Origin of the sequence: Pseudomonas moorei (assembly GCF_042846945.1) — a bacterium.
GTDB classification, from domain to species: Bacteria; Pseudomonadota; Gammaproteobacteria; order Pseudomonadales; family Pseudomonadaceae; genus Aquipseudomonas; species Aquipseudomonas moorei.
In genome coordinates this window covers 3,645,376-3,871,973 of the sequence record NZ_AP035776.1, presented here as the reverse complement: position 1 = coordinate 3,871,973, position 226,598 = coordinate 3,645,376, and the positions used below count along the sequence as shown (strand labels likewise).

At 60.1% G+C, this 226,598-nt stretch carries 215 protein-coding genes and 9 pseudogenes (2 of these 224 only partly in view); 100 read left to right on the top strand and 124 right to left on the bottom strand.

What is annotated here, in order from left to right; all coding sequences use genetic code 11:
• Together ACGJAX_RS18335 and ACGJAX_RS18330 are read left to right on the top strand one after the other, a co-directional pair.
• On the top strand, nt 1-294 hold the final stretch of the coding sequence (locus ACGJAX_RS18335) for an ABC transporter ATP-binding protein (RefSeq protein WP_090323132.1). Its footprint begins 471 nt before the window's first position; 294 of the gene's 765 nt are visible here — the last part of the coding sequence; the start codon falls outside the window, past its left edge; the stop codon is at nt 292-294.
• Nucleotides 295-417: 123 nt separating this feature from the next.
• Nucleotides 418-1,326, top strand: coding sequence for a MurR/RpiR family transcriptional regulator (locus ACGJAX_RS18330; protein WP_248915092.1), 909 nt, complete (start codon nt 418-420; stop codon nt 1,324-1,326).
• A gap of 59 nt (nt 1,327-1,385) precedes the next feature.
• Here ACGJAX_RS18330 and ACGJAX_RS18325 read toward each other — a convergent pair whose 3' ends face one another.
• Nucleotides 1,386-2,342: a cupin domain-containing protein gene (locus ACGJAX_RS18325; protein ID WP_390955625.1), complete on the bottom strand. Its 957-nt coding sequence runs from the start codon at nt 2,340-2,342 to the stop codon at nt 1,386-1,388.
• Nucleotides 2,343-2,541: 199 nt separating this feature from the next.
• On the opposite strand from ACGJAX_RS18325, the gene ACGJAX_RS18320 reads away from it, so the two are divergent.
• Together ACGJAX_RS18320 and ACGJAX_RS18315 are read left to right on the top strand one after the other, a co-directional pair.
• Nucleotides 2,542-3,495, top strand: coding sequence for a hypothetical protein (locus ACGJAX_RS18320; protein WP_390955624.1), 954 nt, complete (start codon nt 2,542-2,544; stop codon nt 3,493-3,495).
• Nucleotides 3,496-3,575: 80 nt separating this feature from the next.
• Nucleotides 3,576-3,998 (top strand): MAPEG family protein, encoded by a 423-nt coding sequence (locus ACGJAX_RS18315; protein WP_390959911.1) that lies wholly within the window; start codon nt 3,576-3,578, stop codon nt 3,996-3,998.
• Here ACGJAX_RS18315 and ACGJAX_RS18310 read toward each other — a convergent pair.
• Nucleotides 3,986-4,954, bottom strand: coding sequence for a DJ-1/PfpI family protein (locus tag ACGJAX_RS18310; RefSeq protein ID WP_390955623.1), 969 nt, complete (start codon nt 4,952-4,954; stop codon nt 3,986-3,988). The genes ACGJAX_RS18315 and ACGJAX_RS18310 overlap by 13 nt on opposite strands.
• Before the next feature lie 115 nt (nt 4,955-5,069).
• Here ACGJAX_RS18310 and ACGJAX_RS18305 point away from each other — a divergent pair, with 115 nt between their 5' ends.
• From ACGJAX_RS18305 to ACGJAX_RS18285, 5 genes are all read left to right on the top strand, one after another.
• Nucleotides 5,070-6,071, top strand: a complete 1,002-nt coding sequence (locus ACGJAX_RS18305) for an SLAC1 anion channel family protein (protein ID WP_390955622.1) — start codon at nt 5,070-5,072, stop codon at nt 6,069-6,071.
• A gap of 64 nt (nt 6,072-6,135) precedes the next feature.
• Entirely contained in the window at nt 6,136-6,462 is a 327-nt protein-coding gene (locus ACGJAX_RS18300; RefSeq protein ID WP_390955621.1) for an SMR family transporter, read from the top strand.
• A gap of 360 nt (nt 6,463-6,822) precedes the next feature.
• Nucleotides 6,823-8,475 carry a sulfatase-like hydrolase/transferase gene (locus ACGJAX_RS18295; protein WP_390955620.1) on the top strand — a complete coding sequence of 551 codons (1,653 nt, stop codon included), beginning with the start codon at nt 6,823-6,825 and terminating at the stop codon, nt 8,473-8,475.
• 96 nt (nt 8,476-8,571) lie between these two features.
• Nucleotides 8,572-9,300 carry a hypothetical protein gene (locus ACGJAX_RS18290; protein WP_390955619.1) on the top strand — a complete coding sequence of 243 codons (729 nt, stop codon included), beginning with the start codon at nt 8,572-8,574 and terminating at the stop codon, nt 9,298-9,300.
• A gap of 47 nt (nt 9,301-9,347) precedes the next feature.
• Nucleotides 9,348-10,046 carry a potassium channel family protein gene (locus tag ACGJAX_RS18285; RefSeq protein ID WP_090323149.1) on the top strand — a complete coding sequence of 233 codons (699 nt, stop codon included), beginning with the start codon at nt 9,348-9,350 and terminating at the stop codon, nt 10,044-10,046.
• 46 nt (nt 10,047-10,092) lie between these two features.
• On the opposite strand, the gene ACGJAX_RS18280 is transcribed toward ACGJAX_RS18285, so the two are convergent.
• Nucleotides 10,093-10,551 carry a winged helix-turn-helix transcriptional regulator gene (locus ACGJAX_RS18280; RefSeq protein WP_390959909.1) on the bottom strand — a complete coding sequence of 153 codons (459 nt, stop codon included), beginning with the start codon at nt 10,549-10,551 and terminating at the stop codon, nt 10,093-10,095.
• A 100-nt stretch (nt 10,552-10,651) separates the two neighbouring features.
• Between ACGJAX_RS18280 and ACGJAX_RS18275 the strand changes: the two genes are divergently transcribed.
• Complete coding sequence (locus ACGJAX_RS18275; RefSeq protein WP_390955618.1) at nt 10,652-11,932, top strand: MFS transporter; 1,281 nt, start codon at nt 10,652-10,654, stop codon at nt 11,930-11,932.
• A gap of 192 nt (nt 11,933-12,124) precedes the next feature.
• On the opposite strand, the gene ACGJAX_RS18270 is transcribed toward ACGJAX_RS18275, so the two are convergent.
• The 3 genes from ACGJAX_RS18270 to ACGJAX_RS18260 form a co-directional block, all read right to left on the bottom strand.
• Nucleotides 12,125-13,222 (bottom strand): acyltransferase family protein, encoded by a 1,098-nt coding sequence (locus tag ACGJAX_RS18270; RefSeq protein ID WP_390955617.1) that lies wholly within the window; start codon nt 13,220-13,222, stop codon nt 12,125-12,127.
• Between the two features lie 310 nt (nt 13,223-13,532).
• Nucleotides 13,533-13,946 (bottom strand): cupin domain-containing protein, encoded by a 414-nt coding sequence (locus ACGJAX_RS18265; protein ID WP_390955616.1) that lies wholly within the window; start codon nt 13,944-13,946, stop codon nt 13,533-13,535.
• A gap of 82 nt (nt 13,947-14,028) precedes the next feature.
• Nucleotides 14,029-14,790, bottom strand: coding sequence for an NAD(P)H-binding protein (locus tag ACGJAX_RS18260; protein ID WP_390955615.1), 762 nt, complete (start codon nt 14,788-14,790; stop codon nt 14,029-14,031).
• Nucleotides 14,791-15,049: 259 nt separating this feature from the next.
• On the opposite strand from ACGJAX_RS18260, the gene ACGJAX_RS18255 reads away from it, so the two are divergent.
• Complete coding sequence (locus tag ACGJAX_RS18255; RefSeq protein WP_390955614.1) at nt 15,050-16,645, top strand: winged helix-turn-helix domain-containing protein; 1,596 nt, start codon at nt 15,050-15,052, stop codon at nt 16,643-16,645.
• Between the two features lie 68 nt (nt 16,646-16,713).
• Here ACGJAX_RS18255 and ACGJAX_RS18250 read toward each other — a convergent pair whose 3' ends face one another.
• From ACGJAX_RS18250 to ACGJAX_RS18200, 11 genes are all read right to left on the bottom strand, one after another.
• On the bottom strand, nt 16,714-17,292 hold the full coding sequence (locus ACGJAX_RS18250) for a DUF4337 family protein (protein ID WP_390955613.1): 579 nt from the start codon (nt 17,290-17,292) through the stop codon (nt 16,714-16,716).
• A gap of 316 nt (nt 17,293-17,608) precedes the next feature.
• Nucleotides 17,609-17,761, bottom strand: a complete 153-nt coding sequence (locus tag ACGJAX_RS18245; protein WP_390955612.1) for a hypothetical protein — start codon at nt 17,759-17,761, stop codon at nt 17,609-17,611.
• Nucleotides 17,762-17,975: 214 nt separating this feature from the next.
• On the bottom strand, nt 17,976-18,692 hold the full coding sequence (locus ACGJAX_RS18240) for a class I SAM-dependent methyltransferase (RefSeq protein ID WP_390955611.1): 717 nt from the start codon (nt 18,690-18,692) through the stop codon (nt 17,976-17,978).
• A 230-nt stretch (nt 18,693-18,922) separates the two neighbouring features.
• Entirely contained in the window at nt 18,923-20,335 is a 1,413-nt protein-coding gene (locus ACGJAX_RS18235; protein ID WP_390955610.1) for an aldehyde dehydrogenase family protein, read from the bottom strand.
• A gap of 4 nt (nt 20,336-20,339) precedes the next feature.
• A complete protein-coding gene (locus ACGJAX_RS18230; RefSeq protein WP_390955609.1) occupies nt 20,340-21,389 on the bottom strand; it encodes a homoserine dehydrogenase in 1,050 nt (349 codons plus the stop codon).
• Nucleotides 21,390-21,772: 383 nt separating this feature from the next.
• A complete protein-coding gene (locus tag ACGJAX_RS18225) occupies nt 21,773-22,210 on the bottom strand; it encodes an Lrp/AsnC family transcriptional regulator (RefSeq protein ID WP_090323168.1) in 438 nt (145 codons plus the stop codon).
• Nucleotides 22,211-22,232: 22 nt separating this feature from the next.
• Nucleotides 22,233-23,612, bottom strand: a complete 1,380-nt coding sequence (thrC, locus tag ACGJAX_RS18220) for a threonine synthase (RefSeq protein WP_390955608.1) — start codon at nt 23,610-23,612, stop codon at nt 22,233-22,235.
• Nucleotides 23,613-23,628: 16 nt separating this feature from the next.
• Complete coding sequence (locus ACGJAX_RS18215; RefSeq protein WP_390955607.1) at nt 23,629-24,519, bottom strand: LysR substrate-binding domain-containing protein; 891 nt, start codon at nt 24,517-24,519, stop codon at nt 23,629-23,631.
• Between the two features lie 60 nt (nt 24,520-24,579).
• Nucleotides 24,580-26,010 carry an amino acid permease gene (locus ACGJAX_RS18210; protein ID WP_247256798.1) on the bottom strand — a complete coding sequence of 477 codons (1,431 nt, stop codon included), beginning with the start codon at nt 26,008-26,010 and terminating at the stop codon, nt 24,580-24,582.
• Nucleotides 26,011-26,161: 151 nt separating this feature from the next.
• Nucleotides 26,162-27,439 carry a cystathionine gamma-synthase family protein gene (locus ACGJAX_RS18205; RefSeq protein WP_390955606.1) on the bottom strand — a complete coding sequence of 426 codons (1,278 nt, stop codon included), beginning with the start codon at nt 27,437-27,439 and terminating at the stop codon, nt 26,162-26,164.
• 178 nt (nt 27,440-27,617) lie between these two features.
• The gene (locus ACGJAX_RS18200; RefSeq protein ID WP_390955605.1) at nt 27,618-28,214 is read right to left on the bottom strand and encodes a DUF4157 domain-containing protein; all 597 of its coding nucleotides are present in this window, start codon (nt 28,212-28,214) and stop codon (nt 27,618-27,620) included.
• A 453-nt stretch (nt 28,215-28,667) separates the two neighbouring features.
• On the opposite strand from ACGJAX_RS18200, the gene ACGJAX_RS18195 reads away from it, so the two are divergent.
• From ACGJAX_RS18195 to ACGJAX_RS18160, 8 genes are all read left to right on the top strand, one after another.
• The gene (locus tag ACGJAX_RS18195) at nt 28,668-29,519 is read left to right on the top strand and encodes a TIM barrel protein (protein WP_390955604.1); all 852 of its coding nucleotides are present in this window, start codon (nt 28,668-28,670) and stop codon (nt 29,517-29,519) included.
• 14 nt (nt 29,520-29,533) lie between these two features.
• Complete coding sequence (locus ACGJAX_RS18190) at nt 29,534-30,604, top strand: 2-oxoglutarate and iron-dependent oxygenase domain-containing protein (RefSeq protein WP_390955603.1); 1,071 nt, start codon at nt 29,534-29,536, stop codon at nt 30,602-30,604.
• A gap of 46 nt (nt 30,605-30,650) precedes the next feature.
• Nucleotides 30,651-31,445, top strand: coding sequence for an ABC transporter substrate-binding protein (locus tag ACGJAX_RS18185; RefSeq protein ID WP_090323182.1), 795 nt, complete (start codon nt 30,651-30,653; stop codon nt 31,443-31,445).
• 64 nt (nt 31,446-31,509) lie between these two features.
• Nucleotides 31,510-33,057: an ABC transporter permease subunit gene (locus ACGJAX_RS18180; protein ID WP_390955602.1), complete on the top strand. Its 1,548-nt coding sequence runs from the start codon at nt 31,510-31,512 to the stop codon at nt 33,055-33,057.
• Between the two features lie 42 nt (nt 33,058-33,099).
• A complete protein-coding gene (locus ACGJAX_RS18175) occupies nt 33,100-33,888 on the top strand; it encodes an SDR family oxidoreductase (protein WP_248915106.1) in 789 nt (262 codons plus the stop codon).
• Between the two features lie 239 nt (nt 33,889-34,127).
• Nucleotides 34,128-34,649, top strand: coding sequence for a cupin (locus ACGJAX_RS18170; protein ID WP_390955601.1), 522 nt, complete (start codon nt 34,128-34,130; stop codon nt 34,647-34,649).
• A 157-nt stretch (nt 34,650-34,806) separates the two neighbouring features.
• Nucleotides 34,807-35,478, top strand: a complete 672-nt coding sequence (locus ACGJAX_RS18165; protein ID WP_390955600.1) for a methyltransferase domain-containing protein — start codon at nt 34,807-34,809, stop codon at nt 35,476-35,478.
• 166 nt (nt 35,479-35,644) lie between these two features.
• Nucleotides 35,645-35,842: a hypothetical protein gene (locus ACGJAX_RS18160; protein WP_390955599.1), complete on the top strand. Its 198-nt coding sequence runs from the start codon at nt 35,645-35,647 to the stop codon at nt 35,840-35,842.
• Nucleotides 35,843-35,906: 64 nt separating this feature from the next.
• Here ACGJAX_RS18160 and ACGJAX_RS18155 read toward each other — a convergent pair whose 3' ends face one another.
• The 3 genes from ACGJAX_RS18155 to ACGJAX_RS18145 form a co-directional block, all read right to left on the bottom strand.
• A complete protein-coding gene (locus ACGJAX_RS18155; protein ID WP_390955598.1) occupies nt 35,907-36,950 on the bottom strand; it encodes a nitronate monooxygenase in 1,044 nt (347 codons plus the stop codon).
• A 105-nt stretch (nt 36,951-37,055) separates the two neighbouring features.
• A complete protein-coding gene (locus tag ACGJAX_RS18150) occupies nt 37,056-38,573 on the bottom strand; it encodes a CoA-acylating methylmalonate-semialdehyde dehydrogenase (RefSeq protein WP_390955597.1) in 1,518 nt (505 codons plus the stop codon).
• A 139-nt stretch (nt 38,574-38,712) separates the two neighbouring features.
• Nucleotides 38,713-39,384, bottom strand: a complete 672-nt coding sequence (locus ACGJAX_RS18145) for an MOSC domain-containing protein (RefSeq protein WP_390955596.1) — start codon at nt 39,382-39,384, stop codon at nt 38,713-38,715.
• A gap of 119 nt (nt 39,385-39,503) precedes the next feature.
• Between ACGJAX_RS18145 and ACGJAX_RS18140 the strand changes: the two genes are divergently transcribed.
• Nucleotides 39,504-40,391 (top strand): LysR family transcriptional regulator, encoded by an 888-nt coding sequence (locus ACGJAX_RS18140; RefSeq protein ID WP_090323195.1) that lies wholly within the window; start codon nt 39,504-39,506, stop codon nt 40,389-40,391.
• A 156-nt stretch (nt 40,392-40,547) separates the two neighbouring features.
• Here ACGJAX_RS18140 and ACGJAX_RS18135 read toward each other — a convergent pair whose 3' ends face one another.
• The 5 genes from ACGJAX_RS18135 to ACGJAX_RS18115 form a co-directional block, all read right to left on the bottom strand.
• On the bottom strand, nt 40,548-41,540 hold the full coding sequence (locus ACGJAX_RS18135) for a nitronate monooxygenase (protein WP_390955595.1): 993 nt from the start codon (nt 41,538-41,540) through the stop codon (nt 40,548-40,550).
• A 3-nt stretch (nt 41,541-41,543) separates the two neighbouring features.
• Nucleotides 41,544-42,098 carry a cytochrome b gene (locus tag ACGJAX_RS18130; RefSeq protein ID WP_390955594.1) on the bottom strand — a complete coding sequence of 185 codons (555 nt, stop codon included), beginning with the start codon at nt 42,096-42,098 and terminating at the stop codon, nt 41,544-41,546.
• A 59-nt stretch (nt 42,099-42,157) separates the two neighbouring features.
• Entirely contained in the window at nt 42,158-43,831 is a 1,674-nt protein-coding gene (locus ACGJAX_RS18125; RefSeq protein WP_247256787.1) for a cation acetate symporter, read from the bottom strand.
• On the bottom strand, nt 43,828-44,142 hold the full coding sequence (locus tag ACGJAX_RS18120; RefSeq protein ID WP_090323201.1) for a DUF485 domain-containing protein: 315 nt from the start codon (nt 44,140-44,142) through the stop codon (nt 43,828-43,830). The genes ACGJAX_RS18125 and ACGJAX_RS18120 overlap by 4 nt, the downstream gene beginning before the upstream one ends.
• Nucleotides 44,143-44,359: 217 nt before the next feature.
• Nucleotides 44,360-45,595: an MFS transporter gene (locus tag ACGJAX_RS18115; protein ID WP_390955593.1), complete on the bottom strand. Its 1,236-nt coding sequence runs from the start codon at nt 45,593-45,595 to the stop codon at nt 44,360-44,362.
• A gap of 250 nt (nt 45,596-45,845) precedes the next feature.
• On the opposite strand from ACGJAX_RS18115, the gene ACGJAX_RS18110 reads away from it, so the two are divergent.
• From ACGJAX_RS18110 to ACGJAX_RS18090, 5 genes are all read left to right on the top strand, one after another.
• Complete coding sequence (locus tag ACGJAX_RS18110) at nt 45,846-46,874, top strand: pyridoxal-phosphate dependent enzyme (RefSeq protein WP_390955592.1); 1,029 nt, start codon at nt 45,846-45,848, stop codon at nt 46,872-46,874.
• Between the two features lie 241 nt (nt 46,875-47,115).
• On the top strand, nt 47,116-47,778 hold the full coding sequence (locus ACGJAX_RS18105; protein ID WP_248915116.1) for a glutathione S-transferase family protein: 663 nt from the start codon (nt 47,116-47,118) through the stop codon (nt 47,776-47,778).
• A gap of 236 nt (nt 47,779-48,014) precedes the next feature.
• Nucleotides 48,015-49,391 carry a pyridoxal-phosphate dependent enzyme gene (locus ACGJAX_RS18100; RefSeq protein WP_390955591.1) on the top strand — a complete coding sequence of 459 codons (1,377 nt, stop codon included), beginning with the start codon at nt 48,015-48,017 and terminating at the stop codon, nt 49,389-49,391.
• The gene (locus ACGJAX_RS18095) at nt 49,388-50,566 is read left to right on the top strand and encodes a PLP-dependent transferase (RefSeq protein ID WP_390955590.1); all 1,179 of its coding nucleotides are present in this window, start codon (nt 49,388-49,390) and stop codon (nt 50,564-50,566) included. The genes ACGJAX_RS18100 and ACGJAX_RS18095 overlap by 4 nt, the downstream gene beginning before the upstream one ends.
• A 150-nt stretch (nt 50,567-50,716) precedes the next feature.
• Nucleotides 50,717-51,223 carry a PaaI family thioesterase gene (locus ACGJAX_RS18090; RefSeq protein ID WP_390955589.1) on the top strand — a complete coding sequence of 169 codons (507 nt, stop codon included), beginning with the start codon at nt 50,717-50,719 and terminating at the stop codon, nt 51,221-51,223.
• 35 nt (nt 51,224-51,258) lie between these two features.
• Here ACGJAX_RS18090 and ACGJAX_RS18085 read toward each other — a convergent pair whose 3' ends face one another.
• Nucleotides 51,259-51,828, bottom strand: a complete 570-nt coding sequence (locus tag ACGJAX_RS18085; RefSeq protein ID WP_390955588.1) for a nucleotidyltransferase family protein — start codon at nt 51,826-51,828, stop codon at nt 51,259-51,261.
• A gap of 80 nt (nt 51,829-51,908) precedes the next feature.
• Nucleotides 51,909-52,574, bottom strand: a complete 666-nt coding sequence (locus ACGJAX_RS18080; RefSeq protein ID WP_390955587.1) for a M24 family metallopeptidase — start codon at nt 52,572-52,574, stop codon at nt 51,909-51,911.
• Nucleotides 52,575-53,195: 621 nt separating this feature from the next.
• Here ACGJAX_RS18080 and ACGJAX_RS18075 point away from each other — a divergent pair.
• Nucleotides 53,196-53,516 carry a DUF2388 domain-containing protein gene (locus tag ACGJAX_RS18075; RefSeq protein WP_390955586.1) on the top strand — a complete coding sequence of 107 codons (321 nt, stop codon included), beginning with the start codon at nt 53,196-53,198 and terminating at the stop codon, nt 53,514-53,516.
• Between the two features lie 76 nt (nt 53,517-53,592).
• Here the strand turns inward: ACGJAX_RS18075 and ACGJAX_RS18070 are convergent, their stop codons facing one another.
• On the bottom strand, nt 53,593-54,507 hold the full coding sequence (locus tag ACGJAX_RS18070; protein ID WP_090323214.1) for a pyridoxal-phosphate dependent enzyme: 915 nt from the start codon (nt 54,505-54,507) through the stop codon (nt 53,593-53,595).
• 269 nt (nt 54,508-54,776) lie between these two features.
• Between ACGJAX_RS18070 and ACGJAX_RS18065 the strand changes: the two genes are divergently transcribed.
• Entirely contained in the window at nt 54,777-55,436 is a 660-nt protein-coding gene (locus tag ACGJAX_RS18065) for an isoprenylcysteine carboxylmethyltransferase family protein (protein ID WP_390955585.1), read from the top strand.
• A 200-nt stretch (nt 55,437-55,636) separates the two neighbouring features.
• On the opposite strand, the gene ACGJAX_RS18060 is transcribed toward ACGJAX_RS18065, so the two are convergent.
• On the bottom strand, nt 55,637-56,572 hold the full coding sequence (locus ACGJAX_RS18060; RefSeq protein ID WP_390955583.1) for a Ppx/GppA family phosphatase: 936 nt from the start codon (nt 56,570-56,572) through the stop codon (nt 55,637-55,639).
• 403 nt (nt 56,573-56,975) lie between these two features.
• On the opposite strand from ACGJAX_RS18060, the gene ACGJAX_RS18055 reads away from it, so the two are divergent.
• Nucleotides 56,976-58,700: an amidase gene (locus tag ACGJAX_RS18055; RefSeq protein ID WP_390955582.1), complete on the top strand. Its 1,725-nt coding sequence runs from the start codon at nt 56,976-56,978 to the stop codon at nt 58,698-58,700.
• A gap of 118 nt (nt 58,701-58,818) precedes the next feature.
• Here the strand turns inward: ACGJAX_RS18055 and ACGJAX_RS18050 are convergent, their stop codons facing one another.
• The 7 genes from ACGJAX_RS18050 to ACGJAX_RS18020 form a co-directional block, all read right to left on the bottom strand.
• Nucleotides 58,819-59,721 carry a transporter gene (locus ACGJAX_RS18050; protein WP_390955581.1) on the bottom strand — a complete coding sequence of 301 codons (903 nt, stop codon included), beginning with the start codon at nt 59,719-59,721 and terminating at the stop codon, nt 58,819-58,821.
• Between the two features lie 185 nt (nt 59,722-59,906).
• Nucleotides 59,907-60,968: an NADH:ubiquinone reductase (Na(+)-transporting) subunit F gene (locus ACGJAX_RS18045; RefSeq protein ID WP_090323222.1), complete on the bottom strand. Its 1,062-nt coding sequence runs from the start codon at nt 60,966-60,968 to the stop codon at nt 59,907-59,909.
• A 10-nt stretch (nt 60,969-60,978) separates the two neighbouring features.
• Complete coding sequence (locus tag ACGJAX_RS18040; protein ID WP_248916428.1) at nt 60,979-61,338, bottom strand: phenol hydroxylase subunit P4; 360 nt, start codon at nt 61,336-61,338, stop codon at nt 60,979-60,981.
• Nucleotides 61,339-61,459: 121 nt separating this feature from the next.
• Nucleotides 61,460-62,995 carry an aromatic/alkene/methane monooxygenase hydroxylase/oxygenase subunit alpha gene (locus tag ACGJAX_RS18035; RefSeq protein WP_090323224.1) on the bottom strand — a complete coding sequence of 512 codons (1,536 nt, stop codon included), beginning with the start codon at nt 62,993-62,995 and terminating at the stop codon, nt 61,460-61,462.
• Nucleotides 62,996-63,045: 50 nt separating this feature from the next.
• A complete protein-coding gene (locus ACGJAX_RS18030; protein ID WP_390955580.1) occupies nt 63,046-63,318 on the bottom strand; it encodes an MmoB/DmpM family protein in 273 nt (90 codons plus the stop codon).
• The gene (locus ACGJAX_RS18025; RefSeq protein WP_390955579.1) at nt 63,315-64,310 is read right to left on the bottom strand and encodes an aromatic/alkene monooxygenase hydroxylase subunit beta; all 996 of its coding nucleotides are present in this window, start codon (nt 64,308-64,310) and stop codon (nt 63,315-63,317) included. Before ACGJAX_RS18025 ends, ACGJAX_RS18030 begins: the two co-directional genes overlap by 4 nt.
• Nucleotides 64,307-64,609, bottom strand: a complete 303-nt coding sequence (locus ACGJAX_RS18020; RefSeq protein WP_090323230.1) for a phenol hydroxylase subunit — start codon at nt 64,607-64,609, stop codon at nt 64,307-64,309. Before ACGJAX_RS18020 ends, ACGJAX_RS18025 begins: the two co-directional genes overlap by 4 nt.
• 384 nt (nt 64,610-64,993) lie before the next feature.
• On the opposite strand from ACGJAX_RS18020, the gene ACGJAX_RS18015 reads away from it, so the two are divergent.
• A complete protein-coding gene (locus tag ACGJAX_RS18015) occupies nt 64,994-66,673 on the top strand; it encodes a sigma 54-interacting transcriptional regulator (RefSeq protein ID WP_390955578.1) in 1,680 nt (559 codons plus the stop codon).
• Nucleotides 66,674-66,827: 154 nt separating this feature from the next.
• Here ACGJAX_RS18015 and ACGJAX_RS18010 read toward each other — a convergent pair whose 3' ends face one another.
• Together ACGJAX_RS18010 and ACGJAX_RS18005 are read right to left on the bottom strand one after the other, a co-directional pair.
• A complete protein-coding gene (locus ACGJAX_RS18010) occupies nt 66,828-67,289 on the bottom strand; it encodes an EF-hand domain-containing protein (protein WP_090323233.1) in 462 nt (153 codons plus the stop codon).
• Nucleotides 67,290-67,563: 274 nt separating this feature from the next.
• Nucleotides 67,564-68,535, bottom strand: coding sequence for a metallophosphoesterase (locus ACGJAX_RS18005; RefSeq protein WP_390955577.1), 972 nt, complete (start codon nt 68,533-68,535; stop codon nt 67,564-67,566).
• 474 nt (nt 68,536-69,009) lie between these two features.
• Between ACGJAX_RS18005 and ACGJAX_RS18000 the strand changes: the two genes are divergently transcribed.
• Entirely contained in the window at nt 69,010-69,570 is a 561-nt protein-coding gene (locus ACGJAX_RS18000; protein ID WP_090323235.1) for a YSC84-related protein, read from the top strand.
• A 51-nt stretch (nt 69,571-69,621) separates the two neighbouring features.
• Here the strand turns inward: ACGJAX_RS18000 and ACGJAX_RS17995 are convergent, their stop codons facing one another.
• The 3 genes from ACGJAX_RS17995 to ACGJAX_RS17985 all read right to left on the bottom strand — a co-directional run bounded on the left by ACGJAX_RS17995 (nt 69,622) and on the right by ACGJAX_RS17985 (nt 71,578).
• Nucleotides 69,622-70,335 carry a tRNA (adenine(22)-N(1))-methyltransferase TrmK gene (locus tag ACGJAX_RS17995; RefSeq protein WP_390955576.1) on the bottom strand — a complete coding sequence of 238 codons (714 nt, stop codon included), beginning with the start codon at nt 70,333-70,335 and terminating at the stop codon, nt 69,622-69,624.
• A 222-nt stretch (nt 70,336-70,557) separates the two neighbouring features.
• A complete protein-coding gene (locus ACGJAX_RS17990; protein ID WP_390955575.1) occupies nt 70,558-71,226 on the bottom strand; it encodes a DUF3313 family protein in 669 nt (222 codons plus the stop codon).
• A gap of 40 nt (nt 71,227-71,266) precedes the next feature.
• Complete coding sequence (locus ACGJAX_RS17985) at nt 71,267-71,578, bottom strand: hypothetical protein (protein ID WP_247254971.1); 312 nt, start codon at nt 71,576-71,578, stop codon at nt 71,267-71,269.
• A 152-nt stretch (nt 71,579-71,730) separates the two neighbouring features.
• Between ACGJAX_RS17985 and ACGJAX_RS17980 the strand changes: the two genes are divergently transcribed.
• A complete protein-coding gene (locus tag ACGJAX_RS17980) occupies nt 71,731-72,456 on the top strand; it encodes a response regulator (RefSeq protein WP_390955574.1) in 726 nt (241 codons plus the stop codon).
• Nucleotides 72,453-73,787: an ATP-binding protein gene (locus ACGJAX_RS17975; protein ID WP_390955573.1), complete on the top strand. Its 1,335-nt coding sequence runs from the start codon at nt 72,453-72,455 to the stop codon at nt 73,785-73,787. The genes ACGJAX_RS17980 and ACGJAX_RS17975 overlap by 4 nt, the downstream gene beginning before the upstream one ends.
• A gap of 26 nt (nt 73,788-73,813) precedes the next feature.
• Here ACGJAX_RS17975 and ACGJAX_RS17970 read toward each other — a convergent pair.
• The 4 genes and pseudogenes from ACGJAX_RS17970 to ACGJAX_RS17955 all read right to left on the bottom strand — a co-directional run.
• A pseudogene (locus tag ACGJAX_RS17970) lies at nt 73,814-74,350 on the bottom strand (methyl-accepting chemotaxis protein); the annotation flags it as partial.
• A gap of 372 nt (nt 74,351-74,722) precedes the next feature.
• A pseudogene (locus tag ACGJAX_RS17965) lies at nt 74,723-75,529 on the bottom strand (cache domain-containing protein); the annotation flags it as partial.
• A gap of 519 nt (nt 75,530-76,048) precedes the next feature.
• Nucleotides 76,049-76,393, bottom strand: coding sequence for a hypothetical protein (locus ACGJAX_RS17960; RefSeq protein ID WP_247254979.1), 345 nt, complete (start codon nt 76,391-76,393; stop codon nt 76,049-76,051).
• Between the two features lie 124 nt (nt 76,394-76,517).
• Nucleotides 76,518-77,051, bottom strand: a complete 534-nt coding sequence (locus ACGJAX_RS17955; protein ID WP_390955572.1) for a winged helix-turn-helix transcriptional regulator — start codon at nt 77,049-77,051, stop codon at nt 76,518-76,520.
• 99 nt (nt 77,052-77,150) lie between these two features.
• Between ACGJAX_RS17955 and ACGJAX_RS17950 the strand changes: the two genes are divergently transcribed.
• Both ACGJAX_RS17950 and ACGJAX_RS17945 read left to right on the top strand, forming a co-directional pair.
• On the top strand, nt 77,151-77,774 hold the full coding sequence (locus ACGJAX_RS17950; RefSeq protein WP_390955571.1) for an isochorismatase family protein: 624 nt from the start codon (nt 77,151-77,153) through the stop codon (nt 77,772-77,774).
• A gap of 10 nt (nt 77,775-77,784) precedes the next feature.
• Nucleotides 77,785-79,350 (top strand): aldehyde dehydrogenase family protein, encoded by a 1,566-nt coding sequence (locus tag ACGJAX_RS17945; protein WP_390955570.1) that lies wholly within the window; start codon nt 77,785-77,787, stop codon nt 79,348-79,350.
• A gap of 7 nt (nt 79,351-79,357) precedes the next feature.
• Here the strand turns inward: ACGJAX_RS17945 and ACGJAX_RS17940 are convergent, their stop codons facing one another.
• The 4 genes from ACGJAX_RS17940 to ACGJAX_RS17925 all read right to left on the bottom strand — a co-directional run bounded on the left by ACGJAX_RS17940 (nt 79,358) and on the right by ACGJAX_RS17925 (nt 83,926).
• Entirely contained in the window at nt 79,358-80,446 is a 1,089-nt protein-coding gene (locus ACGJAX_RS17940) for a diguanylate cyclase domain-containing protein (protein WP_390955569.1), read from the bottom strand.
• Between the two features lie 82 nt (nt 80,447-80,528).
• On the bottom strand, nt 80,529-81,434 hold the full coding sequence (locus tag ACGJAX_RS17935) for a hypothetical protein (protein ID WP_390955568.1): 906 nt from the start codon (nt 81,432-81,434) through the stop codon (nt 80,529-80,531).
• Nucleotides 81,435-81,656: 222 nt separating this feature from the next.
• Nucleotides 81,657-81,854, bottom strand: coding sequence for a YbdD/YjiX family protein (locus tag ACGJAX_RS17930; protein ID WP_247254983.1), 198 nt, complete (start codon nt 81,852-81,854; stop codon nt 81,657-81,659).
• 14 nt (nt 81,855-81,868) lie between these two features.
• Nucleotides 81,869-83,926, bottom strand: a complete 2,058-nt coding sequence (locus ACGJAX_RS17925) for a carbon starvation CstA family protein (protein WP_390955567.1) — start codon at nt 83,924-83,926, stop codon at nt 81,869-81,871.
• Between the two features lie 341 nt (nt 83,927-84,267).
• On the opposite strand from ACGJAX_RS17925, the gene ACGJAX_RS17920 reads away from it, so the two are divergent.
• Nucleotides 84,268-85,629, top strand: coding sequence for a cache domain-containing protein (locus tag ACGJAX_RS17920; RefSeq protein ID WP_090323257.1), 1,362 nt, complete (start codon nt 84,268-84,270; stop codon nt 85,627-85,629).
• Between the two features lie 34 nt (nt 85,630-85,663).
• Nucleotides 85,664-86,296 (top strand): response regulator transcription factor, encoded by a 633-nt coding sequence (locus tag ACGJAX_RS17915; RefSeq protein ID WP_090323258.1) that lies wholly within the window; start codon nt 85,664-85,666, stop codon nt 86,294-86,296.
• 339 nt (nt 86,297-86,635) lie between these two features.
• Here ACGJAX_RS17915 and ACGJAX_RS17910 read toward each other — a convergent pair.
• From ACGJAX_RS17910 to ACGJAX_RS17900, 3 genes and pseudogenes are all read right to left on the bottom strand, one after another.
• A pseudogene (locus ACGJAX_RS17910) lies at nt 86,636-87,117 on the bottom strand (FAD-dependent oxidoreductase); the annotation flags it as partial.
• A 105-nt stretch (nt 87,118-87,222) separates the two neighbouring features.
• Nucleotides 87,223-87,564: a hypothetical protein gene (locus ACGJAX_RS17905; protein WP_390955566.1), complete on the bottom strand. Its 342-nt coding sequence runs from the start codon at nt 87,562-87,564 to the stop codon at nt 87,223-87,225.
• 86 nt (nt 87,565-87,650) lie between these two features.
• The gene (locus tag ACGJAX_RS17900) at nt 87,651-87,869 is read right to left on the bottom strand and encodes a hypothetical protein (RefSeq protein ID WP_090323265.1); all 219 of its coding nucleotides are present in this window, start codon (nt 87,867-87,869) and stop codon (nt 87,651-87,653) included.
• A 165-nt stretch (nt 87,870-88,034) separates the two neighbouring features.
• Between ACGJAX_RS17900 and ACGJAX_RS17895 the strand changes: the two genes are divergently transcribed.
• Both ACGJAX_RS17895 and osmE read left to right on the top strand, forming a co-directional pair.
• Nucleotides 88,035-88,277 (top strand): hypothetical protein, encoded by a 243-nt coding sequence (locus ACGJAX_RS17895; protein WP_390955564.1) that lies wholly within the window; start codon nt 88,035-88,037, stop codon nt 88,275-88,277.
• 13 nt (nt 88,278-88,290) lie between these two features.
• Nucleotides 88,291-88,641, top strand: coding sequence for an osmotically-inducible lipoprotein OsmE (gene osmE, locus ACGJAX_RS17890; RefSeq protein ID WP_390955563.1), 351 nt, complete (start codon nt 88,291-88,293; stop codon nt 88,639-88,641).
• A gap of 224 nt (nt 88,642-88,865) precedes the next feature.
• On the opposite strand, the gene ACGJAX_RS17885 is transcribed toward osmE, so the two are convergent.
• The gene (locus ACGJAX_RS17885; protein WP_390955562.1) at nt 88,866-89,057 is read right to left on the bottom strand and encodes a DUF2188 domain-containing protein; all 192 of its coding nucleotides are present in this window, start codon (nt 89,055-89,057) and stop codon (nt 88,866-88,868) included.
• Between the two features lie 218 nt (nt 89,058-89,275).
• On the opposite strand from ACGJAX_RS17885, the gene ACGJAX_RS17880 reads away from it, so the two are divergent.
• Complete coding sequence (locus ACGJAX_RS17880; protein ID WP_248916416.1) at nt 89,276-89,638, top strand: NUDIX hydrolase; 363 nt, start codon at nt 89,276-89,278, stop codon at nt 89,636-89,638.
• An 11-nt stretch (nt 89,639-89,649) separates the two neighbouring features.
• On the opposite strand, the gene ACGJAX_RS17875 is transcribed toward ACGJAX_RS17880, so the two are convergent.
• The 5 genes from ACGJAX_RS17875 to ACGJAX_RS17855 form a co-directional block, all read right to left on the bottom strand.
• Entirely contained in the window at nt 89,650-90,423 is a 774-nt protein-coding gene (locus tag ACGJAX_RS17875; protein ID WP_390955561.1) for a 1,6-dihydroxycyclohexa-2,4-diene-1-carboxylate dehydrogenase, read from the bottom strand.
• A gap of 184 nt (nt 90,424-90,607) precedes the next feature.
• Nucleotides 90,608-91,621 carry a benzoate 1,2-dioxygenase electron transfer component BenC gene (benC, locus tag ACGJAX_RS17870; RefSeq protein WP_247254991.1) on the bottom strand — a complete coding sequence of 338 codons (1,014 nt, stop codon included), beginning with the start codon at nt 91,619-91,621 and terminating at the stop codon, nt 90,608-90,610.
• A gap of 10 nt (nt 91,622-91,631) precedes the next feature.
• A complete protein-coding gene (gene benB, locus ACGJAX_RS17865; protein ID WP_390955560.1) occupies nt 91,632-92,120 on the bottom strand; it encodes a benzoate 1,2-dioxygenase small subunit in 489 nt (162 codons plus the stop codon).
• Complete coding sequence (gene benA, locus ACGJAX_RS17860; protein WP_090323281.1) at nt 92,117-93,481, bottom strand: benzoate 1,2-dioxygenase large subunit; 1,365 nt, start codon at nt 93,479-93,481, stop codon at nt 92,117-92,119. The genes benB and benA overlap by 4 nt, the downstream gene beginning before the upstream one ends.
• A gap of 202 nt (nt 93,482-93,683) precedes the next feature.
• Complete coding sequence (locus ACGJAX_RS17855) at nt 93,684-95,090, bottom strand: cytosine permease (RefSeq protein ID WP_390955559.1); 1,407 nt, start codon at nt 95,088-95,090, stop codon at nt 93,684-93,686.
• Between the two features lie 323 nt (nt 95,091-95,413).
• Between ACGJAX_RS17855 and ACGJAX_RS17850 the strand changes: the two genes are divergently transcribed.
• On the top strand, nt 95,414-95,899 hold the full coding sequence (locus ACGJAX_RS17850) for a flavin reductase family protein (protein ID WP_247254994.1): 486 nt from the start codon (nt 95,414-95,416) through the stop codon (nt 95,897-95,899).
• 383 nt (nt 95,900-96,282) lie between these two features.
• Here the strand turns inward: ACGJAX_RS17850 and ACGJAX_RS17845 are convergent, their stop codons facing one another.
• Together ACGJAX_RS17845 and ACGJAX_RS17840 are read right to left on the bottom strand one after the other, a co-directional pair.
• Nucleotides 96,283-96,987, bottom strand: coding sequence for a methyl-accepting chemotaxis protein (locus ACGJAX_RS17845; RefSeq protein ID WP_390959907.1), 705 nt, complete (start codon nt 96,985-96,987; stop codon nt 96,283-96,285).
• A 201-nt stretch (nt 96,988-97,188) separates the two neighbouring features.
• Nucleotides 97,189-98,073, bottom strand: a pseudogene (locus tag ACGJAX_RS17840) (cache domain-containing protein); the annotation flags it as partial.
• Between the two features lie 369 nt (nt 98,074-98,442).
• Between ACGJAX_RS17840 and ACGJAX_RS17835 the strand changes: the two are divergent.
• From ACGJAX_RS17835 to ACGJAX_RS17800, 8 genes are all read left to right on the top strand, one after another.
• Nucleotides 98,443-99,486, top strand: a complete 1,044-nt coding sequence (locus ACGJAX_RS17835) for an LLM class flavin-dependent oxidoreductase (protein WP_247254996.1) — start codon at nt 98,443-98,445, stop codon at nt 99,484-99,486.
• Between the two features lie 130 nt (nt 99,487-99,616).
• Complete coding sequence (locus tag ACGJAX_RS17830) at nt 99,617-99,769, top strand: hypothetical protein (protein ID WP_167361809.1); 153 nt, start codon at nt 99,617-99,619, stop codon at nt 99,767-99,769.
• 133 nt (nt 99,770-99,902) lie between these two features.
• Nucleotides 99,903-100,580 (top strand): isochorismatase family protein, encoded by a 678-nt coding sequence (locus ACGJAX_RS17825; RefSeq protein ID WP_390955558.1) that lies wholly within the window; start codon nt 99,903-99,905, stop codon nt 100,578-100,580.
• Nucleotides 100,581-100,585: 5 nt separating this feature from the next.
• Nucleotides 100,586-101,947 (top strand): cytosine permease, encoded by a 1,362-nt coding sequence (locus ACGJAX_RS17820; protein WP_390955557.1) that lies wholly within the window; start codon nt 100,586-100,588, stop codon nt 101,945-101,947.
• Nucleotides 101,948-102,092: 145 nt separating this feature from the next.
• Entirely contained in the window at nt 102,093-102,545 is a 453-nt protein-coding gene (locus ACGJAX_RS17815) for a hypothetical protein (protein WP_390955556.1), read from the top strand.
• Between the two features lie 172 nt (nt 102,546-102,717).
• Nucleotides 102,718-103,566: an AraC family ligand binding domain-containing protein gene (locus tag ACGJAX_RS17810; RefSeq protein WP_390955555.1), complete on the top strand. Its 849-nt coding sequence runs from the start codon at nt 102,718-102,720 to the stop codon at nt 103,564-103,566.
• 47 nt (nt 103,567-103,613) lie between these two features.
• On the top strand, nt 103,614-104,000 hold the full coding sequence (locus ACGJAX_RS17805) for a cupin domain-containing protein (RefSeq protein ID WP_090323296.1): 387 nt from the start codon (nt 103,614-103,616) through the stop codon (nt 103,998-104,000).
• A 150-nt stretch (nt 104,001-104,150) separates the two neighbouring features.
• Nucleotides 104,151-105,635, top strand: coding sequence for a CoA-acylating methylmalonate-semialdehyde dehydrogenase (locus ACGJAX_RS17800; RefSeq protein WP_390955554.1), 1,485 nt, complete (start codon nt 104,151-104,153; stop codon nt 105,633-105,635).
• A gap of 119 nt (nt 105,636-105,754) precedes the next feature.
• Here ACGJAX_RS17800 and ACGJAX_RS17795 read toward each other — a convergent pair whose 3' ends face one another.
• Nucleotides 105,755-106,594: an enoyl-CoA hydratase-related protein gene (locus tag ACGJAX_RS17795; protein ID WP_390955553.1), complete on the bottom strand. Its 840-nt coding sequence runs from the start codon at nt 106,592-106,594 to the stop codon at nt 105,755-105,757.
• A 508-nt stretch (nt 106,595-107,102) separates the two neighbouring features.
• Here ACGJAX_RS17795 and ACGJAX_RS17790 point away from each other — a divergent pair.
• The 3 genes from ACGJAX_RS17790 to ACGJAX_RS17780 all read left to right on the top strand — a co-directional run bounded on the left by ACGJAX_RS17790 (nt 107,103) and on the right by ACGJAX_RS17780 (nt 110,282).
• Complete coding sequence (locus tag ACGJAX_RS17790) at nt 107,103-108,011, top strand: LysR substrate-binding domain-containing protein (protein ID WP_390955552.1); 909 nt, start codon at nt 107,103-107,105, stop codon at nt 108,009-108,011.
• Between the two features lie 106 nt (nt 108,012-108,117).
• A complete protein-coding gene (locus ACGJAX_RS17785) occupies nt 108,118-109,140 on the top strand; it encodes a TIGR03571 family LLM class oxidoreductase (protein WP_390955551.1) in 1,023 nt (340 codons plus the stop codon).
• A gap of 29 nt (nt 109,141-109,169) precedes the next feature.
• The gene (locus tag ACGJAX_RS17780) at nt 109,170-110,282 is read left to right on the top strand and encodes an alkene reductase (RefSeq protein ID WP_390955550.1); all 1,113 of its coding nucleotides are present in this window, start codon (nt 109,170-109,172) and stop codon (nt 110,280-110,282) included.
• Nucleotides 110,283-110,611: 329 nt separating this feature from the next.
• Here ACGJAX_RS17780 and ACGJAX_RS17775 read toward each other — a convergent pair whose 3' ends face one another.
• A complete protein-coding gene (locus ACGJAX_RS17775; RefSeq protein ID WP_390959905.1) occupies nt 110,612-111,577 on the bottom strand; it encodes a LysR substrate-binding domain-containing protein in 966 nt (321 codons plus the stop codon).
• 1 nt (nt 111,578) lies between these two features.
• Between ACGJAX_RS17775 and ACGJAX_RS17770 the strand changes: the two genes are divergently transcribed.
• From ACGJAX_RS17770 to ACGJAX_RS17680, 19 genes are all read left to right on the top strand, one after another.
• Nucleotides 111,579-111,794 carry a hypothetical protein gene (locus tag ACGJAX_RS17770; protein WP_390955549.1) on the top strand — a complete coding sequence of 72 codons (216 nt, stop codon included), beginning with the start codon at nt 111,579-111,581 and terminating at the stop codon, nt 111,792-111,794.
• Nucleotides 111,795-111,885: 91 nt separating this feature from the next.
• Nucleotides 111,886-113,313 carry an argininosuccinate lyase gene (gene argH, locus ACGJAX_RS17765; RefSeq protein WP_390955548.1) on the top strand — a complete coding sequence of 476 codons (1,428 nt, stop codon included), beginning with the start codon at nt 111,886-111,888 and terminating at the stop codon, nt 113,311-113,313.
• A gap of 162 nt (nt 113,314-113,475) precedes the next feature.
• A complete protein-coding gene (locus tag ACGJAX_RS17760) occupies nt 113,476-114,354 on the top strand; it encodes an amino acid ABC transporter permease (protein WP_090323305.1) in 879 nt (292 codons plus the stop codon).
• 10 nt (nt 114,355-114,364) lie between these two features.
• Nucleotides 114,365-115,129 (top strand): ATP-binding cassette domain-containing protein, encoded by a 765-nt coding sequence (locus ACGJAX_RS17755; protein ID WP_390955547.1) that lies wholly within the window; start codon nt 114,365-114,367, stop codon nt 115,127-115,129.
• A 39-nt stretch (nt 115,130-115,168) separates the two neighbouring features.
• Nucleotides 115,169-115,993 (top strand): transporter substrate-binding domain-containing protein, encoded by an 825-nt coding sequence (locus tag ACGJAX_RS17750; protein WP_390955546.1) that lies wholly within the window; start codon nt 115,169-115,171, stop codon nt 115,991-115,993.
• Between the two features lie 207 nt (nt 115,994-116,200).
• Nucleotides 116,201-117,049 carry a polysaccharide deacetylase family protein gene (locus ACGJAX_RS17745; RefSeq protein WP_390955545.1) on the top strand — a complete coding sequence of 283 codons (849 nt, stop codon included), beginning with the start codon at nt 116,201-116,203 and terminating at the stop codon, nt 117,047-117,049.
• Nucleotides 117,042-117,929 carry a polysaccharide deacetylase family protein gene (locus tag ACGJAX_RS17740; RefSeq protein WP_390955544.1) on the top strand — a complete coding sequence of 296 codons (888 nt, stop codon included), beginning with the start codon at nt 117,042-117,044 and terminating at the stop codon, nt 117,927-117,929. The genes ACGJAX_RS17745 and ACGJAX_RS17740 overlap by 8 nt, the downstream gene beginning before the upstream one ends.
• Nucleotides 117,926-119,275: an MmgE/PrpD family protein gene (locus tag ACGJAX_RS17735; RefSeq protein ID WP_390955542.1), complete on the top strand. Its 1,350-nt coding sequence runs from the start codon at nt 117,926-117,928 to the stop codon at nt 119,273-119,275. Before ACGJAX_RS17740 ends, ACGJAX_RS17735 begins: the two co-directional genes overlap by 4 nt.
• A gap of 96 nt (nt 119,276-119,371) precedes the next feature.
• Nucleotides 119,372-120,550 carry an MFS transporter gene (locus ACGJAX_RS17730; protein ID WP_390955541.1) on the top strand — a complete coding sequence of 393 codons (1,179 nt, stop codon included), beginning with the start codon at nt 119,372-119,374 and terminating at the stop codon, nt 120,548-120,550.
• 644 nt (nt 120,551-121,194) lie between these two features.
• Nucleotides 121,195-122,937 (top strand): ABC transporter permease subunit, encoded by a 1,743-nt coding sequence (locus ACGJAX_RS17725; RefSeq protein ID WP_390955540.1) that lies wholly within the window; start codon nt 121,195-121,197, stop codon nt 122,935-122,937.
• A 14-nt stretch (nt 122,938-122,951) separates the two neighbouring features.
• Complete coding sequence (locus ACGJAX_RS17720; RefSeq protein ID WP_090323316.1) at nt 122,952-124,274, top strand: AAA-associated domain-containing protein; 1,323 nt, start codon at nt 122,952-122,954, stop codon at nt 124,272-124,274.
• Nucleotides 124,275-124,544: 270 nt separating this feature from the next.
• On the top strand, nt 124,545-125,270 hold the full coding sequence (locus ACGJAX_RS17715) for an AraC family transcriptional regulator (RefSeq protein WP_248916409.1): 726 nt from the start codon (nt 124,545-124,547) through the stop codon (nt 125,268-125,270).
• A gap of 80 nt (nt 125,271-125,350) precedes the next feature.
• Nucleotides 125,351-126,295, top strand: a complete 945-nt coding sequence (locus tag ACGJAX_RS17710; RefSeq protein ID WP_390955539.1) for an EamA family transporter — start codon at nt 125,351-125,353, stop codon at nt 126,293-126,295.
• A gap of 307 nt (nt 126,296-126,602) precedes the next feature.
• Entirely contained in the window at nt 126,603-126,695 is a 93-nt protein-coding gene (gene kdpF / locus ACGJAX_RS17705; RefSeq protein WP_090320031.1) for a K(+)-transporting ATPase subunit F, read from the top strand.
• Nucleotides 126,692-128,464 carry a potassium-transporting ATPase subunit KdpA gene (gene kdpA, locus ACGJAX_RS17700; protein WP_390955537.1) on the top strand — a complete coding sequence of 591 codons (1,773 nt, stop codon included), beginning with the start codon at nt 126,692-126,694 and terminating at the stop codon, nt 128,462-128,464. The genes kdpF and kdpA overlap by 4 nt, the downstream gene beginning before the upstream one ends.
• Nucleotides 128,465-128,474: 10 nt before the next feature.
• Complete coding sequence (gene kdpB, locus ACGJAX_RS17695; RefSeq protein WP_390955535.1) at nt 128,475-130,553, top strand: potassium-transporting ATPase subunit KdpB; 2,079 nt, start codon at nt 128,475-128,477, stop codon at nt 130,551-130,553.
• 12 nt (nt 130,554-130,565) lie between these two features.
• Nucleotides 130,566-131,138: a potassium-transporting ATPase subunit KdpC gene (gene kdpC / locus ACGJAX_RS17690; protein WP_247255008.1), complete on the top strand. Its 573-nt coding sequence runs from the start codon at nt 130,566-130,568 to the stop codon at nt 131,136-131,138.
• A 26-nt stretch (nt 131,139-131,164) separates the two neighbouring features.
• Nucleotides 131,165-133,861, top strand: a complete 2,697-nt coding sequence (gene kdpD / locus ACGJAX_RS17685; RefSeq protein WP_390955534.1) for a two-component system sensor histidine kinase KdpD — start codon at nt 131,165-131,167, stop codon at nt 133,859-133,861.
• Complete coding sequence (locus ACGJAX_RS17680; RefSeq protein ID WP_390955533.1) at nt 133,858-134,547, top strand: response regulator; 690 nt, start codon at nt 133,858-133,860, stop codon at nt 134,545-134,547. Before kdpD ends, ACGJAX_RS17680 begins: the two co-directional genes overlap by 4 nt.
• Nucleotides 134,548-134,649: 102 nt before the next feature.
• Here the strand turns inward: ACGJAX_RS17680 and ACGJAX_RS17675 are convergent, their stop codons facing one another.
• On the bottom strand, nt 134,650-135,564 hold the full coding sequence (locus ACGJAX_RS17675; protein ID WP_390955531.1) for an AEC family transporter: 915 nt from the start codon (nt 135,562-135,564) through the stop codon (nt 134,650-134,652).
• Between the two features lie 137 nt (nt 135,565-135,701).
• On the bottom strand, nt 135,702-136,808 hold the full coding sequence (locus tag ACGJAX_RS17670) for a mandelate racemase/muconate lactonizing enzyme family protein (protein ID WP_247255012.1): 1,107 nt from the start codon (nt 136,806-136,808) through the stop codon (nt 135,702-135,704).
• 263 nt (nt 136,809-137,071) lie between these two features.
• Here ACGJAX_RS17670 and ACGJAX_RS17665 point away from each other — a divergent pair, with 263 nt between their 5' ends.
• Nucleotides 137,072-137,806 (top strand): FCD domain-containing protein, encoded by a 735-nt coding sequence (locus ACGJAX_RS17665; protein WP_390955530.1) that lies wholly within the window; start codon nt 137,072-137,074, stop codon nt 137,804-137,806.
• Nucleotides 137,807-137,960: 154 nt separating this feature from the next.
• Here ACGJAX_RS17665 and ACGJAX_RS17660 read toward each other — a convergent pair whose 3' ends face one another.
• Together ACGJAX_RS17660 and ACGJAX_RS17655 are read right to left on the bottom strand one after the other, a co-directional pair.
• Nucleotides 137,961-138,719, bottom strand: a complete 759-nt coding sequence (locus ACGJAX_RS17660; RefSeq protein ID WP_390955529.1) for a creatininase family protein — start codon at nt 138,717-138,719, stop codon at nt 137,961-137,963.
• Between the two features lie 67 nt (nt 138,720-138,786).
• Nucleotides 138,787-140,100 carry an MFS transporter gene (locus ACGJAX_RS17655; protein ID WP_390955528.1) on the bottom strand — a complete coding sequence of 438 codons (1,314 nt, stop codon included), beginning with the start codon at nt 140,098-140,100 and terminating at the stop codon, nt 138,787-138,789.
• Nucleotides 140,101-140,234: 134 nt separating this feature from the next.
• On the opposite strand from ACGJAX_RS17655, the gene ACGJAX_RS17650 reads away from it, so the two are divergent.
• The 4 genes from ACGJAX_RS17650 to pcaG all read left to right on the top strand — a co-directional run bounded on the left by ACGJAX_RS17650 (nt 140,235) and on the right by pcaG (nt 143,735).
• Entirely contained in the window at nt 140,235-141,158 is a 924-nt protein-coding gene (locus ACGJAX_RS17650) for a LysR family transcriptional regulator (protein ID WP_390955527.1), read from the top strand.
• Nucleotides 141,159-141,343: 185 nt separating this feature from the next.
• Nucleotides 141,344-142,273 carry a pca operon transcription factor PcaQ gene (pcaQ, locus tag ACGJAX_RS17645; protein ID WP_390955526.1) on the top strand — a complete coding sequence of 310 codons (930 nt, stop codon included), beginning with the start codon at nt 141,344-141,346 and terminating at the stop codon, nt 142,271-142,273.
• Between the two features lie 127 nt (nt 142,274-142,400).
• Nucleotides 142,401-143,120, top strand: coding sequence for a protocatechuate 3,4-dioxygenase subunit beta (gene pcaH / locus ACGJAX_RS17640; protein ID WP_247255023.1), 720 nt, complete (start codon nt 142,401-142,403; stop codon nt 143,118-143,120).
• A gap of 12 nt (nt 143,121-143,132) precedes the next feature.
• On the top strand, nt 143,133-143,735 hold the full coding sequence (gene pcaG / locus ACGJAX_RS17635; RefSeq protein ID WP_390955525.1) for a protocatechuate 3,4-dioxygenase subunit alpha: 603 nt from the start codon (nt 143,133-143,135) through the stop codon (nt 143,733-143,735).
• A 73-nt stretch (nt 143,736-143,808) separates the two neighbouring features.
• Here the strand turns inward: pcaG and ACGJAX_RS17630 are convergent.
• Nucleotides 143,809-144,573, bottom strand: a pseudogene (locus ACGJAX_RS17630) (MFS transporter); the annotation flags it as partial.
• 13 nt (nt 144,574-144,586) lie between these two features.
• The gene (locus ACGJAX_RS17625; RefSeq protein ID WP_390955524.1) at nt 144,587-145,333 is read right to left on the bottom strand and encodes a tetratricopeptide repeat protein; all 747 of its coding nucleotides are present in this window, start codon (nt 145,331-145,333) and stop codon (nt 144,587-144,589) included.
• Nucleotides 145,334-146,241: 908 nt separating this feature from the next.
• On the opposite strand from ACGJAX_RS17625, the gene ACGJAX_RS17620 reads away from it, so the two are divergent.
• Nucleotides 146,242-146,532: a hypothetical protein gene (locus tag ACGJAX_RS17620; RefSeq protein ID WP_247255025.1), complete on the top strand. Its 291-nt coding sequence runs from the start codon at nt 146,242-146,244 to the stop codon at nt 146,530-146,532.
• Between the two features lie 15 nt (nt 146,533-146,547).
• Here ACGJAX_RS17620 and ACGJAX_RS17615 read toward each other — a convergent pair whose 3' ends face one another.
• The 18 genes and pseudogenes from ACGJAX_RS17615 to ACGJAX_RS17530 all read right to left on the bottom strand — a co-directional run bounded on the left by ACGJAX_RS17615 (nt 146,548) and on the right by ACGJAX_RS17530 (nt 161,499).
• Nucleotides 146,548-147,258, bottom strand: a complete 711-nt coding sequence (locus ACGJAX_RS17615) for a GntR family transcriptional regulator (protein ID WP_090319966.1) — start codon at nt 147,256-147,258, stop codon at nt 146,548-146,550.
• A 71-nt stretch (nt 147,259-147,329) separates the two neighbouring features.
• On the bottom strand, nt 147,330-148,352 hold the full coding sequence (locus tag ACGJAX_RS17610; RefSeq protein ID WP_390955523.1) for a proline racemase family protein: 1,023 nt from the start codon (nt 148,350-148,352) through the stop codon (nt 147,330-147,332).
• Nucleotides 148,353-148,363: 11 nt separating this feature from the next.
• Nucleotides 148,364-149,845, bottom strand: a complete 1,482-nt coding sequence (locus ACGJAX_RS17605; RefSeq protein ID WP_390955522.1) for an aldehyde dehydrogenase family protein — start codon at nt 149,843-149,845, stop codon at nt 148,364-148,366.
• Nucleotides 149,842-151,140: an FAD-dependent oxidoreductase gene (locus tag ACGJAX_RS17600; RefSeq protein ID WP_390955521.1), complete on the bottom strand. Its 1,299-nt coding sequence runs from the start codon at nt 151,138-151,140 to the stop codon at nt 149,842-149,844. The genes ACGJAX_RS17605 and ACGJAX_RS17600 overlap by 4 nt, the downstream gene beginning before the upstream one ends.
• Nucleotides 151,137-152,180 (bottom strand): 4-hydroxyproline epimerase, encoded by a 1,044-nt coding sequence (locus tag ACGJAX_RS17595; RefSeq protein WP_390955520.1) that lies wholly within the window; start codon nt 152,178-152,180, stop codon nt 151,137-151,139. The genes ACGJAX_RS17600 and ACGJAX_RS17595 overlap by 4 nt, the downstream gene beginning before the upstream one ends.
• 58 nt (nt 152,181-152,238) lie before the next feature.
• Nucleotides 152,239-153,120 (bottom strand): dihydrodipicolinate synthase family protein, encoded by an 882-nt coding sequence (locus ACGJAX_RS17590; RefSeq protein WP_390955519.1) that lies wholly within the window; start codon nt 153,118-153,120, stop codon nt 152,239-152,241.
• A 37-nt stretch (nt 153,121-153,157) separates the two neighbouring features.
• Nucleotides 153,158-153,823: an amino acid ABC transporter permease gene (locus ACGJAX_RS17585; protein WP_090319948.1), complete on the bottom strand. Its 666-nt coding sequence runs from the start codon at nt 153,821-153,823 to the stop codon at nt 153,158-153,160.
• Between the two features lie 10 nt (nt 153,824-153,833).
• The gene (locus ACGJAX_RS17580) at nt 153,834-154,505 is read right to left on the bottom strand and encodes an ABC transporter permease subunit (RefSeq protein ID WP_390955518.1); all 672 of its coding nucleotides are present in this window, start codon (nt 154,503-154,505) and stop codon (nt 153,834-153,836) included.
• Between the two features lie 11 nt (nt 154,506-154,516).
• Nucleotides 154,517-155,338 (bottom strand): amino acid ABC transporter ATP-binding protein, encoded by an 822-nt coding sequence (locus ACGJAX_RS17575; RefSeq protein ID WP_047530349.1) that lies wholly within the window; start codon nt 155,336-155,338, stop codon nt 154,517-154,519.
• A gap of 52 nt (nt 155,339-155,390) precedes the next feature.
• Nucleotides 155,391-156,233, bottom strand: a complete 843-nt coding sequence (locus ACGJAX_RS17570; protein ID WP_090319943.1) for a transporter substrate-binding domain-containing protein — start codon at nt 156,231-156,233, stop codon at nt 155,391-155,393.
• 439 nt (nt 156,234-156,672) lie between these two features.
• Entirely contained in the window at nt 156,673-156,834 is a 162-nt protein-coding gene (locus ACGJAX_RS17565) for a DUF2986 domain-containing protein (protein ID WP_248916377.1), read from the bottom strand.
• A gap of 109 nt (nt 156,835-156,943) precedes the next feature.
• A complete protein-coding gene (locus ACGJAX_RS17560; RefSeq protein WP_390955517.1) occupies nt 156,944-157,366 on the bottom strand; it encodes an SgcJ/EcaC family oxidoreductase in 423 nt (140 codons plus the stop codon).
• Between the two features lie 196 nt (nt 157,367-157,562).
• A complete protein-coding gene (locus tag ACGJAX_RS17555; protein WP_390955516.1) occupies nt 157,563-158,327 on the bottom strand; it encodes an ATP-binding cassette domain-containing protein in 765 nt (254 codons plus the stop codon).
• A 16-nt stretch (nt 158,328-158,343) separates the two neighbouring features.
• Entirely contained in the window at nt 158,344-159,054 is a 711-nt protein-coding gene (locus tag ACGJAX_RS17550; protein WP_090319936.1) for an ABC transporter permease, read from the bottom strand.
• Nucleotides 159,051-159,779: an ABC transporter permease gene (locus ACGJAX_RS17545; protein WP_390955514.1), complete on the bottom strand. Its 729-nt coding sequence runs from the start codon at nt 159,777-159,779 to the stop codon at nt 159,051-159,053. The genes ACGJAX_RS17550 and ACGJAX_RS17545 overlap by 4 nt, the downstream gene beginning before the upstream one ends.
• Nucleotides 159,780-159,861: 82 nt before the next feature.
• Nucleotides 159,862-159,954, bottom strand: a pseudogene (locus tag ACGJAX_RS17540) (ABC transporter substrate-binding protein); the annotation flags it as partial.
• Nucleotides 159,955-160,276: 322 nt separating this feature from the next.
• Nucleotides 160,277-160,681, bottom strand: coding sequence for a DUF488 family protein (locus ACGJAX_RS17535; protein ID WP_390955513.1), 405 nt, complete (start codon nt 160,679-160,681; stop codon nt 160,277-160,279).
• Nucleotides 160,682-160,686: 5 nt separating this feature from the next.
• Nucleotides 160,687-161,499, bottom strand: coding sequence for a cupin domain-containing protein (locus ACGJAX_RS17530; protein WP_390955512.1), 813 nt, complete (start codon nt 161,497-161,499; stop codon nt 160,687-160,689).
• A 134-nt stretch (nt 161,500-161,633) separates the two neighbouring features.
• Here ACGJAX_RS17530 and ACGJAX_RS17525 point away from each other — a divergent pair, with 134 nt between their 5' ends.
• From ACGJAX_RS17525 to ACGJAX_RS17515, 3 genes are all read left to right on the top strand, one after another.
• Nucleotides 161,634-162,152 (top strand): carboxymuconolactone decarboxylase family protein, encoded by a 519-nt coding sequence (locus ACGJAX_RS17525; RefSeq protein WP_390955511.1) that lies wholly within the window; start codon nt 161,634-161,636, stop codon nt 162,150-162,152.
• A gap of 26 nt (nt 162,153-162,178) precedes the next feature.
• A complete protein-coding gene (gene grxC / locus ACGJAX_RS17520; protein WP_047530394.1) occupies nt 162,179-162,430 on the top strand; it encodes a glutaredoxin 3 in 252 nt (83 codons plus the stop codon).
• Between the two features lie 226 nt (nt 162,431-162,656).
• A complete protein-coding gene (locus tag ACGJAX_RS17515; protein ID WP_390955510.1) occupies nt 162,657-165,041 on the top strand; it encodes a DUF3772 domain-containing protein in 2,385 nt (794 codons plus the stop codon).
• A gap of 30 nt (nt 165,042-165,071) precedes the next feature.
• On the opposite strand, the gene ACGJAX_RS17510 is transcribed toward ACGJAX_RS17515, so the two are convergent.
• From ACGJAX_RS17510 to ACGJAX_RS17480, 7 genes and pseudogenes are all read right to left on the bottom strand, one after another.
• The gene (locus ACGJAX_RS17510; RefSeq protein WP_390955509.1) at nt 165,072-166,562 is read right to left on the bottom strand and encodes an aldehyde dehydrogenase family protein; all 1,491 of its coding nucleotides are present in this window, start codon (nt 166,560-166,562) and stop codon (nt 165,072-165,074) included.
• A 60-nt stretch (nt 166,563-166,622) separates the two neighbouring features.
• Complete coding sequence (locus tag ACGJAX_RS17505) at nt 166,623-167,012, bottom strand: cytochrome c family protein (protein ID WP_090319911.1); 390 nt, start codon at nt 167,010-167,012, stop codon at nt 166,623-166,625.
• A gap of 225 nt (nt 167,013-167,237) precedes the next feature.
• Complete coding sequence (locus tag ACGJAX_RS17500) at nt 167,238-167,981, bottom strand: AAA family ATPase (protein WP_390955508.1); 744 nt, start codon at nt 167,979-167,981, stop codon at nt 167,238-167,240.
• Nucleotides 167,981-168,730: an ABC transporter permease gene (locus tag ACGJAX_RS17495; RefSeq protein ID WP_390955507.1), complete on the bottom strand. Its 750-nt coding sequence runs from the start codon at nt 168,728-168,730 to the stop codon at nt 167,981-167,983. The genes ACGJAX_RS17500 and ACGJAX_RS17495 overlap by 1 nt, the downstream gene beginning before the upstream one ends.
• A gap of 4 nt (nt 168,731-168,734) precedes the next feature.
• Nucleotides 168,735-169,934 (bottom strand): YcaO-like family protein, encoded by a 1,200-nt coding sequence (locus ACGJAX_RS17490; RefSeq protein WP_390955506.1) that lies wholly within the window; start codon nt 169,932-169,934, stop codon nt 168,735-168,737.
• Between the two features lie 307 nt (nt 169,935-170,241).
• Nucleotides 170,242-170,724 (bottom strand): hypothetical protein, encoded by a 483-nt coding sequence (locus tag ACGJAX_RS17485; RefSeq protein ID WP_390955505.1) that lies wholly within the window; start codon nt 170,722-170,724, stop codon nt 170,242-170,244.
• Nucleotides 170,721-171,577 (bottom strand): annotated as a pseudogene (locus ACGJAX_RS17480) (McbB family protein). Before ACGJAX_RS17480 ends, ACGJAX_RS17485 begins: the two are co-directional and overlap by 4 nt.
• Nucleotides 171,578-172,522: 945 nt before the next feature.
• On the opposite strand from ACGJAX_RS17480, the gene ACGJAX_RS17475 reads away from it, so the two are divergent.
• The 6 genes and pseudogenes from ACGJAX_RS17475 (at nt 172,523) to ACGJAX_RS17450 (ending at nt 180,112) form a co-directional block, all read left to right on the top strand.
• Nucleotides 172,523-173,845, top strand: coding sequence for a hypothetical protein (locus ACGJAX_RS17475; protein ID WP_090319907.1), 1,323 nt, complete (start codon nt 172,523-172,525; stop codon nt 173,843-173,845).
• Nucleotides 173,846-174,010: 165 nt separating this feature from the next.
• Nucleotides 174,011-175,231 (top strand): annotated as a pseudogene (locus ACGJAX_RS30515) (cache domain-containing protein); the annotation flags it as partial.
• Complete coding sequence (locus ACGJAX_RS17465) at nt 175,226-176,137, top strand: methyl-accepting chemotaxis protein (RefSeq protein ID WP_407075267.1); 912 nt, start codon at nt 175,226-175,228, stop codon at nt 176,135-176,137. The pseudogene ACGJAX_RS30515 and the gene ACGJAX_RS17465, both read left to right, overlap by 6 nt.
• 365 nt (nt 176,138-176,502) lie before the next feature.
• Complete coding sequence (locus ACGJAX_RS17460) at nt 176,503-177,816, top strand: amino acid permease (protein ID WP_390955504.1); 1,314 nt, start codon at nt 176,503-176,505, stop codon at nt 177,814-177,816.
• Nucleotides 177,809-179,089 carry an aminotransferase class III-fold pyridoxal phosphate-dependent enzyme gene (locus tag ACGJAX_RS17455; RefSeq protein ID WP_390955503.1) on the top strand — a complete coding sequence of 427 codons (1,281 nt, stop codon included), beginning with the start codon at nt 177,809-177,811 and terminating at the stop codon, nt 179,087-179,089. Before ACGJAX_RS17460 ends, ACGJAX_RS17455 begins: the two co-directional genes overlap by 8 nt.
• Nucleotides 179,090-179,098: 9 nt before the next feature.
• Entirely contained in the window at nt 179,099-180,112 is a 1,014-nt protein-coding gene (locus ACGJAX_RS17450) for a phosphotransferase (RefSeq protein WP_390955502.1), read from the top strand.
• Nucleotides 180,113-180,283: 171 nt separating this feature from the next.
• Here the strand turns inward: ACGJAX_RS17450 and ACGJAX_RS17445 are convergent, their stop codons facing one another.
• Together ACGJAX_RS17445 and hpaC are read right to left on the bottom strand one after the other, a co-directional pair.
• Nucleotides 180,284-180,646, bottom strand: a complete 363-nt coding sequence (locus ACGJAX_RS17445) for a DUF6124 family protein (protein ID WP_390955501.1) — start codon at nt 180,644-180,646, stop codon at nt 180,284-180,286.
• 431 nt (nt 180,647-181,077) lie between these two features.
• Complete coding sequence (gene hpaC, locus ACGJAX_RS17440; protein WP_247255058.1) at nt 181,078-181,590, bottom strand: 4-hydroxyphenylacetate 3-monooxygenase, reductase component; 513 nt, start codon at nt 181,588-181,590, stop codon at nt 181,078-181,080.
• A 262-nt stretch (nt 181,591-181,852) separates the two neighbouring features.
• Between hpaC and ACGJAX_RS17435 the strand changes: the two genes are divergently transcribed.
• Nucleotides 181,853-182,482 (top strand): response regulator transcription factor, encoded by a 630-nt coding sequence (locus ACGJAX_RS17435; RefSeq protein ID WP_090319885.1) that lies wholly within the window; start codon nt 181,853-181,855, stop codon nt 182,480-182,482.
• 139 nt (nt 182,483-182,621) lie between these two features.
• Here the strand turns inward: ACGJAX_RS17435 and feaR are convergent, their stop codons facing one another.
• From feaR to ACGJAX_RS17390, 9 genes are all read right to left on the bottom strand, one after another.
• The gene (feaR, locus tag ACGJAX_RS17430) at nt 182,622-183,542 is read right to left on the bottom strand and encodes a transcriptional regulator FeaR (RefSeq protein WP_390955500.1); all 921 of its coding nucleotides are present in this window, start codon (nt 183,540-183,542) and stop codon (nt 182,622-182,624) included.
• 151 nt (nt 183,543-183,693) lie between these two features.
• Complete coding sequence (locus ACGJAX_RS17425) at nt 183,694-184,644, bottom strand: 2Fe-2S iron-sulfur cluster-binding protein (protein ID WP_390955499.1); 951 nt, start codon at nt 184,642-184,644, stop codon at nt 183,694-183,696.
• Between the two features lie 181 nt (nt 184,645-184,825).
• Entirely contained in the window at nt 184,826-185,566 is a 741-nt protein-coding gene (locus ACGJAX_RS17420) for an SDR family oxidoreductase (protein ID WP_390955498.1), read from the bottom strand.
• A 10-nt stretch (nt 185,567-185,576) separates the two neighbouring features.
• Nucleotides 185,577-186,077 carry an aromatic-ring-hydroxylating dioxygenase subunit beta gene (locus ACGJAX_RS17415; protein WP_077048276.1) on the bottom strand — a complete coding sequence of 167 codons (501 nt, stop codon included), beginning with the start codon at nt 186,075-186,077 and terminating at the stop codon, nt 185,577-185,579.
• A complete protein-coding gene (locus ACGJAX_RS17410; protein WP_390955497.1) occupies nt 186,074-187,357 on the bottom strand; it encodes a Rieske 2Fe-2S domain-containing protein in 1,284 nt (427 codons plus the stop codon). Before ACGJAX_RS17410 ends, ACGJAX_RS17415 begins: the two co-directional genes overlap by 4 nt.
• A gap of 23 nt (nt 187,358-187,380) precedes the next feature.
• On the bottom strand, nt 187,381-188,505 hold the full coding sequence (locus ACGJAX_RS17405) for an amidase family protein (protein ID WP_390955496.1): 1,125 nt from the start codon (nt 188,503-188,505) through the stop codon (nt 187,381-187,383).
• A complete protein-coding gene (locus ACGJAX_RS17400; protein ID WP_390955495.1) occupies nt 188,502-188,972 on the bottom strand; it encodes a nuclear transport factor 2 family protein in 471 nt (156 codons plus the stop codon). The genes ACGJAX_RS17405 and ACGJAX_RS17400 overlap by 4 nt, the downstream gene beginning before the upstream one ends.
• 3 nt (nt 188,973-188,975) lie before the next feature.
• Nucleotides 188,976-189,347, bottom strand: coding sequence for a hypothetical protein (locus ACGJAX_RS17395; RefSeq protein ID WP_090319860.1), 372 nt, complete (start codon nt 189,345-189,347; stop codon nt 188,976-188,978).
• Nucleotides 189,348-189,387: 40 nt separating this feature from the next.
• Nucleotides 189,388-190,551 (bottom strand): acyl-CoA dehydrogenase family protein, encoded by a 1,164-nt coding sequence (locus ACGJAX_RS17390; RefSeq protein ID WP_247255065.1) that lies wholly within the window; start codon nt 190,549-190,551, stop codon nt 189,388-189,390.
• Nucleotides 190,552-190,916: 365 nt separating this feature from the next.
• Here ACGJAX_RS17390 and ACGJAX_RS17385 point away from each other — a divergent pair, with 365 nt between their 5' ends.
• The 7 genes from ACGJAX_RS17385 (at nt 190,917) to ACGJAX_RS17355 (ending at nt 197,925) form a co-directional block, all read left to right on the top strand.
• Nucleotides 190,917-192,389, top strand: coding sequence for a sensor histidine kinase (locus ACGJAX_RS17385; RefSeq protein WP_247255066.1), 1,473 nt, complete (start codon nt 190,917-190,919; stop codon nt 192,387-192,389).
• Nucleotides 192,390-192,578: 189 nt separating this feature from the next.
• Complete coding sequence (locus ACGJAX_RS17380; RefSeq protein ID WP_390955494.1) at nt 192,579-193,727, top strand: amine dehydrogenase large subunit; 1,149 nt, start codon at nt 192,579-192,581, stop codon at nt 193,725-193,727.
• Nucleotides 193,728-193,738: 11 nt separating this feature from the next.
• Complete coding sequence (locus tag ACGJAX_RS17375) at nt 193,739-194,278, top strand: MauE/DoxX family redox-associated membrane protein (RefSeq protein ID WP_390955493.1); 540 nt, start codon at nt 193,739-193,741, stop codon at nt 194,276-194,278.
• A 4-nt stretch (nt 194,279-194,282) separates the two neighbouring features.
• Nucleotides 194,283-194,909 carry a methylamine dehydrogenase accessory protein MauD gene (gene mauD / locus ACGJAX_RS17370; protein ID WP_090319844.1) on the top strand — a complete coding sequence of 209 codons (627 nt, stop codon included), beginning with the start codon at nt 194,283-194,285 and terminating at the stop codon, nt 194,907-194,909.
• 18 nt (nt 194,910-194,927) lie between these two features.
• Nucleotides 194,928-195,449 (top strand): methylamine dehydrogenase light chain, encoded by a 522-nt coding sequence (locus ACGJAX_RS17365; RefSeq protein WP_027620621.1) that lies wholly within the window; start codon nt 194,928-194,930, stop codon nt 195,447-195,449.
• 101 nt (nt 195,450-195,550) lie between these two features.
• Nucleotides 195,551-196,072, top strand: coding sequence for a cytochrome C (locus ACGJAX_RS17360; RefSeq protein WP_090319841.1), 522 nt, complete (start codon nt 195,551-195,553; stop codon nt 196,070-196,072).
• A gap of 428 nt (nt 196,073-196,500) precedes the next feature.
• The gene (locus tag ACGJAX_RS17355) at nt 196,501-197,925 is read left to right on the top strand and encodes an undecaprenyl-phosphate glucose phosphotransferase (RefSeq protein WP_390955492.1); all 1,425 of its coding nucleotides are present in this window, start codon (nt 196,501-196,503) and stop codon (nt 197,923-197,925) included.
• A gap of 79 nt (nt 197,926-198,004) precedes the next feature.
• On the opposite strand, the gene ACGJAX_RS17350 is transcribed toward ACGJAX_RS17355, so the two are convergent.
• The 13 genes from ACGJAX_RS17350 to ACGJAX_RS17290 form a co-directional block, all read right to left on the bottom strand.
• Nucleotides 198,005-199,132, bottom strand: a complete 1,128-nt coding sequence (locus ACGJAX_RS17350) for a glycosyltransferase 61 family protein (RefSeq protein ID WP_390955491.1) — start codon at nt 199,130-199,132, stop codon at nt 198,005-198,007.
• 85 nt (nt 199,133-199,217) lie between these two features.
• A complete protein-coding gene (locus ACGJAX_RS17345; RefSeq protein ID WP_390955490.1) occupies nt 199,218-200,360 on the bottom strand; it encodes a hypothetical protein in 1,143 nt (380 codons plus the stop codon).
• Between the two features lie 283 nt (nt 200,361-200,643).
• On the bottom strand, nt 200,644-201,390 hold the full coding sequence (locus ACGJAX_RS17340) for a WecB/TagA/CpsF family glycosyltransferase (RefSeq protein WP_390955488.1): 747 nt from the start codon (nt 201,388-201,390) through the stop codon (nt 200,644-200,646).
• Nucleotides 201,390-202,577, bottom strand: coding sequence for a glycosyltransferase (locus tag ACGJAX_RS17335; protein ID WP_390955487.1), 1,188 nt, complete (start codon nt 202,575-202,577; stop codon nt 201,390-201,392). Before ACGJAX_RS17335 ends, ACGJAX_RS17340 begins: the two co-directional genes overlap by 1 nt.
• Nucleotides 202,574-203,779, bottom strand: coding sequence for a glycosyltransferase (locus ACGJAX_RS17330; RefSeq protein ID WP_390955486.1), 1,206 nt, complete (start codon nt 203,777-203,779; stop codon nt 202,574-202,576). The genes ACGJAX_RS17335 and ACGJAX_RS17330 overlap by 4 nt, the downstream gene beginning before the upstream one ends.
• A 75-nt stretch (nt 203,780-203,854) precedes the next feature.
• On the bottom strand, nt 203,855-204,778 hold the full coding sequence (locus ACGJAX_RS17325) for a DUF535 family protein (RefSeq protein WP_390955485.1): 924 nt from the start codon (nt 204,776-204,778) through the stop codon (nt 203,855-203,857).
• Nucleotides 204,779-204,785: 7 nt separating this feature from the next.
• The gene (locus tag ACGJAX_RS17320) at nt 204,786-205,763 is read right to left on the bottom strand and encodes a glycosyltransferase (protein WP_390959903.1); all 978 of its coding nucleotides are present in this window, start codon (nt 205,761-205,763) and stop codon (nt 204,786-204,788) included.
• Nucleotides 205,764-205,768: 5 nt separating this feature from the next.
• Nucleotides 205,769-206,293 carry a serine O-acetyltransferase gene (locus tag ACGJAX_RS17315; protein ID WP_390955484.1) on the bottom strand — a complete coding sequence of 175 codons (525 nt, stop codon included), beginning with the start codon at nt 206,291-206,293 and terminating at the stop codon, nt 205,769-205,771.
• An 8-nt stretch (nt 206,294-206,301) separates the two neighbouring features.
• Nucleotides 206,302-207,258, bottom strand: coding sequence for a glycosyltransferase family 2 protein (locus ACGJAX_RS17310; protein ID WP_090319815.1), 957 nt, complete (start codon nt 207,256-207,258; stop codon nt 206,302-206,304).
• Nucleotides 207,251-207,871, bottom strand: coding sequence for an acyltransferase (locus ACGJAX_RS17305; protein WP_090327263.1), 621 nt, complete (start codon nt 207,869-207,871; stop codon nt 207,251-207,253). Before ACGJAX_RS17305 ends, ACGJAX_RS17310 begins: the two co-directional genes overlap by 8 nt.
• Before the next feature lie 98 nt (nt 207,872-207,969).
• The gene (locus ACGJAX_RS17300; RefSeq protein ID WP_390955483.1) at nt 207,970-209,466 is read right to left on the bottom strand and encodes an FAD-dependent oxidoreductase; all 1,497 of its coding nucleotides are present in this window, start codon (nt 209,464-209,466) and stop codon (nt 207,970-207,972) included.
• A complete protein-coding gene (locus ACGJAX_RS17295; protein WP_390955482.1) occupies nt 209,463-209,657 on the bottom strand; it encodes a hypothetical protein in 195 nt (64 codons plus the stop codon). Before ACGJAX_RS17295 ends, ACGJAX_RS17300 begins: the two co-directional genes overlap by 4 nt.
• Nucleotides 209,658-209,780: 123 nt before the next feature.
• Nucleotides 209,781-211,157, bottom strand: a complete 1,377-nt coding sequence (locus ACGJAX_RS17290) for an oligosaccharide flippase family protein (RefSeq protein WP_390955481.1) — start codon at nt 211,155-211,157, stop codon at nt 209,781-209,783.
• A 96-nt stretch (nt 211,158-211,253) separates the two neighbouring features.
• On the opposite strand from ACGJAX_RS17290, the gene ACGJAX_RS17285 reads away from it, so the two are divergent.
• From ACGJAX_RS17285 to galE, 3 genes are read left to right on the top strand one after another with little or no spacing between them, the layout of a single operon-like run.
• On the top strand, nt 211,254-212,780 hold the full coding sequence (locus ACGJAX_RS17285; RefSeq protein WP_390955480.1) for an O-antigen ligase family protein: 1,527 nt from the start codon (nt 211,254-211,256) through the stop codon (nt 212,778-212,780).
• 5 nt (nt 212,781-212,785) lie between these two features.
• The gene (locus ACGJAX_RS17280) at nt 212,786-215,428 is read left to right on the top strand and encodes a glycosyl hydrolase family 5 (RefSeq protein WP_390955479.1); all 2,643 of its coding nucleotides are present in this window, start codon (nt 212,786-212,788) and stop codon (nt 215,426-215,428) included.
• Between the two features lie 26 nt (nt 215,429-215,454).
• The gene (galE, locus tag ACGJAX_RS17275; RefSeq protein ID WP_390955478.1) at nt 215,455-216,432 is read left to right on the top strand and encodes a UDP-glucose 4-epimerase GalE; all 978 of its coding nucleotides are present in this window, start codon (nt 215,455-215,457) and stop codon (nt 216,430-216,432) included.
• Nucleotides 216,433-216,476: 44 nt separating this feature from the next.
• Here the strand turns inward: galE and ACGJAX_RS17270 are convergent, their stop codons facing one another.
• From ACGJAX_RS17270 to ACGJAX_RS17250, 5 genes are all read right to left on the bottom strand, one after another.
• Entirely contained in the window at nt 216,477-217,277 is an 801-nt protein-coding gene (locus tag ACGJAX_RS17270; RefSeq protein ID WP_247255085.1) for a CpsD/CapB family tyrosine-protein kinase, read from the bottom strand.
• A gap of 11 nt (nt 217,278-217,288) precedes the next feature.
• A complete protein-coding gene (locus ACGJAX_RS17265) occupies nt 217,289-218,854 on the bottom strand; it encodes a Wzz/FepE/Etk N-terminal domain-containing protein (RefSeq protein ID WP_390955477.1) in 1,566 nt (521 codons plus the stop codon).
• 20 nt (nt 218,855-218,874) lie between these two features.
• On the bottom strand, nt 218,875-219,990 hold the full coding sequence (locus ACGJAX_RS17260) for a hypothetical protein (protein WP_390959901.1): 1,116 nt from the start codon (nt 219,988-219,990) through the stop codon (nt 218,875-218,877).
• Nucleotides 219,991-220,016: 26 nt separating this feature from the next.
• The gene (locus ACGJAX_RS17255; protein WP_247255087.1) at nt 220,017-220,574 is read right to left on the bottom strand and encodes a polysaccharide biosynthesis/export family protein; all 558 of its coding nucleotides are present in this window, start codon (nt 220,572-220,574) and stop codon (nt 220,017-220,019) included.
• A 394-nt stretch (nt 220,575-220,968) separates the two neighbouring features.
• The gene (locus tag ACGJAX_RS17250; protein WP_390955476.1) at nt 220,969-221,454 is read right to left on the bottom strand and encodes a hypothetical protein; all 486 of its coding nucleotides are present in this window, start codon (nt 221,452-221,454) and stop codon (nt 220,969-220,971) included.
• 699 nt (nt 221,455-222,153) lie between these two features.
• On the opposite strand from ACGJAX_RS17250, the pseudogene ACGJAX_RS17245 reads away from it, so the two are divergent.
• Nucleotides 222,154-222,357 (top strand): annotated as a pseudogene (locus ACGJAX_RS17245) (peroxidase); the annotation flags it as partial.
• On the opposite strand, the gene mug reads toward ACGJAX_RS17245, so the two are convergent.
• Both mug and ACGJAX_RS17235 read right to left on the bottom strand, forming a co-directional pair.
• A complete protein-coding gene (gene mug, locus ACGJAX_RS17240; protein ID WP_390955475.1) occupies nt 222,348-222,881 on the bottom strand; it encodes a G/U mismatch-specific DNA glycosylase in 534 nt (177 codons plus the stop codon). The pseudogene ACGJAX_RS17245 and the gene mug sit on opposite strands and share 10 nt — an antisense overlap.
• Nucleotides 222,874-223,500 carry a TetR family transcriptional regulator gene (locus tag ACGJAX_RS17235; RefSeq protein ID WP_390955474.1) on the bottom strand — a complete coding sequence of 209 codons (627 nt, stop codon included), beginning with the start codon at nt 223,498-223,500 and terminating at the stop codon, nt 222,874-222,876. The genes mug and ACGJAX_RS17235 overlap by 8 nt, the downstream gene beginning before the upstream one ends.
• 258 nt (nt 223,501-223,758) lie before the next feature.
• Here ACGJAX_RS17235 and ACGJAX_RS17230 point away from each other — a divergent pair, with 258 nt between their 5' ends.
• The 3 genes in view from ACGJAX_RS17230 to ACGJAX_RS17220 are tightly spaced (at most 19 nt apart) and all read left to right on the top strand, a layout consistent with a single transcriptional unit that may run on beyond the window.
• The gene (locus ACGJAX_RS17230) at nt 223,759-224,877 is read left to right on the top strand and encodes an HlyD family efflux transporter periplasmic adaptor subunit (RefSeq protein WP_390955473.1); all 1,119 of its coding nucleotides are present in this window, start codon (nt 223,759-223,761) and stop codon (nt 224,875-224,877) included.
• A complete protein-coding gene (locus tag ACGJAX_RS17225) occupies nt 224,877-226,373 on the top strand; it encodes a DHA2 family efflux MFS transporter permease subunit (RefSeq protein WP_390955472.1) in 1,497 nt (498 codons plus the stop codon). Before ACGJAX_RS17230 ends, ACGJAX_RS17225 begins: the two co-directional genes overlap by 1 nt.
• A gap of 19 nt (nt 226,374-226,392) precedes the next feature.
• Nucleotides 226,393-226,598, top strand: the 5' portion of a protein-coding gene (locus ACGJAX_RS17220) for an efflux transporter outer membrane subunit (RefSeq protein WP_090319763.1). 1,267 nt of this gene lie beyond the right edge of the window; only the first 206 of its 1,473 coding nucleotides appear in the window; it begins with the start codon at nt 226,393-226,395; its stop codon lies off the right edge, out of view.

The following is a 226,598-nucleotide window of genomic DNA, read 5'->3' as shown; positions in this document are numbered from 1 at the left end:
GTGGCCATTGCCCGCGCACTGGCGATGGAACCGCAAGTGATGTTGTTCGATGAGCCGACCTCGGCCCTCGACCCCGAACTGGTGGGCGAAGTGCTTAAAGTCATGCAGGACCTGGCGCAGGAAGGCCGCACCATGGTGGTGGTGACGCACGAAATGGGCTTTGCCCGTGAGGTTTCGAACCAGTTGGTGTTCCTGCACAAGGGCGTTGTCGAGGAACGCGGCGATCCTCGTGAAGTGCTGGTCAACCCGCAGTCCGAACGCCTCCAGCAGTTTCTGGCCGGGAGTTTGAAGTAAGGCCGGCGCCCACCCACTGATCGGCGCTGCCCCGACAGGGTTTGCTTCGGATACACTCAAGCCAACCTTGTCAGGGCATCAGGCACAGCCCTTCTCCCACCTTCAGGAACCGTTGAGCCGGATATGCCCACCCCATCGAAAGACACCACGGTCTATGCCGCGCCGGTCATGCGCAAGCTGACGGAAATCGTTTCCGAGCTGCCGCCGTCATTACGCAAGGTGGCGGACTTCATCCTGCGTCACCCACTCAAAGCCGCGACCTTGACCATCGAGGAAATGGCCCACGAAACATTGACCTCACCGGCTGCCGTCAACCGCCTGGCCAAGGCACTGAACCTCGGTGGCTACAGCGGAATGAAAGCCGAACTGGTCACCACCTTGCAGCAGATGGTGTCGCCGGTCGACAAACTGCGCAACGAACTGGCCCTTCGCCCGAGCGGCGTATTTGGCCTGCACGAACAACTCCAGAGCGCCGGCAGCAACCTGGCCACGGCGGCGTCCAACAACCACGCCGACACCTTCGAAGCCTTCATCACGCGCCTGACCACAGCGCGCAAAATCTACATCCTGGGCTTCGGCAACAGTGTTTACTTCGCCGGCCTCGCCGCCTCGACCCTGATGCCCTTCTGTGCCGACGCCACGGCCATCAGCATGGAAGGTGGCAACGAAAATGCCGCGTACCGACTGGCCGCGATCGATGAACAGGACGTGTTGCTGGCGATCTCCCTGCCGCGCTACTCCATCGACACTTTGCAACTGGCACGCTTCGCCAATGAACGTGGCGCGTCGGTGCTGGCCATTACCGACTCACCTGCCTCGCCGCTCACCGGCATTGCCGAGCACACGTTGTTTGCGCCTTGCGATCACCCGGTGCTGACCAGTTCCAACATCGCCGTGCTGGCCCTGATCGAAGGCCTGGTCGCCGGGGTGATGGCGCGCAATAAAGAAGCGGTCAAACTGGCAACCGAACTGACTGAAAGCGTCATGTCGTACCTGCACACCCCTGCCAGCCGTAAACCTGCGAAAAAGTGATGCCGTTGCGGTGTTTGCCTGAGTGGCGAGACTGCCCCGCAGGGGTGATCTTCGTCTGTTCAGGCTGATTGCTTGCGCCAGGTACCGGGGGATGTGCCGAACTGGCGTTTGAAGGCGCGACTGAACGCGGCTTCGGATTCGTAGCCAACGGCAAAGCCGATTTGCGCCACATTACCGTGACCTTCGCGCAGCTGTTGCGCCGCCAGGTGCATCCGCCAGAGGGTCAGATATTGCATCGGCGGCTGTCCGACCAATGCCGTGAAGCGCTCCGCGAATACCGAGCGCGACATGCCCACTTCCAGGGCCAGCGCTTCTGCCGTCCAGCCCTCGACCGGACGCGCATGGAGCAGCGCCAGTGCACGCCCGATATGCGGATCGCGCAAACCCGCCAGCCACCCGCGCCGCTCGGCCGGGAGGCTCGCGACATACTGGCTGACGGCTTCGACGAACAGCAATTCCGATAGTTTGGCAATGACCGTTGTCGAGCCGACGCGCCCTGCCGCGATCTCACTGACGGCAAAACGGAATGAACTTTCGATCCAGGCGCCGGAAGCCGTCGCGCGCAGGTCCAGTTTCAACAAGGATGGCAGCGACGAAAGCAGCGGGCTGAAGGCTGTTTCGGAACCGAGGAATCCGCATAACAATTGCGTCGCCTCGCCGCCACCACCGTACTTGATTCGAGAAATGCTGCCGGCATCTGGCGGTTGAATGATTTCGCCCGCAGGCATGGGTGCCATGCTCAGGTCACTGCCAAAGGTATGAGCATCATTGCGCGCCAGCAGAATGAGTTCGCCTGCCCGCACGTCGATGGTGTCATCACCGTCGATCCGCAATTGCATGTGCCCCGAAACGACAAAGTGCGAAGCAATGATATGTCGAGGTGCCGCCAGGAACGGCTTGCAGGCGTCGGCAGAGATTCGGCCGTTGATGCACCAGGGCGCCGTGAATTCCGACTCGAGGAAGACCCCGCCAGACAGGCGAATCACACGCAAGACATCAGAAAACGCATCCAGCAATTGCCTGCCCTCCTTTCCGGAGTCCCGAGCAAGTAATCAGGCGGACTGATCATTAACCGCCTGGACCGCGAGGCCTAGATTAGCACCAACGCGGACTCAGTGATCGAGACGATCCCCCAGGTGTTTCACCCTTGATCACGAGCTGCGTGAGCAACCGTTTTGCCCCATTCCAATTCGACGATGGCAGCAGGAGATCTGTATGAATACCGTCGCTACCCTACCCGGCGCAGAGTCGGGCAACGCCGCCCGTTATGCGCAAATGGTCAAGTCATCGAAAAAAGCCGAATGGCAGATCGATCGCGATTTGCTGCAGGACCGGCGTTTCGACTTTTCGCGCAAATTCTTGCCCGACGGGCTGTCACGGGTCGACCGCCTGACCTTTCTCGCCGCGGACGAGGCGCGCCTGCTCAGCCAGATTCAGGGCCGAACCTATGCGTACCTGTTTGGCCTGGTCGAACGCTTTATCAGCGCCAAAATGCTCGATCAAGGTCGCGCCCATGTCTTTGACGATCAGTTGGCACTCGAAGCGCTGGTGCGTTTTTCCAACGACGAAATCAAGCACCAGGAGCTGTTCCGGCGCATCGAAACGATGATGGGTTCGCAATTGCCTGCCGGGTATCGTCAAGTGGCCGATCCCAACGAAGTGGCGCGCGCGGTACTGGCGGCCAGCACCTGGTCGGTGCTGGCGCTGACCTGTCATATCGAGCTGTTCGTTCAAACCCACTACGCGCAAAGCATCGCCCCGCGCGAGGAGTTGTGCCCGCTGTTCAAGGACGTCTTCAAGTTTCACTGGATGGATGAAAGCCGGCACGTGGTACTCGATGAACTGGAATGGAAGGCCGAGCACGCGAAGCTCTCCCCGGCCGAATGTGACCAGGCAGTGAACGATCTGATTGCGCTGGTGGCGGCTGTCGACGCAATCCTGCAGGCACAATCGGCAGCCGACGCCGACTACTTCACTGGACAGCTTTCACGATCGCTCAGTGACGATCAGACAGCGCAAATCAAAGCCTGCATGCTGAGCGCCTATCGCTGGCAATACATCATCTCTGGCGTGCAGCACCCGCACTTCGGCCGGCTGCTGACGCACATGACAACGCCGGCACAGATGGCCAGGATCCAGGCCGCCCTGGCCCCCATCATGAGCCATTGATCGACCGCGCGCGGCCGGCAGCCCGCCGGTCACGGGCGGCGGGCTGATGCGCTGAAAATGACCCACTGAGGATGGCGGCCATGACGATACCGATGTGGATGCTGCTCGGCTTTGCGGCCTGGACGTTGCTGCTGTTGATGGCAACCGTCGGGGTGTATCGCTGGGTCGCCATCCTGTTCTCGAATGTTCCCATCGCCTCCTTCCGCAGCGATCAGCTCGAAGGCCAGGATTGGTATCGACGCGGGACAAGGGCACACGCCAACTGTGTGGAAAACCTGCCCGTCTTTGCCGTGATTGTGTTCGTGATTTCAGCCCTGGGTATCAACGGCCCGGCGGTGAACGGCTTGTCCATACTCGTCCTGATCGCCCGCGTGTTTCAGTCTCTGGTGCACGTGTCCCATGTGCAGACCAACAGGTTCGTGGCGGTGCGGTTTACCTTCTTCAGCATTCAGCTGGCCTGTTTTCTCGCGCTGATGGTCATAGTGGCTTGTCACGGCGCTTGAGTGCCGGATGAAAAGCGCTTTCGATAATCACTCGGTCCGACCCCGAGACGCCGCATGAACGCCCTTCTGAATCCGTCCGTATTGGCATAGCCCACGTTATCGGCCAGACGTTTGAGTGACACATCCGAATCCTCGATCATCCGTCTGGCCGCATCGATGCGGGCCAGCTCGACGAACTCGGCCGGCGTCGAGCCGGTTTCAGCCTTGAAGGTGCGAGCAAAGTTGCGCTCGCTCATGCCGGTGCGTGCGGCCAGGGTGGGCACGCTCAAGTCGGCCTTCAGGTGTTCGACAACGTAGTCCTGCACATTTCGGATGACACTGCGCTCGGCGGTTTGCGCGGCCAGTTGCGCACTGAATTGCGATTGGCCGCCAGGTCGCTTGAAGAACATCACCATCTCACGGGCGACGCTCAGCGCCAGCTCCCTGCCGTGATCCTCTTCCACCAGTGCCAGCGCCAGGTCCATGCCGGCGGTGACACCCGCCGAGGTGTAGACATTGCCGTCCTTGATGAAAATGCTGTCGGGGTCGACGTGGGTTTGCGGGTGTTCCCTGGCAAGTTTCGCGCTGGAATTCCAGTGCGTCGTGACATGGCGTCCATCGAGCAGGCCAGCGGCGGCCAGCAGGAAAGCACCGCTACAGACCGAGCCGATACGCCGCACGGCTTTCGCCTGCCGGCACAGCCATTGCTGCAACTCGGGGTTCAAGGCGATTTCCTCGATGTGCGGGCTGCCGGCCACAAGCAAGGTGTCGATCCTGCCTTTATAGGTTTCGAATGTCTCGTCGATGCTGAGCTTCAAACCGCTGGAGCCCTTGATCACCCCTTTGTGGGTGCCGATCACTTCGACCCGGTAGGCCCGTGGATTGCCCAGCTGTTTAGCCGCCTCGGCGAAGACATCTGCTGGGCCCACCACGTCCAGCAGCTGTACACGAGGGAATGCCAGCAGGGTGATGCGCATGATGTCTGTCCTCGTCGAATCATTGGCTGAATACGTCGCTATGCGACTATTTCAGCCACAACCTGTTTGGCTGAAAATAGCTCCAACAGCAAATTCAGTCAAACGGGAGACTGCCATGAACACTGCATACACCCCTACCATCGCTGCAACTCAATCGGTCACGCGTGGCACGACATCCATCAAAAACCTGCCCATCAATCTGTTCGGTTCAGTCATGGGCCTGGCAGGCCTGGGTCTGGCGTGGCGCTTGAGTGGTCAGTTCTACGGCGTTGGTGGCCTGTTGGGTGAAGCGATTGGTGCGTTTGCCGGCCTTGCATTCGTGCTGCTGACCCTGGGTTACCTGACCAAGTGGTGGAAGCACCCTGAAGCGGTACGGGCCGAATTCAATCACCCCATCGCCAGCAACTTTTTCGGCACCGTTACCATCGCACTGCTCCTGCTTTCCGCCGTAGCAGCACCCCACAGCCAATGGCTCGGACAGGCATTGTGGATACTGGGCAGCGTATTGACTGTGTTCCTCGCCGGCCTGGTGGCTTCACGCTTGTTGTCGGGTGGCCAGGATCCATCGAATGCGGTACCCGCCTGGCTGATCCCTGGCGTTGCCACCCTCGACATCGCCGTAACCGGTGCGCACATGCCCATGGCCTGGGCTGCGGAGTTCAACCTGTTTGCCCTCGCCGTGGGTGTGGTGCTGGCACTGGTTTTCTACACCCGGATCTTTTCGCGGCTGGTGCATCAAGCCGCCCTGGCCAAAGGCATGGTGCCTTCGCTGATGGTGCTGATTGCGCCCTTTGAAGTCGGCTTCCTGGCGTACACCAACGTGTTCGGCGAGATCGACCGGTTTGCCAGTGTGTTGTTCTACTTCGGGTTGTTCCTGTTCGTGGTGTTGAGCTTCAAAGTGTTCCGTCGCGATGTGCCCTTTGCCCCTTCGTGGTGGGCCATCAGCTTTCCCATCGCGGCCCTGAGCAATGCGGCACTGAAATATGCCCATGCCCAGGACAACACCGCACTGATGGTCATCGCGGCTGCGATCCTGCTGTTCCTCACTGCGGCACTGAGCGTGCTGACCGTGAAAACCCTGGCCAGTCTGTTCAAGGGCAAATTGTTGGCCAACTAACGTTTACCTCCCTTTGGCGAGCCTTCATCGGCTCGCTTTTTTTTGCCACCACAGGTCTTGTCGAATGACTTACACCTCTTCCTGGTTACTCTTGATCGCCGCCGGATTCCTGGAAATCGCCTTTGCCATCGGCTTGAAATCCGCAAATGGCCTGGAACGGCCCTGGCTGCTCGGCGCAACCTTCGTGGTGCTGGCTGGTAGTTTGTATTTATTGACGATGGCATTGCGGGTTCTGCCGGTAGGCACCGCCTATGCCGTCTGGACCGGCATTGGCGCTGCCGGCACAGCCATCGTTGGCATGTATTGGCTGGGTGACGGAGTGTCGTTCTGGCGATTTTTCTGGATCGGTTCGATCCTGTTGAGTGTCGCCGGGCTGCGCTGGGCGGCCTGATCGGAGTGGTTAGCTGATTTGTGGCTTGGTTGAATCGATGGCAAGTAGCGATACAGGGCGCCAGGAAGCAGCCAACAGCGGTCACTGACAAACGGCTTCCAACACGCCCCAACGTTCAAGCAGAGCGAACGGTGAGCGACAAAGTCGACGAATGACTCCAAAACGCCATACCAGAAGATTCCATTCGTACTAGGCTTCGACGTTAACCCTGAATAGTGTGCGGGAATTTCTATTTCGACGTTAGCGAGTCTCCAGAACTGTCCAGGCTGTTGATTGGGTGGTCCCTCGCAGGGTCCTTGGCTTGCACTCATCGCATTGTTGGGTGAGCAAAGGATCGACTTTTGAGAAAGGAAACCAGACATGAAAAGGCATCTACATCGCCCTGGATTTTACGTTATGTGTTCGTTGCTGATGGCACTGAATGGCTTTGCCCAGGCCGCACAAAACGAAAAACCAAACATCCTGTTCATCGTCTCCGACGATACCGGCTACGGTGACCTGGGCCCTTATGGCGGGGGTGTAGGTCGAGGCATGCCGACGCCCAACATTGATGAACTCGCCGCCGAGGGAACCACCTTCTTCTCCTTCTACGCGCAACCCAGTTGCACACCAGGCCGGGCCGCCATGCAAACCGGGCGCATCCCCAACCGCAGCGGCATGACCACGGTGGCCTTTCAGGGTCAGGGTGGTGGCTTGCCGGCGGCGGAATGGACACTGGCCTCGGTACTCAAAACCGGTGGTTACGACACCTATTTCACCGGCAAGTGGCACTTGGGCGAAGATGATTACGCCCTGCCCAATGCTCAAGGTTACGACGTGATGAAATACGTCGGCCTGTATCACCTGAACGCCTACACCTACGCGGACCCTACATGGTTCCCGGACATGGATGATGAAACCCGCGCGATGTTTGCCAAAGTGACACGGGGCGCACTGTCGGGAAAAGCCGGTGAAAAAGCGGTAGAGGAGTTCAAGATCAACGGTCAGTACGTCGACACACCGGTTGTAGATGGCAAACCCGGTGTGGTTGGCATTCCGTTCTTCGACAACTATGTGGAAAAAGCCACGATGGAGTTTCTCGACACCGCGGCCAAATCCAATAAACCCTTCTTCATCAACGTCAACTTCATGAAGGTGCACCAGCCGAACATGCCGGCACCGGAGTTCGTTCACAAGTCGATCTCCAAGTCGAAATACGCCGACTCCGTGGTTGAGCTCGATACCCGCATCGGCCGCATCATGGACAAGCTGAAGGCACTGGGACTGGATAAAAACACCCTGGTGGTTTACACGACCGATAACGGTGCGTGGCAGGATGTGTACCCGGACGCTGGCTACACGCCTTTCCGTGGAACCAAGGGTACGGTGCGCGAGGGTGGAAACCGGGTTCCGGCCATTATGGCCTGGCCGGGAAAAATCAAACCGAACGTCAAAAATCACGACATCATCGGTGGCCTCGATTTGATGGCGACCTTCGCTTCTGTGGCCGGCGTCAAGCTGCCGGAGAAAGACCGCGAAGGTAAACCGATCATCTTCGACAGTTACGATATGACCCCGGTGCTGCTCGGCACCGGCCCTGACCCGCGTAAAGAGTGGTTCTATTTCACCGAGAACGAACTGTCGCCCGGTGCCGCGCGTGTCGGTAACTACAAGGCAGTGTTCAACCTGCGTGGCGACGATGGCGCCGTGACAGGCGGGCTGGCCGTCGACACCAACCAGGGCTGGAAAGGCCCGACCAAATACGTGGCGACGGTGCCGCAGGTGTTTGACCTGCTGCAGGATCCTCAGGAGCGCTACGACATTTTCATGAACAACTACACTGAGCGCACCTGGACTATGGTGCCTATCAGCACAGCAATTACGAAACTGATGAAAACCTATGTTCAATATCCACCACGCAAACTTCAAAGCATGGGTTATGACGGCCCGATCGAAATTTCCAAGTACCAGAAATTCCAGTCGGTACGGGAGGACCTGGAGAAGGAAGGCATCACCATACCCATGCCTAACTAGTGATACCGCGGCAGCCTGATCCAGGCTGCCGCTCCCCTTCCTTCCGGAGCCGCCCCTTGATCACTGGGCGCGGCCTCTATCTTGAGAGCCGCACCGATGAAAAACCTGGGTGTACAAACGATTCTGGCCGCCCTGGTGACTTGTATGCTGGCGTTTACCGCGATCGGCGCGCCGTCCGGGGTCACCGCCATCGACATCCTCCTGGAGCCCGACAGCACGATGCTCAAGCACTCCGACGCCAATAACGCCCGACTGCTCGCCGTGTTTCCGAAAGGTTTCGCCCTGGATGCCGAACACCGGCCGCACATCACGCTGGTTCAGCGTTTCGTCCGCACGGAGGATCTGGACAAGGTCTATGCCGCTGCGGAAAAGGTTCTCCTGAGCGCCCATGTGAGCGCCATGAAACTGGAGGCGTTCAAATACTATTACGCGCCCGCTGGAGCGCTCGGGGTCGCCGGCATTTGCGCGAGGCCAACGCCGGAAATCATCAAGCTGCAAGAGGACATCATTGCCGCGGTTGAGCCTTTCACCGCAGAAACCGGACCGATTGAAGCGTTCACCGCGGCGCACGACGATCCCGGCAATGACGCGGCGCTCATCCAGTACGTATCGACATTCGTCCCGAAAATGTCTGGCGAGCATTTCAATCCCCATGTGAGCACGGGAGTTGCGCCACGTGACTATCTCGACAAAATGAATGCCGAGCCATTCCAGCCATTTGTCTTCTCACCCGTCGGCGCGGCCGTTTACCAACTGGGGCCTTTCGGAACCGCTGCAAAAAAACTCAAGGCATGGGATCTGAAACCTCAAAGCGCTGAAAGGTAGCCGTAGCTAGAATCCACCATGGGTCATGACCTCTCGGGGAAACCGGTATGACAGATTCGCAGGATAAAGCCGAAACCGACGCGGACCTGGCTCAGTTGCTGATAGGGCAAGGGCCCTGCACCTATCTATTGCTGCTCTTACTGGGATTGATCCTGCTGTTTCCCTTTCTTGAGGAGGGCATATTTGCGCGCACGTTGCTCGGCATTGTGTCTTCAATCGTGCTGCTCGTGGGTGCCTTCGCGGCCGGGCAGACTCGGCGGGGAGTCATCCTCAAACTGGGCCTGGCGTTGCTTGGGGTCGGTCTTCTATGGGCAGCGTTGTGGACTGAAAGCATCAAGATTCTTGATCTTGCCGGGATCGCTTATACGGTGTCTCTTACCGTCTCGTTCAGCAGCGTGATTCGCTATGTTCTCAGGCGCGGGCCCATAACCGCCGACAAGCTGCATGGCGCGCTTGCGGGTTACATCATGCTGGCCTTCGTCTGGTCCTTCATCTATGCCCTGGTCGAGATATCCAGCGCGGGCTCATTCGGCCCTGGCCGCCTCGACTTCATGCAGCCCGGTACGTTCTTCAAACTGATCTATTTCAGCTTCACGACGCTCACGACCACCGGTTACGGAGATGTCCTCCCATTGACCAACCACGCTCGTTCACTGGTGATGGTCGAAGAGTTTTCAGGCGTTTTTTACGTGGGCGTCGTGATTGCGCGGCTTGCCGGTCTTTATCCATCGAATCAGGTCAAATGAAGCTCGATTTGCCTGACGATCAGTGGGAGGCGGGTCGGCTGTCGATTCACGACTCGCCGCCCACCCGTCTCACTCTGTGGCAGTCAGACGGGCCCAGCTTCTGACCGTTTGCTGAGCGGACATCTATCGGCATCAGAGGCTGGCCGGACTGGTTGTCCATCAACACCGAACGCGTCTCCTGCGGCTTGAACAGGTAACGTTCGCCCCATTGCCGCAGGCTGACCACCACCGGAAAGATTTCCCGTCCTTTTTCCGTAAGGACGTACTCCTTGTAGGCGCTGCCATCGGACGCCGGTCGCACATCGAAAACCCCGACCTCAACCAACGTCTTGAGTCTCGATGCCAGGATATTTTTGGCCACGCCCAGGCTCTTTTGAAATTCGCTGAAGCGGCGAATGTCATCAAAAGCGTCGCGGATGATCATGAGCGACCAACGATCCCCGATGGCCTCCAGTGCTCTGGCTACCGGGCATTCGTTGCTCTGTGGTGAGACGTCTTCTTCCATCTTATTGACCTTGAACAATGTGGTTGCAATTAAAAACCAGATGCCGCAACAATGGAATCCAGTTTTTAATTGAAACCAGTTTAACGCCATGGAGGTGTACATGACAGCAGATGCCGACTCAGCCACCAAACGGTTCTCCACACAGCCTGCGCGATTGCCGCCTTCGGATACCGGCGACAGCAGCAGGTCCGACCGGTATCCAGGGCTTTCGCCGTCGCTCACGTTATTGTTTTCTGTCACCTGCGCACTGGCAGTCGCCAACGTTTACTTCGCACAACCGTTACTCGACTCCATGGCCCGGAGCCTGAACGTGGCCTCATCGATGATCGGAGTCGTGGTGACGGCCACTCAAGTCGGTTACGCGTTGGGGTTGCTGTTCATAGTCCCGCTGGGCGATTTGGTAAACCGTAAAAGGCTGATTCTGACGCAGGTACTGCTGTCGGCGGTGGCGCTCGCGGCGGTCGGTGCTGCACAGCAATGGCTGGCCCTGTTGGCTGCCATGATCATGATGGGCCTGTTGGCAGTGGTCGTTCAGGTAATGGTGGCCTACGCCGCCGTGCTGGCAACCCCCTCACAACGCGGGCAGGCAGTCGGGACGGTAACCAGTGGAATTGTCCTGGGCATTCTTCTGGCGCGGTTTACCTCCGGCCTGATTGCGGATATGGCGGGCTGGCGCGCCGTTTACTTCGTGTCCTCGGGATTGATGCTGACCATCGCGGCGGTGCTGTGGAAAGTGGCGCCTTTCACTGCGCCGCCAAAGCACCAGGACACCTACCTGGCGCTCATGCGTTCACTCTTCAAACTGTTCATCACCGAACGCACTTTACGCATCAGGGGCCTTCTGGCCTTGCTGATCTTTGCCGCTTTTTCCGTGCTGTGGACATCCATGGTGTTGCCGTTGAGCGCCCCGCCGCTGTCGCTTTCACACACTGCAATCGGCTTGTTTGGATTAGCCGGCGTCGCCGGTGCCCTTGCGGCCAGTAGAGCCGGTCGCTGGGCCGACCAAGGCCTGGGGCAACGAGTGACCGGTATTTCGCTGGGGCTCCTGACGCTGTCCTGGTTGCCCATTACGTTTGCCCAGACGTCCCTGATCGCACTGGTCTGCGGCGTCGTGTTGCTCGACTTCGCGGTGCAAGCGGTTCACGTCACCAACCAGAGCCTGATTTTTGCTGCACGACCCGACGCCCAAAGTCGCATGGTCGGCGCCTACATGTGCTTCTACTCGGTCGGTAGCGCGATGGGAGCCGCCGCCGCGACCCAGGTTTATGCGCTATGGGGCTGGATGGCGGTAAGCCTGCTGGGCGCCTTGATCAGCGCTACCGCCCTGATTCTGTGGTTTCTCACGTTTTATTTTTCAACGCGTGATGTAACGGCCAATTAACCATGCTGGTCGACGAGCCTGGAAGGCTGCATCGGTTGTGGCTGTTTAACCGCGGGAGAGTGTCCAGTGTTTAATCCAAAAAAATGTGTTGGGGCAAAACCCACTCCGGCCCGATGATCTTTGATCAAGTGGTTTAGAAAACACTGAAAACATAGCCCCCTCTTGGCGCAGTGACGACTCACATGCCAGTCGTTATTCGCTGGGTCTACGAACCGTCACCAGCGTCGCCTCTGCATTGACTTCACGGCTACTACGCGCAGCAAAATGCCGACCTAACTGGCGACCATAGCGGATACAGGGCTTTTCAATTACGAACCAGGAAATACTGGCCAACGCGAGAGATGCAGCGATCGTAACAACCTGATTTGCATGAACGCCGAAATTCGGGAAAACAGCGGCCATGACCTGTTGTATTGGCCATCCGAAGACATAAACACCATACGAAAAGTCGCCTGGAAGCCGCAACGCCTTGATTGGCTCGGTGGTCATCAGCCAAAGCGCCGTTATCAAAAATGCCGGATAAAACACAAACTGGAACGCCGACCCATGCCGGCAGATCCAGGCAAAGAGAATTAAACCGGAAACGATACGGATATTGATACTTGCCTGATCTTTGTAAAGCGCAAGAAGAGCGCCAAAGGCAAAGAAGGCCGGGAGGCGACCGCCAATATTGACGTTCATCAGGCCAATCATTTCAACTTCTTCCGGGAAAAACATTGAAATGGCAAGTATTGAGATTAGAACCACCGTTGCGAAGAGCTTATGACGGAATACTCCGCAGAGCCCTGCGGCCAGCAACATGGCGTACATGATGAGTTCATATCGGATCGTCCAGATAGATCCATTGGTCAGCGGGTTATTGCTATGTTCAAACACACCGGGCAAAGAATATTCGACATAGGGGTGGCGAAATATTGCTGTAAAAACGGTGCTATTGGAAAAATAACTATTCAGCGGCAGTGTGGTGAGCATCGGCCCAAGCAGCAACACGCAAGCGGCCGCGCTAACGAGGACGGCCGGGAACACCCGAAAAAACCGTGCCAATATAAAATTAAGGGGTGAACTATTGTTTATCCAGCTATTCGTTACAAGAATACCGCTCAAGAAAAAAAAGAATTCAACGGCCAGCGATCCCGAATAGTCAAACCCAAGTAACTGCCCAATAGGCTCTGTCGTCGTAGACCCTGGAACCAGCGCGTAAGCATGCCCCCAGATAACGGCGCATGCCGCTATAAGACGCAGTAAATCCGCATTGTTATTATCCCTGTGCAGAGCGTCATTCAGTTTCATTGAACTGCTCTCGGAGTGTATGCGCAGTGGCAGGACCCGATAACTATCACCGCAACTTGCCGGTTGCGGCAGGTGTGTCTTATAGGGTCTGAGTGTAGACGGCGCTTCAACGCGACTGCTGAACATGAAGAAAAAGTCATGTTGCCTGTTCGGGTCATTGTGTATGTCCAACCCCATGCCGTCATACACGCTTTGCCTCTGTTTTTTATCCCCCGGCACCCTTCCCAAAACCAGGACAAAGGAATGCCAGGGCGGCACTGATCTGCCGCCCTGGCGCTGCTGTCGAGCTTTTATGAGCGCATTGACCCGCTCACTTCTTGATAGGCGTGACCAGCGTCTGTTCGCCGGTGTCGAGAACGAACACCGCCAACAGGCGTGCAGGTTCGGTGTCGCTGGCGTTGGCGCTGACTTCGTGCACGGAGCCCGGCTCCTCTACGAAGTTTTCGCCGACGTGGTAGATCTTTTCCGGCTGGCCTTTGACTTTGATGCGAAACGCCCCCTCCAGCACCGTGGCATAGATGAAGGCCGTTTTCGGATGGGTGTGGGATGGCGATGCGGCGCCCGGCCCATACTCGACGACCACACCCTTCATGCTCTTGCCGGGGATATTGGGAATGGGACGGTCAAACACGACGGTCACCTTGCCGGGGGGCGGCTCAGTGGCCGACGCTGTGCCGATCGACAGTGCGGCGAAAGCCGCAGCCAATAGATATCGGGTAACCATGGCAAAACTCCTTCGTGGATAGGTGTGATGACGGCGCGCCCCACGATCGGGGCGACGCCTTCCTGCGCTGTCGCTGGAGGCTTCAGCGGCTTGCTTGCGCCATTGACTGGTTGAGCCAGTCTTCGAAACGGATCGTCCCCAGGCGGGGGTTGTGGCCGGGGGTCAGCGATTGATCGTCAAGCACGGCGCCGTAATAGCGCGCGTGTACGTCCGGTACGACCCGGCGAGTATCCCGAGTGGCCCGCAGAAAGCGCCTGATCAGCTCGTCAATCGGCATGGCCTCGGGCCCCGCGACTTCGACCGTGCCATTGAGCGGCGCGGCCAGCACGACGTCGGTGAGTGCCGCCACCACATCGTCGGACGCCAACGGCTGGATCAGCGCCGGCGAGACGCAAAGTTCTTCGCCGACGGTAAACGAATCGGCAATGCCGCCGACGAATTCGAAGAACTGCGTGGCACGCAGAATGGAGTAAGGAATGCCGGACGCCTTGATCAGGTTCTCCTGTGCGACCTTGGCCCGGAAATAGCCGTTTTCGGGCAGCCGCTCGGTCCCGACAATCGACAGCGCGACGTGATGCCGGACCCCGGCAGCCGCTTCGGCGGCCAGCAGGTTACGGCTCGAGGTTTCGAAGAACTCAAGGACGGCCTGGTCCTCCCACGACGGCGCGTTCGCCACGTCGACGACGATATCGGCCCCGTCCATCGCCTCGGCCAGGCCCTCGCGGGTGATGCTGTTGACGCCCGTGCTGGGGCTGGCTGCGAGCACGTCATGGCCGCGCTCGTGCAGGTTCTTCACAAGTTTTGATCCGATGAGGCCGGAGCCTCCGATGACGACGATCTTCATGGGCTTTCTCCACGTGTCGACTGCAACCATTGCGTCGGTGTAAGAGAAGATTGCCTGCGTGGGTGAACGAAGTCCTTGTGCCAGCTGTGGGTTTCCCTCCACTGAGGCTTGGTTTTTCGTCCAAAGACGCCACAGTCCGAGGTTGCCTCGGCCGCAGACGGTGCGGCGGGTTTTGCGCTGCCGTATCATCAATATCCACTACTAATCGTCAGCCGCCTGGGACAAGGAGTTGAGGGCGCTTCGCCAGGGGATCCCCACTTTGCCATTCGTGTTTGAAGACTACCTGCTCGATGAGGAGCGTCGGGAACTCACCTTGCGCGGGCAAGTCGTGACCGTCGGGCCGCAGGTGTTCGATCTGTTGCTGCTGTTCGTCAACAACCCCGATCGCGTCCTCAGCAAAGACGACTTGCTCAAGGCGGTATGGAACGGCCGGATCGTCTCGGAGTCGACGATCACCAGCCACATCAATGCGGTGCGCAAGGCCATTGGCGATACCGGTGACGAACAGCGCCTGCTGCGCACCGTCGCCCGCAAGGGTTACCGCTTCGTCGGCCAGATCAAGGTCGGCGGGAACGGCCAAGCGCGGCAGTCTGATCAGACTGCCATCGACGAACGCTCGCCCGCAACGCCGAAGGAAATGCCCTCCTCGCTCGTCCTTCCGGACAAACCTTCGATTACCGTCTTGCCCTTCCAGAATCTGAGCGGCGATCCGGAGCAGGAGTATTTTGCCGACGGCATCGTGGAAGACCTCATCGCTGCCCTGTCGCGTATCCGCTGGCTGTTCGTCATCGCGCGCAATTCGAGCTTCACCTACAAGGGGCAGACGGTGGACGCCAAGGGCATCAGCCAGGCGCTGGGCGTTCGCTACCTGCTCGAAGGCAGCGTGCGCAAGTGCGGAAACAGGGTACGCATCACCGGGCAACTCATTGATGCGACGAGCGGGACGCATATCTGGGCGGAGCGTTTCGAAGGCGCGCTCAATGACCTCTTCGAGCTGCAGGATCAAATCACCCAAAGCGTCGTCGGTGCCATTGCACCGCAACTCGAACGGGCAGAAATCGAACGCGCCAAACGCAAACCGACGGAAAGCCTGGACGCCTACGACTACTATTTGCGCGCCATGGCAAAACTGCACAACGGCACCCGCGAAGCCCTCGACGAGGCGCTGCCGTTGTTCTACAAGGCCATCGAGCTCGATGGGGAATTTGCCTCGGCCTATGGCATGGCCGCCTGGTGCCACTTCTGGCGCAAGATCAATGGCTGGATGACCGATCAGGCGCAAGAGATCGCTGAGGGCGTACGGCTTGCGCGTCTGGCGGTGACGCTTGGCCGGGATGATGCGGTCGCGTTGACCCGAGGCGGTCATGCATTGAGCCATCTCACCGGTGATGTGGACGGCGGCATTGCCTTGCTCGACAGGGCACGCCTGCTCAATCCCAACCTCGCCCCGGCCTGGTTCCTGGGCGGCATCCTGCGCGCACTGCGAGGTGAAACAGACGCCGCCATCGAGCACCTGAGCCATGCCGTCCGCTTGAGTCCGCTGGACCCGGAAATGTTCAGGATGCAGGTCGGGATGGCCCTGGCGCATTTCTTCGCCGGGCGTTTGGATCTCGCGACGGATTGGGCGGAAAAGGGCTTGGGCAACCTGCCCAGTTTCCTGCCCCCGGTGGCCCTGCTGGCGGCCAGTCATGCCCTCAGTGGACGAATGGATAAAGCGAGGTTGGCAATGCAGCGGCTACGGGAGCTGGATCCCGCCTTGCGCCTTTGCAACCTGAAAGGCTGGTTGCCGATCCAGCGTCCCGAGGATTTTGCACGCTTCGCCGATGGACTGCGCCTGGCCGGGTTGCCTGAGTGACCGTGGATCGCGTCCATGCGTTCGAAATCCCCGGGAATATTCAGCCAGCGAACGGCTGATCGCCGCGCTTAGATATGCAGCCAGGCCATCGAACCCAACAAAACGCCAACGCCGGCGGCACCAAACGAGACCCGTTTGAGCCATTCCTTACGCGTCAGCAAGGTAATGGCCGCCAGCGAAATGGCGATTTGAATCGCCGTCATTGCCTGGGCCCAGCGGTGATGCTGATGCAGCACCTGCTCTGACTTCTCGTCCCACTCGCGTGCCGCTTGTTCGAATGTTTCAGCCTTCTTGCGCGCCTCTTCTTTCTGTTCCCCATACCGCCGCGCCTCAGCGGCATAGTGGGCGGAATCCAGCCCCGGGAGATGGCTCGCCAGGTCCGACAGGTTCTGCCGGCTGGACTTGGCCTGGTAGTAATTCCACTCGTTGGCGGCTTCGGTCTTCTGGATGGCGGCGTTGTTTTTGTCCATGGCCGCCTCACTCTCCGTTGAGCCGGCCTGGTAGCTCATCAAGGCACCGACGGTCGCCATGATGGCTGTCATCACCGCAATCTTGCTGGCAAAGCCGTCGCCTTGTGCATGCGCATGATGGGTGGTGTGCTCAATATGCTGCTCATGTGGGCTGGGAACTTCGAACTCTTCAGGCATGGGTGTCGATCTTGGAGGAATGAGTGGTGGTAGACAGGCAGTATGAATTGCCCTTGATCCCGTAGACACAGATCAATGGCAGTCAAGGTTCGATTTTATTGAAAAAGCGGCCCTTCTGTCTGGCCTGGGGCAAAAATCTTCATGTGGGCCAGCAGGGAAGCAGGATGGGACGGGGTGCAGCCCATTGCATCGGGTGCCGATTGATCAAGCGGCGCCATTCTATCTGTCAATGCAGAGGTCTGGGTGGTCAGGACGAACCTGGTTAACCCACCCGATCCTCTTTACTTGCGCACCTTGATCCTGATGCGCAGACAGGCTAATTACGGTGGTATTCCTGACCGCCCCGCTCGCCACCATAGTAGCGACCATGATCATGGCCGTGGCCATCATGATCATGCCAGTAAGGCCAGCAGCCACCGAGCAGCAGGGTGGTTGATAACGCCAGAATCAATGCAGTTGTACGTTTCATTTGATCCTCTCCAGACAGGCAAAACCTGACACTGTATGGGTTCGATTGCGCCTGATTTGAGAGAGTTCAAACGGTCTGATCATCGGCTGCGAAGTGCGCTCCACTTGCCGCCTGCTGGCTTTGCTTCTGAGCCGCGACTGCATCGGATTTGACCGACACGCGTTGTAACCACGATTGGCTGTGCACGGCTGGTCACTGCATCTCACCCCTCTGTTCAGACTGTTTTACACGTCAACCAGGCACTCCAGAACAGGCTGCTGAAAAAACGGGTAGCGTCCCCGAACCCCGCGTCATGCAACAGCTTTTGAACCGCCGCCTCAGAATGTGGGGGGTCAGCGCCTTGAAGAATTTTCCCCAGTTTGACTTTCACTTCATCCGGGCTGGCTCCGTGCTGCCGCCAGCGTTGCCCCCAGGCAGCGAGGAGTAACGGCTGGCTGGCATAGGCATATTGATTGCCTGCGACGATCAGCGGAGCCCCTGGTTTCAGACGAGCTTGAATGGATCGTAAAATTTGTCCTTTGGCATCATCGCCATCGAGATGATGGAGCACACCGATCAAAGTGGCTGCGTCGTAGGACTCATCTGCCGCCAAATCTTCAACGTGCCCAAGATGCAGATCCGTTCTTTCCAGCAGGTTGTTTGCGGCCAACTGCTGTTTCGCGGCTTCAAGCATCGGCCCGGATGGATCAACGGCGGTGAAGCGCCACCCCGGCTCAAGCCCGGCCATTGCAATTATTTCTTGCGCCGTACCGCCAGCGCCGACAACCAGTATTTTTGCAGAGCCCCTACTGCCAAGGCTTGCCGCGAGCATGCACGCCGCCAAGTCCTGACAGGCGTCGTAACCTGCCAGTGCGATACGGCTCTGTCGTCCGTACTCATTGGCCCGTGTGTTATCAAACTTTTCGGCTGAGTTGAGTGGTAATGATTTCAAGGCGGTTCTCCATGTCCTTGAATCAACTTAGGTCATGAAAAGCGATAATAAAAATTCATTAATTTTATACATTGCATTCCTGTCGGGAATCCAAGCCTGCTCGGAGTTCTTGCTGCCGCGGCGCTACCGCCTGCCCCCGCTCCCGTTAAATAAAAAAGCATCGGGCAGGTGACCAAACCTGCCCAACGCCCTACAACCTGACCTGACCTGACCAGACCTTTCTGAATCGCCTAACCCAAGGTGTTCAAACACACCACCTTGGGCTGGGTCATTTCCTCATAGGCAAAACGCACCCCTTCCCGGCCCAGGCTGCCGTACTTCGAACCGCCAAACGGCATCGCATCGAAGCGGTAATCGGAAGAGTCGTTGATCATCACCCCGCCGGCTTCGATCCGCCGTGCGGCGCTCATCGCCGTCGCCAGATCATTGGTGAATATCCCCGCATGCAAGCTGTATTCGGGTTCATTGGCCAAATCGATGGCTTCGTCGAACGATTCAAAGCACTGCAAGACCACCACCGGAGCGAACACTTCATTGCGCCATAGCCGGCTGGAATGATCGACGTTTTCCAGCACAGTCGCGGCGTAGCACGATCCCTGGCGCCGGTGGCCGCAAAGCAAAGTCGCGCCCGCTTGCAACGCCTCGTTCACGACTTGCTCGGCATTCTGCGCCGCTTGCGCCGTAATCATCGGCCCGATATCGGTATCGGCCAGCAAGGGGTCGCCAACCACCAGCGCTCGGGCCTTGCTGACGAAACGCTCTCGAAAGGCTTCATAAATCGATGCCTGAATCAGCAAGCGCTGAGTGCCTACGCAGTTCTGCCCCGCCGCCCAGAAGGCGCCGGACAGGCAACTCTCGACGGCAGCCTCCAGGTCGCAGTCCCCCATGACGATCACCGGCGCGTTGCCGCCCAGGTCCATGGCCAGTTTCTTCAATCCGGCCGTGCGGGCGATCTGCTCCCCGGTGACGAAGCCGCCGGTAAAGGAAATCATCCGCACGTCACGGGAAGCGACCAACGCCTTGCCCAGCTCCGCCCCACCGGTGGCGACCGTCACCACTGTTTCCGGCAAGCCCGCCGCGACCAGACAGGACACCAGCTTGATGGCCGACAACGGCGCGAGCTCCGACGGTTTGAGAATCACCGCATTACCGCCCGCGATGGCCGGACCGAGCTTGTGCGCCACCAGATTAAACGGATCGTTGTACGGCGTGATCGCGACGATCAGGCCCAACGGCTCGCGAGAAAACCAGCCCTGACGCGATTCGGACCCTTCATACGCGTCGAACGGCACCACCTCGCCGGCATTGCGCTTGGCTTCCTCGGCCGACAACTTCAGGGTGTTGATGCAGCGCTTGACCTCTTTTTCCGCCTGTTTAAGAGTCTTTCCGGCTTCGGCGACGATCAGCCTGGCAAACGCGCCGGCCTCATGCTCGATGTTGATCGCCGCTTGCTCGAGAATGCGTGCCCGACGATGACGCGCCAGCGCGGCGCAAGCCCGGGCACCCTGACGCCCGGTCTCCAGCAACTGTGGAACCTGCGACGCGCAGACATTGGTAACGCTGCCGATGACGGAGCCGTCAAACGGGTTCAAGACTTCAATGGGCGGCTCCACGATATCCAGAGCCAGGCGCGATAGTTTCACAGGCTTACTCCTGGTTGTGTGCACGGGATTGATGGATGCTGATGATGTCCGACAGCAACGCGAACGCTGTTTCCGTGCGCCCGGCCCCCGGCCCCGAAACCGTCACGGCGCCGAGCAGCCCGGTGCTAAAAGACACGGCATTGGTCGCACCACAAACACTGGCCAACGGATGATCGTTACTCAAAAGACGCGGCTCGACACTGGCACTGATCGAACCGTCGGCTTGGCGTTTCGCCGCGCCGATCAGCTTCCAGCGAGCGCCGTCCTGCCGGGCCTGCTCGATGTCGCCAAGGCTGAGGGACGAAATGCCGCTACAGGTGACGTCGCTGACAGTGAGCTTGGCGTCCAGCAGTTCGTTGGCCAGGATCACCACCTTGAGGCGCACGTCATGCCCCTCGACATCGGCAGTCGGGTCGGCTTCGGCGTAACCCAGCTCCTGCGCCTTGGCCACGGCCTCGGCGAACCCGAGACCACCTTCCATGGAGGTCAGAACGAAGTTGGACGTGCCGTTGAGAATCCCTTCGAAACCACCTATGGAACTGCCCGCCAGCGCCTGCCTGGCCAGGCGAATGACTGGCGTGCCACTCATCACCGAACCTTCGTATTCGAAGGCGACGTTGTTGCGTCGGGCCAATGCCTTGAGCTCGCTACCGTGCAAGGCAATGGGCCCCTTGTTGGTGGTGACGACATGCTTGCCGCCCTCCAGCGCCCAACGGCAGAACGACGTCGCCGGCTCACCGTCTACCGGGTTGGTGAAGGTGGCTTCAACAATGATGTCCGCTCCCGAGTCCTTGATCACCGCTTCATTGAGGGCTGTGACTTCACCCCCCGGCAGCTGCGCCAAAGCACCCTTGGCGGCTGGCAATCGGGCCAGCACGCCGGCGTCCAATCCTTCACGGCCAATGATCGAGCCGAGAAACAGGTCAGTCACGCCAACAATTTTCAAGGTGAAACCCAGCTCGGTTTTCCACTGTTCGTTGCGTTCGGCAATCAGTTGAGCCAACGCCCGGTTAACACCGCCAAAGCCAACCAGCGCCAATTTGTATTCAGTCATTTTGTTATGCCCCCTGATCCGGGTGATGGGTTGTTGAGCACTAGGTTAGGGGTCAGGCCAGGGCAGTGAAATAGGCCAATTTGCTCTATTTTGTGGGCGTTTTGACCAGCGCCAGAGCAAAGCTTCAGGCATGAAAAAAGATCCTCACGCAATCCCGGGAAACACCGATAACGCAATCCCTGTAGGAGCGAGCCCGCTCGCGATGGGCTCAAATACGCCGCGTTTAACCAGGCCACACGCGTCATCGTTAACGACCATCGCCAGCAGGCTGGCTCCTACCCGGGAAAGTACCCACGCGCAGGTAACGCAATCACTGAACTGCAAATCATTGAAGGCATAAAAAAAGCCAACACAGGTTGGCTTTTGGCAGTACGAAAAACGGGCTATACGACAGACGACAATACGAAGGACGTCACGGTGTTTTCCACGCCAGGCAATGCGGCGATTTCAGTCCAGACCTTGTGCACCCGCTGCGGGCTCGCCGCGCCGACCCGCAGCATCAAGTCGAACTCGCCGCTCATCACATCGCACTGGAGGACTTCCGGAATTGCCCGCAGCGCCTGCAGTACTTCCTGGCCGCGCATCCGGTCGTAGCGGTACACGAAAATCACCGCGTTGATGTCCGAAGCGGCCTGTCGCCCCTCCCCGGTTTTTACCGTATATCCCTGTATGACACCGTCACGTTCAAGTCGCTCGATACGCTGGCGCACCGCATTGCGCGACAGGTTGACCTTGGCCGCCAACTCGGCGTGCGCGGCCCTGGCATTGAGCCGTAGCTGCGCGATGATGTGTTCGTCGAGAGGGTCCAGAATTCGCTTCACTTGGCCTCCTGTTGCCGTGTCTTCACAGCGCGTTCAGCAGCGCATGGATGGTATCGAGATCGTCCGGCTCAATCCGGTAAAGCTGCGCCTGCCCTTGGGCCGCGACCTCGCGTTGCGGCATCGGCAGGCTGATGCCCAGTTCACCCAGCAGCGCCGCTGACTTGACCGGTGAGATTTCCCCCAGGGTCACCATGGGCGCGACCAGGCTTCGACGGTACAACCTGGCCGCCAGGACGCCGGTGGCGGTATGCGGATCGATGACGTAACCGGTGTCGCGATACAGCGAAGTGATTTCCTTCAGCGTCTGCTCATCACTGACCGCATAGGAGTCAATGATCATCCGTGCCTGCAACCACGACTCGTTGGCGATGACCATCTCGCCGCTGGACTCGAAACCTGCCATCAGGGCATTCACCGCCTGATCGTCATGCCCGTAGAGCTCCCAGACAAACCGTTCCAGATTGGCAAAAATCGACAGATCCATGGCCGGCGACAACGTCTTGTTGGCCCGCGACCGGCTGTAGTGGTTCTTCTGAAACAACTGATGCAGCGCGTCATTCTGGTTGGTCGCCACGATCAACTGGGTGATCGGCAGACCCATTTTTTGCGCGATGTATCCGGCATACACCTCGGCAAAACTCGCGGCTGGCACGCTGAAACCGATTGGTCGTTGACCGCCTCCCAGCTGCAACACCGCATGGAAATAAAACACCAGTTGCGCCAGCACACTGACCCAGTTGCTGGAGTTGAAACTGATCGCCTCGTGCTGCGCAGATGACCACTGCCGCAACAGCCGGGTGACGATGGTCTGGCACTCGTCGAAGCTGCCATTGACGGCAAACCGATGGACCCTCGGGTGGGCCACGGCCTGCAGATCCCGGAGTTGGTCCTGGGGCACGCCCGCCTCCGGGTAAAACACCATCACGGTGGTTTCTTCGCAGTGCTTGAACGCTTCGATGGCCGCCAGCCCGGTATCGCCGTTGGTGGCACCGATCACCACCCCGCTACGCCCGCGCTGACGCAGAAAGTGCTGCACCAGCCGTGCTTGCAACTGAGCCGCGAAATCCTTCGAGGAGCGGGTCGGCCCATGGAACAACTCCAGCACCCACTCGTTACGGTCGACCTGGTGCAAAGGTGCAAGGGAGCGATGACGGAATTGGCCGCCGGCCTCTTTGAGCAGGCGCTTGAGGTCGGCCTCGGCGATCGCCTCACCCACAAACGGGCTGATCACTCTGTAGGCCAGTTCGTCATAGGACAGGGTCGACCAATTGGCAATGTCCTGTGATTCAAACAGCGGCAATTGGAGCGGTACGAACAGCCCGCCTTCCTCGGCGACTCCCGACAACACGACCTTTTCGAAATCGACCTGCACGGCCGAATTTCGGGTGCTTACATAACGCATGGTTGGCTCCGGCCATTCATTTGAAACGATGTGCCTGCTCGACCAGCCAGGTGGAAAATATCGCCGCGTCAGGGTGCTGCTCGGCCCCGGAATCGCGTACGAGGTAAAAAGACTCGCTGGCTTCGATCCGCTGGGTAAAGGGCTCGACCAATCGTCCATCGCAAAGCATGTCATCGACCATCGAGGAGCGCGCCAGGGCGATCCCCTGCCCTAACTCGGCCATGCGCAACGTGGAGATCAACGTGTCGAATTGCATGCCGGTCGAAAAGTCGACGCCGTGCGCACCGACCATGTTCAACCAGTAACCCCAACCCTCTTCGTAACCCAGCACATGCAGCAATGGATGGTTCGATACGTCTGCGGGCACGGTCAGCGGTGACTTCGCCATCAGCCCCGGCGAACAGACCGGGAACAGCGTGTCCCAGGTCAGGCGCTGCGACACCAGGCCAGGCCATTGACCGTGGCCCCAGCGAATTTCCATGTCGTCCTCGCCATCCAGTTCCTTGACCCAGATATTGCTGATGTAACGGATATCCACATGGGGATGAGCCTGGCTGAACGCCTGCAGTTTGGGCGCCAGCCAGTGCACGAAGAACGCCAGGCTGCCGCGCACCTTGATCGGCCGACGTTTGTGCTGACCGAAAATTTCGTTGGTCCCCACGGCCAGTCGGGTGATTGCGTCCTGCACCACCGGCAGATACGCCTGGCCTTCCTCCGACAGTCCGAGGCCACGGGGCAGGCGCTTGAAGAGCGCCACCCCAAGATGGCTTTCCAGTTGGCGGATCTGCTGGCTGACGGCGCCCTGGGTCAAACACAGTTCTTCGGCAGCATGGGTGAAGTTCAAACAGCGGGCAGACACCTCGAATGCCCGCAGCCAGTTCAATGGGGGTAGCGTCTTTTGTTTCATGGCTTGAACCTCTTGGACGCCCCCTCCACCGAGCACGCTTGCCCATCCCGTCGGTGCGAACTAGAACGCATCGGACGGTTGTGCCAAGGGGGCAACCGACAAGCGTCGCTCGCGGCTTTTGCGCGTAATGTAATACACGAAGTAGCACCAGGCGATGAAGGGCAAACCGAAGTACAACGCCACCCGTTGCTCAGGATCGAAGGCAATCCCGACACAGGCCAGAGTGCAGCAGACCAGCGCTCCCAACGGCACCCACGGATAACCCCGGACACGGAATTTCAGGTCGCGGATATCACCGCCATTGGCCACATAGTGACGGCGGAACGCAATCTGGCTCGCCGCGATACTCATCCACACCACCACGACCGCCAACCCGGAGATCGACACCAGCGCCAGATAGATGGTATCGGCAGCAAACACGCTACTGAGCAACGACGCTGCGCCACCCGCCATGCTGACGATAATCGCGTTGAGCGGCGTGCCCATGCGGGTCAGGGCCGAGAACTGCTTGGGCAGGTGCCCTTGGTCACTCAACGTCCAGAGCATCCGAGACGCGGCATACAACCCGGAGTTGGCGGCCGACAGCAAGGCACTGATGATCACGAAGTTCATGATGTCGGCCGAGTATGGAATCCCGATGTAGGTGAACACCGTCACGAATGGACTCTCGACCAGACCGGCCTGTTCACGAGGCAACAGGGTCGCCAGAACGAAAATGGTCCCCACGAAAAAGATCGCCAGGCGCAGCACGGTCGTGCGAATGGCACGCGGCACGTTGCGTTGTGGATCTTTGGTTTCGCCTGCGGCAATACCAATCAATTCAGTGCCGGAGAACGCAAAGGATACGGCCAGCAATGTCATCGCAATCGGCATGAATCCGGTCGGAAAAAGCCCTTCACGGGTGAAGTTGCTCAAGCCGATGCTGTGGCTTTGCTCGATGTGCAGCAGACCGAGAATCGCGCCGCCGCCAATCATCAAGAACACGATCACGGTCACCACTTTAACCAGCGACAACCAGAACTCGGTCTCGGCGAACAGGCGCACCGAAATCACATTGGTCAGAAACACCAGACCGGCAAACAACGCACTCCAGATCCACACGGGCGTTTCCGGGAACCAGCGCACCATTAAAATGCCGGCGGCGGTGAATTCAGAACCGATGGCCACTGTCCAGGTCAGCCAATACAGCCAGGCCACCGTATACCCGGTACCAGGCCCGAGAAACCGGGTGGCGTACGTACTGAACGAACCGGTTTCCGGCATCTGCACCGCCAACTCGCCCAGGCACATCATCACCATGTAAACCATGAGTGCGCCGATGATGTAAGCAATCACCGCGCCCAGGGGACCGGCCTGGTTGACCGTATAACCGGACGTGAGAAACAGCCCGGTACCAATGACGCCACCTAATGCCAACATGACAATATGGCGCGTCTGCATTTCCTGTTTAAAACCCGAGCGAGTATCAAGTTGTTGTTCTTTTATGGACATGGTTGTTCTCATGAAAGTTATCAGGGCACGAATCAGCGTCTGCGATAATTGACTGGGCAGAGTTAAAATAAGGCGCCATCAGGTTTTATTATTATTCCACTTCATGAACTCCCCACTTAAATCCTTGCAGTGAGGTATTAACGTTAAATCTTCAACCTGCTATCCCTGCACACGTTTCATTAATTGAAAGTTGTGTGTTTTCCAGTACCGCTGAGTTGCCCGAACTTCTGACAAAAGCGAAGGCCTGTTTGAGGTCGTCGAGCAGGTCGTCGGTGTCTTCGATACCGACGGAAATCCGCACCAGCCCTTCGGAAATGCCCAGGGCCAGTCGCTCCTCCAGCGTGTTCTCGACATGGCTGGTGGTCCGGGCCGGGCCATAAATAGTTTCCACCGCACCGAGATTGCCCGCGCAGTGGGCGAAACGCAGGCGTGGCAAGAGCACCTTGACCGTGTCCATGCCGCCGCTCACTACAAAGCTGACGATTGCACCAAAACCGGACATCTGCGCACACGCCACCGCGTGATTCGGGTGGCCGGGCAAGCCGGGATAATTGACCGACTCCACCAAGGGTTCGGTGCACAGGTACTCTGCCAGGGCGCGGGCACTGCGTTGCTGCTGACGCATGCGCAGCACCAGGGTTTTCATGCCGCGAATGATCATGTAGGCGGAGAACGGGTCGAGCGCTGCGCCGTTGATTTCCCGGTAATGACGCACCTTGGCCATCAGCACTTCGCTGCCGCACACCAGGCCGCCCAGCACGTCACCGTGCCCGCTGAGAAACTTGGTCGCACTGTGAATGACCACGTCCACGCCCAGCGCCAGCGGGTTCTGGTTCAACGGCGTGGCGAACGTGTTATCAGCCACCACAATGGCACCGACACGCTTGGCGGCGGCGACCAGACGCTGGATATCCAAGACCTTGAGGGTCGGGTTGGTGGGCGTTTCCAGGTACACCAGTTGGCAACCCTTGGCGATTTCACGTTCGATTTCTTCGTGATCGAACGTCTCGCACAATGTCACGCTCACCCCGGTGCGCGGCAGGAACTCTTCGAAAATCTTGTTGGTGCCGCCATAGCTGTCCTTGGTCGACACCACCCGATCGCCATGGGCCAGGAAGGTATAAAGCACACTGCTGATCGCTGCCATGCCGCTGCTGAAAGCCACGGCAGACTCGGCCAGTTCCAGCTCGCGAATTTTTGCCTCGAGGGTCTCGACCGTGGGGTTGCCCATGCGGCTGTAGATGAAGCCTGGCGCCTTGCCCAGAGCGACGTCGTACCAGACGTCGATGTCGTCGTAACCATAGGCGGCACTGACGACAATCGGGGTTTGAGTGGCATTGTAGGGATGCCTGACTTGTTCTCCGCCCCAAACTGCCCGGGTCCCCGAACCCGCATTGACCAACGCTGCGCTGCCTGGTTTTTTATTCATGAAGACTACTCGCACTGAGGGCGGCGAGTGTTGAGTCACTCACCGGATCTGGTGGCCAATATATTGAAAAGCCGTGCCCCCGAGAAACGATGTTATCGGTGCCTGAGGGCTGCTTTTTTTAATGGCTCACGTGATGTGGGGACAGGTCGATCCGGTGGTCAGACAGCCCCCCTGCCCTTCAGTCGGTCCCTTTGCGCACCGCGCGCCTGACCTCAGCCTGAATCGCATACGCCGGCGCCTCCACGACATTGAAATCCTGTGTGTAGCGCTGGGCGAATCCATCGACGCCCCATTCCTGATACTGCTGCACATGCTTGAGTTCGTGCGCCCACAGCGCGAAGTTCTGTTCGGCGTCTTGAGCGTCGCGGAAGAGGATGATGTCAATCAGCGTCACGGCGCCGACATCGGGGTTTTGCAGCATGGCGTTGGCGGCGTTCAATTGTTCACTGTCGCTGACCGTGTAGCGCGCGGCATCGAGGACGCCGGGGTCGTACCAGCGCAGCAGTTTCTCGCGGATGTTCGGTGGAATGGGTTGGGTGCCGGCGTTGGCGGCTTCAGTGCGGGCCTGGGTCAGCCACAGTGCCAGGGCAGGTGCGGCGATCTGGACGACGCCATCTGGCACCGGGCCAATCAGTTGTTCCAGGTCTGGCAGGCAGGTGCAGCCATCCAGGCACACTTGTTTCTCGCCATCGGGGCAGACATTGCTCTGGGCTGCCACTTCAAGCGTCAGGCACAGAACCAAAAGCGCCACCAGGCGCGTGGTGATGGATGACATTAGGCGCTCCCGGGACGGATGCAAGGCGAGCGTGGGTCCCCCTTGAACGACGATCCGCCATTTTCAGCGTAGTCGCGAACCAGACGCTTCCCGAGCTGATCGGCGTGGTCCGCTGTCGCTTGGGACTCTTCAAAATGATGCCTCAACAGTGGCACTTTGCACCAATAGCGAGCGTAGACACCTGCCCATCGACAAAATGCCGCCTGAAAATCGTGGTCATTAGCTAGCTATTTGTTGACGAAACTCTGAAGTATTCATTTGAACTTTCAGATTCTTTCGCGCCGCCGCCTGTGCCTAACATCGGCCCCACAGCGAACAGGCCACGGCAGCGCTGAGTGGGAGCCATCACGCAGAGACCCGACTCGAAGATCCTCTGTCGTTGCCGGCCCTTGATTGCCGTCCGGCTCCGCTGAAGTGCAGTTGCAGCAGGCCCAGGATTTTTGAGGATCACCAATGAAGCTGGAAATTTTCCGCACGCTGTGGGGCTACACCGCCAGCAAGGCCCAGGCGCTTGAAGAGCTGCTGCAGGCCGGCTTTGACGGAATGGAAGCACGCCTGCCACTGGACGCCCGGGAACGGGCCGAGTTCGCCGCTTTCCTCCAGGCCAATCGCGTCGGCTACATCAGCACCGTCTTTACCGCGTACGACGTACTGCCGGACCAATCGGCGACGCCGGCCGTTCACCTCAATGACCTTGAGCAGAAACTCGCCTGGGCCGCCGATCTCAGCCCGCGTTTCGTCAACGTGCTGGCAGGCAATGATCGCTGGTCCCTGGCACAACAAGTGGAGTTCTTCGGGCAGGCACTGGAACTGGCGCGCAAGCACGGCCAGGTCTGCAGTTTCGAAACCCACCGCTCGCGCTCGCTATTCAACCCCTGGGTGACCCTGGAGTTGATCCGCCAACTGCCCGAGCTGTTGTTCACCAGTGACATCAGCCATTGGGTGGTCACTTGCGAGCGCCTGTTGAATGACCCGGCCGATGATCTGAGCGCCTTCATCGAGCGGGTTCACCACATCCAGGCCCGGGTCGGCTATGACCAGGGCCCGCAAGTCCCGCACCCGGCGGCGCCGGAATATGCCAAAGAACTGGCCTTTCATCAGCAGCACTGGGAAAGCATCTGGCGCTCGCAACAAGCCCGCGGTTACCAGGTCAGCACCCTGACCCCGGAATTCGGCGCCGACGGCTACCTGCATCACTTGCCCTTCACCAACGTACCGGTCGCCGACCTGTGGTCGTTGAACGTGTGGATGGGCAAGACCGAGCGTGAACACTTCAGCCGTTTCAGCCACTCAAGCCATCCTTAGGGAGCCGATGCGTCATGCCTGACAATAAAAACAACAGCGTTAGCACTGACACACAGACAGCCAATTTCAAGCAGATCCCGGTGGTCAATATCGCCGGTCTGTTCAGCTTTGAGCTGGAACACCGCCTGGCCGTGGCCGAACAATTGGGGCGCGCCGCCAGCGACGTCGGGTTCCTCTACATCACCGATCACGGTGTCGATCCGCAGCTGATCACCAACCTGCGCAAGGCGGCCAAGGACTTCTTCGCCCAGCCCTTCGACACCAAGATGCAGCACTACATCGGCACCTCGAGAACCCACAAGGGCTTTGTCCCCGAAGGCGAAGAGGTCTATTCCAAGGGCAAGCCGGACCACAAGGAAGCCTTCGACGTCGGCTTCGAAGTCCCGGCCGATGACCCGCTGGTGCTGGCCAGGACCCCGTTGCTGGGGCCCAACGACTGGCCAGAGCTGCCAGGCTTCAAGGCGGCGGTACAGGCCTACTATGAAGCGATCTTCGCCTTGGGTCGGCGTCTGTTCGGCGGCTTCGCCCTGGCCCTGGGCCTGGAAGAAAACTATTTCGACAGCCTGGTCACCCGCCCGCCGTCCAAGCTGCGCCTGATCCACTACCCCTTCGACGGTGCCGCCCATGACGCACCGGGCATTGGGGCGCACACCGATTACGAGTGCTTCACCATCCTCCTGGCCGACAAGCCAGGCCTTGAGGTGATGAACAATCTTGGCCAATGGATCGATGCGCCACCGATTGCCGATGCCTTAGTGGTCAACATCGGCGACATGCTTGAAGTGATGACGGCCGGCGCATTCGTGGCGACGGCGCACCGGGTACGCAGCGTGAGCGAAGAACGTTATTCCTTCCCGCTGTTTTACGCTTGCGACTATCACACCCAGATCAAGCCACTGCCCGCCTTCGCCCAGGCCGGCCAGGAGTACGAAGAAATCACGATAGGCGAACACATGTATGGCCAGGCGCTGCAGACTTATCAGTACCTGCGCCAGAGGGTGGCCAATGGAGAAGTACAAATGCCAGAGAAGGCACGCAAACCCGCCAGTTTCGGACATTTAAAAAATCAGGCCCAACCGTCCTGATCAACCTTTCCAGCCACACCCTTACCTACGCCGGAGTCTGTAAACAATGACAAATAATAAAAACACCCTGTTGCGCATGACCGTATTGGCAGCCGGCATGCTCAGTGCTTCGTTGAGCATGGCAGCAACAGACACCTTCAAGGTCGGCATGGAAATCACCTACCCACCGTTCGAATCCTACGACAAGGACAAAAACGTGGTGGGCTCGGACCCGGAACTGGCCACCGCCCTGGCCAAGCACCTGAACGCCAAGGTGGAGTTCGTCGACACCAAGTTCCCAAGCCTGATCCTGGGCCTGAACTCCGGCAAGTACGACGCCATCATTTCCGGCATGTACATCACCCCGGAGCGCCAGACTCAGGCCCAGACCATCGCCTATGCCAACACGGGCGCCGCAGTGATGGTGCCCAAGGGCAGCGAGATCAATGCGAAAAAGCCTGAAGACCTGTGCGGCTTGAAACTGGGCCTGGAACAGGGCACCACCTGGGTCAAGGAATTCAAGAAGCTCTCCGATGAGTACTGCGTGCCGAACAACAAAGGCGCCATCACCGTCAGCGAGTACCCTTCTGCGCCGGAAGTGACCCAGGCCCTGTTGTCGAAGAACATTCAGGCCCAGGTTGAAATCGCTGGCGCGGCAAAAATGATCGCGGAAAAGACCAATGGTCGCGTGGTGATCACCACCGAGCACCCGATCTATCAGCAGACCCTGGGCATCTTCGTCAAGAAAGGTAACGACGAAACCTTCCAGGCGGTGCAAAAAGCGTTCGAAGAAACGAAAAAAAGCGGCGAATACGCCGCTATTCTGAAGAAATATGGCTTGGAAGAACCGACTGCCAACTAAGTACGTGTCCTTGTAGTCCGGTCATCTGCCGCCCGCGCATTCGGGCGGCAGATTGAGGTGCCCTATGCAATTCGATTGGTCGTATTTTTTCTCCCTGTTCTCCCTGCCGGACTTCTGGAAGGCCTGCGTCACGGTCATCCAGCTCAGTGCCCTGGCCTGGTTCATCGGCATGCTGCTGGGCTTTCTCCTGGCGACGGCGAAGCTGTCACAGTCGCCCTTGGTGCGCGCTCCCGCGGCGGCCTACATCTGGTTCTTCCGCAGCATCCCGTTGCTGGTGCTGGTGGTCTTCGTCTACAACTTGCCGCAATTGTTTCCCGGTAGCGGCCCGATTCTGTCCGACCCGTTCTACTCCGGCTTGCTGGCCCTGGTGGTCACGGAAGCGGCGTACATGGCCGAAATCCACCGTGGCGGCCTGATCTCCGTGGCCAAGGGCCAGAAGGAAGCCGGGCGCGCGCTGGGTGTCGGCCTGTTCGGCATGCAGCGCTTGATCGTGATCCCCCAGGCATTCCGTATCTCGCTGCCGACGCTGATCAATGAATACATCACGGTGGTCAAGCTGACGTCGCTGGTCTCGGTCATCTCCCTCACCGAGATTCTCACGGTCGGCCAACGCCTCTACGCGACCAACTTCCTGGTCATGGAAACCCTGGCGGCGGTCGGGGTGTATTACGTGCTGATCGTCACCGTGTTCGGCTATTTCCTGCAGCGTCTGGAACGCTACCTGGACCTGAACTTTCGCAAACCGCACACCCTCGACGCGGCCGCCGTGGCCAAGCTCAAGGCCTGCGCCGAAGCCTTGCCCGACAACGCACCCAAGGCAGCCGGCAGCAACAACACGCCGATCCTGCAACTCAAGAACATCCAGAAGAGCTACGGCACGCACAAAGTGCTGCTGGGTATCGACCTGAATGTCGAATACGGCCAGGTGGTTTCGATCATTGGTCCGTCCGGTTCCGGCAAGACGTCGCTGATCCGCACGGTCAACGGCCTGGAAAGCATCGATACCGGCGACATTCTGTTGTTCGGTGAAAAATTCATCGAGCCGTCGGACAAGCCCAACAGCGCCCGCCTGCGCAAAGGCGTGCGGCACATCGGCATGGTGTTCCAGAATTTCAATCTGTTCCCCCACCGCACCATTCTCGACAACGTCACGCTGGCGCCGCGTTACCACGGCATCCCGGGCGAGCTGAGCGAACACCGTGCCTATGCGCTGCTGGACAAGGTCGGCCTGCTGGCCCATGCCCACAAGTACCCGCACCAGCTCTCCGGCGGGCAGCAACAACGCGTGGCGATCGCCCGCGCACTGGCAATGGAACCGCAGATCATGCTGTTCGACGAACCGACCTCGGCCCTCGACCCGGAACTGGTCAACGACGTGCTGAACGTGATTCGCGACCTGGCCAAAGAAGGCATGACCATGGTGATTGTCACCCACGAAATGGACTTCGCCATGTCGATATCCGACCGTGTGGTGTTCATGGAGAACGGCAAGGTCCAACTGGACGCGGCACCTGAAACCATTCGACGCGATCCTGAAGGAGAGCGAGTGCGGCGCTTCATGGGAATCAGTGCCCAAACGCCAAACCTGGCTGCCGCCGTGAATCATGCGTAGGCAATCACTTACTTTGAGCTTCCTTCTTTCAGGAAAACACCTATGAATCTTGGAATAGCCGGACGCTGGGCCCTGGTATGCGCGGCCAGCAAAGGACTGGGCAAGGCCTGCGCACAGGCACTCGTCAACGAAGGCGTGAACGTGGTGATCACTGCCCGAGGCGAACAGACACTGAATGAAACCGCCCGCCAGCTCAGGGCGAGCAATCCTGACGTGACGGTCATCGCCGTGGCCGGCGACATTTCAACGCCCGAAGGCCGGGCGGCCGCGCTGCAGGCCCATGCGCATTTCGATATTTTGATCAACAACGCGGGCGGCCCGCCTCCCGGGGATTTCCGCGACTGGAACCGTGACGTCTGGCTCAAGGCGCTGGATGCCAACATGCTGACCCCTATCGAGTTGATCAAGGCCACGGTAGACGGTATGGCCGCACGCGGGTTTGGCCGCATCGTCAACATCACCTCGAGCGCGGTGAAGTCCCCCATCGAAAGCCTGGGTCTGTCCAATGGCGCACGCAGTGGCCTGACCGGGTTCATCGCAGGACTGGCCCGACAGGACACCATTGCCAGTCGCAATGTGACGATCAACAACCTGCAACCGGGCTCATTCGACACCGATCGGCTGCGTGACAACCTGGTCGCGGCGGCCGATGAGTCGGGGCAGGACAGTGAGGCATTCCTCGATGAATGCCGCAGCGAAATCCCTGCCAGACGCTTTGGCTCACCCGAGGAGTTCGGCGCTCTGTGCGCCTTCGTCTGCAGCAGCCATGCCGGCTACCTGACGGGGCAGAACCTGTTGATTGACGGCGGGGCCGTTCGTTCCAGCCAGTAACAATGGCCGACAACACAGCGATGCCGGCGAAGGACTTGATCACGCCGGCATCGACTGCGTAGCGGCATGCTTGACACCGTTGTTGACACAACGCCTTCGCCGGCAAGCCGGCTCCTCAAGAGATCCAGCGGTTTCTGCACCTTTTCAGAGTATTTGTTGAACGACCCCAGAGCCCTGGATGTCTCTCCTGAATGGTGACTCTAAATAAAAAGGGCTCTTGAAGTCGCGGAGGATCTCCGATGGACAGGTCGCAAGCTGTCGATACTCCCTTGCAAACCCTGCTGCTGCAACGCAACGGTTGGGTGCCGAACAACCCTCGCCTGCCGGTGCTGATTTACATCAAGGCGATTGCCGCTGAAGGCAGTGACCCGGCGGCCTTGTTCGAAGAAATCTTCAACGCCAATGGCTGGCCACCGCAATGGCGCGACGGAATTTACGATTATCACCACTACCACACTCAGGGCCATGAAGTGCTGGGCATCGCCAGCGGCTACGCTCACGTGATGCTCGGCGGCCCGGAAGGTCGGGTATTGGAAGTCAGCGCCGGCGATGTCTTGCTGTTGCCCGCCGGCACCGGCCACTGCAATCTGAGGGCCAGTGATGACTTTCTGGTGGTTGGAGCTTACCCACCAGGCCAGCACGCCGATATCTGTCGCGAAGCACCGAGCCCCGAGCAACTGCGAAACATTGAGCAGTTGACGTTTCCGGAGCAGGATCCAGTGCCGGGCCAACCGGGCGCGGTCAGGCGTTATTGGATGTAAGCTGCGCGCACAGGTAATCCCCTTGCTTGTGCGCGTCATTGAAGAGGCGACTACAGTTTCAACGGACGCGCCGTCAGCCCAGACGCCGCCAGCCCGACGCGGACAGGGCAACGTCGCCTCAGCCGCCCTTTCACCATCAACTGCTTCGGACAACGAAATGCCCGCCCCGGAATCCACTCTGCTGCAAAGCTGGAACCACAACGCCCAGGCCTGGATCGAAGCGATCCGCACCGGCGCCATCGAAAGCCGCCTGAATGTCACCAACCAGGCCATCGTGCTGGCGGTGCTCGGCCGCCAACCCGAACGCGTGCTCGACTTGGGCTGCGGTGAGGGCTGGCTGTTGCGCGAGCTGGAAAAACGCGGCATCGACGCGGTCGGCGTGGACGGTGATGCGACGCTGGTCGAGGCGGCACGAGCGGCGGGCACTTCGCAGGTGCATCGGGCGACCTATGAAGAATTGGTGCAAGCCAGAGTAGACATCGGTCGCGACTACGACCTGATCTGCGCCAACTTCGCCCTGCTGCATCAGGACATTATCCCCCTGCTGAGCGCCATGAACGCCCTGCTCGCCCCTGGCGGCGCGCTGGTGATCCAGACGCTGCACCCCTGGACCGTGGCCGCCGGCGACTATCAGGACGGCTGGCGGGAAGAGACTTTCGCCAGTTTCAAAGGGCCGTGGCAACCCATGCCGTGGTACTTCCGCACCCTGTCCAGCTGGCTCAATGCGCTGGACATGGCCGGCTTTCGCCTGGCCAGCCTGCAGGAGCCGCAGCACCCGCAAAGTCCAGTGCCACAGTCGTTGCTATTGGTGGCCGAACAGCGGCAGTGAGCTGCCTCCCGACATCCCGGCGCAGTGACTGTCCCGACCAGTCACCGAGGGCCTGCCAACCGCAGGCTTACTTGTCATAAATTGTCTAAGTTAAACAAATGAAAGGATTGAATTAGTTACAACCTGGCGTTATTGATTAGTTTCAAACAACTACAAGGAAGTCATCATGTCAGGCGCAAAACAAAAGGCACTCACCGCTGGCCGGGCCCTGAACGCCAAGGCTGGCAAACGTCTTGTCGCTGTAACTGCGGACATCGAATTGATTGCGGCGCGTGGCCCGAGTCCGGCAGATCTGTACCTTGAAGAAGAATTTAACAACCTTTCGAAATACAATGCCCAGAACCGTGCAACCGGCGGTCAGTAATTCAGGCGGCGTTCCGCCGATGGTCGTTAACGATAACGCGTGCTGACCGCTAAACAACGCAGCACTACATCTGCGCCACCAGCCAATTCACCAATGCCGCCGCGGGCATTTCGCGAGCCAGTGGCGCGCCCTGCCCGGCCCATTGCACGGCAAACTCCGTGTTGCCCCTGGCGTTTGCCGCCGCATTGAGGGCTTTGTTGGCGTCGTAGGTCAGCGGATAGTCCGGCAGCACCCTGGCACTGGCCTCCAGCGAGGTGAAGTTGCGATTGACCATCCCCCGGGCCGGCCGGCCGGAAATGACGCTGGTGACCCGCGTCTGATGGGCCCTCGGACCTTTCAAGGCCTCTCGATAAGCGCTGTTGGCGGCAGACTCGGGGCAGAGAATGAACGCTGTCCCCAACTGCGCGGCACTGGCACCCAATTGCATCACCGCATTGATGCCAGCGCCGTCCATGATGCCGCCCGCGGCGATGATCGGCAGTTCGCAGGCGCCACTCAGCAGCCGCACCAGGGCAAAGGTGCCCATCTCGCTGTCCTCCTGCGGGTCGAACACCCCGCGATGCCCGCCGGCTTCGTAGCCTTGCGCCACCAGCGCATGCACACCGGCGCGCTCTGCCATCTGCGCCTCGGCCAGACAGGTCACGGAACACAGCAGAATGATGCCGGCCTCCTTGAGCGCATCGATGGTCGGTTGCGGCGGCAAGCCGAAATGGAAGCTGACCACCCTCGGTTTTTCTTCCAGCAGCATCTGCAACATGTCCGAGTCTTCGACGAACGAGGTGTAGATCTCACGCAGCGCCGTCGGTGCAGCCGCATCGAATTCACTAAAAAAAGGTGCAAGAACGCCCAGCCACTGCGACTCCCGAACAGGGTCATGCTCGGCAGGTCGATGGCAGAACAGGTTTACGTTAAACGGCTTATCCGTCAGAGCAGCCGTCTCGCGCAACATGTCGCGTGCCTGCCCGACGCTGCTTGCCCCGATACCAATGGAACCCAATCCACCCGCATTCGATACTGCCGCCGCGAGCCTGGGCGTGGAGACACCGACCATGGGCGACTGGAGGATGGGCCGTTCAATGTTCAGCAGGGACAACAGTGAATTGGACATAGTGCGTACCTTGGAAAAAATCGGGAGCGAGGAGTTCGCCCCCCGGGACAACGGACGGCGTGCAAGCCCGCGCCTACATGCCCTCCAACCCAAAAACGTCAATCCTTACCTGGAGGTCGGCATGGCGAACTCGGCGCCTTTGGCGATGCTGTTCGGCCAGCGCTGCATGATCGATTTCTGCTTGGTGTAGAAGCGCACCCCCTCTTCACCATAGGCATGGGTATCGCCGAACAGCGAGCGCTTCCAGCCGCCGAAACCGTGCCAGGCCATGGGCACAGGGATCGGCACGTTGATGCCGACCATGCCCACCTGAATGCGGCTGGCGAATTCGCGGGCGATGTGGCCGTCACGGGTGTAACACGCGGTGCCGTTGCCGAATTCGTGGGCATTGACCAGGTCGATCGCTTCGGCAAAGTCCTTGACGCGTATGCAGGCCAGCACCGGGCCAAAGATTTCCTCCTGGTAGATCTTCATGTCGGCGGTGACATGGTCGAACACCGTGCCGCCGAGCCAGAACCCTTCGGCACAATTCGCACCGGCCTGCCCGCCGTCAAAACCACGACCGTCGACCAGCAACTCGGCCCCTTCCCGAATACCCTGCTCGATGTAGCCGGTAATGCGCTGGTGCGCCGCTTTCGAGACAATCGGGCCCATCTCGGCCGCGAGGTTCATGCCCTCGAGGATCTTCAGCGTGCGGGTTCGCTCCACCAGTTTCGGCATGACTTTGTCGGCAACGTCACCGACGAACACCGCCACCGAGATCGCCATGCAACGCTCGCCAGCAGAGCCGAAAGCCGCGCCGATCAGTGCATCGACCACCTGATCGATATCGGCGTCGGGCATCACCACCATGTGGTTCTTCGCCCCGCCCAGCGCCTGCACGCGCTTGCCGTGGCGGGCACCGGTCTCGTAGATGTGGTTGGCGATCGGCGTCGATCCGACAAAGCTCACGGCCTTCACATCCGGATGTTCGAGCAGCGCGTCGACCGCTTCTTTATCGCCCTGCACCACGTTGAACACGCCATCGGGCAACCCGGCCTCCTTGAACAGCTCGGCGATCAACAGCGAGGGCGAAGGGTCGATCGGACTCGGCTTGAGCACGAAGGTGTTGCCGCAGGCGATGGCCACCGGGAACATCCACATCGGCACCATCACCGGGAAGTTGAACGGGGTGATGCCGGCGACCACCCCCAGCGCCTGGCGCATGGTCCAGTTGTCGATGTTGGTCGAGACCTGTTCGGTGTAGTCACCCTTGAGCAACTGCGGAATGCCGCAGGCGAATTCGACCACTTCGATACCGCGCGTCACTTCGCCCTGGGCGTCAGTGAAAACCTTGCCGTGTTCGCGGGTGATCATCCGCGCCAGGGTGTCGCGATGCTCGTTGAGCAACGCCAGGAATTTGAACAGGATGCGGGCGCGGCGTAGCGGAGGCGTTGCCGACCAGGCCGCAAATGCAGCCGCTGCCGACTGCACCGCGGCGTCGACTTCCGAGACATTGGCCAGGGCCACCTTGCCGATGACCGAACCGGTGGCGGGGTTGGTGACGTCCTGGGTGCGACCGGAGTGACCTGGTGTCGTGCGGCCGTGAATGTAGTGGGCGATCTCTGCTGGCTGGTTGCTCATGGCGGGTGTCCCCTGGTGATGGATAAAAGCCATCTCTTGTTGTTGTCAGGTGCCAGGCGGGCGGTCTGCGTGTCTGGCAGGGCCAAGGTAGGCCCGCCAGTGAATCATGTAAAATGATGATTAATGATCTTATGGATCACTAATCGTGAGAGCTTTTCCGCAGCCAGTTCGCCCGTTGTGTCAGGCGCCGCTGCCAGTCGTCCGCCAGGCCAGGGGTTGCCGCCAATGCCAGCAGATCGTCGATCACCGGCCGATGCGACAACTGCACTTGCCAGAACTGGTCGATGGAAAAGCGTTCGGTGTGCCTTTCCAGCAGTTCGAACCGGTCCCCCGCTTCGATGAAACCCGGCTGGAGAACCCGGTAATACCACCCGGTGATTCGCTCCCTGGCGACAAACATCGACATGTGCTCGGCATCGAAACGGTGATTGATCTTCCAGCACGGACTGCGCGGCTGGGACACCTGCACCAGGCTGCTGCCGATCCGGAATACGTCACCGATATGCACGCTGTATTCGCTGAGCCCAAGGGCCGAAATATTCTCGCCCAGACTGCCCGCCACCAGTTGCCCGGCGCTGTGGGCAAAGGCTTGCGCCAGTCGCTCGTAATGCTGCGCCGCATAGTGATGCAGCGCTTTTTCCGGGCCGCCGTGCACCCTCGTATCACCGTGCTGGTCGCCGACAATGCCGTGCAACTCCACACGGGCCGGGCCTGTGATTCGGCGTTTGAACAGGCCTGTGCGTTGACCTTCGGGCTGCAACACTTCCAGCCCTCCGGCAAAGACATGGTCGATTCTGGAAGTCAGTGTCATTGTCATCGTCGAATCGGGCTCATCAGTTGGTTTCGCGCACTTTACTAACCGTCGTAAACGGCCGTAAAGTGATCGATAAGCATGCACTCAATCACTTTTTATGATGCCTGGAGACGTTCATGGAAATGCGCCAACTGAAGATTTTCTGCGCCGTGGCTGAACTGGGCAGCTTCACCGCCGCGGCGGTGCAGGTGAATACGGTGCAGTCCAACGTCACCATGCGCGTGAAAGAGCTGGAGGCCGAACTGAACCGGGAACTGTTCATCCGCAAGAAGTCCGGGGTGGTGCTGACCTCGGCGGGTGAGACGTTTCTCGGTTATGCGCGGCGCATCCTGCAATTGACCGATGAAAGTCGCAGCGCGCTGATGGACACCGGCAGCCCGACCGGTTTGCTGCGCCTGGGCTCGATGGAAACCACCGCCGCCATCCGTTTGCCGCAAGTGCTGACCAAGTACCGCGAGCAATATCCTGACGTCCAGTTGTCGCTGCTGACCGGTACGACAGTGGAGCTGATCAAGGCGATTGAAGCCCATCGCCTCGATGGCGCCTTCGTCGGCGGCTTCCACCAGAATTCGGCGCTGGCCCAGGAAGAAGTGTTTTCAGAAGAACTGGTGCTGGTCAGCAGCAATCACTTCGAAACGCTACCCGCGCTGATCGAGAAAATGCCCCAGCAAACCGTGCTGGTGTTCCGCACGGGCTGCTTCTATCGCTCGACCCTGGAAAACTGGTTCTATCAGGTCGGCCTGGTGCCAAACCAGATCATGGAGCTGGGCACCCTCGACGGCATCCTCTCCTGTGTCGCCGCCGGCATGGGCGTCACCCTGTTGCCCAAGGCCATCGCGGAAAGTTGCAGCGTGCGCCATGCGATTCGCTGCCACACGCTGCCGCCAGAGTTCGCCAAGGTCTCCACCGTATTCATCCGCCGCAACGACTCGATGATCACCTCGGCCATGAGCGCCTTCATCGGCCTGGCACAACAGCAAATAGCCCGACCGGCTGTGGTGTAAATCGGCCCTGTATAGCGGCCTCAACAAATAACCCCGGCAGGAGCCAGCCTGCTGGCGATGAACTCCAGTGCGCCGCGCTTATCGAGATCACACGCGTTATCGTTGACGACCATCGCTGCGATGCGCCGACCCGACAAGCCAGCGCCCACAGTGGGATCAGCTATGCATCCGGAGTTCCGGCTCGACCAATGACCAGGGATGCACCGGGTTTGTCGTCACCGGCAACCCGAGCACCAGCTCCGCCACGCGCTCGGCAGCGGGCACGACACTGTGGATCTTGCCCACCCCCTGCCCCGCGTACAACGACAGCTTTTTTGCCATCCGCGGCTTGTCGATGGCGCGGGCGCCGCCGCCGATGAAGCGCAGCAGGTTCCACTTGTCGCGGTTGGGTATTACCCGGTGCGGCGTGCCCCAGGTCCAGCCGAACGAGTAGCCGGTGCGGTACTCGGTGTCATCGGTGGTCGCCTCGACGATCTTCTGTTTGTACAGCGGATGGGCATTTGACTCCTCGGTGGCGATGAACGCCGTGCCCACCACCACCCCGCCAGCGCCGAGCGACATCAATGCGCGGACATCCTCGCCGTTGACGATACCGCCAGCCGCCAGCACCGGCCGGCCCTCGCAGACGGCCAGGATCGACGTCAACAACGGCATGATGCCAATCGTGCCGCGATTCAAATGCCCGCCACTCTCACTGCCCTGGGCCACGATGATGTCTGCGCCCTGAGCGATGGCAATGTGGGCCAGCTCCACCGACCCCGCTTGCACCATGACCACCAGCCCGGCGTCTTTGGCCCGGGCAATCATGTCGGCGGCATACTTCTCGGCGTAGAACAGGGACAGCAGTTTGGGCTTCTCCTTGAGGATCACCTGAAACTGCGCCTCGAACACATCCGGCCCGCCGAACTGCGGCACCAAGTTGACGCCAAAGGGCTGATCGGTGAGCGCGCGGGTTTCCTGGATCCAGCGGCGCAAGGCCAACGGTGGCAAGCGCAAGCCGCCAATCACGCCCATGCCCCCGGCATTGGCCACCGCAGCGACCAGTGGCGGGCCGGAAATCGCCGCCATCCCGCCGAGGAAAACCGGGTACTTCACGCCGCAGAGCCGGGTGATGGCGTTACCGGCAAAATCGAATCTGGCTTCGTTCATGACTCACAGCTCCACATGTTTTCCAAGCATCCGCTTGAGCGTGTTGTTCTTCAGGAGAAAGTGATTCTTCACCGCGCCGAACACATGCAAGGCAAGGCCGGCGAGGAAGGCTGACGCACCGATGTTGAACAGCAGGTCGACGACGTCCTTCAACACCGCGTTGACCGGCAGCAATGTCGGAATCGACCATCCGCCCGGCAGCGTCACCCCCTCGCCGGCAGCGGCCCGCGAAGCCCACACGGCCACCGGCAGCAGCACCATGGCCAGGGCGAGTGCCACCGCCACCGAGCGGCTGATGATCACTTCGATGGGATTGGGCGTGCCCACGGGCAGTGGATGGTATGAGGTGATCCGGGCCCAGAAGCGGTAGATCGAGACGAGGAACAACATCAGGCCCAACAGGTTTTGCACCCTGCCGAGCTCTGTCCGCAGTGCCTCGCCGGAGGCGTGACCGATGGCCAGTTGCAGGCCGAAAATCCCCAGCAGCGCGAACGCGACGACCCAGTGCAGGGCGACGGTGACAGGGGAAAATCTCAGGCCATTGTCTTTTAGTTGCATGGCTGACTCCGTTTGCAAAATGCGCAAAACAGCAAAGGTATGGGTTGGGCGAATACGCCTCAGTGGCTGACCGCTTGCGACGCGCCGAGCCCGGTCCGGGCGCGGATCAACTGATCATCGAAACGCGCTCGCTCAAGCGCTGCGCCGTGACTGCGATCGGTCACCGACCCCAGCCAGGTGAAGAAGAACGCCACGTTCATCGAGATGATGGCCGGGTAGTCGTACGGGAAAATCGCCTCGGGATTGCCCAGTACCTTGACCCACACAGCGGGCGAGAGAATGACCAGGCTGACCGCGCTCACCAGGCCGGCGACGCCGCCGATCAATGCGCCGCGTGTGGTGAGCCCTTTCCAGTACATCGAGAGCACGAGGATCGGAAAGTTGACCGAAGCCGCCACGCCAAAGGTCAGCGCCACCAGAAAGGCGATGTTCTGATCCTTGAACAGAATCCCCAGCACCACGGCGACGATGCCGATGCCCACCGACGCGATGCGCGACACACGACGTTCATCCCCGGCATCGGCACGGCCCTTTCTGATGACCATCACATAGAGGTCATGGGAAATCGCCGAGGTGCCCGCCATGGTCAATCCGGACACCACCGCCAGAATTGTCGCGAAGGCGACGGCGGAGATGAAACCGAGCAGCAGATCCCCGCCCACGGCTTTGGCCAGGTGCATCACCGGCATGTTGCCGCCGCCGATCAGCTTGCCGCCGACAATCCCCGACTCGTAGAAGGCCGGGTCCTGGCCGACGATGACGATGGCGGCCAGGCCCAGCACGGCCACGATCAGGTAGAAAAAACCGATGAAGCCCGTGGCGACAAATACCGACTTGCGCGCCTGCTTGGCGTCCGGAACGGTGAAGAAACGCATGAGGATGTGTGGCAGCCCCGCCGTGCCGAAGACCAGGCCCAAGGACAGCGAGATCAGCGACAGCGGGTCGGCCACCAGTTTGCTCGGCAGCAGAATCCGCTCGCCGTCGTGGTGCGCGGCCACCGCTTTCTCGAACAACAGATCGAAGGAAAAGCCGAACTTGCTCAACGCCAGAAACGCCAGCAAGGTGCCGCCCAGCAACAGCAAGCCGGCCTTGATGATCTGCACCCAGGTGGTCGCGACCATGCCGCCAAAGGTCACATAGACCGCCATCAACAGCCCCACCGCGATGACCGCATAGTTGTAGGGCAGGCCGAACAACAGCTGGATCAACTGCCCTGCCCCGACCATCTGCACCACCAGGTAGAAGCACACCACCGTCAAGGAACCAAAGGCTGTCATGGTGCGAATGCGGTTCTGATCGAGGCGGAACGAGGCGATGTCCGAAATGGTGATGCGCCCCAGATTGCGGATGCGTTCGGCAAACAGAAACAGCAGCAACGGCCAGGCCACAAAGAAGCTGATCGAATACAGCACCCCATCGAAGCCATTGAAGAAGATCATGCTGGTAACACCCAGCAGTGCCGCTGCCGACATGTAGTCGCCCGCCAGCGCCAGGCCATTCTGGAACCCGGTGATGCCACCGCCCGCGTTGTAGAAATCATCCATCGATTTGGTCTTGGAGGCGGCCCAGTAGGTGATGCCCAGGGTCGTCACGACGAAGACCAGGAACATGCTGATCGCCGTGATGTTGATCGGTTGCTTTTCGACGTTCTGCAAAACGTCGGCGGCCATGGCGCGAGCCGCGAATGCGCTGAGCAGGACTGGAAGGACGAGGTTGCGAAGAAGGCGTTTCATACGATCACCCCCGCGCGGATTTCTGCGGTCAGCTCATCGAACTCACCATTGGCCCGAAGGATGTAGAGCCCGGTGAACAACCAGGCTCCGATGATGAACGCCAGGCCCAGCGGCCAACCGATGTTGATGATGCTGGTGGCGGAAAGCTTCGTCGCCAGAAGGCTGGGCGCAAAGGCCGCGACGAGGATAAACGTGAAGTACGGCACAAGGGTGGCGGCGGTCAGGCCAGCGACGAACCGTCGCTGCCTTGAGACCAAATCCTTGTACCGGGGGTGGTTACGGATTCTGGCTGATTCAGATGCATGGTTCACGTTGACTCCGTGGAGCAGTGGTTGCGTTATTGTTGTTCCACAGCCTCAGATTCGAAGACTCGATCCGCCACTGGCTGCGGTGTCTGTGCACCCTCAACCTATGCCCGCCTAATGATCATGTAAAATGATCAATTGTGAATCTCGTAATCGCTTTTGGTGAACCAACTAAACCGCGATGCCTCCCCCTCCCGGCCTTCGAGCGCCTGCCCCGTCCAGGCTACCTTTGAGCGGGCGTTTGTTGCGTGACAGCGGGCGAGGCCTTCACCCAACCGTTGATTCCGGCACACAGCACCAACAGGGCGCCCGTCACCAGAAACACGTGATGCAAACCGAAGTGCGCGCCAATCTGGCCACCGATCAGGGGTCCGATGACCTGTCCAGAGAACTGTGCCGACTGCAGATAACCCAGGACTTTGCCGGTGTTGTGCTCCGCCACCGAATGCCGGATCAGCTTGGCAATGGCCGGCAGCAGCCCGGCAATGCTCATGCCCATCACGCCGCGCAAAATCGCCAGTTGCCACCATTGCGTGACGAACGCCTGGGGCACCATGACCACGCCCGTCACCAGCAAACAGCCGATGATGACGTTCCAGCTGCCGACGCGGTCGGCCAGCGCCCCCAGGCGAGCGGCGGTCAAGATGCTGCCCAGTGCGGAACAGGCCATGATCACGCCGGCAATCCGCGCCTGGTCATCCAGTGCGACGCCAAGGTGACCGATATAGACCGTGATGATCGGCTCGATCGACATGTTGGCCAGCAGCACCATCATCGCGGTGATCAGCAGTGCAGCGATGATCGGCCAGCGTGAACTGACACCTGGCGTCTGGGTTTCTTTGCCCCGGCGAGCACCGTCCGTGGCGCGATCGAAGTCTTCGCGAATGAGCACAATCGTGGTGATCGCCGCCACCGCGATCATCGCGCCACCGACGAAAAACGTGCCTCGGATGCCAACAAGCCCAGGCAGGAATCCCCCCACCAGCGGCCCGATCAGGTTGCCCGACAGCGCCCCCGTCGACAGCACGCCCAAGGCCCAACCGGCCTTTTCCTTTGGCACCTGGGAGCCGATCATCACGATGGAAGCCGAGGCGTAGCCACCGATGAGCCCCGCGATCAGGCGCAGCAGCACCAGATCGGTCACGTTGCGCGCCAGCCCGATCATCGACATCACCACCGCCATGCCAATGGCCGCCCGGATCAGCATCGGTTTTCGCCCATACCGATCGGCCAGTCGTCCCCAGAGAGGCGCGGTGATCGCCGTGCCGAAAAACGTCGCCCCGAATGCCACGGCCGACCATTGCACCACGTCGGCCTGGGAAGTGACGCCCAGCTGTTGCACATAAAGTGGCAGGAACGGCAGCAACATGCTCAGACTGACCAGCGTGGTAAAGGAGCCAAAGACACAGACGGCCAGGTTGCGGCGCCAATATGAAAGGTTGCGATCGGCATAGTTCACGAAGGGCACTCCGGTGTCGTACTTGAATTGAAATTTCGGTTCAAGCGGACACTACCCGCGCCCAAGCATCTTCAAAAACGAATTAATTTGATCGGAGCTATCGGTATGAGTGATACGCAGAGCCGGCGCGGGCTGCAGCGCTAATTACACGGTGTATCAACTGAAATTCCACGGCACGCATTTATCTTCGCAGGAGGGCTTAATACAGTGACAGACCCCCTCCGTTCCTTCATTTCACGAGCGAACCCGCATGCCCCATGACTTGAGCCACCTCGACACCGCACTCGCGGCCTACCCCCGGGCGACGCTGCTCGAAGGTCCGACACCGATTCAGAAACTGTCTCGATTGAGCCGTCTGCCCGAGATGAACGGCTGCAATATCTACGTCAAGCGAGATGACCTGACAGGTCTCGGCGGCGGCGGAAACAAGCTGCGCAAACTGGAGTTTCTGCTCGGCGAAGCACTGGCCGAAGGGGCCGACACGCTCGTGACCTGGGGCGGCTTTCAGTCCAATCATGCGCGGCTGACGGCGGCCGTCGCCGCCCAGCAGGGACTGGCCTGCGAACTGATCCTGACGCCGTCGGCGGTGCGCAGCGACGAGGACTTTTGCCACAACGGCAATGTCGTGCTGGACGCTCTGTTTGGCGCGACGGTTCACCGACTTGCCCCCGGCGCCGCGCCCGATGTCTTCGCGGCGCAGCGGGTCGAAAAGCTCAGGCAACAGGGGAAAAAACCCTTTGTCATGCCATTGGGCGGGTCCAGCCCCAGAGGGAGCCTGGGTTACAGCGCCTGCGCGGCCGAGATCCTGCGCCAGGCCGATGCGCTCGATGTGCATTTCGACCGGATCATCGTGCCCAATGGCAGCGCCGGAACCCATTCGGGCCTGTTGGCCGGCGTCACCCTCGCCCACTCATCAACACAAATCGCCGGCTATACCGTGCTCGCTGGCGAAGACCAGGCGGCGAGCACAACCCTGGAAAAAACCCGCCAGGTTCTGCAACTGCTTGACCCCGGCGCCACGCTGGCCGAAAGCTCGGTCAGCGTGGACGGCAGCCAGCGCGGCGACGCCTATGGCGCACCCACCGAAGCCATGCTGGAGGCAGTGCGACTGCTCGCATCCCGCGAAGGCCTAGTTGCTGATCCCGTGTACGGTGGCAAGGCCTTCGCCGGCTTGCTGGCGGCGGTTCGCGCCGGCGAGTATCCGGCGGGAAGCAACCTGCTATTTGTGATGACCGGCGGCCTGCCCGGCATTTTCGCCTACCGCAGCGCCTTCGAATGACCGGACGTCTGTAGGCGCCAGCTTGCTGGTGATGGACTCAAGTGCGCCGCATTCAACCGGTCTGAACGCGTTTACGTTAACGACCATTGCCAGCAAGGCGCTGCCGAGAGGGATGCTGAATTGACTGACGCCTTCGCTGGCCGGCGGTTTTTGATCGTCCGAGCTGTTCGTCAGCCAGCCGCGCGAGTTTGCCGACCCTGGCCAATACTGCAGGGGTCGCCCTGCAAGCCGGAGCTCAAAGATGCCGCTGACTCTTTACTACCATCCGCTGTCGTCCTACTGCCACAAAGTGCTGGTCGCGCTCTACGAACAGGCCATCGAATTCGAAAAGAAGATCATCGATCTCACCAGCGAGGCAGATCGATCAGTGCTCCAGGCGCTCTGGCCCCCGTGCAAATTCCCGGTCATCCGCGATCACGCGCGCCAGCGCAACCTGGCGGAGTCGAGTGTCATCATCGAGTACCTGGACCACTTCCATGCAGGCCCACACCCGCTGATTCCCGGTGATTGGGACACGGCGCTGGAGGTGCGCCTGTGGGACCGCTTCTTCGACCTTCATGTGCAGACCCCGATGCAGCAGATCGTTGCCGATCGCCTGCGTGCGGCCCATGGCGACCTGACCCGCGAGCGCGCTGCGCTGATGACCGCCTACGGCATGCTCGAGCGCCAGTTGGCTGGTCGCACCTGGGTCGCCAGCCCGGACTTCAGCCTGGCCGATTGCGCCGCCTGCCCGGCCCTTTTTTATGCCAGCACCCTGCTGCCGTTTCCCGAGGATTGTCGGCACTTGCAAGCGTATTTCGAACGGTTGACCCAGCGACCATCGTTCCAGCGGGTCATCGACGAAGCCCGGCCTTACTTTTCGCTCTATCCGTTTGAGGAGGCCATACCGCAGCGATTTCGCTAGGCACTGACGACCGCCCGCGCGATGATCCCCTTCCCCCAAAAAGCCGCCCAAACACAGGGAATCCCTCCACCGTCGGGGGCCTCCGGTATTGGCAGACGGCATGACCGACTGGCCGTCTCAGGTTGCGGCTCAGGCAATCCCGGCCTAAGGTCCAAACGAAGATTTGCCGCGAATGGCGCGATGGCGCGCCACTGGTTTCTGTCTTTCCAGTGCGAATTTCCACAGGAGGTGACGACATGCCAAACGACTCCCGCCCCGCCGTACTCGAACTGATCGGTAATACGCCCCTGGTGCGTGTCAGCCGTTTCGATACAGGCCCGTGCACCCTGTTCCTCAAGCTTGAATCGCAGAACCCCGGTGGGTCGATCAAGGACCGTATCGGCCTGGCGATGATCGATACCGCCGAGCGCGATGGCCGCCTGCGGCCCGGGGGCACCATCGTTGAAGCCACCGCCGGCAATACCGGCCTCGGCCTGGCCCTGGTCGGTCGCGCCAAGGGTTACCGGGTGGTGCTGGTGGTGCCGGACAAAATGTCCACGGAAAAAGTCCTGCACCTCAAGGCCATGGGCGCCGAAGTGCACATCACCCGCTCCGATGTCGGCAAGGGCCATCCCGAGTACTACCAGGACGTCGCCGCGCGGCTGGCAAAGGACATTCCCGACGCGTTCTTCGCCGACCAGTTCAACAACCCGGCCAACCCGCTGGCCCACGAATGCAGCACCGCCCCGGAGATCTGGGCACAGACCCAGCATGATCTGGACGCCATCGTGGTCGGCGTCGGTTCGGCCGGCACGCTGACCGGGCTGACGCGTTTTTTCAAACGGGTGCAGCCCGACCTGGAGATGGTACTGGCTGACCCGGTCGGCTCAGTGATGGCCCAATACAGCCGCGACGGCACCCTGCCGACGCCCGGGTCATGGGCGGTGGAAGGCATCGGCGAAGACTTCATTCCATCGATTTCCGACCTTTCCAGCGTGCGCCACGCCTATTCGATCAGCGACGAGGAAAGCTTCGATCATGCCCGGCAACTGCTGCGCGCCGAAGGCATCCTCGGTGGCTCCTCGACCGGCACCTTGCTGGCCGCGGCGCTACGTTACTGCCGCGAGCAGACCAAGCCGAAACGGGTGGTCAGCTTCGTCTGTGACACCGGCACCCGCTACCTGTCGAAGATCTACAACGACCAGTGGATGTCCGATCAGGGCCTGCTGCAGAGCAAGCGCTACGGCGACCTGCGCGACGTGATCGCGCGGCGTTTCGAAGATGGCCGGGTGATCAGCGTCGGTCCCGATGACACCCTGCTCACCGCCTTCCAGCGCATGCGCCTGGCGGATGTGTCGCAACTGCCGGTGCTGGTCGATGGCCAGCGGCTGATCGGGGTGATCGACGAGTCCGACATTCTGCTGCGTGTGCACCAGGACGCTTCGCACTTTCGCGTGACCGTGGCCAGCGCGATGTCCGACAAACTGCAAACCCTGCCACCCGGCGCCAGCCTGGCCGAACTGCAGGCCGAGCTCGACCGCGGCCTGGTGGCCATCATCGCCGACGCGTCGGGCTTTCATGGCCTGATTACCCGGTTCGATATGCTCAATCACTTACGGAGATCCCTTGCATGAGTCAGCACGATAAAGACGCCGCACCACAGGGCTTCGCCACCCGGGTGATCCACGCGGGGCAGGCGCCGGACCCTTCCACCGGGGCGCTGATGCCGCCCATTTATGCCAACTCCACCTATTTGCAGCAAAGCCCCGGCGTCCACAAAGGCCTCGACTACGGACGCTCGCACAACCCGACGCGCTGGGCACTGGAACGTTGCGTGGCCGATCTCGAAGGAGGCACCCAGGCCTTCGCCTTCGCTTCGGGGCTGGCGACGATCTCCACCGTGCTGGAGCTGCTCAATGCCGGCTCGCACGTGGTCTCGGGCAATGACTTGTACGGCGGGACGTTCCGCCTGTTCGACAAGGTGCGCCAGCGCAGCGCCGGGCATCGTTTCAGCTTCGTCGACTTGACCGACCTGGCGGCGTTCGAGGCGGCACTGCAAGACGACACCCGGATGGTCATGGTCGAGACACCGAGCAATCCCCTGCTGCGCCTGTCCGACCTCGCCGCCATCGCCCGCATCTGCCGTGCACGCGGCATCATCTGCGTGGCCGACAACACCTTTGCCAGCCCCTATATCCAGCGCCCGCTGGAGCTGGGCTTCGACATCGTGCTGCACTCGACGACCAAGTACCTCAACGGCCACTCCGACGTGATCGGCGGCATCGCGGTGGTCGGGCACAACCCTGAACTGGCCGAGCGCCTGGGCTTCTTGCAAAACGCGGTGGGTGCGATTGCCGGCCCGTTCGACGCCTTCCTCACCCTGCGCGGGGTCAAGACCCTGGCGCTGCGCATGGAGCGTCACTGCAGCAATGCGCTGGAACTGGCGCAATGGCTGGAACGCCAGCCGCAGGTCGCGCGCGTTTACTATCCGGGCCTGGCGTCGCACCCGCAGCACGAACTGGCGCGGCAGCAAATGCGCGGTTACGGCGGAATGATCTCCCTCGACCTCAACACCGACCTGGCCGGTTCCAGGCGTTTCCTCGAAAACGTCCGGATCTTTGCCCTGGCCGAAAGCCTGGGGGGTGTGGAAAGCCTGATCGAGCACCCGGCGATCATGACCCACGCCACCATCCCCGCTGACACCCGTGCGCAGTTGGGTATCGGTGATGCGCTGGTGCGCTTGTCCGTGGGGGTCGAGGATGTCGAGGACCTGCGCGCGGACCTGGCCCAGGCACTGGCGCGGATCTGACCGATATGAAATAACAGGCACCACTTTTGTGGGAGCGAGCCTGCTCGCGATAGCGGGTGCGAGTCATGCGCCTAGCGCCGGAACAACCCGCTATCGCGAGTACGCTCACTCCCGCAGGTTTTACCGTTTTCATTTCCGGAAGATCGATCCATGTCCAAGCTCGACCTCTCATTGCAAGACACCGCCGCGCCCGAAGGCGTTTGTTTCGGTTGCGGCAGCAGCAATCCCCACGGGCTGCACATCAAGAGCCATTGGCATGAGGATGGCGTGCATGTGATGGCCGAACACCTGCCCGATGCCATGCATTGCGGCTGGCCGGATCTGGTCTACGGCGGCCTGATCGCGATGCTGGTGGACTGCCATTCAAACTGGACGGTGATGGCTTATCACTACCGTGAGGAACAGCGTGAAGTGGCCAGCCTGCCGCGCATCAATTGCGTCACGGGCAACCTGGGCATCAAGTTCATCAAACCGACGCCCATGGGTGTACCGCTGACCCTGCGGGCCAAAGTGGATGGCGAAGTCGGGCGCAAGACCCGGGTCATCTGTGAGGTCTATGCCGGGGACGTGCTCACCGCCATTGGCGATTCGATTTTTGTCCGGGTCGATACCGGGCAACTGGCCGCCGCTGCCCACGGGCAACAGACAAGCCAATAGACGCACTCCCCGCGCTAGCGCCCTGTTGCAGTGGCTCAGGACGGCTCAAGCGCAACGATCTTCAGCCAGGGCCAGCGAGTCTGATAACTCTTGGCCTTCTGCATGAACAACTCTGGCTGGGGATTCTTGGGATTGATGCGCAGCAGGCCGTGCTCGGTGTCGGCCAGGCCATGGGGCGCATAGACCTCGCCGGTTTCAACATCCAGGCCGATACAGGTCCCGGCGACCAGGTAGCGATCAACCCCGTCCCTGGCCGATTGAAGCTGCGGATAAGCCCCGCCAAACCGCTGGCTGTACCAAAGATGGACCCGCGCCTGATTCTTCATCTCGACGTTGGCTTCCAGGTCACGGAACAGATGCTGCGCAGCAAGGATGACCTCATTTTCGGCCTCCCACGACAGGTCCTCATCGAAGTAAAAAACGTCGTAGTCTTTCACTCCCCACGCGGCCGGGCGCTGCGCCTGCTGGTTCCACACGGCCTGGAACAGGCAGCCGGCGGTAAGCAGGCATTGATTCAAACCCAGTGCAGGCAAACGTGAGGTGATTTCAGCGTTGATCGGATTGGTCATGGCGATGCTGACCAGGCTTTCGACAGTCAATGTCATGTGCTTCGTCCCTTGGAAATCGCTTCAGTGGCGGCCAGCGACAATAGCGCAATTTCCCGGGACGCAGGTTCACTCGACGGTCAAATCAGCAAATCCTCGTAGAACGCGCCGAAGGGACGCTCGGGGTGGGCGATCTGGATCTCCAGAATCCACAGGCCAGTGGTCGGGCATTGATCCAGGTCTCCCAGATCACCGCCCCGGTATATCGCATGGGGAAAATCGCTGACCCGATGACCCTTGATGTCCAGATTGAGCGTCCAGCCCATGGCCTTCGCTTGAGCGGTGGCATAGTCATACAGCGCCACGCCGGACACCCGCTCGCTGCGCCAAAAGCTCTCGACCCGGTCAAACAGGTCCTTGGCGGCCGAAGCACAGGCGATCATTTGCGGATCGGAACCGGTGGTGAATGTCGCGCCGGCATCCCCTTCGTGACCCTGCCAGACCACCCCCATGTCGATGAAGAAAATGTCCTCTTCACCCAGCTGCGGGTCGCCGTCGGAGCGTTGCTTGAACGTCTTGAGCGTATTGGCGCCGAAGCGCACCAGCAGTGGATGCCAGATTCGATCCATACCCATTTCGGACAGGACCTGCTTGCCGCGCAACTGCGCCTCGGACTCGCGCATGCCCGGCGTGATGACACTGGCAATCTGCTCAATGGCCTTCCAGGTCATCTGCTGCGCATGGCGCATCGATTCCAGTTCGTAACGTTCGCCTACTGCTTCTTTACCGTTCAGGGCCATGGTCATGAGTCATTCCTTGTTTAAGACCGCGCATGTGATCGCTGTATATCTTTTTATATTGCGATATTCAAGATCAAACAGGCAGGCATGGCTCGGGCGATCCCCGACCACACCTTGCAGCCCTCAATGCGGGGTCATGACATTGACGTGCCTCAGGCCGGTGAAATCGTTGCCAGCACGCCGATCAGGATAGTCAGCACCAGAAAACCACCGAGAAAAATCGCCATCTTGCCCATAAGGTCACCTCCGTTTCGAATAAGCGGTGCAACCACTGCTGCGACTGCGGACCGTGCCGTTATTGTGGGGCGCAGGCCGAGTGCATTACAGAGGCAGAAAGCGCAGAAAAATACGGATCAGATCAAGGCGCCTTGCAAACGCACAACCTGAGCCGGCTTGCTGTCGATCGGCGCCAGTACGCCGCGTTTAACCAGGCTACACGCGCCATCGTTGACGACCATCGCTGGCAAGCCGGTTGCTACCGCGCTTGAGGTGAACACACGCCCCGGAAAATGATTATCCGCACCACACCGAGGTGAATGATCACCCTCAGGGAACTCCTGACAACCGCCGTGCATCCTAAAATATGAGGGACTTCCTTTTTGCTTCACGCTTTGAGAGGACACCGTCATGCGCCGTCTGATTATCGTTTCGTCTCTGTTGCTGTGTTTACCCTTCGGCTCTGCAATGGCCAAGGTGGACGCAGGCGATGTCGCCACCTCAGCCGGGGTTTCCGCATCGCTGTACTCGACGTTCAAGGACCACAAACTCATGATTCCTGCCCGGGATGACGCCTCCAGCTTCGTGGCCAGTGGCGGTGCGATTCGCGGCGCTTATCTGGAATCGGTTCTCAAACAGCTCCGGCAGGAGCACCCCGACCTCAACAACGCAAGCGACGAAGACCTGGCTCGCGCCATTCTCGTCCAGGAAGGCGTTCCAGCCGGTCAATAACGACGGCCAACCTCAGCGGTGGGGCTTGTGAAACCTGGACAGCGTTTCCGGCCCTGCCTTGCTTTCATGACTGAGTTCAAGAGAGCCGCGCCCAGCCGGCCACCAGTGCCGCGCTGATGCTGACCCCGCCGCACACCACAACCACCACGTCCCGGGCTTCGGCAATCGCCGGATGATCCAGGTAGGCAATGGCCAGCGACACGCCACACGCCGGCTCCACCAACTGCCGCAAATCACTGGCGTAACGCACCACGCCCATGATCGCTTCCTCGTCTTCCAGCACCACGCACTCATGGGGGAAAGCGAGGATGTGCTGCACCGGCCACGCCGCCACTTGAGCGGCGCCGAGCGAGGTGGCGACCGTGTCGATCCGTGGCAAACGCACGGGATGCCCCGCCGCCATGGCCGCGGCGAACGATGCCGCGCCCCGGGTTTCGCAGGCGATGATCCGGCAATCGGTGCGCCGATGGCGGATCAACCCGGTGAGAATGCCCGCGAGCAAACCGCCGCCGCCCACCGAGGTCACCACGGCGTCGACCTGCGGACAGTCTTCGAGGATTTCATCGATCATCGTGCTGTGCCCTTGCCACAACACCGGATGGTCGAATGCCGGCACGTATTCGCTGTCCGCACCCTGAGCGAGTTCCTTGGCCCGTTGATTGGCCTCGTCCCAGACTTTGCCGTGGACGATCACCTCGGCACCGGTTTTACGGATCCGTGCGCGGGTGCTTTCAGGAGTCGTATGCGGCACCACGATGCAGGCTTTCAACCCCAGGCTGGCGGCGGCCACGGCAGTGGCGAATCCGGCGTTGCCCCCGGACGGGCACACGACTCTGGTTTTGCCCTGAGCCGCGGCCTGACTGCACAACAGCCCCATGCCGCGTAGTTTGAATGAACCACTCGGTTGCAGGTTTTCCAGTTTGAGCCAGATGCGGCGGGTCGTGGTCGAGAGGCCAGGATGCAGAATCAACGGCGTTCTGATGTGAAGCATGGCGGCTCCTGTTACGCGCCGCCCACTCGTCGAAGGGTCCACGGGGCAGCGGTGAACGATCCTTATCCAAGCTTAGTTCACCCTGACCCGGGGCTGGCTTTTCAGCGATAACGTGGCGCCGCCCTGACGTTGCCGAACAACCCGGAAAAGACCTGGCGCTGGCGATGGTCGAAAAGGACCATGCGAGGCGCATCGATGCCGCAGATGCTATCGCCGGCAAGCCAGCTCCTACACTGAAAGAAGGGACGTTACCCTCAGTGGAGTTGCCAATGAAAATTTCCGCCAGACTGGCGTTTTTCGCCATCGTGTCCACCCTCGCCTACCTCGGGCTGGCAATAGGCGGGCTGGGTGGTTTCGCCGCGTTTTTCTCCCATCCCTCGCTGGTGCTGGTGGCGCTTGCCACGCTGGTCATGGTCATCGCTTCGCTGTTCACCGAGGTCAACCTGAGCTCCGGCGAACGCGAGGATCGGGCCAACCGCTGGGTACTCCCGGCATTCGGGGTCATTGGCTTGTTGAGTGGTTATCTGCCGGCCTACAGCGACCGCATCGACTTCTGGACGTTCGGTGGCGAGGGCGTGCGCTGGCTGGGGGCCTTGCTGTTCATCCTCGGCGGCGCCCTGCGAATGTGGCCGGTGTTCGTGCTCGGCAAACGCTTCAGTGGGCTGGTGGCGATTCAGCCAGGGCATCGGCTGGTCACCGACGGAATTTATCGCAACCTGCGCAACCCCAGTTATCTGGGCATGTTGATCATTGCCGTGGGCTGGGCACTGGCGTTCCGTTCGGGGCTGGGCCTGCTCCTGGCGGCGCTGACGCTGATCCCGTTGATCGCGCGGATACAGGCAGAAGAGGCCCTGCTGCGGGCGCAATTCGGGGCTGAATACGAGGCTTATTGCGCGCGCAGCTGGCGGTTGATACCAGGGGTCTACTGAAGCGACTTGCGATACCACCTTCGCTGGCAGGCCCGCGCACAAGGGACCGTGCCCGGGCATAGGCAACGCAACACCGTCAGGAGCGAGCTTGCTGGCGATGGACCCGAGCACGCCGCGTTGACCCAGATCATGCGCGTTATCGTTAACGACCATCGCTGCGCTGCGGCGACCCGACAAGCCAGCTCAGGGGACCGAGGTGATCAGTGTCTGGACATCAGCCCATGCAGCACACCAAACCTCAACCCGGGTTCGGACGGCGTCATGTGGGAGACACCAAACACCTTGAACGCCGCCAACATGAGCACCAGACCGCCCGGCAGGATGCTCAGGCGATGAGCCTGCAAGCCGGCCAGCTTGAGCTGTTTGACATGCCCCACTTCCAGCAGGCGCACCGACAGGCGCAAGAGACCGCCATAGGTCACGCCGCTTTGACCGTAGTCGTTCAACCCGTTGGCCTTGAGCACCTTGGCCAGCATCCGCGCCGTGCCTGATGAGCCGATGACTTGCTGCCAGCCCTGGGCACGATAACGGCGTGCAACCCTTTCGAACTGCAGCGTGGCGACTCGCTCGGCTTCCAGCAGCGCCTTCGCGCTGATGGTGCCGCCCGGAAAGTAATGCGCCCCCACGGTGCCGCTGCCAACAGCAATGCTCTCGGTGAGTAAAGGCTGTGCGCCCTTGCCCAGGATCAGCTCGGTCGAACCGCCACCGATATCCACCACCAGGCGCATGCGCTGGGTATCAGGGAGGGTATGGGCGACGCCGGCGTACACCAGTCGGGCCTCTTCTTGCCCGGAAATGACATCAATGCGAAACCCCAGGTGCCGCTCGGCACTGGCCAGAAACAAGGGTGCGTTGTCCGCCTGGCGAACCGCGCTGGTCGCCACCGCCCGCACTCGCCCCGCCTCGAAGCCACGCATTTTTTTGCCGAAGCGCGCAAGCGCCTGCCAGCCTCGATCCAGCGCCAGTTCGTCCAGCGCCCCACCCTGAAAACCCTCGGCCAAACGGACGGGTTCACGCAGGGTTTTCACTTCCTGGATCATGAACTGCTGATTGCGCTTGACCGACTGGCCGATCATCAGGCGAAACGCATTGGAGCCCAGATCAATAGCGGCAAAGAGTGAGGCGTCGCCTTTCATGGTGGGGATTCCTGGCAAATCCGACAGCCCTTGGACCGCTCAACGCGGATCGCGAGGATGTTGCCACGGGCTCGGTGACAGCCAGATGACACCGGGATTATTTTCTGCTGAATGTCATTGTCACCAGGCCGTCACCTCTTCGGGGCAAGCGATCAGCCACGGAGGGCGTTACCGATCCTCGTTCAGCCCCCTGAATCAGCACACACCCCATCACAGCGATTGCCCTCCCCCCGACTTGGTGCAAAATACAGCGCTCAGCCACAAAAACAGACCGCGTCGCGGAACGCCGTGCAACGAGAACCGATATGAACACCCATTTTCAGAAAAGCGATGTCGCTGTGCCCAAGACCTGGTGTGATGGCCGCCATCACTGTGTCGCCCATCAGCAAGCGGCGGTGGCAGCATGATCGAGGTCACTGAAGTTTCCATCGCCCAACTGCGCGCTGCGCTGGAGTCCGGCCAGACCACGGCGGTTGAGCTGGTCCAGGCTTACCTCGCCCGGATTGATGCATACGACGGCACCGACACGCCCACCGCCCTCAATGCGGTCGTGGTGCGCAACCCCGAAGCGCTCGCTGAAGCGCAGGCCTCCGACGCCCGTCGAGCCAAAGGCCAGACGCTGGGGCCGCTCGATGGCATTCCTTACACGGCCAAGGACAGTTATCTGGTCAAGGGACTGACGGCGGCTTCGGGCAGCCCGGCCTTCAAGGACCTGATTGCCTATCGCGACGCGTTCACCATCGAGCGTCTGCGCGCTGCCGGGGCGATCTGCCTGGGCAAGACCAACATGCCACCGATGGCCAATGGCGGCATGCAGCGTGGCGTCTATGGCCGTGCCGAAAGCCCGTACAACGCCGACTACCTCACGGCCCCTTTCGCCTCGGGCTCGTCGAACGGCGCCGGCACCGCCACCGCGGCCAGCTTCGCAGCTTTCGGCCTCGCCGAAGAAACCTGGTCGAGTGGCCGTGGTCCGGCGTCGAACAACGGTTTGTGTGCCTATACGCCTTCACGCGGGGTGATTTCGGTGCGCGGCAACTGGCCGTTGACGCCGACCATGGACGTGGTCGTGCCGTTCGCCAGAACCATGGCCGACCTGCTTGAGGTCCTCGACGTGGTGGTGGCGGAAGATCCCGACACCCGTGGCGACCTGTGGCGCCTGCAACCCTGGGTGCCGATTCCGAGCGTTGCTTCGGTGCGTCCGGCCTCCTACCAGAAACTTGCCGTGAAGTCTGACTCACTGGCAGGCAAGCGTTTCGGCGTTCCGCGCATGTACATCAATGCCGATGCCGAAGCCGGCACTAGCGATGCACCGGGTATCGGCGGGCCGACCGGGCAACGCATCATCACCCGTGACTCGGTCATCGAGCTGTGGCAACAAGCGCGCAAGGCCCTCGAAGCCGCTGGCGCCGAAGTGCTCGAAGTCGATTTCCCGCTGGTTTCCAATTGCGAAGGTGATCGTCCCGGTGCGCCGACCGTGTTCAACCGCGGCATCGTCTCCAAGGAGTTCCTGCACCACGAGCTGTGGGACCTGACGGCCTGGGCCTTCGATGATTTCCTGCAAGCCAACGGCGATCCGAAACTCAACCGGCTGGTCGACGTCGACGGGCCGCTGATTTTCCCGCACGACCCGGGCACGCTGCCCAATCGTGAGGGCGACCTGGCCGCCGGCATGGACGAATACGTGAGGATGGCCGAGCGTGGCATCACCCCGTGGGACCAGATCAGCACGGTGCCTGACGGCCTGCGTGGTCTTGAACAGACCCGCCGCATCGACCTCGAAGAATGGATGGATCGCCTGGGCCTCGACGCGGTGCTGTTCCCGACCGTCGCCGACGTGGCGCCGGCCAATGCCGATGTCGACCCGCAGTCAGCGGATATCGCGTGGAGCAACGGCATCTGGGTGGCCAACGGCAACCTCGCGATCCGGCACCTGGGCGTGCCGACGGTCACCGTACCGATGGGTGTGATGCCCGACATCGGCATGCCGGTCGGCCTGACCTTCGCCGGTCGCGCCTATGACGATTCGGCCCTGCTGCGTTTTGCTTCGGCGTTCGAGTCGACCGGGTCCAAGCGCCTGATCCCGCCGCGCACCCCGCCGCGCACCCCGCCGCTGTCCAGCGGCCGGTAACGGGTGTGGGAGGAGCTTGCTCGCGAATACAGGGCGTCAGACGATTTAAATAGCGTCTGATATACCGTTTCGCGGGCAAGCCCGCTCCCACAGGGTTTTGCAGTGATCACGGGCCCTGTCAGAACGGCACGGTCAGCTTCATCCAGTACGCATTGCCCTGCGCCCGGTTGCGCACTTCGGTTTCCTGCTCCCATTTACCCGTGACAAACCAGCCCTCCTTGCTGGTGTATTTGATTGACGGCCCGATGGCCAGCGCCCGGCCCTTGTTGTCTTGGATCGTCTCGCCGTTCTGGCGGTCATCGGTGGTTTGTCGGTAGTAGTAGCCACCCACGCCCAGCACCCAACCATTACCCAGGCCCCAGCCGACGGCATAGTCGACGTGAAACTCCTGCCCAGAACGGTAGTTGGTCGCCGGGTTCTCGCGGTTGAAGTCGTACATCACCTTGGCATCGAGGTTGGGCCCGCTCGGGTCGACGTAGGACATGGCATAGACCGGTTCAATCACCCAGTAGTTACGCCCGGTGTTGGCCAGGTCACCACGGTCATAGCTCCCGGTGGGGGCGATCATGTCCAGGGCGAGGATGCTGTGGAATTTATCGCTGTGGTGAAAGCCCAGTGCCGGTCCGAAGATCACGTCCCCCAGGCCTTTTTTGCTTTGCGACTGACCGTTGAAATCGACCTTGAGGTCCACCAGCGGGACGATCGCGTGCAGCGCCACGCTGGCACCGAACAAGGTGTAATCGCTGACCCAGATCAGCCGTGGCGTGATGGCGTTGGCGCGCACGCGAAAATCCACCGGGAGTTTCTTGCCGTCGTTGCCACGCAGGTTATCGGCCTCATAGTGATTGACGAAAAGTTGTCCGTAGAAGCCCGGTGGCGGCATCGCCCCGGACATATAGTTTTCCGCGCCCAAAGGGTAGGACGTGCCTCCGCCTTCGGTGGCGTGCACCGGGACAGAGAGCGCCGCGCTGACGCTGGCCAGGGTGGAGATCACGAGCAGCTTGTTTGTTCTGCGAGTCATTCGTTTCAACCTTATTGTTGTTATCGGTCGGGCACGCCCTGCCCGCTCGTAGTGTCGAGAAGGCAGGTTCCATTGCTGGTTGGAGTGAGCCTGCTTGCGAAAGCGCTCCGGCTGGCGACATCGATGCTGGATGTGCCGGCCTCTTCGCGAGCAGGCTCGCTCCCACAGTGGATCGGGGGGCGGTCTCAGATGCGTTTGAACAATGCCGAACGCTGGGTTTGTTCACTGCCGTCGGCGGCGCTGTAGAAGCGCTCCATGAAGATGTCGCGTTCGAACAACCGGCCCTGCATCAGGCAGGTGATGGCCGAGTCGATCATCACTGGCGGCCCGCACAGATAAGCCTTGCGGTTGTTGAAGCGTCCGTCGAAATGCTGCTTCGCCGCGTCATGCACGTAGCCCTTGAACCCCGTCCAGTCGGAGTCCTCGTCTGCCTGGCTGAGCGCCGGCACATAGGTGAAGTTGGCGTATTCCCGGGCCAGCGCCTCGAACAGTTCGCGGTTGTAGAGTTCGGCGCGGTTGCGCGCGCCCTGGAACAGCACGATCTGGCGGCTGTCGCCGGCTTCCAGCAGGTCGAGGATCATCGACTGCGGGCTCGATAAACCGGAGCCCCCGGCGATGAAGATCAGGTCGCCACGCTGTGAGGTGCGCACAAAAAACTGGCCGTACGGCCCGGACAGATCCACCGTATCGCCGACCTTCAAGTCGTCGTGAATCTTGCCCGTGGCCAGGCCACCGTCGACCCGCCGAATATGAAGTTCAACTTCATCGGCACGGCTCGGTGGATTGGCCAGGGAAAAGGCCCGCGTGCCTTCGATGCCGGGCAATTGCAGGTTGATGTACTGCCCCGCCTGAAAGGCCATGGACCGGTCCAGCTTGAGGTGCACGCCCTTGATGGTCGGCGACAGGTCGACCAGCGCGCTGACCACCGCGCGGTAGTCCTCGACCGGATGCCCGAGGAAATCCGGGTCGGCATCGATATCGGCCTCGATCACCATGTCGCTTTGCGGGATGGCACAGCACGCCAATACCTTGCCCTCATCGCGCTCCATATCCATCAGCGCAAAAGACGAAGCCGCGCCGAGGTCCGCCTCGCCTTCCAGCACCTGGACCTTGCAGGTGGCGCAGGTGCCATGACCGCAGGCAAACGGCAACCAGACGCCCTGGCGCAAGGCGGCCTGCAGGATGGTCTGGCCCTCTTCCACTTCGATCTGCTCACCGGTGGGTTCGATGGTTACTTGGTAGCTCATCGCCGTGTCCTCAGTTAAAGCTGCCGGCAAGGCCGTTCAAGCCAGGGGTATCGAGGTGCAGCAGGCTCTTGTGATCGATGCCGTTGGCGATCAGGCTCGCCCCAAGGTCCGGCGTGAACGGCCGGTCGTTGAGGCGCCACAGGGCCTGGGCGAAATCGACCCGAGGCGCATCCGGGTGCCGGGCAATCGAAGGCTTGACCACCTGCTCGAGGAAGTCGCTGAACGGCATCGCCGGGGGCAGCGGAAAGGTAAACGGGGCGCAGAACATCAGGTGTCTTTCCCAGCACAGGTACACCAGTTGCAGGCCATGGAAATTTTCCTGGCGGTCCAAGGGTTGGGCGTCGTAGGCGCCGATGGCAGTCACAGGCATGATCTTGTCCTTCTTGTTATCGGTTAACTGCAGGAGCCGGCTTGCCGGCGAAGCGATCTAACGGCCACCGAAACAGGTGAATGCTCCGGCGCCATCGCGAGCAGGCTCGCTCCCACAAGGGTTAGGGTTTCGAGGTGGCCGGCGCGCTATTGCGATCGTTCGGGTGCCAGTCCTGCCAGCGCCGATGCTCGGTGGAACCCAGGTATTCGAAGTTGTCCTGGCCGGGATTGATGTTGTAGTAATCGCGCACCACCGATTCGACGTCGGCGCCACCGCAGTTGCCCTGCAGAATCTGATGCACCGGCAACCAGGCCTGGATGTACTTGGTCGGCTCGTATTCGAAGATGTCGCAGCAACCCTGGGAGCAGAAGTGATAGCGCTCGCCTTCGTGCACGGCACTGCGGTGGCTGAGGGTGGTCTGGTCATCCGGCTCGCCGAACGACAGCGGGATCTGGCAGATCTGGCAGAGCATCGGCAAGGTCGGGTTGTAGAAGCGCTCGCCCTTTTCCTGCAGCGCGCGCCAGTGTTCAAAGCGTGGACGGTAGATCTTGTCGAAGGTGTCCGGGTACTTTTCCGAGAGCCAGTCCAGTTCCTCGTCGGTCGGCATCCAGGTGTGGAAGTTGGTTGCCTGGCTGTACTGGTAGAAGATCGACCAGGCCTGATGGCTGACGTGATCCTTGGCGATGTTGGCCTCTTCGACGTGCTTGGGTGGACGGATGCCATAGCGCTCCAGGTCCTTGAACAGCGCGCCGCCGGCCTCTTCGAAATACACGCCCCAGGCTTCGGACCAGGACATGACTTTGTTCGGCAACATGTAGTCCATCATCATCCCCACCAGTGTCAGCAGGCGGTAGCCACGCCAGAACCACTTGTCGATCCAGCGCTGGATGATCGGCACGTTGTCTTCATGTTGCTCGAGCAGGAACTTGATCACTTCCAGGCCCAGGGTCATGTGCCGGGCTTCGTCGGACTGCGCGGAGAAGCCGAAGGTCACCGTGGCCATGTCGCCGTTGAACGCCGCGCCGGACATGAACGGCACGAACAGCAGGTTGGTCAGCACGTACTCGAACGAAAACGAAATCGCCGTGAGGAACTCGAACGGCCCGGCGGTGCGTGCATCTTCGAAGAACGACTTGGGCACCGAGAGGAACCACACGCGGTCGTGCATGTGCGCGAAGTCATGCAGGCCGTTGAAGTGCTTGTTGTAGTGGCTCATGGCGTGGATCTGGGTCTGCACGTGGCGCAGTTCGTCGATGGCCTGCATCTGGCAGGCGATCCGTGCACCGGCGCCGCTGAACTGCCGGCCGACCCGGGCGAAACCTTGATAGGCCTGGTACTCCAGCGGCGTGACACCGGACAGGAACAGCTTCAGCGCGTTGACGTAGCGGGCGTCCGACAGCGTGGTATGGCCGTTGTTTTGCGAGAACGCATCGAAGATCGCGTAGAGCTTTTTCTCTTTTTCGGCCTGGTACTTCCAGTAGGTGTCCATGGTCAGGCGGAACGGGTCTTCCCACTTGTCCCAGTCGGTGATCTTGATTCCTTCGAAACGCTCATGGGGGTAGATGTCCTCGTGGGTCTGGTAGCTCGGCTCCCAGTCCAGGTCACGGGTCATGCAGCGGTATTTTTCTTTGGCATTGAGGCGTTTTTTCACGGCCATGATGGCGCTCCCGAATTCTTGTGATGGATCAAACGGCTGTCGACGATGGATCAGCTGTTCCAGTACAGGGAAAAACTGTCGTCCTCTTCCACGACGTTGCCGCCCAGGGTGATCACGTACATCAGCATTTCCTGGATGTCCCAGACGCTGCCGGTCAGCGCCTCGACCGTGTCACGGCGGATATCCAGCCGGCTCTGGGCCTCGATGCGGATCATCGAAGGCTGGTGCTGGACCTCGGCATGGGGGTTGTCCTGGACGATGGCGTCGACGATCGAGCGCGCGTAGTCGGTGTCCTGCAGGTTCATGTAAACGAGGGAAGTCATGCTTGGGCTCCTGTCAGGCCGAGTTTTTTCAGGCGCGAGTCGAATTCGCTGCACACCGAATCCAGCGCCGATTGATCGAGACCAAGGGTCGCCAGCGCTTGCAGCGCCTCGACCACGCGCGGGCTCCAGCGATCGATCCAGCCTTGCACCAGCGCCTTGTTGGCCGCGCTTTCGTTGACCACGGTCTTGAGCAGCGCATCGACCCAGCGCTGGCTTTCGGCGAACCACAGGCGCATGAATTCGGTCAGCATGCCGACCTGGCCGGCGCCGTTGGCCGTCAGTTGTTCGTCGAGTTTGTGGAACAGCAGCGGGTACACCAGGCCGTCGCTGACCAGGTTTTGCGCCACGGTCAATTCGAACCAGTCGCGCACCACCAGGGTGTCCTCGACGTAGCGGCGCATGCCCTGCCATGCCGGGTCGTTCAGCCATTGCTGCTTGGCCTGGGCCAGCAGCTGGACATCGCCGTCGTCGAGCATCAGGCCGATGCGCGACAGGTACTGGGCGATGCCCAGGCGGTCCATGGCCTGGAACATGTGCATCTGCGTCACACTGGTGCCAAAGCCATCGGCGGCGATGTTGCTGTTGTTCATGTTGGCGCCCATCTCGGCGTGGCGCAGCGGCAACAACAGCTTGCTGATCAGCTCGACATGGGTGCTGGACAGGCCGGCGAGCATGTCGCGCTTTTCGCAGAACGCGTAATCGTGCTCGGCGTTTTCCTGCATCTTGGCCCGGGCCTGGACGTAGGCGCCGTAGTAGTACTGGCGCGGGTCGCTGACGGCGTACCAGTCGGCCATGACCACTGCCGTGCGGGTGGCGTCGTTGAGCAACTTGTCCGGCTGCCACAGCGGCCGGTAATGAAAATTGGTCGCCGACTCCAGGTCGAAACTGGCTTCCTGATACCGGCTGGCCACCTTGTCGCCAAAGCGGCGACGGGTGTGGCTGAAGGTGTTGCGGATCGTCTCGACGGTCGTCGTCTTGATCTCGACACTCATGGAGTGGACTCCTGTGGTTTTTGTTGTGTTGGATGGTCGGCGACCGGCTCAGCGTCGCGGGTTTCGCCGTAGCGCCACTTCTGCGCATCGGCGTCGAGAGCCTCGGACATCTGCGCGTCCATGTGCTGCACCCGGTTGTTTTCGCAAAACTGCCGGAACGCCTGACGCGGCAGCACCAACTCGACGAACAGGTCCGGAAAACCGATGGCGAAATCGAATTCGACGAAGGTGGCGTCAGGCTCGCTGCGTACACGGATGTAACGCGGCATCTGATCGAAGGTACTGCCAGGTTGGCTCATGCTCGGGTACTCCCTTGTTATGGTCGGGGTACGGAGCAACAAGGGTGCCAGCGACGAAAAAACGCTCGAAATTGATTTTTTATTTGTTTAAAAACAAATAGTTATCAGCAACCACTCACCAACGAACAGCGTTCAAGACCGGCTGCTGGGCAAGACTTCGGCAGCGGCAAATTGATCATTTGATCAATCGTCGCCGCCCCTTTCGAGCAAATGAGCAATCATCCGGCGATTGACTTTTGGTCCGCTTTCAGGCCGCTTAGAAAAAGAAAAAACGACCTTGCCTTGCCTGAAAAACCACGGTCGCTACGATGCCTGGAACAATCCGCCGACAGCCTGAGCGGAACGCATCACCACCCCAATAACTACAAATCAGGGGCGCACTGAATGATCACCACGTACAAGGCTTCCCAGCACCCGCCGTCGCTCAAGGATCTGAGCGACCAGGTTCGATTTCTCGGAAGCGAAGGGAAAATCTGGCTGGATGAACAACGCATGTTGTTGATCCAGGTGTCGATGATGGCGTCGTGCAGACGCGAGTTGATCGAGATGCTCGGCGTCGAGCGCGCCAAGGGATTTTTCATGCGCCTGGGCTATCAGTCCGGGCTCAAGGACGCTGAACTGGCGCGCAAGTTGCGGCCCCAGGGCAGTGATGTGGAAATGTTCTTCACCGGCCCGCAACTGCACTCGCTCAAGGGCATGGTCAACGTGCGCCCGCAGACCATCGACATCGATCTGGAGAACGGCCAGTTCTACGCCGATATCGAATGGCAGGACTCCTTCGAAGTGGAAAACTGCCAGACCGAGAACCTCCACTCCGATCAGCCGGTGTGCTGGATGCTGCTCGGTTATGCCATCAGCTACAGCTCGTTTTTCCTCGGTCGGCAGATCATCTACAAGGAGGTCAGTTGCCGGGGTTGCGGCGACGCGCACTGCCGGATCATCGGCAAGCCCGCCGAACAGTGGGACGACGCCGAAGAGGTCATGCGCTACTTTCAGAGCGACCCGATCATTGATGAACTGCAAGCGCTGCAGGTGCAAGTGGCCAACATGCGCCAGCGCTTGCAAATCGAGGCCGGCAAGTTCTACGGCATCGGCCAGTCGGCGGTGTACCGCAGAACCTGTGCACTGATCGACAAGGTTGCCTTGGGCAAGGCCTCGGTATTGCTGCTGGGCGAGACCGGCGTGGGCAAGGAAGTGATCGCCCGGAGCCTGCACCTGCGCAGCGAACGGGCCGGCGGGCCCTTTGTCGTGCTGAACTGCGCTGCCATCCCGCCAGACCTGATCGAAGCGGAGCTGTTCGGCGTGGAAAAGGGTGCCTACACCGGTGCCCAGCAATCGCGCATGGGCCGTTTCGAGCGGGCCAATGGCGGTTCGTTGTTCCTCGATGAAATCGTCGAGTTGACCCCGCGCGCGCAAGCCACGCTGCTGCGGGTCTTGCAGGAAGAGGAACTGGAGCGAGTCGGCGACTCGCAGACCCGCAAGGTCGACGTGCGGGTCATCACCGCGACCCACGAAGACCTGGAAAACGCGGTCAAGCAAGGGCGTTTCCGGGCGGACCTGTTCTACCGTCTGAATGTGTTTCCGGTGCGCATTCCGGCCTTGCGCGAACGCCGCGAAGACATCCCGCTGCTGATCGAACACTTCCTGGAAAAACTGCACGCCAGCTACAAGAAAAAAACCCTGGGCCTGTCGGACCGGGCGCTGCAGGTGTGCCTGCACTACGACTGGCCCGGCAATATCCGCGAGCTGGAAAACCTGATGGAGCGCGGCGTGATCATCACCGATGAGAACCAGAGCATCACCGTCGACGCCCTCTTCCCGCATTCACCGCAACTGGCTGAAAGCATTGGCCTGGCCAGCGATGGACGCCTGGTCAAATCGACGCCCGCCAGTGGCCAGGACTGGATCGACACCATCATCGATAGCGGTATTGGCCTGGATGGCGTGGAAGATGCGTTGATTCAGGCGGCCATGGAACGCAGCCAGCAAAACGTCTCGGAGGCGGCACGCTTGCTGGGGATGACCCGACCCGCGCTGGCCTACCGCCTGAAAAAATCTCCCTAGCCGGCGATCGGGTCTGTGAGCCTTGCGCCACTGACAAGATCGCCTTCGCTGCGATGCGGCCATCCGACAAGCCAGCCCCTGCAAAAGCCCCTACCTGCAAACCAGAAAACCTCCCTCGGGGCGACCCCGGGGAGGTTGAAACGGCGCGATGAAATCAGTCCCGGGCCTGGCTCATTTTGGTGAACAGTTCGGTCGGCACTTTCTTGCCATTGGAGACGTACTGGTTTGTACGGTACTTGTAGACCTCGGCCTCGGAAAGGTATCCGTCGTGGTTGGTGTCCATCGCCTTGAACTCTTCACCACCGTTCGGCGCAACGGCCAGCAGTTCCTTGAGCGACACGCGGCCGTCGTGATCGGTGTCGGTACGCGCGAAGGAGGCGTCACCGCACTTGCCTTCACCGCATTTGCCTTCACCGGCCTTGGTCACTTTGGCGCCGGTTTCGCTGGCACCACATTTACCTTCGCCACACTTGCCTTCGCCGCTCTTTTGCGCTGCAGCGACTTGGTAGCCTTGCGGCAACGCTTCAGCGGCAAAGGCGGACGATGCGAGGTTCAGGCTGCCGGCCAGTGCAACAGCGATCAGGCCAATACGGGATTTGTTCGACATACGGGACATGGTGATTCTCCGGGTACGGTGTGCGGCCAAGCCGCTTGGGTCATTGCCACCAGGGCGATAAGCCGTTGTGCGAGAGCGTTCTGCTTTCTCGCTAAGGCAGGGCTATTTGACGGCAACCGTGTATCCCGGATGTATCAGGATCGAGGGGCATTTGTAAGCCAGTCTGCGTACACCGGGTTCGGATACACAGCGATACACAGCCCCTCAGGCCTGATGTCACTTTTCAAGCATCTGGCCGGCGACGCCCCGGCCTTCATCACTGCGAAACAGCCCGTCAATGGTCCGACTGGGCGATATTTTTTGGGTCGGTGCCTGGAAGCAAGCAGCCCTTGGCCATCCACGGACAGTTTCTGGCCCAGCGATAGTCGGACTCCAGTTCACCCTGATCGTTGTAATACGCCAGCCGCAACTGATCGGCTTTCAGGTCGAGCTTGGCAAAGCCTGCCCGCGAGGCAGCGAACGCACTGTCTGCCGGGGAGATACTCAGGGTGTCGAGCGTCTGGCCGCCTCCGCCGGAGATGACCCACGCGGGTTCCCCGGCACGCAGCAGCAGTTGCTGATTGTGATCATGTCCCGACAGGAGCATATCGACCTTGTTGCGTTGCAACACAGGCAGGAGCCGGGTGACCAGATCCGACTCTTCACCATGACCGCCCTGATTGCGCACCGGATGATGGGACGCTGCGATTCGCCACACCGGAGCCGGGCCGGGTGCCTGGAACGCCTGATCGATCCAGTCGATTTGCTGTTGCAGGCTTTCACGTGGCGCCGCAGTGTCGAGGAACACTATTCGCACCAACGGACGTCCATCGACGCTGCCGAAATCCTTGGTGTAGAAGTTCATTGGCATTTGCCAGCGACCCGAACCCACGTGTTGTTGGCCGTATTCGATTTCAAATGGTTGCGACACCGGGTAATCGTGATTGCCCAGCACCGCGTAGAACGGCACGTGACTGAGCCATTGCCCCGAGTACACCTTTTCGAATCGGGTTTGCCAGCTCAGGTCGCGGGTACTGGTCAATGGCCTGCCGTAGAAGTTGTCGCCCAGCAGCACAACCATGTCCAGGCGCCCTTCCCTGGCCGCGACCTTTTCCATGGCTTGCCCTACGCGCCACTGCTGCATGTTGGCGCTGCCCTGATCGCCCAGCGCAATCATCGACACAGTGGAAGGCTCCAGACCTGACACTGGGACGAAGGGCGGTGGCGGCGTGTACAGCCAATAACCGCCCCACGCCAGCAAAGGCATGGCGACGATGCCTGCGCAGTGCACAATTCTTCGGAGTAGCAAGCGTTTCGCAGACAGCGACGGGGTCATTGTGCCTTTCAATCAGGAACTCACTGGCCAGGGTCAATCGGGGGGTTGGTGAAACTCGAACCGCCGTCCTAATAAATCACAGCAGTTGTTCATACTTTGTTAAAAAGTGGTTGCTCTACACCCTTCCAATGGCCTTTTTTTCACGCCTCCCCCCTTAAATAGTTGAAGGCTGAGCCCGCAATCGCACGAAAGTGCCGGTTAACGACGAACCCGGCCCCTGTACGGTGGTCACAACAAGTAATGGCATCGCGACTGGTCAAGGCCTGGGCCCCTGCTACGCTCAGCCGCGACGCTTGCAATTCACACACTTTAGGGTGCGCCGGATACTTTCAGTGGGTGCTGTTCCTGTCTGAGGCAGGGGCTGACCGCTGCTCCCGTCCATTGCTCCCTTTTCGGAGTAAGGAAATGACTCAATCTATGCGTTTCTTCCTGTCGATGGTCCTGGTGACAGCCTCATTGGCCTCGGCGAGTTTTCTGAACACTGCAGGAGCCGCCACCGCCGAAGATCTCAACGCCGACTCCCGGCAAGCCTTGCAATCGCTGTACAAGTCCCATCCGTTAGCTGAAACCATGTCGCACAACGCCAAGGCAGTGCTGGTCTTCCCGAAAATCATCAAGGCAGGCCTGGTGTTCGGCGGCAGCTATGGCGAAGGCGTGTTAATGAAAGGCTCGAAAGTCGTGGATTACTACAACTCCGTCGGCGGCTCGTGGGGGCTACAGGCGGGCGCACAATCCTATGGCTATGCGGTTTTTCTGATGACCGACAAAGCCCTGAAATATGTCACTGAAACCAAGGGCTGGGAAATCGGTGTAGGCCCGACCGTGGTGGTCGTTGACGAAGGGGCGGCGAAGAACCTGTCCAGTTCGACGCTGAAAGACGATGCCTATGCGTTCATCTTCAACCAGCAAGGTTTAATGGCCGGGGTCAGCATCGAAGGAACGAAGATTTCCCTGATCAAACGCTAGAAAAACCTGCCTGATTGGGCACCCGATCGGTGAAGCCGATGGGGTGCCCAATCACGTCAGGCACTGCGTTCCATCCAGCAATTCGCTGATCCACCGGGCCTGTCGGGCGATGTCCCGCACCTTTTCCTCGGGCACCGACTGGCCCGCCCGGGCGACGTGTTCCAGGGTCTTGTGCTTGAGGCGCAGCAGGCGCTGCCACTTGAGCAGGAACGCCGGGCTGCGGGCCTGCATCTGCAGCGGGCCAAAGTACAGCTCCTCGGCGCTATACATCACCGGCCCGTCGCGCTCGGCGACGATGATTTCGTAGTCAAAGCGGTTTTCCCGCAACACGTCCTCGTACAGGATGCGGTAATCATGGTTCATCAGCCATTCACGCAACGGTTGCTCGCCGCCATTGGGTTGCAGGATCAGGCGCTCCTGGCCATTCAGACGCGCCTTGCCACTGTCGAGGATGTCGCGGATCGTCTCGCCGCCCATGCCGCAGAGACTGATTGCCGTGATCCGGTCTCCGGGCTCGATCGCCGCCAGGCCATCGGCCAGGCGCACGGTGATCCGTTGCTCCAGGCCGCTCTCGCGCACCGTGCGTTCGGCCGAACAGAACGGCGTCAGTGCCACCTCGCCGGCCACCGCCGCCGTGATGACGCCACGGCGCATCAACGCCACCGGCAGGTAGCCGTGATCCGAGCCGATGTCGGCCAGGCGCGCACCGGCCGGTACCTGCGCGGCCACGCGTTCCAGGCGCATGGACAATGTCTGTTCGTTCAACGGCAACCCCTTTTCAGCACAAACGTCCGGCACCTGTGGCCGGGTCGGGACGCATTCTGTCGAGCTATGCCGTGCATTTCAAATTCCGGCGACCACGGCCTTGGTTCGCCTCGCCCTCGCGCGCGTGAATCTGGCCGCTGCGCCCCCTGGCCAGGGGCTGCTGCGGGCCGATAAACAGCAGGGCTGTAACGGGGCGAACGCTCAGCAGACATCTGCCCGGGTTTACCGACCAACCGCAACGTAAGATTGACGCAGGTCGCTGGCCCAACCATCGAGCACGGCCTTGAGGTTGTCGGCGGTCATGACCTGCTTGTCGTCGTCCAGTGGCACGCCTGTACCTTTGCGGACCACCTCAGCCACGACAAACCCGGTCACACCATCCTCGAATGACACTTCGGTGGCGATCTGGCTGTCCTGATCGCGAATGCCGGTGGCGGTGCTCACCCCGGCCGCGACCAGGGTGACCGGCAGCCATTCATAAAACCGCAAGCCCTGGGTGCTGCTGGCGACCTGGGTGATGGCAGGCTTCACCACCAGCGTATTCGGGCCCGGTTGCGAGACCACGGGCACCACCTTTTCCAGTTCGTGCCTGAGGGCGGCATCGTAGTATCGGGTCACCTCGGAGAGGGTACTTTGCGGGATCCGCTCGGTCGGTTGCGACCGTGGGTAAAACTGGCTCGGCGCCAGGTAGACCTGGGTGTACCGGCCTTTCGCCAAGGCGGGGCTGACCCAGCTGAGGACAGTCTGCCCCGAGGGCGACTGGCGCTCCGTCAGCACGCTGTAGTCGTTCAAAAAACCCGAATACATCTCGGGTTCGACTTTTTTGCTGCTGCAGGCCGACAGGCCCAGGGTGGCGGCCAGCAACAACGGCAGCGAGTGCTTGCTTTTCATCAATGCGATATTCCTTGTACGGCTTGATGGTCCGCGCCGTTCAGGCGTGGACGTGGGTTTGCGGGGTATTTTCCGAGCACTCGATGCGCAGCCGGCCCTGGGTCATGATCCAGTGGATGAATTCGGCAGTCGAAACGCTGTGGATGTACTCCACCCAGTGGTCACTGGTCGGGCTGTAACGCTCGAAGTAGCGGCGCATGATGATCTGGCTCTGATCGCTTGCCAGCTCCAGGCACGTCTGCTGGAAAAGGATCGACGTATCGTGTCCCGGTGCGGTGGTGCGCTGGGTGAGGATCAGGGAACGCGTGGCGTCGTCGCCCTCGGCGCTATAGCTGCTGTTCGTAACCTTCATGGAAGCCCCCCTCTGGAATGGAATGCTCGCAGGGTGCCCGAGGTTTTTTGCCCGACGATGTCCGATTGATGTCCGGCGGGAAGAAATATTGCTCGATTGAAATAAATGACCCCGGCATCGAAATGGTTTTAGATGCCTTCTTTTTTTGGCCCATGGATCCTGTGAACGTGAGCAAACTGCTGATCGTCGACGACGATGCGGAAATTCTGTCCTTGCTGAAGAAATTCTTCGTTCAGCATGGCTATGAGGTGGACGTCGCCGCGGATGGCCAGGCCATGTGGGCGGCGATCGCGCGCGGGCGACCGGACACCATCATCCTCGACCTGATGCTGCCCGGTGAGGGTGGCCTGAGCCTGTGTCAGAAAGTGCGGGCGCAGATGGGCGTCCCGATCATCATGCTGACGGCCATGGCCGAGCTGAGCGATCGCATCGTCGGCCTGGAACTGGGGGCCGACGACTACCTCACCAAGCCTTTCGCGCCCCAGGAATTGCTGGCTCGCGTACGCGCCCTGCAACGTCGCGCAGGCGAACAGAAAAGCCACAGTGTCGAACCATCGAGGCCGGTGATTGCCTTCGCCGGTTGGCACCTGGACATCACCTGCCGCGAGCTGCGCTCGCCCGAAGACGTGATGATTCCACTGTCCGGCGGTGAATTCGACTTGCTGGTGGTGTTCCTCGAGCACCCGCAGCGCATCCTCACCCGCGAGCAACTGATCGACCTGACGCACGGCCAGGGCCATGAGGCCTTCGACCGCAGCATCGATGTGCAGGTCAGCCGGCTGCGACGCAAGATCGAACCGGACAGCAAGCGCCCGGATCTGATCCGTACCGTACGCAATGGGGGTTATATGTTCACGGCCAAGGTCAACCGCTCATGATCTTCCGGATCTTGCACCGCGACACCCTCAGGCGCCGGATTGCCCTGACCATAGTCGCCGCAATGCTGGCTTCGCTAACCCTCAATGCCCTGTTCGTCCAGGTCGCGGGCACCTGGGCGCGTCCGCCGATCGAACGGACCGGTCTGCTGGAACAGATTGCCGCGACCACGCGAGTGATCGAGGCGGCACCGGCGCCGCTGCGCCCACAGTTGGCGAACGCGGCGAGCAACCCGATGCTGGATGTCTCGTGGAGCGCGAACCGCGATTCCTTCGATCTGCCTGCCCGAGGCGCGCAGGTCGAAGCCGGCAAGGTGCCGGTGCTGCAGCAATTGCTCGGTGATGACCGAGGGATGGAAGTGTTCCACCCCGATGACTGGCCGAAGGACAGTTCGCAGGCGCGTTATGTCGCACTGGTGCATCTGGGCGATGGCAGCTGGCTGTCGTTCACGCCCCCCGAACGCAGCTGGGGCCTGAACACCGGTACGCGGATTGCGGTGATCATCGCTTTGGGGCTGGTCGCCACCTTGCTGGTCGCCTGGATTGCCACCCGCCAACTGGCCAATCCACTCCAGCGCTTCGCCAGCGCCGCGAGGCGCTTTGGCGGCGACCTGAGCGCACCGCCGATCAACATCGAAGGCCCCCACGAGATACGCCAGGCCATCATCGCGTTCAACACCATGCAGGCGCAGATCCAGCATTTCATCGGCGAACGCACGCACATGCTCGCGGCCATCTCCCATGACTTGCGCGCCCCGCTGACCCGGATGCGCCTGCGCAGCGAATTCATGGAAGATCTGGACCATCAACGCAAACTGATTCGCGATGTCGAAGAGATGCAATCGATGATCAACGCCGCCCTGGCGTTTTTCCGCGATGACACTCACCTGGAGCAATCCACCGCGTTCGATCTGTCGGAGCTGCTGCAAACCATCATCGACGACTACCGCGACCAGGGCATCGCCATCGGTTTCACCGGCCCGGCGCACCTGGTGTATGTCGGCCGGCCGCTAGGGATCAAGCGCGTGATCGTCAACCTGCTGGAAAACGCCGTGAAGTACGGGCAGCGCCCGCGCGCCACACTGGGCCGGGACGACGATTCGGTGTGCATCGACGTCAGCGACAGGGGGCCGGGTATCCCCGACGCGGCCTTGCAACGGGTATTCGATCCGTTCTTCCGCCTCGAAACCTCGCGCAACCGAGATACCGGCGGGGTTGGCCTGGGGCTCTCGGCTGCCCGTGCGATCGTTCGCGAACAGGGCGGGGAACTGTCGTTGAGCAATCGCGAGGGTGGAGGATTGCTGGCGAGGGTGGAGTTGCCGGTGAATGGTTAGGGTCCGCTGGGAGCGAACCCCGTATTTCAATCCCTGAATTGCGTCAGTTGCTGACTCAGGGAGCCGGCCTGATCGCGCAATTGCACTGACTGTTCAAGCAAGCTGCGAATCGCATGATCGTTCTGCTCGGAGATGCGGCTGACGCCCTGGATGGCAACGGACAGTTGCTCGCCGGTGGCGGCCTGGCTTTGCGTCTGACGCGCCACTTCGCTGATGCGCGTCAGAATGTCCTGGGCGTGCTGGCGGATCTGATCGACCCCCTGGGCCGAGGTCGTCAATTGCGTGACGCCTTGACGCACGGCCTCGCCGACCTGCTGGACGTTGGCCACGGTGTTGCGCACGTCCGAACCGATGGCACCGATCATCTCGCCGATTTCACCGGTCGAACGGCTGGTCCGTTCCGCCAGTTGCCGCACTTCGTCAGCCACCACGGCAAAGCCACGTCCCTGCTCCCCTGCCCGCGCCGCTTCAATCGCCGCGTTCAGTGCCAACAGGTTGGTCTGATCGGCAATGCTGCGGATCACCGCGATGATCCCGGCGATCTGTTGCGAGCGTTTTTCCAGATCACCCACCGCGCCGGCCACCACGTCCATGGTCTGGTCGATGTGGGTGATGCCGGCCAGGGTCTGGCTCATGTCCCCGGAAATATGCTTGGTCAATACCTCGGTGTTGCGCGCCAGTTGCTCCACGTCCTCGGCTTGCTGGGACATCTCGGTCACCGAATGCGCCAGCGCCGTGACACCGCTGGCCATTTCCTCGGTCGCCGTGTGCTGGGAAGTCGCCCGCTCGGCGACGGCCTGGGTGGTATCGCCCAGGTGATTGGAGATCTGCATCAGCGTGGTGCTGCTATGGCGAATCGACCCCACCAGATCCCCCAAACGCTGGATGAACTGGTTGAACGCGCCGGCCAGTTTGCCGGTTTCGTCGCCGCTGCGTTGTTCGAAACGCAGACCCAGCTCGCCTTCCCAGGCCTGGATTCCGACGGTCAAACCCGACAACGGACGAATCTGCCACGCCAGCAAATGCCACAGCACGATGGCCAGGACCAGCAGCGCCACCAGACCGATGACCACGGCGGTGTAGAGGAAATGATTGATCCCGGCCATGGCTTCGGCGAGCGGGTACGCCACCATCAGCGCCCAATTGTTCGGTGCCTTGCCGATGTGCACCGGTTGCAGCACATAGCCCCAGCCATCGCGCTGGAAGCTGTAGGGTTGGCCCGCTTTGATGGCGTCCCTGGCTGCGGCCGGCAATTCATCCGCCGGTTTGCTCAAGCGCCTGGCATCGGGGTGGCTGGCGTACAGGCCGTCGCTGGAAACCAGCGCGCCGTAGCCTTTGAATGCATCGATGGTCGAGAGCTGGTGGTTGATTCTTTCCAGCGGGATATCGACCCCCGCCACACCCAGGGCTTTGCCGCCCTGCAACAGCGGCACCATGATCGACACCATCATCACCGACTGGCCACTGCCAGTGCTGTAGGCGAAAGGTTCGGAAGCCCACGGCTGGCGGGTATGCAGCGGTCGGTAGTAATACTGGTTGTCGGCGTTTTCCGGGGTGTAACCGGTCAACACCTCGGACTTGAGCGTGCCACCGGCACGGTTCCAGTACGTCAGGTAGCGACCACTGGCATCGTGATTCGGCTGGTTGGCATAGTCGCTGTCCTTGCCGTCGAATGCGTTCGCTTCCCAGTACTGCCCAAGCCCCAGCAAGTTCGGATTGGCCTCGAACAATTGGCGGGTCATGGCATCGGCCGTCTTGCGGTCGACCTGCTGTTGCTGCATCGCGGTGGCGACACTGGCCAAGGATTCGGCCACGGTAAAACCGGCGCCGAGTTCGACTTCCACTTCCTTGGCATTGGCCTTGACGATGGTGTCGACCAAGGCAAAGGTTTCCTTGATGGATGAGCCATAGGCGATATAGGCAATGGAACCCAGGAGCAGCGCCATGACGACGACGGTTCCGGTCAGCGCCGTCCAGAACAGCTTGAAGTGCAGTGAGCGATTAGGCATTGAGCATTCTCGAAGGAGCGATACGTCAGCCAGCACAGCCCGCGCAAAAATGAGAGTGCAGCAGCCCTGCTGGCAAGTGATTTATAGTTGATATTATTAGGCCACTATATCGAGGCGCGAGGGGCTGATGCAACCTAAATGAACAACTGCTCAGCAAGAAAAACCGGCCTGAAAAATCTGGCCGATCATTGCGCTCAGATGCGCCGGGCAGAGCGCGCCGAGGTCATGGAAACCGAACAACCGGGATGTCGTTCAAAGGCATTCCTGCGCGGCGCGTTCAAGCCGCGAAGGCCCGAAGGTCGACGCCAAAAACGCACGCTCATACAAAAACACTTTGCCACCATTGGAAGCCTTGTCCTTGTAGGCCTCGAGCACATCGTCCGCCGCGACTTTGCTGGACACGACAATCCGGTAGCTGCGCTGGGTTTCGGTCACGGTGGTTTTCAGCGAGCCATCCTGCAGTTTCGGCAGCACGCAATGGGCATAGTCGGCGGGAGCCTTGCGGGTCTGCAAGGTCAGCGTCGGGTCGTTCGGGGCCGAAGCACAGCCCGACAACAGCAAGGATGCGACAAGCGCCTGCCGGGTCAACATTTTCATCGAGCAAGTTCCTTGGAAAACATGTTGGATGCGCGGGATTTTCCTTGTTTGCCGCCAACAACAGAACTTGAGATCAATGATGATCACTATTGCCAGAAGCAATAGTCATCAGCAGCGCCGGTGTTTACCCGGCCTTGTCGCCCACGGCTTCGGGCGTTGCGCGATGGCCCTTGAACGCATCACGCCGCGCCTGTCGCTCCAGGGCATAGGCGGCACTCGGCTCGCTGATCAGTTCTTCGCGGCGCAACAGCTCGCCGCAATGCTCACACAGCGGCCCCAGCCCGGCCGCGTGGCCGCAGGTCTGGTGGGTATAACGCACGGCTAACGTCTCCCCTTCTGACTTGCACCAGGTTTCGCCCCAGGCACGCAGGGCGAGAATCACCGGGTAAAAGGCCTGGCCTTTTTCCGTGAGGTGGTACTCATGGCGCAGCGGCCGCTCACTGTAGGCACGACGCTCGATCAGCCCGTCGGTCTCCAGGCTTTTCAGGCGTGCCGCGACCATCTGCGGGGTGCCTCCGGTCTGCGCCTGGATCTCGTCGAATCGATGGCTGCGCATGAACAATTCGCGCAATACCAGCACGGTCCAGCGATCTCCGACGACTGACTCGGCCCGTGAAATCGGGCACAAGGTTTCAGGACTATTCTGTTTAACCGCCATACGGTCTTGCCTCTTTCACACTTACTATGATTATCATATTAACACCGTGCCACAGCAAGCCCAAGGCACAGCTCCACCTACATGCGAGGAAAATCCGTCATGTCGAACACTGCCTACCCCCTTGATCGGACCGCTTACCTGCTGGTCGATCCTTACAACGACTTTCTGTCCGAGGGCGGCAAAGTCTTCCCGTTAATCAAACCGATCGCCGAGCAAGTCGGCCTGCTCGATAACCTGCGCGCCCTCGATAGCACGGTTCGTGGCCTCGACATTCCGGTGTTTATCGTACCGCACCGTCGCTGGGAAAAAGGCGACTACGAAAACTGGGATCACCCAAGCCCGTCCCAATGCAAGATCCAGCACATGCACCACTTCGCCCGCGGTGAATGGGGCGGGGAATGGCACCCGGATTTTGCCCCGAAAGCCGGTGACGTCGTGGTTTCCGAGCACTGGGGCTCGAGCGGTTTTGCCAACACCGACCTGGATTTTCGCCTCAAGCAACGGGGCATAACCCACGTGATCATCGTCGGTCTGCTGGCCAATACCTGCATCGAGGCCACCGCCCGGTACGCCCAGGAACTTGGCTACCACGTCACCCTGGTGCGAGATGCCACCGCGGCATTCAAGCCGGAAATGATGCACGCCGCCCACGAACTGAACGGCCCGACTTTCGCCCACGCGATTGTCACGACAGATGAACTCATCGCCACTCTGGCGCAGTGAGGCGCACACCATGAAACTGACCGGAAACCTGCTGATCGGCGTCCATGAAATCCCTGCCACCGAAGGGACCCTGAAGGCGCTCAACCCCGCGACCAACCAGTTCATCGAGCCGGATTTCGCCCTGGGCGGCGTCGCGCAAGTGGACCAGGCCGCAATCCTGGCCGACGAGGCGTTTGACGCCTACAGCCATACTTCCCTCGCCGAGCGTTCGGCCTTCCTGGAACGCATCGCCGACAATCTCGACGCGGCCAGCACAGCGCTGGCGGCACGGGCATCGCTGGAAACCGGCCTGCCCGAGGCGCAACTGCAAGGTGAAGTCGCAAAGGCCGCCACCCAGTTCCGCCAGTTCGCCGATGTCGTGCGCAAAGGACGCTTCCTGCAACTGGCCATCGATCCGGCACAGCCTGAGCGTCAGCCACGCCCGCGCATGGATCATCGCTTGCAGAAAATCGCCATCGGCCCGGTGGCGATCTTCGGCGCGAGCAACTTCCCCATCAGTTATTCAGTGGCCGGTGGCGACACCGCCTCGGCCCTGGCGGCGGGCGCAACGGTGGTGCTCAAGGCCCATAACGCCCATCCAGGCGCCTCGGAAATTCAGGCCCGGGCCATTCGCCAGGCGGTGCAGGACAGTGGTTTGCCTGAAGGGGTGTTCTCGATGGTGCGCGGCAGCGGCAACGCAATTGGCGAAGCCCTGGTCGACCATCCGTTGATCAAGGCCGTGACCTTCACCGGTTCGGAACAGGGTGGCATGGCACTCTATCGGCGTGCGCAACTGCGCCCGGAACCGATTCCGGTGTTTACCGAGATGACCAGCGTCAACCCCACCTTCATCCTGCCCCTGGCGCTGGCCGAACGGGGCGCGTCAATCGGTGACGGTTTTGCCGAACGCATGTTGGTCAATGTCGGCCAGGCCTGCCTCAAACCGGCCATCCTGATCGCCATCGAAGGGCCAGGCTTTACCGCCTTGCGCGCCGCCATGATCAAGCGCGTCACCGAGGCGGCAGCACGTCCGATGCTGACGCCGGGGATTCACGCCGCCTACGTCAGCGGTCTGGATCACCTGCAAAATGTCGGCGCCACACAGGTGGCCGCAGGCCTGGCCGCCCATGGCGACCTGGACGGTCAATCCGCGTTGCTGGAAGTCGACGGCCAGCGTTTCCTCAGCGAGACCGCACTGGCGCACGAAGTGTTCGGGCCGGCGGCGCTGCTGGTCAAGGTCAGGGATGAGGCGGAAATGCTGGCGGTCGCACGGGCGCTTCGCGGTCAGCTCAGCGCGGCCATGCACCTTGAAGCGGGTGATCTGGGACTGGCGCAACGTTTGTTGCCGGTACTGGAGCGGCGCACCGGGCGGATTGTGGTCAATGCCTTTGCCCATCCGCAGGAGGTGTCCTTCGCCACCATCCATGGCGGACCGTTTCCGGCGTCCTCGGACAGCCGCTTCACCTCGGTGGGCATGACGTCAATCGAGCGCTTCTTGCGCCCGGTGTCGTATCAGGGCTTTCCCGATGCGCTGTTGCCCGAGGCCCTGCGCGACGGCAATCCCCTGGGCGTTCCGCGTAGCGTGGACGGCCAGTAAGCGTCAATCATGACCCGGCATTCAGGGGTTCACTGCTCGAATGCCGGTTCTTTTCCATGGCTTGCACCTGGTTGCGCCCATTGCGCTTGGCCTGGTACAGCCCGTCATCGGCGCGGGTCAGCAGGCTTTCCAGGGTGTCACCGGGCTCAGCGAAGGCGACCCCGAAGGACGCGGTAATGGTATCGAGCACGGTGTCGGTGCCGCGCGCCTTGATCCGCAATGCCTGGACTTTCAGCCGCAGCTGCTCGGCGTAGGCCTTGGCCGCGTTGAGATCGGCGCATTGTTCGAGCACCACGCAGAATTCCTCACCGCCATAGCGGGCGGCAAACCCGTTGGCTGGAAGCGCACCGCGCAGTACCTGGCCCACGTGCTGAAGCACCCGGTCGCCCAGCGGATGGCCGTACAGATCGTTGAATTGCTTGAAATGGTCGATATCCAGCATGACCAGGGCCACGCCCCGGGAAGCCTTGCCCAGTGCCTGTTCGAGCAAGCGTGTGAAGGCCGAACGGTTGAGCAGTTCGGTCAGGCCATCCATTGTCGCGGCCCGTTGCGCACGCTCCAGTTTGTCGCGCAGGCTTTTGATTTCGCTTTGCGCCGACTGCAACTGGGCGAGGAAGTGTTCCTGCTGGCTCTGCATCAGCCGGGTGCTCTGCTGCAATTCGCTCAAGATGTCCGGCAGACGCGCGTCGACCGGTTCTTCGAGCATCTCCATGCACTGGCCAAGACGGTTCTGAAACGTCAGATTGCCCTTTACGCTGCGCGAGACGTCCCGCTCCATGCCATCGACCAGGCTGATGACCTGCTGCTGCTCGGCGCGGACATCCTCCAGTTCGTCACGGATGATGTACTCGCGAAACAGCTTGGTGGCGGATTCCGGCGGAAAGTAGTCGAAGTCTCTGAGCACCCGGTCCAGGTGGCGATTGAGCTCCGGGTCCTGGCCCTTGCTGTAGGTGTACCAGAGTGCGTAATGCACAGGATTGGGCGGAATGTTGTGGCGGACCATCAGGGGCACGGCTTGCTTGAGCAAAGCCGCCGCCTCCCGAGTGTCTTCCGGGTACAGCGCTAAAACATTCGCACGCGATTCTGATTGGCTCATGGCATCACTGTGGTTGTTTATCTTTGGCATTCGGACAGTGCGGGGGAGCATACCGATACGCCCGACAAACGGCTATCCAAAACTAGCGGATTTCTGCCAGTGAACAGGGTTCGATGAACCCGCAACCGAGGATTTCGTCCAGGCGTTTACGATCGCTCATTCGGCGAAACAGCCCTGGCGTGCGCCACGGCGCGTGACCGTCAACGTTGGGCGCGCCCACCCCGGCCCGTACGTCGTCGATCAGAAGGGAGCGGGTTTCAAACGAAATGCGCGTCAATCCGGTGCAGTTACCCACGCCGGCATGGGCATGCGCCCCGGAAAAAGCAATCAGGCTCCCCGGCGCGAGTTCAACGGCAATTCCCTGCTGCGGGTCAATGGCTTCCAGCAGATGCGGGATGGCCTCGTCGGCATCCACTGCATTACGACCGTCGCGATGGGAGCGCTCAAGGATCGCCCGCATATCGAAATCGGCGCTGGAATTGCGCAGCGCTCGCTGCCACAGGTGCGGATACAAGGCAAAAGTCCGACCCGCCGTGATCGGATAAATCGGCGCCCACCAGTTGGTTTGCGCATAGAGATTGGAGCCCCAGGTATCGCGGTGAAAGGCGATGGTGGCCGTGGTTCGGGCACGCGGCGTCGATTGCCGGGGTTCTCGGTGGGGCTGAAAACGCAGGTGCAAACGGTCACAGGCCAGGGCATCGGCGGCCATCCCCAGGCTTTCCAGCACGGCCTGCCAACTCTGGCGGATCTCGGTCGCGCCGGCGAAAGCGCTCTGACATTGGGCAAAACGTAGCGTCTGCTCGCGGTGGCTCAGATAACGATGGATCTCTTGCGGCGCCCAGGGATGCAGCGCGTCTTCCAGCAACGCTCGGGTCAATGCCACCAGCGCAGACATGGCTGGCAACTCAGTCATGCGAATGATCTCGCCGGCATAGATCCGATCATGAAACTGCCGGGCGCTGCCCGGTATTGCCAGCGAGCTGTACATGAGCTGATCTCCCCTGACGTTGCGCGCTTGACTGTAGCGGCAAGCCGATTGCGCCGGGAAGCACCAGATCGGGTGGAAAAAGGCGGATCAGTTCAAAGGCAACCCGTCCGGCACAGCCTGCCGAGTGAAACGAAAAAAGCCCTGCACGCGCAAACATGCAGGGCTTGCTGGTCAGGCTGACCTTCTCGTTCAACCGGCCTGAGCGGCCGGTTTTTCATTCGCTCAACAACACTTCGGTCCAGCCTTGCTGCCGTAACGGGCTTCCTGGCGTTCGCGGAAGAACGCCTCGTAGTCCATCACCGGTTGGTCCGGGTGTTTGTTTTGCATGTGCTCGACGTAGTTGTCGTAGTCGGGCATGCCGACCATCAGGCGTGCGGCCTGACCGAGGTATTTACCAAGGCGACTCAGGTCATTGAACATGGTGCAATCCTCGTTTACGCCTCCGGCAGGGCCTGGAATGGCGCTTCTTTGTCCGTACGCTCTTTTGTACCCCAGGCCGCGACACCGACCTTGAGCGCAAAGAACAGGATGCTGAACACCACGAACAGGAACAGCGCGGTCAGTGTGGCGTTGGTGTAGGCGTTGAATATCACATGCTGCATCTGGTCAATGTTCTTGGCCGGAGCCAGCACCTGACCGTTGGCCAGCGCATCGCTGTATTTTTTCGCCAGCGACAGGAAGCCGATCGCCGGGTTGGCGTCGAACAGCTTGATGAAACCGGCGGTGGTGGTACAGATCAGCAACCACACCGCAGGCAACAGCGTGACCCAGACGTAGCGCTGGCGCTTCATCTTGATCAGCACGACGGTGCCAAGCATCAGCGCGATACCGGCCAGCATCTGGTTGGAAATACCGAACAGCGGCCACAGGGTATTGATGCCACCCAGCGGATCGATCACGCCCTGGTACAGCAGGTAACCCCACATCGCCACACACCCGGCGGTCGCGATCAGGTTGGCGGTCCAGGAGTCGGTACGGCGCAGCGCCGGCACGAAGGAACCCAGCAGGTCCTGCAGCATGAACCGCCCGGCACGGGTACCGGCGTCGACCGCCGTCAGGATGAACAGGGCTTCGAACAGGATCGCGAAGTGGTACCAGAACGCCATGGTGTTTTCACCCGGCAGGACGTGGTGCAGGATCTGCGCGATACCGACCGCCAGGGTCGGCGCACCACCGGCACGGGCCAGGATGGTGGTTTCACCGATGTCCCTGGCAACCGCTTGCAGGGCGTCCGGGGTGATGGCGAAGCCCCAGCTACTGACGGTTTGCGCGACGCTCACGGCATCGGCACCGACCACGGCGGCCGGGCTGTTCATGGCGAAATACACGCCTGGATCGATCACCGAGGCGGCGACCATGGCCATGATGGCGACGAAGGATTCCATCAGCATGCCGCCGTAACCGATGTAACGGGCATGACCTTCACTGGCGAGCAGCTTCGGCGTGGTGCCCGAAGCGATCAGCGCGTGGAAACCGGACACCGCGCCACACGCGATGGTGATGAACAGGAACGGGAACAGTCCGCCCTTCCACACCGGCCCGGTGCCGTCGATGAACTGGGTCAGCGCCGGCATTTTCAGCTCGGGCATGGTCACCAGGATGCCGATGGCCAGGGCGACGATGGTGCCGATCTTGAGGAAGGTCGACAGGTAATCCCGTGGCGCCAGAATCAGCCACACCGGCAGAACGGCCGCGACGAAGCCGTAGCAGATCAGCATCCAGGTGATCTGGATACCGGTGAAGGTAAAGACCTTGGCCCACGCCGGATCGGCGGCAATCTGCCCGCCCAGCCAGATCGAACCCAGCAACAGCACCACGCCGATCACCGAGATTTCACCGATGCGGCCCGGACGGATGTAGCGCATGTAGATGCCCATGAACATCGCGATCGGGATGGTCGCCATGACCGTGAACATGCCCCACGGGCTATCCGCCAAGGCCTTGACCACGATCAGCGCCAGCACCGCGAGGATGATGATCATGATCAGGAAGCAGCCGAACAGCGCAATAGTCCCCGGAATGCGGCCCATTTCTTCACGGACCATGTCGCCCAGGGAGCGGCCGTTGCGGCGGGTGGACATGAACAGGACCATGAAGTCCTGCACGGCGCCAGCCAGCACCACGCCGGCGATCAGCCACAGCGTGCCGGGCAGGTAGCCCATTTGCGCCGCCAGCACCGGACCGACCAGCGGACCCGCGCCGGCGATGGCCGCGAAGTGGTGACCGAAGAGCACGTGTTTATTGGTCGGTACGTAGTCCAGACCATCGTTGTTGAGCACAGCCGGTGTCGCTCGATTGGGGTCGAGCTGCATCACTTTATTGGCGATGAACAGGCTGTAATAACGGTAGGCAATCAGGTAGATAGCGACGGCTGCGACGACGATCCACAGGGCGTTGATCGCTTCGCCGCGGCGCAGGGCCACGACACTCAGCGCAATCGCTCCCAGGACAGCCACGGCAAACCAGGCGAGGTGTTTAGCCAGACGGGGCATAGAATGTCTCCTGCCGACAGCCGGTGGACTGCGGCGGTAATTTTTATAATTGTGTCCGCATTGCGGAGCTGGCCCAATATCCGCGCATGCCGTCCACAAATAAATCCGCGTTACTACGTATGCGATTTCTACGTAGTTCTACGTAGACGACCGCCAATCCCCTGTAGGAGCGAGCCTGCTCGCGATGGACGTCAGGGCAACGCGGGCATTCAGACAACCCGCGTCATCGTTGACGACCATCGCGAGCAGGAGATCTGCATCGACCAGCGGACCTTTGGCTATCTCCTACAAGGTGCCTGTTTGGCATATGATCCCGAGCCTTCGCGGGGGCAGGAGTCAAGATGCAGCTCAAACACAAAATCGTCGCGCTCGGAATTCTGCCGCTGGTGCTGGCCATCGCCGTCATCTGCGCGCTGGTGATTTCCCTCAATCGCCAACTGGGTGACCAACAGGCGCAGCTGATCGAAGACAGCATTCTGGCGAGCAAGCGGGCCGAACTGAAAAACTACGTGGAAATGGCGCAAAGTCTGATCGCGCCGCTGTACGACGACGGTCACGGGGACGCGCATGCCCAGCAACAGGTGCTCGAAGAACTGCGCAAGCTGAGCTTTGGCATCAACGGCTACTTCTTCGTCTATGACCACGAGGGCCGCAGCCTGATGCACGCGCGGCAGTCGGAGCTGGTGGGCAAATACCTGTGGGACATGAAAGACCCCCACGGTTTGCCGGTGATCCAGGCGTTGCTCAAAAGCGCGCAATCGGGCGAAGGCTTTCAACGCTACGCCTGGAACAAACCCTCGTCAGGACAGGTGACCGACAAGCTCGCTTATGTGGTGATGCTCGACCGTTGGGGCTGGATGCTCGGCACCGGCATCTACCTCGAAGACGTCGAACGCGCCACCCAGCAGGCCCGTGCCGAAGTCGCCCAGGGCATCCGCAAAACCATGATGGCGATTGCCGTGGTGGCGCTGGTGGCGGTGTTGTTCGTGTTCGCCACCGGCATGACCCTCAATGTCAGCGAGCATCGTCTGGCGGATAAAAAACTGCAGCGCCTGACCCAGCGCATTGTCAGCCTGCAGGAAGAAGAACGATCACGGGTTTCCCGCGAACTGCATGACGGCATCAGTCAGGTGCTGGTGTCGATCAAGTTTCAGTTCGAACTGGCCAGCCATGTCCTGGAAAACGGACAGGACAAGGGCCTGGGCATCTTGAGAGACGCCACCGAACGCCTGGGCGAAGCGATTGGCGAAGTGCGCAGCCTCTCCCACGACCTGCGCTCGTCCTTGCTCGACACCCTGGGCCTGCCGGCCGCCATTGGCCAACTGGCCGCCGAATTCGAGCAGCGCAGCGGGCTGACGGTGACTTACAACGACAACGAATTCGACTGCCAGTTAGTCGATGGCGCCGCCGTTTCGCTGTTTCGTATCGTGCAGGAAGGCCTGACCAACATCGAACGCCACGCCCAGGCCAAAAACGTCTCCATCACCTTGCATGGCTCTGAAGAAAACGTGCGCCTGACCGTGGTCGATGACGGCGTCGGTTTCAACGTCGCTCAGGTCGAGCGTCGTCACGCGGGCATTGGCTTGCGTAATATCCGTGAACGGGTCGAACATTTTGGCGGCCGCGTCGAGTTGATCTCGATGCCGGGAAAAAGCTCGCTGGACGTTCTGCTTCCCATGAAACCCTCAGGCAGCCAACGCTGACCGTGCCCAAGAACAACATGAGTGAATGCCTACGATGACCCTGCCCTCCCCGATCCGCGTCGCCCTGGTTGACGATCACTCCCTGGTCCGTGACGGGATCAAGGCGCTGCTGGCCGTGATGGCGCCCCTGGAAGTGGTGGGAGAAGCCGAGAGCGGCGCCGAGGCCATCGAGATGGTCGGGCGCTGTCAGCCGGACCTGTTGCTGGTCGATATCAGCCTGCGGGACATGAACGGCCTTGAGCTGACCCGCGTCCTGCGCAGCCAGCACCCTGCGCTCAAGGTGCTGGTGCTGAGCATGTACGATAACTATGAGTACGTGAGTGAGTCGGTGCGCTCCGGCGCCAGCGGCTACGTGCTGAAAAATGCCCCGTCACGGGAAATCATCGCCGCCATCGAGGCCATCACCAGCGGCGGCACCTTCTACAGCGCCGAGATTGCCCAGCGGCTCATCGCCGATAAAAACACTGACAACGAACTGACCCCCCGCGAAAGCCAGGTGTTGTACAAAATGGCCCAGGGCCTGAACAACAAGGAAATGGCGCGAGAGCTGGACATCAGCGTGCGCACGGTGGAAACCCATCGCCTGAGCATCCGCCGCAAGCTCAACATCGACAAGCCCGCGGCGCTGGTCAAATACGCGATCGACCACGGGATCATTTCGCGCTAAGGCATATCGGCCCTGCGTGATCGATCTGGGTTCATTTCCGAGAAAAACCTGCAGGAGCCGACAAGCCGGCTCCAGAGATCGTGCATGACAACTCCACCTGCTTAAACGAGGGGGGAGGCTGAATTGCAGGCAAAAAAAATCCCAGGCAGCTGATGGACGCCTGGGATTTAAAAATGCATAAACCGTGGTGGTGAACGCGGCGCGAATATTACGGAATATTTCGCCGTGTAACAAGATATTTTAATTAACCATGCAGTTACTAAATGTTCTAACCCTCTAAATATCCTGACATTTTTTATGGCTAAGGTAGAAACCGCCTTAACTTTGGCTTAACCGCATTCATGCAATCGGGATCAGAGGGTCCGCTGCCGCCCATGCAATGGCGCGGTCTGCCGCTGGCGGATAGATCCACACCGTATTGATCTGGGTTTTGAGCGACTTGCCTTCCTGCTTGATCAGCTTGACCTGACGATCCCAACCTTCGGTGTAAACCGCACCCCAGGCGCCCAGGTCCAGGCAGGTCACGTATTTCGGCTGGCTGTACGGCGTCGGGTCCACGCCGAGGACCTGCGCAGCGACGTTATGACCGGCATGGCGACCCAGGACAATGGCGTGCTGGCAGGTCATCAAGGCGTGGTTGCCGATGTCGTCGGAGGCCGCATAAGCGACGTCACCAGTCGCGTAGTGTCGTCCTGGCCAATGACTTTCAAGTGGGCATCGACGTGCAGGCGGCCGAGGTGATCGCGTTCGGCGGGGATCTGTTCGGTCAGCGAACTGGCACGCACACCGGTCGTCCAGACCACCGTCCTCGCGTCGATGCGCAGGTGGACAGCTGGATGAATGATCGTCGGGAAAAGAAAGGCACCAGCAGTGCCCAAGCCAGCGACGATCAGCTCATCCAGATCACTGATATTTCAAGCTGAACCCTACAGACAGTCACGCATTGCCTTTTGCAGTGCGCCTGACTTTGCCCAAGGCGGCCCCTGATAAAGCGACACGCGGCTGCCATCCTTGTACTTCACGATGTCCAGAATTTCATCGGCGGTGACGATGCTGGGCGCGGTAATCCTGTAGCCGTTGGAAATCGAGGTCTGGGTGGTATGGGATACTTCTTTCTGCCACGCCGGCAACACACACGCTGCCACTTCTTTCGGCACTTTCGTACTGTATTTGCTGACATTCGGCTCGCCTGGAACCAATGAAGCCGGCAACGAGCAACCCGCCAGTAACGCCAACACGGCTCCCCCCATCAACATCCGACTCTGCATTCAAAGTGCCCTTAATCTGAAAACGTGAAATGTAGCGTGTCGCGGTCCTTACATCCATTTCTTACATCCGTTCCTGAAAAAAAATCTCAGCAGTTGGCAGGGTCATCCGTGGTGCCGGGATAGGAACGCGTATTGAGATAGGTCATCCACCGCTCATAGGCCTCATGCTGCCATCGCGTGACCCGCTCCCATTCCGGCCCGCTGAGCTGATGCGCGGAAATCAGACTCATCATTTCGCTGGTAGCCGCGTCCAGGTCGGCGATCAGCGCGTGTGCCTGCGCCCTGAAGTCATCGGTCGTCGTCATTTGAAGGTCCCCCCAGCCGGAAAATCGATACCTCAATACGACCGCGAATTTTCCCGTTCGCGCAAACTTCCCGACCAAAGGAAGCCGCGCAGTATCAGACGAACACAACGCCCGGGCCGGGAAATGGGTCTAAAATTTCCTAGCGCAGACATTCAGGAGGTCATCATGTGGCTTAACGAGTCGGAACAAGAACTTCGCCGCGACTTGCAGAGCGTTGCGTCGGACCTCAGATGGTCCGCCGTCGAACTGCTGCGCATCGCCGAACAGTTGCGTCAGGCCGGCAATGATGTAGACGCGCAGGCCGCCCTCAGGCTTTGCGATGTCTTCCAGAGCGATGAAGGACGATTGGCCGGTTACGCCGAAGAAGTCAAAGCCCGGGCCATCAGTCGAACCACCCGGACAAACTGAGCGGAGCGCTGCCATGAACAGCCCCCTGTGCACGCTGGTCGTACTGCTGACGGCGTTGAGTGGCTGCAATACCGACTCTCAAGTCTTCCGCAATCAACCGCTGGTGGCCAAAGTCGAAACCGGCATGAGCAAGGAGCAAGTCCAGCAAATCGGCGGCCCGCCGCTGTCGATCACGGACCGCAGCGTTGAACCCGGCACCTGTTTTGATTACCGGCTGACCCAGTCTGGCCAACAGCAGCCATACAACGTCAGCTTCGACAGCCGGGGCAAGGTCGACCACACCAGCTTCATGACCTGTGCCGAATGGAGTCGCGCACAGCAAAAAGCCAGGGAGCCTTCCCATTCCAGTGGCGGCGGCTACTGAGCACCGCGCCACCATCAAAAAGCCCCGGCATGCCGCAGTGCTGTTCAGATAAGAGATAGAGCGAGCAATCAATAACCTGTGGCGAGGGAGCTTGCTCCCGCTGGGGCGCGCAGCGGCCCAAAAAATGGGACTGCTGCGCAGTCCAGCGGGAGCGAGCTCCCTCGCCACAGGTACAGTGTTCGTCCTTAACTGAACAGTATTGCCGGCATGCCGGGGCTTTAACGTTACTGACTACGCGCCTGCCTGTTCGACCGCGCCTTGTAACCTGGAAGCGACGCTGCAAAGGCCAGTGCTTCTTCACGGCTGCCAAAGGAGGCCAGTCGATCGCCTTTGGTGCATACCCGCCAGGGGCCGTTGTTCACGCTCAGTACGTCGTAGCCGTTCATGTGCATTTTGTTCAACATCGAAACGCTCATGGTTGTCTCCTTTTCGGCAGTGATATCCAGGGTTGACGTGCCTACCTTACACCCACCTTTTATCCGAATGCCGACCAGACGTCGTATCGCCACACCCCCCTTCAATGGCACTTTCACGTATTTCTCACATCGAACTACCCAACCACCGGTAAAACGGGATGCGGCGCAAATATTGCATTTTTGTTACAGTTCAATGACATAAAGCGATCAGACAGCACATGAAAGTACGCGCAACCGTCATTTGCGAGCAGGACCGGCACATCCTCCTGGTGCGCAAGCTCAGGTGTCGCTGGGCGCTGCCCGGTGGGAAAGTCGAGCCCGGCGAAACCAGGGCCGATGCCGCCATACGCGAACTGCAGGAAGAAACCGGCCTTTATGCCGACGAGATGCTGTACCTGATGGAACTGGAATCCGGCGACACCCGGCACCACGTCTACGAAGCATCCGTGGTGAATCTGCATGAGGTCCGGGCGCAAAATGAAATTGTCGACTTCATCTGGTTCCCGCTGGATGCCGTACAAAACCTGAGCACCAGCGACGCGACGCTGCGCATTATCAGAGCGTTTCAGCGTCGCTTGTAATTGCCGGTGCGTCAGCCCTGATCGCCACCGCCCACCGGCATGACCATGCCGGTGATATAGGAGGCTTCGTCGCTGGCCAGAAACAGAATAGCCCCGGCCTGCTCATCCAGCGTCCCGTAGCGCTTCATCAAACTGCTGTCGAGGGTTTGATCGACGATCTGCTGGTACCAGATTTTCTCCTGCGCGCTCTGCTCGGCGCTATTGCGCGGGATGACTCGTGGTGGCGCTTCGGTGCCGCCCGGCGCGGTGGCATTGACCCGCACGCCGCGCCCGGCGGTTTCGAATGCCAGGCAAGCGGTCAGTGCATTCACGCCACCCTTTGCCGCGCCATAGGGCACGCGGTTGACACTGCGGGTGGCGATGGACGAGACGTTGACGATCGCCCCACTGCCCTGCTCCAGCATGAACGGCAAGGCGGCATGGCAGCACCACAGCGTCGGAAACAGCGAGCGGCGGACTTCGGATTCGATCTGCGAGGCCTCGTAGTGCTCGAACGGCTTGGCCCAGATCGTGCCGCCCACGTTATTGATCAGCACGTCGAGCCGATCAAAGCGTTCGACGGCGGTGTGCATCACCCGATTGCACTCATCGTATTGCTCAAGGTCGGCCGTCAGGGCCAGGACCTGACAGGTCGGCGCCAACGCCTTCTGCACCTCGAACACCAGGTCGGAGCGATCGACCAGGATCAGCTTCGCGCCTTCGGCGGCCATGCGTTCGGCCACCCGGCGCCCGATGCCCTGGGCCGCGCCGGTGATCAGCGCGACTTTATCGTGAAATCTGTTCATGTGTACCCCATGACTAAGGATGCAGGTCAATGAAGAAGTAGCGGACAAAACACGCTCCTGTGGGAGCGAGCCTGCTCGCGATAGCCGGCTCACAAGGCGACATCGATGTCGAATGTTCTGCCCTCATCGCGAGCAGGCTCGCTCCCACAGTGGTTCAGTGTCGTGCTCGGGATGTACGCGCAACTCAGGCCGCGCTGGCGGCGAATTTTTCGTAGTAGAAGTTCGCCGGCTTGATGCCCTGCTCGCCGATGTACTTGCTGACCGCTTCCACCATCGGCGGCGGGCCGCACAGATAGACGTCGACGTCGCCATCGTTCAAATGCTTCGGTTCGATGTGCTGGGTCACGTAGCCCTTGAGCGGGTGCCGGCTGTCAGGACTGGCCACACAGGCGCTGTAGCTGAAGTTCGGGATACGCGCGGCAAAGGCTTCCAGGCGATCGAGTTCCACCAGGTCGAAATCGTGGGTCACGCCGTAGATCAAATGCAGCGGATGTTCACTGCCCTGCTCGGCGATTTTCTCCAGCATCGCGGTGAACGGCGCCAGCCCGGTGCCGCCGGCCAGCAACAACAACGGCCGACGGATGTCGCGCAGGTAAAAACTGCCCAGGGGACCGGCCAGGCTCATGCTGTCACCAGCCTTGGCCATGCCGGTGAGGAAGGTGCTCATCAAGCCGCCGGGCACGTTGCGAATCAGGAAACTGACTTCGCCGTCGCGCTGCAACGAGCTGAACGAGTAGGCGCGGGTCTGCCCGCTGCCGGGAATCCCCAGGTTCACGTATTGCCCCGGCAGGAACGCCAGTTTGTTCAAAGCCTCGCCCTTGATCGACAGCGCGATGGTGCTGTCGGACAACTGGCGCACAGCGCTGATGGTGGCATCGTAGCTGGCTTGCTGGGTGCGGCAGACCTCCGACGACACCGGCACCCGCACCACGCAATCGCTCTGGGCGCGCATCTGGCAGGTCAGTACAAAGCCCTGCTCGGCTTCATCGGCGCTGAGGGCGTCTTCGATGTATTCCTCGCCCAGGTCGTAGCGACCGGCCTCGGCAAAGCACTTGCAGGTGCCGCAGGCACCGTCACGGCAGTCCAGCGGAATGTTGATGCCTTGACGGTACGCGGCATCGGCCACGGTTTCGCCGGCATTGGCGTCGATGAACCGGGTGACGCCGTCTTCGAAGTTGAACGCAATGGAATGGGTCATGACGGCCGCCTCACAGGTGATAGACATCGATGACCTGACGAACGTAGTCGTTCTTCAGGATCACTTTCTTGGCCTTGATCAGCGGGTTTTCACCGCGCACATCGAGGGTGTAGAAACTGCTGCCGAAATAGCTGTCGACGGTCTTGTAGCGAAAGCTCAGGGTGTGCCAGTTGAAGCGCACCTTGCACAGTCCGTCGGCCTGTTCGAGCAACTCGATGTTGCTGATGTTGTGCGAGGTGCGGGTGTCCGGAATGCTCGCACTGGAACGCTCGGTCTTGATCCGGAAGACGCGGTCTTCCAGGCCGGTGCGGTTGCCGTACCAGATCAGCGAGATTTCCCGCTGCGGGTCTTCGGTCAACTCATCGTTGTCGTCCCACGACGGCATCCAGAATGTGGCGTCCGGGGCGTACAACTCCAGCCACTCATCCCATTGCCGGTCATCGAGGTAACGCGCTTCGCGGTAGAGAAAATCGCGCACACGGTCATAGGTGATGGTCATTGCACGGTCTCCACGGCAATCAGCCCGGACTGCTCGTCCGCCAGGGCCTTGAGCATGGTCTGCTGCCAATACTTGTGTTGCAGCACGAACAGGCCTTCGTCTTCGGTGCGCACACCGCTGAGCAGCGGGTGCAGGTCGATCTCTTTGGCTGCTTCGTCGGCACCTTCGATCCAGTGCTCGGCACCGCGGGACATGTCATTCCAGGTGGTGACGCTGCCCTGGTAGCTGGTCTGGCAGGAGCGGAACTCCTCCAGGTCATCCGGGGTGGCCATGCCGCTGACGTTGAAGAAATCTTCGTACTGGCGAATCCGGCTCGAACGCGCAGCGTCGCTCTCGCCCTTGGGGGCGATGCAGTAGATGGTGATTTCCGTGCGGTTGACCGAGATCGGCCGGGCAATGCGGATCTGCGAGCTGAACTGATCCATCAGGTACACGTTCGGGTACAGGCACAGGTTGCGCGAGTTCTCGATCATCCAGTCGGCGCGGGCCTTGCCGAAGTCCTGGGCGAGTTCGTCGCGACGCTCGTACAGCGGACGGTCCTCGGGGTTGGCCCAGCGGGTCCAGAGCAGCATGTGGCCCTTGTCGAAGGAATAGAAACCACCGCCCTGCTTGGCCCAGCTGCCTGCGCTCATGGTCGGGTTGGTATCACCGGCCTCGCGCTGTTTGCGCTGGTTCTGGGTCGCCGCGTAGTTCCAGTGCACGGAGCTGACGTGGTAACCGTCGGCACCGTTTTCGGCAGTGAGTTTCCAGTTGCCTTCATAGATGTAGCTGGAAGAGCCGCGCAGCACTTCCAGGCCATCGGGCGACTGATCGACGATCATGTCGATGATCTTCGCCGACTCGCCCAGGTGCTCCACCAGCGGCACCACATCGGCCTTGAGGCTGCCGAACAGGAAACCGCGATAGGACTCGAAACGCGCGACTTTGGTCAGGTCGTGGGAGCCTTCGCAGTTGAAGCTCGCCGGGTAGCCGGCATTGGCCGGGTCCTTGACCTTGAGCAGCTTGCCGGAGTTGTTGAACGTCCAGCCATGGAACGGGCAGGTATAGGAACTCTTGTTGCCGGACTTGTGCCGGCACAGGGTCGCGCCGCGATGACTGCAGGCGTTGAGGAAAGCGTTGAGCACACCGTCCTTGTTGCGCGCGATGAAGATCGACTGGCGCCCCATGGTCGTGGTGTAGAAATCATTGATATTGGGGATCTGGCTTTCATGGGCCAGGTACAGCCAGTTGCCTTCGAAGATGTGTTGCATCTCCAGATCGAACAGGCGCGGGTCGGTGAACATCTCGCGCTTGCAGCGATAGAGGCCTTGGGCAGGGTCGTCTTCAAGCAGGGAGTGAAGATATTCGGGTCGCAGGGTCATGGCCGCCGCCTCCGTTGTTATTGTTCAGGCAGGGTCATGCTAGGACGAGGGGGGATGACGGACTATCCGCGGGGTGCAGACCTTTATCCGTTTTGTGCAACAGATGAAGGGGATTCTGGCGGCAACTTCCCCGAACAACACCAGAAAACAAAAATGCCCGGCCAAAGGCCGGGCATTCCAGACAAACACTGCCAATCAAAAATCAGTCAGTAAAACCAAACCGCGCCACCCCGCTCAACCGAGCCTGCCCACGGGTCGCCAGGCAGTAATACAGTGGACACGTCACCACCAACCCCACCAGCCACGACAGATCCGCCCCCTCAACCAGATTGGCGTAAGGCCCGACATACAGCGACGTATTGGCAAACGGCAATTGCACGATGATCCCGATGAAATACGCCACGATCGCGTGCAGATTGAAGCGCCCATAGATCCCGCCGTCGGCACGGAAGATCGAAGCAATGTCGTAGCAGCCACGCTTGATCACATAGAAATCAATCAGGTTGATCGAAGCCCACGGCACCAGCACCAACAACAGCGCCAGAATCAGCCCGATGAACTGCGAGATGAAATTCGCCGAAGCGCCGAGCGCCACCACGCAGCAACCCGCCAGCACCACGCTCGACAACACCACGCGCACCTTGATGCTCGGCGTCCACTGACTGGCGAAGGTCTGGATCGAAGTGATGATCGACAGCACCGCGCCGTACAGATTCAAGGCGTTGTGACTGATGATGTTGAGCAGGAACAGCACCATCAGAATCGGCCCCAGCCAGCCGGTGGATTGCTTCACCGCAGCCATTGCTTCAGTGCCTTCCGGGGTCGCCAGGACCGCCACCGCGCCGAAGGTAAATGACAGGATCGTGCCCAGGGTCGCGCCCAGGTAAGTGGCGAAGAACGGACGAGTGATGCCGATATCCGCCGGCAGGTAGCGCGAGTAGTCCGACACGTAAGGCGAGAAGCTGATCTGCCAGATGATCCCCAGGGACACCGTGGCCAACCAGCCAGACAGGTTGAAACCGCCGCGGGTGAAGAAGTCCACTGGCAAGTCATGGGCGAAGATATAGAGGAAGCCGGCGAGCAGCGCGCTGCCCATCACCCAGGTGCCAATGCGGTTGAGGGTGTGGATGAAGCGGTAACCGATCACCCCGATGGCGGTGGCGCTGAGGGCGCCGATCAGGATGCTGGCGGGCACCGGCACCGAAGGCACGATGCCGACGATCGACTTGCCGGCCAACACGATGTTGGAAATGAAGAAACCGACGTAGATCAGGGCGGCAAAGAACACGATCAGCAACGCGCCATAGCGGCCGAACTGACCCCGGCTCTGGACCATTTGCGGAATGCCCATGCGCGGGCCCTGGGCCGATGCCAGGGCAATCACCAGCCCGCCGACCATGTGCCCCAGGGCAATCGCCAGCAGCCCCCAGAACAAGTTGAGATGGAACACTTGAACCACCATGGCACCGGTGACGATGGGCAGGGGTGCAATGTTGGTACTGAACCATAGGGTGAAAAGATCGCGGGCCTTCCCGTGGCGCTCTGCGAGTGGAACGTAGTCGACCGTGTGATTCTCGATCAACGGGTCTTGCCGGGACATCTGGGACATATGCATGAACTCGAGTTTGTCTGTTCTTATCTTTGTATGAAGCCAAACCGGGGGGACTCTCTGGCCGCCCCTCAGATGCGCACCATATTATGGTATTCCAAACCTTTCACAAGACTGATCCGGTCTTTGCGAGCCCATCTGATGCGCAATCCTGCCGCAAAACCGCACGCTGTGCCTAGCTGAAAGCCGCGTATTTACTGACTTCAAGACTAAAGGTGCACGTTTATCGGGCCGCAGAAAAAGCGCTTGCAAACGATGTATTACGGTATACCATCAGACCTACAAACTCATAAAAACCAAGCTTCACACCCGAGGACAGTCCAATGATCGATGCCGCCATCTACAAACAAGTCATGGGCTCGTTCCCGTCCGGCGTAACCGTGATCACCACGCTCGACGACGACGGGCAAATCGTCGGCCTGACGGCCAGTGCGTTCAGCTCGCTGTCCATGGACCCGGCCCTGGTGCTGTTTTGCCCCAACTACAGCTCCGATTCCTACCCGGTACTGATCAAGAACAAACGCTTTGCCATCCACGTGCTGTCCGGTGGGCAGCAGAGCGAAGCCTATGCCTTCGCGCGCAAGGGCAAAGACAAGGCGCAAGGCATCGAGTGGACACTAAGCGAATTGGGCAACCCGATCCTGGCCAACGCCACGGCGGTCATCGAATGCGAACTGTGGCGCGAATATGAAGGGGGCGACCACGCGATCATGGTCGGCGCGGTGAAGAACCTGATCGTGCCCCGGCACAACGCCGGACCACTGGTGTATTGCCACGGCAAAATGGGCGCCCTGCCCGTTCCGGCCTGATTTCAAAAGATTCCGCCGTCGCTCCTACCGTTTTGATCGGGCTATCAGACCCGCAAGCCTCGCGCCCGCAGGGACGACGCAAATCCCCGTGGGAGCGGGCCTGCCCGCGATGGACGTCAACGATAACGCTGGCTGTCTGAATTCCCGTGGTGTCCGGGCGTTTTTCGCGAGCAGGCTCGCTCCTACAGGTCAGCCCAAACGCGGGCTGGCTCGCTCCCGCAAGCGCCACGCAAATCCTTGTGGGAGCGGGCCTGCCCGCGATGGACGTCAACGATAACGCTGGCTGTCTGAATTCCCGTGGTGTCCGGACGTTTTTCGCGAGCAGGCTCGCTCCTACAGGTCAGCCCAAGCGCGGGCTGGCTCGCTCCTGCAGGGGCCACGCCTTAGGTACGGAACCGATTGACCAGGCCATTCAACGTCTGCGACAGCTGCGTCAGGTTCTGCGCGTCCTGGCGCGTGGCATCGGCCAGGCTGGCGACCAGTTGCGCATCACCGTGGATCTGGCTGATGTGCCGGTTGATATCCTCGGCCACCTGATGCTGTTCTTCCGCCGCGGTGGCGATTTGCGTGTTCATGTCGCGGATCACGTCCACCGACTCGCGAATCAACCCGAAACTCTCCCGCGCTTCATTGATCGACAACACCGTCTCCTGGGACACCTCCAGGCTGGCGTGCATCTGTTTGCCCATCTGGTGGGTACGCCGTGCCAGATTGCCGAGCAAACCATCGATTTCACTGGTCGAGTCCGATGTGCGCTTGGCCAGCGCCCGCACTTCGTCGGCCACCACCGCAAAACCACGCCCCTGCTCGCCCGCTCGCGCGGCTTCGATGGCGGCGTTCAACGCCAACAGGTTGGTCTGCTCGGCAATCGAGCGAATGGTGCCGAGGATCGACTGAATGTCATTGCTGTCCTGCTCCAGTTGCTGCATCGCCTCGGCGGAGTGGCTGATTTCCTCGCTCAGGCGCCCGACATTGGTCACCGCCGCGTCGATCTGCTGTTGCCCGGTGCGCGCCTGGCGCTGGCCGTTATCCGCCGAGTCGGCGGCCTGGCTGCAAGAGCGCGCCACCTCATTGGAGGTGGCCACCATTTCATGGAATGCCGTAGAGACCATGTCCACGGCTTCGCGTTGGCGTGCAGCGACATCGGCCATTTCCGCCGAAACTTCGGTGGCGCTTCCCGAACTGCTGTGGATCTGCCCCGACGCCAGACCAATGCGCTGGATCAGGGTGCGGATGGCTTCGAGGAACTGATTGAACCAGCCGGCCAACTGCGCCGTTTCGTCCCGACCACGCACGGTCAGGCGCGCGGTCAAATCGCCTTCGCCCTGGGCGATGCCTTCCAGGCCGCTGGCGACGCCGCGAATGGGCTTGACGATCAGTCCGGCAAACCAGGCGCCGGCCATGGCGAAGAGTGCGGCGCTGACCAGCGCGATGAGGGCAATCACCCAAGTCAGGCGCGTGGCCGCGGCCATGACTTCACTTTCCCGGACCACGCCGACAAAACGCCAGCCCAACGATGCCGACGGCCAGACGAAGGCCATGTAACGCTCGCCCGCCAGTTCGACCTCGACCAGGCCCTTGCCGGCCTCGCCCAACTGCCGATAACCGTCACCCAGATCAGCGAGTTTCTTGAAGTTGTGGCTTGGGTCATGGGGATCGACCAGCACCGTGTTGTTGCCTTCCATCAGCATCAGGTAACCGCTCTCGCCCAGCTTGATCTGCTTGATCAGGTCAGTCAGTTGCTTGAGCGACACATCGATGTTCACCACCCCGCCGTTGCCGCCCAGGCGATTGCTGAAGCTGCGCACGGTGCTGACCAGCACCACATCGTCGGCCGCCCAGTAATAGGCCTCGGTGCGCAGGGTCTTGCCGGGCTGGGCCATCGCCGTTTTGTACCAGGGACGGGTACGCGGGTCATAACCGGCGAGTTTCGGATCGCCCGGCCAGAACACATACCCGCCCTCCTGCGTGCCCAGGGACAGATAGGCGTACGCCGAGTGACTCCTGGCCAGCCCGGCGAACAGATCAAACAGCCGCTGATCCTGCTCGCCCATCGCCACTTGCGCCGCGTCGCTGGACAGATAGCGCTTGAGATGGGCGTCGATATTTTGCAGCTGCGGGTGTTCGGCGAGGTAGGCGACGTTCTGGCTGATGCCTTCGAAAAACAGCTGCATGGCGTTTTCCACCTGGCGGATCTCCCGCCCGCTGCTGTCGATGAAGGTCTCGCGCGCCTCGTTGCGCACATTGAGGATGATCCACACCGCCACCAGCAGCACCGGCAGGCTGGCGATCAGCGCGAAAGCCATGATCAGTTTTTGTTTTATGTTCATCGAGCTCGCCTTCCTTGTGAGGTGAGAATGTGACCGTCGGAGAGAAATATTTTGCGGATATTCCATATTATGGTATACCAATAACCCATCAGCCGAACAGCCGTCCTCAGGAACGCGCTTTACACTGGCGAGAACAACGGGGAGCCCCGCGCTCATTCCAGGCAACAGGCCCGCAGTCGACAGGCCGACAACAAAAGATCCGAGGTAAGCGTCATGAAATTTTCCCTGTTCGTACACATGGAACGTTGGGACGAAAGCATCAGCCACCGCCAGCTGTTCGAAGACTTGACCGAGCTGACCCTGATGGCCGAAGCCGGCGGTTTCAGCACCGTCTGGATCGGTGAGCACCACGCCATGGAATACACCATCTCGCCGAGCCCGATGCCGCTGCTGGCCTACCTGGCCGCCAAGACCACCACCATCCACCTGGGCGCCGGCACCATCATCGCGCCGTTCTGGCACCCGATCCGGGTTGCTGGCGAATGCGCATTGCTGGACGTGATCAGCAACGGGCGCATGGAAGTGGGCCTGGCCCGTGGCGCTTATCAGGTTGAATTCGACCGCATGGCCGGTGGCATGCCCGCATCAAGCGGCGGCCAGGCATTGCGGGAAATGGTTCCGGTGGTCCGCGCGCTGTGGCAAGGCGACTACGCCCATGACGGCGACATCTGGAAATTCCCGACCTCCACCAGCGTGCCCAAGCCGATCCAGAAGCCGAACCCGCCGATGTGGATCGCCGCTCGTGACCCGGACTCGCACAATTTCGCCGTGGCCAATGGCTGCAACGTCATGGTGACGCCGTTGATGAAAGGCGACGAAGAGGTCCTGGACCTGAAGAACAAGTTCCAGACTGCCTTGGACAACAACCCGGACGTGCCGCGCCCGCAACTGATGGTGCTGCGTCACACCCATGTGCACTCGGTTGACGATCCTGAAGGCTGGAAAGTCGGGGCCAAGGCGATCGCCAAGTTCTATCGCACTTTCGATGCCTGGTTCGGCAACAAGGAAACCCCGGTCAACGGCTTCCTGGCGCCAAGCCCGGAAGAGAAATTCGCCGGCCGTCCGGAGTTCGAACTGGACAGCCTGCACAAGACCGCCATGATCGGCACCCCGGAAGAGATCATTCCGCGCATCAAGTACTATCAGGAATTGGGTGTCGACGAGTTCAGCTTCTGGTGCGACAACAGCCTGCCGCACGCCGAGAAGAAGAAATCCCTGGAGCTGTTTATCAAACACGTGGTCCCGGCGTTCCGCTGAGTCCTCTGCGTTGCTGTCTGTAGGAGCGAGCTTGCTCGCGATGTTCGTCAACGATAACGCTGGGGGTCAGACACCCCGCGGTGTTCTCAGGTTTTTCGCGAGCAGGCTCGCTCCTACAGGGTTGATTCCCATGTTCAATGGTCGTCTCCAATCACTCGCCCTACCCTCCGGCGCCGCGCGGGCTTACCTGCGCGGTGAATGGACCGCTTCGCACCTGCATTTCAAGCGTCTGCGCGCCAGTGTTTCGGCCAAGCAGAACGGCTTCTGGCAAATAGTTCACTAAGCACTCCCGAACAGGAATCCACGTACCTCGGCGTCGGGCGGTAGCCTCGCGTTTGCGGTGCATTGTGCTTCGGCCCGGTGTTTATCGGGCTGGCTGGACGCAACAGTGTCCGGCCCATGATCAGGTTTGCTCTATGAACAATAAAAACGCACTGTTGATCATCGACATGCAACAGGAGGACGGTTTCGTCCTCGAACACTTCGATTCGGTGCTGGCCAACACCGCCACACTGCTCGAAAGCACCCGCCAGCAGCGGGTCCCCGTTATCTATACCCGCCATATCAACCAGGCCGACGGCAGTGATCTGCCACGCGGCGAACCCCGCGCGGCCGACGGCGGCCCGAGCGGTTATCGCGCCGGCACACGGCAAGTGGAGATCATCCAGAGCCTCGCCCCGCGGCCCGGTGAAGCCATCGTCGACAAAGGCCGCTACAGCGCCTTCCACCGTACCGACCTCGATGCCCGGCTCAAGGCACTGGACGTCGACACGCTGATCATCGGCGGCGTGCTCACCGATGTCTGCGTGCTGACCACGGTGTTCGACGCCTTTGCCCTCGGCTATCACATTCGCCTGGTCAGCGATGCGTGCACCACGACCACCCAGGCCGGGCACTATTCGGCGCTGTTGATCATGGCCAACTGGGTCTACTCCCTAGAAATCCTCACCACCGGCGAATGCCGGCGTGCCCTGGAAAACCGTGACTACGTGAGCCTCAATCCCGAGCACCCGGACCAGTTCGCCCACCAGCCCCATGAACTGCAAAGCACCATCGCCCGGCTGCAAACCCACCTCGTCCGGACTCAGGAGTGATCGCCATGCACGTTGAAAAAAGAAGCATCGATTTCATCCCCGAAGCCGAACGTCATGGCCAGCCGGGTTCACTGTTCTTCATCTGGTTCGGCGCCAACATGAACATCACCACCATCGCCTCGGGTGTGCTGCCGGTGGTGATGGGGCTCAACCTGTTCTGGAGCGCCCTGGCGATCATCGTCGGCTCGTTGGTCGGGGCGATATTCATGGCCTCGCACTCCGCCCAGGGACCGAAACTGGGCATCCCGCAGATGATCCAGAGCCGGGCCCAGTTCGGCGTGCTCGGCGCGGTGCTGCCGCTGCTGTTCGTGATGCTGATCTATCTGGGGTTCTTCGTCAGCAACACCCTGCTCGCCGCCCAGGCGATGGAGTCGGTCAGCCCGTTGCCCGCCAATGGCAACATCTGCCTGATCGGCGCCTTGTGCTTCGTCGTCGCGCTCTATGGCTACCGTTTGATTCACCGCTTGCAGAAGCTGCTGTCGATCCTTTCGCTGCTGGTGTTCGTCGTCGCCACGCTGTTCGCCCTGCAACTGTCGATTCCGGCCGAGCAATGGCTGCCGACCGGGTTCTCGCTGTCGAAGTTTTTGGTGGCCGTGAGCATTGCCGTTACCTGGCAGCTGTCGTATGCGCCGTATGTCGCCGACTACTCGCGTTACCTGCCCAGCCAAACACCGACTGCCAAGGTGTTCTGGTACAGCTACGCCGGCACGGTCAGTGGCGGTGCGTGGATGATGATTCTCGGGGCGATCCTGAGTGTCGGCATCGGCGACTTCTCCAGTAACGTCGGCGGTCATGTCGCCGGGCTGTTCGGCAGTGGTGCCCTGCTGCTGTTCGCCTTCATCGTCTACGGCCAGGTGTCGATCAACGTCTTCAACCTGTATGGCGCCTTCATGTCGACCATCACCGTGATCGAACCCTTCGCCCGCCTGAAAGTGACGCCCCGGGTGCGCGGTCTGTTCATGCTGGTGATCAGCCTGGTGGCCACCGCCCTGTGCACCATCAGTCAGGACGACTTCATCACCTTCTTCCTCAACTTCATTTTCTTCATGAGCTACTTCCTGATCCCGTGGACGGCGATCAATCTGGTGGACTACTACTGCCTGCGCAAAGGTCAGTACCGGATCGATGACATCTTCGACCTCAACGGGATCTATGGCCGGGTCAACTGGATCGCCTGTGGCAGTTTTGTGCTGGCGATTGCCCTGGAAATTCCGTTCATGAACACCACGCTCTATGTCGGTCCGGTGGCCACGGCGCTCGACGGCGTCGACCTGGCCTGGCTGGTGGGGCTGCTGGTGCCCGCGTTGAGCTACTTCTGGCTGATGAAGCTCGGCAAGCGTGCGCCGGTGCTCAAGCAAGCGTCGTAATCATTAATCTGTGGCGAGGGAGCTTGCTCCCTCGCCACAAATCAGTGTTCGACCTTGAGTGGACAGCATTGCAGTCCCGGGACAGCGATTAATGAGCTATACCCCTTAATCACCCATTGCGGTTCTTCTGTGCAGGAGGTTGGCAATGAAATTCAGACACTCACTTGCAGCGCTCGTGGCCACGGCCAGTCTGTTCGGCTGCACCACCTCATCCAACCAGAGCGCGTCCATCACCCTGGTGGCCACCCGGCAGAACACCGGCCAGATCGGCAATGTCGCCTTGTCCGACTGGGGCAAGCAGACCGGCCTCAGCTTCTTCATCAGTGGCGTTCCCAACGGAGCGTCGCTGCCCCTGCGCCTCTATTCCTTCATCAATAAGGGTAGTTGCGAAAAACCCGGGCCCGTCGCCTATGCCATGAACGACAAGGTCAACACCGAACGCCAGGCCGTACGCGGCTGGACGTTCTCCAGAAGCGCCCCGGTGCCGTTGTCTACCCTGCTTGCCGGCGATTACTCCATCGTCGTGCGGACGGCGGCGACCGATGGCAGCGTCGATATTTTCTGCGGGGATATCAAGCCGGCAGCGGCGGCGAAGTAGCCACCACCCGTTGGTCTTTCTGCGGTTTCGCCACGCAAGTCATCCGGATACTGCCGCCGGGTCCGGGCATCCCGGCGCCCGCACGTTGTTGGCAACACACCACGATTCAAGGGTATCGTTGTGCTGTCGGCTGACGTTCGCCGACGTGAGGCACACCTTTGCGGATACTCCCATGGATCGAGAGACACCACTCCCAGCGTCCGACTGGGTCCTGCGCAATACCCAACCCGGACGAGTGGAAAGAATCGAAGCCTGGTTCGGCGGTCATGGCTATGATCCGCATCGTCACGACACCTATTCCATCGGACGAACCCTCTCGGGCGTGCAGAGCTTCCATTACAGGAAGTCCCTGCGCCATGGCCTGCCGGGAAATACCCTCGTCCTGCATCCCGACGAACTGCATGATGGCATGGCCGGCACCGAAGCCGGCTTTCGCTATCGCATGGCCTATGTCGATCCAGCCCTGATTCAGCAAGTGCTCGGCGGAGAACCGTTGCCGTACATCGCCGGCGGGCTGTCGAGCGATCCACGCCTGTACCAGGCCAGCGAATCGTTCGTGCAGGCAATGGATTATCCGCTCGAAGCGCTGGAAGAACAGGACGCGCTGTTCGACCTGGCAATGGCCCTGAGGGCCGTCGCCGGCAAGCCCCGCGGGCGCAAACGGCTGGATTACCGGGCCGCCGAACGCGCCAGGGATTTCATCCTGGCGCACCTGCACCAGGGCATCACCCTGGAAATGCTCGAACATGCCAGCGGGCGCGAGCGCTGGAGCCTGTCGCGGGATTTCAGGGTCCTGTACGGCACCAGCCCCTATCGGTTCGTGACCCTGCGCCGCCTGGATCAATTGCGTGCGCTGATCCTGGATGGATTCACCCTGGTGGATGCCGCGCTGGCAGCCGGTTTCCATGACCAGGCCCACATGACCCGCCACTTCACCCGCTGTTACGGCGTACCGCCCTCGCGCTGGCTCGAACGCCTGCGTACGCACGGCCAACTTGCAGGATCGTACAAGCGTCGCTGACCCGCATTCCGCTAGCCTGAGGACTCTCATTTGATCGAGGATCCGACATGTCCAATCTGCCAAACGTTGCGCCTTTGCAAGCCATCAACCTGGCGCACAAGGCTGCGCTGATCGACCAACAATGGAGCCCACGGGTCGTCGCAGAAATGAACGACTACCAGTTCAAGGTCGTGCGTATCGAAGGCGAGTTCATCTGGCATTCCCACCCGGAAACCGACGAGGCCTTCCTGGTGCTAGAGGGCGTACTGCGCATCGACCTGCCCCATGGCAGCGTGTTCGTCGGCCCGGGCGAACTGTATGTCGTCCCTCGCGGCATGGAACACAGGACGGCCGCAGAGGGTGAAGCCAGGCTGATGATGATCGAGCCACGGGGCGTTCTGAATACCGGCCACGAAGGTGGCGAGCGCACCGCCACGAATGATGTGTGGATCTGAACAACAGGCCGAGAAAAGCGCTCCATCGTGCGACGGTTGGCGCGCCCACAACCTTGATAAACGCCGAGGCGAGCGCATAGTGTCGGGCGTGGAGTTATGGATCACAGCATGTTGCTGCCAGTACAGGACCCTGACGTTCAGGAGAACCGTATGAGCGAAGCAAATCAAGGCTCAGTGCGCCAATTGAGTCATTTCATCGACGGTCAACACGCTGCAGGCGCGAGTGGGCAGTTCGTTGACGTAATGGATCCAGCGCTAGGCCGGGTGACGGGCCACTTGCCGGTCGCAAACACAGATGAAGTCGACGCCGCCGTCGCCGCTGCGAAAGCCGCGTTCCCGGCCTGGAGCGAAAACGCACCGCTCAAGCGTGCGCGTTTGATGTTCAAGTTCAAGGAACTGCTCGAGGCGCATAGCGACGAACTCGCAGAACTCATCACCCGCGACCACGGCAAGCTGTTTGAGGATGCAAAGGGCGAGGTGATACGCGGGATCGAAATCGTCGAATTCGCGTGCGGCATTCCAAACCTGCTCAAGACCGATTTCACCGATCAGAGCGCCCCCGGCATCGACGCGTGGAATCTGCGTCAACCCGTCGGCGTGGCCGTCGGCGTCACGCCATTCAACTTCCCGATGGTGGTGCCGTGCTGGATGTTCGTGATGGCGGCAGCGACCGGCAACACGTTCATCCTCAAGCCCTCGGAGCGCACTCCGTCGGCATCGATCCGGCTTGCCGAGCTGTTCATCGAAGCGGGCTTTCCCAAAGGCGTATTCAATGTCCTGCACGGTAGCAAGGCCGTCGTCGATGCACTGATGCAACACCCCGATGTGGCTGCGGTATCTGCCGTCGCCTCGACGCCGGTTGCCGAATACATCTACAGGGAAAGCGCGAAGTACGGCAAGCGCGTGCAAGCGTTGGGCAGTGCGAAGAATCATCTCGTGGTCATGCCCGACGCCAATCTCAATAAAACGGTCGATGCGATCATCCACTCGGCATACGGCTCGGCCGGCGAACGTTGCATGGCGACGTCAGTCGTGGTGGCGGTTGGGAGTATCAGTGATGAGCTGATCGAACGTCTCGCGCAACGCGTGCGTTCGCTCAAGATAGGCGGTGGCATGGAGTCCGGCCTGGACATGGGGCCGCTTATCAGCGCCGCGCATCGCACCAAAGTGTTGGGCTATATCGATGCAGGTCTCAAGGCAGGTGCCAGGCTCGTCGTCGATGGTCGCGGCCAGACCGTGGCCGGCCGTGAAGAAGGCTTCTTTCTCGGCGGCTCGCTGTTTGACGAGGTAACGCCGCAGATGAGCATCTATCGAGAGGAGATTTTCGGGCCGGTCCTGTCGGTTGTCCGGGTGCCTGATCTTGCGAGCGCAATTGCACTCGTCAACGCCCACGAACTGGGGAACTGCGTATCGCTTTACACATCCGACGGCGGCGCGGCGCGCACATTCACCCGACAGATTCAGATCGGTATGGTCGGCATCAACATTCCGAGTCCAGTGCCGTCAGCGTGGCATTCGTTCGGGGGCTGGAAACGATCGATGCTCGGTGATCATCACGCATACGGCGAGGAAGCCGTGCGCTTTTACACACGCTACAAGAGCGTCATGGAGCACTGGCCCGATTGTCTGCACTAAATATAGCGCTCCAGTGGAGCGCTATACCTGTGACGGCGCAGCCGGTGAGATCAGCTGTGTACGGAACGTTTCCAGAGCAGTACTCGTGGCTGCCCCTTCTTTAAGCACCTAAGGGGTCATTATTTCGACTCCTCACCCAAGGTGCCGGTGTAATGAGCCAGGCGTTTCTCGACGTCGGCTTTTTCCTGCAGCCCAAGCTCCATCAGCTGTTTGATGCGGGCCTGCGCCGCTGGACGTTTCACCGAGCCGATGAAACCTTCCCATTCAGCCGCGATGGCCTCGTTGGGCGGAAGGCTGGCGGCGTCGACCAGGTGCTTGATGCCCGTAATCGACTGTTTGTCGAACCGGGCGATACGACGGGCCATGGTGTCGACGAATTTATCCAGCTCTGCGTCGGGCAGCGCTCGGTTGACATAGCCGTACAGCTCGGCAAGTTCGCCGTTGATGTCATTGCCGGTCAACAGCACCTCCAATGCCCGACCACGCCCCATGAGCCTTGGCAGTCGGGCCATGGGGCCACCACCGGGCACGAGTGCGGCGCCGATTTCCCATTGCGAGAGGATGGCTTTCTCGCGGCTGGCAAAGCGCATATCGCTGGCCAGGGCCAGTTCGCTGCCGACACCGGTGGCACGACCGCGAATCGAGACGATCGACACCACTGGTGCCTTGCTCAACCGCACCAGCATGTCGGGCAGCGGTGGCAGGCCGGTCGGGCCGTTGGGCAGGCTGGTGGTGTCAGTCAGCGGGGGGACGAAGTCATAGTGGGTGAGGAAGAAGTCCGGCACATCGCTGTCGAACACCACGACCACCAGCTTGGGATCGGACTCGATGGCGGTGACCACCTCGTTCAACTGCGGCATGGTTTCCGGACCATAGATGTTGTACGGCGGGTTGTGGAATGTGACCCGCCAGTATTCGGGCGTGATACGTGTGAGCTTGATTTGCTGTTGATGTCTCATGGCAGCTTCTCCAGAGAATGCCTGAGGACATGCGAATTCCCGTTTGAGCCGTCGTTGTGGCCTGCCAATGATTGATGAGGTCGTGAAAAATCACGCCCGTTGCTCCGTTCCTTCTCGGGTCAACACATGTGCATGGGTTTTGAGCGCAGACCGGAATGTGGCCTGGCACGGTCGGCAGCAGCGGCGGCTGAAAATGGAAGGTGGCGTGATGGGCCCAGGATCAGCGGGATCCGGGGAGCGAAACATGTCGCCTTGCGCGGACAGCTCCGACCGAATAAGCGTAGCAGCGAAAGGTGGGCTCGCAAGTCACATAACCAGATGAGAGCACTGACAGCCCCCCTCAATGGCCCCGTCAGCAGGAGCCAAAACTTGATTCGACAGCGGTTTTGACTTTGAGACACTGCCACGTTGGCTGGGTGATAATTTTGTGATCCCCGGCTGACAGAAAAACCAGTCGTTGGGACGTCATTTCCCGCTACCACGCGTAACTACTGGAGTAGAGCGACCCATGGAAGCCAACCGATTCGGTGACATCGCGGCGTTTGTCTCGGCTGTGAAGGCTGGAAGCTTTACCTCGGCAGCCGCTTCACTCGGTCTGACCCGATCGGCGGTAGGTAAAAGTATCGTTCGTCTTGAAGGTCGAATGGGAGCACGGCTTCTCAATCGCACGACGCGCAAGCTGAGCCTGACCGACGAGGGGCGGGTTGCCTATGAACGCTGGAAGCAAATTCTCGAGGATCTCGATGAGGTGGAAGCAACCATGGCCTTGCGCCGTGGGCGGCCGACCGGCACTTTCAAACTCACCGCCCCCCTTTCCTTCGGTCAGCGCCATATCCTGCCGATTCTGGATGCTTATCTGAAACAGTGGCCTGAACTTCGCGCGGACGTCTGGTTTACCGATCGTTTTGTCGACCTGGTCGAAGAAGGTGTCGACATCGCAATCCGCATTGGCGCGCCAAAAGATGCTTCACAACTGTTAACCCGAACCGTGGCTTGGCAGCAGTTCGCAACCTGTGCCTCGCCGTCTTATCTGGCCCGTTGCGGCGTACCGCACACGCCTGCTGATCTTGTCGGGCATGACACCATAGCGTTCATCAGTGGCCAGGCCAGTGTCTGGCGTTACCAGACGCCCTCCGGACTTTATTTATACGAACAGCCAGGGCGGCTGAACATCGACAGTTCTGAAGCCATGCGCGAAGCGGCGTTGACTGGCATTGGCCTGATTCACTTGCCGACCTACATCACCGGTAACGACCTGCGCGACGGAACCCTGGTGGAAGTACTCAAACCCTACCGTGCGTCGCCCGACCCCATCCGGATCGTCTACCCGAGCAAGCGTCAGTTGTCCCCGCGTGTCCGTGCCTTTATTGATCTGTTGATTGAGCGCTGGGAACCAGGCGTGCCTTGGGAGACCTGAAATCATTAGGGACTCAGCGGACCAGGTAATGGTCTTTTACTGATGTTTATCCGAGCTGAGGATTCAATAAAGATGTCAGTCATCGCCACTCACCGAGACTGCCATCATGACTTTCGCCACCCAACCCTCGCCGCACGTGCAACCTGCCGCCCTGCCGACCGCTCATCCCTCGCTTGAGCGCCACCCTGGTTTTCAGCGTCTGTTCAAACCACAGGCACTGACGGTTGGCCTGATTTTGCCCCTCGAAACCCACGCCGGCCGAGCGGCACCGACCATGCGTGACCACGTGGAAATGGCGCAACGCGCCGAGGCGCTGGGTTTTGGCGCGCTGTGGATGCGTGACATTCCTTTCTACGACCCGGATTACAACGATGTGGCACACATCTTCGAACCCCTGGTTTACATCGGTTTTTTGGCCGCAGCCACACGCAGCATCGTCCTGGGAACCACCGGTATCGTGCTGCCTACCCACGAGCCCATGTATCTGGCCAAGCAAGCAACGTCCCTGGATCAGTTGAGCGAAGGGCGCTTGGTGTTGGGGCTGTCCTCTGGGGATCGATTCAGCGACTACCCGATGCTGGGTATCGATTATGAGACCCGTGGTGATCGTTACCGTGATGCCTTTTCAGTGTTTCGTACCCTGATTGAGCAGGACTTTCCGCGTTTTCGCTCCGAGCGATTCGGTCATTCATTCGGAAACCTCGACCTTGTGCCGAAAGCGCCCTATGGCCGCGTCCCTTCAATCGCAGTCGGCCAGGCGCAGCAGAGCATTGAATGGTTGGCCGAACACCTCGATGGCTATCTGGCCGGCGTGCAAAGCCCCGAGCGATTGGCTTCGCTGGGCGAGAGCTGGCACGCCAAAGTACGTGAGATCGAAGGCCGAAATGCTTTCAAACCGTTAGGCCTGGGTGGCTATTTCGACCTCAGCGACAACCCGGACCTGCCATTCCAACGCATTCAGGGAGGCTTCCGGGCGGGGCGCAACGGCCTGCGCAATTACCTGGAGCAAGCGCAAGCTGCCGGTATTTCGCACATCGCGCTTAATCCCAAGGTCAGCCGCCAACCCTACGCAGAGATTCTCGACGAGCTCAGCGAGCACATCTTGCCGCACTTCCCGTCGCACGTTTGAGGTCTGGCGCGTTTTTGGAGGATCAGCACATGTCATCTCTTTTCGACACTTACAATCTGGCCGGTCAGCAGTTGTCCAATCGCATCGTCATGGCGCCAATGACCCGCGCCCGCGTCAAGGACACCGTGCCGTCTGCGGACATGGCGACCTATTACGCCCAGCGCGCGGGAGCGGGTCTGATCATCACCGAAAGCGCTCAGGTGTCCGGGCAGGGGCGTGGCTATCTCTATACCCCGGGGATCCACACACCCGCGCAGATTGAAGGCTGGAAACGCGTGACTGACGCGGTTCATCAAGCCGGAGGGCGCATTGTCATCCAGCTGTGGCATGTAGGGCGGATCTCGCACTCATCCTTGCTGGAGGGACGAGCACCGGTCGCGCCTGTGGCCGTGCCCGCCGCGCAAACCTTGGTGCACGCTTATGACAGCGACGGCCAACCCGCGCAGGTACCGGTGAGCGCGCCTGTTGCTTTGGATGCCGAGGGTATTCGACAGGTCATCGCAGACTTTCGACAGGCCGCGAAAAATGCCATGACGGCGGGTTTTGACGGCGTTGAAATTCATGCGGGTAACGGCTACCTGTTTGAACAGTTCATCAACGGCGGCTTCAACACCCGTGAAGACCGTTACGGTGGCCCTTCGATTGCCAATCGCCTGCGTTTATTGCTTGAGACGGTCGATGCCGTGAGTGCGCAGATCGGCCGCACGAAGGTGGGAGTACGCGTGTCACCTTTTGCGAGACTGGCTGATCTGCACGCGTTCGATGAAGAAGAGGCGACGTGGCTCGCACTCGCCGGAGCCCTGTCCCAACGCGAGATCGCCTATCTGCACGCCAGCCATTTGGGCACGCCAGACTTTCAAAGAGCCATCCGTGCGGCCTACTGCGGCACCCTGATCCTGTCGGGCGGTTACACCCATGAAACAGCGCAGCAGGCGATCGATGAAGGGGTGGCGGACCTGGCGGTTTTTGGCCGGCCGTTCATAGCCAACCCCGATCTGGTCGATCGCTTGCGGCATGGCTGGCCGCTGGCCGAAGCAGGACGTGAAGCGTTTTATGGCGGTGGCGCACAAGGCTATATCGATTATCCCGCCTACTCGTCGAAAGACTCGCAAAGGGCCTATACCTCTGTGCGATTTTCGTAACCCCCGGCGGCCCACGTGGCAGCATTGACGGGTTGCACCGTTGCCAGTTTTTGAAGGTTTACGACAAGCCTGTTTTTGCAAAAACTGGCGCTGTAATACCTTGAAGGCCGCGAAGTTCAGGGGCGTCGGGTAATCATTGTTGACGCTCCGTGACCAGGCGATTTTCACGCTCTTCACAGCACGGCATCGGGAACACTAAGACCGGTATTGAGCGTACGTTTCGAAAAAACGGCTTCGCGTTACTGTAAATGCTGAAAGCTTTAAGCCGGGTCCAATCGCCCCTGATGGCCGCCGTTGTTCGTTAGTTGATGTTCCATGCAAAAAACCAGTCAAACCGAGGCTTTTAAATCCACGCCCAGTGCCCGGGTAAATGCCTTCACCAACGGGCTGCGGACAGTGTTATGGCGCAGGATCAGACTGAACGGCGTGACGATATGGATCAGGTCCGGACACACCGCGCGAAACTCTCCCCGCTCCACCATCGGTGCGGCGTAATGTTGGGGCAGGAACCCCACAAAACGACCCGTCTTGATCAGCAGCGCAACAGCCTCCACCTGGGTGGCCGAGGCGGAAAAACTGTCGTAGCGGGCATAGTTGAGTTTGTCACGGTGGATCGCGTAGCGATGGTTGATGCACTCGTAATCCTTGAGCACATTTGCACCCATCTCAGCCTCTGCCATGGAGAACAGAGGGTGACCGACTGCGCAATAAACTTCCGAGCGTTCTTCGTATAGCGCGTAGTAATCGAACTCTTCGCGCTTTTGATAAACCGGAACAATTCCCGCCACTAATCGCCCCTCTACAACGCCCCTTTCCACTTCATCAAGTTGCGTCGCCTGAAGTTGAAATCGAACCTTGGGAGACTGTTCGTTTATTACTCTAATCGCTGAAACCAACGGTGAATTGGCATCAGAGATTGTATTGTCTATTACCCCCACACCAAGATCACCGACAAGTTCATTTTGAGCTGAACTAAGGCGATCGCGAAAGTTGTCGACCGAGGCAAATAAGTCTATTGACGCCTGATACACCAGACGCCCCTCTTCCGTCAGGTGAAAGCCCTCTCGCCCACGCGTGCAAAGGCGCATGCCGATGCGGATTTCCAGGTCGGAAATCTGTTTACTGATGGCTGCCAGCCCCACGTTCAGCTCGTTTTGCGCGGCACTGAAGCCTCCGGCCTCGACCACGGCCTTGAACACTTTGAGCAGTTTGAAGTCCAGCCCACTGAGGGCCAACGGTGCCCGTTGCAGCGTTTTCGGTGGCGGGTTTCCGGAATTGGAAAGTGGGGTTTCCATCATGACTATTTACCTCTGGCGCCGTATTCAACAATCTGTGCCCAACAACAAAAACATAGCTGGCCTAATAATAATGAACACAGAAAACCAGACTTTGCAATCGCCAAAAAATCCCGAACGTCAGTGCCAAACCACTGATCTCAAAACATTAAAAGCTGACACTTCGATCAGCTCTCGCCTTTTTGAAACTGCCCTCTTAAAAACTGCTCTGGCCTGATTCAGCCCGCTGTTAATGGCTCAATAGTGCAGCGGTGATCGCGGCCCGGCCGCTCCGATTTCAGTTCACGTTACCGACGAGGAAAACAACAATGTCTCAAACTACCGACCGTCTCTGGGGTGCTCGCTTCAAAAGCGGTCCGTCCGAAGCCTTGGCCGCTTTGTCCCGTTGCCCTGAACGCTACTTTCGCCTGACCCCGTACGACCTCGCCGGTTCCAAGGCCCACGCCCGGGAACTGCAGCGCGCCGGTCTTTTGAGCGAGCAAGAAACCCAAACCATGCTCGACGCCCTGGAGCGAATCGGCGCTGACTTCCGCGCCGGCAGCATTGCGCCAACGCTCGACGACGAAGACGTTCACACCTTCATCGAACGCCTGCTGACCGAGCGCCTTGGCGCGCTGGGCGGCAAGCTGCGTGCCGGTCGCTCACGGAATGACCAGACCGCCAATGACCTGCGGTTATTCCTGCGCGACCACGTACGCACCCTGGCCGTTGAAGTGCTGGCCTTGCAGCAGGCGCTGGTCGAACAGGCCGAGCAACACATCGAGAGCATTTGCCCCGGCTTCACTCACTTGCAGCAAGCGCAGCCGATCGTGTTTGCCCATCATCTGCTGGCTCACTCGCAATCGATGCTGCGTGACGTGCAGCGCCTCGTGGATTGGGACGCGCGCACCTCGCTGTCGCCACTGGGCGCCGCCGCCGTGGCCGGCTCTGCCATCGCTCGCCAGCCCCAGCAATCAGCCAAAGAAATGGGTTACAGCGGAGTGTGCGAAAACTCCATCGACGCCGTCGCCAGCCGCGATCACGTCGCCGAATTCCTGTTCATTGCCAGCATGCTCGGCATCAACATCTCGCGTCTCGCCGAAGAGTTTTGCCTGTGGTCTTCGCGGCAGTTCCGCTGGGTCGCGCTGGACGATGCCTACGCCACCGGCAGTTCGATCATGCCGCAGAAGAAAAACCCGGACATCGCCGAACTGGCGCGGGGCAAGGCCGGACGCCTGATCGGCAACCTGACGGGTTTGCTGTCCACCCTCAAATCCTTGCCACTGTCCTACAACCGCGATTTGAGCGAAGACAAGAACGGCGTGCTCGACAGCGTCGACACCCTGCTGCTGGTGCTGCCGGCCATGGCTGGAATGGTCGCGACCATGAAGGTCAACGTCGAAGAGCTGCGTCGCCAGGCACCGTTGGGCTTCACCCTCGCCACCGAAGTCGCCGACTGGCTGGCAGTACGCGGCGTGCCGTTCAAGGAAGCCCATGAAATCACCGGTGCGCTGGTGCAGGCCTGCGAGAAACACGACATCGAATTGTGGGAAGCCTCTGCGGCGCTGTTGGCCGAGGTGGACCCACGCCTGACCCCCGAGGTCCGCGACAGCCTGACCCTGGAAGCCGCCATCGCTGCTCGCAGCGGCTGGGGCGGCACCGCGCCACAGCAGGTACGCGAACAGATCGGCCGCCTGAAAACCGCTCTGGCCACCCAGCAGGCGTGGACCGAGAACTATCAGGGCTTCCGCCTCTGAGCCAAACGCAAACCCTTGCAGGAGCGAGCTTGCTCGCGATGAACCCGAGAGCGCCACGGGGTGTGTCAGGTTGCCAGCGTTATCGTTGACCACCATCGCCAGCAGGCTTGCTCCCACAGTGGGTCTGTGTTTGAGCCGAAATAACGTGTACGGAGAACCAACATGAGTCAGACACAAGCAGAGCGACTCCAGGCGGAGCGCAAACTGGCGGAAAACCAGTTCGACATCACCCAGTACCAACATGTACCACGCCGCTACTACGGGCGCATTTTCTTCGCCACGGTGATTGTCATTGCAATCCTGGGTCTGGTGCGGGCCTTCGCAGAAGGCAAGATCGAATGGTCGTACATCGGCCAGTTCCTCACGTCCCAGGCGATCATGTGGGGCTTGCTCAACACCATCGTCATGGCGGTGCTGGCCATGGCGCTGGGCATCGTGTTCGGGGTGATCACCGCGATCATGCGCATGTCGGCCAACCCGATCCTGCGCTACGTGGCAGTGACCTACACCTGGCTGTTTCGCGGCACGCCGCTGATCCTGCAACTGCTGTTGTGGTTCAACCTGGCACTGATCTTCCCCACCATCGGCATCCCCGGCCTGTTCGAACTGGACACCGTGAGCCTGATGACGCCGTTCGTGGCCGCCCTGCTCGGCTTGAGCATCAACCAGGGTGCCTACACCGCCGAGGTGGTGCGCGCCGGTCTGCTGTCGGTGGACACCGGGCAGTACGAGGCCGCCAAGTCGATCGGCATGCCGCGCCTGCAAGCGTTGCGCCGGATCATCCTGCCCCAGGCCATGCGGATCATCATTCCGCCTGTGGGCAACGAGTTCATCGGCATGGTGAAAATGACCTCGCTGGCGAGCGTCATCCAGTACTCGGAGCTGCTCTACAACGCCCAGAACATCTACTACGCCAACGCCCGCGTGATGGAGCTGCTGATTGTCGCGGGTATCTGGTACCTGGCCACCGTCACCGTCCTGTCCTTTGGTCAAAGCCGTCTGGAGCGTCGTTTCGCCCGCGGCGCCGGCAAGCGCTCTTGAGGAACCCGACATGAGAAGCATCGTCAAGGCCGTGAGCCTGAACAAATATTACGACCAGTACCACGCGCTCAGGGACATCAACATCGAAGTCGAGCAAGGCGAAGTGCTGTGCATCATTGGCCCGTCCGGCTCCGGCAAAAGCACCTTGCTGCGTTGCGTCAACCAGCTGGAAAAGATCGACAAGGGTGGGCTCTGGGTCGACGGCGAACTGGTCGGCTACCGGGTCGTCGGCAACAAGCTGCATGAGCTCAACGAAACGCAGATCGCCCGTCAGCGCCTGTCGACCGGCATGGTGTTCCAGCGTTTCAACCTGTTCCCGCACATGACCGTGCTGCAAAACATCATCGAAGGGCCGTGCCAGGTGCTCAAGCGTTCGCCCAAGGAGGCGCACGAAGAAGCCGTGGAACTGCTCGCCCGTGTCGGCCTGGCCGACAAACGCAACAGCTACCCGATCGAACTTTCGGGTGGTCAGCAACAACGTGTCGCCATTGCTCGTGCCTTGGCCATGCGCCCCAAGCTGATGCTATTCGATGAACCCACTTCGGCACTCGACCCGGAACTGGTCGGTGAGGTGCTGTCGGTGATGCGCGATCTGGCGCAGACCGGCATGACCATGATCGTCGTCACCCATGAACTGGGCTTCGCTCGCGAAGTATCCAACCGCATGGTGTTCATGGACGGCGGACAGATCGTGGAGGCTGGAAGCCCCGAAGAAATACTAATAAGTCCGCAAAACCCTCGCACCCAAAGCTTCATTTCTGCCGTTCGAACCTAAGTGCCCCTTGGCGCTCACAACACTCATAAGAGAACGACCATGAAGAAAATCGTTATCCCGGCAGTACTCGCCAGTGTCATGGCCTCCGGCTTCACCTTCGCCGCCGAATTACCGGCCAGCATCAAGGACAAGGGCGAGATCGTCGTCGCGATCATGCCGAACTACCCGCCGATGGACTTCAAGGACCCGGCCACCAACACCCTCACCGGCCTCGACTACGACCTGGGCAATGCGCTGGCCCAGCGTTTGGGGGTGAAGATCAAATGGCAGGAAACCGGTTTTGAGCAAATGATCAATGCGCTGACCACCGACCGCGTGGACATGGTGTTGTCAGGCATGACCGACACCGCCGAGCGTCAGGCCAGCGTGACCTTCGTCGACTACTTCACCAGCGGCCCGCAGTTCTACACCTTGCAGAAAAACGCAGCCACCAACGAAATCATCGACCTGTGCGGCAAGAAAGTCGGCACCAGCCGCCGTACGACCTTCCCGGCGGAAATCGCCGAGTGGAGCAAGGCCAACTGCGAAGCCGCCGGCAAACCGGCGATCAACGTGATCGGCACCGAAGGCTCGGCCGACGCCCGCGCTCAGTTGCGTCAGAGCCGCATTGACGCCGCCATGCAAGGCAGCGAAACCCTGCCGTACCTGAAAACCCAGGAAAAGGACATGTACAAGACCGTTGGCCTGCCGATTTCCAAGCAGTTCACCGGCATGGGCGTGAGCAAGAAAAAGCCTGAGCTGAGCGAAGCGGTGAAAGTCGCATTGCAGAGCATGGTGGATGACGGCAGCTACCAGGCGATCCTGAAGAAGTGGGATCTGGAACTGGGTGCGATCCAGACCGTGACCATCAACGCCGGCAAATAAGGACCTGTCCTTTGTGGGGGCGAACTCGCTCCCACAAAGGTCTGGTTCGATCACAATTTTGTGGCCGACCGACATACCTGTGGGAGCGGGCTTGCCCGCGAGGGCGATTTGTCAGCTGATCGAGAGGTTGAATGTGTCGGCCTCATCGCAGGCAAGCCCGCTCCCACAGGGTCCGGTGTTTACTTATAAATAGTTGGAGCATCACCGATGTCCTCCTCACCCCCAGCCACCTGGCCCGCCCCCCACAAAGCCTGCCTCGCCCTGGCCTTCGATCTCGACGGCCCGACTGGCGATGCCATGCTCAACGGCTCGATCTGGCGCAAGCCGGAATACTTCGGTTTCGGCGGGTATGGCCCCTACCGGGCATTGCCGCGATTGCTCGATCTGCTCGACGACTTCCGCATGCCGACGACGTTCTTTGTCCCGGCCTGGGTCGTGGAGAACTGGCCAAGACAGTGCCAGGCCATTGTCGAACGCGGGCATGAAGTGGCTTACCACGGCTACAAACACGAATCGTTTTACGCCCTGACGCTGCAGCAGCAAAAGGACGTCATGAAGCTGTCCCGTGAAGTGTTCTGGAAACACCTGAACATCCGCGCCGAAGGCTTCCGCACGCCTTCCGGCGATTGGCGCGCCGAAACCCCGGCGGTGCTGGTGGAGGCTGGCGTGACGTACTCCAGCAGCATGCGCGGCGATGACCGGCCGTACCTGGTCAAGGTTCCCGGCCACACCACGCCACTGGTGGAGATCCCCGGTCGTTGGGAAATGGACGACTACGCCTCCCTCGCCTACACCCGTGCGCCGGACTTCCCTTCGGGGCTGGACCGTACCGCCAGCTATGAGCTGACCCTCGACAACTGGTGCCGCGAATACGACGGCGCAATGAATGAAGGGTTATGCCTGACGACCCTGTTCCACCCCAAGATCACCGGCAAACCGGGCCGCATCCTGTTGCTGGAAAAACTCTTCGAACACATGCGTCAGCGCGACGACGTCTGGTTCGCCACCTGCCGCGATGTCGCCCAGTGGTGGCTCAAGGAGCATCACCATGGTTGATTCCGCTGTCTGGCCCCAAGGCTATCGCTGCGCCGTGGTACTGACCGTCGATTACAACGACATCCACGGCATCCTCACGCAAGCCCCGGAAGTCGCCGGGCGCGACAAGACATTGTCGGTCTGGCGCTACGGCACACAACGGGGCGTGGAGCGTATGCTCGGCCTTTTCAAGGAACTCGGTGTGTCCAGCACCTGGTTTGTCCCCGGTATCGTCGCCGAAGAAAACCCCGGCCACATTCGGGCGATCCAGGCCGACGGCCATGAGATCGCCTGCGCCGGCTATCGTCATCAGAACTACGACACCCTGGACCTGGCCGCGCAAAGCGACGACATCGCCAAGGGCTGTGAGACCTTGGCGGAGCTGACCGGCCAACGTCCAGCCGGTTTTCGCATCCCGGCGGGCAATGGTGCGCCGGGGTTCATCGAGGCTTTGAAGGATCAGGGCATTCGCTGGTCATCGTCGTGGCGCGGCGATGACTTGCCATTCGCTCACCCGACTGCACCCCAAGTCATTGAACTGCCTCTGCATTATGAACTGGAGGACGAGCCTTACTTCGCCTTCAACCTCAGCCCGGCAGTGCCTCCGGCGCAATCGCGGATCGCGTCCTACAGCCACACCCTGGGCAACCTGCAAATGGACTTCGCCGGGTTTCACCGTTTTGGCCTTTGCTACGTGCTGCGCCTGCACCCGGAAATCATCGCCACGCCGGGACGCATCGGCGTATTGCGCGAATTGATCGAAGGCATTCAACAGCACGATGACGTGTGGATCGCCACGGGTGCCGAGGTCGCACAGTGGTGGGCAGACAACGCGGCACCGGTTGCCGAGGATCACCCGGCGTCAGTTTATGAGCGGCATTATCGGGATTACGTGTCATGAGCGAACGCCTGCAACGTCTGGCGCAATTCTGTGTTGAGTTGCGGTTTGAAGATCTACCGCCTGCGCTGGTGACGCAGGCCAAGCGGCACATCCTCGATACCTTCGGTGCAACGCTGGCCGGAGCCACTGGCGGTGTCGCGGAACAGGCGCGCATGGTGTTTGCCAGTGAAACCGGTGAGGTGCCGGTTTGGGGCACGGACCTGCAGGTTGGCCCGGCTCAGGCAGCGATGCTTAACGGTGTCGCCGCCCATGCTCTGGAGCTGGACGACACCGGCGGCTGCGATCACTCCGGTGCCGTCGTGCTGCCGGCGGTGATGGCGGCGGTTTCAATGCTCCCGCAGCCGGTGAGTGGTCGTGAGTTCATCACTGCCGTAGTGATCGGCTACGAAGTCGGTCGCCGGGTGCTCGAAGCCTGCGGTGGCTATTCAGCCCACAACGGCGCCGGTTGGCATTCCACCGCGACCTGCGGGGTGTTCGGCGCAGCGGCGGCCAGTGCTCGCATCCTTGGCCTGGATGCGCGGCAAACCCTGGCGGCGCTGGGCATCGCCGGCAGCTTCAGTGGTGGCCTGTGGGCCTTCATCCACGACGGTTCGCAAAGCAAGAAACTGCACAGTGGGCGCGCCGCCGAAGGGGGACTGCTGGCGGCGCGGTTTGCGCAACAGGGCATCAGCGGGCCGACGCAGTTGTTCGAGGAGGTCTGGGGTGGTTTTCTGAAAACCCTCGCTCCAGCGACCGCAACGCCCGAAGCGCTGGATGCGGACCTCGGTGTGGTCTGGAAGCTCGCCCGCTGCTCGATCAAACCCTATGCCTCCTGTCGCGGCACCCATTCGGCCATCGACGCCCTTGGTTTGCTGTTGGATCAACTGAATGTGGGGGTCGACCAGGTCGAAGACGTGCGGGTTTCCCTGTGCGGGTTTCTTCAGGACATGTGTGGCGGTCAGGACGTCAGCAGCCTCGCAGCCGCACAGATGAGCCTGCCATATGCCTTGGCCGCGCGGCTGGTGCAGGGGCATTGCCGGTTGCAGGCCTATGACGACGACCAACGCAGCGCCCCGCGCATGACCCAATGGCTATCGCGCATCCATCTGGAAGTGGACCCGCAACGGCCAGAGGATGGCGAGCCCGTGGTGACGCTGCGGACCGTGGATGGTCGGCAGGCAAGCCTGTGCGTTGAAGTGCCATTGGGCGCGCCAGGCAATCCACTGAATGACGTGGCGCTGGAGGAGAAGTTTTTCAGCTTGACGATGCGGGTGATACCGCGACAACAGGCTGAAGGCTTGCTGGGGCAGTTGTGGCGAATTGAAGAATTGGAATCGGTGCGCACGCTTGAGCGGTGGCTGATTTGAGTACTGAGTCGCTCGCCGGACCTCATCGCGAACCTGCTTGTGATTGGCGGCGACTGGCCGAATACCCGAAACCTGAATAAGGACATTTGCACCACCGTGGCCACTTACTCGCTCGTTATTCGCCGCTTGATGATCGTTTCACTGACCATCGTGGTCAGCCGCGCCATTACCAGCCCCTTGCTCACGCTGTTCCTGAGCCACAAGCTGGGCCTCAACCAGCAGGACGTCGGTTTGCTGCTCGGTATCGCGGTGTTCATCGCCACGCTGCTGGCGCTGTATGGCGGTTATGTCATCGACCGCCTGGAAAAGCGCCGATTGCTGATCCTGGCGATGCTCTCCAGCGCCATCGGTTTCGTACTGCTGACCTTTGCCCAAAACCTCTACCTGACCACCATGAGCCTGGTGGTCACCGAGACCGCGTCAGCGCTATTTCTCATCGGTTCAAAAGCGATCCTCAGCGAAAACCTGCCCATGGGCCAGCGTGCCAAGGCGTTTTCCCTGCGCTATACCCTGACCAACATTGGCTATGCCACCGGCCCCATGCTCGGCGTGGTGATCGCCGGGGTCTATCCGATTGCGCCGTTCCTGATTGCCGCCGGCATCGCGTTTTTCAGCATTTTCCTGATGATAGGCATCCCCAGTGATGCCGCGCAGACACCGGCCATTGGTAAACCGCAAAGCTTCTTCAAGACGCTGGTCACCCTGAAAAACGACCGCACCCTGATCATGTTCACTGGCGGCTGCCTGCTCAGTACGGTGGTGCACGGGCGCTACACCCTCTACTTGTCGCAATACCTGCTGGTGACCCACGACTCCAAACGTGCCCTGGAAATCATGGCCGCCCTGCTCGCCTGCAACGCCATCAGCGTGATCCTGTTGCAGTACCAGATCGGCCGGTTCCTCAATCGCGAAAAGCTGCGCTACTGGATTGCCGGAGGCACCAGCCTGTTCATCTGCGGCCTGATCGGCTTCAGCCTGGCTGACAACATGCTGAGTTGGTGCGTGGCGATGTTCGTTTTCACGCTGGGTGAAATGATCATCTACCCGGCCGAATTCCTCTTCGTCGACACCCTGGCCCCGGAAGAGCTGCGCGGCAGCTACTACGGTGCCCAAAACCTGGCGGCTTTCGGTGGTGCCCTGAGTCCGGTAATTTGTGGCTTCCTGCTGATGCACACTGCGGCGCCCACGATGTTCTATGCCTTAAGCGCACTGACTGCGATGGGTGGTTCCCTGTGCTTCATGAGCGGTCGGCGGATGGCCAGAGTGCAAAAATAATGCACTGAAACCCCATGGACGTGAGGCACACAGCGCGCCGTTCCTCCCCCCTGCCCGACTCACTACATTGATTAGGCTCTCGGCCCTTCGTTGATCCCGGCGTAGACTCGTCGGCACGGTCCCAAAGAAGTGTCGCGCGCCCCCCCCTGCATAAAAATGTGAATTTTTTAACCTTCAAAAATTACGTTTTTTTCATCTCTTGTAACAATTTGATCCGTATACTTTTCTCTGGAAAGCGATGAGTTGACAGCCGACCCCTGTGACTGCCACTCACAAATTGACAGTTGGGCGGCGTTAGAGTCGAAGGACTATCATTTCGCTTATCCAGCCTGCCTATCCATATCAACCCACCACAGGAGTATCCGACCATGGACCCTGCCCATTCTCGGTGGGTCATGTACACAGAAGCCAAGCTGAATCGAGCCGTGTGAAGGATTTATCCAGCAATTTTCCTTGCTGATGAAACGTGCGGTTTCTGTTCCTGCCTTCAGCGTTTGTTTGCGTGACCTCTCTCAGCTGTTTTACCAACCTTCAAGCGTATGTTGTGCTTAGACTGCCTATGAGCAGATTCAGGCGCGTGTGCTCGAGAACGTGTTGGCTGATGGTCATGAACCTCACATACAACGCTGTTGGAATCACTGAATATGAACAAAGTATTCCGTCATTACATTCCGGCCACGGCCTTGCGACTGCTGCCCAACCGCTGGGATCTGGTCGCCCTGCCGCTGGTGATCGGTTTCTTGCTGTTTTTCTCGATAGCAGCACGGGAAACCTGGGCGCCGATGTCCACCTTGCAGGGTGAAGTCATTTCACTCGACCCGACCAACCTTCCCGAATATGCAATGCGCACGACCTTGCGCATGCTCGCGGCGATGGCCGCGTCCCTAGTGTTCACCCTGCTGTACGGAACGCTGGCCGCCAAAAGCCGACGGGCCGAAAAAGTGCTGGTGCCGGTGCTGGATATCCTGCAATCGGTGCCCGTACTGGGCTACATCTCATTCACCGTGACGTTCTTCCTGCTGCTGTTTCCAGGGCGGGTGCTCGGCGCTGAATTCGCCGCCATTTTTGCCATCTTTACCAGTCAGGCATGGAACATGACGTTCAGCTTCTACCAGTCACTGCGCATGCTGCCGCGCGACCTGGAAGAAGTGTCCAGCAACCTTCAATTGTCCGGCTGGCAAAAGTTCTGGAAGCTCGACGTGCCTTTCGCCATTCCGGGGCTGGTCTGGAACATGATGATGAGCATGTCCGGTGGCTGGTTCTTCGTGGTGGCCTCCGAAGCCATCACCGTCGGCGACAAGACCGTGATGCTGCCTGGCGTGGGTTCATACCTGGCGGTCGCCATCCAGCAGCAAAACCTGCACGCCGTGGGCTACGTCATTCTGGCGATGATCGCGGTCATCCTGATTTACGACCAGTTTCTGTTCCGGCCGCTGGTGGCCTGGGCCGATAAATTCCGCATGGAAAACACCGCGTCCCAGGCAGGTTCGCCGGAATCATGGGTGCTGAAGCTGATCCAGCGCACGCGCGTGGTCCAGCGCGTGCTGCGTCCCATCACCCGAACCATCGGCCGAATCGGCAATCGACGTTTCAGCCTGCCGCGCTCGAACCGCACCGCCGCGTCTTCGAGCCCGGCCACCTCACGCCTGATCGATTGGGTCTGGGGCGCGCTGATTGCCGTGTTGACCCTCTACACGCTGTACCACATCGCCCTCTACATGAGCAGCGAAGTGACACTCGGTGAAGTCGGGCATGTGCTCGGCATGGGGCTGATTACCCTGGTACGGGTGGCGTTGTTGATTGCCGTGGCCTCGCTGATTTGGGTGCCGCTGGGGGTGATGATCGGTTTGCGTCCGCACCTGGCGGAAAAAATCCAGCCACTGGCGCAGTTCCTCGCGGCCTTTCCTGCGAACCTGTTGTTCCCAGTGTTTGTCATCGTGATCCTGCGCTACCAGTTGAACCCGGACATCTGGCTGAGTCCGCTGATCGTGCTGGGCACGCAGTGGTACATCCTGTTCAACGTCATTGCCGGCGCCAGCGCATTCCCCAATGACTTCCGCGAGGCCGCAACCAACTTCCGCATTCGCGGCTGGTTGTGGTGGCGCAAAGTGATGCTGCCGGGCATCTTCCCGTATTACGTGACCGGAGCGATTACAGCCTCGGGCGGCGCGTGGAACGCCAGTATCGTGTCCGAATTCGTTTCATGGGGACAGGACAAGGTCATGGCACATGGCCTGGGCGCCTACATTGCCGAGAACACGGCGGCCGGTGACTTCCCTAAAATCGCCTTGGGCGTGGTGGTGATGTCGCTCTTCGTCGTGGCCTTCAATCGCGCAGTATGGCGGCCGATGTACGCCATTGCTGAAAACAAACTCCGTCTCAACTAACGGGATTCGATGTCATGAATACCTTTACAGAACACACACAGGCATCCCCCGAAATCTATGCGCTGAACAACGTGAGCCGGGCGTTTGGCAAGGGCAAGGACGAGTTGCAAGTGCTCAGCGATGTCGACCTGACCCTGCGAGAAGGCGAGATCGTCGGCATGCTGGGCCGTTCCGGTTCAGGCAAATCCACCTTGCTGCGCATCATTGCCGGCCTGATAGCGCCGTCGTCGGGGGAAGTTCGCTACAACGGTGACTTGCTCACCGGGCCGGCCGAAGGTGTCGCGATGGTCTTTCAGACCTTTGCGCTGTTCCCTTGGCTGACGGTCCTCGAAAACGTGGAAGCCGGTCTTCAGGCGCTCCAGGTCGAACGCAAGGCTGCCCGCAAGCGCGCATTGGCGGCGATTGACCTGATCGGCCTCGACGGGTTCGAAAACGCCTACCCCCGGGAGTTGTCCGGTGGCATGCGCCAACGGGTCGGATTTGCCCGCGCCCTGGTGGTGAACCCGACCCTGCTGTTGATGGATGAGCCTTTTTCCGCACTGGACGTGCTGACCGCCGAGACCCTGCGCACTGACCTGCTGGACTTGTGGAGCGGCAAGCAACTGCCGATCAAATCCATCCTGATCGTGACCCACAACATCGAAGAAGCGGTTTTGATGTGCGACCGCATTCTGGTCCTGTCATCAAACCCAGGGCGAGTGGTCGCCGAAATCAAAGTACCTTTCGAGCATCCGCGCAACCGCCTGGACCCGACCTTTCGGCAAATGGTCGACGACATCTATGCCTTGATGACAGACCGCCGCAGCGCCGACGCCAGCACCGGCAAAGCCGAACTGAAAATGGGCAGCCCGCTGCCGGAAGTTTCCACCAACCTCATCGCCGGCCTGATCGAAACGCTGGCGGCCGAGCCGTATAACGGTGAAGCAGGCCTGCCCGACGTCGCGGAACGGCGCTTGCTGGAGGTGGACGACCTGTTCCCGGTCGCAGAAATGCTGGAGCACCTGGGTTTTGCCGAACTCAAGGGCGCCGACATCACCCTCACCGAGGCCGGCAAGCTATTCGCTGACTACGGAACCCAGGAACGCAAAGCCCTGTTTGCCGAACACCTGGTCAAACACGTGCCACTGGCCGCGCGCATTCGCCAGGTCTTGCAGGAACGAAACGGCCACCGCGCGCCGCGGGTGCGTTTTGAACAGGAACTGGAGGATTCACTGACCGATGCGTTTGTGGAGAAAACATTGGAGAGCGTGATCACCTGGGGGCGTTACGCTGAAATATTCTCCTATGATGACCACACCGAGACCTTCAGCCTGGACGATGTTGAAGGCAGCGTATAGCCCTTTCCACGCCATAGGGTCGGCCGTCCACACAGGGTACATTCTCTCTGCCAGACGCCCTGGGACCGCCGATCCCTTTACCAGCGCCATAAGTAAAGCGCCCGGTTTTGCCTACTTTCGCAAGCGTCCAGCCACCAACCTGCGTGATTAACGGGTTGATCGGCAGGTGCTAGAATCCGCTGCCCCACGTCTGACGCTGATACCCGTGCGGTGCACGGGCACGGTGGAACGCCAAACCTCGAATCGCCCGACAGCCGCAATGGTGCACCCATGCTTCCAAGCCTTGAAGTTCGACGCTACGAGGGGGAAAACCCTCACCACCACCATGACTTTGCACAATGGGTACTGCCGGTGTGTGGTCGGATGGAAATAGACGTGGACGGTCGCGGGGGCTGCATCGATCCGTCGCTGGCGGCGCTCGTGGCGCCTGGCTCAGTGCACTCGCAGCTCGCTCAGGCTGACAGCCGTTTTCTGGTGTTGGACTGTGCAGCGACGACGCTGGAAACGCTCCAGATGGAGCGTCTGGCCCGGCAAATATACGTGCCAATCCCCCCGGCGACCCGGCGGCTGATCGAATTCGCCGAGTTGATCGGTAAAGAGCAACTGTCCATCGGCGCCTCCCAACTGGCCCCCCTGCTGCTGTCATCGCTCGGCTCGGATACCGCCTTTTCGTCGCCCATGGAGCAATTGATCGCCCGTCTGCGCGCAAACCCTGGCGCCAACTGGAGCAACGAGGCCATGGCTCAAGCAGCCAACATGAGCATGAGCCAGCTCCACCAGCGATTCCGGCAATTGTTCGCGATGAGCCCTCAAGCCTGGTTGACGCAGTTGCGCATTCACGAAGCTCAACGATGGTTGCGTGGCACCGCATTACCAATAGCGGACATCGCCTTGCGTGCCGGTTTTTCCGATCAGGCGGCGCTGACCCGTGCCATGCAGCGTGTGAGCGCTACAACCCCGGCGGTTTATCGCAAGGCTCAAAAACAGCCTGGGTAAAAAAGCCAGGAGTTATCGACAATATTTCCCGGATCAATCGCTCCAGACTGCAGGCTTTGCGGTGTGGGGGCGCGGGTGAAATGTTTGCTGATCGATCACTGTTGAAGGGCGCCGGCTACGGGGTGTGCGCGGGCCTGTGTTGGGGGGTGATTTTCCTCGGTCCACAGCTGACGCCGGGGTTGAGCGGCTTGCAGTTCGCGGTCCTGAGATTCCTCTGCTACGGCGCCCTCTCGGTCGTCCTGCTCATGCCGCGCTGGAGGCGTGTCTGCGCCAGTCTCACCGTCGCCGACTGGAAATCGCTCTTCTGGCTGAGCCTGATCGGCAACCTCGTTTACTACGCACTGGTGGGCACCGGTGTCCAGTTGGTGGGCATCGCTACCACGTCCCTGATCGTCGGGCTCATTCCGGTGCTCGTCACCCTGGCCGGGCGTCATGACGCCAATGCCGTTTCCTTGCGAAAGCTCTTCCCTTCGCTTTGCTGTGCTGTCGCGGGGGTCGTGCTGATCAGCTGGCACGCACTGATCAATGGCGACCGTCACGATACATCGACGAACATCGCCGGGATTTTATGCGCGTCAGGCGCATTGCTGACCTGGAGTTGGTTCGCGGTCAGCAATGCCCGGCGGTTAGTGCAAGTGGCCGGCGTCTCCTCCCCTGACTGGGCACTGCTGACCGGCGTAGTGACCGGTGCTCAATCACTGCTGTTGGCGGTACCGGTATTCGGTTTTCAGACAGATACACCGGGCACGTCGGAATGGCTGCATTGGCTCATGGTGGCCGGTGGCGTGGCACTTTTGTCGTCGGTGGTGGGTGGGGCATGCTGGAACCAGGCCAGCCGGCTCCTGCCATTGGCACTCAGTGGGCAAGTGCTCGTGATCGAAACGCTGGCGGCGCTGGTTTTTGGTTTTTTATGGGAGCAACGGCTACCCGACGGGTATGAGCTGGCCGCCATCGCACTGCTGCTGACAGGCGTCGTTTGGTGCCTGAACTGTCATCGCGCGCCCCAACCTTCCATGGCCACTTAGCGCGGATTTTCTGCGTCTCGATTGTTCGGCCACATGTGCGCTTGCTGCGGTTTTCAACCGCGTCGAGGTGGTCAAACCTGTAGAAGCCGGCTTGCGGGCGATCATGGCGGATCAATCCGGTACATCTTTACAAGATCTTTATTCTTCGCCTCCCGATCTTTCTGACAACTTACCAGGCATCGTTCTAGGCTTTCCTCATCGCGGGAGGAAAAGCCATGGACTTCATTTATCTGCTACTCGGTGCGGTGTTTTTCATCATTCTGGTCGGCCTGGCTTACGGCTGTGCGGCGCTCGACAGGAGACGGTCATGACAGGCTTCTATCTGTTCGGCGGCATCATTGCGGCCGGGTTGCTGGTGTACCTGATTGCGGCGCTGTTGTTTCCGGAGGACTTCCTATGACGACTCAAGCCTGGGTCCTGCTCGCGGTCTTCCTGCTGGTGCTGGCGCTGTTGGCCTGGCCGATCGGGCGTTGGTTGACCACCGTGATGGAGGGCCGGTTTGCCTTTGGCGCGCGCATTGAGTCCCCGCTGTATCGACTGGCCGGGGTCACGCCTGAGACGCAGATGGGATGGCTGCAGTACGCGCTCGCCTTGATCCTGTTCAACACGTTGGGGTTCCTGGCCGTTTATGCCTTGCAACGGTTGCAAGGCATTCTGCCGTTCAACCCCCAGGGGTTTGCCGCCGTTACACCGGACTCTTCGTTCAACACCGCCGCCAGTTTCGTCACCAATACCAACTGGCAAGCCTATAGCGGCGAATCGACGATGAGTTACCTGACCCAGATGCTCGCGCTGACGGTGCAGAACTTCTTCTCGGCCGCCACCGGCATCGTGGTCGCCGTGGCCCTGATTCGCGGATTCGCCCGGCACAGCGCGGCCAGCATCGGCAACGCCTGGGCCGACCTCACCCGCATCACCCTGTGGGTACTGCTGCCACTGTCGTTGATCTTCGCACTGTTCCTTGTCAGCCAAGGGTCGATCCAGAATCTCGACCCGTACAAGGACGTCTCGACCCTGGAAGTCATGCAGTACCAGGCCCCGGTGCTCAATGACGCCGGTCAACCCAAGCTTGATGCCCAGGGCAGCCCGGTCACCGTGGCCGCCAGCACCGACAAGCAAACCATCGCCATGGGCCCCGTTGCCTCGCAAGAGGCGATCAAGATGCTCGGCACCAATGGCGGCGGCTTCTTCAACGCCAACTCGGCGCACCCTTATGAAAACCCGACCGCACTGACGAACTTCTTCCAACTGATCGCGATCTTCCTGATCCCGACCGCACTGTGTTTCGTCTTCGGCCACATCGTCGGTGACATTCGCCAGGGCTGGGCGCTGTTGGCGGCAATGACGATCATCTTTGTGATCGCCGTGGTGGCCGTCACCCATTACGAACAACTGGGCAACCCGCAGTTCTCGACACTGGGCATCGACACGGCGGCGGGCAACATGGAGGGCAAGGAACTGCGCTTCGGCATCAGTGCATCCAGCTTGTTTGCGGCGGTGACCACGGCGGCGTCCTGCGGTGCGGTCAACGCCATGCACGACTCGTTTACCCCGCTGGGCGGCGCGGTGCCTCTGGTGTTGATGCAACTGGGCGAAGTGGTGTTCGGCGGCACCGGCTCAGGCCTGTACGGCATGCTGATATTCGCCCTCCTCGCCGTGTTCATCGCCGGTCTGATGATCGGCCGGACACCCGAGTACCTGGGCAAGAAGATCGAAGCCTACGAGATGAAAATGGTCGCCATCGCGATTCTGGTCACGCCCTTGCTGGTGCTGTTCGGCACCGCCATCGCGGTCATGGCCGACGCCGGCAGGCTGGGCATCGCCAACCCCGGCGCCCACGGCTTCTCGGAAATCCTCTACGCCTTCACCTCGGTGGCCAACAACAATGGCAGCGCCTTCGCCGGGCTGTCCGCCAACACCCCGTTCTACAACATCATGCTGGCCATCGGCTGCTGGTTCGGACGCTTCGGCGTGATCGTCCCGGTGCTCGCTGTCGCCGGTAGCCTGGCCGCGAAAAAACGCTTGCCGGTCACCGGCGGCACGATGCCCACCCACGGGATGCTGTTCGTGGTGCTGCTGATCGGTACGGTGTTGCTGGTCGGGTTGCTGAACTACGTGCCGGCGCTCGCGCTGGGCCCCGTCGTCGAACACCTCATATTGATCAAGTGAGACCACGAACATGACACGCAAAGCGTTCACCTTGTTCGACCCGAAACTGATTGGCCCGGCCATGGTCGATTCCGTGCACAAACTCGATCCGAGGATCCAGTGGCGCAATCCGGTGATGTTTGTCGTCTACATCGGAGCGCTCATCACCAGCGCCCTGTGGGTCCAGGCCCTGCGTGGCCAGGGTGAGGCCAGCGCCGGGTTCATTCTCGCGATTGCCCTGTGGCTGTGGTTCACCGTGCTGTTCGCCAACTTTGCCGAAGCCCTGGCCGAGGGTCGCAGCAAGGCTCAGGCGGCCTCGCTGCGCGACCTGAAAAAGGAAACCTGGGCCAAGAAACTGCGCGAGCCGCACTACGGTGCCGAGTGGCAATTGGCGCAATCGAGTGACCTGTGCAAAGGCGATGTGGTGGTGGTCGAGGCCGGCGACCTCGCGAACTCGTTGATCCCCGCCGATGGCGAGGTCATCGAAGGTGCTGCCTCGGTGGACGAATCGGCCATCACCGGTGAGTCGGCCCCGGTGATTCGGGAATGCGGGGGGGATTTCTCATCGGTAACAGGCGGGACTCGGGTCCTGTCGGACTGGATTGTCATTCGCGTCACCACCAACCCTGGCGAAACCTTCGTCGACCGCATGATCGCCATGGTGGAGAACGCCAAACGACAAAAGACGCCGAATGAAATCGCCCTGTCGATCCTGTTGGTGGCGTTGACGATCGTGTTCCTGGGGGTGACGGTGACGCTGCTGCCCTTCTCGCTGTTCGGCGTGGCGGTGGCCCAGTCCGGCACACCGGTTTCGATCACCGTCCTGATCTCGTTGCTGGTGTGCCTGATCCCCACCACCATTGCCGGTTTGCTTTCGGCGGTCGGGGTGGCGGGCATGAGCCGCATGATGGAAGCCAACGTGATCGCGACGTCCGGCCGTGCGGTGGAAGCGGCCGGTGACGTGGATGTCTTGCTGCTCGACAAAACCGGGACCATCACCCTGGGCAACCGTCACGCCTCGGCATTCCTGCCGGCACCGGGGGTCAAGGAAGCGGAGTTGGTGGACGTGGCGCAACTCGCCTCCCTGTCCGACGAAACCCCCGAAGGCCGCAGCATCGTGGTACTGGCCAAACAACGCTTCAACCTGCGTGAACGCGACATTGCCGCGCTCGACGCGCACTTCGTGCACTTCTCCGCACAGACCCGCATGAGCGGTGTCGACATGGGCAGCCGGCAACTGCGCAAGGGCGCCGGCGAAGCGATCCTGCGGCACGTCCAGTCCCAGGGCGGGCATTTTCCGGACGCCGTGCAAACCATCATCGACGAGGTGGCCCGCCGGGGCAGCACGCCGCTGGTGGTGGCGGACGGAGCCAAAGTACTGGGCGTGATCGAACTCAAGGACATCGTCAAAGGCGGCATAAAGGAGCGTTTCCTCGAATTGCGGCGCATGGGGATCAAGACCGTCATGGTCACCGGCGACAACCGGGTCACCGCCGCCGCCATCGCCGCCGAGGCCGGCGTCGACGACTTCCTGGCCGAGGCCACGCCGGAGCAAAAACTCGAGCTGATCCGCCGCTACCAGGCCGAAGGTCGGCTGGTGGCCATGACCGGCGACGGCACCAACGACGCCCCGGCGCTGGCACAGGCCGATGTCGCGGTGGCCATGAACTCGGGCACCCAGGCGGCCAAGGAGGCCGGCAACATGGTCGATCTGGACAGCAATCCGACGAAGTTGATCGAGGTGGTGGAAACCGGCAAACAGATGCTGATGACCCGTGGCTCGCTGACCACCTTCTCGATTGCCAACGACATCGCCAAGTATTTCGCCATCGTGCCTGCGGCCTTTGTCACCACGTACCCGCAGCTCGCCGCGCTCAACATCATGGGCCTGACGAGCCCGAACTCCGCCGTGCTGTCGGCGGTGATTTTCAACGCGCTGATTATCATTTTCCTGATTCCCCTGGCGCTCAGAGGCGTGAAGTACCGCCCGGTCGGTGCGGCCCTGCTGTTGCGGCGCAACCTATTGATCTACGGACTGGGTGGGGTGATCGTTCCATTCATTGGTATCAAAGTGATCGACATGGCGTTGTCCGCTGTCGGTCTGACTTGAGGGAGTACGGCCATGTTATCTCTGCTCCGTCCCGCGATGATTCTGTTCATTGCTCTGTCACTGCTCACCGGACTGGCCTATCCACTGGTCACCACCGGGATTGCCCGGCTGGTCTTTCCCCATCAGGCCGCCGGCAGCCTGGTCGAACGGGACGGCAAAACCGTGGGTTCACTGTTGATCGGTCAGGGTTTCAGCGATCCGAAGTACTTCTGGAGCCGCCCTTCCGCCACCAGCCCCATGCCCTACAACCCGCTGGCCTCGGGCGGATCGAACTTGGGCCCGTTGAATCCGGCATTGATGGACGCAGTCAAGGGGCGGATTGCCGCCCTGCGCGCGGCGGATCCAGGCAATACCGCCACAGTGCCCGCCGACCTGGTCTACAGTTCCGCCAGTGGTCTTGATCCACATATCAGTGTGGCGGCTGCGATGTACCAGGCCGGCCGGGTATCACGGGTGCGCAACCTGCCGCTCGAACAGGTACGCCAACTGATCGACAAGAACGCGCAAGGCACGCTGCTCGGGTTCCTCGGCGAACCGCGGGTCAACGTGCTGGCACTGAACCTGGCGCTCGACGCCACACACTGAGCGCAAGCTCATTCACGGTGAGCGTGATGGCCGAACAACGTCCCGACCCGGACCAGCTCCTGGCCCTGATTCGCCAAGAGGACGAGCAAGCCAAACGCGGTCGGCTGAAAATTTTCTTCGGCGCCAGCGCCGGGGTCGGCAAGACCTACGCCATGCTGTCGGCCGCCCACACGGCAAAACTGCAGGGCATCGATGTATTGATCGGCGTGGTCGAAACCCACGGCCGCGCCGAAACCCAAGCGCTAATCGACGGCCTGGAGTCGCTGCCCCTCAAGCGCATCGTCGACAAAAACCGTACCGTCACCGAATTCGACCTGGACGCCGCGCTCGCCCGTGCGCCCGGCTTGATCCTTATCGATGAACTGGCCCATTCCAATGTCGTCGGTTCGCGACACCCAAAACGCTGGCAGGACGTGGAGGAACTGCTCAGCGCCGGTATCGACGTCTGGTCCACGATGAACGTCCAGCATCTTGAGAGCCTGAACGACATTGTGGGCGGCATCACCGGCATCCGGGTCTGGGAGACCGTGCCCGACCATGTATTCGACACGGCCGACGAAGTGGTCATCGTCGACCTGCCCCCCGACGACCTGTTGCAGCGCCTGAAAGAAGGCAAGGTCTACCTGGCGCAACAGGCCGAGCGTGCGGTGCAGAATTTCTTTCGCAAGGGCAACCTGATTGCCCTGCGGGAACTGGCCCTGCGGCGCACCGCCGACCGGGTCGACAGTGACATGTTGCAGTACCGTCAGAACAGTTCGGTCAAACCGGTGTGGGGCACTCGCGATTCCCTGCTCGCCTGCGTCGGCCCCCACGACCAGGCGGAAAAGACCGTGCGTTCAACCGCTCGCCTGGCCGCCCAACTGAATGTGCCGTGGCACGCCGTGTACGTCGAAACCCCGTCCCTGCAACGCCTGGCCGATGCCAAGCGGCGACGGGTGCTGGCGGCCTTGAAACTGGCTCAGGACATGGGCGCACAGATCGCGACGCTGGCGGGTCAGGACATTGCCGAAACGCTGGTCAAATACGCCCGGCAACACAACCTGTCGAAAGTCGTTTTGGGCCGGGACACGCTGGCGCGGCGGCGTTTCTGGCGCCAGGTGCTGGCGGACAAGATCGGCAAGTTGGGCGCTGATCTGGATGTGATTCAAATCTCGCTGCCGGCCAGCGGTCCACGCCCTGAGAACACGCCTGAAACTCGCGACAGCCCCATCCACTGGCCCGCCTATCTGTGGAGCGCCGTATTGTGCGCGGGGACGACGCTGGTTGCCCTGCCGCTGGCAGACATACTCGAGCAAGCCAACATCGTCATGCTCTTTTTGCTGGGGGTGGTTGCCGTCGCGGTGCGCTTCGGTCGCGGCCCGGCGGTGATGGCGTCTTTCGTGTCGGTCGGCGCCTTCGATTTTTTCTTTGTCTCGCCGCGCTATTCCTTCGCCTTTGCCGATATTCAATACCTGGTGACGTTCATCGTCATGCTGGTGGTGGCTCTGGTGATTGGCCAGATGACCGCCGGCCTCAAGTACCAGGCGCGGGTCTCGCAACGGCGCGAAGATCGCATGCGCGCGCTCTATGAGATGTCGCGCCTGTTGTCCGCCACGCTGATGACCGAACAGGTGGCCACTATCAGTGCGCAGTTTCTGACGGCCGAATTCGGTGCCCGATCGGCCTTGCTGGTGGCCGATGACAACAACAAACTCCAGGCACCGCTGATCACGGGCGACGCACCGCAAGTCGACCTGGCCATTGCCCAGTGGGCATTCGACAAAGCCGAGCCGGCCGGCTACGGCACCGACACCCTGCCCTCGAGTTCCACGCTGTATTTGCCCTTGTCGGCGCCGATGCGGGTGCGCGGGATACTGGCGGTGCAGCCGCGCGATACCACCCGGCTGGTGGTGCCGGAACAGCGGCGCCTGCTCGACACCTGTGCCTCGTTGCTGGCCATCTCCCTGGAGCGGATTCACTACATCAACGTGGCTCAGGACACGACGGTTCACATGGAGTCCGAGCGCTTGCGCAACTTGCTGCTCTCGGCCATCTCCCACGACCTGCGAACCCCGCTGTCGGTCATGGTCGGACTCGCCGAAGCGCTGAAACTGACCAAGCCACCCTTGACCGGCGAAGCCGCCGAAATCGCCAGCGCCGTGGGCGAATCAGCATTGCGCATGAACACGCTGGTCAACAACTTGCTGGACATGGCGCGCCTGGAATCCGGCAAGGTGGAATTGAATCGTCAGTGGCAGCCGATCGAGGACGTGGTGGGCAGCGCCCTGCGAACCGTCCAGCCGATTCTGAACGGGCGTTCGGTTCGCGTCGCGCTGGATGACGACTTGCCACCGGTGCGTATCGATGCGGTGCTGATCGAGCGCATCCTCATCAACCTGATCGAAAACGCGATCAAATACACCCCACCCGACACCGCAATCAGCGTTGGTGCCAACGCCACACCGGAGGCCGTCGAATTGTGGGTCGCCGACGAAGGGCATGGCCTGCCACCGGGGCAGGAAGAGGCCATCTTCAACAAATTCATGCGTGGCAAAAAGGAAAGTTCAATCCCCGGCGTCGGCCTGGGCCTGGCCATCTGCCGGGCGATTGCCCGGGCGCATGACGGGACCATCGTCGGCGTCACGCGGCCCCAGGGTGGTGCTTGTTTCACCTTGCGCCTGCCCCGCGAAACCCCACCCGTGATCGAACCCTTAACCCAGCAAACGGACGAGGAGCCGTCATGAACGAACCCGTGCCCCATGTCCTGATCGTTGAGGACGAAAAGGAAATACGCCGTTTCGTGCGCATGGCACTGCAAGCCGAAGGCCTGGAAGTGCATGAGGCCGATACGTTGCACCGCGGCATCATCGACGCCGGCACGCGCCGCCCCGACCTGATCGTGCTCGACCTGGGCCTGCCCGACGGCGACGGCATCGAGCTGATCCGCGATGTCCGCAGCTGGTCGCCCGTGCCCATCATCGTGTTATCGGCCCGGGGTGCCGAATCGGACAAAATCCTCGCCCTGGACAGCGGCGCCGATGACTATCTGGTCAAGCCTTTCGGCACCGGAGAACTGCTCGCCCGGGTCCGCGCACTGCTGCGCCGCCAGGCGAAGGATGCCGATAACAATTCAGTGCTGAGTTTTGGCGAGGTGCGCATCGATGTCGATCGTCGCGTGGTCGAGCGTGGTGGTGAACCCTTGCATCTGACGCCGCTGGAATATCGATTGCTGGTGCATCTTTGCTCGCACCCGAATCGGGTATTGACGCATCTGCAACTGTTGAAAGCAGTCTGGGGCCCCTCCCACACCACCGATACGCCGTACCTTCGGGTGTTCATGGGCGGGTTGAGGAAGAAGGTCGAGGTGGACCCTTCACAGCCACGGCACCTGGTGACCGAGACGGGTGTTGGCTATCGGTTCATTCCTTGAGTCCCGCCGGGGTAACTGCTGGCCATTTAGGGCAAGGTCACGGGCATGGCGCGCAGGCGTGGCAACTCGTCACGAGCGCCACGCCATCCGCCGAGTCCTCCATCAGGCTGCCGCCAGCCCTCCATCAATCAGGTAGATCGCCGCCGAGAACGTCACGATCGACAACACGGTGCTGACCAGAATGGAGGTCGCGGCCTCACTCTGATAGGCGCCGGTCTGGTTGGCGAACATCGCCGGGATGGTCGCCGACGGAAGCGCGCAAAGCAGGATCATCTGTTGTGCGTAAAGCCCGTGCGTGCCCAGTACGACAGTGGCGGCGAACATCAATACCGGGTGAATGAACAGCTTGAGCCCGAGGTTGCCCCAGACTTCACCCGACATCTTCAGTTTCTCGGATGACATGATCAATCCCAGGCACAGCAGGGATACGCCAGGCGTCGCCTTGCCCAGAAGCGTGAGGGACTCCGCGGCAATCGGCGGCATCTTGACCTGCAGCAGCGAAATCAGAATGCCCAGGGCCGGTGCCCACATCAGCGGACGGCGCACCGCTCCCGACAGGCTCGACACGAACGCCTGGGTTCCACTGCCCTTTCCATCGGCGATGGTGAGCAACATGGTCGTCAGCGGGATCATCACCAGGCTCGCGACCAGGTTCAGCACGAGCACCGAATAAATGCTGCCGGCGCCGTACATCGTGGCGAGGATGGGAATACCCATGAAGGCCGCGTCCGGATAACCATTCACGAAGCCCTTGAGCGTCGCGACCTTGAGATTGCGCGTGGTGAACCAGCCGATCGCCAGCGCAATCGTGTACATGCCCATGATGCCGATAAACGTGGCCGCGACGAACTTGAAGTCGAGGAGCTGTTCACGTGGCGTGCTCGCCATCCCGACAAACAGCAGCGCCGGGAATATCCAGCCGAGTACCAGGCGGCTGATCAGCAGGCTGTCCGAATGGGTAAGCCGTCCGCGCTTGCCGGCGATATAGCCCAGCGCGATCACAAAGGCGACGGGCAAGATGGGTCCTACGATTCTGTCTAACATGTCCGCAATCCTCGTATTTATTTTTATCAAGAATGTCGCCATCGCCGATCGCGGCCGACGGTTGTTGCGTCGGCGGCAATCACCCGGCAAAGGCCGGGCGGCTTGGGCGGTCAGGGTTTGAAGCGGTAGTCGCGGATGACGTCCTGGTCCGGCTCGAGACCGAGTCCCGGCCCTTGCGGTACGTCGATGCGCCCATTACGCGGAATGATCGCGTCGCCATAGAGCTGCGCTTCGAGATCGAAGTAACGCCATTCGACCAGGGACTTCGCACCCCCCAGGGCGGCACTGCCATGCACGGCAGCCAGCAGGCCGGGGCCGTCATAAAAGGCGTGAACCATCACGGTGACGTTGTGGGCGTTGGCCAGTGCATAGACTTTTTGCAGCTCGGTGATGCCACCCATTTTTGCCGGACTGGGTTGAATGAAATCGACCGCACCGGCTTCAAGCAGGTGCTGGAAGTCCATCAAGGTCGAGGCGTTTTCGCCGGCTGCAACGGGAATGCCGCCCTGCTTGCGCACCGTCGCCAGCCCCGAATAGTTTTCCGGTGGCCATACCGGCTCTTCGATCCAGCGCAGGTTCAACGGGCGAAGCTTCTCGGTCATATCCAGCGCTTCGCGCACCGTCCAAGGGGCATTGACGTCGAGGGTGATTTCCACGCCGGGGCCCGCGGCTTCACACGCGGCGCGGATGACCTCGACATCAACCTCATGCAGCTTGAGGTGGCGGAAACCGCTGTTGACCGCGCGTTGCACGTTGACGCGGATGAGTTCGGGGTCGGCGTAGCGGATCAGGCTTGCATAGGCCGCCAGCGAAGTGGCTTCACTGCCGCCAAGCAGTTGGTAGATCGGTCTGCCGGCCGCTTTGCCAGCGATATCCCACAGCGCGATATCAATCGCCGACAGGCCGAAGATGAACGCGCCGCTGCGACCGAAGACGTGAAATTTCTTCTGCAGATCGCCCTGCAATTTCTCGCGCCGCGTGACGTCGCTGCCGATCAATTCGGGGGCGAGGATCGTGTCGATCACCACTTTCACCGCCGGTATCGCGGTGAAGCCGAAGGTTTCGCCCCAGCCGACAATACCGTCATCTGTGGTGATCTTGACCACGAGGGAGTCGACCATCTGCAGGTCTTTCGGCCCCCATACCCCGCCGGCCGACCGCCCTCCTGTGGTGAAGGGAATCCGCAACGGAATGGTTTCAATACTGGCAATTTTCATAAGACGGCGCCTCAAGCAGGTTGCAACGGTGGCGCGGCGACTTTCGGATTTCGCCCGTGCCAGGTTGAGGACAACGTACAAGACATCCTGTTGTTCCTCAACTGAACAACTACTGACCCATGGCAGACCTTGATCTAAATCATCATTAAACTATTGTTTTTATTGACTTATTTTATTGATGTCGACAATGAAATTCAGTTATGACTGTCAGGAACAAGTCTTCTGATGTAGATTAAGTAGACAAGTGAGAGGGATGAATCCGCATGAGTGAAATGAATGTGCAACCCGTGGCCCGGCGACCTCATCTGGCCGAGCACATCGCCCGCTCGTTGAGCGATGAGATAACCTCCGGACGACTGCGGCCGGGTGACCGCCTGCCGACCGAACAGTTTCTCTCGCAAAATTTCGGCGTCAGCCGGAACGTCGTTCGCGAAGGCATCGCGACGCTTCGGGCCCAGGGACTGATCCAGTCCCGCCAGGGAGTGGGCGTGTTCGTCGCTGCCGCGCCCCCCTCGCCGGAACCGTCCCCAGCGCGCGCGAGTGCGCCCTTGCTGGACGGCGACAATACGATCCGCAACATGTTCGAAGTGCGGGCCGTACTGGAAAGCCAGGCCGCTGCGCTGGCGGCGACGCACATGACGCCGCACAAACTCAAAGCCATACAGGCAGCGGTCCTGAGAATGCAATACGAAGGCGAACCGACGCTGGAAACCGTCAACGCTGACCTCGACTTTCATCGCGCCGTGGCCGCCGCGTCGGGCAACGATTATCTCGAGACAATGATCCGCACGGTGCTCGAGCCGATGCGCGCACTGATCAGCATGACCTTCGCGCGGCGAGGCCCGGTGTTCAGCAATATTCCGCATGCGGCACGCGGGGAACATGAAGACCTGGTGCAGGCTTTCAGCGAAAGGAATGCGGCGGCGGCGCGGCAGATCATGGGGCAGCATATCGTCGCAGCCGCCTCGCGATTCGGCTACGAGATCAAGTTTTTCTGACCTCGTTCGCCGGGCGCTTGTTGTATTGTTGTCCTACATATAAATGAAGGTCGTGCCCTGCGACCTTGCAGGCGCCTCATCGTCGCGCCAGTTTTTCCCAAAGCTTTCAATCGGCCAGCCATTGACCCCAATGAGCTGGCCTCGATGACGTGTCTCAGCCGTTGCCGTGGGGTGTCGATTCCCGACTGAAGGCGTCCAGTTCCTGCACCAGGCCCTTGGCCGCCATCATCACCAATGCATGACCTTTCTCCGGCGTTGCCTGAGCCGGGTCCGACCCCATGCGACCATCCGGATGGCGCGCACGGAAGTCTTGTGCTTCGCGGATGGGGCCCCACGCGGCGATCTGGGGCGAATACCCGGCCGACTTGATCGAGTCCGGGTACGCCCATTGGGTCACGGCAATTTCGGACGGAGTGGCATGCACACCATGGCCCGCTGGGAACTGCTCTCGCGCCAGCTCGCCAATGCCTTCGAGGTCCCACCAGTTGCACAGCTTCAGCGCAAACCCCGCCGGACGTCGGGCGAAGCTCGCCTCGGCGTAGAGCTCCGAGAACGCTGCTTCAATCGAGGCGACATTACCGCCGTGACCATTGAGGAACAGGATTTTCTCGAACCCGTGCGCAGCCAGCGACCGCACCCAGTCGCCAATGGCGGCGATGAAGGTTGAGGGACGTAGCGAAATGGTTCCCGGAAAACCCAGGTGGTGTTGGGCCATGCCAATGTTGAAAGTCGGAGCAATCAGGATGTCTGCTGATTTCTGGGCTTCGTGGGCAATGATTTCCGGGCACATCCAGTCGGTACCCAAAAGGCCCGTAGGACCGTGTTGTTCATTCGAACCGATCGGGACAACGATGGTCCGACTGCGTTGCAGGAATTCGCCGATTTCGGCCCAGGTCGACAGGTGTAAAAGCATCTAAGTTATCTCCATTGCAAGGTTCCTTGCGGAACACGACGATTCAGTTGAAGTTGCCGGTATCTGATCACACAGAGCTGTATTGAGGTGCAGCGTGTTCACCCGATAGCGATCGGCTGCGAGTGATGACCATTGCCGCGCAAAGTGATGCACAGCCAACGGCGACGATGCCCAGGTTCATGTTACCGGTGGCCGTTTTCGCCCACCCAATGACCGCAGGCCCCCAGAAGCCACCGCAAAGACCGATGGTATTGATGAAGGCGATACCGCCCGCCGCGGCTTCGCCCTTGATGTGTTCGGAGGGCATGGCCCAGAACACGGTGTAAGCCATGAAAATCGTGGTGGTGGCCCCGGTCAGCAGCCCCAGCGATACCCACCAGTGCCCTTCTGCAAACGGAAACGCCAGCAGCAGAACCGCCCCGATGCCCGCGGGCACTGCACAGTGGTAGCGCCTTTCACCGACGCGGTCGGATCGGCGCCCTATCAGGTACATGCCGATTGCGGCCCCGACATACGGAATAGAGGAATACCAACCCAATTGCAGCGTGTCATCAACACCCTGAGCCCTGAGGATGGCCGGCAACCAGAAGCTCATGGCGTAGATCGAGAAAATGATGCAGAAGTAAGCCGAGGCCAGGACGTAGGTTTTCGGGTCGCGCAAAACGGCCCTGAACGAATGGGTTTGTCCCGCTGATGTACCCACCTCTGCCTCCAGCAGTTGCTTTTCTTCAGCACTCAGCCAATGGGCGTCCGAGGGCCGATTGGACAGGACAAAGAAGGTCAGGATACCGAGGAACACGCAGGGAAGACCTTCAATCAGAAACATCCACTGCCACCCGGCCAAACCGCCGATGCCGGAAAGCGTGGTCATCAGCCAGGCGGAAAGCGGACCACCGACTATGCCGCCAATGGGCCCGGCGATGAACACGATGGCAATGGCGCGGGCCATGCGTGTCGGACCGTACCAGCAAGACAGGTAATAGATCATCCCCGGCGCGAAACCGGCTTCGAATACACCCAGCAGAAAACGCATCAGGTAGAACGTCGGCACGTCGCGGACAAAGAGCATGCAGGCGGAGGTTATGCCCCACAACACCAGAATGCGACTGAACGTCTTGCGCGCCCCCACCCGGGGAAGCATCAGGTTGCTGGGCAGTTCAAACAACACGTACCCCAGAAAAAAGATACCGGCCCCTGCGCCATAAGCCGCGTCGGAAAGCCCGAGATCACTTTGCATCTGCAGTTTGGCAAAACCGACGTTGATGCGGTCCAGATAGGCGAAGACATAGCAAATGAACAGCAGCGGCAGCAGCCGCCCATTGAGCTTGCGGTAAAGGGCAGACAGGGCGTCACTTCGTGCCGTCGGTACAAAGGCTGACATAGAGGTCTCCGATTTATTCTTGTTGGCCGGTGGGGGTGCCAAAGGATGGTGCCCCGACGACAAAAACCCAGCAAGAGCAACTAAGTTCGCGTACCGTTGCTCTATAGGCAACGCAGCTTTCAGGGATGCCCGACATGCGCGAGATCAATCAACAACGGCTTCGGTATTTTCATGAGGTGCTCGTCCACGGCTCGATTCGAGGCGCCGCAGACAGCATCAACACCTCCCCCTCGGTGATCACCCGGCAGATCAAGTTGCTGGAAGAGGAGTTAGGGGCGAGGCTTTTCGAACGTCAGGCGCGCGGTGTCCAGCCGACCGAGGCCGCCGCGCACTTGCTGGAGTTCTGGCGCGGGTACCGATCGCACCAGGAAAAGCTCGAAGACCAGTTACAAGCGATCAAGGGCCTGCAGCAAGGTCATGTGCGTGTGGTGATCAGTGAGGGCTATGTCGATGCCCTGGTCGACAACGTGCTCGCGCCGTTCTGCAAGCAGTACCCGAAACTGGATGTCACCCTGGACATCCTTCCCGTCGATGACGTGATGAACGAAGTGGCAGAAAACCGTGCGCATATCGGCCTTGCCTATAATCCGCCGCTGCACGCGCAGATCGACTTTCGTGCAACCTCATCGCAGCCCGTCATGCTACTGGTGCGCCCGGATCATCCACTGGCCTTGAACGGTCGTGCGGCCACCGTCGAAGACCTGCTCGCCTGCCAACTGGTCTTGACGCCCACCACCTTCGGCATCGGCCATGCGATAAAAATGCTCGAGTATGCGGAGAAAATCGAGATCCGCCCGGCGCTGGTCAGCAACTCCCTGGCAGCCCTCAAGCGCCTGATCGCTGCCGGGGATTTCGCTTCATTGCTGGGAGAGTTCGCGGCCTATCGGGAAATCGCCCAGGGCAGCCTGGCGGCCGTCCCCATCGACCACCCGATCTTTCTCGGCGTCGAGGCGAAACTGCTGGTCAAGTCCGGCCGTCCCCTGGCCGCCCCCGCCCAAGAGCTGCTCAACTGGATGCTGCAGCGCTTGCCGATGTTTGAGCCGGGTGAGGAGGCGTGACGCGGCCGGTCATGACACACGCTTGATTGACGTACCCTTGGTTTAAGCGATTCATTTTGAAATAAGCTTGTCTGATCGCGGCTCGAGCCGCGCTCCTGGTCGGCCACGTCGACCGATAACCGCCCCATAATCAGCAGCAGGCACCCGCAAGAGTGCTTGCCACACCACCAAGGCAGAACACCTGATTGAATATCGATACCCGAATCAAATTCCGTCATCTGGTGTGCTTTCTCGAAGTGGCGCGCCAGGGCAGCCTGGCACGTGCCGCCGACAAGTTGGCGATCAGCCAGCCGGCGCTTTCCAAGACCCTCAAGGAACTGGAAACCCTGCTGGAGGCCACCCTGTTTGAACGGGGCAAAAAGGGTTCGACGCTGACCGAGGCCGGTGCCGCCTTCCTGCGCTACGCCGGGCCGAGCGTGCAATCGCTGCGCGAAGGGGTCAACAGTCTGCGCTCCGGTGTGCATGAACCGGTTACCGTGCAACTTGGTGTGCTGTCCACCGTCGAAAGTCTGCTGGTTCCTGAAGTGGTTCGCCGCCTGCACGATCGACATCCCGCTTTGGTGGTCAGTGTCATGACCGGGCCCAGCGCTTATCTGTTGTCGCAACTGCGGGTCGGCGAACTGGACCTGGTGGTCGGTCGGATGACCGATAGCCCGTTGATCTCCGGCCTGACGTTCGAGCACCTCTACAGCGAGTCGATGACCCTGGTGGTGCGCGCTGGCCACCCGGCCCTCAGCGATCCGCAGGGGCATAAAAACCTCGAGAACTATCCGCTGGTCTTGCCGTCGGCGGGGACGACGATCCGCAAATTCGCCGACAGCCTGTTTGTGCAGCACGGGATCACGCCATCACGCCAACGCCTGGAAACCCTGTCGATCGCCCTGAGTCGGCGCTACGTGCAATGCAGTCAGGCCATCTGGGTGGCGCCCTATGACGCTGTCAGGCAGGACTTGAGGCAAGGTGAGTTGGTGGAGCTGGACCTGGGGATGCGCGAACCCGGCGGTTCGGTGGGGGTGTGCAGCAATCCTGCATTGCCGGTGACGCCAGCGGCGCAGTGGTGCGTGGAAGCCCTGCGCGAGATCGGGCAAGAGTATCGCGAAGGACAATATCCATAACCATCTGGATATGGATAGGGTCGTTTTTTTCAATTTTGCATCCGGTCGCACAGGAGGAAACTGGGGTCACGTGTCGCTGCCAACGCAGTGCCCGCCTCCGTTCAACCATAACAACAGGAAAAACGACATGTCTGATGCGCACGACAGCCGCTTCGTCATTCGTGACCGTAACTGGCATCCAAAAGCCCTGACCCCTGACTACAAGACGTCGATCCTGCGCTCCCCGCGCCAGGCATTGGTGAGCATTCCCCAATCCCTGTCCGAAACCAGCGGCCCGGACTTTTCCCACCTGAAGATGGGTCAGCACGATAACGATCTGCTGTTGAACTTCAATCACGGTGGCCTGCCGATCGGCGAACGCATCATTGTCGCCGGTCGCGTGTGTGATCAACACGGCAAGCCGATTCCCCATACCCTGGTGGAGATGTGGCAGGCCAACGCCGGTGGCCGATACCGGCACAAGAAAGACAGCTACCTGGCCCCGCTCGACCCGAATTTCGGCGGTGTCGGCCGCGCACTGACCGACCGCGATGGCAACTACAGCTTCCGTACGGTCAAACCCGGTCCTTACCCTTGGCGCAACGGCCCCAACGATTGGCGCCCGGCCCATATCCATGTCTCCATCAGTGGCCCGTCCATTGCGACACGCTTGATTACCCAGCTGTATTTCGAAGGTGATCCGCTGATCCCCATGTGCCCGATCGTCAAGTCGATCTCGAACCAGGACGCGGTGCAAAGCCTGATCGCCAGACTGGATATGAGCATGGCCAATCCGATGGATTGCCTGGCTTATCGTTTTGACATCGTCCTGCGCGGCCAGCGCAAGACCCACTTCGAAAACTGCTGAGGAGGCCTGCGCATGCCCGTTCAACTTCTGCCTGAAACCCCGTCGCAAACAGCCGGCCCCTATGTGCATATCGGCCTGGCACTGGAAGCTGCCGGCAATCCGCCGCGCGAACAGGAAATCTGGAACCAGATGGCCAAGCCTGGCGCGCCTGGTGAGCACATTGTGTTGCTGGGCCACGTGTATGACGGCAACGGCCACTTGATTCGCGACGCGTTTCTGGAGTTCTGGCAAGCCAATCACGATGGCGTCTACGACAGTGGCTACGACCTGGACAAACCGTTCAACTGTTTTGGCCGCACCGCGACCACCGATGTCGGCGAATGGACGATCAACACGGTGAAGCCGGGCGTGGTGAAAAACGCCGCGGGCGTTGCCATGGCCGCGCATGTCAACGTGTCGTTGTTTGCCCGGGGCATCAACATCCACTTGCAGACCCGACTGTATTTCGACGATGAACCCCAGGCGAATGCCGTGGACCCCGTGTTGAATCTGATCGAACAACCCCATCGGCGCGAATCCCTGATCGCCAGGCGCTGCACGGTTGACGGGAAGTTGGCCTACCGGTTCGACATTCACGTTCAAGGTGAAGCGGAAACCGTGTTCTTCGACTTCTGACGTCGCAGGCACCGTATCGAGACAGCCTCCCCTTTGCCGGGAGGCTATCTGCGCCTGGAGAGGCCCTCCCCCGCTAGGCTCGCTGCAACACGGACTCGCCGGCCTTCGGTGGCAATCGCAGGTTGTCCAGCAACGCAATCGCCGCAATCACGGCCACGCACAGAAACGTCAGCTGAAAGTCCACCGTCTGCGCCTGTTCGGCATGGCCATGAATGCTCATGGACAGCCGTAGCAGCAACGCCCCCGTTGCCACCCCCATCGCCATGCTCAGTTGGAAAAACATGCTGAACAAGGACGATGCATCGCTCATCTGCGCCTTGGGCACATCGGCAAAACCCAAGGTGTTGAACGCGGTGAACTGCATGGATCGTGACAGGCCACCGACGAACAGAATGAACAGCACCAGCGCCCAACTCATGCGCTCATTCAGCAACGCACAGGCCGCTATCGCCAGTACGCCGAGTAAGCCGTTGATCAGCAGTACGGGGCGAAATCCCCATCGTTCCATCACCCGCGTGGTGAACGGTTTCATGGCCAGGTTGCCGGCGAAGACAGCCAATACCAGCAGCCCCGAATCCAGCGCGGAAAGACCGAAGGCCAGTTGAAACATCAGCGGCAGCAGAAACGGCAAGGTGCTGATGGCGATCCGAAAAATCGACCCGCCACACAGGCAGACGCTGAAGGTACGGATGGCCAAAACGTCCAGCGCCAGTAACGGTTGCTCCCTGCGCCGCATGTGTCGCCAGGCCAACACCGCGAGCATCAACCCGGCACCACAGAGTGCCAGTGTCTGTACCCCATGGTCCCGACTCTGCCCCAGCATCTCGACGCCAAACAGGGCACTCAGAAATTCAACCGTGCACCAGGTAAGCCCCTGCGGGAACCCGATACCGCAGCTTCTTGCATTTACCGGGTCGGGGCTGATGTCCCGGCGGACGATCGGGAAACCAAATTCGGCATTTGCCTGGGGGCGGCATATGGCCTCGGGGAATCTCAACGTCGGTGTCAGCACGCTCTGGCTCGACATTAGCCATTTGCAATGTTCCAGCCGTCGGTGCATCCGAAAACCGAACCGCCTCTGCACCAGCGACGTTGGCAGCATCGCGCCCCGTGTCAGGAGTGGATTGCTCAATCATCGCCATTTCGGCTTCGCGGCGCCTTTGGACCTCCCCTTCAAGCCCCTTCTGTATGGCGACCTGGTTCTCTTTGGCATTGGGTGGGGGACTTGAAGACTGGGCCTGCTGCGCCGCCTGGATCAATTGGAAGTTGCGGTTGCGCAACTCAATGTTGCGACCAACCCGCATGTTCGAGCGCGCCGCCAGGGTTTCAGCCTGCTGGTACTGCCCCTGCTGAAGGCGTAACACACCGAGGTAATGCAGCGTCGCGGGATTGTTCGGCTGGATATGCAGGGCACGCTCCAGCGTCGCGGCGGCCTGGTCCAGCTGGCCATTTCCATACTGCCGCGAGGCTGTTTCGATCAGGGTGGTTGAGGCGCTGTTGCTTTGCGCGGGCACTCTTCGCTCGGCAGCCACAGAACAAAACGACGCGACGGCGCAGAACACCAGAATGAAGCCCGGCAGAAAACTCTTGGTTGGCATCAGGGGGCGGACTCGACTGAACTCGGACGGCACTGCCGTAAAAAGACCAAAGCGCTGCCGGGCATTTCCGGTACAGGGCCGCTATTGACCAGGCCAATGCCCTGAAGTTCCTGCTGCAACAGCCGTCGCAACCAGTCCCCTTTTTTAACCCCCCACAGTTGAAACTGTTGGCTATTTAGCAACGGGTCTCTAGAACTTTTCCCTGTTTATCGGTCTATGTGGATAGGCACATCCGCTCGGCAAGCACGCCCCCTCGCAGGCTTCCCGCAGCCAGATGGCCCCCTGCCCTATTGCCCATCAGAGGTTGTCTTCGCTCATGAAATTCCATGTCCCACGGAGGGTGCTCTTCGGCCTGTTCGCGTTCGCGGCAGTGAGCTCGGCATCCGCCACACAGATCAAGACCTCTACCCCTGTTTTCGCACCTGAAGTCGCCGCCGTTCAGGCACCTGTCCAGGTCGCAGGCAACCCTTGGCCGACCTTGGCCAGTATGGCCGGCAACCCGCCGGGGCCATTGCTTGCCCATGACGACGACCGATACTGGCATGACGGCCGTTGGTACGATCATAGAGAAGATTGGCGCCGAGACGAATGGCGCAGAGAAAATTGGCGCAGAGAGCAAGCCCGTCGGGAAGCTGAACGCCGTCGTGAGTGGGAGCGACAGGAGGACCGGGCCATGCGGCACCGTTACGAGGAGGATCACCGCTACTATCGTCGCTAGGGCGACGGCACCGAACAATCTGCGTGCAATCTGACCGTCTGCAATGGCTCAAACTGGCCGATGGTCGTCGTATTTCGCTCGTCACCGGCGTTTGGCTAAGCTCAATACATCAGGACGAACTCAATCTTGAGTGACAGCGGCTACGAGCGGATCTGGATTGGCGTCAACGCAGTAGCCCCGGGAGACCACTATGTATGCGGTGATAAGAACCTACCTGGGTACGGGAGCAAAGCAGCTTTTCGAGCTTTTGGAAGCGCGCAGTGCCGACGTCGAAGCGGCCCTGCGGACAGTGCCGGGCCTCGTCAGCTACACATTGCTCAATACCGGTGATGGCGGTACCGCGGTGACCGTTTGCACGGACAAGGCCAGCACCGATGCAAGCCTGAAAGTCGCGCGTGACTGGATTCAGAAAAACGCCTCGAATATCCGGGCGAACCCGCCGATCGTGACAGAAGGGCCGGTCATTGTGCAGATCAAATAGCCCTTCCCGTTGATCTCAACCCACCGACATCTTCTCGGTCAGGTTCTGTTGCAGGTACGCCAGGAAGCGTCGTCGGAACAGCATCGTATGTTCGTGCGCGGCCTTCTCTGCTTCGTCAGGATCACGCGCCTCTATGGCGTCGACGATTTCGTCGTGGTCGCGGCCGAGAGAGGTTGAGCTGGTGGCCGTGCTGACGATGTAGTCGAAGTGCAGGTGCAGCAGGCGCTGACCTTCGCCCAACAGCTTCTCGTAGTAACTGATGAAGTACGGATTCTTTCCGGCCTCGGCAATCGCCATGTGCAATGCCTTGTTGGTTTCGGACATTGCCTGGAAATCCCCGGCACTGACGGCGTCCAGATAGGCCGCGTCGGCGGCACGGATACGCACCAGGTCTTCATCGGTACGGTGCTGCGCCGCGAGGCGGGTCACCGCGCGCTGGATCAGGTCCAGGGCGGAAATATAGTTGGGGAATTCTTCGATTTCGAAGGGGGTCACCAACAGCGTGCGGTTCGGCAGGATGGTGACCAGGCCTTCGCTGATCAGACGGGCAAGCGCATCACGCACTGGCGAGCGGGACAGACCGAACTGGGCGGCCAGGGACACTTCGTCCAGCGGCACGCCCGGCTTGAGCTTCAGCGTCAGGATCTGCTTGCGCAATTCTTCGTAGATGTAGCGACCGCCATGGCGTTTGGCACCACTGGTCGCTTCAGTCGTTTCTTTGCTCATAGGGTCATGCTCTCGACAATGCAGGCCAGTCATCCGGCCAGCCCGCCACTTTAACATTTGCCAGGGGAGAGTTAGAAACCCTCACCCCAGGTATCACTCAGCATAAAACCGGCCGCCAACGGGTCGTCCGGATCGACGCCGATCTGGTGCAGCCCATAGATCCACGCCCGCCCGGTGACTCTGGGCAACACCGCCGGTTTTCCGCCCACGTTCGTCAGCCCCAGCAGCTCGACCTGAAATTCGCCGCCAATGGTCGAACGCGAGGTGAGTGTATCCCCCACTTCGACCAGGTTGCGGGCGCTCAGGGTCGCCAGGTTCGCCGAACTGCCCGTGCCGCAGGGCGAGCGGTCGACCCGCCCCGGCGGCAGCGTGGTACAGGTCTGGTAGGTATGCGAGTCCACGCGATGGCGGAACATCACATAAGCCACGTCGTCGAGTGCCTTGAACAACGGGTGGCGCACCTTGACCTGCTGATTGATCAGGCCTTTGAGACGCACGCCTTGAGTAGCCAGTTCACGGGCGTTCTCGGGGGCAATCGTGAGGCCGATCTGGTCAACGTCCACCAGCGCGTAATAGACACCACCGAAGGCAATGTCGGCCTTGATCACACCAAAATCCGCGGTCTCGATCGGCACATCCAGTTGCTCGACAAAGGAAGGCACCATGTCCAGCGAAACGCTCTGACAGCGCCCGTCCGCGCAGTGGGCACGGGCGGTCACCAGGCCCGCCGGGGTGTCCAGCACCACCGTGGTCACGGGCTCGACCATCTCCAGCATCCCCAATTCCAGCAAGGCGGTGACCACACAAATACAGTTGCTGCCGGACATGGGGTGAGCCTTGTCCGCCTGCAGCACGATGAACCCGGCCTGGGCTTCGGGCCGGGTCGGCGGCAACAGCAGGTTCACCGACATCTGCAGGCAACCGCGCGGCTCCAGCATCACCAGGCGCCGCAGGCTGTCGTCGACGTCGTTGATGTAGTTCATCTTGTCGAGCAGGGTCTTGCCGGGGATATCGATGACTCCGCCGGTGATGACCTTGCCGATCTCGCCTTCACAATGCACATCAGCCATTTGCAGCGTCTTTTTCCAGCGCATGTCCGGGTCCTTTACTTGATGTACCAGCCCCAGGGCTGCTCGCTGTCATAACGGGTGATCTGCTTGGTTTCCAGGTAATTGTTAAGGCCCCACTCACCCAGCTCACGCCCGATACCGCTTTGCTTGTAGCCGCCCCAAGGGGCCTCGGTGAAGGTCGGTTGGGAGCAATTGACCCAGACGATGCCCGCGCGCAGCCGGCGGGCGACACGTTCGGCACGGGCACTGTCCCGGGACATCACCGCAGCCGCGAGGCCGAAGCGCGAGTCGTTGGCGCTGCGCACGGCATCGGCTTCGTCATCGAAGGGGCGTACACACACCACCGGGCCGAAGATTTCTTCTTTCCAGATCCAGCTGTCCTGCGGCACGTCGGCAAAAATCGCCGGTGTCAGGAAGTAGCCTTTCGCGTAATGGGCCGGACGCGTGCCGCCGGTGAGCAGCGTCGCGCCCTCCTCCCGGCCACGGGCGATGGCCGCCAGGACCTTGTCGTACTGGCCACGACTGACCAACGGGCCAAGCAGCACACCGTCATCCATACCGTTGCCGATGCTCACGCGCCGGGTCTGCTCCACCAGACGCTTGAGCAGCGGTTCGTAAAGTTCGCGCTGGACCAGCACCCTTGAAGTCGCCGAACACACCTGCCCCTGGTTCCAGAAAATGCCGAACATGATCCATTCGACTGCGGCTTCGATATCGCTGTCGTCGAAGATGATGAACGGCGACTTGCCCCCCAGTTCCAGGCTGATGTTTTTGATGTCGCGGGCGGCGGCCTGCATGATCCGCGTTCCGGTTGGCACGCTGCCGGTAAAGGCCAGTTTGTCGATACCGGGATGCTCGCTCAGGGGGGCGCCGGCATCCGGGCCGAGGCCGGTGACCACGTTGAGTACACCGGCAGGCAAACCGGCCTGATGGGCGATGTCCGCCAGAACCAGGGCGGTCAGCGGCGTGAGTTCCGACGGCTTGAGCACCATGCAGCAGCCAGCGGCCAGTGCCGGTGCAACTTTCCAGGCGGCCATCAGCATCGGGAAGTTCCAGGGAATGATCGCCCCGGCAACGCCCACCGGCTCCTTGCGCGCCATGGAAGTGAAGCGCTCATCGGCCAGCGCAATGTGCTGCTCACGACGACCGTCCAGGCCTTCGGCCAGATCAGCATAAAAGTCAAAGCAGCCCGCGGTATCGGCAATGTCCCACTGGGCTTCGGGCAACGGCTTGCCGTTGTCGCGCACCTCAAGCCCGGCCAGTTCGTCCTGGCGCTGGCGAATGCCGTTGGCGATGGCCCGCAAAATCGTCGCACGCTCGGTCCCGGTCATTTGTGGCCAGGGACCGTCATCAAATGCCCGGCGTGCGGCGCTGACGGCCAGGTCGATGTCTTCTGCGGTGGCCGCCGCGACTTGAGTGATCACCGACTCATCGCTCGGATCGATCGTGTCCAAGGTGCCGCCATTTTTGGGGCGAACCCACTGGCCGTCGATATAGAGCTGGTCAAAGGATTTCATGCATGGCCTCCAACAAGGGCAAAGCGCTGGGCGCTGAAAGGGGTCAGGTCCTGGGCGGGTTTTCGCCCGACAACCAGGTCAGTGATGAGTCGTCCGGTGGTTGCACCCAGCGTCAGGCCGAGCTGGCCGTGGCCGAACGCCAGGAACACGTTCGACAGCCGGCTGCTGCGATCGATGACCGGCTTGGTGTCGGGCAGAAACGGGCGATAGCCGACGCCGTACTCGACCTGGTCCAGTTGCAACCGGGGAAGAATTTTTCGGGCTTTCTCGAGAATGATGTCGGCGCGCTTGAAATTCGGCTCGGCGTTCGGGCCGGCGAATTCGATGGTGCCGCCAATCTGCAAACCACGGGACATCGGGCTGAAGCAGAACCCGCCATCGGCATAAATCACCGAATGGCGAATCTCCACGCCGGGGCTGGGCAACAACACCTGATATCCGGCGATGCCGGCCAGCGGCACCTGCGCACCGATCTGCTCGAAAAACTGTCGCGAGCCCGTGCCAGCGGCGATCACCACCTGATCGGCCGCATAGCGTTGGCCATCGGCGAGGGTGACGCCACTGGCACGGTCGGCCACTTCATCGATGCGCTTGACCTGGCCACGCACGCGGACGCCGCCCTGATCGAGAAAGCTCTGCGTCAATGCGGCAATAAAGCCTTTGGTATCGCTGACCGCGCGCCAGTCTGAAAACAGCAGGCCATGGCTGAACCTGCCGGCCAACGACGGTTCGAGATCCGAGATGGCCGCCGCGTCCAGCACTTCGGATTTGAAACCCAGTGCCTGGCGCAACGCCAGATGCTCACGCTCATGTTCCAGGCCTGCCGGTGTATCGAACACCTCGATGATCGGCCGTTGCCCCATCAGGGTCTTGTCCGGGCATGCCGCCAGCAAAGGCGCATAGTCCTCGTAGACCTGATGCGTCAGGGTCGCCATGTCTTCGGCGATCTCGACAATCTTCGAATGGCGGGCACAGGCCAGAAAGCGCAGGAACCACGGCAAGATACCGGGCAAGGCGCCGGGCCTGAGCGCCAGCGGTCCCTTCTGGTCGAGCAGCCAGCCGGGGATTTTTTTCAGGATGCCGGGCTTGGACAGCGGAATCACTTCGCTGACCGCCATTTGCCCGCAACTCCATTTGGCGGTGCTGTCGCCCGCCGCGGCCGGGTCGATCAGGGTCACGGCATAGCCTTCGCGTTGCAGGTAAAGGGCACAACAGACGCCGACGATGCCACCGCCGACCACCACAACCTTCTCTGCGGGAAAGGGTGCTTGTGCAACGGGCTGTGCAGGTGTCATAGGGAAGTCCCTTGAGCAGAGGCTGGAGCGGCATAATCTTCCAGACTGAAGCCGTCCCACCAGGGTTGGGTGTCGTCGACAATAAACTCGGCACGCCCGGTGATCCATGCCCTTCCTTCAATGCTGGGGCGAATCGCGGCAGTGCCGTCTTCCAATTGCAGGGCCCGGGCCACGCGGCCGACGAAAAAACTGCCGATCAGGCTTTCATGACGATAGGCACCCTCTTCAGCCAGCCAGCCACGGGCAAAACGCTGGGCGACCCGGGCCGAACTGCCGGTGCCGCAGGGCGAACGATCGATCAGGCTCGCCCCGGCAATCACCACGGCCCGGCCCTGGGATTGTGCGGACAACGGCGCGCCGGTCCACATGCAGTGCTTGACGCCCCTGATGGCCGGGTTTTCCGGATGAACCACGTCAATTGTCCGGTTGACCAGATCCTGCATCTCCCTGCCCCATTCCAGCAGTTGCTGTGGGCTGAAATGTTCGCAGCCCGGAAAGTTGGGTTGCACCTCGACAATCGGGTAGAAGTTGCCGCCATAGGCAATGTCGACCTTCAGCAACCCCAGGGGCGGGAAGTCGAGAAGCAGATCACGGTGCAGCAAGAACGATGGAACGTTGGTGAAACGCACCGCGCTGACCTTGTCGCCGTCGCGTACATAAGTCGCATGGATCTGCCCCGCCGGCACATCCACCACCACCGTGCCCGGGACTTTCGGTTCGATCAGACCGGTCTCCAGGGCAAAGGTAATCGAGCCCAGCGTGGCGTGACCGCACATGGGCAAACAGCCGGACGTCTCGATGAACAACAGGCTGAAGTCGCTGTCGGCACGCAGCGGCGGGTAGAAAATCGTGCCCGACATGTGCGAGTGACCGCGCGGTTCAAGCATCAGGCTACGGCGAATCCAGTCGAAATCGGCCATGAAGTGTTCCCGTCGCTCGCTCATGGTCCTGCCTTTGAGGGCCGGCGCTCCGGCGATCACCATGCGTACGGGCATGCCTTCGGTATGGCCTTCGATACTGTTGAAAACGTGTCGGGTCATCTCATTCACTCCGTCGTGCCGCATCGGCCGGACGTGGCGACCGATGCGGCCAGTGCCATTAACCCTGGGCCATTTCGAAAGCCTTGCGGAAACCGGCCTTCTCGTCGCTGGTCAGCGGTTGCAGCGGCATGCGCGCGGCGCCGGCATCGAAACCTGCCAGCTCACAGCCGTACTTGACCTTCTGGATGAACTTGCCCGACTCCATGTCCGCCAGTACCGGAAATAGCGAACGCACGATGTCTTGGGCGCCGGTCAGGTCGCCACTGGTGTATTTGCTGTAAAAATCACAGACCTGCTGCGTCAGGCAGTTGGCCGGGCCACAGATCCAGCTGCTGGCGCCCCACAGGAAGAAGTCCAGCGCCTGGTCGTCGGAACCGCACGACAGTTGATAGTTGTCCTTGTAGGTGTTGCCGATCTCAATCGCACGCAGCAGGTTGCCGCTGCTTTCCTTGATCGCGATCACGCGGTCGTTGTCCTTGAAAGCGTCCAGCACGGTAAAGCCGACTTCGACGTTGGTCCGCACCGGGTAGTTGTACAGCACCACATTGATGTCCGGTGCAGCGTCGAGAATGGCCTGGTAGTGACCGATCAGCTCGTCCTGGGACGGCAGTGCGTAGTAAGGCGGCGCGATCAGCAGGTTGGTGTAGCCGGCGTCGCGGGTCTGCTTCACCTGCTCGATCACCTCGCGGGTGCAGGCGCCGTTGGCACCGGCGATCAACACCCCACGGTCCCCCACCACTTCGCGCACGGTGGCCAGAATCTGCCGCCGCTCCTGATTGGTCAGTGCGTAGTACTCACCGGTGGAACCCAGCGGCACGAAACCGGTGACGCCCGCCTTGAGTTGAAACTCGATGATGTTGCCCAGCATGTCGTAATTGACGTTGCCAGCCTTGTCGAACGGTGTGACCAGAGCAGGCAGGATGCCTTTGAGTTGAGTCATTGCAGACACTCCACGGATTTGAGTACGAGGGTTGGGGTTAGTACGCATAACGACGCAGCATCCGCGTCTCGACCACGCCGACCAGCCGGGTCAACGGGAACGCTACGAGGAAATAGATGACCGCCACCGCCGAGAGGAACTCGACCGGCCGGGCCGTGCTGTTGGAGATGTTCTGGCCGACGAACATCAGGTCGGCGATGCCCACCGAGGAAATCAGCGCGCTTTCCTTGAACAGTGAAACCACGTTGGAAAGCAGCGGCGGAATGCCTCGCAGCAACGCCTGGGGGAACACCACGAACACCGTCTTGTTCCATGAGGCCAGGCCCAGTGCGACGCAGGCGTCATGCTGTTCGCCGGGTATCGATTTGAGTGCGCCCCGAAAGGTCTCGCTGGTGATCGCGGTCATGTACAGGGTCAGTGCCAGCAACACCGACACGTAGGGCGCGATGTCGATCCCGAACACCACCGGAAAACAGAAAAACACCCAGAACAGCTGGATCAGCAGTGGCGTGCCGCGGAACAACTCCACATACAGGCCGGCCGGGACGCTCAACCAGCGACGGCGCGAGGCCCGCAACAGGCTCAGCAGAAACCCGCACAGGCTGCCCATGATTGCGCACCCGACGGTGAACACCAGGGTCAGCGCGAGCCCTTGCAGCAAGGCCTGCCAATACGAAAACACCACGGTGAAATCAAGATTCATGACGACCTCCTCAGCGCGCGAGCGCGGTGTCCTGACAGCGTTCCAGCCATTGCACGAACTGAGCGATGGGCAACGACAGCGCGAAGTAGATGAGCGCGATCAGCGAATAGGTTTCCAGCGGGCGGTAGGCTTCGGTGGCGATGCTTTTGCCGACGTACATCAGGTCGCCCACCGCGACGATCGCCACCAGTGCACTTTGCTGAAGAATCGAGATGCCATTGGTCATCAACACCGGAATGGCCGTGCGCAGCGCCTGCGGGAGAATCACGTAGAGCGTGCGTTGCCAGGGGCGCAGGCCCAGGGCCACGCTGGCATCGAGGTGTTCATGGGGCACCGCCTGCACGCCGGCCCGATAGGCTTCGGCGTTGAATGCGGTGAGGTTCAGCCCCAGGGCGAGCACGCCCATGGTGATGGGGTCGATGAACACGTTGAACAGCATCGGCACGCAATAGAAAAACCAGACGATCTGCAACAGCACCGGCGTGCAACGGAAGAACTCGATGAACATCTGCGCCGGCCAGCGCAGGAAAAACCAGCGACTCAAGGTCAGCAGACACAGGCCGAAACCGAGCACCAGGCCGACGATGTTCGACACCAGCGCCAGTTGCAGGGTGACCTTGAGTCCGTCCCACAGCAGGCCGACATTGCCCTGGAGAAAGTTGAAATCGAATTGATAATTCATGATCAGGCTCCTCAATCCAGGTGCAGCACTTTTTCCAGGAACTCGCGGGTGCGCGGTTCCCTGGGCTGAGTGAACAACTGGTCGGGATGGCCTTGCTCGACCACCTTGCCGTTGGCGCAAAACACCACGCGGGTGGCGATATGGCGGGCGAAGTGCATGTCGTGGGTGACGATGATCATCGCCATCTTCTGTTCGGCCAGTTGCAGCATGACGTTCTGCACTTCGATGACCATTTCGGGGTCAAGCGCCGAGGTGACTTCGTCGAACAGCATCAGCTTGGGTTCCAGCATCAGCGCCCGGGCGATCGCTACGCGCTGCTTCTGGCCGCCGGACAACTGGCTGGGATAGACGTTGAGCTTGCTTTCCAGGCCGAGCCGCGCCAGCAACGCCCGGGCCTTTTCGGTGGCCTGTGTCCGGGACAGGCCATGCACCTTCATCGGCGCCAGAATCAGATTGCCCAACACCGACAGGTGCGGAAACAGCGTGTAGTGCTGGAACACCATGCCCACCTGGGTTTGCAGCGAGCAGTCCATCGGCTTGCCTTTGCCCCGGGCATTGCCGTCGATATAAGGCTTGCCCTGAAAGCGGATGGTCCCGCCCTGAATGCTTTCAAGCCCCATCATGACGCGCAGCAACGAGCTTTTGCCGCTGCCGCTTGGACCAATGATCACCAGACGATCGTCGGCCCGCATATCCAGGTCCAGGTGATCCATGACCACCAGGTTTTCGCCGTAGGACTTGTAGACATCGCGCAGCTGGATGAACTCGCTGCTCTTCGTTTCGCAGGCGTGCAGAGGCCGTGACGGCACCGCCGCCAGATTGGAAGCTTTCATCGGACGTTCTCCGGGAACGCGCAGCCCGCTGCGCGCTCGCCATCGGCGGGATTTACTGAGGGGTTTTGTCGGCGTTGGCCAGTTGCGAAGCCTTGTCGACCAAGGCGTCGATTTCACCGGTCTCGCGGCGCTGGGCCAGGTAGATGTTCAGCGTCTGCAAATCGGCAGCGCTCACATCCCGGCGCACACCAAACGCCACGCCTTGTTTGGCCAGTGCCGGTTTGGGCAGCACTTCCTTGGTCCAGCCAGGGTTGGCCACGGCGAAGAGGTGGTTGGTGTCGCTGGCATCGACCAGCACGTCGGCACGCTTGGACATCACGGCCATGCGCACTTCATCCATCCCCGGCAGGCGCATGATCTTGCCCTGCTTGATCACCGCCGAAATGGCCTTGTCCTGAGCGGTGCCGGACATCACGGCGAAGGTCACATCGGGTTTGTCGAAGTCGCCGATGGTGTTGCCGGCACTGGCCAGCTTCGGGTTGTCCTTGTTGATCAGCAGCGAGACCTGATAGTCCGTGGCCGGCACCGAAAAACTCACCGCCAGTGCGCGCTCAGGCGTCTGGTTGAGCGCCATGGCCATGTCCCACTTGCCCCCTTGCAACCCCGCCACGAGGTTGTCCCAGTTGGTGTCGACGAACTCGACTTTGACCTTCAGCACCCTCTCGCCAAAGTCACGGCACAGGTCCACGAAGTAGCCGCTGTATTCGCCGGAACGCGCATCGCGCATCACGTAAGGCGCGGCAACCGCGGCCCCGCAGCGCAGGACACCGGCTTTCTGTATGTCTTTCCACAGTGAAACGTCAGCCGCCTGGGCCGGGACCTGGGTGAGCAGCGCGCCGATAGCGGATGCACAAACGAGCATGTTGCGGATGGTGCGAGGAAGGAACCGAGCCATTTTGACCTCTCCGATATTTCGTTCTTGTAGGCAGGAAGGTACAAATCTACATCGATGTGCGCCACTATGTGTGCAGCGCTGTATGCAGATTAGAATCGAACGAATTGAGCTGTCAACACGAGGCGGAAAAAATTATCGGGAAGGTGCCAACGCAGCCGGTGGTGGCTGTTGGCGCACGGGTTGGAGAAAGTGATCAGAAATGGGCGAAGCGGTGGGCACAGAGAGGAGCAGGTCAAAGACCTGCAAGGCACAACCCGTTGATTGGCCGATCTGCAGGCACCGTTACGGCTAATGCCTGCTCAGTTGCGGAAACGCGAGCCGGAACCGCAAAGCAGTTTCGGCGTGAATGAATGGTCAGGCCGCGTCCTCGCGGCACTTGCCATTGAACTGCATAGCCCGATCAAACCCGGAATTTCCGGTGGGCCTCAAACTATCGGGATCAGCTTTCAGAGGAAGTGCCTGAGTCGACACTGGCTTCGGCAGCCAGCTTCAAGCGGTCGGCTTTACTGATGTATTTGTTCTTTTTTACCGGTGCCAGTTTGGCGCTCGCCTTTTTGGCCTTGGCCTTGAATAACTGCTTTAGTTTCTTTTGACGATTCATGATTTCTACTCGGTTTACAGTTGCCGAATGATATCAGCTAAAGACGCTCAGCCAGCTCGCCGTGTCACCCACCAGCACAGGCGCCCGACCGGGTGCCACCCCCGCTACGCTAATCACGCAGGATTGCCGCACCGGTCCGCGGGTTGGTGAGGGTCACGTTCTCAAGCGCTCTGATGCGCCAGGTTTCGCCCTGCTTCGTCAGCACCGCGAGAATCAACGTATCGACCAGGTGTGGTCCGGCCGGATGGGCGGCGCCAGCGGCCAGGCGACTCCAGAAATGTACGACGGCCACCCCGTCGGCGATCGGCGTGACATCGATCAGTTCGTTCTGGAGCGTAGAGTCGCGATAGATCGTTTCGTGAATGGGAACGTGCAGCGCCACAATCGCCTCAATGCCCCGCACATAGTGTCCGAAACGATTGACGAACGTCGCGTCTGGATCAAACAGGCTGCCGAGAGCAACCATGTCGTGGCCGTTCCAGGCCGCCTGGAAGGCACCGGGTAGATCTTCTGGTTTTGTCATCTTGGTCATGGGGTTGGGCCGTATATGTGCTGGATTCCCAGGCGCCTCAAGTTTAAGTCAGGCGGTGGCGGTATGAGTGTTGAACGGCGTCGAGAATGATGGAACGCAAAGGATGTGTCGACTTTGGTGACAGGTTGAGCGAGGGCGTTTTGAGGGTTGTACCAGCGCCTTCGAGCGACCCTGCCATCGCTCGAAGGCGCTCCGGTTACTTCAGGTTGCCGCTGAGGAATTGCTGCAGGCGCTCACTTTTTGGGTTACCCAATACGTCCTCAGGCGCACCCTGCTCTTCGACCCGCCCCTGGTGCAGGAACAGCACCTGGTTCGACACCTTGCGCGCAAAGCTCATTTCGTGGGTCACCATGATCATGGTGCGGCCTTCTTCGGCCAGCCCCTGGATCACCTTGAGAACTTCGCCCACCAGCTCCGGGTCGAGGGCCGAGGTCGGCTCGTCGAACAGCATGATCTCCGGTTCCATGCTCAGGGCCCGGGCGATGGCGACCCGTTGCTGCTGACCACCCGAGAGAAACGCCGGGTATTGATCGGCAACCCGCGCCGGCAAACCGACCTTGTCCAGGTAGCGCCGGGCGCGATCCTCCGCATCCTTTTTGCTGACGCCCAACACCCGACGTGGAGCCATGGTGATGTTTTCCAGCACGGTCATGTGGCTCCACAGGTTGAAGTGCTGGAACACCATCGCCAGGCGAGTGCGGATGTGTTGCAGTTCATTGGCGTCGGCCACGCGCATGCCGTGGCGATCATGGACCATTTGAATCGGCTGGCTGTCCAGGCTCATGGCGCCGTCATTGGGCGTTTCCAGGAAGTTGATGCAACGCAGAAAAGTGCTCTTGCCCGACCCACTGGCGCCAATCAGGCTGATTACATCGCCGGTCCTGGCATTGAGCGAAACGCCCTTGAGGACTTCATGGTTGCCATAACTTTTGTGCAGGTTTTCAACGGTCAGTTTGTACATGAACAAGCATCCTGAATTAGTGAGCCGGGCCGAGGAAAGACAACCAACGGCGTTCAGCCAGGCGGAACAGGCCGACCAGGGAGAAGGTGACTGCCAGGTAGATCAACGCGGCAATGCCGAACGACTGGAAGGTCAGGAAGGTCGCCGAGTTGGCGTCCCGAGCGACTTTCAGAATGTCCGGGATGGTCGCGGTGAACGCCACGGTGGTCGAGTGCAGCATCAGAATCACTTCGTTGCTGTAGTACGGCAACGAGCGACGCAGGGCCGACGGCATGATCACGTAGGCATACAGCTTCCAGCCGGTCAGGCCGTAGGCCTTGGCCGCTTCGACTTCACCGTGGTTCATGCTGCGAATGGCCCCGGCGAAGATCTCCGTGGTGTAGGCGCAGGTGTTCAGGGCGAAGGCCAGGATGGTGCAGTTCATCGCATCGCGAAAGAACGCATCCAGGACTGGTTGAGCGCGCACGGCGGCCAGGCTGTAGATCCCGGTGTAGCAAATCAGCAACTGGATATACAGCGGCGTACCGCGGAACAGGTAGGTGTAGAACTGCACCGGCCAGCGCACCCAGACATTGGTCGAGACCCGGGCGATCGATAACGGAATCGACATCACGAAGCCGAAGAAGATCGAGGCACTGAGCAGCCAGAGCGTCATGGCCAGCCCGGTGATGTGACTGCCGTCCTGGAAAAGGAAGGGTCGCCAGTATTCCTGCAGTAGCTCGATCATCGCACGGCCTCCCGGGCACCAGCAGCGTAGAAGATTTCCATCCGGCGCAAGACGTAGTTCGAAACGGTGGTTATCACCAGATAGATCAAGGCAGCCAGCACCAGGAAGAAGAACAGCTGATAGGAGCTCTTGCCCGCGTCCTGGGCCACCTTGACCAGGTCGGCCAGGCCAATGATCGACACCAGCGCGGTAGCCTTGAGGATCACCATCCAGTTATTACTGATGCCCGGCAGGGCAAAACGCATCATTTGCGGGAACACCACGAAGCGGAAGCGCTGGGCGCGGGTCAGGCCGTAAGCGGTAGCGGCTTCCATCTGCCCTCGCGGTACGGCAAGGATTGCGCCACGGAAGGTTTCGGTGAAATACGCCCCGTAGATGAAGCCCAGGGTAATGACCCCGGCGCTAAAGGGGTTGATTTCGATATAGTCCCAGCCCAGTGCTTCGGTCAGGCTGGTGAGCCAGGTTTGCAGGCTGTAGAAAATCAACAGCATCAGCACCAGGTCCGGCACGCCGCGAATCAGCGTCGTGTAGAGCTGGGCCGGAACCCGCAGCAGTTTGACGTTTGACAGTTTGGCGCTGGCGCCGATCAGGCCCAGGCCAACGCTGACCAGCAAGGACAGAAAGGACAATTTGACCGTCATCCAGGAGCCTTCCAGCAACAGTGGGCCGAAGCCCTTGAGGCTGAAGCCTGACAGTCCGAGATTCTGCAATAGGATTTCTAGCATTGAGCAGCCCTACATCAATCAAAAAAGTGCCCATCCGCAGATGGGCGCAGGGTCATTATTTGCCGCTGTAGAGATTCAGATCGCCAAAACGCAACGCCTTGTACTCCTTGGCCGGCGCGGAACCGGCAGCCCTACACAAAGCCAATGCAGAAACGGTGAGAAATGCTTTTTTCATTGTTTTATTCCCAAGGACCATCGAAAGAACGTGCCCCGCAAGAGCGCGAGTACTGCGCGGGCGAAGTGTCTTATGCACACGCAAGTACTTGTACAGACAAGCATATGCAATCACCCGGCCAATTCTCGGATTGGCCGCTTGAGAAAGCGCGTACAGCGCTCTGGGATGGGCTTGGCAGGCAAGTGAGCGCAGGGGTGAAGCCACCTGGGAGATTGTTACCAACGCAGGTTTTCACACCCGGCTGGGGTATGCGGTAACAAAGTGTGAAATCAAGGGCGCCGACTTTTCAGATCGAAACACCAGAGGGCAAACATATAACCGCTCAATAATCCGGAAACTCATCCCGCCAGCACACGGGCGAACTGGAGCCCGCATACCGATCAAGTTCCTCCTCCAGCCATTGCGCGAGGACGAGCGCATGATTTTGCAGCGGGTCCTGGGAGGCGCAAACCAGGGTCAGCGTGCCTGTCTCGGCCAGCGGCAGCAGCGCCCACCAATGCGTCGGATGAGCCGCCAGTGCCTGTCGATACGCCGTCGCGAACGGCTCAAAATCCAGCTCGCCGGCCGCGAACCGCTCATGCAGATCAATCGAGGGAGCAAGGTCGGGCAGCCAGGCATGCAGCGACGCCGGGGCCTTGGGCCAATAGCGTGGCCACAGGCGATCGACCAGGACACGTCGCCCATCGTCGGCGGCAACAGGCTCATCGGCATGCTTGCACTGGATCATCAGCGCTACCCTCTCCACTCCCGTGGACTCACCCCGGTTTTACGCCGAAACGCCCGGGCCAGTGCCGAGGGGCTTTCGTAACCGACCTCTTCGGCGATCAGGGCAATGGGCTTGCCCTCGCGCAAGCGTTTCTGCGCCAGGCTGATGCGCCAGCTCACCAGATAATCCACCGGAGTCTGCCCGACCACCCGCCGGAAATGCTCGGCGAAACTGGCCCGCGACATGTTGGCCGCCACCGACAGTTCCGCCACGCTCCAGGCTTTGCCGGGCGCTTCGTGCATGAGGTTCAGGGGACGTGCCAGCCGTGAGTCGGCGAGACCGGCCATCATCCCCGGCTGTTGATTGCGGCTGCTCAGCATGTGCCGCAGCAACAGAATCACCAGCAGTTCGAACAGGCGGTCCATGACCGCTTCCCGGCCGCAGGTGCCGTCGAAAGCCTCCTTGAACAGCCACTCCAGGGTGCTGGCCAGGGTCGGGATCTCATCAAGTTTCAGCACCATGTAATCCGGCAACGCGGCGGCCAGCGCATTACCCGAGCCGCCGTCGAAGTTCAGCGAGGCGCAGACCAACTGGGTGGCCGAGGCTTGCGTCGCGGACAAGCGATGACGATAGGGTCGCGGAAAGAAGATCAGCGTCGGCTCGGTGATGTCCAGCGCTCGCTCATCCGCCAGTTTCAGGGAAACCTCGCCGGCCTGCAGCAGGTGCAGATGACCGCACGACTGGCTGCCATCGAACGCCGAGGTGCCGCAAAACGTGCCGCTGTGAAAGGTGCCGGCATTGACGCCGAAATGCGTGAGCAACGTGGACAAGCGATCCATGGGGAGGCTCCCGAGAACAGTTCTGGACGATCTGTCGCATATCGTCGACGATTTGCACCCAATAGACCAGTCCAGATCACTAGCATGAACTCCGTACCCAGCGCCTGTCGCGCTTGAATCCTCGGAGAATCATCATGACCCGCATTGCCCCTCTCAGCCTTGAACTTGCCACCGACGCCACCCGCCCGCTGCTGGAAGGCGTGCAAAAGAAAATCGGCTTCCTGCCCAATGTGTTCAAAGTCCTGGCCCACGCCCCCGCCGTCCTCGCCTCCTACCTGCAAAACTCGGCGGCACTGGGCAAGACCTCCCTGAGCGCGAAGGAAAAGGAAGCGATCTTCCTCGCCACATCCCAGGTCAACGGCTGCGACTACTGCCTGGCGGCCCACACGTTGTTTGCCGGCAAGGCCGGGCTCTCCAGCCAGGACATCCGCAGTGCCCGTGAAGGCAAGCTCGATGCCTATGCCCTGCTGGCACAGCAGATCACTGAAAGTCGCGGCCATTTGAGCGCCGGGCAGATTGCAGCGGCACACGCCGCCGGTATCGACGACGGCAAGATCGTCGAAGTGGTCGCCCACGTCGCTTCGCAAACCTTGACCAACTACCTGAACAACGTCGCGCTGACCGATATCGACTTCCCGGCCATCGATGCCTGAGCCACTTCAAGAACGGAGAACCGACCATGAACACCGTGACCCTGTACACCACCGACACCTGCCCTTACTGCCGCAGCGCCAAGTCCCTGTTGGCGAGCAAAGGCATCAACATGCAGGAAATCAACATTCAGACCCAGCCGGGCAAACTCGAAGAAATGCTCAGCCGCAGCGGACGGCGCAGCGTGCCGCAGATTTTCATCGGTGACACGCATATCGGCGGCTTCGACGACCTGGCCAAGCTCGATCGCCAGGGCGGCTTGATGTCGATGCTGGCCTGAGCCCGGACTGTCCAGACCCAACACCAACCTGTGGCGAGGGCGTTTGTCGGAACGCCGCAGCAGCCCCAAAAAGGGGACTGCGATGCAACCGGGTGCAAGCAAGCGCCCTCACCACACCCTCGGGATACCGGCCATCGCCCGGCGCATCCGACCAAACAACGCTCTAACATGCGCGTCATGACCTAACCTCAAAGGCTAAATGACTCACCACCGGTCGAGCACGCCTATGCGCAATGCCTTGCAGTTCGTGATGTTCATCGCCTTCGTGCTACTGGCGCCGGGCAGCGCAATGCTGGCGGCGCCCATGCCCGATGTCCCGACCCCCGGTGCGAGCAGCGCCGTCGTCAGGGTTACCGACAGTGATCTGGAGACACTGCAAGGGCAACTCAACAGCCTCAAACAGCAGGTCTCCCAAGTCAGTAACTACAACCAACTGGAAACCCCGCAGGATTTGGTTCAGGTGCTGATCAAGGAGGCCGATCGCCTGTCGGCTCTGCTATTGCCCGAACAGGCGCAATTGCAGTCTCAACTGGGGGTGCTGAGCCCTGCTCCGCTGGCCGAGGCCGATCTGGAGAAGTCCGACATCGCCAGCCAGAGGGCGGCGCTCAGCGAACAAAAGAACAAGGTCGATTACAAGCTGAAAACCCTGGCGGCGATCAAAGCCAGTGCCGCCGAATTGCTCACCCAGATTGCCGCCATTCGACGCAGTCTGCTGGAAACCGAAGTGACCCAACGCACCCGGAGCATCCTCAATCCCTGGTTCTGGACGCCGCTGTTCGATCCGCCCGCCGACGACCGGCAACGGCTGGTCGACTTCATGCAGCAGGCGGGCGACACCTTGCATTCGGTCTGGCAACCGGGCAAGCGCTTCCTGACCTGCGTGCTCGTGATATTCGCCGCGCTCCTGTGGGGCCTCGGCCGCCGGCTCGCCGAACGAGGACTGACCTGGCTGTGCATTCACCGCATGCCCGAGGGGCGATTGCGCCGCAGCACCCTTGCGCTCGCGTCGGTCATCGCCACGGTGCTGACCGCCGGTATCGCCCTGCATATCCTGTTCTTTGCCCTCACCCGCGAACTGCCGTTGACTCCGCAACTGGTGGGGTTTTCCGAGGATTTCGAAAAGATCGTATACACCTGCGTGATGATTACCGGTTTGAGCCGCGCGCTATTGTCCACGCAACATCCTTCATGGCGACTGCCGGACATTGCCGACGAGGTGGCACTGGCGCTCAAACCCTTTCCCCGGCGCTTGGCCGCCGCCCTGCTGGTGATGGTGTCACTGGCGCAATTGACCAACGCCACCGGCATGAGCACGGAGGTCGTGATCTCGGTCCGGGGACTGGTGGCGCTGGTGATCTCCACCTTGATCGGCACGATCCTGTTGCGAGTCAGCAGAACCCGCCGGGCCATGGTGGTGGCCGGCGCCGCGCCAGAGGGCGGCCGGACGCTGGCCGGCGTGGTGTATGCCTTCGCCAGTATCGCGACGGTGGTCTCGCTGCTCGCCCTGTTTGTCGGCTATGTGTCGTTATCGCGCTTCATCACTTACGAACTGGTCTGGCTGTTCATCATTTTTTTTGGGTTTTATTTGCTGATACAGCTGCTGAAGGACGGCTGCGAGTATCTGTTTTCGCCTCGGCAACCCACCGGCAAGACGCTCAAACAGTTGCTGGGCATTGGCGATACGCGCCTGGACCAGATCTCGGTCATTTTGTCGGGCGTCGGTCGCGCCGCCCTGTTACTGATCGCTTTCATCTCGCTGCTGGTCGGCGGGGTGGGCTCGACACTCGGGCAACTGGCCAACAACATACTGGCGATGCTCGGCGGCGACGGCCTGCGCAAACTGAACATTGTCCCGGCCAACCTGCTGCACGGCGTGCTGGCGCTGCTGATCGGCGTCTATCTGGTGCGTACCCTGAGCCGCTGGCTGGACAATGAATTGCTGCCGAAAACGGAAATGGACCCCGGCATGTGCGCTTCGCTCAGCACGCTGTTTTCCAACATCGGCTATGCCCTGGTGATCCTGCTGATGCTGTCGTCCCTGGGGGTCAAGTGGACCAACCTGGCGTGGATCGTCAGCGCCTTGTCCGTGGGGATCGGCTTCGGCCTTCAAGAGATCGTCAAGAACTTCGTCTCTGGCCTGATTCTGCTCACCGAACGCCCGGTCAAGGTCGGCGACCTGATCAGCATCAGCGGGGTTGAAGGCGATATCCGCCGGATCAATGTGCGGGCCACCGAAATACAACTGGCCGACCGCTCGATCGTCATCGTGCCGAACTCGCAATTGATTTCGCAGAACCTGCGCAACGTCACCCTCGGCGGCAGCGCCCAAGGCGTGGCGATACTTGAACTGACCTTCCCGCTGGACATCGACCCCGAACAGGTGCGCAACCTGCTGTACGACACCTTCTGCGAGCACGAATCCATCCTGGAAAAACCGATGCCGTTCGTGCGCTTCAGCCAGCTCAAACCGGAAGGCATCACGTTGACGATCACCGGTTACGTCGCCAGCCCGCGCACGGTCGGCTCGATCAAGAGCGAACTGCTGTTTGAAATACTCAAGCGACTGGGCGCCGCCGGGATTGAACTGGCGAAGCCGCCACCGGCGGCGTGATGCCCGATCACGCCGCAGGCGCCCCTTGCATCAATGCGCGATACACACCGATTTGAGCTCGGTGTAGGCCTCGATCACCGCACGACCAAACTCGCGACCCATGCCCGATTGCTTGACGCCGCCGAACGGCATCGCCGGGTCGAGCAGCACGTGAGCGTTGACCCAGACCGTACCGGCTTCGATGCGTGGCACCAGGTTCATGGCTTTGCTCAGGTCGTTGGTCCACAGGCTGGCGGCCAGGCCATAGCGGTTGTCGTTGGCCAGTTCGATCACGGCCTCTTCATCGTCGAACGGCATCACGCCCAGGACCGGTCCGAAGACTTCTTCGCGGGCCACGGCCATGCTGTGGTCGATGTCGGCGAGGATCGTCGGCTGGACGAAGAAGCCGTCGCCTTCGACCAATTCGCCACCCGAGACCACACGTGCGCCTTCCCGTCGAGCCAGTTCGATGTGCTTGAGCACGCTTTGCTGTTGTTTGCGCGAGACCAGCGGATTGATCGCCGCGTCACCGTTCATGCCCGCGCCCATCGGCATCGCCGACACTGCCGTCGCCAGGGCTTCGACGAATGGGTCGTGGATCGAGCGATGCACGTAGAAACGCGAAGCCGCGGCACACACCTGGCCATTGTTCAGCAGACCGCCGAGGATCGCCCCTTGCACGGCTTTCTCGATGTCGGCGTCGGCGAGCACGATCATCGGGTTCTTGCCGCCCAGCTCCAGGGAGAAACGCGTCATGTTGGCCATGCAGGCCACGCCGACGCTTTTGCCCACAGCGGTAGAGCCGGTGAACGAGACCTTGCTCACCAGCGGATGCTGGGTCAACACGCCACCGACCGAGGCACCGCCACCGGTCACGACGTTGAACACACCTGCCGGAATGCCGGCTTCGAGTGCCAGTTCCGCCAGACGCATGGCGGTCAGCGGGGTTTCCATGGCCGGCTTGATAATCACCGTGCAACCGGTGGCCAGCGCCGGCATCAGTTTCCAGGCGGCGATCAGCAGCGGGAAGTTCCACGGCACGATGCCGACCACGACACCCACCGGCTCACGCTTGGTGAAGGCGGTGAATTTGGCACCCGGCGGCAGCGGGATCGACACGTCGAACGTCTGCCCTTCGATCTTGGTCGCCCAGCCGGACATGTAGCGCATGAATTCCACGGTGGCGTTCAGGTCCAGGGCGCGGGCCATGTTGATCGACTTGCCCTGGCTCAGGGTTTCCAGTTGCGCCAGTTCCTCGGCGTGCTCTTCCACCAGGCGGGTGAAGTTGAGCAGGATGCGCTCGCGATCTGCCGGGCGCAGTGCCGACCAGACCCCGGACTTGAATGCCTTGTGCGATGACTGCACGGCTTGCTCGATGATCTCCAGGGGCGCATCGAGGGTTTCGCAGAGGGTCTGCCCGGTGGCCGGGTTGACCACGGCAATGCGCTCGCCTTCGGCAAACACCCATTGACCGTCAATGAAGCAGCCATGGCGGCGTTCGATAAATGCAGCCACCTGCGGCAGGGTTTCAACGTTGCTCATAATTCACCTTTCAATAAAACCGTTCGGTGTGAAGGTAGGGTCAGCCAGGAAACCGGCCGCTTAGTGTTGTTCTTTGAGGAAGCACACGACCGCCTGGCGATCGTCCGCCGAAGCCAGGCCCATGTAAGGCATGTAGGTGCCAGGCACGTAGGCCTGGGGCTGAGTGATCAACTGCGCGATGTTCTCGGCTTGCCAGTCGATGTTCTTGTTACGCATGGCTTGCGAGTAGTTGAAGCCTTCCAGCGAACCGGACTTGCGCCCGACCACACCCGCCAGGTTCGGCCCCATCATGCCGGTCGCGCCTTTGGTCACCGAGTGGCAAACCCCGCATTCATTGGCAAACACCTCGGCGCCGTGGCGTTGATCGGGGGCGCAATCGGCTGCCAGCGCCGCCTGGGCCACAGTGAATGACAGCAAACCGATAAGGGGCAAACGCAGGGAGGTAAACATGGGAAACGACCTTGAAAATCCGCGCATTCGCCAGCAGGCGAACGCCAACTCTGAAAGTGCCGGGGCAACGGTGCTCCGGCAGGGTTGATCAGGATTGTCGGTGGTCGGTGATTCGCAGGTTTTGTCCTGCGTGCCAGTTGTGTTGGCGGTTCTGCCAGATCGATCATCTGATGAAGGGCTTGCCTATTCGCAAGGCACGCCCGATTTCTGACGAAGCGTTGGAGATCATTCTCGGTTTATTTGAGTAGACGTAGCCTTTAGCAGGGGAGCAGCCGCTGCGCGGATAAATGCCTCATCGAGTGTGTTCGCTTCGTATCGGCGCATAAACTCATCACCAGAATTGAACGGCTCAAACTGATGATTGCTGATCATGTAGAACTTGTCACAGTGACTCACAACCTCATCAATATTATGGGATGAAACCAGAACCGCCACTCCCTCATTAGCCGCTCCACGCAAACACTTCCAAATGTAATATCGAAATTCAGGATCTACTCCCGCAGTGGGTTCATCCAATATCACCAAACTCGCCCCCACCGCCAATAACGATAGCGTGAAGAACCAGCGTTTCTCCCCATAACTGCAAACCGATGACTTTTTTGCCCAGATTTCCTTATAACGCTCAACTATTTCCGGACTCCAAACCACAAGTTTTTTCAACGCCTGCTCTTGCGATACAGGTGTCGGAGAGCACAGCAACGAAATCATCTTGAAGATATCAAACATACGCAGCACGGGAGGCGTCATGATAGTCTGCGACAAATAAAGCTGACTGGAAAAACCATTAAACAACTGGCCGTTATCCGTCTTTATCAACCCACATACGATGTCGAAAAAAGTAGTTTTTCCAGACCCATTAGGGCCCAGCAGCCCAGTAATAGCTCCTGGAAAAACTTCAATATCTGCCTCATTAAATATTGTCCGCTTGGAATATCCAAAGCATAGCGATCGAGCGCTTAAAACACTCATCAGTATCGACTCCATACAGGGTTTATTCGTAAAAAACGAAGCGAAATCGAAAAGACAACGACAAACAAAATAACAACCCAAGCAACAAGAACATAATGCTGCTCAAAGCCACCCAACATAATTTGATTTGCAATATAAAGAGGATTGATTTTATTAAACGCAACCATTGCATAATGAGATTCACGACTTCCAAAAACGCCCAACACAAGCATTGAAAATAATACTATTGAGAACGTGGTATTACTGTTTTGATAATTCATCGGCACCAAACTAAGCAAAATGCCGAGCACACAAAAAAACATGTAACATATATAAAAACTGGAGATAACCCGAAACAACCCAACCAAATCTCCCCCTCCAACACAGGAACAAGTCAAGACATAAAAAACAATGCAGTAGATTAAAGCAATGAGAGAGTAAGCCAGAAAATGCGACGCTATGAATAACAACCTGGCATCAGGCGCGTATACAAACGACCTAATAAACCCACTTTCCCTCCTGCCTATAATATAAAAAGCAAAACCAAAAAAAGCGACACTTGAAGAAAGATAAGCATAAAACCAAGAGGTATTTTCCAGATAATTAATTTTCGAGAAAGAAATCCCCCTCTGGAATAACCCAACAAATAATATGTCGCGACGGGAGAAATAATCATCCAAAAAAGAGCGATTGGCTCTTTCAACTGCTCCTTTATAAATAACCACGACAGTGCAAAGCATCTTATCATTGCAAAAGCTGGCATAAGTCACCTTTTCATGGAAATGGAACCATAATTTTTCTACGATCAGGAAATATCTTCCCAGCAAATTCTTCAGAATATTTATTGAGGATATTTATCCCCCGGGAGTTATTCATGTGTAGAAAAAAATCGGGAGAAATAAACTTGCAGAAATAATACAACTCATTACTTATGGCCAGATAATTTACATATAAATAACCATCCACTTGCCGCTTATTCAAGACAGTCAAAAAATTTTGCAAACTGAAATCAGGTAACGAATCCGGAACGACAACCTTATTAAATTCAACATCCGTAATTTCTTGATAAGTCTCATAAGCGTTACAGCTTAGAAAATATCTCAGATAAGAATCCTCAATCTCCGCCACATTACCGCCGGTAGCTTGAAAAAGGTCTATAAACCTATAGGTCTGCCATAATTCATATAACGACTTTTCGAGTGCAGCTTTAAGTGTTTCCGCGTATGAAATTCCGGCGCAATATTTGACATGACGCGTTTTATCTTTTTGGCCGTAAACAGCTAATAGGCATAAACCAGGATAGGCAGCATCAGAAACATCGATAATGGTGACTTCCCCGGATTTGGAAAGTGCTTCGTACACTGAGCATGCGCCACTTTGTCTCAGGGCTAATCGGACATCATCTACCGAAACTAAACGAGCGCATTGTTTTGTCAGCCAAAACTTTGCAAGAAACTGCCTCTCTAGATATTCCTTTATCGATCCGAAAACAGCCTCCTCAAAGCGCCAGTGAAAACTGCACCCACAGGTATCTCGCAACGGATATATCGTGTTCTCGCTTTCAATTTTATTATAATTAAGAGATATACATGCGGTTGGTATATAGCAGTCAGACCAGTCCGAAACACGAGACACCCTGGTTAAGTTATAGGAATGATTGAGAGCCTGTTCAAATACCAACCCGCCCTCATTAGTCTGAGCGAATGCGAAGGCAAATTTCTCCGCCTCTATATTCGCTAGCGAGTAATTGAGATGACCAACCACATCCGATTTAACTTCCATATAGAAATGCCGCCTCTCAAAATACTCCCCTAACGCCGCCTTTATAGAGGATGACCCGTTACCTATTCCAGACCCACCATTTAACCAAGAGTCTACCAACTCAACTGAGGATGGAAACGATAACAAGCAGGATGGTTGATAAATCAGCGCACTTGGAAGCGTTGCTAAATGACCAGGATTATTCAGCATCATGTTGTTCACCGATAAAGTGTACACATACAGGAAAGAATAGCGTCGGATTAAGCCCTATTGCCTTACTCAGCATCGTATCGGTATACGCTGACCATAACCTGCTTCGCAGACCCAGTTGTTTGGCCTGCAATTCAATCAACATATAAATGGAACCCACTTCCATCAACGCCAGTCTGTAACCACGATACCTATATTTGAACAGCGCCTTGGGAATGTAAACAAAATAAGCAATTACAATCGAAGGTGTACCAATGCTGCCAGGAGAAGAAAGTACTGCATTCTTGATGTCATCAACGTTTTGTGTTCCCTACACTATTTCAAATGTTCTGGATTGAGGTAGCAAATGCAATATTCTTTCCGGACAAGGCCAACTTTCCTCATCTTCCATAAACGAACAAATAAAAACCTCAGCTGGATATAGCGCTCCACCGCTTGGATACCCGCGTTTATAACCACCTTTGCGAGAAGAGAGAATAGGGGAAATTAATTTTTCAATCTTTGAAAAGTCTATGTTCGTACTGGAAAATGAATCACACGACTCATTTCGACGAATAGGCGAATCAGATTCTAATTCGACCCCAACGGGAAAAGTCAAATTTAGATCAGGATAAAGCCGCAATTCGTTGCCGGTAAGCTTGGCAAGATGCTTATCATTTATACAGTGCAGACGAGTAGCATGCTTGAATGCATCATGAATCGTATAATTACCCATCGCATGAAAGCTCAGAGTTTCCTCATGAACAGCCGAATTCATAAATTTTAGATAATAGTCGTGCGGTATATACTTCATCCCTGCACCCTCAAGCAATCACACATATGCCAGTGAGAGGTGGCAACCTCTCTTACAAAACATCCAGCAAAATCAATATGAGAATCTTGAAGTATATTATCCTGATAGCGAAACTCATTATTACTACTTGTTAGCAGTTTTATTTTTCTTATGACCGCTCCAACCACCAATGATTGCTGTAGCAAGCTCAGCGAATTGACAGGAACGGCCATGTGCTTGTCTTTGCAATACCGAAGTAACTTTGACCATGTATTCCTGGCACTATGATACTCCTCATAATTTATCAACCTATCTATATTGCAAAAATGACATGGATTCCCGATCTTCGGACAATATGGCTGACTGATACAATAAGCATCACCCACAGAGTAACAAACACTGATTGCACTTTCAGGTGCCACATCTGCAAGCTCGAAGTATATTTTTTTATTAGTTCATAATCATAATTCCTGCACATTATGACAATGTAATATTTTTTATTTAATGCTTGACTCCTGACCAACCCAGAAATACTGCACACCTCCAATGGAGTATTTATTTCAGATCGCAACAACTCCTCCAGATTAATATTTTCATTCCAATCATGAGCCACAATCGTTTTATCGAAATACAGATTCTCACAGGCCTCCTTTATAGAGATTATTTTTTCTAGAAAATCAAAGGCGGGTTCTGGATTTAAGCCATGCGTCGACAACACCTCATTGAGTTCATCCCTGGAAGTATTTTTATAACTTTTCAATTTATTCAGCGCCGCCAGTAGCGGTGGAGAGCTTATTTTTGACACTCCTTTTTTTGAAACCACCAGATTATCGGAGTTAAAATCAAGGATCTCGTAGCTTTGTATATTTAGCATTTCGCAATCCCTTTGCATGGCTTTTCTGGATAACCCAGAAAAGCCATATTTGATGAACTATCAGTTGTTGTCGGATGAAAATTGTGGAGTTATGGCGTTCCCGCCACTCCCACCGCTTCCGCCACTCCCACCGCTTCCGCCACTCCCACCACTGCAGCCGCCCCCGCCCCCACATCCGCCACTACCTCCGCACCCACCCTGCCCGCCGGAACCACCAGCGAAGTTAGGGCTCGAGTCGGAATCAAACTCATCGCCAGCAAAAAGTAGCTCTCCAAAATTTTCGCTATTCATAATTGATTACTCGTCATTAAAGGAAATGCCACCAAAACAAAGTGACGCACCTATGTTTAGTAATTTTAAGAAATGAACGCAAGAGACTATTTTTTTGGAGTGTAGGAAACTTCACTCAACCCCATGAGACGCCTCCCTACATAGAATGAGAAACTCACCTCGATTACTTCTTGTTTAAGCAAGACCGTTTTTTTAAACTAGTTCCTCCAAGCCTTCAAAACCCTTATCAAAAATTGAATGACCACCTAAACACAATGAAAGACCTTCACATCCTTCTTCTGTAGGACGGAGTAAGAAACTTCCTTCATTTTCTAAAAAACCATTTTTGGGTGACCATTTTCAGTTCAAAAAAAGTCGACGAACGGTAGTCTGTTGGTCGAGCGCGTTGGTCGAACGCTGAGCGTGTGACATTGTCCTTGACATGGACGACAGTAGATTCTGCATTGGTAGCGGCGCCGCCGAGACTTGCACACCCGCCCGAAATAAAAGATCGCAGCGCCCAGCACCGCTTTCTGCAGCCGCAATGGCGAATCATGCAATCTGGCAAGCACAACCAACTAATTGGCAAACAGGAAAAAGGGCGAAAGGAATCCGGACCTTAGTATCTAAAAAGACCGCAAACCTGCGCTCAAGAACAAGAACGGATGTCACGCCATGCTCAAGTCCCCCTTGCTTCGACTCTCTACCCTCGCGCTGATGATCAGCGCAGGTCAGGCCGGAGCCTATGAACTCTACGCCGATAGCGACAGTCACCTGAACGCCACCCTGGAAGCGGTTTTCGGCATTTTCCACAGCCAGGAAAACTACGCCCTGTCGGGCCGTCTCGATGAAGGTTCGTCGTCGTGGCGTGAGGGTTACATCAAGTACGGCCTGAGTTTCGACAAAGGGCTGGCCGGTGCCGGCACTGCTTACGGCGCGGGCAACCTGCTCAGCTCCGGCACCTGGGGTGACGGCGATGCCGCCGGTTTCAGCGACGGTTCGGAACGCACCACCAAATTCGAAGACGCCTACCTCGGCTGGCGCTCGAGCGATCTTTTTCCGGTCCTGGGTACAGACGGTATCGACCTGTCGTTCGGTCGCCAGAACATCGTGGTCGGCGACGGTTTCCTGATCGATGGCGACGCGCTGAACATGGGCAAGGGCCTGGCCGACGGTGAGTTCAATCGCGGCGGCGCCTACTGGCTGGCCGCGCGCAAGGCGTTCGACGAAACCGCCGTGCTGCGTATCGGTGGCAAGGAAGGCTGGCGCGGCGACCTGATGTGGCTCAAATCCGACAACCGCGCCCAGGCCAAGACCGAAATGTATGTCGGCACCCTGGAACACGTGGCCGAAGCCGGCACCGTCGGCCTGACCTACATCGACACCACCGATGTCGACGAACAGTACGCCTCCCCGGCGCAACTGGAGCGCGATGGCATGAAGACCTACAGCCTGCGCGCAACGGGCAATGCCGGGGTCAAGGACCTGTTCCTCTCCGGCGAATACGCCAAGCAGGACAAACCCCACGCCGCCAACGAAGACGCCTGGTACCTGGAAGCCGGCTGGACGTTTTCCGCCGTGCCATGGACGCCCTATGCCAGCTACCGCTACAGCCGTTTCTCGGAAGGCTACGACACCCTGTTCTACGGTTTCAGTCGCGGCTTCGGCACCTGGTTCCAGGGTGAAGTGGCGGGCAACTACGCCGGCCCGTTCAACACCAACTCGCGCATCCAGCAACTCAAGTTCACCGTCTCGCCGCTGGCGAACCTGAACCTCGGCGCGATGTACTTCAACTACGACACCATCGACCGCAACCTGGGCAACACCGATGGCCACGAAACGGACCTGTACGCCGAGTGGCATGTCAACGACCACCTCACGGTGATGCCGCTGATCGGCCTGTTCCAGCCGGACAAGAGCGCCGATCAGGGCGGTACGCAGTTGGGCAACAACGACAAGAACGTCTATAGCCAGGTGATTTTCGCCACGACGTTCTGATTCGGCCTGCCCCCCCTGTAGGAGCGAGCCTGCTCGCGAAAAATATTTGGAAAACGCGTTCATTCAGATTGTGCGCGTCATCGTTGACGTCCATCGCGAGCAGGCTCGCTCCTACAGGGGGACGCGTTGCCGGCATCAGTGCTTTCAAGGAAAAAGGCATTTCCCATGCAGAAAAAATTCCTCACGATCCAGAGCAAAATCACCCTGCTCGCCGGCCTCTGCCTGCTGTTGGTGGTGGGTTTGCTGATGGGGCTGTCGCTGTACCAGACTCACCAGAGCAGCCAGCAAGTGGCCGAGGCCAGCGGCAAAATGCTCGCCGACGCGGCCAGGGAACACATGCAGGCCCTGGGCAAGGTGCAGGCCATGCAGGTTCAACGCACCTTCATGCAGACCCACGAATTTGGCCAGGGGTTGTCGCGGTATTTGCTTTATCTGAGGCAACTCCAGCATCAGGGGACCCTCACCCGCCCCCAACTGCGCCAGGCGCTGAGCACCCAGCTTCACCAAGCCCTGATCGACAAGCCCGACCTGCTCGGGCTTTACGTCATTTTCGAGCCGGACGCCCTGGACGGTGCCGACGCCGGTTTCGCCAATCAGGCGGACCTGGGCAGCAACGAAACCGGACGCTTCTCGCTCTACTGGGTGCAAAGCAAACCGGGCGAGTTGCAAGCGGTGATCGGTGACGAAGCCCTGCTCGCCAACACCGAGCCAGGCCCTAGCGGCGCACCGTACAACGCCTTCTACACCTGCGCCCGCGATACCCGCCAGGCGTGCGTTCTGGAGCCCTACTTCGACGAAGCATCCGGCAGCCGCAAATTGGTAACCAGCGTCGCCTTCCCGCTGCTGGAGAACGGCAACGTCATCGCCGTCGTCGGCCTCGACATCAACCTCGCCGCGCTGCAAAAGGACAGTCAAACCAGTGCGCTGCAATTGTTCGACGGCCACGGCCAGATCAGCATCGTCAGCCCTCGCGGGGTGATCTCCGCCAACAGTCAGGACGTCACTCGCCTGGGTCAGCCGATGGACAATGCCGAGGTCATGGACGCCTTGCGCCAAGGCCGAGCGAAGGTGTTTGTCGACCCGCAGCAGATCAAGGTCCTGGAGCCACTGCCACCGATTGCCGGGGCCGCGCCCTGGGGTGTGCTGGTGGGTGTACCGCAGGAGGTGTTGCTGGCACCGATGAACGCCCTGCAGCAGCAACTCGATGCCCAAGGCGTGAAAAGCACCGCACTGGAACTGCTGCTGGGCGGCGGCTCGGCCCTGCTCGGCCTGCTGTTGATCGGGTACACCGCGCAACGCATCACCCGCCCGCTGCAAGCGCTGACGCGGGTCATGGAGGACATCTCCCTCGGCGAAGGCGACCTGACCCGTCGCCTGGCCGTGCAATCGCGGGATGAGATCGGCCAGTTGGCCACCGCGTTCAACCGCTTCGTCGAACGCATTCACCACTCGATTCGCGAGGTGTCGTCGGCAGCCCTTGGCGTCAACGAGGGGGCGCGGCGGGTGCTGGAGGCATCCCATTCATCCCTGAGCAATTTCGACGATCAGTCCACCCGCACCAACAGCGTGGCCGCCGCGATCAATCAGCTGGGCGCCGCCGCCCAGGAAATCGCGCATAACGCCTCCGACGCCTCGCAGCAAGCCTCCGCCGCACGGCAACAGGCCGAGGACGGTCGCCAAGTGGTGGAGCGCACCATTGAAGTGATGAACGCACTGTCCGGCAAGATCAGTGCGTCGTGCGCCAACATTGAGGTGCTCAACGACAAGACCGTGAACATCGGGCAGATCCTCGAAGTGATCAAGGGCATCTCGCAGCAGACCAACCTGTTGGCACTCAATGCCGCGATCGAAGCGGCACGCGCCGGTGAAGCGGGCCGTGGATTTGCGGTAGTCGCCGACGAAGTGCGCGGCCTGGCCGGGCGCACCCAGACTTCGGCGCTGGAGATCCAGCAGATGATCGAAGAGCTGCAAGTGGGTGCGCGGGATTCGGTGATCACCATGACCGAGAGCCAGCAGCACAGCGAAGAAAGCGTCACCATCGCCAACCTGGCCGGCACTCGTCTGGGTAGCGTGACCCAACGCATCGGCGAGATCGACAACGTCAACCAATCCGTCGCCGCCGCCACCGAGGAACAGACCGCCGTGGTCGAGGCTTTGAATGTCGACATCACGCAGATCAACACCCTGAATCAGCGAGGGGTGGAGAATTTGCAGTCGACATTGCGGGCCTGTACCGAGCTGGAGCAACAGGCTGCGCGATTGAATCAGTTGGTGGGGAGTTTCCGGATCTGAGATAGAGGTCGCCTGTCAGTCCGCCATCGCTGGCAAGCCAGCTCCCACAGGGTTCTCTGGTAGACACAACATCTGTGTCGCGCCGAATTCCAGAGTGGGAGCGAGCTCGCGCCGGGCGGCGTTCCGTCGATCAGGCCATCACCTCCACCCGCAATGGCAACGCTCCTACGCAACACATTCTGGCACCCACAACCAAGCACATGGCATGGGCACGAACAGGCCGCGCTGTGTCCCGCGCGTAGTATCGAAACCGACTCACGGCAGAACCCGCGACCTTGCCGGGTGCCGTTGGGCGAAGAACAACGCTGAACCCCCTCCATTTTCACTAAAACAATAAATCGGCCTTCGGGTCGCGGGAGACTTGTGTGCTTAAGAAAAGTGCTTTGGGCTGGCCCAAGATTGCCGGCCTTGGAATTGCGTTGGTGGTGGCCGGGCAGTTTTCCGGCTGGAACTTCGGACTGATGGCCGGCGGCTGGCTGAACATGCTGATCGCCACCTTGTTGATGGCACTGCTGTGCGGTGGACTGGCGTTGTGCGTGGCGGAATTGTCCACCGCGCTGCCCAGCGCCGGCGGCGTATTCGTCTATGCGCAAAGTGCCTTCGGGCCGTTCGTGGGTTACCTGGTCGGCGTGGCGTGCGCGCTGGCGTTGACCATCGGCACCGGTGCGGCAGCCACCTTCATTTGTGCCTACACCGAGTCAATCTTCGGCCTCGGTGGCTGGCCGGTGAAGATCGCCTTGTTCGCGGTGATCATCGGTTTCCACCTGCGGGGCGTCGGCGAGGCCATGGGCCTGACCTTCATTGCCGGTGTCATCGCGGTCGTCGCCTTGCTGACCTTCGGCGTGGCCATGGCACCCCATGTCGAACTGGCCAACCTGCTGAAGATGCCAGTCAATGCCGGACCGGCGATTAGCCTGGGCGGCATTTTCGCCTGTGTGCCCTTCGCCATCTGGTTGTTCATCACCGTTGAACAAACCGGCTCGGCGGCCGAAGAAGCCAACGATCCGGGGCGCAGCATGCCCCGCGGCATCCTCGCTGCGGTGGGCACTCTGTTGGTGACGGCATTGGTGGTGCTGGTCTGCGCCCCCGGTGCCGGTGGCGTTGAAACGGTGGGCAGCGCAGGCGATCCGCTGTACGCGGCGATGTCCAGCAGCAATGCCTTCGGTGACGGCTCATGGCTGGCCAAGGTGATTGGCTGCGGCGCGGTGTTCGGCCTGATCGCCACGTTCTTCTCGTTGATTTACGCCGCCTCCCGGCAACTGTTTGCCATGGCCCGCGATGGGTTGTTCCCGCAGTGGCTGGGCAAGACAGGCAAACGCGGCACGCCCTACCCGGCGCTGCTGCTGATCGGCGCCATCGGCCTGCCGTTGTCCGCTATCGACCCGGCCACGGTGATGCTCGCGGTCGTGCTGCTGCTCAACGTTTGCTACCTGTTCATTTTTGCCGCCTACCTGCGGATCAAACGCAGCCAGCCTGACCTGCCCCGTCCGTTCACCCTCGCCGGCGGCACCGTGGTCGCCTGGCTGGGCCTGGCCCTGATCCTGGTGGTGATCGCCGCCTGCTTCCAACTCGACACAATGATGCTGATCGCCCTGGCGGCGACCTTCACCCTGAGCCTGCTCAACTTCCTGCTGCGCACCCGTCGCACCCACGCCATCGAGGTTCCGGACCATGCCTGAAGACACCCTGCTGCAACGCCGCCATCGCGTCCTCGGCAGCGCCTCACCGCTGTTCTACGACAAGCCCTTGCACCTGGTACGCGGTGAAGGCGTCTGGCTGTTCGACGTCGACGGTCGACGCTATCTCGACGTGTACAACAATGTGCCGTGCGTGGGTCACTGCAACCCCCGTGTGGTCGAGGCCATGCACCGGCAGGCCAGCACGTTGAACATCCACACCCGTTACCTGGATGAGCACGTGGTGCGCTACGCCGAGCGCCTGACCGCGACCTTCGCCGAGCCGCTGGACACCGCGATGTTCACCTGCACCGGCAGCGAAGCCAATGAACTGGCGCTGCGCCTGGCGCGTTTCGCCAGCGGCGGCACCGGCCTCATCGTCAGTGACTACAACTACCACGGCAACTCCGCGTCACTGGCCGAAGTGACCACCGCCCTGCCCTCGCCGGAACCCTTCGCCAGCCATGCGCGGGCGGTGCCGATTCCGTGCCTGTACCATGCGCCGGCCGGCACCACCGAATCGCAACTGGCCGAGCAATACGCGGCCAATATCGCCGCCGCCATTGCCTCGATGCAGGCCCGGGGCATTCGTCCCGCCGCGCTGTTGATCGACACCCTGTTCGCCAACGAGGGCCTGCCACGGGTGCCGGCCAGCTTCGTCAACAAAGCAGCGGCGTTGATCCGCGCCGCTGGCGGATTGTTCATCGCCGATGAAGTGCAGTCCGGCTTCGGTCGCACCGGCGATCATCTGTGGGGGCATCAGGCCCACGGCGTAGTGCCGGACATCGTCACCCTGGGCAAACCGATGGGTAACGGCTACCCGCTGGCGGGGCTGATCACCCGCAAGGCGCTGGTGGAGTCGTTCGGGCGCAGCGCGATGTACTTCAACACTTTCGGCGGTTCCCCGGTGGCGGCGGCGGTCGGCATGGCGGTGCTGGACGAGATTGAACACCTGCAACTGCTGCACAACGCGCAAAGCGTCGGCGCTTACGTGCAGCAACGCTTGCACGCGCTGGCGGCCAGGCACTCGATCATCGGCGATGTGCGCGGCAAGGGCCTGTTCTTCGCCATGGAGCTGGTGCGCGACCACGCCAGCAAGGAGCCCGCCGGGCTCGAAGCGCGCAAGGTGGTCAACGACATGCGCGACAACGGTGTGCTGATCAGCAAGATCGGCGCCGGCGACAACATCCTCAAGCTACGCCCGCCGTTGGTGTTCAACCGCGAACACGCCGACCTCTTCGTCGACACCCTGGACCACGCCCTGAGCGCGATTTGAGGCCCTGCCATGACTGATTTCCATGCTCTGAACCATGACCAGCAAGTCGCCCGCCTGCACGACCTGGCGCGCCATGCCCTGCAGCACTGGGACGGCCAGTTCGCCGACATTGAACTGGTCAAATTCCGCGAGAACGCGGTGTTCTCCGCGCGCCGCCATGACGGCCAGCGAGTGGCCTTGCGCATCCACCGCAATGGCTATCACGGCGAAGCGGCGCTGCGCTCCGAACTGCAATGGATGGAAGCACTGGCCAGTGCCGGCATCACCGTGCCGCAGATCATCCGTACGCAGAATGAAAGCCACCTGATCGAAGTCACTCACCAGGAGCTCGGCGACCGCCACGTCGACATGCTCGCCTGGTTGCCCGGCGCCACCGCGGGCACTTCGGAGGCCGGGGTGCAGGCCGATACCGAAATCGATTTTCTGTTCAATGAGGCGGGTGCGCTGGCCGCGCGCATTCATCTGCATGCGGCCCAGTGGCAGCAGCCGGACGAGTTCGTGCGGCATGCCTGGGATGAGGAAGGCTTGATCGGCGCGAACCCGTTCTGGGGGCGCTTCTGGGAGCTGGAACAGCTGAGCGAGGCCCAGCGCGACTTATTGCTACAGGCCCGGCGCACGGCGCGCACGGACTTGCGCCGCTATGGTCGGCACCTGGGTAACTTCGGCATGATCCACGCCGATCTGGTGCCCGAGAATCTGCTGATCGAAGGCCCGCGTCTGCGCTTGATCGACTTCGACGATGCCGGATTCGGCTGGCACATGTTCGAACTGGCCACGGCTTTGTACTTCTGCCTGGACGATCCGCGTTTTGAGCAGATCAAAGCGGCACTGCTGGCCGGCTACCACGCGGTCAAGCCGCTGACCGAGGCGGATCGCCAGACCCTGGCGCTGTTTCTGATGCTGCGTGGCACTACCTACCTGGGCTGGATTCATACCCGCCAGGGCACACCGACGGCGATTGAAATGGCGCCGATGCTGATCGAACGGGCTTGTCGATTGGCTCGGGAATATTTGCAGGCCTGATACCCCGCCATCGCGAGCAGGCTCACTCCCACATTTGATTTCAGCAGCGCACATATTTTGCGTTCACTGAAGATCATTGTGGGAGTGAGCCTGCTCGCGATGAGACCGTCATATTCAACATCACCGGCGACTGACCGTCCGCCATCGCGGGCAAGCCCGCTCCCACAGGGATCAGCTGTGGGGCGCAGGTTCCGGCGGGTCGAGCTGATCCAGTGCCCGATTCACCGCCAGTTCCCCCAGGTTGATGACTTGCGCAATGCCCAGCAGGGTGTTGCGGTTCCTGCCTTCCGTCCGGTCCGCCAGATCCATGGTCATGACATTGGCCGACGCCAGCGACTCACAGGCGTGGGCCAGCAAGGTTTCCAGATCGAGTTCCGGGTTGACGATGAATGTCGTGCAGAGTTTGCGCGGGGTGGCGCGGATGTCGGCGGCTGAGGGGATGCGGTCGGTGGGGTCGTTGGGGATATTTGCAGCGGAATTTTCGTGCGGAGCTACCGGATCAGTTATCCGCGGAGTGGGTGTTGGCGTATTCATGTTTTTCTTTTCCGTCTTGATGTCGCCACACCATCGCTACTAAACAAAGGGTGGCGACTGTACGCAGGTTAGTAGACCGGGGAAAAGAAGAAAGCCGGCGCGCCCAAGGGCGCCCTACGCACAGCCGCCATCGAATTCAGGCATGGAAATACCTGATTGACGGACACTTGCACGCTCTTCTAATACCTCGGGCTACTAAACCCGATCACTGGAAATCAGTGACCCGAATCAAGTTACCGGTGGCCCTCAAAGCGCACAAGCCGGCGGATTCTGGCGTACCTGTAGGCAATGCCGCAAGCCGCTGTAGCTTTCACGAAGTAACACCTACAGCCGTTAAACACATCTCTCAAGCAGACGCATTTGTGGCGAGGGAGCTCGTCGGAACGCCGCACCGTCCCGCAGGGCTGCGAAGCGGCCCCCCATCCGGTCGATCAGCAATGCGCCCCGGCATGCTCCACGCGATGAAACAGGCGGTTGAAATAGACCAGGCTGTCGCGTGGTTCCCGCACGCCCACCTTCGTCAGCTCAACGAACATCACCGAGTGCGAGCCCACTTCCTTGCACTCGCTGATCCGCCCTTCCAGCTGAACCAGGGCATCGCGCAGCACCGGCACATCGGCGGCGCCGTCGTCCCACAGGTCCCAGGCGAAACGCTCGGCCATCGGCACTTTGGTCATGCCGGCGAAGTGGCGGGCCAGCTCTTCCTGTTCACCGCACAGCACGTTGATGCACAAGTGGCCGTTGGTGCGGAACACATCGTGGGTGGCGCTGTTGCGGTTGACGCACACCAGCACGGTGGGTGGCGAATCCGTCACCGAGCACACGGCACTGGCGGTGATGCCGCAACGACCGCCGGGGCCATTGGTGGTGATGATGTTCACCGCCGCAGGCAGCTGCGCCATGGCGTTGCGAAACTCGATTTGCTGCTGGCTCAGGTCGGCCATGTCGATGCCCCTTCCTTCAGGAGGACCGCCATTGCGCGGCCCGTAGGTGATGGAACAAGACTAAGGCCCGGCACGCGGCGCAACCATTCTGACGATCCCCATGCCGAGGTTGGCTTTCCGCTAGTCGACTAGGTGGTTTCTTTATCGTCATGGCCGGTGACAGTGGGTATTCTGCACACTGGCTCCAAAAAAGATGAGCCGATGTGCGCCGCGCGTGCTCGCGTGCGAAAACAATAATTAGAAATTCTCGTGGCAGCCCCTGATGGAAACCCGCAAACCGATTGTTTACATCGTTGACGACGACAAAGACCTGCGCACTTCGCTGGCCTGGTTGCTGGAGTCGGTCAGCGTGCAGGCGCAGTGCTTTGCCGGCGCCGACGAGTTCCTCAACCAGTACGATCCCAAGCAGCCGGCCTGCCTGGTGCTGGATGTGCGCATGCCGGAAACCAGCGGTTTTCAGCTGCAGGAAATCCTCAACCAGCGCGGCAGCACCCTACCGACCATCTTCGTCTCGGCCCATGGTGACATTCCGATGTCGGTGACGGCGATGAAGAACGGCGCGCTGGACTTCGTCGAGAAGCCCTACAACCCGCAGCAGATGATCGACCGCATCCAGGCGGCGTTGAAGACCGCCGTGCATGCCCAGGCCGATCAGGAGCAGCGCCGGAACCTGCAAGGCAAGCTGGCGCTGCTGACCAGTCGCGAGCGTGAAGTGTTGATGCTGGTGATCGATGGCAAGGCCAGCAAGGTGATTGCCCGGGAGCTGAACATCAGCGTGAAAACCGTCGATGTGCACCGCACCAAGATCAAGGAAAAGATGGGCGTGACCAGCATCGCCATGCTGGTGCGCGAAGTGCTGCATTTGCCGGTGGATGAGCCGGTTCGGCACTGAGGTACAACTGCCGGGCCGCCATCGCTGCGATGCGGCGACCCGACAGGCCAGCTCCCACAGGGCATTTGTGACCACAAAGAAAATGTGGGAGCGAGCCTGCTCGCGATGGGGTCGGACCATGCAACAGCAATGGCGGATGTCAGTTCTGGCTATACCGCTTGCGATAAGCCCCCGGCGACACGCCGAAGCGGGATTTGAAGGCCGAGGAAAAGTAGCTGGAGTCGGAGAAACCCCAGGCGTAACACAGTGCCGACAGTTTCTGATCGACATCACTGCGACGCAGGTTTTCCGCGCAGAAGTCCAGGCGTCGGTGCTTGATGTACTGCGCCACCACCAGGCCGCGCTTGGAGAACATGCGGTACAAGCCGCGCACCGAAACGCCCACCTCACGGGCAATCAGTTCCGGACAGAGTTCTTCGTCGCTGATGTGCTGGTCGATAAAGGCGATGATCTTGCGAAACTGCCGCTCATGGGCATCGCTGCCGCTGTCACGGGCGCTGATCCCCGGCAGCAGCAGGCTGGCCAGGGCGTCGAGTACGGCTTCGCTTTCCTGCATGTCCAGCCCTTCCTGCTGGCGGGTCTCCAGTACCAGCTTGTTGGCCATCGCGGCCAGGGGACTGTTGGCGGCGATGCGCGTGGCGCAATTGACCGCCGTGAAGTGCGAGCCGCGCTCAACCACCTGACGCGGCAGGATCAGCGATAGCTGTCGGGAGTCCTCGTTGTAGGTCATGTCGCTCGGACGGCAGGCGTCGATCAGGGCGATGTCGCCGCAGCCCAGTTGCGCGCGGTTGTCGCCCTGCTCCAGCTGCGAGCTGCCACGCATCTGGAACACTGCGTAATAGTGCCCGTCGCTGCTGAGACTGACATCCTTGCTGGTGCGATACAGGTGCACGTGCGCCATGTCGACGACACTGAGCTTGATCGCACCGCTGCGAAACTCCGCCAGCTCGCCATAAAAATCGGTGTCCAGCGCGCGGGCATCGAAGCGCCCGCAGGCGTGGTTCACCTGGCTCAACCAATTTTCGAACGCCTCATTGCGCACCGCCGATGCTGTAGTCATGTCCGCAAAGCCTCACGTTTTTGTTGTTATTGCCGGCCGCTTCGTCGAGCGGCTCGGTAAACCTGTTTCGTCTTCCTGCCCTCGCCTCCCTCGAAGGTCGCCGGACGCCATTCAACAGGCTCCGGCGTCTGCTTTCCAGTGAAGAAAGCGCTTAGATGTCCAATACCAGACGAGCGGAAAGTGCCCGGGAAACACAGGCGCAAATCTGCTGGTTGGAAGCCTTTTCCTTGTTCGACAGGCAGTTGTCACGGTGCTCCGGCACGCCGTCGAGCACGTCGACGATGCAGGTGCCGCAGAGGCCTTCGCGGCACTCGGTGTCGATGTCGCAACCATGGGCCTGCAGCACATCGACCAGGCTGGTATTGGCCGGTACTTGCAGCACCACGCCGGAGCTGGCCAGTTCCACTTCGAAGCTGCCGGCCGGGGCGCTGTTGGCTGCCGGGTCCGCCGCGAAATGCTCCAGGTGAATGGCGTCATCCGCACGGCTGCGCGCCGCCACTTCCACCACTTTGTTCATGAACGGCGCCGGGCCACAGGTGTAGACATGGGCGGCATTGCCGGCGCGGTCCAGGCACTCGCTCAGTGCGGCGTCCAGATCCGCTGGTTCGACGCCATAGTGGAATTCCACGTGGTCGGCAAAATTCGTCGCCAGCAATTCGCTGAACGCCGCGTACTGCGCCGAACGGGCGAAGTAATGCAGGCGGTATGGCTGGCCGCTTTCCGCCAGCCGATAGGCCATGCTCAGCAGCGGCGTGACGCCGATTCCGGCGGCGAACAACACATGCTCGGTGGCGCCCGGGTCGAGACGGAACAGGTTGCGCGGCGCGCCCATCTCCAGCTCCATGCCCTCTTCGACCTGTTCGTGCAGCGCCAGCGACCCCCCGCGCGATTGCGGCTCTTTCTTCACCGCCACCAGGTAGGCACGGCGGTCCTGCGGCGGACTGCACAGGGAATACTGGCGGGTCACTCCGGTCGGCCCGGTCAGGTCGACATGGGCACCCGGCTCATAGGTGTCGAGCGGCTGGCCGTCACTGCGCACGAGGCGAAAGGAACGGATATCCAGCGCTTCGTCGACGATCCTTTCGATCTTCACCTTCATCATTGGGTCACCTGAATTCTGTTGTTTTGATTTAACACTGCGGCTAGAGCCGCCCCCCCTGTAGGAGCGAGCCTGCTCCGGGCGGCGTTCCGACGATGAACCTGAGGTCGCCACGGGGTGTCCGATTTCCAGCGTCATCGTTGACGACCACGCTCGCCCCTACAGGAAGGCATTTTTCTGCTGCTTAACGCATGAACAGGCCACCATTGATGTCCCAGCACGCGCCGGTTACCGACGTTGCGTGATCGGCGATCAACAGCAGGACGCTGTCGGCGATGTACGCAGGGTCGCCGAGGGTGCCGGCCGGGATCATTTTCAGGATCTGTTCCAGGCGCTCCGGGGCCACGGTTTCGCGCACCACCGGCAAGTCCAGGGGACCGGGCGAGATGCTGTTGACCGTCACCCCTTGCGGTGCCAGTTCGCGGGCGAAGACCTTGGTCAACGTCGCCACGCCACCCTTGGCCGCCGCATAGTGCGCGCCGGTGGCCGTGCCGCCGTTCTGCCCGGCGAGGCTGGCGATGTTGACGATGCGGCCAAAGCCACGCTGGGCGAAATGCGCGCCGAATACCTGGCAGGCCACGAAAGTGCCGCGCAGGTTGATCGCCATCGACTCGTCGAACTCATCCGGCGTGATGTCCATCAGCGCCGCGACTTTCGACACGCCAGCGTTGTTCACCAGAATGTCGGTGCCGCCCCAACGCTCGGCGAGCAGGTCACAGGCCCGCTGAAAATCCGCCTTGCTGCGCACATCCAGTTCGATGGCTACGGCCGTGGCGCCGCTGCCGTCCAGCTCGGCGGCCAGTTGCTGCACGCCGTCGAGGCGCACATCGGCCAGCGCGACACGATACCCCGCCCCATGCAAACGGCGGGCGATGCACTCGCCCAGTCCGCGCGAGGCACCCGTTACAAGGGCTACTCGACTCATGCTGTTGCCCTCACAAAAGGAAGCCGAGCGCGCTCAGGCTGTCGGTGGAGTTGATCAGCCGCACCACTTTGCGCTCCAGGGTCGGCACGCCATCGGTGAAACGGATACGGTGGTTCAGGTCGGCCACGAACGGTGTGTGCACGCCGCGCTTGTAGGCGTACAGCAACTGCGCCGAGTTGACTTCGACGATGTCGCCGGCCGCTTCCACCAGACGGAAACGCGAGACCGTGCGGATGGTTTTTGCCGCGTCCACCGCCGACGGCGAGTAGCCGGCGGTCAAGCGTTCGATGCGCAAGTCACGCATGCGCGCATCGTCGTAGGCGTAGTTGAGGGTCGCTTCGAAGTCCTCGGTGTCCGGGTCGATCGGCACGATGTACTTGCCGCTTTCGCTCCACAAGGTCGCCCACTCGGCATAGTTTTTGTGGTCGAGCAGTTCGGCTTCGCGCCAGATGAATTCGATGGCCTGGGCCAGCGGGCCGGAAAAACCGTTCAGGGTGTCGTGATTGCTCATTGGCTCATCATCCTTTTCCACATGTCGTAGGCACCGCGCATCCCGCCCTCGTCGGTGGCGTGGCTGACTTTGTCGCCGTTTTCAGCGGTGATTTCGCGATTGAGGCCGCGGTTGACCAGGATCGGCGCGTCGACGCCGGCATACGAGCCGCGCTGCACGCGGTCCCAGGCCTCGGCATCGTCAGGGCTGCCGAAACCGAACGGGCCCTGGAAGTGTTCATGGATACGCATGCGTTCGCGGTTGGCGATTTCCGGGCCGCCGTCCATGCCGAGGGCGACGTGGCGGATCTCGGTTTCCGCCACCGACACCGGGCGCAACACGCGGAAGAACGACATCGACATCGCCACGTTGGGGAACAGGTTCAGGTTGAACCCGGCGCCGTGCAGCGAGCGCACGATGCGGCGTACCTGCTCCGGCGGCAGGGTTTTCGACAGTTCTTCGGTGACGTGGGCGAAACGCTCCTGCAATTGCTCGGTGCCGTCGTCGTGATCGAGGTCGACGTGCTCCGGCACCATCACCATCACGCTGTGACCGTTGCCCAGGGAGTGAGTGACAGCTTGCTCGTCGGTCATGAACGAGAGCATTTCCGAGGTTTCTTCATCGACCGAGGACATGAACGACTTGTGCACGATCGGGAAGTGGTAGCCGTCGGTGGTGTTTTCCAGCTGGATCTTCCAGTTGCCCTTGAAGCTGAACTTGTGTTCGCCCTGGGTCTTGATCGGGTAACCGGCGCCCTGCTTCATGAACAGGTCCATCCAGTGTTTGGCGCCGCCAAGGAAGTCTTCCAGGGGTTCGATCTCGTCGTTGTAACTGGCGAAGATCATGCCGGCGTAGCTCTCGACGCGCAGGCGGGTCAGCGGCAGTTCGGATTTTTCCAGGATGCCTTCATAACCATCCGGATACGGCAGCGCACGCAGCTTGCCGTCCAGGCCGTAGGACCAGCTGTGGTACGGACAGGTGAAACCGGTGGCGTTGCCCTTGTGCTTCTCGCACACGGTGGCGCCGCGATGCCGGCAACGGTTTTCCAGCACGTTGATGGTGTTTTTCTTGTCGCGCACGACAATCACCGGGCGACGGCCGATGGTGGCGGTCTTGAAGTCACCGGCGTTGCGCACTTCGCTTTCGTGGGCGACCCACACCCAGGTGCGGTAGAAAATCTTCTCCAGCTCGGCTTCGAACAGCGCCGGGTCGTTGTACAGCGAGACATCGACGCGGTCGTGCTGGACCAGCTCTTCCGGGCTTTTCGTCGATGCGATCAGCCGGTATTCATGAGTGCTCATGCGGTTCTCCTCATGGCTTCTTTTTATGATTGATTGGTAGAGGCTTGCAGTTGCGCACCGAAGGCGCAGACGAGTTCGTCCTGACCTTTGCGGCCAACGATTTGCAGGCCGACTTTCAGCCCGCCGCAATCGAGTTCCACCGGCACCGTCAGCGCCGGATGGCCACTGAGGTTGAAAGGCCGTACCAGCGGCGTCATGCCGGCCACGGCCTTGCTGCCGGCGCGGGCTTCGCCGAGGGTCGGCGGCAAGGTCGGCAGCGTTGGCAACAACAGCACGGCAAAGTCTTCCAGCGCGGCGTCCACCTGTTGCGTGAAGCGCGTGCGCACGGCTTCGGCATGGGCCAGTTCTTCGCGAGTGGTGCGGCTGGCGGCCAGCAAACGGGTTTCCACATCGGCGCCGATCAGGCCCTTGCCGGTGAGATGACCGAACGCGGCCCAGTTTTCAAAATTGATCACGGTCAGGCCGGCCGCGAACGCGGCTTCGAATTCGCTCAGGCGCAGGTTGCCGCGGCGCCATCCGGCACGGTCGGCGGCGGCACCGAGGCTGGCTTGCAGGTGCGGATCGCAGCCCACTTCCAGGAAAGCGACCTTTGCACTGGCGTTTGGCAAGCTCTGCGCTTCAAAGCCCGGGCAGATCACCTGCATCGCCGCGATCAGGTCGTCCATGCGCCTGGCGAACGGCCCGACGCAATCGAGGCTCGATTCCAGCGGATGCGCACCGACACGGCTGACACGACCATAAGTCGGCTTGAGCCCGGCCACCCCGCAACACGCCGCCGGCACCCGCACCGAACCACCGGTGTCGGTGCCAATGGCGATGTCCGCCTGGCCCGCCGCGACTGCTGAAGCCGAACCGCTGGAGGATCCGCCCGGCACCCGGTCAGGGGCTTGCGGGTTGATCGGCGTGCCGGTCCAGTCGTTGATGCCGGTGACGCCAAAGGCCAGTTCGTGCAGGTTGGTTTTGCCGACGATCTGCCAGCCGGCTGCGAGAATGGCGTCGACCACCTCGGCGTTTTTCGTGGCCGGGGGTGCATCGGCGAACGCACGGCTGCCCGAGCGGGTCGGGTGGCCGGCGATGTCGATGGAATCCTTGATGGCCACGCGTTTGCCGCTGCCGCCGAGGAGGAATTCGGTGATGAACGTACTCATGCACTCAGCTCCCTGTTGAACAGTCGTTGCGTACGGAAATGCGCGATCAGCCAAACACCGTCGACACAGCGGAAATCGATGTTCAGCCGGGTGCCGAACAACTCGCTGCGGCCATCGGCGTAGGTGGAAATCTGCTGCATGATCCACTGCCCTTGCGCCGTGCCGCCGTCGACCAAGATCGACTCGCTGGTGAGGTAATGCAGGTTGAGCCGGAAGTGCGCCGATGGTGGCAGGTAACCGCCGACGAATGCGGCCACCGCTTCACGACCCTGGTGCTGGCCAAACATCTGCGCGGTGGCGCTGCCAATGCCTTCCCAGATCGCATCGACCGTGAACAGCCGGGCCAGCTCGCTGACCTGAGTCACCGCCCTCGGCACATCGCACAGGTCCATGTAGCGCGCCATCAAGCGACGCACCGCGCTTTCCCCTTCGAGCGTCGCCAGACGCTGCAGCAAGGCCTCGTCCATGGCTTACACCCTGGCCGCGTCGGGAATGGTCAGCGGACGACCGATGCGCGCTTCGACCTTGGCGTAGCGCCACAGGCTGTATTCACCGACCGGCGTGGTGCGGAACAGGTTGCAGGCGTCGATCACCGACTGGTGGCAGTCGACGTCGGCCATGATGTACACGGTCCAGGGCGAGGTGGTGGACGGGCCGACCATCAGGCGATCGTCATCCATGGCACCGAGTACGGTGATGCCCGGCATCGCGCCCAGGGAGCCCATCATCTGGCTGAAGCCTTTCCACACGCTCAGGCCTTCGCCGGTGGGCAGGTCGAAAAAGTTCTGGGTGATGCCAATGCAGAAGACGACGCGCAAGGGTTCTTGAGTGGTCTGGGTCATGGGGTTTGATCCTTGAAATGGAGAGCGCTGAAAAAAGGGTTCAGATGTAGCCCGGGAACGGCGGCACGCCGAGGAACACCGAGCCGGCGCCGTCGTACAGCCCTTCGCTGAGGAAGGCGTGCTGGGTCACCACCATCGAGTCGCGCAGGTAGCGTTGCAGCGGATGGCGCAGGTAAATGGCGGTGGTGCCGGCCAGGCTGTAGGCGCTTTGCACCACGTCGGCACCGGCCTGGGAAACATGGATCGCCGACAGGCGCAGCAGGCTGGTCTGCTCGGGCGTGACCGGGTTACCGGCCAGGATCGATTGCCAAACCTGTTCGGTGGCACCGTAGAAGAAACCGCGCGCGGCGCTGAGTTTGGCTTCGGCCTTGGCGATCTCGATGCGTACATAAGCGCGGTCGGCCAGTTTCGGAGCGCCGGTGATGCCACCGCCGCCGGCCATGCGACTGACTTCGTCGAGGGCGGCACGGGCCAGGCCCAGGTTGACCACCGCCAACACCTGCGCGGCATAGGCAATCGACGGGTAGCGGAACAACGGCTCGTCGATGGTCGCGGCGCCACCACGGATGAAGGTCCAGCGCTCATCAATGCGCTTGTCGGTCACCCGCAGGTCATGGCTGCCGGTGCCTTTGAGGCCGACCACGTCCCAGTTCTCGACGATGTCGACCTGCTCCGGACGGAATACGGCGGTGCGCGGCTTGCCGCCTGCCGCGCCGATACCCACACCGAGCAAGTCTGCGCCCTTGCAGCCGCTGGCGAATTTCCAGGTACCGTTGACCTGCCAACCGCCCTCTACCGCCTCGGCGGGTTGCAGCGGGAACAGGCCGCCGGCGAACACCAGGTCCGGGCTGTCGGCATAGATTTCAGCCAGGGTTTCTGGTGGCAATGCGGCGAGATAGACGCCGGCACTGCCGAAGCTGGCAACCCAGCCGGCGGAGCCGTCGGCTTCGGAGATGCGTTCGATCATTTGCAGGAACAGTGCCGGCGCCAGGGCGTCGCCGCCGTAGCATTTCGGCGTGGCGGCGCGGTAGATGCCCACCTGCTTGAAGCGCTCGATCATGTCCCTTGGTACGTGGGAGAGGCTGTCGAATTCGCTGCGACGCTGACGCACTTCTTCCAGCACCTGCGCAAAGGCAGGGCTCTCGACGATATTCTGGTCAACGCCTGGCAGAGCGTCTTGTTGCGCGACCGCTGAACGCAGCATGGGCTTTCTCCGTTTTTGCTTATTGTTGGCAGGGCGACAGCTGCTCCGTAGGAGCGAGCCTGCTCGCGATGGTCGTCAACGATGACGCTGGAAACCTGGCACCCCGCGGCGCTCTCAGGTTCATCGTCGAAACGCCGCCCGGAGCAGGCTCGCTCCTACAGGGGATCGGCGTGCTCACCCTTGCATTGCGGTCCAGTGTAAAAACCCCACCCCGGCGCAACTATTGGTGCGTGCAGCCCCCCGACTAAAGAAAACCCCTAGGCCGACACCGGTTACCTCTGAGCGCATCCATGGGCGCGAGACGGTATAAAAAGCCATACTGCTGACCTCACCGATCAGAACCCTCTGCCGCCAAGGGCTGTGTGATGTATTTGCCAAAACCGAACGACTTTTATGCGCTGATCGAAGCCATGCCGCTGTGCATCATTCTTCACGATGCGCACACCAAGGAGATTCTCTGGGCCAATGCGGCCGCCCTGGCGGCGCTGGGTTTTACCCTGGAGGAACTGACCCCGCTGAAGGCGCCGGACATGACCCGCGACGCACCGAAATACCGGCGCTCGGTGGGTTTGCGCTGGCTCGAAGGCGCCGCCCGCACCGGCCAGCGCGCCATCGAGTGGTGCTATCGCTCCAAGCAAGGGGTGGAGATTCTGTCCGAGGCGGTGGCGACCCTGGTGCACCTGGAAGGTCGCGATGTGCTGATGGTGCAGTTCCGCGACATCTCCAGGGAGGACAAGGTCAAGCGCGATCTCAAGCGCTTCGAAAGCCGACTCAAGGCCTTTATGCAGGACCTGGCCGAAGGCGTGGCGGTGCTCGGGCCCGAGGGGGATATCCGCTTTCTCAGCGACTCCGCCGCGCACTTGCTCAACAGCGACGTGCACAGCTTGCTCGGCAAGAACTTCCTGGCCTGGTGCGACGACCCTTCGCGCCAGCGACTGCTGCAGCAACTGGCCAATGTCACGCCGGACCACGCGCCCTTCAGCGTGCACTATCAAGTGCAACGGCGTGACGGCGAGTGGCGCTGGCACGATGCGACCTGCCGCTTTATCGAAATCGAAGACGATCTGGTCGGCCACCTGCTGTTGTTCCGCGATGTCACCGAGCAGGTGCAGGCCGAAGAAGCACGGCGGGTCAGCGAGCAAAAACTCGAGTACCTGGCGCGCTACAACGCCATGGGTGAAATGGCCGTGGCGATTGCCCATGAGTTGAGCCAACCCCTGGCCGCCACCCGCAACTTCATCGAAGGCGCGGTGATTCGCCTGGGCAAAGCCGCCGACGCCGACGAAGGCGTCGCCTGGGGCTTGCAGAGCGCGGTGCGGCAGATTGAGCATGCCTCGGTGATCATCAAGAGCGTGCGCGATTACGTGGTCAAGCTGGAGCAGAGCGAAGAGCTGATCGACCTCAACGAACTGCTGCGCGAGACCCAATATTTCATCAGCCTGCGTGCCGATCCGAGCCTGGTACGCGTGGACGTCGTGACCTCGCCCGAGCCGCTACGGGTGAGTTGCGAGAAGGTGCTGATCGGTCAGGTGATCCTCAACCTGGCTTTCAATGCGATTGAAGAGATGGCCGATCTGCCGCTGGAGCGGCGTTTGCTGCGCATCCATGCCAGCGCCGACAAGGGCATGGCGCTGGTGCGCATCGAAGACTGCGGACGCGGGATTCAGGCCCAGGCGCAGGAAAAGCTGTTCGACGGTTTCTTCTCGTCCAAGGTCAGCGGCAATGGCATTGGCCTGGCGCTGTGCAAAAACATCATCGGCCGGCACCGGGGCGACATCTGGGCGCAGAACCAGGCGCCTTGTGGCGCGGTGTTTACCTTCTCCCTTCCCCTCGCCTGACGCACAAACCCTGTAGTGAAGGGGATCGCATACCCCGGTTTTGTGGCGCGTCCGTGACACTGGCACAGATACACAAACACTTGGCAGGCAGGGCAATTCCCGGGGTTGCCGGGCGAGGCACTATTCAATCGTCAGAATCTGCCCACTCACCCGCGATCCGCGTTACCAACAATTCAGGAAGTTCCCCTTATGCGAACAAACAGGATCTCCGTACAGTCAGCGCTAGGCCTGAGCCTGCTTGTACTCGGTTTGAACAGTGCCCGTGCGGACCTGCCCGCCGACACCATCGGTCAGACCGTTTTGCCGTTCCCCGCTGAAGCACACCGGGCGTTCGTCGTCGATGTCGAGTTCGACAGCTTCGTCGCCGGCCGTGTCACCGTGGTCGACCCGGACCAGAAACGCATACTGGGCATGGTGCCGACCGGTTTCGCCGCACCTTCGGCCCTGAGCCATGACGGCAAACTGATCTACAGCGCCGACATCTGGTACTCCCGTGGCACCCGGGGCACCCGCACCGATGTGCTGACGGCGTGGGACAGCTCGACCCTGTCGCCCGCCTGGGAAGTGCTGATTCCGAACAAGCGCGCCGAGTCGCTGACCCAGCGCTACGGCCTGAAGACCAGCGGCGATGACCGTTTTGTCTACGTCTACAACTTCACCCCGTCGACGTCGGTGACCGTGGTCGACACCCAGACCAAGGCCGTCGCCACGGAAATCGCGATTCCGGGTTGCGTACTCAACTACCCGGTCGGCAAGCGCCGCTTCGCCTCGCTGTGCGGCGACGGCAGCCTGCAGGTGGTGACCCTCAACGACCAGGGCCAGGAAACCGCGCGCAACCGCACGCCGTTCTTCGACCCCAACGCGGAGAAACTGGTGGAGCGCGCGGTCAACGTCGGCGACACCTACTACTTCACCACCACCACCGGCACCGTGCGCGCAGTGGATTTCTCCGGCGACACGCCGAAGATCCTGCCGAGCTGGTCGCTGGTCACCGATGCCGAGAAGAAGGCCGGTTGGGCCCCGGGCGGCTGGCAGTTGATGGCGGTCGCGCCGAAGCTCAATCGTTTGTACGTGCTGATGCATGACGCTCACGAACCGATGAAGTGGGAAGACCCAAGCACTTTCATCTGGGCCTACGACCTCAAGACCCAGAAGAAGATCGCGACCCTGGAAGCACCGGCACCGGTGTGGAGCATGCAGGCCACCGGCGACGACAAACCGTTGCTGCTGGGTGCCGACGTTGAAGGCGGCTTGCAGATTTTCGATCTCAAGACCAACCAGCACACCGGCAGCATGGCAAAAGTCGCAAAAACCGCGACTCAGGTCATGAGCTACTAAGAGGTTCGGCCATGCACTCAGATCCGATCTTCATCATTGCCAGCGCCGTCGCCATCGCGGTGTTGCTGGCCAGTGCCGCGACCCACAAGGTGCGAGCACCGGCACGCTTCGCCAGACAGCTAGCGGACTACCAACTGCTGCCCGATTCGCTGGTGCGCCCGGTCGCCCGATTGATCCCGCTGCTGGAACTGGCCATCGCCTTCGCGTTGCTGGTGCCGGTCAGCCGTGGCTGGGCCGCGTTGAGCGCGGGCGGTCTGTTGGCGCTGTATGCCGCAGCCATTGGCATCAACCTGTGGCGCGGTCGTCGCGACATCGACTGTGGCTGTGCCGGACCAGATCAGGCGCAACCGCTGCGCCCGGTCCTGCTGCTGCGCAACAGCGTGCTGATGGTGCTGGCGCTGCTGTCCAGCGTCGCGCCGATTGCCCGCGACATGACGCTATTCGATGGTTTTGTCACGGTTGCCGCGGCGGCTGTCGCGTTGCTCATTTACGCCGCAGCCGATGGCTTGCTGGCGAACTCCCCTCTTCTGCTCAAATTGATTGGTAGGTGATCCAATGGAAGGTTTGATTGTTTCCAACGTTCTGCTCTGGGTACTGCTGGTGGCCGTGGCGTTCGTCGTCATGGGCCTGGTTCGTCAGATTGGCGTGCTGCACGGTCGCCTGGCCCCGGCCGGTGCACTGATGGTCGACAAAGGCGTGGCCGTCAACGAAGCCGCGCCGCAAGTGACCGCCACCGACCGCAAAGGCCGCCCGGTGAACTTCGGCTATGCCGGTGAAAAATCGCAACTGTTGTTCTTCCTCTCGCCGACCTGCCCGATCTGCAAGTCGCTGCTGCCGGCGATCAAGTCCATCGCCAGGGAACAGGCCGGTACGCTCGACGTGGTGTTCATCAGCGATGGCGACATGGACGCCCAGCAAGCACTGATCCGCGAACACAAACTCGAAGACGCCACCTACGTGGTCGGCCCGGAAGTCGGCATGACTTACCAGATCGGCAAGCTGCCCTACGCCGCGCTGATCGACAAGGCCGGCACCCTGCGCGCCAAAGGCCTGGTCAACTCCCGCGAACACCTGGACAGCCTGTTCGAAGTCGAGCACCTCAAGCACGCCACTTTGCAGCAGTACCTCAATGCCCAACCTCATACCCATGATCACGACCACAGCCACGGCCATAGCCACTGATAAGGCAGGGAGACGTTTATGAAACTGCTGGATCTGTTGTTCGAGCGCTCGACTCGCCGTGTCGCCGACACCACCTCACGCCGCAAATTGCTGTCGCGCATGGGCTCGCTGATGGTGGCCGGTGCCGCCCTGCCCCTGCTGCTGCCACTGGATCGCACCAGCAAGGCACTGGCCGCCACCGACCCGAAAGCCGGCGACCCCGGTGATCCGAACAGCTGCGACTACTGGCGCTACTGCTCCATCGACGGCTTTCTTTGCAGCTGCTGTGGTGGTTCGGTGACCTCCTGCCCACCGGGTACCGAAGCCTCGCAAGTGACCTGGATCGGCACCTGCCGCAACCCGGCCGACGGCAAGGACTACATCATTTCGTACAACGACTGCTGCGGTAAGCAAAGCTGCGCCCAGTGCGCCTGTACCCGTAACGACAGTGAAGAACCGGCCTACCGGCCGTTCAACAACAACGATGTGAACTGGTGCCTGGCCGCCAAATCGCACATCTACCACTGCACCGTTTCGATCATCCGCGGCGTGGCGGTCTGACACGCGCGTTACCGCCGGTTGCCTGGCAATCGGCGGTTTTTTCTTTTGGTGTCTGCTGTTTTTTCTTTGTTAAGACCTGCCACCCGCAAAAGGTACATGTCATGCGTATGTTGCTTTCCCTGGGCCTGGCCTGCCTCCTGATCACCCCGCAGGTGTATGCCCGCGCCATTCCCAACCCGGCGCAGCGTCACGCGCCGGGCAACGAAGAACCGCAAAAACCCATCGCCGAGGCCGGTTACAGCGTCGGCGTCAATTACCAGTTGCAATGTGCCGGCTGTCACTTGGGCAACGGCATGGGTTCGGCGGCCAATGACACGCCGCGCATGGCGGGCTTTGTCGGTAACTTCCTGAAAGTCCCCGGTGGCCGCGAGTTTCTGGTGCGTGTGCCGGGCATGTCGCAGTCGGCGCTGAACAATGCGCAGCTGGCGGACTTGCTCAACTGGTTGATGCGCAAAGACGGCCTGGCGGGCAAAAGCACGCCGGATGATTACCAGCCCTACAGCGCCGAAGAAGTGGCGGCGTTGCGTGCCAAAACCATGCTCAACCTGCCCGGCACCCGTGCTGAACTGATCAAGCAAATGCGTGCGCAAGGCATCGCCATTGAAGACGGCATGAACGACTGAGAACGGCTTGCAAAAACGAAAATGTTACAACGGGGGCCATGGCCCCCGCCTCCGCCGGTCATTCGACGAACGGCACCGGGCGCTGATCGCCCCGACTCTCCCCGCAAAACCCCGTCAATCCCGAGCACACGCCTTGGCGGTGGCCGGCATCGTGCCTGGCCGATAAGCAACGTCAATCCCCTGCCTGGCCGATGCTTAAATGAGTGTTAGAAAACTGCGACGATTCCGTGAAGGATTCCAGCGTACTGCTAAAGTGATACCACGCGTTGTCACATTCTGCCCCAGGTCTGCAATCGGGATGGAAGGTGGCGTACCACGAGCGGGGGATGCTTGTGATGACGCGCACGCGAACGCTCTCTAACGAGGGCAGTTTTGGTCTGAGTCGCGTTATCAGTCAGCGCGATGGGGGGCAGCAATGAGGTCTAAATATGATATTTGAGCCTAACACTAGCCGTTCCGTACTCCAGCGAAGAAGCAGCACCAGTATCGTTATTCAGGCCGGTCTCGATGGTCTCGCCGTGACCGGCGTCGCGTGGTACTTGATCAACTATCACATCGGCTACATCTCGCAGGCCTATGTCATCATGGTCCTGCTACTGCTAGGGGCCCTGGCCGTCGTCTACGACCACTATGCGATTTACCGAAGCAACGTCGGGTTCGCCGTCAAAGCTTTCAAGCTGCTCAAGGCATGGACCGCCGCTTTTTGTTTTCTGGTCGCCATGGCCTTTCTAACCAAAACCAGCGAACAATATTCGCGCCTGTTGGTGGGCGAGTTGTTCGTGATTGGCTACTTCGCTCAACTGCTGTTGCACCTGGCCACCCGCGAGCTACAGAAGAAATTCCTGGCTCACCCCGCTCAACGGGAAAACGCGCTGATCATCGGCACGGGCGAGCTGGCCAACTTCCTGCACCAGAAAATCAGCAACAACCCCTGGCTGGGTGAACGGGTGGTCGGTTCCGTGTTGATAGGCGGCAGCGATGATCAAGGCAAGGACGGCTCCAAGAGCGCGCAACGCTTGACGATCCTGGGCCATATCTCCGACCTGGATGAGTTGGTCGTGCAACATTCCATCCGTACCGTGTATTTCGTGACACCGCTGGATGGTTCGCACGTGATCAAGGACGTTTACCTGAAGCTGTTCGACAAGCACATCTCCGTTAACTGGGTGCCTGATATTTTCTCGCTGCGCCTGATCAATCACAGCGTTCGGGAAATTGCCGGGATTCCCGTGCTGACGTTGTCTGAAACGCCATTGATGGGCATGCGCCTGTTCATGAAGAACCTCGAGGACAAGGTCCTGGCCTTCCTCATCCTGTTAGTGGCGGCGCCGGTACTGGCGTTGGTCGCCCTTGCGATCAAGCTCGACAGTCCGGGGCCTGTGTTCTTTCGCCAGGAACGCATGGGCTGGAGTGGCGATTCCTTCCGTATCTGGAAATTCAGGAGCATGGTTGTCCATCAGCCGGATGACGGTGTCGTCAAGCAGGCTGAAAAGAACGATCCACGCAAAACCAGGGTGGGCGCCTTTATCCGCAAAACCAGCCTGGATGAGCTGCCACAGTTGTTCAACGTCTTGATGGGGGAAATGTCGCTGGTGGGTCCGCGGCCGCACGCTATTGCGCACGACGCGCAATACTCGCCCGACATCTCGGACTACTTTGCCCGTCACAACATCAAGCCCGGCATCACAGGCCTGGCTCAGGTACGGGGCTTTCGCGGTGAAACCAGGGATATCGAGCAGATGATCCGGCGGGTTGATTCGGACATCGAATACATCAACAACTGGTCGCTGTGGCTCGACTTCACCATTCTGGCGCGCACTGTGCTGGCCTTCTCCGGCAAACATGCCTATTAGCCGGATTTGAGGACCGGGGCGATCTCGGGTTTCGGGGGCTGTTATCGATGGGCGTGGCCAGCTTTGCTGGCCAGCCTCATTAAGCGGTTGCCGGGAACAGGTCCAGGGTTCGCTCGACCTCATCGGCGTCGATACTGAAACCATTGCCCTCTTCGGTCCCCACCACGAAACCGAAGTTCTGCTGGTCGCGATCCGTCAGGTATTTGAAAAAGCAGAGGAACCGGTTAGGCGGCTGCAGAACCAGCAGCGAACCACCCGGCTGCAGGACGTTGACGCCATGGATCAGATGACTGCCCTCGATCCCCACCACGGTTCTGGCCCCGGCGCAGGCCGCGACAATGGTCGGTACATCGGATTTGGCCGGATCGATGATGCGAAAGCCCCGGCGGTCGCGCAGGCGTTCCGCCAGTTGCAGTTCATTGCGCAACAAGCGCAACTCGCCCTTGTCACCGCGCAGAATGAACACTCCGGGGTGAGAACTGGCGTTGACGTGGGACAGCAACTTGTTACCCATTTCCCGGAAGCGCAGGTGTTTGTGGCGGTTCTGGCTGAGGTCGTCAAAGATCACCAGTTCACGGAAAAACGCATTGCGTAAACGAACCGGCTTCATCCCCAGCCAGTCCTCATAACCGGGGGCATGCAGGATGCCGTGGCGGGAGGTAGAGACCAGTTTGTCCGAGGTGGCCGTGGTCACCGGCACGCCTTCCTCGCAGGCCAATGGGTAGGTGATGCAATCATCCATCAACCAGGAACCGAACCATTTATTGCCACCCGCCGTGCAATACAGCGCTCCACGGTCAATTTCGTTTTCCACACGAATCCTGGGCAACCATCCCGATCGCGGCGACAGCCAGGATTTGGCATTGCCCTTGTAGAGCGCACCGTCAATCAACCAGGCGTCCTTGAGCAGGTAGCCACGGGTAGGTCCGTGTTCAACACGGCCGATACCTTCCATTGTGCGGCGGGGATGTTCGAAGGGATAAAAGAGGTCCCCGGCCCAACCCGTCACGCGCTCCAGCTGGTTGGGCAGGTAAAAGGCGGGTGGAGCGATGGCCGTCTCGCCCGGGGCGATTTCCCAGGACTTGACGGCGACATTTTGCAGCAACAATGAAGGCTTTCGCGTCAGTCGCGTCTTCAACATGTGTTTATAGGCAGCCAGGCTCCACTTCGCGGGACCGCCACTCGCCACTGCTTCTATATCCGACATATGAACGTCCACTCTAATGTGCTTATACAGAATTAGTGCTTATATCCGACACTTGAAGCTGTACTCGTTTAATTCCGAAATCCATTCAGGCGGATATAACGCACTCCATGATTGGGGCAGTCTTCAGATGGCTGTAGCGGCCACGCAGGGTTTCGAGCACTGACTCTTGCGGTTTGCGCGCACAGTGGAGATATATTTTGGACAGTCCACCAAAACCCATTTCACGGTAGCGGCTCGCGATCTCGTCATCACTCGGCCCGTCGGGCAGCCCTAAATGAAGGGTCAGTTCTTTACCTTCCACAGCAAACAGCGGGGTCTCCCAGAGAAATTGCGCAGCACCGGTCTTGGGCAGTCTTACAAACATATATCCGTAGTTACCCAGGGTATCGACGTCCCCGCCGCGTCTTCTTTTCCACTCAAGAAGCCCATCGTCAGGGCGCGCCAGGCAAGTGCCGATGTCGTAATAGTCAAAACCGTTTTCCAGCGCCCATTCCAGCGCCATGAATGTGGTGATCGAGTTTATTTCGCGCAGTTTCTTGGCGTCTGAATACACGGTCTCAGGGTAGCCAAAACGGATGGTGCTCCAGTAGCGCTTGCCGGCGCGGGTAATCACGCACCCCAGATGGCAGGCGACCACTTCGTCTTCGAGCAGCACCAGATCAAGACGCCCGGCGTTTTTCGCCACCCGTCGAACTTCATGGGTTTCGATCTGAGAGGCGGCTGCGCCATGCCTGGCCTTGGCGTAGGGCTGCAGCATCTGCAGATCGGCGCTCTCGATTTCGTCGTCGTTCAACGCCTGCTGCATGCGATAGCGCAGACGGTTCTTGCGCAGGTTTCGCCGTAGTTCGGTGTTGTATCGCGCGGTGATCTCGTCGATCGATCGGCTGAGCGGCACAACGGCACTCAAATATTGAGGCACGCACAATGCGCCCGGGGTCGGCATTTCACTGACCAGTACCGCCTGGCTTGACGGGTCTGAATTCAGTGGGGTATCGGAGGCGGCGGAATCGGCTCCCATCAGCACTTTCGCGAATTCGCGCTGGGCTTTCCTGCCGACATAGATGACGTGGAAGGGGCTATTTTCCCGCAGCTTGAATCTGACGATTTCCCAGCGCCAGAAACAGGCCCGACTCAATATGTCTCGCAACCAGGAAACCGCTTTTCTTATCTCGAATCGTAAAGAAGGAGAAATTAGCTTGCGTATCAGTGCCGCTATATTTTCTTTCATTGGCTCACTTGCACACGTCGAGAAGAGGTTGAATTAGTTTGCAAGTAACGATATCTGGACTCGATATAAGGGATCGATTGCCAGCCTCCCCTGCATGGAATCATGGGTTGTCCGACAATATTTCCGGCAACAGTCCTGAAGAAGACACCCCAAAAACAGGCCATCAATTCGATATTACCCCCACAGGAGTAAAGATGCTGCGCCTGGGTTTTGCAAGGCAGATGAGACGCCACTGCCGGGTTTATATCCGCGCATTTTTGCAGCGAAGCCGATCGTTCGCACGTCAGGTCGTCACCGTGCGCTCCCGGAAAATCAACGTGCGCAGCAGAAACATCGGGTTGCCCACCACATAGCGCGTGAACAGTCGCTTCGGCTCACTGATCAACCTGAACACCCACTCACAACCGAGACGGCGCATCCATTGCGGGGCGCGACTCACTTTGCCGCCGAGAAAATCGAGAATCGCCCCACCGCAGACGATCAGACACGGCACGCCACTGTTCGCGAGCCTTGCGGCGACGGCTTCTTGCTTGGGCATGCCCATGCCGAGGACCACCAGCTCCGGCCGATACTCCCGGGCCAGCGCGATATAGGCGTCCACATCGGCAAAACCGTGGTGAGCTGAAACAACGTTCACTGAATACGTCGCTTCGCAGTGCCGCACGGCATTGAGCAGATACGTCTCTTCAGTGCCCCAGAACGCCACGCGCCGCCCCTTGTAAGCGGCCAGCAGTCTGGGGATGAAATCGGTACCGTTCATGTTCAGCCCCGGCGCCAGGCCGAGTCTGCGCAAGAGAATGGCCATGCCGGAACCGTCGCGCAGCAACACGTCAGCCGCCGACAGCGAGTCGTAGTAAGCGGTGTTGGCCGCCACCAGGTTCATGGCGTGGGCGTTGACGAACCCCAATACGGTCGCCGTCTCAGGGTGGGATAACGCATCGATCAGCGCGTGTTCGTCATCACCCTCATTGACCACCCTGAGTTTGTGGATGATCGTCTGCCATTTGTGTAGCCAGGCCAAAGTGCGCATCAGTTGTCGTCTCGCTTGGAACGTACCCATTCAACCTGGCGCTTGAGCAGAAAGCCGATGTACAGGGGAATTTTTTTGACGGCATAGAACGGCGCGTACATCAGGGCCGAAAAGGCAATGATCTGCCGGCCGAACTGGCTCCACACCAACAGGATCGTCACCCCCAACAGCGCGACCCCGGCCGATGCAATCAACGCCGGCGCCAACATTCCGGCCAGTAGAAACACCAGCCATGAAAGGACGAATGCCGCCACCAGGACCAGGGTCAACAAGGCCAGCGGCGGCACCAGCAGATCCAGGGTCATGGCCAGCAGGCTGCCGTTACGCTTGCCAATCGATTCCATAAACAACTTTGGCGTATCGCCCAGGATGACGCCCAGATGGCCATGTTCCCAGCGCGTGCGCTGGGTCGTCAGGCCCTCTTCACTGCGCGGAAAATAACTGGTCACCCGTGCGTCGGGGCAAAACAACGGCGGCTTGCCACTGCGACAGAAATCCAGGCCCATCTTCAAATCTTCGACGATGTGGCCGCTGGCCAATTCGATCAAAGGCAGGTCGCGCCAGGCGAATGCCATTCCCGTGCCCATCAACTGACAGGGCAACCCGATCCGCGCCCAGCCTCGTGGACGCACCAGATTCTTCACGCACCAGGCGAACTCGGCAATCTGCACTTTCAACCCGGAGCCCGCCGGTGCAAGCATCAGGTTCAGCGATTGGGCGGGTCGTCCGGCGTCGATGCAACAGATGGCCAACCGCTCGATAAAGCCTTCGCTCACCTGGCAGTCGGCATCGACAATGATCAGGACATCCGGCGCGGCGCCAGCCAGGTGACGTACACCGAAGTCCAGCGCATAGCCCTTGCCACGCTGCTGCAGATTGCTGCGCTCGACCACTTCGGCGCCCGCCGCGCGCGCCAGCGCCGTCGTGTCGTCGGAGCAATTGTCCGCGACCACCAACAGGCGGTCGTCTTGCGCCAATTGCGGCAGGATGCTGTTCAAGGTCGCGACGATCACCGAGGACTCATTGTGCGCCGGCACCAGCACCGCCACCCTGGGGCGCGATCCTCTCGCCGGCGGCAGCGACCGCGCCGGCAGGCACGCCAGCAGCACCTGGACAAACAGCACCAGCACCGGCAGGACGATGAGGATCAACAGTGCGCTGAACAGCCCGTTAAACAAGGTCATCATGGGTGCGCCCTGAACAAGGCAGCCAGCTTGGCCGCTTCGGTATCGATATCGTGGCGCTCCAGTACCCGCTGATAAGCCGCCTCGCCCATGCGTTGCAAGACCTCGACCGGTTGCGCCAGGCAATCGGCCAGCGCCGCCGCCAATTCGTCCACGTCGCCAGCGGGAAACAGCCAGCCGTTCTCGCCCTGACGCACCAGCTCGGGAATGCCGGCGACATAGGTCGTCAGCACGGGCCGGCGCAAGGCCATGGCTTCCATGATGACCACCGGCAAGCCCTCGGCGAAGCTGGGCAGGACCATGGCCCGCGCGGCCAGGATTTCCGCGCGCACCTGCTCGCTGCTGATCCAGCCGGTAATTCGCACCTGGGCCTGCAAACCGTACTGGGTGATCAATGCCTCGATCTGCGCTCGCATTTCGCCATCGCCCGCCAGTACCAACTCGAACGCCACGCCTTGTGCCGCGAGGATGCGGGCCGCTTCCAGCAATAGCAGCTGGCCCTTCTGCTCACACAGGCGCCCCACGCACACCAGGCGCGGAGCGGACGGCACGGCCACCGCCGGGACATTGTGGAACGCTTGCTCCAGGCCACAATGCACCACTTTCACTTTCGGCCAATGGGCATGATCCACCCAGCGAAACAGTTGGCTGCGCCCATAGGCGCTGATCGCCGCAACAAAAGCCGAACGCCGGACTTTCTCGCCCAAATGAATGAACTGTGGTTTGTCGAACTCTTCCGGGCCATGCACGGTGAAACTGTACGCCGGCCCGCCGAGTGCGTTGGCCAGCATCACCACCTCGGTTGAGTTAGTGCCGAAATGCGCATGCACATGCCCGGCGTCGCAGTCCTGTAACCAGGTGTGCAGGCGGCACGCTTCGAACAGATAGACCAGGTGGTAAGGCCAGGCACGATCGGCACGCCGGCTCATGCGTAACGCCAGCCACAGCGCTGAAAAAAAGCGTCGCGGCTCGGCACGCAGCACCTGCAGCACTGGCGATAACAGGCCTTTGACACCGTCTTGCAGTACATAACGGGTTTTATTGCGTTCCGACACATCCTCGGCATCCACCAACTCGTCGGCATCCCAGCCACGCAACGCAACGCGCTGCACGACAAAGCCCTGGCGTTCCAGTGCCAGAATCTCGCGACGAATAAAGCTGTGGCTGACCTTCGGGTATTGATTGATGAAGTAAGCGATACGCATAGGGACCAAGCTTAGTTGTCGTTTCGATGGGTGGTTACTGCAGTCACTTCCACAGTAGTACACGAGCCTTGAGCGTCAATGCACGGCATAGCAGCCTTTCAAGACGTTATCTATTTTTGTGAAAGTGCTGTCGAGCAGCTCGTAACGCCGACGGTACATGGCGCGTTTTTTTGAAGCGATGGCATCAAGCGGCTTCCTGGATGAGGCCAGGGGGATCTCGAAAAAATCTTCGCGTCGGGAGGGTATCGCTCCATGCTCCAGCCAGATCGAATCATAATCGGCCAACAATTCTTGAGCTTTGTGAGCCCCAAAATACGGATGGCGATGGTGACGGTATCCATCCCCTACGGCATAAATTTTTTCCGCACCGATGTTCGTTGCAATGTACTTGATGACTTCTATGAGAAAGCTTCTGGGGCGCAGACCTTCGAAGTCCTTGGTCAGGTCCCGGTAAATGCCCAGGGACTTCTCACTTTCAATGCCTTTGTGTATCCCTTGCACCGCTCCGATGAAGATGCACAGTTCACCCTCTGCAATGCACAACGTGAAGGCGATTGAGGCGATGCGCAAATCTTCCTGAAACAGGTTCAGCACCAGTTCTCCTTCGCGCATGAACCACACAGGGCGATCCAGAACCAGCGAGCAACCCGCAGAGAAATCCGATAGATCACTCAAGACCAGACTTTCGTCTCGCCCATACAGCAGTAATTGCGGGCAGCTTTTGGTCACCACTTCGTAGTGCGAGGCCAATACGCCAAGGCGATCCCGGGAGGTCCAGCTTTTGCTGATGTAGGGCCAGTGAACGACACCGAGGCAATCGCCGCCCAACCGTTCCAGACCGGTTTTACCCAGGGCATTGGACATGCGCGATAAAAACACCTTTAACTCGGCGCGGTTCTTGATCACCAGAACCAGCATCTTGAGCTTGTTCTTCATTGCCCTGAGGGAATACCCGGCATGTAAGGAAAACATGCTTTTCAGTGCCAGCCAGTTATTCATAGAAGTCTCACTTGTATTCGATCAAAGCCGACTTTCCGGCACCGAATCTGTTCAGTAGAAACTTGACTTGCCCGAGCATCTCGGGAAATTTTCCCAGCACAAGAAAGAAAGCCAGCACCCAATTATTGCCAGACGCTCCGTCCCCCCGCCGCGCCAGACGCACGACCTGCAACGGATAGACCAGCAACAGAAGCAGCCCGGACCATCCGATCACCAGGCTGGTGATCAAGGTCATCAGCGGGATCAACAAACCCCAGAACCAGGCACGTCGAGACTCGCGCCGCCAATGTCGCTCCGGCGGCGCCCCATGCAGAAACGCGCCCTCGGCAAAGGCATAGCCACCGCGCAAGGTGCGCCGCCACCATTGGCCGAAGCGGGTCATGGCGGCATCGTGCAAGGTCATCTCGTCTGCCAGGCGCCAGACCTTCCAGCCCCTGGCGCGCAGTCGTACGCACAGTTCAGGCTCTTCCCCGGCGATGAGATCCGGGCGAAAACCGGACACCGCGGCAAAGGCATTGGCGCGCATCAGGGCATCGCCCCCGCAAGCCTTGGCCTCACCCACCGGCGTATCCCATTCGAGATCACACATCAGGTTGTAAATCGAACGTTGCGGAAAACGTTCACGACGCCGTCCGCACACCACTGCCACCTCGGGCTGTGCCTCCAGAAAGGCCTGTGCCCGGCTCAGCCAGCCCACGACGACCTCGCAATCACCATCGACGAATTGCACGTATCGCACGGTGGGCAACAGACGCTTCACGCAGGCGAACCCTTCATTGCGCGCACGCGCGGCAGTAAAGGGAATCGTCATGTCCAGCTCGACCACCTCGACGCCAAGCCTTTGCGCCAACTGCACGGAACCGTCGGTTGAGCCCGAATCGACATAGACAATCTGCTGTGCCATGCCGGCCAGCGACGCCAGGCAACGTTCCAGCCGCGGGCCTTCATTGCGCCCGATCACGACCACGCCTATACCGTTAGCCATGGCGTTCAAATGCATTCCCTGGCTTCTGCGCTCTGCCTGGTCTTGATCGTCGCAGGCACCCCCACTGCAATCGAGTTATCCGGCACATCGGTGAGGACCACCGCATTGGCACCAATCACCACATTGTTGCCAATGCGGATATTGCCCAGCACCTTGGCGCCCGTGCCGATGTCCACGTTGTTGCCGAACACCGGGGCAATCGGTTCCTTCACATTCTTCAGCCCGACGACCACGCCGTTGCGGATGCGGCAGTCATCGCCGAACTGCGCGTATCCACTGATGACGATGCCGCCAAAGTGATCGATGACGAAGTTGCGGCCGACCACGACTTCACAGGGCAATTCGATGCCCGTGATGATCTGCACAAACTTGAAGAGTACTTTGTAGATAAAGGAGAACACCTTGCGTAATGGCGCTGGCCGCACGCCGTAGCGCCAGCGGCCAAACCGGTAGACCAACATCACCCAGAATCCCTGAGCGGCCCAATCACCCGCGTATGCACGCAAGTCCGCACGTATGTTTTCGAACATGAATTGATCTACCGTGTTGGTTGGCTAGCGAGTCGGGTATCACGCAGCAGCGCCCAGGTAGCACGGGCATGCTGCCAGCACGCCCCGATGGCCGCTCGACCTCGGCCCTTCAGCAGCGCCTTGAGCGCCAGGATCAGATCCCCCAGGCTCACCAGCAACATATGCCAGGCCAGCCCGAGCAAACCGTGATGTTTGCGGAAGTACAAAAGCTCGCTTTCGATTTGCAACTTGGGTATCTGTCGACTGGCCGCGTTGAGTGCATCGACGGATTTGGCACTTTCGCCGCCAATGTGCACCACCGTGGTATGCGGGTAATACACCACTTTCCAGCCGGCCTGTTTGACGCGTTTGCAGTGGTCAACTTCTTCGTAGTAGAGAAAGTAGCGTGGATCGAACAGGCCAACCTGATCGATGACTTCTCGACGAATCAGGTAATAGCATCCGGGCACCCAGTCGCACTCACGTACCGAGTTATGGTCCCAGGTCATGTCATCGACTTTCTTCACCCCGGGGAAAAAACGCTCAAGCCCCGTACGCGCCATGAAGACATTCAATGGCGTTGGAAAATAGCGGCAGGAGGGTTGCAAATCCCCGTCCCGGCCCACCAGGCGAACACCCAGGATTCCGCAATCCGGGTGCGCCTCCATGTATTCGAGGGTCTTGTTCAGGGTATCCGCCGCAACGAAGGCGTCGGTATTGAGCAGTAACGCGTACTTGCCCTGAAGGTGTTCAACCAATTGATTATTGGCCCGGCCAAAACCGACATTACTGTCATTGGCCACTTGCAATGCCTCTGGACAAACATTGGCCAGACACTCCAGTGAATTATCGGCAGAGGCATTGTCCACCACCAAATAACGCGTGCGATCCGCGTTATTTGATTGGCGTAACGCATTGAACATCGGCTGCAATAAAGTGGCTGTATTGTAATTAACCACCAACACATCAAGTTCGGCACTAACCATTGTGTTGTTCTTCGCCAAAGAAATACTCGGCTCGCATGGCTTGCAGCTTCGGTTCCAGCTCAGGGTCGAACAACCCGTCACGATTTTCGATCAGGCTCATCCAGGGGTACTCGGCGCAACGCTCCTTGATATTTTTCACCAGGGTTTCCATCGTGCAGATAACCCTGGCTGGATTACCCCCGACCACCATCCCGGGCGGAACGTCTCTCAGTACCACCGCGCCAGCGGCCACCACTGAGTCCGGGCCAATCGTTACGCGCGGCATGACGATCGCGCCGTGGCCGACAAAGGAATTGGCACGGATATCGACACCGCCGACAGAATCGAGCTTGGTTCCGTCACGCGCATTGATGACATGGACGATGCCGTCATGGCCGAATATCGTGCAATCGGACAATCCTACGTTGTCGCCGAGTCGAAGCATCGCGGGGTCGGTGATGTTGCACCCCAGGTTGATCCAGGCCCCCTTACCGACGGAGTGCAGTCCTCCCCAGCGCCCCATGTGTTGAGCCCATTCATACCCGTCCGGTTTACAAAACTTTTTATAGAGTGAAGTTCCACGCCCTGTTGTCTTGGCGTAGTGAGCGATAGCGCGTTTTAGTAGACCAATCATCCTGTCAGCCTCAATATTCAGCGATATACATCCGTGCCAGAGTTCGACGACCCTGATCTTTATTACCACTACCCTAAGCGTAGACTCCTCTTTAAGTTTCAACTCGGAAAATCGACAAACTCTCCCGTTCCGGAATACCTTCCTATCGATGGGCCCATCTCCTGATTCAGATGGTCCGCCAGCCTCAACGCCAGTTGCAGAAGCGGCATCGTCGGGTTGCAGGCACCTCCCGTCGCAAAGACGCTGCTGCCCGCCACGTAAAGATTCTCGACCCCGAACACCTTGCAGTTTTCATCGACCACACCAAATTCAGGCGAGGCCGCCATCCGTGTGGTGCCCATGTGGTGGGCATGGGGATTGACCTTCAGCGGCAATTCGACGTCATAAACGCACTCTTCCAGTTTGACAAAGCCCAGCCCCGTATCGGCAAAACACTTGGCCACTTCGAGCCCTATGGACTTGACGGTATTTCTGTCTGCCGGGGTCAGCTCCCAATGAACGTTTATTTTTTTCATCCCTAACGCATCCCGCTCGTCGAGCATCGAGATGCGGCTGTTGGGGTTGGGGAATTGCTCGATCAACGTACCGAGCACTCCATCCCCGGGGCAATCGAACCGGGTAATGAACTCGATCTTGTGCTCCGCCCCGATGTCACAGATGAGATTCTCGAAAAAATCCTTGATCGCCGCCGTCCGCCCATACGCTTTCACTTCGGATACCAGCGAGGCCGTCACGTTTCCTTTACCCGACTCGTGCTCCGTCACGAAGGCATCGGTCGTGAAGTACTGCCGGGCATCCGTCCCCTGCCCGTCCTTGAGGATGAAGGTGCCCATGTCCACGTTCAGATGTTCCATGAAGCATCTGCCGACAAACCCGTCCTTGCTGACGATACCGCCAGCGGCCAGGGACTCACTGTTGAGCAACTGCCTGGCATTCTCGATCGCGCCGGTGGCCAGAATGAATTGTTTGGCCCTGACTTTTTCCCGATGCATTTCGTAATCGGAGACGACTATCGTCTCGATGCGGCCGGTCTTGCTATCGAACTCAAGATCGACGCAGTTGCAGTTGATGAATACATCAAGCCCCTCGGTTTCATTGAGTTCCTTGGCATATTTCTGTGCAAATCGCGTCGGTGGGCTGAGCAGGAAGCGATCGGCTACAAAGTCGTCGCCATCCAGATTGGCATTGATCGCCTTGAACCCGGAGTGCGGTGGAAGATCGACAATGTCCATGGCCGCCTCCAGATTGCGCTCGATCTCGGAAAACGCGATGGGCCAGCCGGGCAAGTGTATGGGAGGGGCCACGGCAAAGTCCGAGCGCTCGAATGGGCGGCATCGTCCGGCCCAGTGATTGGAAGTTCCGCCCAGAAAGCGCAGGCGTGTTTCCGCTGCGTAGACATCGAGGCCTGTCGACGGGCACTGGTAGAGTTCCTGCGAAACCGGTGAGTACTCGTGCCCACCGCCTTCGACAAGCACGATATGCCGTCCGTTACCGGCCAGACGCAACGCCAGCGTAATGCCGGCCGGCCCACCACCGATGATGCAGACGTCATAGTGGTCACGCAGTTCTTTTTGCGTCCGGTAATCTTTTATCATGCTTGTGTTTGCCGAAAATGCTGGGCAGGCAGCACCCATCCGTTGATGACAACAAACTCGGATTTAACAGGAGAAGGCCGGGCAACGGCTTCGGAGACGTCAAACACAAGCCCTCCGAGGCTCAACAGGGCACATGCCTGGAGGAAATCTCTGCGCCCCATCACAGAGGTTTTCAAATCAGTTTTTTTCACGATTCAAAGCTCCACGACAGCCAGGTTGCGTTGGAAATTTCAACTAAACGTCAACGTCACGATTTTTGTGAGCAACCCGCATTGACTCCCCCACGGAACCGGTAATAACAGAGATAGTTCAAATCAAAGCCACTTGGCAAGGCTCGTCAACAACTCTCCGCACAGGGCCCCCACGACCAGCATGGGCAGCACGATCAGTTCACGCTTGAGATCCAGCATCCCCAGACGATAGTTGACATAGAAAACCAGGATAAGCGTAGGGAATGTGTGCAGCGCGGCACCCCAGATCGCGTATTTGACCCCGCCGATGGCCAGCAGCAAAGGCAGCAGCACCCACAGCGAGACCACCCGAATGATGTTGTCCATGGCCTGGTACTTGGTGAACCCCAGGGCAATCCAGACCTGATGAGCCAACATATAGCGCATGGTGAAAAAAGACAGTGAAAGGATCGCCATCATGTCGCCAGCCTGGGCATAACGCTCATCGTACAAGACGTGGATGAGCAGTGGACTGCCGGTCCAGAACAAGCCACAGAAAAACAGACAGAGTAGATCGAACATCATCTTGAGGCGGTAATACAACGTCTGCAGACGTGCAGTGTCATGGGTCCTGGTAGCCTCGCTGAAGGCCGGCAACGCCACGGCCCCGAAAATCTTCTGTATGCCTAGCTGCAGTGCTCCCAAAATCAGTACGGCAATGGAGTAGACCCCCAGTTCGGCAGCCGTCATGCTGCCGCCGAACCAGACGCGGTCTCCGTACAAGGCCAATACGCCCAGTGCCGACGACAGCAAAATCCAGCGGCCGAAGACGACCAGTTCCTTGAGCGCATCACTCTCCCACTTCAGACGATTGGGCGGCCCCTCGAACCAGAGGTGCCCCATTGCCGTGCTGACGATCGCCGAGACCAGTCCCGCCACCACCAGTGACCAGATGGACCGGGTGAAATAACCGACGGCCAGCATCGCCAACAGCCCGGCGAACTGCGACACGAACTCGGCGATGACCACTTTTTTCTGCTGGAAAGCGCGCACGGCCAAATCGACTTTCGTCGACTGCAAGCCAAAGATGATTGCCAGCAGACCTGTCACGGCCAATACCAGTGGCAACTCGGGTGCGGCGTAAGTGGAATTGTTCGCCCACAGATTGAGGGCTTGCGCAAACCAGGCGACACCCGCGATCAGCAGGGTCGAGGCAAACAGGATGAGCCCGCGAACGATCTGCACGGTCCACACGGTGTTGAGAAAAACCGGGTCGTCGCCACGTGGGCTCTGGATGATGTTCTGACGCAACCCCACATCGGAAAGCAGGTGCAGAACCACGGAGACCGTGGTGGCGATCATCATGACGCCGAACATTTCCGGCATGAGCAGGCGGGCCATGATCAGGTTGCCGCCGAGGCGAAACGCTTGGGACGTTACGAGCGCCCCGATATTCCATACCCCCGCAGATATCGCTTTCTTGCGAAGACCGACTGATGGCGATGAATCGGCTAACGGCATAACATCAACCCCGGACTCAATGGCACGAAAGGTACTATAGTCGCATTTTGCCATTCGACTAGCCGTCGCTCATCAATCAGATAAGAACGACCCACCATGCCTGAGCACTTTCGCGCGTTAATCGTCATTCTGGTCCTCGCCGGCGTCGTTTTTGCCATGGCTCGCCGACCCGCCGCAGACCTGATTCCCGACCGTGATTTCACGCGTCGGCGCAATCTGTGGTTTGCCTTGACGTTACTGGCGTTCTTTTCGCACAGCTTCTGGATTTACGCGGGCGTCGCCGCGATCGTGCTGACCGTTGCCCGTAAACGCGAGCGCAATCCGGTGGCGCTTTTTTTCTTTCTGCTGTTCCTCATGCCCCCCGCCACGGTGGAGATTCCCGGCTTCGGCGTGATCAATTATTTTTTCGGCCTGAACCATGTTCGCCTCCTGGCATTGTGCGTACTGCTTCCGGCTTTTTTCGCCCTGCGCAGACGAGCAGACACTGTACCTTTCGGACGCACCTGGCCGGACAGACTGTTGGCCGCCAACATCCTGTTGACGAGCCTGCTGTACCTGCGCGAAACCACCGTCACCGATACGTTGCGGCAAACGCTGTATCTGTTCATCGAAGTTTTTTTGCCTTACTACGTGGCCAGCCGGGCACTGCGCAACCTCAGCGACTTCAAGGACGCCCTGTTCGGTTTTGTTCTGGCGGCCATGCTGCTGTCACTGATCGGCCTCTTCGAATACACCCGCAACTGGCTGCTCTACAGCGCGCTGAACGGTGCCTTGGGCGTCCCCTGGGAGATGTCCGGCTACCTGACCCGCGGTGGCTCATTACGCGCCAGTGTCACCACCGGCCAGGCCATCGCGCTGGGCTTCGTCATCAGTGTCGCCATCGGTTTTTATCTGTACTTGCAGGAAGAAGTCCGCAGCAAACTGCAACGCAGCCTCGGCGCGCTCCTGCTCGCTGGCGGCCTGTTCGCGCCACTGTCGCGTGGTCCCTGGATCGGCACCGCGGTGATGATCGTGGCGTTCATCAGCACCGGCCGCAAAGCGTTCAAGCGCCTGATGCTGCTGGGGGTGGCCGGCATGCTTGCCCTACCCCTGCTGGCCGTGGTGCCGGGCGGGCAGAAAGTGCTTGATCTGCTGCCGTTCATTGGCACGGTGGAAGTGGAAAACATCACCTACCGGCAGCAGCTGATCGACAACGCCGTGATCGTCATCCAGCGCAACCCCTGGCTGGGGTCCTTCGATTATCGCAGCACACCGGAAATGCAGTCCCTGATCCAGGGCCAGGGCATCATCGATATCGTGAACACCTATATCGGCGTGGCGCTGTCGGTCGGCCTGATCGGGTTGGCACTTTTCGTCATGTTCTTCGTCTGCGTTCTGCACGGCATCCGCAAGGGGATGCGTTCGTTCCCCAACAAGGAAAATGAGGCACGCCGACTCGGACGTGCGCTCCTGGCAACACTGGCCGGGATCCTGATCACCATCGTGACTGTCAGCAGTATCACGGTAATCCCCGTGGTGTATTGGTCGGTGGCCGGTCTGGGCGTCGCCTATGCTCAGATGGCACGCAGGCTCAGACAGACCTCCCCAGCCGTCACAGCGAGCGCCCACCTCCAACTCCGGTAGAACCCATGGCCCCATTGTTTCGTCGTCCCCAGATACTGCTCCTGCTCCTGCTGTTTTCTGCGTTTTGGCCGTTACGTATCTGGGCTTCGGACTGGGTTGCCAGCGTCGATGAACGAAGTGGTCTGCCGATGCTGGTGCGCGGTGGCAGCCCTGCCCTTGTCAGTGCGTTGACCTTCTGGGACAAAAACTGGGCCTGGACGTATCTGGCGGGTCAGTTCAAGGTCGACGGGCCCTATCGTTATTCCCTGGCCGGGCAGAACAAAGCGCTGGATTTCGATTTGAGCGCACAGGTCCAGAAAGAAGACGGGCAGAAACTGACCTGGAACTTTGCCGTGGATGCACACAGCCTGAAGCAGGACGTGATCGGTGGCGGCATTGTCTTCCGGTTCGACCCGGCCCTGTTCCCGGGTGAGATGGGCGAGCCTGCCTTGCTGCCCGACAATCGCGGCTGGTCCTGGGGCAACGCACAAGGGCGGCGCATCGAAATGCGTTTCGAGCCTGCGCTGGAGAGTGTGTACTTTGAACCGGGTGATAAATCTCAGGTACGCGCTTTTTTCTACAAGAACTCGATCAAACCCGGTCGCCAGAATTTCACCGCCACCTTGAGTGTCTCGGGCGATGTGACGCTCGGCCCTACCGCTTCCGAGCGCTTCGGAATGGACCAGCCAAAGAACTGGCCGACAGACAAGCTCGACTGGAAAACCTCACCGGTCGACCTGTCCTTTCTCAACGCTCAGGAAAAGCCTGCGGGCAAGCGTGGCTTCGTCAAAGCCGCCGGAGAGCAGCTGCTGTTCGCGGACGGCACCCCGGCGCGCTTTTGGGGCACCAACCTCTCCGCCTATGCGCTGTACCGCACGCCTGACGATGCCATCAAGCTGCAGGCCAAACGCTTGTCGGCACTGGGCTTCAATCTCGTGCGACTGCATCACCATGACTCACCCTGGGTCTTTCCGAACATCTTTGGCGACGGCAACGTCATACAGGACACCCAGCAACTCAGCCCGGAATCGCTGAAGAAAATCGATTGGTGGATCAAGTGCCTCAAGGACGAAGGCATTTACGTGTGGCTCGATATGCACGTCGAGCGAGCCGTTAGCGCCAAGGACAATATCTTCGGTTTCGAGGAAATGCCGAAAAACAGTAAAAACACCGCTGATCTCAAGGGCTATGCCTATGTGAACAGCACTATTCAGCAAGCGATGAAGCGCTTCGCCGAAAGCTACCTGACCCACGTCAACACCTATACCGGCCTCGCTTACAAAGACGATCCGGCGATCGCCGCCATACTGATCACCAACGAAAACGATGTGACTCACCACTACGGCAATGCCCTGTTGCCCGACAAAAAGGTGCCAAAGCACAACAAGGTCTACATGGCCGAGGCCGAGGCCTTTGCCCGGCAGCACAACCTGTCTGCCAGCCAGACCTGGCGCTCATGGGAGCCCGGTCCCTCCAAGCTGTTCCTCAACGACCTGGAGCAGCGTTTCAACGTCGACATGATTCAGTACCTGCGCACCCTCGGCGTGAAGGTTCCCATTGCCACGACCAGCAGCTGGGGCGGTAACGGCCTGAACTCGCTACCGGCACTGACCGCCGGCGATGTGATTGACGTCCATAGCTATGGGGGGCTTGGCCAACTGGAAAAAAACCCGCTCACCAGCGAAGGCATCGTCGACTGGATCGCCGCCGGCCAGGTCGTCGGCAAACCACTGACGGTCACCGAATGGAACAACGAACCCTTCCCGACCCCTGACCGCCATTCGTTGCCGCTGTACATGGCGGGCACTGCCAGTCACCAGGGCTGGGATGCGCTGATGCAATATGCCTACAGTCAGGAGCCGTTGACCGGTGGCTGGATGACGGCCGACAACTGGCATGCCTACAACGATCCGGCACTGCTGGCCACCCTGCCCGCCGCTGCCTTGCTGTATCGCCGTGGCGACGTTGCACCAGCCAGGACAACCTACGTCTTCGCACCGACGCCGGACACCCTGTTCAACCAGTCGATCAGCGCGGCCAACTCGGCACTGCTGCGCACCGCCATGGAGAAAGGCAAGCTGGAAATCGCGATGCCATCGACACCGGAGTTGCCCTGGTTGCAGCAGAGCACGATTCCAGGCGATGCCCAGGTGTTTCACGACCCCAATCAGTCGCTGCTGGACGCCAACGCGAGCGAGGCCACCACAGACACCGGCGAGCTCAAGCGCAACTGGAAACAAGGCGTCTACACCATCAATACGCCGCGCACCCAGGCCGCTACCGGCTGGATCGGCGGTAAGTCGATCGCCCTTGGCAAGATCGAGGTGAACGTGAAGACCGCCAACGCCAGTGTGGTGGTACAAAGTCTGGACGACACGCCTGTGGGCCGTTCGCAGGATCTACTGATTTCACTGGGCGCGCGTGCCGTCCCCCAGGATGACGGCAAGACACCGTTTTATGTCGAGCCCCTGGAAGGCACGCTGACCATCCAGGCACCACAGGGCTTGACCCTGTTTTCTCAAGACGCCCCAGGGCAAATCAAGAAGCTGCCCGCCACCTACGCAGATGGCCGCTATACAATCAACTTCGACGGCGTGCAGGCGTCGAACTGGCTGTTTCTGAAAAAAGGCGCCACGCCAGGCAATGTCACAAGCTCAATGGCTCAGTAACAGTTTCCAGGAGAATGGAGATCAGGATGAATTTTTTGGTGGTGGGGGGCGCGGGCTATATCGGCTCGCACATGGTCAAGCAGCTGCTGGGCGCCGGTCATGAACTGGTGGTGGCAGACAACTTTTCAACCGGCCATCGCAGCGCGTTGACGGGCGGGAGCCTGGTCGAACTGGACATCGCCGACGCACAGGCGCTGGACGTCCTGTTTGCCGGGCACCACTTCGATGCCGTGTTTCACTTCGCGTCATTCATACAAGTGGGAGAGTCTGTCGCCGAACCGGCCAAGTACTATCAAAACAACCTCGCCGCCACCCTGACGCTCCTGCAGGCCATGGTCCGTGCCGGGGTCAAGCACTTCGTTTTCTCCTCGACCGCCGCCGTCTATGGCGACCCGTTGTACGTGCCGATCGACGAACAACACCCCAAGGCCGCGATCAACCCCTATGGGCGCAGCAAGTGGATGGTTGAGCAGATGCTTGAAGATTTCGACCGCGCATACGGGCTCAAATCGGTCTGCCTGCGTTACTTCAATGCCGCTGGAGCAGACCCCGAAGGCCAGTTGGGCGAACGCCATGAACCTGAAACCCACCTGCTGCCATTGATCCTGCAAGCGGCCTCGGGCCGGCGCCCATCGATCACTGTGTTTGGCCGTGATTACGACACACCCGATGGCACCTGCATTCGCGACTACGTACACGTTGCAGATCTCGTCGCCGCTCACGCACTCGCCGTGGACTATCTTCTGGAAGGGGGTGCCAGCACGGCGTTCAACCTTGGCAATGGTCAAGGTTTCTCGGTGCAGCAAGTCATAGACACCGTACGCCAGGTCACTGGCCAGGACATCTGCGTGAGCGAAGCGCCACGCCGCGCCGGAGACCCGCCACGCCTGGTGGCCGACCCACGCCGGGCCCAGGCATTACTGGGATGGCAGCCGCGGTTTGCCTCGCTTGAGCAAATAGTGACGCACGCCTGGAAGTGGGAGCAGAAGCACCCCTGGCATTGACAGCAGGCGCTGGCGATAAACGCCGAGCGCCCGAGACTGACGTTCTAGTAGTAAGAGCGGTTTTGGGGTTCGGCCTTGTTCAGCACCGTACCAATGAGGTTGGCCGAGCCCAGGTGATGCAGGCTTTCCTCGATCTCTTTCTTGCTGTTCATTCCATTGGCGACCACGAGCAGGACGCAATCGAATTTAGGCAAGACCGTGATCACATCATCGGAGCTCAACACCGGTGGCAAGTCGAAAATCACGATACGCGAGTTGTAGCGATCGCGAAGGTCGGTAATCAAATGACTGACCGCGGGCGAAGACAGCACTTCGGTGGACAGCGGGATCGGTTCCCGTGTTGGCAAGACCACAAAACGCGGCAATGTCGGATTGACCAGCACTTCTTGCAGTTCGGCTTCATCGGCCAGCAATTCATTGAGCGACTTTTCCATCGGCAGGCCCAGGCAGGCACCCACCCTCGGTCGACGCAAATCGAAGTCCACCAGCAACGCCGTCTTGGTGGTGTGATGCGCAATACTCATCGCCAGATTGATCGCCAATACCGTTTTACCGGAGTCCGGTGTCGGCGAGGTGATGGCCAACGTACGCCAACCATTTTCCTCCATGGCTTTGAGAACCTGCGTACGCAGCAAATCGAACGCCCCGCCCATGGGGGAGTTCTTGTTGTAGGCCACGATGCGGTGACGCTCAAGGTGGTCGGCCCGTAGCGGAACGACCTTGGTTTGCACATAACTGAGGGCATTGAGCGTGGGGGCTGGGGCAGGCTGTCCGCTCGAGGTAGTCACGAGACTCGACGAAGCCTGTGGCTCCCCTTTATCGCTCGCTGGCTTGATTATTTCCATGGCTGTATTCCTTATTCAAACCGTGCCAGAGCCTTAAACACCAGTAGGTCCAGAGGCATGTAGAACAAGTGCACGAGCACCAGAAGGACGGCGATCAGCACGACTCCACCGAGGATCAGAAACTGGCGCCAACGCTTGCGGCGTGCAAGTTCTGCCTTGGTGTGAATATAGGGGATGGTACCCAATACGCGTTTACCCAACACGCTTGTCAGCGCCTCCACACCGCGCACGCGCTGGTTCAACATTTCCAGCAGCATCACCAGTGCGCCAGTGCCGACCGGGGCAAGCACAAAGCCCATGGCAACGACTTTTTTACGGTTGGGCCTGACCGGTTTCTCGGGCATCAACGGCGCCTCGAGAAGCACAAAACGCTCGGCCTTGTTTTCCTGCTCCAGGCTCTCGGAGATTTTCGCCCCCATTTCCTTGGTGCGGATTTCCTCGTACTTCTTGCGCGCGTTGTCATGGTCGCGCATCAGCGTGACCAGCCCGCGCTCGACTTGCGGCGTCTCAAGAATCTGCGCCTCATAGGCATTGATTTTGGCGAGGATTTCCTTCTTCTGGTCGGCCAGAGAGCTGATCCGTGCTTCCGATGCCGCGACCCGCGCCTGAGCCTTGGCAACATCCATGCTGACCGACGTCATCGCACCGCTATTCCCGCCATTGGCAGACTCGAGCGCGGCAATTTTGCGTTTGACGGCGCGCACATCAGGGTGGGCTTCCGTATACAGCGACAACAACCGGGCGTACTCCGCCTTGAGGCTGGGCAAATCCTGCTGTTGATCAGCCGCCGTACCCGACGCTCCGGGTTTGCTCGCTACGCCGGCACTGGCTGCGGAAACTTCCAGCTCGTTGAAGCGCAACTCCTCGCGGGCCGCCTTGTAGTCGCGGTCGACCTCTTTAAGCTCGGTCTCGGCGCGCGACAACATGTTCATGCGCAATTCCTGGTGCTCGGGCAGCGCATTGCTGTGGGCCTGCTTGAAGTCCGCCAGGCGGTTCTCCAGGGTTTCCAGTTCAACCCTGAGCTTGTCGGCTTCCTGGGTCAGGAACTCGGTCGTCTCACTGGCTCGCTCGGTACGCTGCTTGATGTTTTCATCCAGAAACAGCCTCACCAGTTCCTTGGCGACCTCGTTCGCGACCTCCGGCTGCTTGTGTTCAAAAGCCAGGCGAAACGCGATGGTGACCTCTCCGCGCCCCTTGACGGCAGCACTGACCAGGGAAACGGTAATCGAGTTACGCATCTCATCGATTTTCTCGGTAATGCTTAGCCGACGGCTCTCCGAAGCAAAGAGATTGTATTTGTCGATGATCGCTTCCAGGTGCTCACGGGTCATCACGCGCTGGCGAATGACCTCAATACGCTCGTCAGCAAACGTGTTGTTGTTTGCCGCCACCAGGTCGGGCGAAATCTGCTGGGACTCGACCAGGATCGTGCCGGAGGACTGATAGACGGGGGGTATGGCCATCGCCACCATGACGCTTACCGCGAATATCACAGCGATACTCACCACCACCAATACGGCATGATGCTTGACTATCGCGATGTAATCGTTAACCGACATTTCGTATTCAGAGGCCATAGTTCTCACACAGCTGAATTTCAGAGTTCGGGGTAACTATAGGTCAGGGTTAACCCCACGACGTTGGCACTGGCATCGGCAAAACCGCTTTGCAGGCGTTGCTTGTAGGAGAAGGATAGGCGCGCAACCCAAAAAGGCGAGAGATCACGACTGACCCAGGTATTGAAATTTTTAAGGGTGCTGGCTGACACTCCTGTGGTTTTTTGCCATGAGGTATCGATACCGGTACGAATCAACTCATCGACGGAATAACTCCATGTAGCCCGCAGATTGTCACTCTCGACGAAGCCGCCATCACCGTTGGCGATCGTGCTGCGACTGGCGTCGAATGTCGTGTCAAAGCGCTCGCCGGCATAGTGCAGGTTGAACCCGCCCTGCCCCGTGGGATTGCTGTTTGTACCCGAGACCTGGTTGACGCCCGCGTACGCCGACCCTTCGAGATTTTCGGAGATCTTGAAGTTGAAACCTGCGGTGGGCGTATAGCTGTTTGAAGAGGCAACACCGGAGCCGGACGTCGGTTCGTAGCGCCTGGCGCCAAAACGCGTGAACAGCTCGAGACGATCGCTCCAGGCATAGCTCAGGCTCACTCGGTTCGACAGCTCGTCATAGCTGGTCAGGGAATTAATGTCATATCTGACGTCCGTGTATTCGGCCTCGTCGGCCAACGTCGTCCGGTCGCTCAGCGCGCTACGCCAGTTGCCCCCCACCGTGGATTGCTTCTGGGTGCCGTCGGGGGCGATCACGCCGGTTTCCTGAACGGTACTGGAGAGCGTCGAACTCTCGACATAGCTCGCCGTCAGCCCGTACGCACCGGTTTCGGTGTCACGCTGCCAGCCCAACCGCAGGTTGGGGTCTTCACGATCCCGAACGACGGAGGTGTCAGATGAATGCACGACGTTCACTCCCAGACCGATGTTCAACTGATCCCGGTCGGACGTTCCCACGATCGTCGCATCGGGAGCGATGATCGTACGGGTCACGGCCTTTTTGTTGTTCCCGACGAGCAGGGGATTACTATCGTGTTCGACAGTCGTCGGCACGGCTACCGTCGATTGCCAGGTGGCCGCACAGGCCACCCCCGAATACGGCAAAAACAATAATGCCGTCGCAGCTCCAGTTGTTCGCAGCATAAGCAGGCTAAGCCCCGATACCTCACGCAAAATCAAGGCACGACCAACGTATCGCCGGCCTGAAGTTCAAAGTTGGTGGACATGTCACGCCCGGAGATCAAGTCACTGTAGTGAACGGGCAATAACTTTTGGGTAGTTCCGTTGTTTCGAATAACCTTGATGCCATCCTTATCCGCAAACTTGTCCAACCCACCCGACATGCTCAAGGCTTGCAGCACGGTGGTTGGGCCGGTCATCTGCGCTGGCCCGGGCTTTAGTACCTTGCCCTGCAAGTAGAAGAGATAGCCTTTTGGATCCTTGATGCTGACGCTGACGTCGGGATCCGGAATGTATTTGACGAGTTTGGCGGCGATGGCCGATTCGGCGGCGGCGGTTTCAAGCCCTGCCACCTGGATGCATTTCACCAGTTTGATGCAGGCCCTGCCATCGGGAAGTACGGTGACGTCTTGATCCATGTTGGCCTCGCCCCAAACGGAGACATGGATGACATCTCCCGGATTGAGCAGGTAAGCCGCGTCTTTTTCGTTGGCACTGGAAATGCTGGGCCAAACAGCCAGCGCGCAGAGCGCAGGTAGCATTAAACGCAACATCGGGATCCCTCCGCCTAAGTAGCCTTGTCAGGAGTTTCACACAAAAGCGGAGCTAAATCACTATCTCCCCCTTCATGCCAAAAAAAACACGAGACTGTAATCGCTTCGGGCTTGTCGTTGGTCAATTTCATTCGGCACTACCTCAGCCAGAGAAATTTTTGTTATTTTACAGCGACTTGAATCCTTGCAATCGACCCTCTAGTTAGCGCGTCAAATTAATTTCATTCAGGCCACCATCAAAATCCATTTGCCTGAACACCGCCCCCAGTGCATCTATTACAACTCAACTAATCGACGCCATCCCCCGATAGAAAAACAAGGAAAGACACATATCGACCAGGAAAAATATTTGTTTAAAAAATCAACTGGCGCCTAAACGAACCCCAGGCACTAGTTAAACTTTCCGACGGTTGGCTACCATAATGAAACCAAATAACGCCGAAGAGAACAGCCAGGCCACTGCAGAAAGCGGGACAGCTTTCGGCTGATTGGTTATTCCCGTCAACTCGGTAACCTGGCTTTTAAGATCAACCATTACCTGATCATTGGTGGTCCCCGCCATTAATCCGTCGCAAGCAGGAACATTGACACTTTCCGTAGAGCCGGAGTGATGTACGACGCTGCTGAATTTCGCCGATTGAGCGCCATCGAAGTAGACATCGGTGACCAGTGAAGGCACACCCAGGCCGTTTCCAAGCGTAAGTAGCTCGCTACCGGAAGGCTCTTCCAGCGCATTCCCCGCTTGCGACCTTAATGCATCGCATGAATTGTTCATGCGATTAAATTCATTGAAAAAAGTCGACGCCTGCGCATTAAAAGCAACCGCACCATTAGCGAGCATCAGAATCAAAACGGATTTAATGACAAGTGTTGGTCGCATAGCACAGCCTCCCTGCGCAGAGGTGAATTGTTTGTTGAGTAGAGGACTTTTCCATCAGCGTAAATTGAGCGTATAAGCACATAGCCAGCACGTCAATAGCTCGTCACGATAATAAAAAAAAATAAAAATCAGCGCAGAATGGCGTCAAAATACCGACAAACCAATCAACACTGACCTGCATCAAATGCACTGTTTTCCCATTCTCAGTGGTGACTTGGGTATTAGGTTGGAACAGGAAACGCTCTCAAATAACTTTATCGTTATCTTTTCGAAAGTTAGCGCTGGCTTTGAAAACAAACTTCAAGATTTCCGGCAGTTACAGCTGTCGATGTGGATCCAACTTCGGTGCAAATCAGCCGTTTTTTTTCAAAACCGCTACGTCCAGACAGACCAAAATCCATGCAATGCGAGCCGGTTCATGCCGCGCCTGAACACTGACATTGAGGATGGCGGAAAACCGACGCACAGATTTTCATCGGTTTAACGTTTGCCCTCCGCCTCGATGGCGGACTCACCGCTAATCTTTGCCCATGTCTCTCAACCCTGCCCCGCTGCTCACGGAACCGCCCACGCCTACGTCAATGCCAATGGACAACCCATCCCCCGAGCCTCAATCCATCTGCAAGCCAATTTCCAGCAGCGCGATCGGCATCGTTGCAACATTGGTGCCGGGCCGTGAGCGTGCCAGTCAGGTGCGAGCCTGGTGCGGGAGAATTCGGCACTTACTTCATCGGCTATGCGCGCTCGCCCGCCCCCCTCGAACAGATGCTCGAAAACATGTTTGCCGGCAGACCCGCAGGCAACCATGACCGTTTGCTGGATTTCAGCACGGCAGTCACTGGAGGCCTGTTCTTCGCGCCATCCTCCGACCTGCTGGAAGAACTGGCCGATCGTCAGCCCTGAAACGCCGAAACCCGGTCCACGCCGACTGCGTCATTGAGCTGGCGATACGCGTCCACCAGTTGCTCAAGGGTGAATGCGCGATTGCGCCCACTGGGGTTGGGCAGGACCCACACCGAAGCATTGCCGAAGGTCTGGGCTTGGAGACCCCACGCAACGTCCCGCTGACCGGATAACGCGCAATACGCCGCCTTGCCGAGAAACGCCACAAAGCGAGGCGCGTAGCGGGTGATTTTCTCCTCGAAAGCCGCAGCGGCTGCGGTGAACTCATGCATCGACAACTGATCCGCTCGCGCCGTTGGCCGTTCGACCACGGCTGTCAATCCACACTGATACTGCAGGATCGTCCGGTCGTTTTGCGCACGCACCTCCTGGGGCGTGAAACCGGCGAGATGGAGGGTGCGCCAGAAGCGATTGCCGCGGCCCGCAAAATGATGCCCTTGGGCGGCGGCCATCACACCTGGATTAATCCCGCAGAAAATCACCGCAAGCTGCTCGGCCAGAATATCTTCGAGTCGTTCAGCCACCGCAGATCACACCGACCGCATTGCGTGCGAGCGCCGTCAACTCTTCGCGGGATTTGCCCGCCCGGGCACGAATCGAAATGCTGTGCAGCAGCGATGAGGCCAGTACCGCCAGGGCCGCCACGTCGACATCGCTTTTCAATTCGCCGCATTCAATGGCCAGACGCAGACGCGTTTCCAGGTCGGCATCGAGCCTGTTGATTCGATCGGAAAGAATGTCGCGTATTTCCGCGTCCTCCACCGCTTCGGTTGTCGCCGTGCCGATGGCGAAGCAGCCACGGGGCTGGCCCTCGCCCGAAAAGTAAATCGACAACTGCCCCTCATAAAGCCGCGTCAGCGCCTCGCGCAAGGGCAGCGCCGGGTCCGTCAACGCCTCATGCATGGACGCCACGGCGAACTCCCAATACTGCTCGAGCGCCTTGAGGTATATCGCGTGTTTGTCACCGAAAGCCGCATACAGGCTGGGGCGATTCATGCCCGCCGCCGTGGCGATGCTATCTAGAGAAGCGCCGGAATAGCCGGTGCTCCAGAACACACCAAGCGCTTGCTGCAACGCTGTCTGCGGGTCGTAGGCGCGAGGCCGGCCCCGGCCTTTGCCCTCTGGAACTTTATTTTGTGCCATGTTGTACAAAATCCTTGAATGAAGGTGAGTGCAGGGATATTCTTACACCATCGCACAAAATTAAGGAACCAAAAGTTCCTCGGTGTCAGGTTTGTTGAAGCGAGGCTCGAACCGGGTATTGCGGCGACGAAACAGCGGCAGCGGAGCCACCCTCCCCACTGCCCACCGGTTGGCTTTCTAACGGCAATTATCAACGTCAGGGCCCCAGGCGCTTCTTGCTGCCGGCCGCCCGATTCCCGGTTAAAGGTGTATTCGATCATGACTAAACAGTTCGACATCCCGGCTTCGCAAGCCATTGAACACCCAGGACCGGCCAGGAAACCGCTCAAGGAAAAATTGCGGCCATGGCTGATGATGGGCGTGCCTGCCCTCTTCGCCGCGGTGGGCTACGCCCACTACATGGCGGGTCAACCCATCGTTTCGACCGACAACGCCTACGCCCGGGTAGCGAAATCCTCGATCAATGCTCGTGTTTCCGGGCAAGTGATCGAAATCGCGGTCGAAGACAACCAGCCGGTTCACAAGGGCCAGGTGCTGTTCCGGATCGACCCCAAGCCCTTCCAGATTGCCGTCAACCGTGCCGAAGCGCAGCTGAGCGTGGCACGGCTGCGCATCGACGGGCTCAAGGCCAGCTATCGGCAACAGCAGGCTGAATTGCAATCGGCCAAAGAATCGGCGGATTTCGATCAGCGAGAGTTTGCCCGCAAGAAGGCGCTGGTGGCCTCTGAGTTCGTCTCCCGTGCCATTTACGAACGCGCCGATACCGACGTCAAAGTCGCACGCCAGCGCATTGCCTCCATCGAACAACAGATCGCCAGCACGGTTGTCGCCTTGAACGGCAACCCCAACATCGATGCCGACAGTCACCCGACCGTTCGTGAGGCCAAGGCGCAGCTCGACGAGGCGCAGCTGTACCTCTCGTATGCCACGGTGTACGCGCCGGATGATGGCATCGTCGCCAAGGTCGACGATCTCCAGGTCGGCAACTTCGTCAACAACGGTGCCCCGGCGTTTGCGCTGATCTCCGCCCACGAGATCTGGGTTGAAGCCAACTTCCGCGAAACGGAAGTCACCCACATGCGCCCCGGCCAGGAAGCGACCATCCGCATCGATACCTACCCCGATCACCTGTTCAAGGCCCACGTCACCAGCATGAGCCCTGGCGCCGGATCGGACTTCGCCCTGCTGCCACCGGAAAATGCCACCGGTAACTGGGTCAAGGTTGTCCAGCGGGTCCCGGTTCGTCTCGAGCTGGACGAACTGAACCCCGACCTGCCGCTGTATTCCGGCACCAGCGCCACGGTCAAGGTCGACACGGGCCACAGCACGCCATGGTGGCAACCGCTTAAAGCACTGTTGACCGCAGGTAACTCCTGATGAACGCCAACGCGATTGCTACCCCGCAGGACGGTGGTGCGCGCTCGCTCAGGTTCGCCGCGTTGCTGGCGACCTATATGCAGTCGGCGAACCTGCCGTTGCCGAACTCGGCACTGCGGTTTATCCAGGGCAGCGTGTCGATGACCGACGACCAGGCCGGGTGGATATTCACCGCCTACCTCGGTGCCAGCGCCATCACCCTGCCGCTTGCGCAATGGCTTGCCGGGCGCTTTGGCTTGAAGCTCGTCTATCAAGCCGCGATCGTCCTGTTCATCGTGGGCCTGCTGCTCGCCACGGCCGCGACCACCCCGCTGGAGTTCGTCGGTGCGCGGATTGTTCAGGGCATCGCCAGTGGCGTGCTGGGGCCGCTCTCCATGGGGATTTCCCTGGAGACGCTGCCACCGGCACGGCGCCCGAAATTTGGCGCGGTGTTCACCGCCGTTGTACTCCTGGGCATTGCCACCGGCCCGACGGTCGGCGGCTGGCTCAGCGAATATCACGGCTGGCGCTCGATGTTCTACGCCAGTGTTCCGCTGTCGGTGTTCATCTTTCTGGTGGTGGCGTTGCTGCTTGCCGAAAAAAAGGCCGAGACAAAACCGCCGTATGACTTCTTCGGCTTCGGCACCTTCACCCTGAGCATGATCGGCCTGCAAATGCTCCTCGACCGGGGTGAGCGTCTGGACTGGTTTGCCTCGACCGAGATCTGGATCGAAGCGGTGGCCTTTGTGCTGGGGATGTACCTGTTTGTCGTGCACGTCCTGACCACAAAGGTGCATTTCATCAACAAGAGCCTGCTCAGGGACCGCAACTTCGTGCTGTCGACGGTGATCTTTTTCGCCCTTGGCTTCGTGCTGTTGTCGACCATGGCGCTGACCTCGCCGATGCTGGACGAGATCCTGGGCTATCCGCCCGTCACCACAGGCTTGATGACGCTGCCGCGCGGTGCAGGTCTAGTCGGGTCATTCATCCTGATGAGCCGTTACTCCGATCGATACGACCAACGCCTGTTCGTTGCGGCGGGCGTTGCACTGGTGGCGTATGCCAACTGGATGATGCTCGGTTATTCGCCGCTGATGGACTGGACGCCGGTGGCGATTGCCGGGGCGATCCAGGGTATCGGCCTGGGCATCCTGATGCCGTCGATCAGCAAAGTGGCGTTCAACACCCTCGACCCCAAGTTGCGTCCGGAAGGCACCGGTTTCTTCAATCTGATGCGCGCTTATGGCAGCACCCTGGGCGTTGCCGTCGTGCAGTTGTACTTCTTCAACAATACCCAGGCGATGCACATGGCGCTGGCCAGCAACCTGACTCCGTTTCGCGCCGCCGCGCATTCGCTGGTGTCGGCCCCCTTGCCGGCGCTGGCGGGGCTCAACGAAATGATCACCGGCCAGGCCGCGTTCATCGCCGTGCTCGACCAGTTCAAGATTTTGATGGTGGTGATGCTGGTGGTGAGCCCACTGGTTGTCTTTCTTCGCAAACCCGTTTCGACCAACTAGTTTTCGTGGAGTGTGCCAAATGAAATCCCGTCATCTGTTCCCAACGAAAATCAGTGCGCTGTCGACCCTGATCTTCTTGTCCGCCTGCACCGTCGGCCCTGACTTCAAATCCCCTGACGCCAGCACCTCGCAGCACTATGACCAACAAGCCGAACAGCGTCTTGGCCAGGGCGGCAACAAGCCCGGTGAACAACGCATCGAACTGGGCAAAAAAGTTGGTGGTGA

Bases quoted from the DNA above. Each gene is read 5' to 3' on its own strand.
- ACGJAX_RS18330 (WP_248915092.1), top strand. From the start codon at position 418: ATGCCCACCCCATCGAAAGACACCACGGTCTATGCCGCGCCGGTCATG.
- ACGJAX_RS18320 (WP_390955624.1), top strand. From the start codon at position 2,542: ATGAATACCGTCGCTACCCTACCCGGCGCAGAGTCGGGCAACGCCGCC.
- ACGJAX_RS18315 (WP_390959911.1), top strand. From the start codon at position 3,576: ATGACGATACCGATGTGGATGCTGCTCGGCTTTGCGGCCTGGACGTTG.
- ACGJAX_RS18310 (WP_390955623.1), bottom strand. From the start codon at position 4,954: ATGCGCATCACCCTGCTGGCATTCCCTCGTGTACAGCTGCTGGACGTG.
- ACGJAX_RS18305 (WP_390955622.1), top strand. From the start codon at position 5,070: ATGAACACTGCATACACCCCTACCATCGCTGCAACTCAATCGGTCACG.
- ACGJAX_RS18300 (WP_390955621.1), top strand. From the start codon at position 6,136: ATGACTTACACCTCTTCCTGGTTACTCTTGATCGCCGCCGGATTCCTG.
- ACGJAX_RS18295 (WP_390955620.1), top strand. From the start codon at position 6,823: ATGAAAAGGCATCTACATCGCCCTGGATTTTACGTTATGTGTTCGTTG.
- ACGJAX_RS18290 (WP_390955619.1), top strand. From the start codon at position 8,572: ATGAAAAACCTGGGTGTACAAACGATTCTGGCCGCCCTGGTGACTTGT.
- ACGJAX_RS18285 (WP_090323149.1), top strand. From the start codon at position 9,348: ATGACAGATTCGCAGGATAAAGCCGAAACCGACGCGGACCTGGCTCAG.
- ACGJAX_RS18280 (WP_390959909.1), bottom strand. From the start codon at position 10,551: ATGGAAGAAGACGTCTCACCACAGAGCAACGAATGCCCGGTAGCCAGA.
- ACGJAX_RS18275 (WP_390955618.1), top strand. From the start codon at position 10,652: ATGACAGCAGATGCCGACTCAGCCACCAAACGGTTCTCCACACAGCCT.
- ACGJAX_RS18270 (WP_390955617.1), bottom strand. From the start codon at position 13,222: ATGAAACTGAATGACGCTCTGCACAGGGATAATAACAATGCGGATTTA.
- ACGJAX_RS18265 (WP_390955616.1), bottom strand. From the start codon at position 13,946: ATGGTTACCCGATATCTATTGGCTGCGGCTTTCGCCGCACTGTCGATC.
- ACGJAX_RS18260 (WP_390955615.1), bottom strand. From the start codon at position 14,790: ATGAAGATCGTCGTCATCGGAGGCTCCGGCCTCATCGGATCAAAACTT.
- ACGJAX_RS18250 (WP_390955613.1), bottom strand. From the start codon at position 17,292: ATGCCTGAAGAGTTCGAAGTTCCCAGCCCACATGAGCAGCATATTGAG.
- ACGJAX_RS18245 (WP_390955612.1), bottom strand. From the start codon at position 17,761: ATGAAACGTACAACTGCATTGATTCTGGCGTTATCAACCACCCTGCTG.
- ACGJAX_RS18230 (WP_390955609.1), bottom strand. From the start codon at position 21,389: ATGACTGAATACAAATTGGCGCTGGTTGGCTTTGGCGGTGTTAACCGG.
- thrC (WP_390955608.1), bottom strand. From the start codon at position 23,612: ATGCGTTATGTAAGCACCCGAAATTCGGCCGTGCAGGTCGATTTCGAA.
- ACGJAX_RS18215 (WP_390955607.1), bottom strand. From the start codon at position 24,519: ATGAAACAAAAGACGCTACCCCCATTGAACTGGCTGCGGGCATTCGAG.
- ACGJAX_RS18210 (WP_247256798.1), bottom strand. From the start codon at position 26,010: ATGTCCATAAAAGAACAACAACTTGATACTCGCTCGGGTTTTAAACAG.
- ACGJAX_RS18205 (WP_390955606.1), bottom strand. From the start codon at position 27,439: ATGAATAAAAAACCAGGCAGCGCAGCGTTGGTCAATGCGGGTTCGGGG.
- ACGJAX_RS18200 (WP_390955605.1), bottom strand. From the start codon at position 28,214: ATGTCATCCATCACCACGCGCCTGGTGGCGCTTTTGGTTCTGTGCCTG.
- ACGJAX_RS18195 (WP_390955604.1), top strand. From the start codon at position 28,668: ATGAAGCTGGAAATTTTCCGCACGCTGTGGGGCTACACCGCCAGCAAG.
- ACGJAX_RS18190 (WP_390955603.1), top strand. From the start codon at position 29,534: ATGCCTGACAATAAAAACAACAGCGTTAGCACTGACACACAGACAGCC.
- ACGJAX_RS18185 (WP_090323182.1), top strand. From the start codon at position 30,651: ATGACAAATAATAAAAACACCCTGTTGCGCATGACCGTATTGGCAGCC.
- ACGJAX_RS18180 (WP_390955602.1), top strand. From the start codon at position 31,510: ATGCAATTCGATTGGTCGTATTTTTTCTCCCTGTTCTCCCTGCCGGAC.
- ACGJAX_RS18175 (WP_248915106.1), top strand. From the start codon at position 33,100: ATGAATCTTGGAATAGCCGGACGCTGGGCCCTGGTATGCGCGGCCAGC.
- ACGJAX_RS18170 (WP_390955601.1), top strand. From the start codon at position 34,128: ATGGACAGGTCGCAAGCTGTCGATACTCCCTTGCAAACCCTGCTGCTG.
- ACGJAX_RS18165 (WP_390955600.1), top strand. From the start codon at position 34,807: ATGCCCGCCCCGGAATCCACTCTGCTGCAAAGCTGGAACCACAACGCC.
- ACGJAX_RS18160 (WP_390955599.1), top strand. From the start codon at position 35,645: ATGTCAGGCGCAAAACAAAAGGCACTCACCGCTGGCCGGGCCCTGAAC.
- ACGJAX_RS18155 (WP_390955598.1), bottom strand. From the start codon at position 36,950: ATGTCCAATTCACTGTTGTCCCTGCTGAACATTGAACGGCCCATCCTC.
- ACGJAX_RS18150 (WP_390955597.1), bottom strand. From the start codon at position 38,573: ATGAGCAACCAGCCAGCAGAGATCGCCCACTACATTCACGGCCGCACG.
- ACGJAX_RS18145 (WP_390955596.1), bottom strand. From the start codon at position 39,384: ATGACACTGACTTCCAGAATCGACCATGTCTTTGCCGGAGGGCTGGAA.
- ACGJAX_RS18140 (WP_090323195.1), top strand. From the start codon at position 39,504: ATGGAAATGCGCCAACTGAAGATTTTCTGCGCCGTGGCTGAACTGGGC.
- ACGJAX_RS18135 (WP_390955595.1), bottom strand. From the start codon at position 41,540: ATGAACGAAGCCAGATTCGATTTTGCCGGTAACGCCATCACCCGGCTC.
- ACGJAX_RS18130 (WP_390955594.1), bottom strand. From the start codon at position 42,098: ATGCAACTAAAAGACAATGGCCTGAGATTTTCCCCTGTCACCGTCGCC.
- ACGJAX_RS18125 (WP_247256787.1), bottom strand. From the start codon at position 43,831: ATGAAACGCCTTCTTCGCAACCTCGTCCTTCCAGTCCTGCTCAGCGCA.
- ACGJAX_RS18110 (WP_390955592.1), top strand. From the start codon at position 45,846: ATGCCCCATGACTTGAGCCACCTCGACACCGCACTCGCGGCCTACCCC.
- ACGJAX_RS18105 (WP_248915116.1), top strand. From the start codon at position 47,116: ATGCCGCTGACTCTTTACTACCATCCGCTGTCGTCCTACTGCCACAAA.
- ACGJAX_RS18100 (WP_390955591.1), top strand. From the start codon at position 48,015: ATGCCAAACGACTCCCGCCCCGCCGTACTCGAACTGATCGGTAATACG.
- ACGJAX_RS18095 (WP_390955590.1), top strand. From the start codon at position 49,388: ATGAGTCAGCACGATAAAGACGCCGCACCACAGGGCTTCGCCACCCGG.
- ACGJAX_RS18090 (WP_390955589.1), top strand. From the start codon at position 50,717: ATGTCCAAGCTCGACCTCTCATTGCAAGACACCGCCGCGCCCGAAGGC.
- ACGJAX_RS18085 (WP_390955588.1), bottom strand. From the start codon at position 51,828: ATGACATTGACTGTCGAAAGCCTGGTCAGCATCGCCATGACCAATCCG.
- ACGJAX_RS18080 (WP_390955587.1), bottom strand. From the start codon at position 52,574: ATGACCATGGCCCTGAACGGTAAAGAAGCAGTAGGCGAACGTTACGAA.
- ACGJAX_RS18075 (WP_390955586.1), top strand. From the start codon at position 53,196: ATGCGCCGTCTGATTATCGTTTCGTCTCTGTTGCTGTGTTTACCCTTC.
- ACGJAX_RS18070 (WP_090323214.1), bottom strand. From the start codon at position 54,507: ATGCTTCACATCAGAACGCCGTTGATTCTGCATCCTGGCCTCTCGACC.
- ACGJAX_RS18065 (WP_390955585.1), top strand. From the start codon at position 54,777: ATGAAAATTTCCGCCAGACTGGCGTTTTTCGCCATCGTGTCCACCCTC.
- ACGJAX_RS18060 (WP_390955583.1), bottom strand. From the start codon at position 56,572: ATGAAAGGCGACGCCTCACTCTTTGCCGCTATTGATCTGGGCTCCAAT.
- ACGJAX_RS18055 (WP_390955582.1), top strand. From the start codon at position 56,976: ATGATCGAGGTCACTGAAGTTTCCATCGCCCAACTGCGCGCTGCGCTG.
- ACGJAX_RS18050 (WP_390955581.1), bottom strand. From the start codon at position 59,721: ATGACTCGCAGAACAAACAAGCTGCTCGTGATCTCCACCCTGGCCAGC.
- ACGJAX_RS18045 (WP_090323222.1), bottom strand. From the start codon at position 60,968: ATGAGCTACCAAGTAACCATCGAACCCACCGGTGAGCAGATCGAAGTG.
- ACGJAX_RS18040 (WP_248916428.1), bottom strand. From the start codon at position 61,338: ATGCCTGTGACTGCCATCGGCGCCTACGACGCCCAACCCTTGGACCGC.
- ACGJAX_RS18035 (WP_090323224.1), bottom strand. From the start codon at position 62,995: ATGGCCGTGAAAAAACGCCTCAATGCCAAAGAAAAATACCGCTGCATG.
- ACGJAX_RS18030 (WP_390955580.1), bottom strand. From the start codon at position 63,318: ATGACTTCCCTCGTTTACATGAACCTGCAGGACACCGACTACGCGCGC.
- ACGJAX_RS18025 (WP_390955579.1), bottom strand. From the start codon at position 64,310: ATGAGTGTCGAGATCAAGACGACGACCGTCGAGACGATCCGCAACACC.
- ACGJAX_RS18020 (WP_090323230.1), bottom strand. From the start codon at position 64,609: ATGAGCCAACCTGGCAGTACCTTCGATCAGATGCCGCGTTACATCCGT.
- ACGJAX_RS18015 (WP_390955578.1), top strand. From the start codon at position 64,994: ATGATCACCACGTACAAGGCTTCCCAGCACCCGCCGTCGCTCAAGGAT.
- ACGJAX_RS18010 (WP_090323233.1), bottom strand. From the start codon at position 67,289: ATGTCCCGTATGTCGAACAAATCCCGTATTGGCCTGATCGCTGTTGCA.
- ACGJAX_RS18005 (WP_390955577.1), bottom strand. From the start codon at position 68,535: ATGCCTTTGCTGGCGTGGGGCGGTTATTGGCTGTACACGCCGCCACCG.
- ACGJAX_RS18000 (WP_090323235.1), top strand. From the start codon at position 69,010: ATGACTCAATCTATGCGTTTCTTCCTGTCGATGGTCCTGGTGACAGCC.
- ACGJAX_RS17990 (WP_390955575.1), bottom strand. From the start codon at position 71,226: ATGAAAAGCAAGCACTCGCTGCCGTTGTTGCTGGCCGCCACCCTGGGC.
- ACGJAX_RS17985 (WP_247254971.1), bottom strand. From the start codon at position 71,578: ATGAAGGTTACGAACAGCAGCTATAGCGCCGAGGGCGACGACGCCACG.
- ACGJAX_RS17980 (WP_390955574.1), top strand. From the start codon at position 71,731: ATGGATCCTGTGAACGTGAGCAAACTGCTGATCGTCGACGACGATGCG.
- ACGJAX_RS17975 (WP_390955573.1), top strand. From the start codon at position 72,453: ATGATCTTCCGGATCTTGCACCGCGACACCCTCAGGCGCCGGATTGCC.
- ACGJAX_RS17960 (WP_247254979.1), bottom strand. From the start codon at position 76,393: ATGAAAATGTTGACCCGGCAGGCGCTTGTCGCATCCTTGCTGTTGTCG.
- ACGJAX_RS17955 (WP_390955572.1), bottom strand. From the start codon at position 77,051: ATGGCGGTTAAACAGAATAGTCCTGAAACCTTGTGCCCGATTTCACGG.
- ACGJAX_RS17950 (WP_390955571.1), top strand. From the start codon at position 77,151: ATGTCGAACACTGCCTACCCCCTTGATCGGACCGCTTACCTGCTGGTC.
- ACGJAX_RS17945 (WP_390955570.1), top strand. From the start codon at position 77,785: ATGAAACTGACCGGAAACCTGCTGATCGGCGTCCATGAAATCCCTGCC.
- ACGJAX_RS17940 (WP_390955569.1), bottom strand. From the start codon at position 80,446: ATGAGCCAATCAGAATCGCGTGCGAATGTTTTAGCGCTGTACCCGGAA.
- ACGJAX_RS17935 (WP_390955568.1), bottom strand. From the start codon at position 81,434: ATGTACAGCTCGCTGGCAATACCGGGCAGCGCCCGGCAGTTTCATGAT.
- ACGJAX_RS17930 (WP_247254983.1), bottom strand. From the start codon at position 81,854: ATGTTCAATGACCTGAGTCGCCTTGGTAAATACCTCGGTCAGGCCGCA.
- ACGJAX_RS17925 (WP_390955567.1), bottom strand. From the start codon at position 83,926: ATGCCCCGTCTGGCTAAACACCTCGCCTGGTTTGCCGTGGCTGTCCTG.
- ACGJAX_RS17920 (WP_090323257.1), top strand. From the start codon at position 84,268: ATGCAGCTCAAACACAAAATCGTCGCGCTCGGAATTCTGCCGCTGGTG.
- ACGJAX_RS17915 (WP_090323258.1), top strand. From the start codon at position 85,664: ATGACCCTGCCCTCCCCGATCCGCGTCGCCCTGGTTGACGATCACTCC.
- ACGJAX_RS17905 (WP_390955566.1), bottom strand. From the start codon at position 87,564: ATGCAGAGTCGGATGTTGATGGGGGGAGCCGTGTTGGCGTTACTGGCG.
- ACGJAX_RS17900 (WP_090323265.1), bottom strand. From the start codon at position 87,869: ATGACGACGACCGATGACTTCAGGGCGCAGGCACACGCGCTGATCGCC.
- ACGJAX_RS17895 (WP_390955564.1), top strand. From the start codon at position 88,035: ATGTGGCTTAACGAGTCGGAACAAGAACTTCGCCGCGACTTGCAGAGC.
- osmE (WP_390955563.1), top strand. From the start codon at position 88,291: ATGAACAGCCCCCTGTGCACGCTGGTCGTACTGCTGACGGCGTTGAGT.
- ACGJAX_RS17885 (WP_390955562.1), bottom strand. From the start codon at position 89,057: ATGAGCGTTTCGATGTTGAACAAAATGCACATGAACGGCTACGACGTA.
- ACGJAX_RS17880 (WP_248916416.1), top strand. From the start codon at position 89,276: ATGAAAGTACGCGCAACCGTCATTTGCGAGCAGGACCGGCACATCCTC.
- ACGJAX_RS17875 (WP_390955561.1), bottom strand. From the start codon at position 90,423: ATGAACAGATTTCACGATAAAGTCGCGCTGATCACCGGCGCGGCCCAG.
- benC (WP_247254991.1), bottom strand. From the start codon at position 91,621: ATGACCCATTCCATTGCGTTCAACTTCGAAGACGGCGTCACCCGGTTC.
- benB (WP_390955560.1), bottom strand. From the start codon at position 92,120: ATGACCATCACCTATGACCGTGTGCGCGATTTTCTCTACCGCGAAGCG.
- benA (WP_090323281.1), bottom strand. From the start codon at position 93,481: ATGACCCTGCGACCCGAATATCTTCACTCCCTGCTTGAAGACGACCCT.
- ACGJAX_RS17855 (WP_390955559.1), bottom strand. From the start codon at position 95,090: ATGTCCCAGATGTCCCGGCAAGACCCGTTGATCGAGAATCACACGGTC.
- ACGJAX_RS17850 (WP_247254994.1), top strand. From the start codon at position 95,414: ATGATCGATGCCGCCATCTACAAACAAGTCATGGGCTCGTTCCCGTCC.
- ACGJAX_RS17845 (WP_390959907.1), bottom strand. From the start codon at position 96,987: ATGGTGGCCACCTCCAATGAGGTGGCGCGCTCTTGCAGCCAGGCCGCC.
- ACGJAX_RS17835 (WP_247254996.1), top strand. From the start codon at position 98,443: ATGAAATTTTCCCTGTTCGTACACATGGAACGTTGGGACGAAAGCATC.
- ACGJAX_RS17830 (WP_167361809.1), top strand. From the start codon at position 99,617: ATGTTCAATGGTCGTCTCCAATCACTCGCCCTACCCTCCGGCGCCGCG.
- ACGJAX_RS17825 (WP_390955558.1), top strand. From the start codon at position 99,903: ATGAACAATAAAAACGCACTGTTGATCATCGACATGCAACAGGAGGAC.
- ACGJAX_RS17820 (WP_390955557.1), top strand. From the start codon at position 100,586: ATGCACGTTGAAAAAAGAAGCATCGATTTCATCCCCGAAGCCGAACGT.
- ACGJAX_RS17815 (WP_390955556.1), top strand. From the start codon at position 102,093: ATGAAATTCAGACACTCACTTGCAGCGCTCGTGGCCACGGCCAGTCTG.
- ACGJAX_RS17810 (WP_390955555.1), top strand. From the start codon at position 102,718: ATGGATCGAGAGACACCACTCCCAGCGTCCGACTGGGTCCTGCGCAAT.
- ACGJAX_RS17805 (WP_090323296.1), top strand. From the start codon at position 103,614: ATGTCCAATCTGCCAAACGTTGCGCCTTTGCAAGCCATCAACCTGGCG.
- ACGJAX_RS17800 (WP_390955554.1), top strand. From the start codon at position 104,151: ATGAGCGAAGCAAATCAAGGCTCAGTGCGCCAATTGAGTCATTTCATC.
- ACGJAX_RS17795 (WP_390955553.1), bottom strand. From the start codon at position 106,594: ATGAGACATCAACAGCAAATCAAGCTCACACGTATCACGCCCGAATAC.
- ACGJAX_RS17790 (WP_390955552.1), top strand. From the start codon at position 107,103: ATGGAAGCCAACCGATTCGGTGACATCGCGGCGTTTGTCTCGGCTGTG.
- ACGJAX_RS17785 (WP_390955551.1), top strand. From the start codon at position 108,118: ATGACTTTCGCCACCCAACCCTCGCCGCACGTGCAACCTGCCGCCCTG.
- ACGJAX_RS17780 (WP_390955550.1), top strand. From the start codon at position 109,170: ATGTCATCTCTTTTCGACACTTACAATCTGGCCGGTCAGCAGTTGTCC.
- ACGJAX_RS17775 (WP_390959905.1), bottom strand. From the start codon at position 111,577: ATGGAAACCCCACTTTCCAATTCCGGAAACCCGCCACCGAAAACGCTG.
- ACGJAX_RS17770 (WP_390955549.1), top strand. From the start codon at position 111,579: ATGACTATTTACCTCTGGCGCCGTATTCAACAATCTGTGCCCAACAAC.
- argH (WP_390955548.1), top strand. From the start codon at position 111,886: ATGTCTCAAACTACCGACCGTCTCTGGGGTGCTCGCTTCAAAAGCGGT.
- ACGJAX_RS17760 (WP_090323305.1), top strand. From the start codon at position 113,476: ATGAGTCAGACACAAGCAGAGCGACTCCAGGCGGAGCGCAAACTGGCG.
- ACGJAX_RS17755 (WP_390955547.1), top strand. From the start codon at position 114,365: ATGAGAAGCATCGTCAAGGCCGTGAGCCTGAACAAATATTACGACCAG.
- ACGJAX_RS17750 (WP_390955546.1), top strand. From the start codon at position 115,169: ATGAAGAAAATCGTTATCCCGGCAGTACTCGCCAGTGTCATGGCCTCC.
- ACGJAX_RS17745 (WP_390955545.1), top strand. From the start codon at position 116,201: ATGTCCTCCTCACCCCCAGCCACCTGGCCCGCCCCCCACAAAGCCTGC.
- ACGJAX_RS17740 (WP_390955544.1), top strand. From the start codon at position 117,042: ATGGTTGATTCCGCTGTCTGGCCCCAAGGCTATCGCTGCGCCGTGGTA.
- ACGJAX_RS17735 (WP_390955542.1), top strand. From the start codon at position 117,926: ATGAGCGAACGCCTGCAACGTCTGGCGCAATTCTGTGTTGAGTTGCGG.
- ACGJAX_RS17725 (WP_390955540.1), top strand. From the start codon at position 121,195: ATGAACAAAGTATTCCGTCATTACATTCCGGCCACGGCCTTGCGACTG.
- ACGJAX_RS17720 (WP_090323316.1), top strand. From the start codon at position 122,952: ATGAATACCTTTACAGAACACACACAGGCATCCCCCGAAATCTATGCG.
- ACGJAX_RS17715 (WP_248916409.1), top strand. From the start codon at position 124,545: ATGCTTCCAAGCCTTGAAGTTCGACGCTACGAGGGGGAAAACCCTCAC.
- ACGJAX_RS17710 (WP_390955539.1), top strand. From the start codon at position 125,351: ATGTTTGCTGATCGATCACTGTTGAAGGGCGCCGGCTACGGGGTGTGC.
- kdpF (WP_090320031.1), top strand. From the start codon at position 126,603: ATGACAGGCTTCTATCTGTTCGGCGGCATCATTGCGGCCGGGTTGCTG.
- kdpA (WP_390955537.1), top strand. From the start codon at position 126,692: ATGACGACTCAAGCCTGGGTCCTGCTCGCGGTCTTCCTGCTGGTGCTG.
- kdpB (WP_390955535.1), top strand. From the start codon at position 128,475: ATGACACGCAAAGCGTTCACCTTGTTCGACCCGAAACTGATTGGCCCG.
- kdpC (WP_247255008.1), top strand. From the start codon at position 130,566: ATGTTATCTCTGCTCCGTCCCGCGATGATTCTGTTCATTGCTCTGTCA.
- kdpD (WP_390955534.1), top strand. From the start codon at position 131,165: ATGGCCGAACAACGTCCCGACCCGGACCAGCTCCTGGCCCTGATTCGC.
- ACGJAX_RS17680 (WP_390955533.1), top strand. From the start codon at position 133,858: ATGAACGAACCCGTGCCCCATGTCCTGATCGTTGAGGACGAAAAGGAA.
- ACGJAX_RS17670 (WP_247255012.1), bottom strand. From the start codon at position 136,808: ATGAAAATTGCCAGTATTGAAACCATTCCGTTGCGGATTCCCTTCACC.
- ACGJAX_RS17665 (WP_390955530.1), top strand. From the start codon at position 137,072: ATGAGTGAAATGAATGTGCAACCCGTGGCCCGGCGACCTCATCTGGCC.
- ACGJAX_RS17660 (WP_390955529.1), bottom strand. From the start codon at position 138,719: ATGCTTTTACACCTGTCGACCTGGGCCGAAATCGGCGAATTCCTGCAA.
- ACGJAX_RS17655 (WP_390955528.1), bottom strand. From the start codon at position 140,100: ATGTCAGCCTTTGTACCGACGGCACGAAGTGACGCCCTGTCTGCCCTT.
- ACGJAX_RS17650 (WP_390955527.1), top strand. From the start codon at position 140,235: ATGCGCGAGATCAATCAACAACGGCTTCGGTATTTTCATGAGGTGCTC.
- pcaH (WP_247255023.1), top strand. From the start codon at position 142,401: ATGTCTGATGCGCACGACAGCCGCTTCGTCATTCGTGACCGTAACTGG.
- pcaG (WP_390955525.1), top strand. From the start codon at position 143,133: ATGCCCGTTCAACTTCTGCCTGAAACCCCGTCGCAAACAGCCGGCCCC.
- ACGJAX_RS17625 (WP_390955524.1), bottom strand. From the start codon at position 145,333: ATGCCAACCAAGAGTTTTCTGCCGGGCTTCATTCTGGTGTTCTGCGCC.
- ACGJAX_RS17620 (WP_247255025.1), top strand. From the start codon at position 146,242: ATGTATGCGGTGATAAGAACCTACCTGGGTACGGGAGCAAAGCAGCTT.
- ACGJAX_RS17615 (WP_090319966.1), bottom strand. From the start codon at position 147,258: ATGAGCAAAGAAACGACTGAAGCGACCAGTGGTGCCAAACGCCATGGC.
- ACGJAX_RS17610 (WP_390955523.1), bottom strand. From the start codon at position 148,352: ATGCGCTGGAAAAAGACGCTGCAAATGGCTGATGTGCATTGTGAAGGC.
- ACGJAX_RS17605 (WP_390955522.1), bottom strand. From the start codon at position 149,845: ATGAAATCCTTTGACCAGCTCTATATCGACGGCCAGTGGGTTCGCCCC.
- ACGJAX_RS17600 (WP_390955521.1), bottom strand. From the start codon at position 151,140: ATGACACCTGCACAGCCCGTTGCACAAGCACCCTTTCCCGCAGAGAAG.
- ACGJAX_RS17595 (WP_390955520.1), bottom strand. From the start codon at position 152,180: ATGACCCGACACGTTTTCAACAGTATCGAAGGCCATACCGAAGGCATG.
- ACGJAX_RS17590 (WP_390955519.1), bottom strand. From the start codon at position 153,120: ATGACTCAACTCAAAGGCATCCTGCCTGCTCTGGTCACACCGTTCGAC.
- ACGJAX_RS17585 (WP_090319948.1), bottom strand. From the start codon at position 153,823: ATGAATCTTGATTTCACCGTGGTGTTTTCGTATTGGCAGGCCTTGCTG.
- ACGJAX_RS17580 (WP_390955518.1), bottom strand. From the start codon at position 154,505: ATGAATTATCAATTCGATTTCAACTTTCTCCAGGGCAATGTCGGCCTG.
- ACGJAX_RS17575 (WP_047530349.1), bottom strand. From the start codon at position 155,338: ATGAAAGCTTCCAATCTGGCGGCGGTGCCGTCACGGCCTCTGCACGCC.
- ACGJAX_RS17570 (WP_090319943.1), bottom strand. From the start codon at position 156,233: ATGGCTCGGTTCCTTCCTCGCACCATCCGCAACATGCTCGTTTGTGCA.
- ACGJAX_RS17565 (WP_248916377.1), bottom strand. From the start codon at position 156,834: ATGAATCGTCAAAAGAAACTAAAGCAGTTATTCAAGGCCAAGGCCAAA.
- ACGJAX_RS17560 (WP_390955517.1), bottom strand. From the start codon at position 157,366: ATGACCAAGATGACAAAACCAGAAGATCTACCCGGTGCCTTCCAGGCG.
- ACGJAX_RS17555 (WP_390955516.1), bottom strand. From the start codon at position 158,327: ATGTACAAACTGACCGTTGAAAACCTGCACAAAAGTTATGGCAACCAT.
- ACGJAX_RS17550 (WP_090319936.1), bottom strand. From the start codon at position 159,054: ATGATCGAGCTACTGCAGGAATACTGGCGACCCTTCCTTTTCCAGGAC.
- ACGJAX_RS17545 (WP_390955514.1), bottom strand. From the start codon at position 159,779: ATGCTAGAAATCCTATTGCAGAATCTCGGACTGTCAGGCTTCAGCCTC.
- ACGJAX_RS17535 (WP_390955513.1), bottom strand. From the start codon at position 160,681: ATGATCCAGTGCAAGCATGCCGATGAGCCTGTTGCCGCCGACGATGGG.
- ACGJAX_RS17530 (WP_390955512.1), bottom strand. From the start codon at position 161,499: ATGGATCGCTTGTCCACGTTGCTCACGCATTTCGGCGTCAATGCCGGC.
- ACGJAX_RS17525 (WP_390955511.1), top strand. From the start codon at position 161,634: ATGACCCGCATTGCCCCTCTCAGCCTTGAACTTGCCACCGACGCCACC.
- grxC (WP_047530394.1), top strand. From the start codon at position 162,179: ATGAACACCGTGACCCTGTACACCACCGACACCTGCCCTTACTGCCGC.
- ACGJAX_RS17515 (WP_390955510.1), top strand. From the start codon at position 162,657: ATGCGCAATGCCTTGCAGTTCGTGATGTTCATCGCCTTCGTGCTACTG.
- ACGJAX_RS17510 (WP_390955509.1), bottom strand. From the start codon at position 166,562: ATGAGCAACGTTGAAACCCTGCCGCAGGTGGCTGCATTTATCGAACGC.
- ACGJAX_RS17505 (WP_090319911.1), bottom strand. From the start codon at position 167,012: ATGTTTACCTCCCTGCGTTTGCCCCTTATCGGTTTGCTGTCATTCACT.
- ACGJAX_RS17500 (WP_390955508.1), bottom strand. From the start codon at position 167,981: ATGAGTGTTTTAAGCGCTCGATCGCTATGCTTTGGATATTCCAAGCGG.
- ACGJAX_RS17490 (WP_390955506.1), bottom strand. From the start codon at position 169,934: ATGATGCTGAATAATCCTGGTCATTTAGCAACGCTTCCAAGTGCGCTG.
- ACGJAX_RS17485 (WP_390955505.1), bottom strand. From the start codon at position 170,724: ATGAAGTATATACCGCACGACTATTATCTAAAATTTATGAATTCGGCT.
- ACGJAX_RS17475 (WP_090319907.1), top strand. From the start codon at position 172,523: ATGCTCAAGTCCCCCTTGCTTCGACTCTCTACCCTCGCGCTGATGATC.
- ACGJAX_RS17455 (WP_390955503.1), top strand. From the start codon at position 177,809: ATGCCTGAAGACACCCTGCTGCAACGCCGCCATCGCGTCCTCGGCAGC.
- ACGJAX_RS17450 (WP_390955502.1), top strand. From the start codon at position 179,099: ATGACTGATTTCCATGCTCTGAACCATGACCAGCAAGTCGCCCGCCTG.
- ACGJAX_RS17445 (WP_390955501.1), bottom strand. From the start codon at position 180,646: ATGAATACGCCAACACCCACTCCGCGGATAACTGATCCGGTAGCTCCG.
- hpaC (WP_247255058.1), bottom strand. From the start codon at position 181,590: ATGGCCGACCTGAGCCAGCAGCAAATCGAGTTTCGCAACGCCATGGCG.
- ACGJAX_RS17435 (WP_090319885.1), top strand. From the start codon at position 181,853: ATGGAAACCCGCAAACCGATTGTTTACATCGTTGACGACGACAAAGAC.
- feaR (WP_390955500.1), bottom strand. From the start codon at position 183,542: ATGACTACAGCATCGGCGGTGCGCAATGAGGCGTTCGAAAATTGGTTG.
- ACGJAX_RS17425 (WP_390955499.1), bottom strand. From the start codon at position 184,644: ATGATGAAGGTGAAGATCGAAAGGATCGTCGACGAAGCGCTGGATATC.
- ACGJAX_RS17420 (WP_390955498.1), bottom strand. From the start codon at position 185,566: ATGAGTCGAGTAGCCCTTGTAACGGGTGCCTCGCGCGGACTGGGCGAG.
- ACGJAX_RS17415 (WP_077048276.1), bottom strand. From the start codon at position 186,077: ATGAGCAATCACGACACCCTGAACGGTTTTTCCGGCCCGCTGGCCCAG.
- ACGJAX_RS17410 (WP_390955497.1), bottom strand. From the start codon at position 187,357: ATGAGCACTCATGAATACCGGCTGATCGCATCGACGAAAAGCCCGGAA.
- ACGJAX_RS17405 (WP_390955496.1), bottom strand. From the start codon at position 188,505: ATGAGTACGTTCATCACCGAATTCCTCCTCGGCGGCAGCGGCAAACGC.
- ACGJAX_RS17400 (WP_390955495.1), bottom strand. From the start codon at position 188,972: ATGGACGAGGCCTTGCTGCAGCGTCTGGCGACGCTCGAAGGGGAAAGC.
- ACGJAX_RS17395 (WP_090319860.1), bottom strand. From the start codon at position 189,347: ATGACCCAGACCACTCAAGAACCCTTGCGCGTCGTCTTCTGCATTGGC.
- ACGJAX_RS17390 (WP_247255065.1), bottom strand. From the start codon at position 190,551: ATGCTGCGTTCAGCGGTCGCGCAACAAGACGCTCTGCCAGGCGTTGAC.
- ACGJAX_RS17385 (WP_247255066.1), top strand. From the start codon at position 190,917: ATGTATTTGCCAAAACCGAACGACTTTTATGCGCTGATCGAAGCCATG.
- ACGJAX_RS17380 (WP_390955494.1), top strand. From the start codon at position 192,579: ATGCGAACAAACAGGATCTCCGTACAGTCAGCGCTAGGCCTGAGCCTG.
- ACGJAX_RS17375 (WP_390955493.1), top strand. From the start codon at position 193,739: ATGCACTCAGATCCGATCTTCATCATTGCCAGCGCCGTCGCCATCGCG.
- mauD (WP_090319844.1), top strand. From the start codon at position 194,283: ATGGAAGGTTTGATTGTTTCCAACGTTCTGCTCTGGGTACTGCTGGTG.
- ACGJAX_RS17365 (WP_027620621.1), top strand. From the start codon at position 194,928: ATGAAACTGCTGGATCTGTTGTTCGAGCGCTCGACTCGCCGTGTCGCC.
- ACGJAX_RS17360 (WP_090319841.1), top strand. From the start codon at position 195,551: ATGCGTATGTTGCTTTCCCTGGGCCTGGCCTGCCTCCTGATCACCCCG.
- ACGJAX_RS17355 (WP_390955492.1), top strand. From the start codon at position 196,501: ATGATATTTGAGCCTAACACTAGCCGTTCCGTACTCCAGCGAAGAAGC.
- ACGJAX_RS17350 (WP_390955491.1), bottom strand. From the start codon at position 199,132: ATGTCGGATATAGAAGCAGTGGCGAGTGGCGGTCCCGCGAAGTGGAGC.
- ACGJAX_RS17345 (WP_390955490.1), bottom strand. From the start codon at position 200,360: ATGAAAGAAAATATAGCGGCACTGATACGCAAGCTAATTTCTCCTTCT.
- ACGJAX_RS17340 (WP_390955488.1), bottom strand. From the start codon at position 201,390: ATGCGCACTTTGGCCTGGCTACACAAATGGCAGACGATCATCCACAAA.
- ACGJAX_RS17335 (WP_390955487.1), bottom strand. From the start codon at position 202,577: ATGATGACCTTGTTTAACGGGCTGTTCAGCGCACTGTTGATCCTCATC.
- ACGJAX_RS17330 (WP_390955486.1), bottom strand. From the start codon at position 203,779: ATGCGTATCGCTTACTTCATCAATCAATACCCGAAGGTCAGCCACAGC.
- ACGJAX_RS17325 (WP_390955485.1), bottom strand. From the start codon at position 204,778: ATGAATAACTGGCTGGCACTGAAAAGCATGTTTTCCTTACATGCCGGG.
- ACGJAX_RS17320 (WP_390959903.1), bottom strand. From the start codon at position 205,763: ATGGCTAACGGTATAGGCGTGGTCGTGATCGGGCGCAATGAAGGCCCG.
- ACGJAX_RS17315 (WP_390955484.1), bottom strand. From the start codon at position 206,293: ATGTTCGAAAACATACGTGCGGACTTGCGTGCATACGCGGGTGATTGG.
- ACGJAX_RS17310 (WP_090319815.1), bottom strand. From the start codon at position 207,258: ATGGTTAGTGCCGAACTTGATGTGTTGGTGGTTAATTACAATACAGCC.
- ACGJAX_RS17305 (WP_090327263.1), bottom strand. From the start codon at position 207,871: ATGATTGGTCTACTAAAACGCGCTATCGCTCACTACGCCAAGACAACA.
- ACGJAX_RS17300 (WP_390955483.1), bottom strand. From the start codon at position 209,466: ATGATAAAAGATTACCGGACGCAAAAAGAACTGCGTGACCACTATGAC.
- ACGJAX_RS17290 (WP_390955481.1), bottom strand. From the start codon at position 211,157: ATGCCGTTAGCCGATTCATCGCCATCAGTCGGTCTTCGCAAGAAAGCG.
- ACGJAX_RS17285 (WP_390955480.1), top strand. From the start codon at position 211,254: ATGCCTGAGCACTTTCGCGCGTTAATCGTCATTCTGGTCCTCGCCGGC.
- ACGJAX_RS17280 (WP_390955479.1), top strand. From the start codon at position 212,786: ATGGCCCCATTGTTTCGTCGTCCCCAGATACTGCTCCTGCTCCTGCTG.
- galE (WP_390955478.1), top strand. From the start codon at position 215,455: ATGAATTTTTTGGTGGTGGGGGGCGCGGGCTATATCGGCTCGCACATG.
- ACGJAX_RS17270 (WP_247255085.1), bottom strand. From the start codon at position 217,277: ATGGAAATAATCAAGCCAGCGAGCGATAAAGGGGAGCCACAGGCTTCG.
- ACGJAX_RS17265 (WP_390955477.1), bottom strand. From the start codon at position 218,854: ATGGCCTCTGAATACGAAATGTCGGTTAACGATTACATCGCGATAGTC.
- ACGJAX_RS17255 (WP_247255087.1), bottom strand. From the start codon at position 220,574: ATGTTGCGTTTAATGCTACCTGCGCTCTGCGCGCTGGCTGTTTGGCCC.
- ACGJAX_RS17250 (WP_390955476.1), bottom strand. From the start codon at position 221,454: ATGCGACCAACACTTGTCATTAAATCCGTTTTGATTCTGATGCTCGCT.
- ACGJAX_RS17235 (WP_390955474.1), bottom strand. From the start codon at position 223,500: ATGGCACAAAATAAAGTTCCAGAGGGCAAAGGCCGGGGCCGGCCTCGC.
- ACGJAX_RS17230 (WP_390955473.1), top strand. From the start codon at position 223,759: ATGACTAAACAGTTCGACATCCCGGCTTCGCAAGCCATTGAACACCCA.
- ACGJAX_RS17225 (WP_390955472.1), top strand. From the start codon at position 224,877: ATGAACGCCAACGCGATTGCTACCCCGCAGGACGGTGGTGCGCGCTCG.